The sequence below is a fragment of the Mesorhizobium sp. C395A genome (assembly GCF_030323205.1).
GTDB lineage: Bacteria > Pseudomonadota > Alphaproteobacteria > Rhizobiales > Rhizobiaceae > Mesorhizobium.
In genome coordinates, this window is record NZ_CP100473.1 from 2415580 (window position 1) to 2641877 (window position 226298).

Below are 226298 nucleotides of genomic sequence, written 5' to 3' on the forward strand. Positions count from 1 at the left end.
CCGGTTCAGGGGGCTGTCCGGCAGCCGGCGGTGCGCCAAGCTGCTCGAGCCTCGAATTGATCTCTCCCAGCCGCGAACGAAACGCCAGCGCGCTGTTCAGCGCAGCGCGCGACAGCTCTTCCAGCTGCAGGCGGATCTCGACGAGGGTGGTGTCGTCGACGCCGTCCTCCTGGACTTTCTTCTCCAGAGCGTCGGTTTTCGTCGTCAAACCCTGCAGGATTTTCTGCTGGTCGGCGACCAGCCCGGCAGGCGCCTGGCCCAGCCCCTGCGCCATCGCGCCGAACGAATGCGGCGCCAAGGCAACGAGCGCGAGGACCAGGATCAGGCGAAAGAAGCGAAAAAGCATAATGGTGGCGACTCAAAGGGCGGCAAGGCCGCTTCTAAAGCGGTCCTTGATAGAGACGCTCATCCCGTGGGGCAAGTCGTGGCGAAGTCATCGCAGTTGGGCGCCTTGCGGGAGTCGGCCAGTCGAAAAGCCATGGCGCAATCTTGGCTTTGCGCCCGCCGCCTGCTCTATAGTCTGCCGCATCGCACCCGAGCCGGATGGCTTCAGGTCTGTTGGACCTGAAATCATCCGGCTCTAGAAATTAAAGATATAGAGCATGATGTCGTCCGAAAACCGCTTCACACTTTTCGGCATCATGCTCTAGGGATGACATGAAGAATGGCGGAATATTCAGCCCTTTCGCTTCTCGCGAACGCGCTCAAGGGAAACAAGGACTGGAAGCCGGCTTGGCGCAAGCCCGAGCCCAAGGCCTCCTATGATGTCATCATCATCGGTGGCGGCGGTCATGGCCTGTCGACGGCCTATTATCTGGCCAAGGAGCACGGCATCAACAATGTCGCGGTGCTGGAAAAGGGCTGGCTGGGTTCCGGCAATGTCGGCCGCAACACCACGGCGGTGCGCTCCAACTACCTTTTGCCGTCCAACACCCGCTTCTACGAACATTCGATGAAGATGTGGGAGAACCTGTCGCACGACCTCAACTACAACGTCATGTTCTCGCAGCGCGGCTGCCTGAACCTGGCTCACACGCCGGCCCAGTTCGACGACTTGGCCAGGCGCGGCAACGCCATGCGCCATCTCGGCGTCGATGCCGAGCTGATGAGCACCGCCGAGATCGCGCGCCTGGTCCCGGCGCTGGACATGTCGGCCTCCGCGCGCTTTCCCATCGTCGGCGGCCTGATGCAGCCGCGCGCCGGCACCGCCCGTCACGATGCGGTTGCCTGGGGCTATGCCCGCGGCGCCGACCGACGCGGCGTCGACATCGTCGAGAATTGCGAGGTCACCGGCTTCCTGCGCGACGGCGACCGCATCACCGGCGTGCAGACGACGCGCGGAGAGATCCGCGGCAAGAAAGTTGCCGTGGCCGTTGCCGGCAGCACCGGACGGGTGATGCAGCTTGCCGGCATCGACAGGATGCCGATCGAGAGCCATGTGCTGCAGGCCTTCGTGACAGAGTCGCTGAAACCGTTCTGCAACACGGTCCTGACCTTCGGCATGGGCCATTTCTATATGTCGCAGTCCGACAAGGGCGGCCTTGTCTATGGCGGCGATATCGACGGCTACAACAGCTACGCCCAGCGCGGTAATCTGCCCATCGTCGACGAGGTGATGAGCGAGATGCTGGCGCTGTTTCCCAGCCTTGCGCGTGTACGCATGCTGCGCTCCTGGGGCGGCGTCTGCGACATGTCGATGGACGGTTCGCCGATCATCACCACCGGCCCGCTGCCGGGCATGTATCTCAATTGCGGCTGGTGCTATGGCGGCTTCAAGGCGACGCCGGCCTCGGGCTGGTGCTTCGCATACACCATCGCCAAGGACGAGCCGCACGCGCTCAACGCGCCGTTCACGCTCGACCGTTTTTATCGCGGCCTGGTGATCGACGACAAGGGCCAGGGCGCAACGCCCCGGCTGCATTAGGGTTCAAACAAATGCTTATCACTTGTCCCTATTGCGGCCCGCGCGACGTCATCGAGTTCACCTATCAGGGCGACGGCAACCGCGAGCGCCCGCAGCCCAACTCGCAGGACCTCGACGCCTGGAACGCCTATGTCTACGACCGCCTGAACCCGGCCGGCGACCACAATGAGATCTGGCAGCATTCCGGCGGTTGCCGCACCCATCTGAGGATGGTGCGCAACACGGTCACGCATGAGATTTCCAGCACCGGTTTCGCCCGCGTCGACCACAATGCCGGTGCCCGGCACAAAGCCGGAGGCAAGTCGTGAGCCCGCGCCGCACCGAGACCGGCGGCCGCATCGACCGCCTGCGCACCATCCGCTTCACCTTCGACGGCACGCCTTACACCGGCCATGGCGGCGACACGCTGGCCTCGGCGCTGCTTGCCAACGGCGTGACGCTGTTCGGCCGCTCGTTCAAATACCACCGCCCGCGCGGCCTGCTCTCGGCCGGCGTCGAGGAACCGAACGCGCTGGTGACGGTGCTGCGCGGCGAAGTGCGCGAGCCCAACATCGCCGCAACCATGGTCGAGATCTATGACGGGCTGGTGGCCGTCAGCCAGAACCGCTTTCCCTCGCTCGCCTGGGACATCAACGCCGTCAACCAGCTCGGCGGCAAGATCCTGGCCGCCGGCTTCTACTACAAGACCTTCATGGGTCCGGTCTTCGGCCCGCTGAAGGGCACCAGATTCTGGATGTTCTGCGAGCATTTCATCCGCCGCGCCGCCGGCCTGGGCCGCGCCGGTATTGCCGCCGACACCTCGCGCTACGAGCGCATGAACGCGTTTTGCGACGTGCTGGTGGTCGGCTCCGGCCCGGCCGGCCTGTCAGCCGCCAAGGCCGCTGCCGACCAGGGCGCGCGCGTCATCCTGGCCGAGCTCGAACCGCGTTTCGGCGGCTCGGCCAACTGGTCCGGCGAGGCCATCGACGGCGCGCCGGCCGCCGACTGGGCGGCGCGCGCCGTCAGCCAGCTCGAAGGCCATGACACGGTCCGCCTGCTGCCGCGCACCACGGTGTGGGGCTATTATGACGGCAACACGCTAGCCGCGCTCGAGCGCGTCACCGACCACAAGGAAACGCCCGGCAAGGGCGAGCCGCGCCATCGCTACTGGGCGATCCGCGCCAAGACGGTGGTGCTGGCCACCGGCTCTTTCGAGCGGCCGCTTGTGTTCCCCGGCAATGACCGGCCGGGCGTCATGCTGGCGCATGCCGCCGAGCGCTATGCTAACGATTATGGCGTGCTGCCCGGCGACAGGATCGCGCTGTTCACCAACAATGACAGCGCCTATCGCTCGGCTCTGGCGCTGAGGAAGGCCGGGGCAGCTATTGTCGCCATCGTCGATGTGCGCCCCGAGCTTTCGGCCGAAATGCGCAGCCTCGCCACCGAGGCCGAAGCCGAAATCCTCTCCGGCCATGCCGTGGTCGCCACCGAAGGCGGCAAGGCGCTCTCCGGCCTCAAGGTGCAGCGCTTCGACATGAACTCGGGCGCGCTCAGCGGTGACGCCCGCAGCATCCACGCCGATAGCCTGCTGATGTCGGGCGGCTGGTCGCCGACCATCCATCTCGCCAGCCAGGCTGGCGCGAGAGCCGAGTGGAACCCTGCCCGCCAAGCCTTCCTGCCGCCAAAGCAAACGCAACAGCGCTGGCCAAATCAGCAATGGATTGGTGCGGGTGCTTTCAACGGAATCTTCTCGACCATCGAAGCGATCACCGAGGGCCGCGCAGCCGGCCTTTCCGCAGCGGGCGGAGCGGCTGCGCCGGCAGCCTTGCCGGATGTCGAAGCAGCCCTGGGAAACCCCGATCCGGCGCCGGTGATCGAGATCAGGGCGAAAGGCAAAAGCTTCGTCGATTTCCAGCATGACGTGACTGCCGAAGACGTACGGCTGGCGCATCGCGAGGGTTTTGTCTCCGTCGAGCATCTGAAGCGCTACACCACGCTCGGCATGGCGACCGACCAGGGCAAGAACTCCAACGTCCCGGGCCTTGCCATCATGGCCGAGGCGGTGGGCAAACCGATCCCCGAAGTCGGCACGACGCGCTTCCGTCCGCCCTATTCCGCGGTGTCGATCGGCTCGCTGGCGGCCGAGCGCTTCGGCGATTTGAAGCCCGAGCGGCTGACGCCGATGCATGATTGGCACCTCGTCAATGGCGCGACGATGTATTCGGCCGGCCTTTGGTTCCGGCCGATGATCTACGGCCTTGCCGGCGAGACGGTCGAGCAGGCCTATGTCCGTGAAGCCAGGGCGACGCGCGAAAGCGCCGGCATCGTCGACGTCTCGACGCTGGGCAAGATCGCCGTTCAGGGACCGGATGCGGGCGAATTCCTCGACCGCGTCTACACCAACATGTTTTCTACCCTCCCCGTCGGCAAGGCCCGTTACGGGCTGATGCTGCGCGAGGATGGGCTGGCCTTCGACGACGGCACCACATGGCGGCTCGGCGAACAGGATTTCCTGATGACGACCACCACGGCCAACGCCGGCAAGGTGATGCAGCATCTGGAATATTTCCTCGACGTCATCTGGCCGGAGCTCAAAGTGCATGTCACGTCGGTAACCGACGAATGGGCGGGCGCGGCCATCGGCGGGCCGAAGGCGCGGGCCATCCTCGCCGCCTGTGTCACCGGCACCGCCGTCGACAACACTGCCCTGCCCTTCATGGGCATCGTGCGCGGCGAGATATCAGGCGTGCCGGTGATGATTTGCCGGCTGTCCTTCTCCGGCGAGATGGCCTTCGAGGTCTATTGCGGCGCCGGCTACGGCACCCATGTCTGGCAAGCCCTTGTCGAAGCCGGCAAGCCGTTCGGCCTGGTCACCTACGGGCTGGAGGCGTTGGGCACGATGCGCATCGAAAAGGGCCATGTCACCGGCGCGGAGATCGACGGGCGCACCACGGCGCGCGACCTGCATCTCGACTGGATGCTGTCGAAGAAGAAGCCGTTCATCGGCTCGGCGATGATGGACCGCGAAGGCCTGATCGCGCCCGAGCGGCTGCAGCTGGTCGGCCTAGTCTCGCTCGACAACCGGCCGTTCAATGGCGGCGCCCACCTCGTCGAGGAACTGGACGAAGCCAATCCGCACGATTCCATCGGCCACATCACCGCGTGCTGCTATTCGCCGGCGCTGGGCAAGCACATCGCGCTGGCCCTGGTCGAAGGCGGCAAGGCGCGCCATGGCACCCGGGCGTTTGTCTCCGATCCGCTGCGCAAGCGGTTCGGGCCCGTCGAGATCGTCTCCAACCATTTCTACGACCCGGACGGGAGCCGCATGCATGGCTGAGCGCCAATCACCCGAACGCCAATCACCCGAGCGCCTCTCGCCGCTCGAGCCGGTGTTCCATCCGGGTTCGCACGGCAATTTCGAGCATGGCGTCGATGTCATCCTGACCGAGACCAGGCCGGGCTCGATCCTGCAGCTGGCCGCATGGCCGGGCGCGGAAAAGCAGCTGATCGAAGCGATCCGCAAGGTCACCGGCCTCGATTTGCCCGATGGCGCGGGCGGCGGTCTCGCCAAGGACGGCAAGGCCGTGTTCGGTTTCGCGCCTGGAAAATTCACGGTCGTCGACGAGGCCGAGGGCCTGGCGGTGAGTTTTGCCGGGGACGTAACCCCGGCAATCGGCACGATCACCGACCTGTCGCATGGCCGCACCGCTATCCGCATCGCCGGCCCTAAGGCCGAATGGGTGCTGGCGAAATTCTTCGCCATCGACTTTGCGCTGCCCGCGTTCCCCATAGGCTCCGGCCGTTCGACCACCCATCACGACGTCTTTGCGCAGATCCAGCGCACCGGCGCCGACCAGTTCGACATCTATGTCTTCCGCTCCTTCGCCCGCTCGTTCTGGAAGGCGCTCTGCCATGCCAGCGAGGAGGTCGGCTACGAGGTTCAGTAGGGCCGACAGCCGTTCTGGCCTCAAGGCCAGCCGGTTCTGCCGCTAGAGAATGCTCCAATGGAAGCCCATGGTGGGGAACGTGGCCCAACCGGCCCAGGGGATCAAAAAGCTCCCGTCTCAGAGTCGGCATCGTCGTTTGGTTCGAACATCCCCATGACCGCAGAACTATCCGCCGGCGCCACGGATCGCGCCGATGTGTCGGCCAGAGCCTTGCTCCTGCTGCCGCTGACGGTCGCCTGCGGTGTGTTCATGACGAGCCTCGACCAGAATGTCGTGGTCACCGCCCTGCCCGGCATCAGCGACAGCCTCGGCCGGCCGCCGAGCCAGCTCGGCCTGTTGATCACCGTCTATGTCGCCAGCCTGATCATCTCGATGCCGCTCGGCGGCTGGGCCGCCGACCGCTTCGGCCTGCGCAATGTCTACTGCTTCGCCTTGCTGGTGTTCGCCGCGTCATCGGCGCTGTGCGGCCTGTCCAACGACATCTGGACGCTGGTCGGCGCCCGCGCGCTGCAAGGCTTCGGCGGCGCCTTGATGGGGACGCTCGGCCAGGTCGTCATCCTGTCGACCTTCCCGCGCAGCCGCACGCTGAAGATCAACATGTATATTTCGCTGGCCGGCCAGTCCGGACCGCTGGTCGGCCCGCTGGTCGGCGGCGCGCTGACGACCTACATTTCCTGGCGCTGGATCTTCTTCATCAACGTGCCGTTCGCGCTGGCCGCGGCCGTTCTTGCCGCGTCGCTGTTTCCGGCCGTTACCAAACCGGTGCGCACGCCGTTCGATTTCCCGGGCTTCCTGCTGGTCGGCAGCGGCATGGTCCTGCTGGTCTTCGGCATGGATTCGCTTGCGGCCAAAGACGCCGCCGGCAGCATGATCGCGGCCGAGCTGGCGCTGGCGATCGTCATCCTGACGCTTTCCTCCTTCTACTGCCTGCGCGCCCGCAACCCCTTGCTTGACCTGAAACTCCTGCGCATCCGCACCTTTCGCATCTCATTCCTCACCGGTGGTGGGCTGGACACGATCGGCCTGAGCTCGGTCGTTTTCCTTTTGCCGCTGATGTTCCAGCTCGGCTTCGGCATGAGCGCGGTGCAGGCGGGATCGCTGACTTTCGTCGCCGCAATCGGCTCGCTGATCATGCGTGTCTTCATGCCGCGCCTGCTCAACCGTTTCGGCTTTCGCCGCGTGCTGGTCGTCAACACGCCGATCGTTGCTGCCATGGTAGCGGGCTTCGCCTTGATTGAGGCGACAACGCCGGTCTGGATCGTGCTCGTCTATATCTTTGCCTTCGGCGTTCTGCGCTCGGCGCAGTGGGCTTCGACCGGCAATCTCGCCTATTCCGACATCGCGCCCGACCAGCTCGCCCGCTTCAGCGCACTCTACTACATACTGTGGCAGTTGGGGGTAGCGATCAGCGTCGGCCTGGCGGCGGCGCTGTTGTCGTTCCTGGCTGGCGGCGGGCCGGCGGTGACCAACGACTTCCGCATCCTGTTCGTGGTCGAGGGCGTCATCACTTTGTGTGCGCTGTTTGCCTATCTCAGACTGACACCTCAGGACGGCGCCCATATCAGCGGCCACGGCGCGCAGATGAACGTGGAATGAGGCCCCGGTAGCCGAGCCCTATTCGCTGAACGTCACCCACTCTTCCAGCGGCACGCGGTCGGTGCGGAAGTCGTTTTCGGGTTTCGACGTATCCTCGAGGCCGAGCGCCATGCCGCAGACGACGATCTCCTCGTCGGGGATGTTGAGCACCGGCCGGATCTGCCGGTGATAGGGCGCGAAGGCGGCCTGCGGGCAGGTGTGCAGGCCCCTGCCTCGCGCCGCCACCATGATGTTCTGCAGGAACATTCCGTAGTCGATCCACGAGCCTTGGTTCAGCCGCCGGTCTATGGTGAAGATCATGCCGACCGGCGCGTCGAAGAAGACGAAGTTGCGGTCGTGCTGGGCGCGCATCTTGTCGACCTCGCGGCGACCGATGCCGAGTGCCCCGTAGAGCCCGAAACCGTTGGCGCGGCGGCGGGTGAGATACGGCTCGAAGAACTGGGTGGGGTAATAGCGATACTCGTCCCAATCGGCCTTTTCGGCGCGGATACCGGAATTCAGGATGGCATCGGTGATCTGCTGCTTGACCTCGCCCTTGACGACATAGACCCGCCAGGGCTGCATATTGGTGCCCGAAGGTGCGCGCGCGGCGACGCCGAGAATGGCTCGGATCGTCTCGTCATCGACCATGTCGGGCAGGAAGGCGCGCACTGAACGGCGCGAGATGATCGCCTCGTCGACAACAGCCGCGTTATGCGCTGCCAGGCCATTTTTTTCCAGCATGGGCCGTCCCTTTGCGCACACTTCGAAAGCCGAACCGGCTATCGGAGAAGACCTTGCGCAGATTTCAATCCTTGGTCGCCGACCCGCATTCCCACACCCGCCGCTCGTGCCAGAGCCTTTGCATGAACCTCCAAAATCGCGCAAGCAAATCTTGTGTGCCCATGAAAATTCTCTTGATTTTTTCACGGACATGAGCTCTCATGAAATTCATTTCCAGTTTTTCATCAAGTGAGCGTTTTGCCCCCAGCTATCCCCAAAACATTGCAGGGACCTGACGAGCGCCTGTTGGCAAGCGACATCCGCGCGCTGCGCAAGGCGCGTGGGCTGACGCTAGCTGAGATCGCGCTGAAGCTTGGCCGCTCTGTCGGCTGGGTCAGCCAGGTCGAGCGCGGCCTGTCGATTCCTTCGCTCGGCGACCTCAGGGCCTTCGCCGATTTATTCGGCGTGCCGCTCAGCCTGTTCTTCAGCCACGACGTGCCGATCGAGAAGGAGCGCGGCGTCATCGTGCGCGCCGGCAGCCGGCGCACGCTTGGCACAAGCGAATCCGGCCTGGTGGAGGAGCTTCTGTCGCCCGATCTCGGCGGTAGTTTCGAGATGGTGCGTTCGATCTTCGCGCCGGGCGCCGAGATGAAGAGCGAGCAGCTGCGGCCAACCGAGGAAGCCGGCTACATCGCCTCTGGCATTTTCGAGATCGAGATAGCCGGCGTCTGGCACCGGCTCGGCGAAGGCGATTCCTTTCGCTTTGAGCGCAAGCCGTACCGCTGGCGCAATCCCGGCACCGAGCCGGCCGTGATCATCTGGGTGGTTTCGCCGCCTGTCTACTGAACGAGGGGTTTCTAATATGGCCGGTTTGCCGACCACGGCACGCGTGGTGATCATCGGAGGCGGTGTCGTCGGCACCTCCTCGCTCTACCACCTTTGCAAGGCCGGCTGGACCGACTGCGTGCTTTTGGAAAAGAACGAGCTGACCTCGGGCTCGACCTGGCATGCCGCCGGCAACGTGCCGACCTTCTCGTCGTCCTGGTCGCTGATGAACATGCAGCGCTATTCGACCGAGCTTTATCGCGGTCTCGCCGACGCGGTCGACTATCCCATGAACTACCACGTTACTGGCTCGCTCCGCCTCGCCCACACCAAGGAGCGCATGCAGGAGTTCCAGCGCGCCAAGGGCATGGGCCGCTACCAGGGCATGGACATCGCCATTGTCGGCCCTGATGAGGTCAAGCGCCGCTATCCCTTCATCGAGACGCATGACCTCAAAGGTGCGCTCTACGATCCAAACGACGGCGACATCGACCCCGCGCAGCTGACGCAGGCACTGGCCAAGGGTGCGCGCGACATGGGCGCCAGGGTCGTCCGCTTCTGTCCGGTGTCAGGTGTGCGCCGCGAGAACGACGAATGGGTTGTCGGGACGCCGCAAGGCGAGATCCGTTGCGAGATCGTCGTCAACGCCGCCGGCTACCGAGCCGCGGAAGTCGGCAAAATGTTCGGCCGCGACGTCCCGATGATGGTGATGAGCCATCAGTACATCTTGTTCGAGGAAATCCCCGAACTGGTGGCGTGGTCGAAGGAGCAGGGCAAGAAGCTGCCGCTGCTGCGCGACGTCGACACCTCCTACTATCTGCGCCAGGAAAAGAACGGCATGAATCTCGGTCCCTATGAGCGCAATTGCCGCGCGCATTGGGCAACCCACAACGACCCGATGCCGGAGGACTTTTCCTTCCAGCTCTTCCCCGACGATCTCGACCGTCTCGAGCACTACCTTGCCGATGCCGTAGCCCGCGTGCCGATCCTGGGCACTGCCGGCCTGTCCAAGGTGATCAACGGGCCGATCCCTTACGCGCCGGACGGCAATCCGCTGATCGGTCCGATGCCCGGCGTTCCCCACGCTTTCGAGGCCTGTGTCTTCACCTTCGGCATCGCCCAGGGCGGCGGCGCCGGCAAGGTGCTGGCCGAGTGGATCACCGAGGGCCAGACCGAATGGGACATGTGGTCCTGCGATCCGCGCCGCTTCACCAGCTTTGCGGCCGCCCCCGACTATAGCGTCGCCAAGGGCATGGAGATCTACGGCAACGAATACGCCATCCAGTTTCCGCGGCATGCCTGGCCGGCCGGGCGCGACCGTAAGCTGTCGCCGATCCACGATCGCATCAAGGCGCTCGGCGCCCAGTTCGACGCCTATAATGGCTGGGAGCGTGCCACCTGGTATGCGCAACCCGGTGACGACACGTCGGAAGAAGCAACACTCACCTTCCGCCGCGACGGGCCGTGGCAGCACCGCGTGCGCGAAGAATGCCTGGCGGTGCGCGACGCCGCCGGCATTCTGGACCTGCCCGGCTTCTCGCGCTTCAACCTCGAAGGTCCTGGCGCAGCCGAATGGCTGGCGCTGCAGGTCACCGGCCTGGTGCCCAAGCCCGGCCGAATCGGCCTCGCCTATTTCGCCGACGACAAGGGCCGCATCGTCACCGAGATGTCGGTGGTGCGCCATGGCGAAGAGCAGATGACTCTGATCACCGCGGCGGTAGCGCAGTGGCACGATTTCGAATGGCTGAAGTCGCGCCTGCCGAAGGACGCAGCTTTCACCCTCACCGACAGGACCGAAGACTATTCGACGCAAATCCTCGCCGGCCCCAGTTCGCGCAAGATCCTGGCCGAGGTCTGTGGCGCGGATCTCTCGCTGCCGTGGCTGACGCATCAGGAAACCACCATCGCCGGCCGCTGGGCGAAGCTGGTGCGGGTATCCTTCGCCGGCGAACTCGGCTGGGAAATCCACACCAAGGTGGGAGACACCGCCGCCATCTTCGACGCCGTCTGGACGGCGGGACAAAAACACGGTCTGAAACCGTTCGGCATGTACGCGCTGGATTCGCTGCGCCTCGAAAAGGGCTACCGGACCTGGAAGGGCGACCTGTCGACCGACTATACGGTCCTGCAGGGCGGGCTCGAGCGCTTCGTCAAATGGGACAAGCCCGACTTCCGCGGCAAGGCAGCCCTGCAGAACGAAAAGCAGCAAGGCGTGAAGAAGCGCTTCGTCACGCTGGTGGTCGAAAACCCAGGCGATTGCGACGCGCCGTCCGTGTCGACGCTCTGGCATGACGGCAAGATCGTCGGCGAGACGACGTCCGGCGGCTGGGGGCATCGCATCGACAAATCGATCGCGCTCGGCATGCTGCGCGCCGACCTGGCTGAACCCGATACCGCGATCGAGATTGAAATTTTTGGCGATCGTTTCAGGGCGGTCGTGCAGAAAGACGAGCCGCTGTGGGATCCGAAAAACGAAAGACTGAGAGCATGAAGAAAGTCATTCTCACCGATGGCGGCATGGGCCAGGAACTGGTCCGCCGCAGCCGCTCCGAGCCGACGCCGCTCTGGTCGGCCAGGGTGCTGATCGACGAGCCGGATCTGGTGCGTGACCTGCATGCCGAATTCATCCGGGCCGGCGCTCGCGTCATCACCATCAACACCTATTCGGCAACGCCGGAGCGGCTCGCGCGGGAAGGAGCAGAAGACCTCTTCAAGCCTTTGCAGAAGCGCGGCATCGAATTGGCAAGACAGGCACGCGACGAGGCAGGCGATGCAGCGATCGCCGGCTGCCTGTCACCGCTGTTCGGCAGCTATGCGCCGGCGCTGACCATATCGTTCCAGGAGACGCTGGACATCTATCGCCGCATCGTCGCAGAGCAGGCCGATGGCGTCGACCTGTTCCTGTGCGAGACCATGGCCTCGGCCGAGGAAGGCCGTGCGGCCGTTACCGCTGCGTCGGAAAGCGGCAAACCTGTCTGGGTGTCTTGGACGCTCGCCGATCACGGCGCGCCGCGGCTGCGCAGCGGCGAAACAATAGCGGCAGCGGCGGACGCCCTCGACGGCCTGACGGTTGCAGCGCGCCTGGTGAATTGCTGCCGGCCAGAAGCGATCGCCGCGGCACTGCCCGAATTGATTGCTCTCGGCGGCCCGGTCGGCGCCTATGCCAATGGCTTCACCTCTGTCGAAGCGCTCAAGCATGGCGGAACGGTCGAAGTGCTGCACGCACGCCACGACCTTGATCCGGATGCCTATGCCGACCAGGCGCTCGGCTGGGTCGCCGCTGGCGCCACCATCGTCGGCGGCTGCTGCGAAGTCGGCCCTGCCCACATCGCCGCCTTGCGCGACCGGCTCGAACAGGCCGGCCACGAAATCTCGGGAGTATCCTGATGCCCAGACCGTCATCGCGCATTTCCGGCATCGTGCCTTCGGGCAAGGATGGCTGGGAGGTCCACACCGAGGCATGGGCCCGCAAGGAGGCGGGCCAGGACATCATCATGCTGTCGGTCGGCGACCATGATTTCGATACGCCGAGCCAGACCATCGAAGCCTGCGTGACGGCGGTTCGCGGCAGCAACCACCACTACACCCCGCTTCCCGGCGTTCCGCGCCTGCGCAGGGCGATGGCGGCGGCCTCGACCGCCTGCACCGGGGTCGAGACGAGCCCCGACCAGGTGATCGCCACGCCGGGCGGTCAGGCCGCCCTTTACGCGGCGGTGCAGGCCGTTCTCGACCAGGGCGACCACGCTATCGTGGTGGCGCCCTACTACGCGACTTATCCCAACACCTTCAGCGCCGCCGGCGCCAGCTTCACCGTCGTCGAGACGCCGGCCGAAGACGGTTTCCAGCCGCACGCCGAGATGATCCGCGCGGCGCTCAAGCCCAACACGCGCGCCATTTTGATCAACACGCCGAACAACCCGACCGGCGCCGTCTATTCGCGTGAGCGTCTGGAAGAGCTGGCCGAGATCTGCCGCGAGCACGATCTCTGGCTGCTGTCGGACGAGGTCTACTGGACGCTCGGCGGCGGCGAGCACATCTCGCCGCGCGGCCTGCCCGGCATGGCGGAGCGCACGCTGGTCATCAATTCGATGTCCAAGAGCCATGGCATGACCGGCTGGCGCATGGGCTGGCTGACTGGCCCGGCGCAGATGATCACGCTGTTGACCAATCTCAATCTGGTGACGACCTACGGCCTGCCGGCCTTCATCTCGATCGCCTGCGCCGAGGCGCTGGAGAACCGCTTTGGCGTCAAGGAGATCGCCGAACGCTATGCGGCGCGCCGCACCGTCCTGCTCGACGCCGTGCGCGGCATGAACAATATCAGCGTGCACGGCTCGGAGGGCGGCATGTATGTCATGCTCGACATCTCCGCCGTCGAGCCCGACGACGAGAAATTCGCCTGGGCCTTTCTCGACCAGGAGAGTGTCGGCGTCATGCCGGGTTCCAGCTTCGGCAAGGCCGCTGCCGGCCACATCCGCATCAGCCTCTGCCAACCGGAACCGGTGCTTCAGGAAGCCGCAAAACGCCTGCGCCGCTTCGCATCCGGCTATCGCCGCGAGGCCGCATGACCAGAAGCATTCCCACCAAGGCCCGCGCGGTTATTATCGGCGGCGGTGTCTCCGGCTGTTCGGTCGCCTACCACCTGGCCAAGCTCGGCTGGACCGACATCGTGCTGCTGGAACGCAAGCAGCTGACCTCGGGCACGACCTGGCACGCCGCCGGCCTGATCGGCCAGCTGCGCGGCTCGCAGAACATGACGCGGCTGGCGAAATATTCGGCCGACCTCTACGTCAAGCTGGAGGCCGAAACCGAAGTCGGCACCGGCATGCGCCAGGTCGGCTCGATCACCGTGGCGCTGACTGAGGAGCGCAAGCACGAGATTTACCGGCAGGCCTCGCTCGCCCGCGCCTTCGATGTCGATGTGCGCGAGATTTCGCCTGGTGAAGTCAAGGAGATGTACCCGCATCTCAACGTGTCCGATGTGGTCGGCGCCGTGCATCTGCCGCTCGACGGCCAGTGCGATCCCGCCAACATCGCCATGGCGCTGGCCAAGGGCGCCCGCCAGCGTGGCGCCACAGTCGTCGAGAATGTGAAGGTCACCAAGGTCCACACCAAGGCCGGTCGCGTCACCGGCGTGTCGTGGGCGCAAGGCGACGACCAGGGCACGATCGAGGCCGACATCGTCGTCAACTGCGCCGGCATGTGGGCGCGCGAACTCGGCGCCCAGAACGGCGTCACCATCCCGCTGCATGGCTGCGAGCATTTTTATCTCGTCACCGAGCCGATCCCCGGCCTTGGCCGGCTGCCGGTGCTGCGCGTGCCGGATGAGTGCGCCTACTACAAGGAAGATGCCGGCAAGATGATGCTCGGCGCCTTCGAGCCGGTGGCCAAGCCCTGGGGCATGGACGGCATAAGCGAGGATTTCTGCTTCGACCAATTGCCGGAGGACATGGAGCATTTCGAGCCGATCCTCGAAATGGGCGTCAACCGCATGCCGATGCTGGCAACCGCCGGCATTCACACCTTCTTCAACGGCCCCGAAAGCTTTACCCCCGACGACCGCTACTATCTCGGGCAGGCCCCGGAGCTCCGTGGCTACTGGATGGCGACCGGCTACAATTCGATAGGCATCGTCTCGTCCGGCGGCGCCGGCATGGCGCTGGCGCAGTGGATCAATGACGGCGAAGCGCCCTTCGACCTCTGGGAAGTCGACATCCGCCGCGCCCAGCCATTCCAGAAGAACCGTAGGTATCTCAAGGAGCGTGTCTCCGAAACACTCGGCCTGCTCTATGCCGACCATTTCCCCTACCGGCAGATGGCAACGTCCAGGAATGTCAGGCGCTCGCCCCTGCACGAACAGCTGAAGGCGCGCGGCGCAGTGTTCGGCGAAGTCGCCGGCTGGGAGCGCGCCAACTGGTTCGCCCGCGAGGGACAGGAGCGCGAATATCGCTATTCCTGGAAGCGGCAGAACTGGTTCGACAACCAGCGCGAGGAACATCTGGCGGTCCGCAACAAGGTCGCCCTGTTCGACATGACCTCGTTCGGCAAGATCCGTGTCGAAGGCCGCGACGCCTGCGCCTTCCTGCAAAGGCTCTGCGCCAACGACATGGATGGGGCGCCCGGCAAGATCGTCTACACCCAGATGCTCAACCAGCGCGGCGGCATCGAGAGCGATCTGACGGTATCGCGGCTATCTGAGACAGCCTACTTCCTCGTCGTGCCGGGCGCGACGCTGCAACGCGACCTCGCCTGGCTGCGCCGGCATGTCGGCGATGAATTCGTAGTCATCACCGATGTCACGGCAGCTGAGGCCGTGCTCTGCCTGATGGGTCCAGATGCGCGAAAACTGATCCAGAAGGTCAGCCCCAACGATTTCTCCAACGACAACAATCCATTCGGCACCTTCCAGGAGATCGAGATCGGCATGGGCCTCGCCCGTGCCCACCGCGTCACCTATGTCGGCGAACTCGGCTGGGAACTTTATGTCTCGACCGACCAGGCGGCTCATGTCTTCGAGGCGATCGACGAGGCCGGCGGCGATGTCGGCCTGAAACTTTGCGGCCTGCATACGCTGGATTCCTGCCGCATCGAAAAGGCGTTTCGGCATTTCGGCCACGACATCACCGACGAGGACAATGTGCTGGAGGCCGGCCTCGGCTTTGCGGTCAAAACCGCCAAGGGCGAGTTCATCGGCCGCGATGCGGTGCTGAAGAAAAAAGAAGCCGGCCTGTCGCGCCGGCTGGTGCAGTTCCGTTTGAAAGACCCTGAACCCCTGCTCTTCCACAACGAGGCGATCCTGCGCGACGGCAAGATCGTCGGCCCGATCACATCGGGGAATTACGGCCACCATCTCGGCGGCGCGATCGGACTGGGCTATGTGCCCTGCCAGGGCGAGAGCGAGGCGGATGTGCTGGCCTCGTCCTACGAGATCGAGATCGCCGGCGAGCGTTTTGCGGCGGAAGCATCGCTGAAGCCGATGTACGATTCCAAGGCGGAACGGACGAGGATGTAGCACCTTTTTACCCTCCCCTTGTGGGGAAGGTCGGCTCGCAGTCGGAGCGAAGCGGCGATTGCGAGACGGGGTGGGGGGTGCGCCCTACGAGACCCCCCACCCCGCTTCGCAAAAGCCGCCTTGCGGCATTTGCTGCGCTACCCTCCCCACAAGGGGGAGGGTGAAGAAGCTCAAAACCGCTCCAGCTTCGCCCGCACCTTCACCAGAAACGCCGCCCTCGTCCTTGGCGTCGAGGCGTCCATCAGGTAGTGCGCCAGGAAAAACGTCCGGCAGCGGCGGGCGCACAGCGCGCGCATACCGCGCAGCAAGGTCTTGCGGCCAGGCTGGCCGACGACGACGCTCCACCAGGTCGGCGCGCCGCAGGTGGTGATGACGCCAACCTTGGTGACATGCGTCATCAGTGACGTGATACGCCCCTTGCCCAGCTTGAAGGCGACATCGGTCGCCCAGACCCGGTCGAGCCAGCCCTTCAGCATGGCCGGCAGCCCGTACCACCAGGTCGGATAGATGAACAGGATCGCCTCAGCCCAGGCGAGATGCTCGAAATGCGGTTTTAGGGCCGGATCCTCCGGCGCCCGCTCATTGTAGGCGCGCCGCTCCTCGCTACCCATCACCGGGTCGAATTTTTCGGCGTAGAGGTCGAGCAGTCGCACCGCCCAACCCCGCGCCTTCAGCACGTCGACGGCGGTATCTCTGATCGCGGCGCAAAAACTTTCGGGCACCGGATGGCAATAGACCACCAGCACGCGCATCAGAATTCATCCATCCCGGCCGCGACCTTGGCCATGAAGGCCGCGCGGGTCTTCTCGGTCGACAGGTTCATCGAATAATGCGCGAGGTAGGACACCGAGGCGCCGGGCCTGATCGTCGCGCGCAGCATCCGCTTGACCAATTTGCGCGGCGGATCGCCCATCAGCATGGCGCGGAACCGGCTGCCGCCATAGGTGGTGACGGCGGTCAGCTTGCGGATGTTGTGGAGCGAAGGCTGCGCCTTGCCGTCGACCAATTTGAACGACACGCCGGGCAGAAACACGCGGTCGAAAAAGCCTTTCAGGATGGCCGGGAAGCCGTAGTTCCAGACGGGATATGACAGCACCAGCGCCTCGGCCTTGAGCAGCCGCTCGACATAGGGCGCGGCCGGGTCCGCAGGGCTGCGTTGGTTATGATAATCCACCCTCTCCCCGCGCGTCAGCCTGGGGTCGAAATCCTCTGCATAGAGATCGCAATCGTCGACCTCATGGCCGGCGGCCGTCAGCCGCTCGACGATCGTGCGGTGCAGGCCTGCATTGAAGCTGGTCTCCACCGGGTGTGCGTAGAGGACGAGGACTTTCATGGGGAAATACTTGCGAGGTGGGCGCGAGGCACCCCCCTCTGCCCTGCCGGGCATCTCCCCCGCAAGGGGGGAGATTGGCAGCCTTTGTGTCGCACCTGTCCTTTCAACGTTGAAGATAGGCGAAGGCGGGGCGAATAATCTCCCCCCTTGAGGGGGGTGAGAAGTAGTCGGCGAAGCCGATGGAGAGCCAATTGCTTGGCTTTCCAAACGACGAACGCCCGAAGCGGCAGCGAAGGGCCGGTGCCGGCAGGCCAGAGGGGGGTGTTCAAGCGCAAACCTCTCACCCCGCCCTCTGCAAACCCTTGAACAAAAAAGTCCGGCCCGAGCGATAGTCGTAATCCGGATTTTCCCAGGCGATCATCTTGCCGGGATTGAGCAGGCCTTGCGGATCGGTCTCGCGCTTGAAGGCGAGCTGGATTTCATCCGTCTGCTTCATGCCGCCCTCTTCCAGCGTGTAGCGGTGCGGGTTGAAGATCGGGCAGCCGTTCTCCTCATGCAGCCGGATGATTTCGTTGAGCCGCGCCTCGGTGGTGAATTTCACCAGCGGCAGGCCGAAGCAGGTGATGTTGCCGTCGAGGCGCACGAATTCGAGATGCGAAAAGACTTCGCCCGGAAACATCGCGTCCATCTTCTCCACCAGCGCCAGCTGGTTGGGAAACGGATAGAGCGATTGCAGATAGGTGATCGCGGGATCGACCCGCAGTGCCCTGAGCGTGGTATGGTTCCACGCCAGTTCGAAGCCCGGCGGCAGGCCCTTTTTCTCTTCGTCCGTGGCCGTCGCAGCATTGAAGATGACCTCGCCGCCGGCGCGGCGGGTGAAGGCGAGGAACGCGTCTAGCCCATGCCGGGCAACCATGACGACGCAGATGCTTTGCCCGTCCCGGAAGAACTTCTGGTGGCGCTTGAAATAGAGTTGCGGCACGGGCGCGGCGATCGGCGTGATCAGCTTGGTCAGGATGCCGTCCTGGCGTGCCAGCGCGTTGCCGTAGCGGGCTGCCGGCATGAAAGCGTCGAAGCCGACGATCACGTCGATCCATTCATAGGCTGCAGTCAGCGGCATCTCGACCTCGGTGATGATGCCGTTGGTGCCATAGGCGTGCGTGACTTTGTGCAAATCCTCGCCGGTGAGTTCGAGCGCCTTCGGTTCGGTTTCCATGGTGACGACGCGCAGCCGCAGCACATTGCCGAAATCACGCAGACCGCCGAAATTGATCGAGCCAACGCCGCCCGAGCCGCCGGCGATGAAGCCGCCGATCGAGGCGGTGTTGTAGGTCGACGGCGACAGGCGCAGTTCCTGCCCGGAATGCGCGCGCGTCGCTCTGTCGATGTCGGCGAGGATCGCGCCCGGCCCGGTGACGACGCGGCCCGGCGCTATGGCCTTGATCTCGTTCATCTCGGCAAGGTTCAAAACCACGCCGCCCGACAGCGGCATCGCCTGGCCGTAATTGCCGGTGCCGCTGCCGCGCGGCGTCACCGGAACGCCATGACGGTGGCAAGCGGCAAGCACGCGGATCAGTTCGGCCTCGTTCCTGGGCGTCACGATCAGGTCGCCAGTGACGTGGTCGAGCTGCTGCTTCAGCACCGGGCTGTACCAGTAGAAGTCGCGGCTCTTCTGCTGGACGATGGCCGGATTGTCGTCGAGCTTTATCCCGTCGAGATCGCGTTTGAGCGCCGAAACATCCATCATTCCACCATCAGTTCGTCGAGCTCGGCATAGTCGGGCAATTGCCTGTCGATCGCTCGGCCGTTGCGCACGACGATGCGATCCGATTCGGGCCGCGACAGCAATTCCGTCCAGCTCCGCCCTTTGAAGACGATGAAATCGGCGCTGCCACCGGCTGCCAGTGTCCCGACACCGTCGAGCCGCATCACCTTGGCCGGCGTCGCCGCCACCGTCTGCGGCCAGTCGCCGACCGGATGGTCGAAATGCAGGATGCGCGTCGCCATGCGGTAGACCTCCAGCATGTCGAGATCGCCATAGGCATAGAACGGATCGCGGGTGTTGTCGGAGGCGACCGCGACCGCAATGCCCCTCGCCTTCATCTCGTGCAGCAGCGTCACGCCGCGCCAGCGAGGCGTGGTCTGGTCGGCGCGCCGGTCCTGCAGATAGAGATTGCACATCGGCAGCGACACCACGGCAAGCTTGGCCTTGGCGACCTTGTCCAGCGTGTCGAGCACGTCGAGGGCCGGCTGGCGCGCCAGAGAGCAGCAATGTCCCACCAGTATGTTGCCCTCAAAACCGTTCCAGAGTGCGGCCTCGGCAATCTTCTTCAGCGAGATCGCCGCGATATCGTCGGTCTCGTCGGCATGGAAATCGAGATCGAGCCCGTGCCTGTTCGCCTCGGCGAACACCTTGTCGAGAAGCTCTTCGAGATCCGGCACCATATAGGTGACGACGCCGAGCACGCCCTTGGCCGCAGCCACACGCTTGGCCAGCCTCTCGAACCACTTTCTGTCTCGCACGCCTTCGATGCCGAGCAGGCAGGCTGCCTGCAATTCGATGCGGCCGCGCCATTTGTCCCGCATCGCCTCGAACACCGGCCAGGAGGTCTCCTCCTGCGGCGGCACGCTGTCGAGATGCGTGCGCAGCGCCTTGGTGCCGTGCGCGTAGGCCGAGCGCAAAGAGAAATCCATGCGCCGCGCCACATCCTCGGCGCTCCAGCGCGCTGCACGGTCGGCGCCGGTGGCATTGAGCGCGCCCATGAAACTGCCGTCGGGATTGGGTTTGCGCGGCCAGATATGGCCCTTGTCGATGTGGGTGTGGCAATCGACGAAGCACGGCAGCATGATGCGGCCGGCAAGGTCGATGGCGGTGGCTGGCGCTTTTGATTTCTTGTGCGCGGCGATGGCTGAGATCTTGCCATCGGCGACCGTTATGTCGGCCAGGGCGAAGCCGTCGCTGTCGTAAGTGGCGGCAAGGCCTGATGTCAGCGACCGGTGAAGGCGGACGTTGGTGAGATGGTACGAGCCGGAGGTCGGTATCAAGGACCGCCCCCCTCTGCCCTGCCGGGCATCTCCCCCTCAAGGGGGGAGATTGGCAGCTTTTCCGACAGCACCCGTCTTCCAACGTCGATAATTGGCGAAATCCCGGATGACGTCCAATCTCCCCCCTTGAGGGGGAGATGGCCGGCAGGCCAGAGGGGGGTGTTTCGCGCCAGCATCTCAATCACGTCACCCAACCCCCTACCGCTCATGCTTCAGCGCGCTCTCGTGCCAGCGGCGCAGGATGAGATGCGACACGAGCGACAGCACCAGGAAGATCAATATGCCGGTGAGCGAGATCAGGATCAGCGCCGCGAAAAGCCTTGGCGCGTTGAGGCGGTAGCCGGCCTCGATGATGCGCGAGGCGAGCCCTGAGGATTGTCCCTGCGCGCCGGCGACGAACTCGGCCACCACGGCGCCGATCAGCGACAGACCGCCAGCGATCTTCAAGCCTCCTAGAAAATACGGCATGGCCGCCGGCAGTCTGAGATAGCGCAATTGCTGCCAGCGCGTCGCGCCGTTGAGCTTGAACATGTCGCGCAGATTGCGGTCGACCGAATTGAGGCCGAGCGTGGTGTTGGACAGGATCGGGAAGAACGCGACGATCCAGGCGCAAAGCAAAAGCTTCACCGTCTGGTTGTCCACATAGATGTTGATGAGCGGGAAGACCGCCACGATCGGCGTTACCTGCAGCACGATGGCGAAGGGAAAGAACGACATCTCCACCCATTTCGATTGCGCAAACAGCACCGCCAGTCCGACGCCGCCGACCACTGCAAGCAACAGACTGAGGAAGGTTATGCGCAACGTGACCAGCAGCGCGGAGAACAGGAGCCCGGCATCGCTATAGAGCGTCCACAGCACCACGCCGGGGCGCGGCAGAATATATTGCGGGATCTCGTTCCACACGCAGATGCGGTCCCACAGCCAGATCGCCAGGATCATAATCGCCAAAGGCAAGACCCACCGGCCGATCCGCTCCAGCCGCTCCTGACGTACGCGGCCGGCCTCTTCCGCGTCGAGCGTTGCGGCATTCTGGTCAATGGCCGTCATGGTGCGGTCCGGCTGATGTGTTGATGGCGTTGACCAGGATGTCCGAGGCCTGGCGGCAGAGCGCGGCATAGTCGGGCGAAGTGCGGAAAACCTCGTCTCGCGGATAGGAGGCGTGGATGGCAAGCTCGGCATGGACGCGGCCCGGCCGCGCCGCCATGACGACGATGCGTTTGGACAGGAACACGCTTTCGAAGACGCTGTGAGTGACGAAGATGACGGTGAAACGCTCGTCCTGCCACAGCTCCAGAAGGTCGTTGTTGAGCTTGAAGCGGGTGATCTCGTCGAGGGCGGCGAACGGCTCGTCCATCAACAGAATGCGCGGCTTCGTCACCATCGCGCGTGCGATCGAGACGCGCATCTTCATGCCGCCGGAAAGTTCGCGCGGCACGGCGTTTTCGAAACCGGTCAGGTGCACCCGCTCCAGCATCTCCATCACCGCCGGCGCCGCCTTGGCACGCGACACGCCTTTCAGCCTGAGCGGCAACCAGACATTGTCGAATACATTGGCCCAGGGCAGCAGCGTCGGTTCCTGGAAGACGAAGCCGATATTGGCGCGGTCGATCGAACCGCCCCAGTCGAGCTGACCGGATGTCGGCGTCGACAGGCCCGCGATCAGCCTCAACGCCGTCGACTTGCCGCAGCCGGACGGCCCGAGAAGGCTGACAAAATCGCCCTCGCGGATGGCGAGATCGACGTCGCTCAATGCAGTCACGCCATTGGAAAACACCTTGCCGACATGGCGCAACGTCAGCAGCATCGGGCCTTCACCCGATGCCGTCATGGGCGCCTGCGCCATCTTTTCCAGCTTCACGATTACTTCTTCAGCTCGATTCCGACACCTTTGTTGATGAAGGCCAGCGTGTAGGCCTTCTTGATATCGATGCCCTCGGGCGTGACCTTGGCCTTGACCATCTTGTCATAGAAGCTCTTGATCCGGTCTTCGTTCATGGCGCCGATGCCGAGCTTTTCGGTGTCGCCGGAATCGGCCAGGCCGAACTTCTTCATCTGCTCGATCGAGAAGGCAATCTGCTCGTCGCTCATGTCGGGATTGTCTTTCTTGATCATCTCGTTGGCGGCCTTGTTGTCGCCGTAGAGGTAGTTGTACCAGCCCTTGGCCGAGCCATCGACGAAGCACTGGACCACCTCCGGCCGCTTGTCGATCGTGTCCTGCATCACCTCGATCGTCGTCGAATAGGTGTCCCAGCCATAGTCGGCCAGCAGGAACTGGTTGGGCACGAAGCCGCCTTCCTTCTTGACCGCAAAAGGCTCCGAGGTGACGTAACCCTGCTGGATCGACTTCTTGTTGGCTAGGAATGGAGCGGTGTTGTAGGTGTAGGGCACGCGCTTGGCGGCATCGAAACCGAGTTCGATGACCATCCACTGGAAGAAGGTCTGGACGCCCTCGTCGCCGAGAATGTACTGGTCGGCGTTCTTCAAGTCCTCCCACTTGTCCAGCCCCTGCCCCGGGTGGGACATGATGACTTGAGGGTCCTTCTGGAAATCGGCGGCGACGACGCGCATCGGGATGCCCTGCTGGACGGCGTCGAAGGCCGACAGCAGATTGCCGCCCATGTAGAAATCGAGCTTGCCGGCCAGCAGCAGCGGCCGCCCGCTGACCTGCGGACCTCCCTGCGAAATCGTCACGTCGAGGCCACATGCAGCGTAGGTGCCGTCGGCGACGGCCTGGTAGTAGCCGCCATGCTCGGGCTCGGCCAGCCAGTTGGTGCCGAAGGTGACCTTCTCGTTTGCTGCCGCGCCGAACGTGCCGGCTCCAAGCAGCGCGACCGCAAGCGCTGAAATCTTCTGTTTTCCGTACATCGACACCACCCTTTGTTGGCTCCGGAGCGTCACGCGCCGGGCTCGACACCATTGATCCAAGAAGCAAGACACATGCCACCGCCCGGGCCGCCTGCTTGCGCGGCAGTCACTGCCAACACCGGACGGGTCATGCTGTGCGGGAGGCATCGTGCCTATTTTTTGGACGCCTGTCCACAATCGCCCTTGTGCCATGCACCACATCTTGAACGTACTATCGGTCACGTCTTAGGCTGGTCTCGCAGACAGGAGATTGCCATGTTCAGATACCTCGCGCCGAAGTCGATCAAGCCGCCTTTCGCCCGCTATAGCCACGGCGTCGAGGTGCCGCCAGGCAAGCGGCTGGTTCTGTGCTCCGGTCAGGTCGCCATCACGGCGGACGACCAGATCCCCGAGGATGCCGGCGCGCAGGCCGAGCTCTGCTTTCAAAACATAGCGGCGATTCTGGCTGAAGCCGGGCTGGGGCTAGGCGACATCGTGCGCATAAACGCCTACGTCACCGACCGCGCCTTTCTGCGGCCCTATATGGACGTCCGCGACCGCTTGTTTGCCAGCCCCGCGCCCGCCTCGACGCTGATGATCGTGTCAGGCTTTGCGCGGCCGGAGTTCAAGGTCGAGGTCGAGGCGATTGCGGCTGGGTGATCGACAGGCGACGTTTGGCGCGCTAGGTCTCCCTCACAGTCAAGAGGCATGACATGACCGTTGCAAACAGACGCGTTTGGTGGGGCGACTACCGGACCACCGAATACGCCGCGATCGATCCGGAGGCGACGATTGCCGTGCTGCCGGTGGCGGCGATCGAGCAGCACGGCCCGCATCTGCCTGTATCAACCGATACCTCGATCATGAACGGCATGCTGGAGACGGTCATCGCCCGCCTGCCCGGCGATCTCGACATCCGCATCCTGCCGGTCCAAACGGTCGGCAAGTCGAACGAGCATCTGCAGGCGCCGGGCACGCTCACCCTGCCGGCGGCCACCCTGGTCGATGCCTGGACCGAGCTTGGCCTGTCCGTTGCCCGCGCAGGCGTAAGGAAACTGATCGTCGTCAACTCGCATGGCGGCAATGAAGAGATCATGGGCATCGTCACGCGCGAGCTGCGCGTGCGTGAGAGGATGCTGGCGGTGAAGACCAGCTGGCAGCGCTTCGGCCGCCCCGCCGGCATGTACACCGAGCTGGAAGACCGCCATGGCATCCATGGCGGCGACGTCGAGACCTCGTTGATGCTGCATTTTCGCCCGGAGTTAGTCGACATGGCCAAGGCCGACAATTTCGCCTCCAAGGTCGCCCGCGCCGAAACCGAATTTGCGCTGCTGCGCCACACCGGAACGCACGCTTTCGCCTGGATCGCTGGGGATCTCAACCCCAACGGCGTGGTCGGCGATGCCAGCATTGCCACGGCCGAGAAAGGCCGACTGACGGCGGAGCATCAGGCCGACGGCTTCATCACCCTGTTGAAGGATGTGCGCAAGGCGAAGCTTGCCGACTGGCTGGCATAGCGGGCCGCCTTAGCCGTCGATCTTCAACACGAAAGGCGTACCCTCAAAAGCATCGGCGCCGCGTCCGATCGCCTCGATCGCTTCGATCATGCGGCCTTGTCGTGAGAGCAGAGCATCCGCGACGGCGATCAACCGTGGATTGGGTGTCGCCGAGGGCGAAAGCTTCCGCAATGTCTGCGCAAGTTCGACTTCGTCGCGCTTCGGGGCGAGCGCCGCCGCAATGATATAGGCCGAGGCGGTCGAGCGGCTGATGCCGGCATAGCAATGGACGACCATGGGTTTGGCGCGGTCCCATTTCCGGGCGAAATCGAGCAGATTGCGCACATGGTCTTCGCCGGGCATGGTCATGCCGTCCTGCGCCACCGCGATGTCGTGCATGACCAGATGCAGGTGGTTTTCCCTCGCGATTGAGGCCGGCCGCGTCACCTCGGTGCCGGCAGCGAGCAGTGACAGCACGCGCTCGGCGCCGCTTTTGGCCACCGTCTCCTCAAGCTTTGCCAGCGAACAGATATGGATCATGGCGCGATCTCCTTCGACCCATCGTCGCGCCGTGCGCCCCAGTCGGCAAGCGCCGATTCAAGCCGCTGCCATTCCTCCTGACTTCCAGGCAGCCCCGCGCGGAGCACCTGGGGACGCTCGGAAAAATGCCTGAGCAATATGCCGCGCTCGCCGAGCGTCGAAAACAGCCCCGGTGCATCGGCAAGCCGGAGATAGCGAAACAGCGTCGTGCCGCCGGCGACAGCAACGCCAAAGCGCGAAAGCAGCGCATCGAGCCGCGCCGCATCCTGCGCCAGCCGCCGCCGCATGTCGGCCTGCCAGCCGCTGTCGGCAAGCGCGCGGATGCCGTATTCGAGCGCTGGGCCGGCGACCGCCCAAGGGCCGAATTGCGTTTCAAGCCTTTCGACCGTCACCGCATCGGAAAGTGCGAAGCCGAGCCGCAGGCCGGCGAGACCGAAGAATTTGCCAAACGAGCGCAGCACGACGATGCCGCCCCGCCCGACATCGCCGGCCAGGCTTTCCGCGTGCGGGCCGACATCCATGAAGGCTTCGTCGACGACCAGCAGACCGCCTATGGCGCGCAATGTCTCGGCAAGCCGAAGCAGCCTTTCCCGCGACACGACTCGCCCGTCGGGATTGTTGGGATTGACGACGATGGCAATTTCGGCTCCGGCAAGCGCCTCGAAATCGTCGACCTCCGCCACCGCATGGCCGGCAATCGCGGCGGCCCTGGCATGCTCGGCATAGGTCGGCCCGAGCACCAGCGCCTTGCCGGGGCTGACCAGCGAGGCGACGCGCGGCAGCAGGATCTGCGTGCCCGGGGCGACCACCACATTCTCGGCCGAAGGCGCGCCATAGGCGCCGGCCGCGACCCTGGCCAGCTCACGCAGGCGCGCGGCCTCCGGCAATCGTGACAGGGCGGTGGCGGGCAGCTCGAAAAGCGGGTAGGAGTGCGGATTGATACCTGTCGAGAGATCGACGAAAGGTTGTGGCGCGTGAGGGAAGAGCGCCCTCGCCCGGCCAAGGGATCCACCGTGATCCACCACAGTAATCGCTCCATCAGAAAGCTTCATGTCGATCCTGATCGCTTTCCTGTCGCTGGCCATCGAACGCATCCTGGGTTACCCGGACTGGCTGTTCCGTGCCGTCGGCCATCCCGTCACCTGGTTCGGCAGGCTGATAGCCTTTCTCGACCTCAGGCTCAACCGCGACACTGATTCCGACGCGCTGCGTCGCCGCCGCGGCGCGCAGGCGCTGCTGGTGATCGTGCTGGTGCCGGCGGCAATCGCCTTCATCGTGCAAATCCTGCTCTGGCAGCTCTTTCCTGCCGGCATGATCATCACGGCAATCTTGGCCTCGTCGCTGCTGTCGCAAAAGAGCCTTACCGAACATGTCGAGGCGGTGGCCGATTCGCTGGATACCGGCGGGCTGGCGCTCGGCCGCATTGCGGTTGCGCGCATCGTCGGCCGCGATCCAGAGAAGCTCGACCATGCCGGCGTCAGCCGCGCCGCCATCGAAAGCCTGGCCGAGAATTTCTCCGACGGCATCGTTGCGCCCGCCTTCTGGACAGGTGTCTGCGGTCTGGCCGGCGGCGTCGCCTACAAGGCCGCCAACACCGCCGATTCGATGATCGGCCACCGCACCCCGCACCACGAGGCCTTCGGCCGCGCGGCGGCACTCTTCGACGACTGGATCAACCTGCCGGCGTCCCGGCTGACCGCGTTGCTGATCGTTGCCGCCGCCTTTCTCGTTGACGGCGCCGATCCCCGCAACGCTTGGCAAGCAATGCGGCGCGACGCCAAAAAGCACCGCTCACCCAATGCCGGTTGGCCGGAAGCAGCAATGGCCGGCGCACTCGGCCTGGCGCTCGCCGGCCCGCGCAGCTATGGCGGCGTCATCGTCGAGGACGCCTATATGGGCGAAGGCGGTAGGCGCGCGGCGGAAAGCCAGGACATCAGGCAGGCGCTGAAATTGTACCAGGTGGCGGACTATCTGCTGATTGGGCTGTTCGGGTTGCTGTCGGCGGTGCTTATCGCGGTGACGTTCTGAGAGCTTACCGTCGCCCTTCCCTTTACCCTCCCCCTTGTGGGGAGGGTCGGCGCGAAGCGCCGGGGTGGGGGACTGCGACCTACGAGGACCCCACCCCGATCCGCTTCGCGGATCGACCCTCCCACAAGGGGGAGGGTACGAAACCCCTCAAAACTCGATCCCCTGCTGCGCCTTCACGCCGGCCGAAAAATGATGCTTGGTCACGCCCATCTCCGTCACCAGATCCGCCGCCTCGACCAGCGCCGGCTTGGCGTTGCGGCCGGTGACGACGACATGCAGACCTTCGCGCCGCGCTTTCAGCGCCGCCACCACTCTGTCGAGATCGAGATAGTCGTAACGCAGCGCGATGTTCAGTTCGTCCAGCACGACGAGGCTGATCGAGGGATCGGCGATCAACTCCAGTGCCTTGGCCCAGGCGGCTTCAGCCGCCTTAATGTCGCGCTTCAGATCCTGCGTCTCCCAGGTGAAACCCTCGCCCATCGTGTGCCAGACGACGCGGCCGCCAAACGCCGCGAAGGCATCCTTTTCGCCGGTGTGCCATTTGCCCTTGATGAACTGGACGATTCCGACGCGCTTGCCATAGCCGAGCATGCGTAGCGCCAGCCCGAAGGCAGCCGTGGTCTTGCCCTTGCCGGGTCCGGTGTTGACGATCAGCAGCCCCTTCTCGACCGTCTTTTCCGCGACCTCGGCGTCCTGCACCGCCTTGCGCTTGGCCATCTTGGCGCGATGGCGCTCTTCATCTTTTGCGTCGATATCGGTCATCTCATTTCACCTTGAGCGGCAGCCCCGCCACCATCAGAAGCACCATATCAGCTACCACCGCGATCTGCTGGTTGAGCCTGCCGGCGGCATCGCGGAACCGGCGTGCCAGCGCATTGTCGGGCACAATGCCTTGTCCGACTTCGTTCGAGACCACGAACCACGGCCCGCGCGGCCGCGAAAGCACATCGGCCAGCCGCCGGCACTCCCGCTCTAGATCATGATCGGCCAGCATATGATTGGTCAGCCAAAGCGTCAGGCAGTCGACAAGCACCGGCTGGTTGTCCGGCAATGCCTCGAGCGCACCTGCAAGATCAAGCGGGGCATCGATGGTCGCCCATCCCTCGCCGCGGCGCGAGCGGTGTTGCGCGATGCGCTCGCGCATTTCGCCGTCATAGGCTTGCGCGGTGGCAATATAGGCCCTTGGCGGCGGCAACGCCGTCGCCAAAGTTTCGGCATGCGCGCTCTTGCCGGAGCGCGCACCGCCGATGATGAAGGTCAAACTGCGATCAGGCAAAGCTGTCGCGCAGGCTGGTCGCGGTGCCGGTGAAGCGCGAGTGCACTATGCCGACAACTGCGCCGAGCACCAGCCAGAACACCAGATTGGTCAGCGTCACCGCCACCACGAACTGATGATGCAGGCCCTCCGGGATCGGCGTTACGAAACTGTCAGGCTGCGGCGCGCCGACAATATGCGGGGCGACGATCAGGACGACGGCGAGCACGGTCAGGGGCGCCGACGTGCGGAAGGTGATAAGGGCAAGGCCGATCGCGGTTGCCATCACCGTTGCCCACCACCAGATCTGGCGCTGTATGAGATCGGCCGCCGGCATTGCCGGCAGTTCCGGCGGCAGGCCGAGTCCCGGCGCCAGCGTGAACACGGCAAAGCCCGCCAGGCCCCAGAACACGCCCTGGCGCCAGCTGCCGATGCCGCCGGCGAACTCGGAAACCGCCACCAGGACCAGCGCGAAGCCGATGCCGGTGACGATATTGGCGACGACACTGAAGGCGAAACGCTCGAAGCCGTCGGCCGGCGCCCAGCCTTCGTCCTCCGCCGGCGCGGCTGCTTCAGCCGTTGCGGGTGCTGCGCTGCTCACGGCATTTTCCGCCGGCGCGGCGGTGCTCATGGCATTGGTGTCCGTAGCGTTGGCGGCGGGCGCCGCGGCATGCTGATGCTCGTGGCCGCCACCAGCCTTTTCGTAGACCTCCGCCTTGAGGATCAGCGGCACGGTGGCGTAGGCCTGCATGCAGGCGAGAGCGACACCGGCCACGAGCCCTGCGATCGCCGCGATGAACACGACGTTGCGAAACAGGTTCATGATGTCAGATCCTCGTCAGTGGCAGGGAAACGCCATCGAATGGCGATAGTCATGCGCCGCATTGTGGACCGCATCGATATGCGAGAAACCGACAACGCCGACGACGAAAATGCCCAGAAACGCGCTAAGCACGAGCTGCATGAAGCGCGACTGCGAGGAGACGGAAGCGCCGAGGGAGACGGAAGCGGTATTCATATCTTGTCCTTTCGCCCTCCACCCGAGGGCATCGAAGTCAGTTCCCTGTCGCCGGCAGGTCTCCTGGCTCGCGGATCAGCGCCCTTCCCCACCTTCCCGAGGAAAAAATCCTCAGTGGCTTGGAGAGGACTACCGCACACAGTTGCGGGGGCAGCCACGGCATTGGGCAACAAGTCAGCCCTCACCGCATTCCCTCTTGGTCCCTAACGGAACCGACGACATGCATGACTATAGGCTGAAACGGCCGCATCCGGCAAACCAAATTCCGCCGGCCAACAGCGCGAATGCGCCATGCGGCGTTACGGGTTCAACGCGGTGATCCGCTCGGCAACCAGCCGCTGCAGCCGCCACAGATGGCGATCGTGAATGCCGCGCTCTTCAAGGTTTTTCACCGTGTTGTAGAGATAGTCGGCGCCCGACCCCCAGTGCCCGCAGGACGTTGCCAGCCTTTCGACGACCTTGCCCTCGTCGAGCGGTCCTGAATAGGTCAGGCCGTTGCGGTTGATGACGAAGGCCAATGCCCTGAGCGGTCCGGCCTCGCTTGCAAGCTTGAGCATGCGCGGCCGGTAGCTTGTCGGCTTCAGCGTGACTTCGCGCCGGAAAAGCCGGCCCAACTGCTCGCGCCGGTTATTGTCGGTCAGCCGAAAGGCGACGCCCTTGCATTGTCCGCCACGGTCCAGCGCCATCATCAGGCCGGGGCTGTCCTTGGTGCCGCGCCAGCGCGTCATGTTCATGCAAAAGGACCGATGCCAGCCGCGCGCCAGCGCAACGCGGTCCTCGACATAATCTATTTCCGGTTTCCAGATCAGCGATCCATAGCCGAACAGCCATAGCGGTTCGCTGTCCGGGAGTTCGACCTGCAATTCATCCAGCAGCGCGTCATAGTCGGCTTCATCGAGATGCATCGCGTCCGGATCCGGCCCGGGGTCCCTGATCTCGCGCCAGCAGCGCGCGACCAGCTCCGGCGTAAGCGACATCTGTCGTGCGGCCACTTCCGAATCCCCCCAATTTCCGAATGTCCCGTGTCCACGACATGATTATGCGCCGCGCCTGCAACCGGCAATGCGGCACTCTGATTGACAAACGATTTGCCGGGGTGTCGGCTGACGCTTCATAGGAAGCCAGCCATGCATCCCAGCCCGAGCGAGCGCGACCCCTATAACGGCCTGAGCCGGGCCGAACCGACGCTACCGTCGTCGGCCTATTGGGATAGCGAGGCTTACCAGCGCGATCTCGACGCCATCTGGCACAAAAGCTGGCTGCTCGTCTGCCGCGAGGCCGACCTCGCCCAGCCGCTGGCGTTCAGGACATTCCGCGTCGGCACGCAGGAAATCGTCATTCTGCGGGACGAGACCGGCGAACTGCGCGCCTTCCACAACACTTGCCGGCATCGCGGCTCGCAGCTTTGCCAGAAAAGCGAGGGCCGGCTGAAAGCGCGGCTCATCACGTGCCCCTACCACGCCTGGTCCTACTCGCTGCGCGGCGATCTCGTGCGCGTTCCCTCGAAATCGCTGCCAGATGGTTTCGACAAGGCAGATCATCCGCTCTACCGGGTGGCGCTGTCGGTGTGGCGCGGCTTTGTCTTTGTGAACCTTCAGCAGGCTGCGGCCGGCTCCGCCGGGACCTCCTTCGATCCCGCATCCGGCGACCTCGCCAACTGGCCGCTGGAAACGCTGGTATCAGGCCATGTCCTGCGCAAGGTGATGAACTGCAACTGGAAGATCTTCTGGGAAAACTTCAACGAGTGCCTGCATTGCCCGGGCGTCCACAAGGACCTGTCTCGGCTGGTGCCGATATACGGCCGCGGCCTGATGAGCCGGCACGACGACCCCGACTGGGTCCGCCATGCCGACAATGACGCGCCGGAGTTTTCGGGTGGCCTGCGCCCCGGCGCCGAGACCTGGTCGCGCGACGGACATGCCCATGGCCCGGTCTTACCGGGCCTGACGCCAGCCGAGCGTGCGGCCGGACAGACCTATGCCACCAGCCTGCCCTCGATGTTCATCGTCGGCCATGTCGATTATGTCAGAACGGTGCGACTGATGCCGCTCGGTCCCGAACAGACCGAACTCACCGCCGAATGGCTGTTCGCGCCCGAGGCGCTGGCTGAGACGGACATCGACAATGTCGTCGCCTTCGGCACCCAGGTGCTGGAGGAGGATGCCGCGATCTGCGAGATCAATCAGAAAGGCCTGCGCTCGATGCGCCACCAGGCCGGCGTGCTAATGCCGGAGGAGTACGATCTGCACCGCTTCCACAACTGGGTGCGCGAGCGGCATGCAGCGCTTGAGGCAACCGCCTGATCGGCGACTAAAGCGACTTCGGCAGATAGCGCCAGGAGATAAAGCCGCAAACCGCGGCCAGAATGCCCAGCGTCACGAACACCGAGCCGAGGCCGAAAAACGCCAGCACCACCGAATAGACCAGCGGCGGCGTCAGCTCGGAAAAGTCGAGATAGGTGCGGTAGACCGCGGCCATCTGCGCCCGCTCATAGGACCGCACCGAGCGCATGAAGGCGGTCGAGCCCAGTGCATCGAGCGCGATGGTGAAGAAGGCGCCGCAGAGCAGGAAAAAGCCCGTAAGCAGCGGCGCGGTAGTGCCGACCGCGCCCGCCGCAAGCAGCGTCGCCGACATCGCGAAATAGGCGAAGGTCATGGTGCGCCGGCCGCCGAAGCGTTTTCCCGCTTTGCCCCAGAAGATCGCCATGAACAACAGCGCATTGCCGGCCGAAACCAGCAGGCCGCCGGCAAGCTTGCCCTCGCCGGTAATCACCATGAACAGCGGCCCGTAGACGAAGAACGTCGTCCAGAAGCAGGAGCGGCCGAAGGCGATCAGCCAGGCCAGCCTGAGCCTGGGTTGTGCTACGAAGCGGCCGATATTGGCCAGCGGATTGGCCGGCCGTGTGTTGCCCGGCCGGATCGACCGGTTGTCGCCCAGCCTGTAGGTCCAGAACAGCGCCAGCAAGGCCAACGCAAACACCGCGACCGCGCCATGCGCGGCATAGATGCCGTAGCGTGTGTAGAGGAAGATGCCGAGTGTCGGCCCGCCGGTCCAGGCCAGCATCGACCACGCCATGCGCAGCGATTCGGCCTGCATGAAATCGGTCTTGCGGATGTGGTCCATGATGTAGAGGTTGAGCGTGATCGACAGGGCGCTCGCCCCCATGACGCGGCACAGCATGCCTGTCAGTTGCCCGGCAAGCGTGTGGGTGACGAAGAACAGCGAGCCTATCGCCAGCAGGCAGGCGCCGGCGGTATAGACCCAGCGCCGGGCAAACCTGCGGATCAACATCGGCATGAACAAGGTCACCGACAGGCCGAGCAGCGCCACGATGGTGTAGAGGATCGAGACGATCTGCTCGTTGTGCAGAATCTCATAAGCCTGGATCGGGATGACGCTCGATACCGTGGCGCGGGCGAAGGATTCGACCGCATAGAGCGAGGCAAAGGTGCGCGCATCCGCCGGACGCAGGGCTGGCAGCCAGATCGGATGGCGCACATGGGTGGACATTTGATCCCCAAATCAGACTCGCAGCCCAAATCTGCGCTGGCGCTTCCTCCGCCGGTAACAGGAAACCGACCCCTTCCCGGCAAAAAGCGAATTCGGCCAATGGCTTTCCGGCTCTGGCCTAAAGCGCCGTGCGATGCAGCCGCACGGCGCGACCCGGAGCGTAGAGGGCGGCCTTCTTTTGTCCGGTGCAACCGTGATAGTCGTCTTTGGGGCTGAATCAGATCGCGAGACCATGAGCATCCATACCGCACCCCCTGGAGATCAACTGAAGCGAGATCAACCGAAGCGCATCGTCGCCATCGATGTCGTACGCGGCATCGCGCTGATCGCCATGGCGAGCTACCACTTCACCTGGGATCTCGAAAATTTCCACTACACCGACCCCGGCCTCACCGCCGTCGGCTGGTGGAAGATCTATGCGCGCTGCATCGCCTCGACCTTCCTGTTCCTGGTCGGCGTCAGCCTGTTTCTCTCTCATGGCAGGCAGATCCGCTGGACCGGCTTCTGGAAACGTTTTGCCATGGTCGCCGTCGCGGCCGCCGCTATATCGGCGGTCACGTACTTCATCACGCCGGACAGCTTCATCTTCTTCGGCATCCTGCATCAGATCGCGCTGGCCAGCCTGCTCGGCCTTTTGTTCTTGCGGCTGCCGTCCTTGCTGACGCTTGTCGTGGCGGCGGTGGTGATCGCCGGGCCGATCTATTTCCGATCCGAAGCCTTCGATCATCCGGCGCTGTGGTGGGTCGGCCTGTCGGCGATCAACCCGCGCTCCAACGATTACGTGCCGCTGTTTCCCTGGTTCGGCGCCGTGCTTCTCGGCATCGCCGCGGCAAAGTTTGCGTCCACCACCGGCCTGCTGGCGCGGCTGGCCACGCTGGGATCGGGAAGCTGGACCAGGCCGCTCACCTTCATCGGCCGCCACAGCCTGGCTTTCTACCTGATTCACCAGCCGCTGCTGTTCGGCTGCGTCTGGCTGTTCTCGCAGATCGCGCCGGCGCCGGTCGAGACACGGGAAGTGGTCTTCCTCAAGGAATGCCAGGTATCCTGCGAACAGCAGCGCGACACGGAGTTCTGCACCAGCTATTGTGTGTGCATGCTGGACACGCTGCAAAGCGAAGCGGCATTCGACCGGCTCTACAATGGTGACCAGACCCCGGAGTTCAAAGCGCATCTCGGTGAACTCGCCGGCATCTGCACCGCAAGGACGGAGGAGAGTCCGATGACGCAGGGAGGGCAACAATGACCGACAAGCTAGCAAAACCCGGGCTGGCAAAACCCGATCTACCGAGACCACGGCTGATCCCGTGGCCGCCGCTGATCTACATCGCCGCCATCGCCATCAGCATCGTGCTCGGCCTGTTCTATCCCCTGCCCTGGATCGGCGACCTCTTGGGCGACCTTTTGTTTGCCGCCGGCTTTGTGGTGCTGTTTGCCGTCGCAGCCCTCTGGTTCACCGCTATCCGCACCATGATCCGGGCCAAAACGACGATGAACCCCAATGGCGTGCCGGAGCATCTGGTGACGTCTGGCCCGTTCGGCATCACGCGCAACCCGATGTATCTGGCCAACACGCTGCTTTTGATCGGCGTCGCCTTCGTCTCGGGGATCGTATGGTTCCTGCCGCTGGCCCTGATCGCGGCTTTTGCAACGCAGAAGGTCGCCATCGAGAGCGAGGAGAAGGTGCTGTTCGCCAAATTCGGCAAGAAGTACCGCGACTATGCGAAGCGGGTCAGGCGCTGGATCTGAGGCGGGTGTGATCGCTGGCAGGGTTCGCATGCCTTGGCGACTAGCCGAAACGCCCATCTCTTCGTCATCCACGGGCGAAGCAAGGAGCGTAGCGGCGCAGCGCAGACCCGAGGATCCATGCCGCGACGTACAGGCGTTGCCACGTCCAGAATTCTGCACCGCTGCACTCCACGGCCAATGTCACGGAATGGATTCTAGGGTCTCCGCGACGGAGCCTCGCTCCTGCTTCGCCCTAGAATGACGAAGTGTGGAAGGGCTCCGCTAATCGCGAACGTTTGCGACGGGCGCGCAAACGCTCGACGATCCGCTCAGGTATTTACCCCCAACTCCACCAGCCGCTCGACGCAAGACTCCTCCGCCTGGTCGAGCTCCGCCAGCGTCTCCTCGAGATCGCGGCGCTTCTGGCGCAAATCCTCGCGCTTTTCCTCGATGCGCTTGATCATCAGGTTGAGTTGACCGACCTCGCCGGGCGGTTCCTTGTACATCTGGATGATTTCGCGGATCTCGTTGATCGAGAAGCCGAGCCGTTTTCCGCGCATGATCTGACGGATCAGATGCCGGTCAGATGGGCGAAACAGCCTTGTGCGGCCCCGCCGGACCGGTTGCACCAGCCCCTCGTCCTCATAGAAGCGCAGCGTCCGCGTCGACACGTCGAATTCGCGGGTCAGTTCGGTGATCGAATAATATTCCCGCATCTTTGCTCCAAATGTCGGAACATCGGAAAACGCCCGGTCGCCCGGGATTTCCAACGCATTCCGATCAACCCCGTTCCAAGCCGGACTCGGCATGAAACCCCGCGCAAGCCTCGCACCACATTTACGTAAAAGTCAATTGAACCCGCAACGCCTCTTTCTCAAGGGATAGCGAACCACCAGGTGGCCAGCCCGAGGAAGGCAAAGAAGCCAACGACGTCGGTGACCGTAGTGACGAAAACCGCCGACGCCACCGCCGGGTCGATCTTGAACCGGTCGAGCAATAGCGGGATCAGGATACCGGCAAGGGCTGCCACGAACATATTGATGATCATCGCCGCCGCTATGATGCCGCCCAGATTGGGATCGCGGAACCAGACGGCCGCGACGATGCCGATCAGCACGGCGAAGATGATGCCGTTGATGGAACCCACGCCCATTTCGCGGCGGATGATGCGGCCGGCATTGTAGATGTCGAGATCCCTGGTCGCCAGCGCGCGTACCGTGACGGTCATGGTCTGCGAACCGGCATTGCCGCCCATGCCGGCCACGATCGGCATCAGCACGGCCAGTGCCACAATGTGCTCGATGGTGCGGTCGAACAGGCCGATCACCGATGCCGCCAGGAACGCCGTCAACAGGTTGACCAGCAGCCAGGGCACGCGCGAGCGCGAGGTCGAAAGAATGCTGTCGGACAACTCTTCGTCGCCGACGCCGCCCATGCGCAGCAGATCTTCCTCGGCCTCCTGCTGGATGACGTCGACGACGTCGTCGATGGTCAGCACGCCGACCAGCCGCTCGTTCTCGTCGACGACGGCGGCGGACAGAAGATCGTATTGCTCGAAGTCCCGCGCCGCCTCTTCCTGGTCCATGGTGGCCGGAATGGCGTGCCTCGTCTCGTGCATCACGTCTCCGACCTTGGTCGTGCGCTTGGTGCGCAGGATCTGGTCGAGGTCGATGGCGCCGAGCAACTTGAAGCTTGGATCGATGACGAAGATCTGGCTGAAGCGCTCGGGCAGGTTCTTGTCTTCGCGCATGTAGTCGATGGTCTGGCCTATGGTCCAGAACGGCGGCACGGCGACAAACTCGGTCTGCATGCGGCGACCGGCGGTCTCTTCCGGGTAGTCGAGCGAGCGGCGCAGCCTGATCCGCTCGGTGAACGGCAGCTGCGACAGGATCTCGTCCTGGTCTTCCTTTTCAAGGTCTTCGAGAATGTAGACCGCGTCGTCGGAATCGAGGTCCTGCATGCCCTGGGCAATTTGCTCATTGGGCATATTGTCGACGATATCGCGGCGGATCGCCTCGTCGACCTCGGTCAGCGACGAGAAGTCGAAGTCGGCGCCGAGCAGTTCGACTAGGGCGCGACGCTGTTCGGGGTGCAGGGCCTCGAGCAGATCGCCAAGTTCCGACTGGTGCAGGTCGTCGACTTCGCGCTTCAGCGTCAGCGTATCGCGATCGGCGATCGCCGCCCCGATCTGGGCCAGGAATGATGACAGGACGGCGCCGTCCTCGCCATAGATGTCGGCGTGGGCGTCGTCAGCGGCTTTGGCGCCGGTCGTCTGGTCGTCCTGGCGTTCCACCAGCGGCTCCCGCCATGGGAATTTCGGAAAAGGTGCCTGTCAGGTCCTAGCGCGCAACGCACGGGAATATCAAACGAAATGCGCCCCGCCCTGCATATGGGCCGGGAGCGATTTCATCAGGATACGACGCCGCCCAGGATTCAGGCGGCGCGACAGCGCATGTCGCTGGGGAAAGAGCACCCGAGCACGGTTGGGGCAGAATTGTCATGATGCAGGTCCTGCCATCTGCCGGACCCGCCCAGGCCAGGAACCAGAACAGCCGGAAGCCCTTGAAGATCAGGTCACAGACGCAGAAGGCAATCGAGGAACGGCGCGTGCGCGTGGTCGTCGCCGAACGCAATCCGCTCGTGATATCGGCGCTGCGCGACATGCTGGACTGCGACGGGCGCTTCGAGCTCCTGGCCTGCGTGCAAAGCGGCAGGCATTTTCTTGAGTTGGCAGCGGAAGGCGAATTCGACGTCGCAATCATCGGGTGGAAGCTTGCCGACATGGACGGCGCCGATGTGCTGGCCGAGGTTCACAGCCGCAAGCTCGGCGTGCGCATCGCGGTGTTTTCCAACGACCACGACATCGGCATCCTGAAGCAGTGCGTGCGGCTCGGCGCCCAGGGCTACTGCTTCCAGTTCGACGATCCGGCGATCATCTTCGAGACCATCCTGGCCGTCGCGCATGGCCGCATATGCATCCCCTACATCGACATCAACAAGGTCAACGACACACCCTTGTCGCTGCTCACGGTGCGCGAGCGCGAACTGCTGGCCGTGCTGTCCGACGGCTGGACCAATTTGCAGATCGCGACGCGCACCGGGATTTCGGAGAACACGGTGAAATACCACCTCAAGAATCTCTACGACAAGCTCGACGTCCGCAACCGGGCGATGGCCGTCGCGCTCTATGCGCGCGAGCGGCGTACCCAGAACCAGCCGTTCGGGTAGGAAAGCGATGAGCCGCGGGTAGGTCACCCGGGTGGGCAACCCCCACCCGCGCGCGGCAAGATGTTACCCCTTGAGGTGTTGTTGCCATTAGCCGTCGAGACGAAACTCCCCTCACCGCTTTGCTGGATCAGGAGGAGTTCGCGACATGGCCGGTTTCATCCATCTTTTCATTCCCGGACCGACCAACATCCCCGAACAGGTCCGGCAGGCGATGAACCTGCCGATGGAGGACATGCGTGCAGCATCCTTCCCCGATCTCACGCTGCCGCTGTTCGAAGACATCAAGACGGTGTTCAAGAACGAGACCGGCCGCGTCTTCATCTATCCCTCCTCCGGCACCGGCGCCTGGGAAGCGGCGATGACCAATGTGCTCAGCCCCGGCGACCGCGTGCTGATGTCGCGCTTTGGACAGTTCTCGCATCTGTGGGTCGACATGGCCGAACGGCTCGGCTTCGAGGTCGATGTCATCGACTGCGAATGGGGAACCGGCGTGCCGCTCGAGCTCTATGCCGAGCGGCTCAGGGCCGACAAGGCGCACCGCATCAAGGCAGTCTTCTGCACGCAGAACGAGACCGCGACCGGCGTGACCAGCGACGTCGCCGGCTGCCGCGCCGCGCTCGATGACGCCAACCACCCTGCTTTGCTCTTCGTCGACGGCGTCTCGTCGATCGGCTCGATCGACTTTCGCCAGAAGGAATGGGGCGTCGATTGCGCGGTCAGCGGCTCGCAGAAGGGTTTCATGCTGCCCGCCGGCCTCGGTTTCCTCTCCGTCAGCAAGAAGGCGCTGGTGGCCTCGCGGAGCGCCACCCACCGCCGCTGTTTCTTCTCCTTCGAAGATATGATCCGCGCCAACGACGCCGGCTATTTCCCTTATACGCCGGCTACTCAGCTGCTGCGCGGCCTGCGCGCCTCGCTCGACCTGATCGCCGAGGAAGGGCTGGAAAACATCTTCGCCCGTCACCATCGCCTCGCCGAAGGCGTGCGCAAGGCGGTCGACGCCTGGGGCCTGAAGCTCTGCGCCAAGGCGCCGAAATGGCACTCCGATACGGTCAGCGCCATCCTGGTGCCGGACGGCGTCGACAGCGGCGATGTGGTCAAGCGCGCCTACCAGAAATACCAGACCGCGCTCGGCGGCGGCCTCAACAAGGTGATCGGCAAGGTCTTCCGCGTCGGCCATCTCGGCTGGCTGAACGAGGTGATGGTGCTGGCCTCGCTCTCGGCCGCCGAAATGGCGCTGCTCGACTGCGGCGTACGGCTGGCGCCCGGCTCCGGCGTCGGCGCCGCCATCCAGCACTTCCGCGCCTCGGCCGCCGTGCCGGTCGCCGAAGCCGCTTGAGGGGAGCCGACGATGAGCCACACCATCAACCATCTGAAAAAACTGCGGCTGCAGCGCAGCGAGCTGGCCGTTCCGGGCTCCAGCCCGGAGATGATCGACAAGGCCGCCAACAGCGCCGCCGACTTCATCTTCCTCGACATCGAGGATGCGGTCGCCCCACCCGACAAGGAACGCGCCCGCAGGAACATCATCCAGGCGCTGAACGACATCGACTGGCGCGCCAAGGGCAAGACCGTCTCGGTGCGCATCAACGGCCTCGACACGCACTACATGTACCGCGACGTGGTTGACGTCATGGAGCAGGCCGGTGACCGGCTGGACACCATTTTGGTGCCGAAGGTCGGCGTGCCGGCCGACCTCTACATGGTCGAGGCCATGGTCAACCAGATCGAGATGGCAAAGGGTTTCAGGACCCGCGTCGGCCTCGAAGCGCTGATCGAGACCGCGCTCGGCATGGCCAATGTCGAGGCGATTGCCGCGACACCCGGCCGGCTGGAAGCAATGCATTTCGGCGTCGCCGACTATGCGGCAAGCTGCAAGGCGCGCACGGTCAACATTGGCGGCCTCAACCCCGACTATCCCGGCGATCAGTGGCATTTCGCTCTGTCGCGCATGACCGTCGCCTGCCGCGCCTATGGCTTGCGCGCCATTGACGGGCCGTTCGGCGACTTCTCCGATCCGGAGGGCTACATCGCTGGCGCCAGGCGCGCGGCGGCGCTGGGCATCGAAGGCAAGTGGGCGATCCACCCCTCGCAGATCGCGCTTGCCAACGACGTCTTCTCTCCACCGGAAAAAGAGGTCACCCGCGCCCGGCGCATCCTCGAAGTGCTGAAGGAGGCGGAGGCACAGGGCAAGGGCGCGGCCGCCCTCGACGGCAAGATGATCGACGCCGCGTCGGAACGCATGGCGCGCAATGTTCTGGTGGTCAACGAGGCAATCGAACGCGCCGGTCAATTCTCTAGTGAGCCGCGCGTCGCCACGCATTGACCGTTCAGGGAGGACAAAATGGACATCCACGAATATCAGGCCAAGGAACTGCTGGCACGCCACGGCGTGCATGTGCCGCGCGGCGGGCTGGCCTACAGCCCCGAGCAGGCAACCTACAGGGCGCGCGAGATCGGCGGCAGCAAATGGGTGCTGAAGGCGCAGGTGCATTCCGGCGCCCGCGGCAAGGCCGGCGGCATCAAGCTATGCGCCAATGACGAGGAAATCTCCGACGCCGCCGAAGCCATGCTCGGCCGCAAGCTGGTGACACAGCAGACCGGCCCGCGCGGCAAGCTGATTTCGCGCCTCTATCTCGAGGAAGCCGTCGACATAGCGCAGGAGCTCTATGTCGGCTTCGTCCTCGACCGCAAGGAAGAGCGCGTCATGATCGTGGCTTCGGCTGCCGGCGGCATGGAGATCGAGGACATCGTCGAAAAGGCGCCGAACTCCATCCTGCGCACATCGGTCGATCCCGGCGTCGGCATGCAGCGTTTCCAGGCGCGCGAAATCGCCTTCGGGCTCGGCCTCGACCACAATCTGATCGGCAAGGCGACCGAGACCATCTTCAGCTGCTACCGGGTGTTCCGCGACTACGACGCCTCGATGCTGGAGATCAATCCGCTGGTGGTGACCCGCGACGGCAATCTGATCGCGCTCGACGCCAAGATGTCGTTCGACGAGAACGCGCTGTTCCGACGGCCGGAAATCTCCGAGCTGCGCGACAAGAGCCAGGAAGATCCGCGCGAAACCTTCGCCAGCGACCGTGGCCTCTCGTATGTCGGCCTCGACGGCAATATCGGCTGCATCATCAATGGCGCCGGCCTCGCCATGGCGACCATGGACATGATCAAGATCGCCGGCGGCGAACCGGCCAACTTCCTCGATATCGGTGGCGGCGCCTCGCCCGAGCGGGTGGCGAAATCCTTCCGCGCCGTGCTCGGCGACAAGAATGTCGAGACCATCCTGGTCAACATCTTCGCCGGCATCAACCGCTGCGACTGGGTCGCCGAAGGCATCATCAAGGCAATACGCGAGGTCGGCGTCAACGTGCCGCTGGTGGTCCGTCTCTCCGGCACCAGGGCCGAGGAAGGCCGCCGCATCCTGGCTGATTCCGGCGAGGCGGTGATCGTCGCCGACACGTTGGCCGAAGCCGCCGAAAAGGCCGTCGCCGCATGGCGCGCGGCCATCAAGAAAAAAGCAGCCTAGAGCCGGATGATTTCAGGTCGAATCGACCTGAAATCTGAATCCGTCTCTAAAATCAAACAGATGGAGCATGATGTCGTCCGAAAACCGCTTCACACTTTTCGGCATCATGCTCTAGGGAGGTCGAGAAAATGGCAATCCTGCTCAACCGCAGCACCCGCGTCATCGTCCAGGGGTTCACCGGCAAGATCGGCAGCTTCCATGCCGAGGACATGAAGCGCTACGGCACCAAGCTGGTCGGCGGCGTCACCCCCGGCAAAGGCGGCCAGAAGCATCTCGGCCTGCCTGTCTTCAACACGGTCAAGGGCGCGGTGCGCGAGACCCGCGCGGAGGCCAGCATCGTCTTCGTGCCGCCGCCATTTGCCGCCGATTCCATCATGGAAGCGGCCGACGCCGGCATAAAACTCTGCGTCTGCATCACCGAAGGCATCCCGTCGCAGGACATGATGCAGGTCAAGCGCTACATGCTGCGCTACCGCTACGAGGACCGCATGCGGCTGATCGGCCCGAACTGCGCCGGCGTCATCACGCCCGGACAGGCGCTGATGGGCATCATGCCCGGCAGCATCTATCTGCCTGGCCGCGTCGGCATTGTCGGCCGCTCCGGAACGCTCGGCTACGAGGCGGCGTCGCAGATGAAGTCGCTCGGCATCGGCGTCTCGACCAGCGTCGGCATTGGCGGCGACCCGATCAACGGCTCGTCCTTCAAGGACATGCTGAAACTGTTCGAACAGGATGACGACACCGACGCGGTGGTGATGATCGGCGAGATCGGCGGACCGCAGGAAGCCGAAGCCGCGATCTGGGCGCGCGATAATATGCGCAAGCCCCTGATCGCCTACATCGCCGGCCTCTCCGCCCCCAAAGGCCGCCGCATGGGCCACGCCGGCGCCATCATCTCGGCCTTCGGCGAGTCGGCGCAGGAAAAGGTCGAAATCCTGAAGGAGGCCGGTGTGATCATCGTGCCGACGCCGTCCTCGTTTGGTGAGGTGGTCGCCGATACGCTGTCACGTATGAAGAAGGCCGCCTGAACAGCGGCCTTCGCGTTCGACCGCGCCTCATGCCGCCTTGTCGGCTGCCGGCTTCGCGACCTTGGTGCGGGTGGCGCTGCGGCGGCCGTCGACGCTGACCGGAATGTCGCCGTCGACCGTGGCGCGACGGACCACCCGGTGCTGGTCGCCGTAATCGTTGACGGCGTAGTGCTGCGTCGCGCGGTTATCCCAGATCGCCACATCGCCGGCCTTCCAGCGCCAGCGCACGGTGTTCTCCGGCGCCGTGACATAGGACTGGAACACCTCGTAGAGCTTCGCCGAATCGCTTTTGGAAAGACCGATCAGCCGTTGCACGAAATTGCCGAGCAGCAGCGAGCGCTCGCCTGTTTCGGGATGGACGCGGACAACGGGATGCTCGGTCTCGTAGATCGTCGAGGTGAAGATTTCCTCGAAGTGCTTCTTTTCCGCGGCGCTCGCACGCGGCCGCACCGCGGCGTAATCGTAGGCGTTGCTGTGCACCGCCCAGAGATTGTCGGCCAGCAGCTTCAACGGCTCGGGCAGGTCCTGATAGGCGGCCGCGGTGTTCGACCAGATGGTGTCGCCGCCGGCCGGCGGTATGACGACGCCGCGAAGAACGGAGAATTTCGGATAGGCGTCGACGAAGGTGACATCGGTATGCCATTGGTCGGCGCGACCGCCGCCACGGCTGGAATCGAGTTCGAGAATGGACGCCGTTCCCTTGACGGGACCTTGGGTCGGATGCGGGACGAGGTCGCCGAGACGCTGGGCAAAGCGCTCCTGCTCGGCATCGTCGAGATGCGCCTGGTCGCGGAAGAACACCACCTTGTGCCGCAACAGGATCTGGTTGATCGCCGCGACCGTCTGCTGCGGCAGGTCGCCGGAGAGCCGAATGTTCCTGATCTCTGCGCCGACGCGTCCGGTAAGCGGGACAATATCGGCATCCGGGATGATCTGCTCTACGGGGGTAAGTCTGGTCATGGGAACCTCTTCCTCTAAAGCCGCGGGCTGGTGGCAATGCTCCGCCGTCTGCCGGCCGCATAGCGATCGGCGGAGCAACTCCCTCATCGGGAGCCGACTTGCTTGGCAACGAGAGCACTGATCTCAACTCAGGAGGCGAAGGCCGCCAAGGCTTGCGAGCAGTACCGAGATCCCATTCAAAGCGTAATTCTACAAATTCCATAGACATTTCTTTTCAAAGTTCGGCGGCCCTGAGAAAAATGCCTTCTGTCCAATTCGTTCGTGAGCGGCAGGCGGTGGAGCGCTGCGCGACGCGGCCCGCACCAGTAGTGACGCTGTCGTATCCCCTTCGATATTGGAGATGGCGGGTGAATTGCATGCCTGATATTGATGGCTTCCACGCATCACGCAGGCGCCGAGATGACAGACTCCGATAAGGCTGACGCTGTCGAGCAATTGCTCGATACGCCTGACCTCGCCACCGCGCTGGAAAGCGACCAGTTCAAGAAATTTCTCGACCAGATGCCGATCGCGATCGCCGTCTCGGAATTGATCGCGAAGGAACGTGTCGTCTACGCCAATCCCGAATTCGAGAAGCTCTCGGACCTCAAGGCGCCGAAGCTTGCGCGGGAAAACTGGGCGGCCCTTTCCGGCAGGGGGCTTCATCGGCAGAAGGACAGGCCGCTCGCCGAGGCTGTCGTTGAAGACACCGATTTCGTCGGCACGTTTCGCCTCGAGCGCGGCGAGGACAAGCCGGCAATCGTCGACGTTTATTCCAACGTTATCGAGGACGACAACGGCAAGCTCTGCTTCCGGCTGGTGGCGCTTGTCGACGTCACGGCACACGGTGAGACCGAGGACGCGCGACCCGCGGAGGAGCTCATCCGGGAGAAGGACACCCTGTTGCGCGAACTGCAGCATCGGGTGAAAAACAATCTGCAGATGATCACCGCTTTGATCCGGATGGAAACCCGCAACGCCACCGAACCGGACCAGAAGCGTTTCGAAAGGCTTGCCGGCCGGGTAGACGCATTGGCAATCCTCTACCAGACATTGTCGGCTGACCAGCAGAAGGATGAGGTGGATCTTGGCGTGTACCTTAGCCAGATCGCGTCCGCCGTCATGGCGTCGCACGCAGTCGAAGGTATCCGCCTCGACCTTAAGGTGGATACCTATCCGGTATCCATCAACGTTGCCATGCCGACAGGCCTGGTCGTCAATGAGTTGCTGACCAACGCTCTCAAACATGCATTCGTCGGGCGCGATGGCGGCACGATCACGCTGCACAGCGTCGTCAGCGGCGATGGTTGCCGGGTGACTGTCGCCGATGATGGGATCGGTCTGCCGACGGGTGAGACCTGGCCCAGGCCCGGCAAGCTCGGCTCCTTGATCGCGCGGTCGCTGACCGAAAATGCCAAGGCGCAATTCGACGTCAAGTCGAGTGCCGGCGAGGGAACCAGGGTCACCATCGTCTTCAAGCGATCGGCGGCGACGGACTGAGGCTATGCAACGGCGCGCCGGCAAATCCCGGCCGGACAGGTGCTTCGGGCGCTCGCGGGTGTGGCCTTAAGTCGCAAACGATTTGGCTGCAGAAGCGGGGCGCCGGGCTTCTTTGACGGTGCTATCAGCACCATATGTGGTCCACAGCCCTCCAAAACGAGAGAAGCTCGCTCCGACCGGTCGCATCGCGGCCGTCAGCCGGCAATGGCTATGAACCAGGAAACTGAAAACCATCATGCGTGAAAATATCAGACCAGCGTCGAGAGACGTCCCCCTCATTCAGCTAGGCCTGCACCAGTGCCGCTTCCCGGTGAGCGAAGACCGGTCGGTACCCGGTGGTTACCGGTTTTGTGCCGGGCCGACGTCGCCGGATCGCGTCTACTGCGATCACCACCACACCGTCGTGACGGCCGTTGACCCTCGTCGAGCCCGTCCGGGTCTCCATTTCCCGCAACGACGCGCCGCTTAGGTCAATCACATCCCCTGCCCCGCCACCGGCAAAGCCGGGGACTCAGGTGCAGGAGGCTGGCCGGTGCGAGCCAAGCGGCGTTCGCGTGCGGCTCTGCGACCTCTTGTTGCAACTCTGCTGCGGCCGGTTCAAGCGCCAAAGGCGATGATTTGGCGTCGACGGCCTGAGAAGCCGCAATGATTTCAATGGCCGAAAAATTATGGTGCGGTCGAGAAGACTCGAACTTCCACGGGTTGCCCCACAGCGACCTCAACGCTGCGCGTCTACCAATTCCGCCACGACCGCCCGTGGTAGGAGCCGGAACGAACCGGCTCGCGGCGTGTAGCAAATCGTTTCCTGCGAAACAAGGGCGCGGCGCGCAATAATCGCCGCGAATTGGCATATCGGCCTCTACAGCGCCGCGCGTCCTGTGGGACGCGCAAAGGACGCTGCAGCACTTTGATTTGGCGCATGATCCTTTCCGAAGATCGTTCCTATCTTCGGGGTCGTGCGCGAAGGCCGAAATGCGTGGCGAACTGGACGTTTCAGCCGGATACCGCCATATGAAGGGCAAATGCATTTGGCCCCAGAGCGCAAGGCGGTTTCGCCAAGCCGGCGTGCATCACGCGAAAAACGAAAAAGCCATGACCGAACGCAGCCAGATCGCCACGTCGTTCCTGCCCTTGCCGGGTTCGGCGCCGGTCGAATGGCGCATCGAGCCCGGCCTGACCGGCTACACCGATGCGCTGGCCCTGATGGAAGCGCGCGCCGAGGCGATCCGCGCGGGTGCAGCCGCCGAGATGGTCTGGCTGGTCGAGCATCCGCCGCTTTACACCGCCGGGACCAGCGCCCGCATCGAGGACCTGATCGACCCCGACCGTTTCCCGGTCTTTGCCGCGGGGCGCGGCGGCGAATACACCTATCACGGGCCGGGGCAGCGGGTTGCCTATGTCATGCTTGACCTGAAGCGCCGGCGCGAGGATGTGCGCGCCTTCGTCGCCGCGCTCGAGCAGTGGATCATCGGCACGCTTGCCACCTTCAATGTGCGCGGCGAACGCCGCGAGGACCGCGTCGGAGTCTGGGTGGTGCGGCCCGAGCGCCCGTCCCTGCCCGACGGCTCGCCGGCTGAAGACAAGATCGCGGCCATCGGCATCCGGCTGCGGCGCTGGGTGAGCTTTCATGGCATTGCCGTCAATGTCGAGCCGGATCTCAGCCATTTCAGCGGCATCGTGCCATGCGGCGTGCCGGATCACGGCGTCACCAGCCTCGTCGACCTCGGCCTGCCCGTGACCATGGGCGATTTCGACCTGGCGCTGAAATCCGCCTTCGAGGATGTTTTCGGGGCAGCGAAGTCAACTTCTGCAGAACCGGCTCGCAAGGCCGGCTGAGTCTCGCCTCGACCAACGCTCAAAGCAACCGCGCCGAGGCCCACAACAGCCCGAAACCGTGAATGGCGAAGACGGCCAGCAGCGCGCCGGCCATGGCGAAACGATCGAAGATGCGGATCGGCTTCAATTCGTGGCGCGGTTTTACCCCGCTACCCACTGTCATCAGGCTGAGGATGGCAAAGACGGCGCCCGCCACCAGCAGAAAGCTTTGGGAAAAGCCGGCCAGCCAGCCAAGCCACAGCAAGGCCGAGAGCAGGGAAAACGAGGCGAGCGCCAGGGCGACCGGCCCCGGGCAGATCTGGCGCAGCACCTGGCCGCCGTCGAATTTCCACACCGGCACCAGATTGGCGATGTTGAACAGCGCGGCAAAGCCGGCAAGCGTCGCCAGAAGGGCCGCGGCGAGCCGATGTCCCTCGCCGGACGCGAGCCCGCTGGCGACGATCAGCAGCGGAACCAGGAACGCGGAAAAGCCGGCGCCCATCAGCGCCACGAAGGCGACCTCGAAGCGGCTGTCATAAGGCCGGCCACCAATGGCGATGCCGCCGAGCAGCGGGATAAAGATCATCCGCGCCTTGCGATGACCGGTCAGCCGGAAGGCCGCCATGTGGCCGAGCTCATGCAGGGCGACCACCGAGGTCAGGATCGCGGCCAGCGCCAGGCCGCCAAGATTGAGCCCGAAGAACGGCCAAAGGATGAAAGCCGACAGAACGGCGAAACCGACCTGGCTCAGCGGATGCTCGAACCAGCCGCCCTTGCGATACTGTCCGGTCCTCGCCCAGATCTCCAGCTTGCCGAGCTCGCGGCGCATGGCGAAGTAGCGGAACACCAGGAAGGCGACGCCGCGATAGCGATCGGTCTGACTGAGCGTCACCCGCGTGCCGGCACCTTCCGAGGTGAGTTCGGTGGTCTCATAAAAATCCTTCCAGAACGACGCGTCGAGCGCGGTATCCTCGATGACCCGCATCGAAAAACGACTGCCTTCGACGACGTCCTCGAAGCGCGACCTGCGCTCGATCGGCTGGCCGTCCCGGCCTTCCCACGACAGCAGGATGCGGGCCGTGCCCTGCCCGTCCAGCGGCTGGGCCGAGAGTATCTCGCCGGACCAGCCGGCATCGCTGCCGAGCGGCCACAGCGCCTGCCAGAGGCGCTGCCGGTCCATTGCGACCACGCGGCTGAGCCTCACCGTGCGCAAACCGAGCGGCGCGGTCATCAAAAGGAAAATCAATCCGAGATTACCGGCCACGAGAAGGGCCGTCACGATCGGCGACACCTGAGGTTTTGCTCCCTGTATTTGGCAGGGCACCCTAGCGGCACGGCGGCAAGAAAGGCTTAACGGCACAACGCCCCTCCTGCCCGCCTAAAACACTGCGGCGAACAGCAGTTGCATCACATGGCGCCGATCCAGACGGCCATGGAAACCAGAAACGCACTCATGCACACCAACGAAACGACGTCCTGAACAAGATCGCTCATAACTCTCTCCTGTTGTTGCTATGTTCGTATTTTGTTCTAACTTTGTTCGAAAGTCAATGAGCGGAAAGCGGCATGCCGACGAATCCTGACAGCCGGTTTGGGCAGGGTTAACGAAAGGTTGACGGGGTGACGGCAGTGCTGACGCAGGGCGCATCGCATGCCTTTGCGATCGGGACACGCACCAATCACTTCGTGATCCTAGGGCGGAGCAAGGAGCGCAGCGACGCGGCGCAGACCCTAGGATGAGGAAGTTGGGGCCTACAACGGAACGACCTTGCCATCCGCCAACGTCACCCGGCGGTCCATGCGCGAGGCGAGTTCGTGATTGTGGGTCGCGATCAGCGCGGCAAGGCCGGACTGCTTGACCAGCGCGCCAAGCGCCTCGAAGACATAGGACGCGGTGACCGGGTCGAGATTGCCGGTCGGCTCGTCGGCCAAAAGCAGCAAGGGCGCATTGGCGACGGCACGGGCGATGGCGACGCGCTGCTGTTCGCCGCCGGACAGCTCCGACGGACGGTGCGACGCGCGCTTGCCGATCTGCATATAGTCGAGCAGCTGTGCTGCGCGCTCCGACGACTCCTTGCGCGAAAGCCCTTTGATCAGCTGCGGCATCATGATGTTTTCGAGCGCCGAAAACTCCGGCAGCAGATGATGGAACTGATAGACGAAGCCGACATCGTTGCGGCGGATTGCCGTGCGTTCGTCGTCGGAGAGCCGTCCGCAGGCGCGGCCGGCCAGAATGACGTCGCCGGCGTCGGGGCGCTCGAGCAGGCCCGCCGTGTGCAGCAGCGTCGACTTGCCGGTGCCCGACGGCGCCACCAGCGCCACCATCTCGCCGCGCTTCAGCGAAAAGTCGGCGCCGTTCAAAATGGTGAGCTTGCGCGGCCCCTGGACATAGTGCCGCTCGACGCTCTTCAGCTCGATAATGATCTCGGACTTCATTCGTATCTCAAGGCCTCGACCGGATCGAGCCGTGCGGCGCGCCATGCCGGAAACACTGTTGCCAGGAAGGACAGGCCGAGCGCCATCAGGATGACATAGGTGGTCTCGCGTGGGTCCATCTTTGCCGGCAGTTGGCTGAGGAAATAGAGTTCCGGATTGAACAGCACCTTGCCGGTCATCCAGGAGAAGAACTGGCGGATCGATTCGATGTTGGTGCAGATGAGCACCCCGAGCAGCACGCCGGCGAGCGTGCCGGTTACGCCGATCGCAGCGCCCGTCATCAGGAAGATGCGCAGGATGGCGCCGCGCGAGGCGCCCATTGTGCGCAGGATGGCGATATCGTGGCCCTTGTCCTTCACCAGCATGATCAGGCCGGAGATGATGTTGAGCGCCGCCACCAGCACGATCAGCGTCAGGATCATGAACATGACGTTGCGCTCGACCTGCAGCGCCGAAAAGAAGGTCTCGTTGCGCTGGCGCCAGTCGACCATATCGATCGGCCGCTGCGCCGCCTCATCGACCAGCGGTTTCAGCGCATCGACATTATCGGGGTTGTCGACATAGATCTCGATCGTCTGCGCCCTGCCGTCCATGTTGAAATAGAGCTGCGCTTCGGAAAACGGCATGTAGACGATGGAGCTGTCATACTCCGACATGCCGACCTCGAAGATCGCCGCCACCTTGTAGCCCTTCAGTCGCGGCGTCGTGCCCATCGGCGTCACATCGCCGTCCGGCGAGATCAGCGTGATGGTGTCGCCGAGCACAAGGCCGAGATTCTCCGCCATGCGCTTGCCGATAGCGACGCCCTCGCCGGAGTCGAAGCCGTCAAGCGTGCCTTGCTTGACGTTTTGGGCGACGATGGCGATCTTGCCGAGGTCTTCGGCCCTGATACCGCGCACCAGCGCGCCCATGCCGCCGCCGACATTGCCCTGCGCCAGCACCTGGCCGTCGATCAGCGGGATCGCGTATTTGACGCCGGCCACGCCGTTGATGCGGGCTGCGACCTGCGCATAATCCTCAAGCGGCGAATCCAGCGGCTGCACGATCAGATGGCCGTTGACGCCGAGGATGCGGGTCAGAAGTTCGGCTCGAAACCCGTTCATGACAGCCATGACGACGATCAGCGTGGCGACGCCCAGCATTATGCCTAGGAAGGAGATCGAGGCGATGACCGAGATCACCGTCTCCTTGCGGCGCGACCGCAAATAACGCCAGGCGACCATGCGTTCGAACATGGAGAACGGGCCGGCGACCGGAGACTTGGTGACCGGAGACTTGGCGACCGGAGACTTGCCAACCGGAGACTGGGCTACCGAAGACTTCGCTGCCGCGGCTTCGCTCATGCGGTTGCACCGAAGCGTTTCCTGGCCTCCGCGACCGGCAGCGTCTCGCGCTCGCCGGTCCGGCGGTTCTTGATCTCGATCTCGCCGGCGGCCACGCCGCGCGGCCCGACGATCACCTGCCAGGGCAGGCCGATCAGGTCCGCGGTGGCGAACTTGCCGCCCGGCCGCTGGTCGGTGTCGTCGTAAAGCACATCCTTGCCGGCGCTGGTGAAGGCGGCGTAGAGCTCGCCGCAGACGCGGTCGCACTCGGCGTCGCCGGCCTTCATGTTGATCAGGCCGATGTCGAACGGCGTCACCGCTTCCGGCCAGATGATGCCGTTATCGTCATGGCTGGCCTCGATGATCGCCGCCACCAGCCGCGACGGACCGATACCGTAGGAGCCGCCGGAAACGAAATGATCCTTGCCGTCGGGCCCGGTCACCTTGGCGCCCATGGGCTTGGAATATTTGTCGCCGAAATGGAAGATGTGGCCGACCTCGATGCCGCGTGCCGAGACCCGGTCGGCTTCGCCAAGCTTGTCCCAGGCCGCCTCGTCATGCATCTCGTCGGTGGCGGCGTAAGGCGTCGTCCACGTCTTGACGATGTCGGCGATCTCGCCGTCATTGCCGAAGTCGGTTTTCTCGCCGGGCACCTGCAGCGACAGATATTCGCGGTCGCAATAGACCTGGCTCTCGCCGGTGTCGGCCAGGATGATGAATTCATGGCTGAGATCGCCGCCGATCGGCCCGGTGTCGGCCCGCATCGGAATGGCCTGCAGCCCCATGCGCGTGAACGTCCTGAGATAGGATACGAACATGCGGTTATAGGCGGCCTTCGCGCCCTCGAAATCGAGGTCGAAGGAATAGGCATCCTTCATCAGGAATTCGCGCGAGCGCATGACGCCGAAGCGCGGCCGCACCTCGTCGCGGAACTTCCACTGGATGTGGTAGAGGTTTAGCGGCAAGTCCTTGTAGGACTTGACGTAGGCGCGCACGATCTCGGTGACCACTTCCTCATTGGTCGGACCGTAAAGCATGTCGCGGTCCTGCCGGTCCTTGATGCGCAGCATCTCCTTGCCGTAATCGTCATAGCGGCCGCTTTCGCGCCACAGATCGGCCGACTGGATGGTCGGCATCAGGATTTCCAGAGCGCCGGCGCGGTTCTGCTCCTCGCGGATGATGCGGCAGACCTTGTCCAGCACCAGCTTGCCCAGCGGCAGCCAGGAAAAGCTGCCCTGCCCCTGCTGGCGGATCATGCCGGCACGCAGCATCAGCCGGTGCGAGACGATCTCGGCCTCGCGCGGATTTTCTTTCAGGATGGGCAGGAAAAACTGCGACAAACGCATGGACAGGTCCGTGAGAGAGGAGGCTGCGCCGGAATCGGCGCGGCTGGCTTGCTTGCCCCGGCTTCATAGCTATTTCGTGACGGAATGGAAACCCGACCGGCCGCATCGGCCGGAAATCGCAAAAATCGATTCTTCTTCCAAAGACCTTCGCACCGAAAACGATAATGCTTTTGATACAAAATGATGACCTAACTCCGAAGTGCTCACACACGCTTTGCGCGTCCGGGCGACGCGGCACACCTGACCAGATTAAGGCGGCAGCCCCGGTGTTGTTCGTTTCGCAAGCAAAGCCTGCCGCACTATTGTGCACTGCAGCACAGATTGCCCAATTGCGGGCAAAATTCTGCGTGACAATTTCATCAGGGTTAGGCTAGTGTGCCCCGATAACCGAGAGGGTGGAGAAAAATCTGCTCTCCTACGCGGTCAAAGTCTTGGGAGGATGCGATCTAGGCGCGGTTACCCGCTGCCGCCGGAAACCGGAAAACAGATCGGAACGCGTTTAAATTGCAAGGCCTTGTGCCTTGCATTTTTTTTGCCCGATCATCTGGTTAGATCAACCTGTTCCCAAATCACGTGAGCTTGCGTCAGCCTGATACCCAGCCGTGATTCTAATGCGGGTGGGCCATGTCTGGCCGCCTATTGCGCATCGCAGGCTGGCGAGACAAAACCTGAGTTTGGCGCTTCGAAAACAGGCACGAACACCCCACCCGATCTGTCGGCGGGAAAGTGTTAGTTATCCGGTGTCTGGCTGGCTTCGGGGATGATGTGGGGGACTTCGTCGAGGCTGTAACCCAGCCCGTGCGTCAGGCTGTAGAAAACCCCCATGACGACAGCCGTGACGATGGTGGTGCGGATCACGGCGCGCAGCATATGCGGTCCGCGCGGCGCGCTCGCAACCGTGCCCAGCGTCACGTCCTGGTCGTCATCCTGCGTCTTGACGCTGAACGGCAGCACGATGAACAGCATCAGCCACCATGTGATGAAGAACAGCGCGGCAAACGAAATCCAGCTCATGCCTGCTCCAGTTCGACCAGCGTGCCGAAGAAATCCTTGGGATGCAGGAACAGCACCGGCTTGCCGTGAGCGCCGGTTTTGGGATTGCCGTCGCCCAGCACGCGGGCGCCGCTTGCTTTGAGGTGATCGCGCGCGGCAAGGATGTCGTCGACTTCGTAGCAGACATGATGCATGCCACCCGAGGGGTTCTTCGCCAGAAAGGCCGCGATCGGCGACCGTTCGCCCAGCGGCTCCAGGAGTTCGATCTTGGTGTTGCCGACATCGACGAACACCACCGTCACGCCATGCTCGGGCAAAGCCTGCGGCGCAGTCACCCGCGCGCCAAGTGTGTCGCGATAGGCCGCAATCGCCGCGGCCAGGTCCGGTACGGCAAGTGCTACATGGTTCAGGCGTCCCAGCATGAAGTGCTCCACAAGTTAAGGGAGTAGGGAATGGGCAGTAGGCAGTAGTGATACATCTGCATTTTTCTCCACTGCCTACCGCCTATTCCCTCACCTCGTCACAAACACCGTCACCAGCGGCTTCTTGCCCCAGGCCTCGTTGGCGGCGCCGCGCACGGCGCGGCGCACCGCTTCCTGCACCAGATCGAGGTCCTTGCGGCGCTGGCGAGGGATCGAGTCGACCGCGCCGACGGCCGCGTCGAGCATCAGATCTTCCATGTTTTCGCCACGGGCATCGGCCTCGGCGACGCCGATGGCGACCAGATCGGGATCGCCGGCGAGCTCATATTTATCGTCGAGCACGACATTGACCGCGACATGGCCGGCGAAGGATAGCTTGCGCCGGTCGCGTATGCCCATCGCCTGGTCGGTGCCGATCAGCCTGCCGTCCTTGTAGATGCGGCCGAACGGCACCTGGTCGATGATCGTGGCCGGACCCGGCGCCAGCCGCAGCATGTCGCCGTCGCGCACCTGCGCCACCTGGCCGATGCCGGAGGTCGACATCAGCGACCCCTGCGCCACCAGATGCGCGGCTTCGCCATGCACGGGAACGCCGATCTGCGGCCGCACCCACTCATACATCCTGCGCAATTCGCTGCGGCGGGGATGGCCGGAGACATGCACAAGCGCGTCGCCATCCTCGATGATCTTGATGCCGAGGTCGATGAGGCGGTTCTTGATCTCGAGGATCGCCTTCTCGTTGCCGGGAATGGTGCGTGAGGAAAACACCACCGTGTCGCCGGCCGTCAGCGACACCGATTTCATCTCGTCGCGCGACAGTTTTGCCAGTGCCGCCAGCGCCTCGCCCTGGCTGCCGGTGCAGATGATGACCAGGTTCTCGCGCGGGATGAAGCCGAAATCCTCCTCGGCGATGAACTCCGGCAGCCCGTCCATGTAACCGAGTTCGCCGGCGACATCGATGACCCGCTTCAGCGAGCGGCCGAGCACCAGGCACTGGCGGCCGGCATCGCGCGCCGCCTTGGCGATGGAGACGATGCGTCCGACATTGGAGGAGAAGGTGGTGACGGCGACACGGCCGACAGCGCTCTGGATGACGCCCCTGAGGCCTTCGCCCACCGCCACTTCCGACGGCGATTCGCCTTCGCGCAGCGCATTGGTGGAATCGCAGACCAGCGCCAGCACGCCCTTGTCGCCATAGGCGCGAAACCGCGCCTCGTCGGTTTTCGGACCGATCGTCGGTTCCGGATCGATCTTCCAGTCGCCGGTATGGATGACGGTGCCGGCCGGCGAGGTGATCGCCAGCGACATCGGCTCGGGGATCGAGTGCGCAACCGGAATGGCCTCGATCGAGAACGGGCCGACGGTGAATGTCTCGCCTGCCCGGTAGATCGTCACCGGAATTTTCTTCGGCGCGCCCTGCTCGCCCTGGCGCTTGGCGTCCAGCAGGCCGGCGCTGAACGGCGTCATCCACACCGGCGCCTTCAGCTTAGGCCAGATGTCGAGCAGCGCCCCGTAATGGTCTTCATGCGCGTGGGTGATGATGATGCCGCGCAGGCCGGCGAGGTTCTCCTCGATGAAGCGCGTATCGGGCAGGATCAGGTCGACGCCCGGATGCGCCGCATCGGGAAAGGTCACGCCGACATCGACGACGATCCACTCGCGCGCGCTAGGCGGCCCATAGCCGTAAAGGGCGAAGTTCATGCCGATCTCGCCGACGCCGCCGAGCGGCACGAAGACGAGTTCGGCGTTTTGCGCTTTCGCCATCAAATTTCCCTTCCCGGCCCTTGCGACCAGCCCTAAATCTTTGCCGACGCGACGGCGCCGAAATGCACGTCGCCGGCGGCTACCGTCACGACCGACCCCTCATCATCGCGGATCACGAAACGGCAGTCCGCGTCAATGGTCTCGAAGGTACCGCGCACCACATTCCCGTCAATCCTGACAGCAACCTCGCCGCCAAGCCCCGCCGCGCGCGCCAGCCAGCGACGCCGGATGGCGTCGAGCCCGCGTCCGTCGTCCCACAGCCGGGCATTGTCGGTCCAGGCATCGGACAGCGCCAAGAACAGCGTTTCGGCGTCGCATGTCGCGCCCAGTGCCTGAAGCGATGTCGCCGGATACGGCAAATCCGGCGGATGCGCCACCACATTGACGCCGATGCCCACCGCCACCGCGAAACGGCCGCCATCGAGAATGGCCGATTCCAGCAGGATGCCGGCCAGCTTGGCGCCGGAGGCCAGCACATCGTTCGGCCATTTCAGCTCGAAGCGGTTCTGCCCCTGGCTGGCGCCGTCGAGGCCGATAGCGATCCTGCCCTTCGGCACCACGGCGTCGAGCGCATCGGCCAGCGACAGGCCGGCGACGAAGCCCAGCGTCGCCGCCAGACGCAACTCACCGCCGGTGATGACCAGCAATGTCGCCGCCAGATTGCCCTCGGGCGATACCCAGGCCCTGCCGCGGCGGCCACGACCGCTTTCCTGCTTCTTGGAAACGACCCACAATTTGCCGGGATCGCCTGCCCTTGCATGGTCCAGCGCCAGCGTGTTGGTGGAACCCACACTGTCATGCGCCTCGAGCCGGAACCCTTCCGTCTCAGAGGTCGGAGCCAGCCGAAATGCCATCCGGTCAGAAAAATGTCTTGGCGGCGGCTTCGGCGTAGGTCGCGATCGGACCGCCGATCAGCACATAGAACAGCACGAAAGCGCCGGAGACACCAAGCACGAGGCGCAGCTCAACCGCCATCGGCACGAAGCCACCGGCCGGTTCGTCGAACCACATGATCTTGATGATACGCAGATAGTAGAAAGCGCCCACGACGGAGGCCAGCACGCCGATGATCGCCAGCGCATAGAGGTTGGCGTTGATGGCGGCGAGGAACACGTACCATTTCCCCAGAAGCCGGCGAGCGGCGGGATGCCGGCCAGCGAGAACATCAGGATGGTCAGGATCGTCGCCATGATCGGATTGGTCGACGACAGACCGGCGAGATCGCTGATCTGCTCGACATTGCCTTCCTTGCGCCGCATGGCGAGGATGAAGGCGAAGGTGCCGAGCGTCATGACGAGATAGATCAGCATGTAGATGGCGACGCCGCGCACGCCGGCCTGGCTGTTGGCGGCAAGGCCGACCAGCGCATACCCCATATGGCCGATCGAGGAGTACGCCATCAGCCGCTTGATGTTGGTCTGGCCGATCGCGGCAAAGGAGCCGAGCGCCATCGAGGCGATCGAGATGAAGACGATGATCTGCTGCCAGTCGGAAGCGATCGGCTTGAAGGCGCCCATGGTGACGCGCACGATCAGCGCCATTGCCGCCATTTTGGGAGCGGCCGCCAGGAAGGCGGTGACCGGCGTCGGCGCGCCCTCGTAAACATCGGGCGTCCACATGTGGAACGGCACCGCCGAAATCTTGAAGGCAAGGCCGGCCAAAACGAAGACCAGGCCGACGACGAGACCCAACTGGCGCTCGCCGCTGCCAAGCGCGGAGGCAATTTCCTGGAAGCCTACATTGCCGGTGTAGCCGTAAATGAGGCTGATGCCGTAAAGCAGCATGCCCGACGACAGCGCGCCCAGCACGAAATACTTCAAACCGGCCTCGGTCGAACGCAGATTGTCGCGGTTGATCGCCGCCAGCACGTAAATCGCCAGCGACTGCAGTTCGAGGCCGAGATAGAGCCCGATCATGCCGTTGGCCGAGATCATCAGCATCATACCGAGCGTGCAGAGCAGGATCAGCACCGGGTATTCGAACTTGTCGAAATGCTCCTGCCTGGCGAAGCGCATCGACATCACCAGCGTCACCGCCGAACCGATCAGCGACAGCACCTTCATGAAGCGGGAGAACGGATCCTGGATGAAGGCGTTGCCGTAGGCTGCGCCCTGCCCTGTGGGAAAGATCAGCCATAGGCCTGCGATCACCAGCACGGCGACGGCAAGGCCAGTCACCAGAATGGCAGTGTTGGCGCGCGAATAGGCGCCCACCATCAACAGCGCCAGCGCGCCGATGGCGAGGATTAGCTCCGGCGTCGAGAGCGAAAGACTGGAGTAAAGGTCCGGCGTCATGGTTCGCAAAACCTCTGGTCAGTTGGCCGCCGCGGTCTGCGCGGCGCCGATGGATGCGGTGACATTGGTGACGAGCGCCTTGACCGACTGGGCCGTGGCATCGAAGACGGGAGCGGGATAGACGCCGAAGAAGATGACCAGCACGACCAACGGGTAGATGATCGCCTTCTCGCGCGTCGACAGATCGAGCAGGCCCTTCAGGCTTTCCTTGGTCAGCGCGCCGAAGATCACCCGGCGGTAGAGCCAGAGCGCGTAGGCCGCCGACAGGATGACGCCGGTGGCGGCGAAGAACGCCACCCAGGTGTTGACCCGGAACACGCCGAGCATGGTCAGGAACTCGCCGACGAAGCCTGATGTGCCCGGCAAGCCGACATTGGCCATGGTGAAGATCAGGAACACCGTGGCGTATTTCGGCATGTTGTTGACCAAGCCGCCATAGGCGTCGATCTCGCGTGTGTGCATGCGGTCGTAAATGACGCCGACGCACAGGAACAGCGCGCCCGAGACGAGGCCGTGGCTCAGCATCTGGAAGATCGCGCCCTGCACGCCTTCCTGGTTCATGGCGAAGATGCCCATGGTGACGAAGCCCATATGGGCGACGGAGGAATAGGCGATCAGCTTCTTCATGTCCTCCTGCATCAGCGCCACCAGCGAGGTGTAGATGATGGCGACGACCGACAGCGTAAACACCAGCGGCGCGAACATTTCCGACGCTAGCGGGAACATCGGCAGGGAGAACCGCAGGAAGCCGTACCCACCCATTTTCAACAGTATGCCGGCCAGGATCACCGAGCCCGCCGTCGGCGCTTCGACGTGCGCATCGGGCAGCCAGGTGTGCACCGGCCACATCGGCATCTTCACCGCGAAGGAGGCGAAGAAGGCCAGAAATAGCCATGTCTGCATGTGGGCCGGGAAGTTGTGCGTCAACAGCGTCGGGATGTCGGTGGTGCCCGCCTGGAAGAACATCGCCATGATGGCGAGCAGCATCAGCACCGAGCCGGCCAACGTGTAGAGGAAGAACTTGAACGAGGCATAGACGCGGCGCTTGCCGCCCCAGACGCCGATGATGATGAACATCGGGATCAGGCCGGCCTCGAAGAAGACGTAGAACAGCACGATGTCGAGCGCGCAGAACACGCCGATCATCAGCGTTTCCAAGAGCAGGAAGGCAATCATGTAGGCCTTGACCCGCTTGTCGATCGCTTCCCACGACGCCAGGATGCAGAGCGGCATCAGGAACGTCGTCAGGATGACGAACAGCATCGAAATGCCGTCGACGCCCATATGGTAGGAGATGCCGGAATCCAACCAGGCAAACTTCTCGACGAACTGGAAGCCGGCCTGCGAATTGTCGAAGCCGGTCCAGATGAACAGGGAGATGATGAAGGTGGCCGCTGTCGTCGTGAACGCGATGGCGCGGATGTTGCGACGCGCATTCGGGCTGTCATCCCTGATGAACAGGATCAGCAGCACACCTACGAGCGGCAGGAAAGTGACCAGCGAGAGGATTGGCCAGGCGGTCATCAGAGCATCATCCAGGTGACGAGTGCGGCCACGCCGATCAGCATGGCGAAGGCATAGTGATAGAGATAGCCGGTCTGCAGCTTGACGACGCGGTCGGTTACATCGACGACGCGCGCCGAAATGCCGTCAGGACCGAGCCCGTCAATGATGGTGCCGTCGCCCGTCTTCCACAGGAACCTGCCCAGCGCCTTTGCCGGCCGCACGAACAGGACGTCGTAGAGTTCGTCAAAGTACCATTTGTTGAGCAGGAAGGCATAGAGCAGCCGATGGTTGGCGGCGACACTGCGGGGCAGTTCCGGCGAGCGGATGTAGAACTTCCAGGCGACGGCAAAGCCGATGACCATGGCGACGAACGGTGCCAGCTCGACCCACAGCGGCAATTCGTGGATATCGTGCAGGATGTGGTTGTCCGGCAGCGTGAACAACGATGCGTTCCAGAACTCGGCATAGCCCTCGCCGATGAAGGCGCCATGGAAGATAACACCGGCAAACAGCGCGCCCGCGGCCAGGATGAACAACGGCACCAGCATCACCGGCGGCGATTCATGGACATGGTGCATGACGTCGTGGCTCGCCCGCGGCTCGCCGTGGAAGGTCATGAAGATCAGCCGCCAGGAGTAGAACGAGGTGAAGCAGGCGGCGATGACCAGCAGGACGAAAGCGAGGCCGGCGACCGAATTGTGGCCGGCAAAGGCAGCCTCGATGATGGCATCCTTGGAGAAGAAGCCGGCGGTGCCGATGACGGTCAGCGGAATGCCGACGCCGGTCAGCGCCAGCGTGCCGATCACCATCATCCAGTAGGTCTTCGGAATGAGCTTCCGCAGGCCGCCCATCTTGCGCATGTCCTGCTCGTCGGAGACGGCATGGATGACCGAGCCGGAGCCCAGGAACAGCAGCGCCTTGAAGAAGGCGTGTGTGAACAGATGGAAGATCGCCGCGCCATAGGCGCCGACGCCGAGCGCCACGAACATGTAGCCGAGCTGCGAACAGGTTGAATAGGCGATGACGCGCTTGATGTCGTTCTGGACCAGGCCGACGGTCGCCGCGAAGAAGGCGGTGAAGGCGCCGATGAAGGTCACCACGGTCAGCGCCGAATGCGACAGTTCGAACAGCGGCGACAGCCGCGCCAGCATGAACACGCCGGCCGTCACCATGGTGGCGGCATGGATCAGTGCCGAGACCGGGGTCGGGCCTTCCATCGCGTCCGGCAGCCAGGTGTGCAGCGGCACCTGCGCCGACTTGCCCATCGCGCCCATGAACAGCAGCAGGCAGACGATGGTCATGGCCGCCTGCTTGTCCAGCGCATAGCCGAGGAAGGTCAGCACGGCGGCGCCTTGTGGTGCGCCTTCAGCCGGAATGAACGTCGCGGCATTGGCGAAGATGGTGCCGAGATTGACCGAGCCGAACAAAACGAAGACGCCGAAAATGCCGAGCGCAAAGCCGAAATCGCCGACGCGGTTGACGACGAAGGCCTTGATCGCAGCGGCATTGGCCGACGGCTTCTTGTACCAGAAGCCGATCAGCAAATAGGAGGCGAGACCCACCCCTTCCCAGCCGAAGAACATCTGCACCAGATTGTCGGCCGTCACCAGCATCAGCATGGCGAAGGTGAACAGCGACAGATAGGCAAAGAAGCGGGGCCGGTTCGGATCGTGGTGCATGTAGCCGATCGAATAGATGTGGACCAGCGCCGACACCGTGTTGACCACCACCAGCATGACCACCGTCAGCGTATCGATCCTGAGCGCCCAGGACGCGTCGAGCCCGCCGGATTGGATCCAGCGCAGTACCGGCACGGTGAACACCTCGCCCTCGCCGAAGCCGACGGAGAAGAAGGCGACCCAGGACAGCACGGCCGAGATCACCAGGAAGCCCGAGGTGATGTATTCCGATGCCTTGGCGCCCAGCGAATTGCCGAACAGACCGACGATCAGGAAGCCGAGCAGCGGAAGGAAGACGATCGCTTGATACATGTTAGCCCCGTCAACCCTTCATCTGGTTCACGTCTTCGACCGCGATCGAGCCGCGGTTGCGGAAGAAGACGACGAGAATGGCAAGACCGATGGCCGCTTCGGCGGCGGCGACCGTCAGCACGAACAGGGCAAACACCTGGCCGACGAGATCGCCCAATGCCGCCGAGAAGGCAACGAAATTGATGTTGACCGCCAAAAGGATCAGCTCGATCGACATCAGGATGACGATGATGTTCCTGCGGTTCAGGAAGATGCCGAACACGCCCAGCGTGAACAGGATCGCCGATACGGTCAGGTAATGTGCGATGCCGACGACCATGGCCAGATCAAACCTTTCCCGGCATTTGTTGAATCATTGAACGCGCGGATACGATGGCGTCCAAAAGGCTGTCTATGGCAGAAGGCTCGAAGATAACTGTTGCATCATTCCGGCCTGCCCCCTGAACGTATGTGAAATCTTCGCTCTTGATGTTCAGCGTAAGATTCCCGTCGCGATTCCAGACGAATACCCAGGCCTTTTCAGTCGAATCAACCCGCCAAGAGGCAACCTGCTCTCCCCAGTATTTTTTCTTCAAACGACCGAACATCGTCAGAGCCCCTCGCCCGACTTGACCTTGCGGATTTCCATGCCTGTCGTCGGCGTGCGGCCGACCTGGGCTGCGATCGACTGCCGCTTGATCCCTTCCTTGTGGCGCAGCGTCAGCACGATGGCGCCGATCATGGCGACCAGCAGGATGAGGCCCGAAATCTGGAAGTAGTAGAGGTAGTCGGTATAGAGGATGTCGCCGAGTGCTGCGGTGTTTGTCCGCGCGGCAAGATCCGGGATGGGTTTGGAGACCGTCGAGGCCAGTTGCGGCGCGAAGGTGTAGCCGCCGAGCACCACGATCAGCTCGGCCGCCAGGATCAGCCCGACCAGCGCGCCGATCGGCGCATATTGCAGGGCGCCTTCCTTCATCTCGGCGAAGTCGACATCGAGCATCATGACGACGAACAGGAACAGCACCATGACCGCGCCGACATAGACGACAAGCAGGATCATCGCCAGGAACTCGGCGCCGGTCAGCATGAACAGGCCGGCGGCGTTGAAGAAGGTCAGGATCAGGAACAGCACGGAATGCACGGGGTTGCGCGACGAAATGACCATGAAGGCCGACGCCACCGCGACAAAGGCGAAGAGGTAGAAAAAGGCCGCCTCTAGTCCACTCAGCATTGGGGATCCCCCGGGTTCCTGTCCAAACAGGACATCCGTCCTGTTTGATTTCTGCGACCGCCTCCGGCCGGCAAGTTGCGTTGTCCTTAGACGAGGCCCCTCGCCCCGTCCATGCGTCAAATGTCAGCGGTAGGGCGAGTCCAGCGAGATGTTGCGCGCCAGTTCGCGCTCCCAGCGGTCGCCATTCGCCAGCAGCCTGTCCTTGTCGTAGTAAAGCTCTTCGCGCGTCTCCGTCGCGAACTCGAAATTTGGCCCCTCGACGATGGCGTCGACCGGGCAGGCTTCCTGGCAGAAGCCGCAATAGATGCACTTCACCATGTCGATGTCGTAGCGCACGGTGCGGCGCGTGCCGTCATTGCGGCGCGGGCCGGCCTCGATGGTGATCGCCTGCGCCGGACAGATCGCTTCGCACAATTTGCAGGCGATGCAGCGTTCCTCGCCATTGGGATAGCGGCGCAGCGCGTGCTCGCCACGGAAGCGCGGGCTGGTCGGCCCTTTCTCGTGCGGATAGTTGATCGTTTCCTTCGGCGCGAAGAACTGGCGCATCGACAGGAAGAAGGCGCTGACGAAATCCTGCAGCAGCAGCGATTTTGCGGCCTGGCCAAAAGCGGACATCACGCAAACCCCGTGATTTTGAGGAAGGCCGCGGTGGCAACGACCATGAACAGGGAGATCGGCAGGAACACTTTCCAGCCCAGCCGCATCAGCTGGTCGTAGCGGTAGCGCGGCACGAAGGCCTTCACCATCGAGAACATGAAGAACATCAGGCAGATCTTGAGCACGAACCAGATCACGCCGGGCACCCAGGTGAAGGGGGCGAAGTCGAAGGGCGGCAGCCAGCCGCCGAGGAACAGGATGGTGGCCAGCGCGCACATCATCACCACGGCGACGTATTCGCCGAGGAAGAACAACAGGAACGGCGTCGAGGAGTATTCGACCATATGGCCGGCGACGAGTTCCGACTCGGCTTCCACCAGGTCGAAGGGCGGGCGGTTGGTCTCGGCCAGCGCCGAGATGAAGAAAATGACGAACATCGGGAACAGCGCCAGCCAGTGCCAGTCGAGGAAGCTGTTGGGCAGGCCAAGCTTGGTGCCCAGCCCATCCTGCTGCGACAGCACGATGTCCGACAGGTTGAGCGAGCCGACGCAGAGCAGCACGGTGACGATGACGAAGCCGATCGAGACTTCGTAGGACACCATCTGCGCCGCCGAGCGCAGCGCGCCGAGGAACGGGTATTTCGAGTTGGACGCCCAGCCGCCCATGATCACGCCGTAGACCTCGAGCGAGGAGATGGCGAAGACGTAGAGGATGCCGACATTGACGTTGGCGATCCCCCAGCCGGCATTGACGGGAATGACCGCCCAGGCCGAGATGGCGAGCACCGCCGAGACCAGCGGCGCCAGCAGGAACACGCCCTTGTTGGCGCCGGACGGGATCACCGGTTCCTTGAAGACGAATTTCAGCAAATCGGCGAAGGCCTGGAGCGTGCCCCACGGGCCGACGACGTTCGGGCCGCGGCGCAATTGCACCGCCGCCCAGATCTTGCGGTCGGCGTAAAGCAGATAGGCGACCCCGATCAGCAAAACGACGATCAGCACGACCGACTTCAAAAGGATGATCAGCGTCGGTAGCACGTAGAAGGAGAAGAAGGTGTCCATGTCTACTCTGCCGCCTGCCTGAAGCCGTTTTTCGCCAGCGCCGAGCATTCCGCCATGACGGCGGAGGCCCGCGCGATCGGGTTCGTCAGATAGAAATCCGTGACCGGCGAGGTGAAAGTGCCCTTGTTCAGCCGCCCGCCGAGCTTCGCCACCCTGGCGATGTCGTCGGGGTTGCCTGAGACAACATGATCGATGCGGGCGAGATGCGGGTATTCGCCATAAAGTTTGGCGCGCAGCTGCTGCAGCGAATCGAATGGCAGTTTCTTGCCGAGCACATCCGACAGCGCCCTCAGGATCGCCCAGTCTTCGCGCGCATCGCCCGGCGCGAAGCCGGCGCGGTTGGTCTGCTGCACGCGTCCCTCGGTGTTGACATAGGTGCCGGACTTTTCGGTGTAGGCGGCTCCCGGCAGGATGACATTGGCGCGGTGCGCACCGGCGTCGCCATGCGTGCCGACATAGACGACGAAGGCGCCGCCGGTCTTGGACATGTCGACCTCGTCGGCGCCGAGCAGGAACAGAACCTCGCTCTCCCCCAGCATGCCGGCAACGTTCTTGCCGCCCTTGCCAGGCACGAAGCCGACATCGAGACCGCCGACGCGCGCGGCCGCAGTGTGCAGCACGGCAAAGCCGTTCCAGTCGGCGCGCGCAGCGTTGACGGCCGTGGCGAGTTTCGCCGCCTGGCCGAGCACCGCCGCGCCGTCGGCACGCGACAGCGCGCCCTGGCCGACGATGATCAGAGGATGCGTCGCCTTCTTCAGCACCTGGAAGAACTTGCCATTGCCGTCGGCCAGATCTTTCAAGGACTCCGGACCGGCGCCGAGCTGTTCGTAGTCGTAACGCGTGTCGCCGACCTCGCCGATGACGCCGACCGGCAGATTGCCGATCCGCCAGCGCTTGCGGATGCGGGCATTGAGCACCGAGGCCTCGAAGCGCGGATTGGCGCCGATGATCAGCACCGCGTCGGCCTGCTCGATGCCCTCGATGGTCGGGTTGAAGATGTAGCTGGCGCGGCCGAGCGCCGGATCGAGTGCGGCGCCGTCCTGGCGGCAATCGGTGTTCCTTGAGCCCAACGCAGCCATAAGCTGCTTCAGTGCGTAGATTTCCTCGACGGCGGCAAGATCGCCCGAAATCGCGCCGATTTTCTCGGGCGCAGCATTCGACACCGCATCCCTGATCGCAACGAACGCTTCGGCCCAGCTGGCCGGCGCCAGCTTTCCGTCCTTGCGGACATAGGGGCGGTCGAGGCGCTGCGTTCGCAATCCGTCCCAGATGAAGCGGGTCTTGTCGGAAATCCACTCCTCGTTCACCGCTTCATTGACGCGCGGCAGGATGCGCATCACCTCCCGGCCGCGGCTGTCGACGCGGATTGCCGAGCCGACGGCGTCCATGACGTCGATGGATTCGGTCTTGGTCAGCTCCCACGGCCGTGCCTGGAAGGCGAAAGGCTTCGACGTCAGCGCGCCGACCGGGCAAAGGTCGATGACATTGCCCTGCAGCTCCGAGGTCATGGCGCTTTCGAGATAGGTGGTAATCTCGGCATCCTCGCCGCGGCCGATCAGGCCAAGCTCGGAAATGCCTGCAACTTCCGTGGTGAAGCGGACGCAGCGCGTGCAGTGGATGCAGCGGTTCATAACCGTCTTGACCAATGGGCCGATATACTTGTCTTCGACCGCGCGCTTGTTCTCGTGATAGCGCGAGGAATCGACGCCGAAGGCCATCGCCTGGTCCTGCAGGTCGCATTCGCCGCCCTGGTCGCAGATCGGGCAATCCAGCGGATGGTTGATCAAGAGGAATTCCATCACCCCTTCGCGGGCCTTCTTGACCATCGGCGTGTTGGTGAAGATTTCAGGCGCCTCACCATTCGGACCCGGACGCAGGTCGCGCACATTCATGGCGCAGGAGGCCTGCGGCTTGGGCGGCCCGCCCTTCACCTCGATCAGGCACATGCGGCAATTGCCGGCGATCGACAGCCGCTCATGGAAGCAGAAGCGCGGCACTTCCGCGCCGGCGTCCTCGGCCGCCTGCAGCAGCGTGTAGTGGTCGGGTACAGTGATCTCTTTCCCGTCGACCTTGAGCTTTGCCATCAATTGCCCCCGGCGGTCTGCGCCGTCTCATATGCCTGAAACAGATCGCTCAGCCTGATGCCATTGATCATCATGCCGGCGACTTCAGCGTTTTCTATCTTCAAATTGCTCATATTCACATTGCTGAAAAACGCGTCCGCGAGGTTCGCGTCCTCCACAACGGCCGCCGACAGGTCGACGTTGTGAAACTGCGTGTTCGACAAGTTCACATCGTCAAATCTGGAGTTGCTGACCATGGCATTGCGCACATCGAGAACATCGCTCCTGTCGTGGATCTCCATGCCTGCCACCCCTACTTCTTCGCCTTGGCGGCCAGCGTCAGCGCCGCGGCCTGGCGGGTCCACTCGTCGCGGCCGATACGGCCGGTGAGCGACAGGTAGTCCTCGACCCAGGCGATCTCTTCTGGCGCCCAGGCGGCGATCTGGGCAAAGGTCCAGATGCCGAGGCCGTTCAGCACCTTTTCCAGCTTCGGCCCAACGCCGGTGATCGCCTTGAGATCCGACGGCTTGGCCGGACGAGCCACGGCCTTGGGCTGCCTGAAATCCTCCGGCATCAACCCGGTCTTAGCGTCTTCCGCGACGGCATCGGCCGGCTCGGCCTCGACGGTGCGGGCGGCAATGTCGGTCACATCCTGGGCAAAAGTCTGCGCCTCGGCGATCAGGGTTCTGGTCGCCGCGCGCGCCTTGGTGGCGGGGGCGGTCTCGGCGAACCCTTGGCTGCGCTGTTCGAAATCGTCGATGATCGGCTGGAAAATCCGCTGCGATGCCTCGGCAGCACCCGACAAGGCGCCTAGCCACACGCCAAAGGCATGGTTGGCGAGGCCGAAGCCCAGCGCCGACATCGCGGCGGCACCCGCGACAGGATGCGCGAGAAGGTTGACGGCGCTGGCCATCTCCTTCGGCATCATCCTTGTCAAATCCTGGTTCATCTTCTCAAGCTGGTCCAAATTGGGCATCAAAGGGTTCGAATACGGCGCCATAGACATCTCCTGGTCGTTTCTTCGTCTTCCCCGCCCCTATATTTCGGTCCCGGGCTTGCGCCCGTATTTTAAATCTACTCCGCCGCCACCATCACCGGTTCGGCCCGGTGCGCGTTGCGGGAAAACTCGTCGATGCGCCGCTCCACCTCGCCGCGGAAATGCCGCATCAGGCCCTGGATCGGCCATGCCGCGGCGTCGCCCAGCGCACAGATCGTATGGCCCTCCACCTGCTTGGTGACGTCGAGCAGCATGTCGATCTCGCGCTTCTGCGCCTCGCCGCGCACCAGCCGCTCCATCACCCGCCACATCCAGCCGGTGCCTTCGCGGCATGGCGTGCACTGGCCGCAGCTCTCATGCTTGTAAAAATAGGACAGCCTGGCGATCGCCTTCACGATATCGGTCGACTTGTCCATGACGATGACAGCCGCCGTGCCGAGGCCGGATTTCAGGTCGCGCAAAGCATCGAAATCCATGGGCGCATCGATGATCTGCTCGGCCGGCACCAGCGGCACCGAAGCGCCGCCCGGAATGACCGCCAGGAGATTGTCCCAGCCGCCGCGAATGCCGCCGCAATGCGTCTCGATCAGCTCGCGGAACGGGATCGACATCGCCTCTTCGACGGTGCACGGATTGTTGACGTGGCCCGAGATACAAAACAGCTTGGTGCCGACATTGTTGGGACGGCCGAAGGACGAGAACCAGGCGGCGCCACGGCGCAAAATGGTCGGCGCCACCGCGATTGACTCGACATTGTTCACGGTTGTCGGACAACCGTACAAGCCGACATTGGCCGGGAATGGCGGCTTCAGCCGGGGCTGGCCCTTCTTGCCTTCGAGGCTTTCGAGCAGCGCTGTTTCCTCGCCGCAGATGTAGGCGCCGGCGCCGTGGTGCATGTAGATGTCGAAATCGTATCCGGACGTGTTGTTCTTGCCGATCAGCCTGGCCTCATAGGCCTCGTCGATGGCGCGCTGCAGCGCTTCGCGCTCGCGGATGAACTCGCCGCGCACATAGATGTAGGCGGCGACCGCGCCCATGGCGAAGCCGGCGATGAACGAGCCCTCGACCAGCGTGTGCGGATCGTTGCGCAGGATATCGCGGTCCTTGCACGTGCCGGGCTCGGATTCGTCGGCGTTGACAACGAGATAGCTCGGCCTTCCGTCGCTCTGCTTGGGCATGAACGACCATTTCAGCCCGGTCGGGAAACCGGCGCCGCCACGGCCACGCAGGCCGGACGCCTTCATCTCGTTGACGATCCACTCGCGCCCCTTGGCGATGATGCCGGGCGTGTTGTCCCAGGCGCCGCGCGCCATGGCGCCGGCCAGCGACTTATCGAACAGGCCGTAGATGTTGTTGAAGATGCGGTCTTTGTCAGCCAGCATGACTTACCTCTTTCCCCGCAAGACGATCGAGAACCACACCAGCACGCCCATGCCGGTCGCGGCCATCGATTCCAGGGTATCCGAAAACGGCAATTCGACGAGGCGCCGGAGCCCCTCCAGAAGGATGTTGGCAGCAGCGATGCAGACAACGCCGATGACAATGCTGCGCAGCGTCAGCAAAGATCCGGTGCTTTGCGCTTCAGCCATCAATGTGGCTCCTTGCCGAAGACGCGGATGTATTCGGCGACGCCGCCCTTGGCGAGCGCCTTGGCCTGCTTGCCCCAGTCGTCGCGCTCGATGCGGCCCTGGAAAGCGAGATATCCATCCACCCAGTCGCGCTCGGCCTTATTCCAGGATGCGACCTGTGTGAAGGTGAAGATGCCAAGGGAATGAAGGATGCCCTCGATCTTCGGGCCAATGCCCGAGATCAGCTTGAGATCGTCGACCGCAGCCGGCCTGTCGATTCCGGCCGGGCGGTTCTTGTCCTCGAGCGACGGCTTTGCGGGCCTGGCTGCCGGCGCCTTGACGGCCGGGGCCACCGCGGCCTTGACCGCTGGCGCCTTGAATTCCGGCGCGGTGAAGGCAGTTGCCGGCGTGGCGGTGGTCTTCGGGCCATTACGCTGCTTGGCGACCTTCTCGACTTCAGGCGCCGCGGCGTTGGCGTTGGCGGCCGAATGCAGGGGCGCCGGGACGCTCGCCGCTTTTTCCGCCGCCGGTGCAATCTTGGCCCTGGAGGGCGACTTCAACGCCGAGCTGGTTTCCGGCGCATCGGTTTTCGGCTTGCCGGCGTTGGATGGCGCCACCGGGGCGGCCGCTGCAGGAGCGGCAGGCGCCGGAACAGGCGCTGCAATGATCGCGTCGGGCGCCGCGTGGGCAGCCTTGCTCGCCGCCCTGGCTTCCTTGTCGCGCGTCGCTTTGAGGATCGCCTTTTCGCTCTTCAGCGTCGTCAGGCCAGGCGCCGGCTCCGAGCCGGTTCTGCCGTTTTGCGGTCCCGTGGGAACCGAGGCGCCCTTGCCTGCATCGTAAAGATCGATGATTTCGGCCAGCCGCTCAGGCGTCAGATCCTCGAACGTGTCCTTGAAGACCATCACCATCGGCGCGTTGACGCAGGCGCCGAGGCATTCGACCTCCTCCCACGACAGCGTGCCCTTGTCGTTGGTGTGGAACTGGTCGTGATGGATTTTCGAGCGGCACACATCCATCAGCGCTTCCGAGCCGCGCAGCATGCAGGGCGTGGTGCCGCAGACCTGGATATGCGCGCGCGTGCCGACCGGATTGAGCTGGTACTGCGTGTAGAAGGTCGCGACTTCGAGCCCGCGAATGCGCGGCATGCCGAGCATGTCCGAAATCGTCTCGATCGCCGCCTTGGTGACCCAGCCTTCCTGCTCCTGCGCAATCATCAGCAAGGGAATGATCGCCGACTGCTCGCGGCCCTTCGGATATTTCTTGATCCATTGCTTCGCAACCGCCGCATTCGCCCGGTTGAAGGCGAAGGAGGCTGGCTGGACGCTTGCTTCTGCGAGACGGCGGACTGACATTTAGCGATCGGGCCCCTGCTCTGCTACGAGAGCTATTGCGGTTTCACATTCTTTCTGATGAGAAAACGGAATGCGTTCGGCAGATCGAGCAACACTCGCAAATCGCTCTGCGGGCAACATGTATTGCCACAGCCCCAGAACAGTTTGCCTTACTTGAGGCGAGATCCATGCCATGACCGCATCAGCGTCGATGTCATCGTCGAACAAGTGCTCGTAAAAAGCGACACCAGCCGCATTCCAAATCTGTTTGTTCGGGTGAACGGCAGCCCATTGGGCGAACCCGTGCATTCTACCCAGCTTGTCGACGTCATTGTCGCGGTGGGCAAGGCGCGTCTTGGGTAGCAGGGTAAAAAAGAAGTCATAGATCGAACAGTGCTGAGTCGAGTTGTAAGAAGCCTCTGCGAACTCGACCGGCAGCATGGCTTTTGCCAATTCGCGCCACCGCGGTAGGGCAGCGTCGGCATTCCCTCGAACACCGACCTGAGAGCGCACTGTAGGATTGGCTGCCGCCATCACCGATCAACCTCCCCGAAGACGATATCGAGGGAACCCAGGACGGCAGTGACGTCGGCCAGCATGTGGCCGCGGCAGAGGAAATCCATGGCTTGCAGATGCGCGAAGCCGGGCGCGCGCAGCTTGCAGCGATAGGGCTTGTTGGTGCCGTCGGAGACGAGATAGACACCGAACTCGCCCTTCGGCGCCTCGACGGCAGCATAGACCTCGCCGGCCGGCACGCGATAGCCCTCGGTGTAGAGCTTGAAATGATGGATCAGCGCTTCCATCGAGCGCTTCATCGCCTGGCGCTTCGGCGGCACCACCTTGCCGTCGAGGTTCGACACCGGCCCGGTGCTCTCCTTGCCGAGCAGAAGGTCGACGCACTGGCGCATGATTTTCGCCGACTGGCGCATCTCTTCCATGCGCACGAGATAACGGTCGTAGCAGTCGCCGTTCTTGCCGATCGGGATGTCGAAATCCATCTCGGAATAGCATTCATAAGGCTGCGACTTGCGCAAATCCCAGGCCGCACCCGAGCCGCGCACCATGACGCCGGAAAAGCCCCAGGCCCAGGCGTCGGCAAGCGACACGATACCGATATCGACATTGCGTTGCTTGAAGATGCGGTTGCCGGTAAGCAGCCTGTCGAGGTCGTCAAGCGACTTCAGGAACGGGTCGATCCACTTGCCGATGTCCTCGACCAGCTTCGCCGGCAGATCCTGGTGCACGCCGCCGGGACGGAAATAGGCCGCATGCATGCGCGAACCGGAAGCGCGCTCATAAAACACCATCAGCTTTTCGCGTTCGACGAAACCCCACAGCGGCGGCGTCAGCGCGCCGATATCCAGCGCCTGCGTCGTCACATTGAGGATGTGCGACATGATGCGGCTGAGCTCGGAATAGAGCACGCGGATCAACTGGCCGCGCTTCGGCACTTCGATGCCGAGCAACCGCTCGGTGGCGAGCGCGAAGGCATGCTCCTGGTTCATCGGTGCGCAATAGTCGAGCCGGTCGAGATAGGGCACTGCCTGCAGATAGGTTTTGTGCTCGATCAGCTTTTCGGTGCCGCGATGCAGCAAGCCGATATGCGGATCGACGCGGTCGACCACCTCGCCGTCAAGCTCCAGCACAAGACGCAAAACACCATGCGCCGCAGGGTGCTGCGGTCCGAAGTTGATGTTAAAGTTGCGGACGGAGGTTTCAGCCATTCTGGCGCCTCTGGCGAAGAGTCAGTAGTGAGTAGTGAGTAGTGATCATCAATCTCAATGCCTGCTTCATTCCGCCTGCTTGGCCTGCACCGTTCGGATAAGAGATCTCATCATTTTTCCAATCTCTTCGCATCGCAGCAGCAGCTCAATCTCATTGTCTTTTCGCAGCAGGCCAACCCGACATGCCAGCAGTATGTGTGTCTCCAGTTCCTTCAACGAGCCTTGCGCCATGCGCAAAAATTGAACGAACGACCCTCTGTTCTCCCGACCGTATCCCTCCGCGACGTTCGCTGCGACCGAAACCGCCGATCGGCGCATCTGAGAGGTCATGCCGTAAATCTCATCCCTCGGAAACTCTTTGGTGAAACGGTAGCAATCCTCAGCAAGCGTCATCGCCGATTGCCACACCTTCAAGTCGCGATAAGATTCGATCCGATGCTCCAAATCTTTTGCTACTGACTACTCACTACTTCCTACTCACTGTTTCGCCTTCTCATCGCCCGGCAGGACGTAGTCCGTCCCTTCCCATGGCGAGAGAAAATCGAAGTTCCTGAATTCCTGCTTCAATTCCACCGGCTCGTAGATCACGCGCTTGGCTTCGTCGTCGTAGCGCACCTCGACGAAACCGGTCAGCGGGAAGTCCTTGCGCAGGGGATGGCCCTCGAAACCGTAGTCCGTGAGGATGCGGCGCAGGTCCGGATGGCCGGAGAACAGCACGCCATAGAGATCGTAGGCCTCGCGCTCATACCAGTCGGCGCCGGGATAGACAGCGGTGAGCGACGGCACCAGCGTCTCTTCGTCGGCCTGCACCTTGATGCGGATGCGCAAATTCTGCTTCGGCGAAAGCAAATGATAGACGACATCGAAACGCTTGACGCGCGACGGGTAGTCGGCGCCGCAGATATCGATGATCGAAATGAACTGGCAGCCCGAATCGTCACGCAGGAAGCTTGTCACCTCGATCAGATTGTCTGTAGCAACCGAGATCGTCAGTTCGCCATAGGCAAGCACCGCATCGGTGACGCGGCCCGGCAGCTTTTCGCCAAGATAGGTCGACAGTTCGCTCAGGGATGCGGCCATGGGTCTACCGTTCGATCGTGCCGGTGCGGCGGATCTTCTTCTGCAGGAGAAGAATGCCGTAGAGCAGCGCTTCGGCGCTCGGCGGGCAGCCGGGCACATAGATGTCGACCGGCACGATGCGGTCGCAGCCGCGCACCACCGAATAGGAATAGTGATAATAGCCGCCGCCATTGGCGCAGGAGCCCATCGAGATGACGTAGCGCGGCTCCGGCATCTGGTCGTAGACCTTGCGCAAAGCGGGGGCCATCTTGTTGGTCAGCGTTCCCGCCACGATCATTATGTCCGACTGGCGCGGCGACGCGCGAGGAGCCACGCCAAACCGCTCCGAATCATAGCGCGGCATCGAGGTGTGGATCATCTCGACGGCACAGCAGGCGAGACCGAAGGTCATGAACATCAGCGAGCCGCTGCGTGCCCAGGTGATCAGCGCCTCGGTCGAGGTGACCAGAAAACCCTTGTCGGCCAGTTCATTGTTGATCTCGAGGAAGAACGGATCGTCGGAACCGACCGGACGTCCGGTATTGGGGTCGATCAGGCCTTTGGGCTTCGGCGCGACGAGCGTTCCGGAACTGTCGTTCAATCCCATTCCAGCGCTCCTTTTTTCCACTCATAGGCAAAGCCGATGGTCAGCACCGCCAAAAACACCATCATCGACCAGAAACCGAGCATGCCGATCTTCGAGAACGACACCGCCCACGGAAACAGGAAGGCCACTTCCAGATCGAAGATGATGAACAGGATCGACACCAGGTAGAAGCGGATGTCGAATTTCATCCGGGCATCGTCGAACGAGTTGAACCCGCACTCGTAGGCGGAAAGCTTCTCCGGATCGGGATTGCGATAAGCCACCAGGAACGGCGCGATGATAAGCGCCAGGCCTACAACCGCGGCCACGGCGATGAAGAGGACGATGGGCAGGTATGAACTGAGGAGTACGTTCATGCTCGGCTTTCCGTTGGCGGCCAATCCACTTTGATTACAGCAACCAACCCTAATGCGGAAGCGTGACAGTTTAACCGCTGAACCGTTTTAGGTGCCTTTGCTGCAACGCGGCGAGGGTTAGCGCACGGCTTTCAGCGAAGCAAGTCAAACCTTGTTCAAAAGACAGTGCTGGACGGCAGGCCGGGAAAAACTGGTCCGATCTCCTCCTGTTTGATTTCCTTCATCTTTCACTCCACTTTTGTCTCCTGACACATCTCCCGCCATTTGCCTGCTAGCATGACCGGAATCGCCGGCTAAAGTCGGGAAAATGGTTCGAGGCAAGACACTTTGACGAAGGACAAAATCTCACTCCCCGCGGCCAGGCGCATCGCGCTCGCCGCGCAAGGATTTCTCGATCCCCGCCCGGTCGGCACGCCCGATCGCCGCCACCTCGCCCGCGTGCTGTCGCGCACCGGCTTGCTGCAGATCGATTCCGTCAGCGCGGTGGTGCGCGCCCACTATATGCCGCTCTATTCGCGGCTTGGCCCCTACCCGCTGGCTTTGCTCGACAATGCGGCCATCACCCGCAAACGCACGGTGTTCGAATACTGGGCGCATGAGGCCTCGTTCCTGCCGGTCGAGACCTACCCGCTGATGCGCTGGCGCATGCAGCGGGCCGAGCAAGGCGACGAAATGTATCTCGGCCTCGCCAAATGGGGCCGCGAGCACGCCGCCTATATCGAAGAGATCTACCGCGCGGTCGCCGAGCGCGGCCCGATTGCCGCTTCGGCACTGGAAGGCCAGAAAGGTTCGGGCGGCTGGTGGGGCTGGAGCCACGCCAAGCACGCCTTCGAATGGCTGTTCTGGGCCGGACGCATCACCACGGCGCACCGCCGTGGCTTCGAGCGTTTCTACGACCTGCCCGAGCGCGTGCTGCCGCAGGCGATCCTCGATCTGCCGGTGCCGGCGGCCGAGGACGCGCACCGCGAATTGCTGCGCATTTCCGCCCGCGCCCACGGCATCGCGACGTCGGGTGACCTGCGCGATTATTTCCGCTTGTCGCCGGCCGACATGAAGGGCCGGTTGGAGGAACTGGTCGAGATGGGCGAGTTGCTGCCGGTAAACGTCGAAGGTTGGGACAAGCCGGCTTACCTCTATAGGGACGCCCGCCTGCCGCGAAAGATCGAGGCCCGCGCCTTGCTGGCCCCCTTCGATCCGGTGGTCTTCGAGCGCGCGCGCACCGAGCGTCTCTTCGATTTCCGCTACCGCATCGAGATCTACACCCCGGCCGACAAGCGGCAATATGGCTATTACGTGCTGCCTTTCTTGCTCGGCGACAAGATCGTCGCCCGCGTCGACCTCAAGGCCGACCGGCCTGCGAGTGTCTTACGCGTCCACGCCGCCTATGCCGAAGCAGGCGCACCGCCTGAGACCACCGCACAGCTTTTCGAGGAACTAAAGGAGATGCAGGGCTGGCTTGGCCTTGAGCGCATCGAAGTGACGCCGGCCGGCAATCTGGGGCCGGCATTGGCTAGCGAGAGAGATGGCCAACCCTTGCAGCGTCTGTCATAGAGGCCTCAATAAGCCTCGTAGGTTGTGCAATGGCATCGGACAAAGTGCTCGACATGATCCATGGCGCCCTCATTGCGCATGGAATAGATGCAGTCCGCAGAGATAGGGACGTCATGCTCCAATCGAAGCAGCTTCGGTTTGAGGCTGAGGTGTTCGAGACGAGTTCTGACCGGCTGGTCCTGGAAATCTACATTTTTTCTCCGCTGCTTGATGTTCAGCCGGTCATTGAATCCTTTGCTGGCTTCGGCGACACGCGCGAACAGGAACTGAACCAGGCGTTTGAAAAGTTTCTCCGTGGTGTTTTCCATGTGGCCATTGAGGGACTGGCCGATCACGTCTGCGAGACCATGCAGGCCGAAATAGAGCTTTGGCAGCGAAGCAGCGCCAGTTGGAAGATCTGGCGAAAAGATGCCCGCTGGAAAATCTATAGCGGCCCGGTCATTTCCCAGGCCACAACCGAGCTATGCTCGCTGACACCAGGCTATCCAGCATTCTATGCCAAGCTGGAAAAGCTATTCACAGCTTCGGTACCCCCCGGAAGCCATTTTGTCCGGACCTTTCTGGCAGGCTTGAAGGGCACGCTGATTAGTGCCGAAGTCCTTCTGGACAACGCGGTTTGGCATGAGGGACAGAATCTGGCTGTCGGCCATGACTGGGACTATAGCGATGGCTATCAAGCTATCCGACAGGTCATCCTGGCACTGCCGGAAGCCGGGACATGACAGCCCCTGCCGACATCGCCATGTCGTAGCCGTGCGTTGACACCGCCGCCCGCAAAAGCCTAAATCCGCTGCAGACGGTCCCCTGCCCGCAACGGCAAGGGCCAAGAGGGAATGCGGTGCGGGATTTCGGTCCCAAATCCGCGGCTGTCCCCGCAACTGTAAGCGACGAGCCAAGGCCGAAAGCCACTGGGTAACACCGGGAAGGCGGCTAACCAAGGCGACGACCCGCGAGCCAGGAGACCTGCCGTCTGAGACAAAGTATCCGATCGCCTGGCGGGTTTCCGGGCAAGGAGCACGGTTTTTGGACCAGAACAGCAGTTTTTCGGCTGGCACAGCGGACATTGCGTCCGGCGACAACGACGCCCTGACCGGCGTGACCGTCATCGTCTGCGCCTCCTGCCGCGATGAGACCGGTTCCGACGCCCATCCGCGCGCCGGCGAATTGCTGGCTGAGGACACACGCCGCGCCGCTGCCGGCGATATCCGGGTCCGCACCGCCGAATGTCTCGGCAATTGCAAGCGCCGCCTCAGCGCCGCGATCCTGCGCGATGGCTGCTGGAGCTATGTCTTCGGCGATCTGACCGCAACCAGCGGCGCCGACCTCGTTACCGGCGCAAAGCTCTTCGCGACTTCGGCCGACGGCCTCATCCCGTGGCGCGGCCGGCCCGATAGCCTCAAGCGCGGCCTCGTTGCCCGCATCCCACCCCTCGACATGCTGAAGGACTGACGATGAACGCTTCAAACCCGGCCGCCAACCTCTCCCGTGTTCCCTGCACTGTCGTTACAGGCTTCCTCGGCGCCGGCAAGACGACGCTGGTCCGCCATCTCCTGGAAAATGCCGGCGGCAAGCGCATCGCCATCATCGTCAACGAGTTCGGCGACATCGGCATCGACGGGGAAATCCTGAAAGGCTGCGGCATCGACACCTGCCCCGAGGAAAACATCCTCGAACTGGCCAATGGCTGCATCTGCTGCACGGTCGCCGACGATTTCGTGCCCGCCCTCGACAAGATCCTCGCGCTGACACCTAAGGTTGACCACATCCTGATCGAGACCTCGGGCCTGGCTCTGCCCAAGCCGCTGGTCCAGGCGTTCCAGTGGCCAAGCGTGAAGAGCCGGGTGACCGTCGATGGCGTCATTGCCGTGGTAGACGGCCCGGCGCTGGCCGAGGGCCGCGTTGCCAACGATATGGACGCCCTGCAGGCACAGCGCGCTCAGGACGAGACGCTCGACCACGACGATCCGGTCGAAGAAGTCTTCGAGGACCAGATCGCCTGCGCCGATTTGATCATCCTGTCGAAGAGCGATCTAATGGACGCCCCCGGTTCGGCCCGCGCCAACGCCATCATCAATGAACATTCCGCCCGCGCCGTGAAGATCGTGCCGACCGCACATGGCAAGGTCGATCCCTCGGTGCTGCTCGGCCTCGGCCTCGCCGTCGAGGACGACATCGAGAACCGCAAATCGCACCATGACGGCGCCTTCGACCACGAGCATGACGATTTCGACACCTTCATCGTCGACATCCCCTCCATCACCAATCCGGACGAACTGGCCAGGCGCGTCGCCACGGTTGCCGAGGAAGAGAATGTGCTGCGTGTGAAAGGCTTCGTCGATGTCGGCGGCAAGCCGATGCGGCTTTTGCTGCAGGCCGTCGGCCCGCGCGTCAACCATTATTATGACCGCGCCTGGACGGCCGAGGACGATCGCCGCTCGCGTCTCGTTGTCATCGGCCTGAAGGGGCTGAACCGCCCGGCGATCGAGCGTATACTCGCCGGCTGATCTCAGGAGCAATTCCAGGAAAAGTGTGAAACGGTTTTCCCACAGGAATTGCGTAAAAACAAGGAGATAGAGCGGTTCGCCGTTCCGTGAAACGGTGAAACGCACTAAGCCGCGATGCACATACTCGCCAGGACCTCCGCCTCGCTCGACGATCTCGCCGAGCCAGTTGATCTCCGGCAGACGCCGGCGGATATCGTGGCGCTGTCCTTCACCGACAGCGACCTCGCCGGCCTCGCGGCGGCCTGGACGGCCGATGCCGTCCGCCTGCCGTCGATGCGGCTGGCGGCGCTGCGCGACCTGCGCCATCCCATGTCCGTGGACCTCTGGATCGACAGCGTCGCCCGCCACGCCAAGGTGATTTTGGTGCGCATCCTCGGCGGCTACGACTGGTGGCGCTATGGCTGCGACCAGCTTGCCGCGACTGCCCGTGCGAACGGCATCAAGCTGGCGCTGCTGCCGGGCGAGAGCCACGACGAGGATCTCAGGCTGATCGAAGCCTCGACGCTGCCGCGCGAGGAGCTGGACGGCCTGCTGGGCTATTTCCGCGAGGGCGGGCCGGAGAATATGGCAGCGCTGATGCAGCGGCTGGCGGGGTTGGCTGGGTCGGATGCGGCGGTTGCAGAGCCGGTCAGCGTGCCGAAAGCTGGCTACTACGAGCCAGGCCGCGGCGTCGTAAGCAAGTTGGATTTGGCCGATGTCGGCGTTCCTTCACACCCCCCTCTGTCCTGCCGGACATCTCCCCCGCAAGGGGGGAGATCAGCCGGCGCGGACCTCGGCACTTTTTCTGCCCAGTCGATAATAGATTCCTCTGCAACATCCCCGATTGGCGAAAGCGTCGATGACAGCGCAATCTCCCCCCTTGCGGGGGAGATGTCCGGCAGGACAGAGGGGGGTGGGCGGGAACTCGGCGCAGACAACATCAACCTTCCCATCATCCCCATCCTATTCTACCGCTCGATGCTGCTGGCCGCCGATGTCGCGCCAATCGATGCCCTCTTTGATGCACTCCGCCAGCGCGGCATGAGACCGATCCCGATCTTCGTCTCCAGCCTCAAAGACCCGACCTCCCTGGCCTTCGTCGGAACCGCGCTGGCCACGCTCAAGCCCACCGCCATCATCACCGCAACGGCCTTCGCTTCCGGTGCCGAACCCGGCGTCGAAACGCTCTTCGACCGCGCCGGCGTGCCGGTCTTACAGGTCATCGTCGCCACCACCCGCCGCGACGTCTGGGACAACAACCAGCGCGGCCTGGCGCCCGCCGACCTCGCCATGCATGTCGTGCTGCCCGAACTCGACGGCCGCATCCTCGCCGGCGCGATTTCCTTCAAGGGCGAGAGCGAGACCGACCCGGCGCTCGGCCACCGCGCCTTCGCCAACCGGCCGGAACCGGATCGCGTGGCGCAAGTGGCGGACAGGCTAGCGGCGTTCACACGGTTGCAGCAGACGCCCCGCGCGACGCGTAAGTTGGCGATCCTCATTCCGGATTATCCGAGTGCGCCCGGCCGCACTGGCTATGCCGTGGGCCTGGATGTGCCGTCCAGCGTGCTGGCCATGCTGCATGACCTGAAGGAGCAGGGCTACGACGTTGAAGGGATTCCGCAAACGCCGCGTGCGCTGCTGGACGCGTTGGAGCGGAGCGATGGTGGGCTGGGGCTGGATGAGTATCTGGACTTCTCAAAGGATTTGCCGGCTGATGCACTGGCTGCAGTCGAGGCGGCATGGGGCGCTCCTTCACCCTCCCCCTTGTGGGGAGGGTCGGTTCGCGACATTCGCGAAGCGGATGGCGCGAAACGGGGTGGGGGTAGCGGTGCACCACCCCCACCCGGCCCTGCGGGCCACCCTCCCCACAAGGGGGAGGGTAAGAGCGGCTTCCCCTTCCGCGCCGCCACCTTCGGCAACATCACTGTCGCTCTCGCCCCCGACCGTGGCCGCTCGGCCGACCGGCGCGCCGATTACCACGACCCGACGCTGCCGCCGCGCCACGATCTGCTGGCCTTCGGCCTGTGGCTGCGCAAATCGCTCCGCATCCATGCTCTCATCCATGTCGGCGCCCATGGCACGCTGGAATGGCTGCCCGGCAAGACGGTTGCGCTCTCACAAAACTGCTTCCCCGAGATCGCCACCGGCTCGCTGCCCGTCATCTATCCCTTCATCGTCTCCAATCCCGGCGAGGCGGCGCAAGCCAAGCGGCGCATAGCAGCCGTCACGCTAGGCCATCTGCCGCCACCACTGGCAGCTGCTGGCCTTGATGAAGAGCAGCACAAGCTCGAGCGCCTCGTCGACGAATACGCCCAGGCCGACGGCCTCGACCGCCGCCGGCGCGATCGTCTGGCCAAGCTGATCGTCGACACCGCGCAAAAGACCGGCCTCGCCTCCGAAGCCGGCGTCGCCAAAACCGACGCGCCCGACGAGGCGCTGCGCCGCATCGACGCCTGGCTCTGCGACCTCAAGGATTTCGCCATCAAGGACGGCCTGCACATCTATGGCCGCGCTCCCGACGACGAGCCCGACGCCATGCGCGTGCAAAGCGCGGAGGCCGAGAAAGCAGCACTTCTTGCCGCGCTCGACGGCCGTCACATCAAGGCGGGTCCGGCGGGCGCACCGGCGCGTGGCCGCTCCGACGTGCTGCCCACCGGCCGCAACCTGTTCACCTCCGACCCGCGCACCATGCCGACGCCGACCGCCTACGATCTGGGAAAGGCGGCGGCAGAAGAAGTCGTGCGCGGCTATATGCAGTCGCATGGCGACTGGCCGCGCTCGCTGGTCATCGACCTCTGGGGCTCGGCCTCGCTGCGCACCGGCGGCGAGCAGATCGCGCAAGGCCTGGCGCTGATGGGCTGCCGGCCGCAATGGGATTCGGCCACCGGCCGCATCACCGGCATCGAAGTGCTGCCGCCGGCCACGCTCGGTCGCCCGCGCGTCGATGTCACCTGGCGGATTTCGGGTCTGTTCCGCGACATGTTCCCGACCCAGATCGCGCTGATCGACGCCGCCGCCAACGCCGTTGCCGCGCGCGACGAGGACGATTCGGAAAACCCGCTCGCCGCCAGAACCCGTGCCGATGGCAAGATCGGCCCGCGCATCTTCGGCACCTCGCCCGGCACCTACGGCGCCGGCGTCGAGGACCTGCTGTCCAGCGGCGACTGGGTCGGGCGCGAAGAAATCGGCCGCGCCTATCTCGATGCGACATCGCATGCCTATGGCGGCGCCGAGGGCGAAGGCATTGCCTCCCCCGGCGCTTTCGAGACCCGCATCGCCGAGGCCGATCTGCTCGTCCACACCGGTGACGACCCCGGCCGCGATATACTTGAAGGCTCCGCCGACGTCGCTTTCATCGGCGGTTTTTCGGCGGCGCTGGCGGCACTGGGCCGCAATGCCGACGTGATCGTGCTCGACACCACGGATCCGCAGAAGCCCAAGCCGCGCTCGGTCGGCGAGGCTGTGTCGCGCGTGGTGCGCGCCCGCGCCGTTAATGCGCGCTTTATAGCCGGCCAGATGCGGCATGGTCCGCGCGGCGCTTCCGAGTTTGCCGAAACCGTCGACCGCCTCATCGGCTTTGCCGAAACCACGCACGCCATTTCGGGCGCGTTGATCGAGGCTGTACATGACGCCTATGTCGGCGATCCCGATGTCCGCGCCTTCATCCTGCGTGAAAATCCGGCCGCTGCCAAAGTCATCGCCGAGCGCTTCCTGTCGGCGCGCCGGCGCGGTCTCTGGCATCCCTTGCGCAACGCGATCGACGACGATCTCGCGGCGTTGATCGCCGAGGCCGAGGCGCTCGGGGTCGCGGCATGAACGCCTTCTCGCGCCGCGGCGCCTGTCCGGCTCTCTCGGCGCCGATGCAGACCGGCGATGGCCTGCTGGTGCGGCTCAACCCGGTTGCTGGAGGGCTTTCCCCCAAGTCGCTGATCGGACTCTGCGAATCCGCCTTGAAGCGCGGCAACGGCATCATGGAAGTGACCGCACGAGGCAGCCTGCAGATACGCGGCCTGACGGCGGAAAGTGCCGTGCTGTTGGCGGCGGAGGTCGATGCACTGGGGATTGCAGTGCGTACCGGCGTGCCGGTCGAGACCGGGCCGCTGGCCGGCATCGATCCGCGGGAGATTGCCGATCCGCGAGCTTTGGCTGAGCGGATCAGGGCTGCGGTCGAGGAAGCTGGGCTGACGCCAAGGCTCGGACCGAAGGTGTCGGTGGTTGTCGATGGTGGCGGGCAGCTGACGATGGATGGGGTGACGGCCGATGTCAGGCTGAAGGCGGTGCTATTCAGCGCTAGCGTTCTGTGGACTGTATCTGTCGCTGTTGACGGCCAAAGCGCGAGACTGCTTGCGACGGTTGGGGACGATGCAGCGCGCGATATCACTGTCGCTGCTCTTCGAATGGTTGCAGAGAAGGGCCGCGACGCCCATGCAAAGGATTTGTCTGAGAGGCAATTGGCATCTCTTGCCGATTGGCTATGTTTGACAAGTTTGCGCGAGGCGCCCCCCTCTGTCCTGCCGGACATCTCCCCCTCAAGGGGGAGATTACGCTTTCACCGATGATTTCACTAATCTCCGGTGTTGTTAAGGAAAAGCCGGCGTCGAAGCTGCCGATCTCCCCCCTTGAGGGGGAGATGTCCGGCAGGACGGAGGGGGGTGTGCAGGATCGCCGGCCTATCGGTCTTTTCCCCTTATCCAACGACACCACCGCTCTCGGCATAGCCCTCCCCTATGGCAGCATGCCGGCCGAAAAACTCATCGCCCTCGCCCAAAGCGCCCTGTCCCTCGGCGTCGCCGAAATCCGCCTCGCCCCCGGCCGCGCCTTGCTGTTCCTCGGCCAACCGTCGTCCGCAAACCACCCCCTGCGAGCCACCGCCGCCGCGCTCGGCTTCGTCACCACCGCCGCCGACCCGCGCACCCGCATCGCCGCCTGCCCCGGCACTCCTGCCTGCGCATCCGGCCGCATCGCCACGCGCGATATTGCCGAGACAATCGCCGCCGAAAACGCTGATATCCTCGACTTCACACTGCACATTTCCGGCTGCGCCAAGGGCTGCGCTCACCCCGGCTCTGCCGCGCTAACAATCGTCGGCGGCGAAAACGGAGCCGGACTTGTCGTGAACGCGACGGCAAAGGGCCTTCCTGCGGGCTACAGGCCGGGCTATGACGCCGCGCGCGGCATCGGTCGCGTCGCAGCGATGGTCCGCAGCGCTCGATATCCAGGTGAAACCGCCGCCGCCTGCCTGACAAGGCTCGGACCGGCGGCAATCGCCAAGGCTTACCGACAAATTGAACAACGGAAATGAGCATGGCCGCCTACGACTACATCCATGACGGCAACGCGATCTATGAACGTTCCTTCGCCATCATCCGCGCCGAGGCCGACCTGTCCCGGTTCTCCGAGGCGGAAGCCGACGTCGCCATCCGCATGATCCATGCCTGCGGCCAGGTCGAAGCATCAAGTCATTTTGTCTTCTCCAGCGATTTCGTCGCCGCCGCCCGCAGCGCTTTGGCGGCCGGCGCACCGATCTTCTGCGATGCCGAAATGGTCTCGCATGGCGTCACCCGCGCCAGGCTGCCGGCCGGCAATGAGGTGATCTGCACCTTGCGCGACCCGCGCACGCACGACATCGCCAAGCAGATCGGCAACACCCGCTCGGCCGCCGCGATCGACCTCTGGGGCGAACGCATGGCCGGTTCGGTCGTGGCCATCGGCAATGCGCCGACAGCGCTCTTCTATCTCCTGGAAAAGCTGCGCGATGGCGCGCCGAAACCGGCCGCCATCATCGGCATGCCGGTCGGCTTCGTCGGTGCCGCCGAATCCAAGGATGCGCTGGCTGAAAACTCCTACGGCGTGCCCTACGCCATCGTGCGCGGCAGGCTTGGCGGCAGCGCCATGACTGCAGCCGCCCTCAATTCGCTGGCGAGGCCCGGCCTGTGAACGCAGCCGTCAAAGAAGATCTGGCAAAAGGCCGTCTTGTCGGCGTCGGCACGGGGCCTGGCGACCCCGAGCTGCTGACGCTGAAGGCCGCGCGCGTTCTGGCCGAGGCCGATGTCGTCGCCTACTTCGCCAAGCGCGGCAACAACAGCAATGCGCGCGCCATCGTCGAGGCGCGCTTCCGGCCCGATATGCTGGAACTGCCGCTGCTCTACCCCGTCACCACCGAGATCGACAAGGATCACGACGACTACCGTTCGCTGATCACCGATTTCTACGAGGAGTCGGCCGAGAAGGTCGCCGAACACCTCGAAGCCGGCCGCATGGTCGCCGTGCTCTCCGAAGGCGACCCGCTGTTCTACGGCTCCTACATGCACCTGCATGTCCGCCTCGCCCATCGCTTCCCGACCGAAGTCATCCCCGGCGTCACCGCCATGTCGGGCTGCTGGTCGCAGACCGGCGTGCCGATCGTCCAGGGCGACGATGTGCTGACGGTTTTGCCCGGCACGATGAGCGAATTCGAACTGACACGCCGTCTCGCCGACACCGATGCCGCCGTCATCATGAAGGTCGGCCGCAACCTGCCCAAGATCAGGCGGGCGCTGGAGGCCACCGGCAAGCTCGCCCGCGCCGTCTATGTCGAGCGCGGCACCATGGCCGGCAGCGTTTCGTTGAAGCTCGCCGACAAGCCGGACGACAAGGCCCCCTATTTCGCCATCGTGCTGGTCGCCGGCTGGTCCGGCCGGCCTGGCGTTATGGGAGGCACGCCGTGAGCGGCCGGCTCACCGTCATCGGCCTTGGGCCCGGCAATGCCGACCAGGTGACGCCGCAAGCCAGCCGCGCCGTCGCCGAGGCAAAGTTCTTCTATGGCTACAAGCCGTATCTCGACCGGCTTGATCTTCGCCCGGATCAAACCCGCGTCGCCTCGGATAATCGCGAGGAACTCGCCCGCTCCAAGGACGCGCTGGTAAAGGCGGCGGACGGCCATGACGTCGCCGTCGTCTCCGGCGGCGATCCCGGCGTGTTCGCCATGGCGGCCGCCGTCTGCGAGGCGATCGAGGCCGGTCCGGCCGAATGGCGCACCGTCGATGTCACTGTCGTGCCCGGCGTCACTGCCATGCTGGCGGTTGCCGCCCGCATCGGCGCGCCACTCGGCCATGATTTCTGCGCCATCTCGCTGTCCGACAATCTCAAACCGTGGGATCTGATCGAGCTGCGCCTTTTGGCGGCGGCCGGCGCCGGCTTCGTCATCGCGCTCTATAACCCGATCAGCAAGGCGCGCCCTTGGCAGCTCGGCCGCGCCTTCGAATGTCTGCGCGCCATCCTGCCCGGCACCACGCCGGTCATCTTCGGCCGCGCCGCCGGTCGCCCGGACGAGCGCATAGAGGTGTTCCTGCTGGCCGATGTCGAGGCGGAAAAGGCCGACATGGCGACCTGCATCATCATCGGTTCGCCGGAAACACGGATCATCAAGCGCGGCGACAAACCGGCGCTGGTCTACACGCCGCGCTCCGCGACGGGGTCGAGACCATGATCGATCATCGCGGCCAATGCTTCGACAGTTTCGGCCGACGGCACCTCCGGCAGGTTGGGCCTGCGCACCATCACCACCTCGATACCGAGCGCCCGCGCCGCGGCGATCTTGCCGTAGGTGGCCTCGCCGCCGCTGTTCTTGGATACGACGACATCGATGCGGTGCTCCTCGAGCAGTGCGTGTTCATCCGGCTCGCGGAACGGCCCGCGCGCCAGCAGGTAGGCCGCATCCGGCACCGCCAGTTTCGGCTCGACCGGATCGACGCTGCGAACAAGGTAATGATGCTGCGGCCCCGCCTCGAAAGCCGCAACCTCCTGCCGGCCGAGCGCCAGGAAGGCGCGGCGCGGCGTCGATCCAAGCGCGTGCACCGCATCGCCTGTCGTATCGACATGCGTCCAGCGGTCGCCATCGACAGGCTCCCAGCCGGGGCGGCGCAAAGCAAGGATCGGCACGCCGGTCAGGCGCGCGACTTGCGCCGCATTGGCGGAAATTCGCGCGGCATAGGGATGCGTCGCGTCGATCAGCAGATCGGTTCGCGTCTCCTTGAGATAGGCGGCCAACCCTTCACTGCCGCCAAATCCGCCGCTGCGCACCGGCACGCCTTGCGCGACCGGGCTTTCGGTGCGGCCGGCCAGCGACAGGGTGACACGGAAATCTTCCACCAGTTTTTCGGCCAATTGGCGCGCTTCTGTCGTGCCGCCAAGGATCAGAATCTTCTTCATGAGCACCATGTTGAACAGCGTCGGCGCTGCCCCTCACCCCTACCCTCTCCCCGTGAAGAACGGGGAGAGGGAGGCGTCAGCGCCGGAGCTTCTCCCTTCTCCCCGTCACTACACGGGGAGAAGGTGCCGGCAGGCGGATGAGGGGCGGCGCGACATGTCAAAAAAACAGCCCACGCCAAAATGGCTTACAATCGTCGGCATCGGCGAGGACGGTTTAGCGAGTCTCGGCGACGAGGCCAAGCGGCAGATCGCTGACGCCGAGACCGTCTTCGGCGGCAAGCGGCATCTGGCGCTGGTGGCTTCGCTCATCAAGGGTGAGCAGCGCCCATGGCCGGTGCCCTTCGATGCCGGCATGGCAGACGTGCTGGCGCTGGCCGGCCGGCGCGTCTGCGTGCTCGCCTCCGGTGATCCATTCTTCCACGGCGTCGGCGCCACCCTTGCCCGCAAGGTCAAGCCTGAAGAGATGCATGTCATCCCCGCGCCGTCAGCGACTTCGCTGGCCGCCGCACGGCTCGGCTGGGCGTTGCAGGACATCGAAGTGATCTCGCTGCATGGCCGCCCACTCGATCTGATCCGGCCGCTGCTGCATCCCAGGGCGCGCATCCTGGCGCTGACATCGGACGGCGACGCACCAGCGACAATAGCGCGCCTGCTCGTCGAACTCGACTTCGGCGGTTCGCGGCTGACCGTTCTGGAAGCGCTGGGCGGACCGAACGAGAAGCTTCGCTCGGCACGTGCCGACGCTTTCGATCTCAGAGACATCAATCCCCTCAACGTGCTGGCGCTTGAGCTTGAATCGACACAAGAGGCCCGCATCCTGCCACTGACCGTTGGCCGTGCCGACCATCTGTTCGAGCACGACGGCCAGATCACCAAGCACGACATCCGCGCCATGACGCTTGCGGCGCTGGCGCCGAGGCGTGGCGAATTGCTGTGGGACATCGGCGCCGGTTCCGGCTCCATCGGCATCGAATGGATGCTCGCTCACCCCTCGATGCGCGCCATCGCCATCGAGGCCAACAGCGACCGCGCCGCCTGCATCGTCCGCAACGCCGCGCATTGCGGTGTGCCCGGTCTTGTCGTTGTGGAAGGGTCGGCACCCAAGGCGCTTGCCGGGTTGGCCATACCGGACGCGATCTTCATTGGCGGTGGTGGTAGCGATACCGGCGTGCTGAACGCCGCCATCAAGGCGCTGCCATCCCGTGGCCGTCTCGTTGCCAATGCGGTGACGCTGGAGATGGAGGCGCTGCTTCTCGCGGAGCACATCAAGCGCGGCGGCGACCTTACCCGCATCACCATTTCCCGCGCTTCTCCTGTCGGTTCGATGCAGGCCTGGCGCCCGGCCATGCCGGTCACCCAGTGGAGCTGGGTGAAGCCATGATGGTGGCGGGCATCGGCAGCCGGAAGGGCGTGAGCATCGAAGACGTGCTCGCGGCGATCGAAACCGCCCTCGAAGCGCACGGGCTGGCGATAACGGCGCTGTCGGCCTTGGCGACCGCCGCGCTCAAGAAAGACGAAGAAGCGATCTCTGCCGCTGGCCGCCCGCTCAACCTTCCCGTCATCATCGTTGATGACGCAGCACTTCAGGCCGTCTCGTCGGAGGCACTCAGCAAATCCGATCTCTCGCAAGACCTCGCCGGCACACCCTCCGTCTCAGAAGCCTCCGCCCTTGCCGTTGCCGGCCCCGGTGCAAAGCTGCTTGGTCCACGCACCGTGCTCGGCCCGGTCACCTGCGCCATCGCCATCAGCGGAGACGCGCCATGACCGTGCATTTCATCGGCGCCGGTCCCGGTGCCGCCGACCTCATGACACTGCGCGGCGCCAAGCTGCTGGCAAGCTGCCCGGTCTGTCTGCATGCCGGCTCGATCGTCGCGCCGGAATTGCTGCAACACTGCGCACCGGGGACCAAACTGATCGATACGGCGCCGATGTCACTCGACGAAATCGAGGTCGAATATGTGACAGCCCACCAGGCCGGCCACGATGTCGCCCGCCTGCATTCCGGCGACCTCTCGGTGTGGAGCGCCGTGGCCGAGCAGATCCGCCGGCTGGAAAAGCATGGTATCCCCTATACGCTGACGCCGGGCGTTCCCTCCTTCGCCGCCGCTGCCGCCGCGCTTCGCCGCGAACTGACCATTCCCGAGGTGGCGCAAAGCCTGGTGCTGACCCGTGTCTCCGGCCGCGCGTCCAAAATGCCGCCCGGCGAAACGCTGGCCGGGTTCGGTCGCACCGGTGCGACGCTCGCCATTCATCTGGCCATCCACGCCATCGACCGCGTCGTTGCCGAATTGACGCCGCATTATGGCGGTGATTGCCCGGTGGCGATCGTCTTTCGCGCCTCGTGGCCGGACGAACGCGTGCTGACCGGCACGCTGGCGACCATCGAGGCGCTGCTCGCCGCCGATCCGATGGAGCGCACGGCGATCATCTTCGTCGGGCGCTCGCTGGCAGCGGAAGGGTTTGGCGAAAGTTCATTATACGACGCCCACTACCAGCGGCGTTTTCGCGGACGGGATGGATTGTGAGCGGCCACACCAGGAACAACGGCGAAAACGCCACGCTCGAACAGGCGCTTGCCCGGCTGAACTTCAAGCCGCGTGCGCTTGAGGCGGGCCATGTCTGGCTGGCCGGCGCCGGCCCCGGCGACCCCGGCTGCCTGACGCTGGAAGTGCTGGCGGCCTTGGCCGAGGCCGATGCTGTGGTCTACGACGCGCTGGTTTCGCCCGATGTCGTCGCCGTCGCAGACAAGGCCGAGCTGTTCTTTGCCGGAAAACGCGGCGGCAAGCCGTCGATGAAGCAGGACGACATCACCGCTCTGCTGGTGCGGCTGGCGCGCGAGGGCCGCCGCGTCGTCCGGCTGAAGGGCGGCGATCCCTATATTTTCGGCCGCGGCGGCGAAGAGGCGCTGGCGCTGGCGCGCGAAAAAATCCCTTTCCGCGTCATGCCCGGCCTGACATCGGGGCTGAGCGCGCTGGCCGCCACCGGCATTCCCGCAACCATGCGCGGCATCAACAAGGCGATCATCCTGGCGACAGGTCATGCCGCCGGCACAGATGACGATCTCGACTGGGGCGCGATCGCCCGCACCGGCCAGCCGGTGGTCATCTATATGGGCATGGCCAATCTGCCTGTTATCGCCGCGTCGCTGCTCGAAGGCGGGCTGGCGCCGTCGACGCCGGCGGCTGTCATCGTTTCGGCGACGACACCGCAGGAGCGGACCGTCGTCGCGACACTCGCCACCATTTCCGAAGCGGCCGCCGCGGCGGAATTGGCCTCGCCGGCCCTCATTGTCGTCGGCGGCATCGTCGCCATGCGCGCGGCACTGGCGGGTAACGCATGACCCGCGCCATCATCATCGGCGCGCCGCGTTCCGGCTCCGGCAAGACCAGCGTCACCATCGGCATTTTGCGCGCGCTCGCCCGGCGCGGCATCACGGTGCGCGGCGCCAAGTCCGGCCCCGACTATATCGATCCGGGTTTTCATACCGCCGCCACTGGCCTGTCCGGCGTCAACCTGGACAGCTGGGCGATGTCGCCTGACCTGCTCAACGCGTTGGCCGGCAATGCCACCGAGGACGCCGATTTTATCTTCCTCGAAAGCGCCATGGGCCTGTTCGACGGCATCCCGGCCGGACAAGGCCGCACCGGCTCGGCCGCCGATCTGGCGCGGCTCTACCACCTGCCGGTGCTTTTGGTGCTCGACGTCTCGGGACAGTCGACGACGGCGGCCGCCGTCGCGAAGGGTTTTGCCACCTACGACCCGGATGTGCGCATGGCCGGAATCGTGCTCAACCGTCTCGGCAGCGAGCGCCACCGCAAGCTGTGCAGCGAGGCGATCGAAACGCTCGGCCTGCCGGTCGTCGGCGCCATCCTGCGCGATCCCACGCTCAATTTGCCGGAGCGCCATCTCGGCCTCGTCCAGGCCGGCGAATATGCCGACCTGATGACGCATCTCGACCGCCTCGCCGACATGGTCGAGAAATCCCTCGACCTTGACGCCATCATGGCGCTGGCCGCGCCGTTTTCGCCGGCATCAGGCAGTTTCGAACATGCCTTGCAGCCGCCCGGCCAACGAATCGCGCTCGCCGAAGACGCCGCTTTCACCTTCCTCTATCCGCACGTCGCCGCCCACTGGCGTCAGGCCGGCGCCGAGATCGTGCCGTTCTCGCCGCTCGCCGACGAAGCACCGGCGCAGGATTGCGATGTCTGCTGGCTGCCCGGCGGCTATCCCGAGCTTCACGCCGGCAGCCTCGCGGCCGCAACCAATTTTCGAGCTGGCATGGCCAGGTTTGCCGAGACCAAGCCGATCCATGGTGAGTGCGGTGGCTTCATGGTGCTGGGCGAAGCGCTGGAGGACGCGGCCGGCGAGACGCACGCCATGCTTGGCCTGCTCGGCCATTCCACCAGCTTTGCCAAGCGCAAGATGAACCTCGGCTACCGCGAGGCACGCCTGCGCGCCGCCTGTCCGCTGGGGCCGCAAGGCGCGCTGATCCGCGGCCATGAATTCCACTATGCGCAGATGATCGCCACCGGCAATGACGAGCCGCTGGCCGACCTCGCCGACGGCCAGGGCAATCCGCTCGGCGCCTCTGGCTACCGGCGCGACCATGTCAGCGGCACCTTCTTCCACGCCATTGCGAGGAGTGCATGACCTCCGTGCCCTCGCCCCGGCAAGCGCTCGACGACATCGCGCTTTGCCTTGTCTTCTTCACCCGGCTGCCATTGCCTGTGTTCGACTTTCGCGGCCGCAGCCTGGCCGATGCGATCTGGGCCGCGCCTGTCGCCGGCCTCGCCGTCGCTTTGGTCGGCGCTGTCGTCTACGCTATCGGGATTAAGCTCGGCCTCGCCGCTGGGCCGGCGGCCGCCCTTGCGCTTGCAGCAACCCTGCTCGCCACCGGTTGCCTGCATGAGGACGGGCTGTCGGATGTCGCCGACGGTTTTGGCGGCGGCAAGACGCGCGATAAAAAACTGGAGATCATGCGCGACAGCCGCATCGGCACCTATGGCGCAGCAGCTCTTGGCCTGTCGATGCTCATCCGCTGGAGCGCGCTGTCGCAACTGGCGAATCCGACAAGCGTGCTCTTCGCGCTGATCGCCGCCCACGCAGCATCGCGCGGCCTGCTCGGCGCGTTCATGCATCTGGCGCCGGCGGCGCGCAGTGACGGCCTGTCTGCCGGCGCCGGGACCGTCTCGGCCCAGACAGCTGTTCTCGGCGCCGTGCTCGGGGCCATCCCGCTTCTGACCCTGGGGCTCGGCGGCGCCTTTGCCGCACTGACCCTGCTCGCTCTCGTGTTCAGCGCCTTGCGCGCGCTCTGCCTCAACCAGATCGGCGGCCACACCGGCGACACGATCGGCGCCCTGCAGCAGCTAGGCGAGATCACTGTCCTGCTCGTCGCTTCCGTTTCCCTGTCCTGATTCTTCCCCGGAGATTCCTTCCCCATGCCATTCAAATCATTCGACGAACTGCGCGCCGCCTGTCTCGATCTGCCTGCCGGCAGCGATACCGCCGCCAATGCCGTCGCCCGCCGCCAGGACACGCTGACGAAGCCGCAAGGCAGCCTGGGCCGGCTGGAAACCCTCGCCGCCTGGCTGGCGCGCTGGCAGGGCCGCGACATGCCGAAACTCGACCGCGTCAAAGTCTTCGTGTTCGCGGGCAACCACGGTGTGACAGCGCAAGGCGTTTCAGCCTTTCCCTCGGAAGTGACCGTGCAGATGGTGGCGAATTTTGCCGGCGGCGGCGCCGCCATCAACCAGCTTGCCCGCATCGCCGGCGCGGAACTCGACGTCATCCCGCTCGATCTCGATCAGCCGACCGGCGATTTCACCGACGTGCCGGCGATGGATGAAAAGACGTTCCTCGCCGCCGTCTCGGCTGGCTATGACGCGGTGACGAACGACCTCGACCTCGTCTGTTTCGGCGAGATGGGCATCGGCAACACCACGCCGGCGGCCGCCATTTCGACCGCCCTGTTCGGCGGTGGCGCTGAAAAATGGACCGGGCGCGGCACCGGCGTCGACGATGCCGGCCTGAAGCGCAAGGTCACCGCCATTGAATCCGGCCTCAAGCGCCATGCCGACGCGCTGTCCGACCCGCTGAAGATCGCCGCCGCCCTTGGCGGACGAGAACTCGCCGCCACCTTCGGCGCCACGCTCGCCGCCCGCCGCAACAATGTCCCGGTGCTGCTCGATGGCTTCGTCTGCACGGCCGCGGCAGCGCCCTTGGCGCGGCTGCACCCGTCTGGCCTCGCCCACACCATCGCCGCCCATGTCTCGGCCGAATCCGGCCACCGCCGCCTGCTCGAAGCGCTCGGCCTGCCGCCGCTGCTCGACCTCGGCATGCGGCTCGGCGAAGGCTCCGGCGCCTGCCTAGCCGTCAACATCGTCCGCTCGGCGCTGGAGTGCCACACGGGCATGGCGAGCTTTGCCGAGGCTGGTGTTTCGGAGAAGTAGCTAGAGCGATTTGACGGGAGGGCGCCGGCCCGAACCTTCACTGACCATCGTCGGGCCGATCACTGGCATTCCGGGCTGGTGGCTCGAACAGCACGGCCGCTGAAAGATTCCCCACCTGGGGGTTGGCCCGCTGCTTCTGTGGTGGGCTCTTTTTACTGGCACTATTCGCCGCCGTTGCCGACAAAATGTGATTGACGTAACGGTGACCAGGCGCAATCATTACGGATTGTGCAGGGTGAGGGCGTTTTCAATGAAACTCGTTGTCTTTGGCGTAGCAATAGTATTGGCCGCTACCGGAGCAGCTGTTGCGAAAGAGAAGAAAAAGGTGGCCACCGCTCAGGCTACAACCTCGTGTTCTACAGCTCATAAGAAGGCTGGCAGCAAGCCGACCGCGAAACCGGATTGCAAATCGACAGGCACCGTGTTTGCGCGACCGTCAAATAGGGCCGAAAACTTCCTGGATCATTATAATCCGCGCTTAGGGTATGACACCAGTCCGTGGTTTCAAACTGGCTTTAATTGATGGCGGCTTCGGCTTCCGGGCCTTTCTTAATCCAGCGCGGCCTTCCCTCCTTCGCCAAATAGCGCACCGGCTTACCGGCCGCCGAGTTTAAGGCAAACCTGCCCCATGATTGAGGCATGTCGAGGCGCGTCAACGCGTCCGGCATTCCAAGGTCTTCCACCAACTTTTCTAGAAATTTGGTGGGTGCGCACAGGATTGAACTGTGGACCCGCTGATTAAGAGTCAGCTGCTCTACCAACTGAGCTACGCACCCACTCGACCGGTAAAACCGGCGTTGGCGGGCATATAGCCGCCGATACCGGTCCTGTCCAGCCCTGCCGGAATCATTTCCCGACAAATCGCTGAACTGCCGCAGGTGGTCACACGAACAGCCTGCCTTCCGCCACCTTGATGGCATGGCCGCCGATGCGCGCGGAGGCCAGTTTTCCGCCTTCGACAGTGAGTTCCAAGCGGATACGTGACGGGCGGCCCATCTCCAGCCCCTGCTCGATCCACAGCTGCGAAATGCCGTCGGTGGGCGCATCGAAATGCATGATGGCGCCGGCAAAGGCCGCCGCCGCCGACCCGGTCGCCGGGTCTTCATAGGACGGCGTGCCCGGCACGATCATGCGGACATGGAAGGCGCTGTCATGGTTCACCGTCTGGCGGCAATAGACATACGGGCTGGCGAAGGCCCATTCGCTCTTGCGCGGCGCCAGTTCCGACCAGGCCTGGTTGTCGAGCTTGATCCGGCCGGCAGCCTCCAGATTGGCAACCGGAATGGTGACGTAAGGCACGCCTGCCGACCAGAACGACACCAGGTGATTCTCGAAGCCGATCTCGTGCGGCGCCAGCCCGAGGGCGGCGCCGATCGCCTCCGGGTCGGCATCGAGCTTCAGCGGCTCCGGCAGCTTCGCCATGTCGAACTCGGCAAAGGTGGCGCCATCGTGCCGGCTGACGGCGCAGCGCACCGGGCCGATATTCTCCTCCAGCACAAAGATGCCGGCTTCGCCCTCGCCTGTCAGTTCGGCCAGCGCGATCGCGGCGCCAACTGTCGGATGTCCGGCGAACGGCATCTCATAGTCGGGCGTGAAAATGCGGATGCGGTTGCGATGTTTTGGATTGTCCGGCGGCAGTACGAAGACCGATTCGGACAGGTTGAACTCGCGCGCAATGGCCTGCATGGCGGCTGTATCCAGCCCTTGGCTGTCGAGCACGACGGCCAGCGGATTGCCGGCCAGCCGTTCCGTCGTAAACACATCGTAAAGCAAGTAATTGCGCATCTGCATCTTGGAAACCTTCCGCCTCAATCCGAACATGGCCGAAATTTAATTTGATATTCGAACCACCAAGCCTGATCTGTCCACCTATAGGGACATTACGCTTTCATAGGGGTCCGGCGTGGACCAGCTTGTCAATCTGCCAAAGACGGAATCGGATTCCGCCATCGAGGCGGCGCTCGGGCTTGATCAGAGCGGCGTGCGCAAGACGCGCCGCCGGGGCTGGCTTTACGCGCTGCTGGCGCTGATCGCACTTGCCGCCGGGTTGGCTGGCTACCAATGGTTTGCCGGCTCCCCGGCCAAGATCGACTACACCACCACGCCGGCTACCATTGCCGACCTCACCGTCGCGGTTTCGGCGACCGGCACGCTGCAGCCCCTCACCCAGGTCGACATTTCAAGCGAGCTGTCCGGTATCATCCGCTCGGTCTCGGCCGAAGAGAACCAGCAGGTCAAGAAGGGCGACGTGCTGGCGACGCTCGACACGGTGAAACTCGAGGTCCAGATCGAACGCGCCGAAGCCTCGGCCAAGGCCGCTGCCGCCAATGTCGAGGACGCCACGGTAACCCTGAAGGAGAACGAAAGCGCCCTCACCCGCGCGGCCGAACTGACCAGGCGTGGCATGGCGACCGATCAGTCGCTCGAGGCGGCGACTGCCACGCGCGACCGCTCCAAGGCGGCGCTCGATAGTGCGCAGGCCAATCTCGCCATCGCCCAGGCCGATCTCAAGGCGCAGCAGACCGACCTTGCCAAGAGCACCATCTATGCGCCGATTGACGGCATCGTCTTGACGCGTTCCGTCGACCCCGGCCAGACGGTCGCCTCCTCGCTGCAGGCGCCGGTTCTGTTCATCATCGCCGCCGATTTGAGGAACATGGAATTGGTGGCGGCGGTCGACGAGGCCGATATCGGCGCGGTCAAACCAGGCCAGCATGCACGCTTCACCGTCGATGCCTTTCCGGAGCGGCCGTTCGACGCCGAGATCCGCGACATCTCCTACGCCTCGGTCACCACCGACGGCGTCGTCACCTACAATGCACGGTTGGAAGTCGACAATAACGAGCTTTTGCTGCGGCCCGGCATGACCGCCACGGTTTCGGTCGTCACCAGGCAGGCCAAGAGCGTGCTCACCGTGCCGTCCACCGCTTTCCGCTACCGCCCGGCGCAGCAGGCCGCGCGCGCGTGGAGCCTCAGCGATCTGTTCACCGGCCGCATGAGCCGTGGCGGCAACCGCCGCCAGCCGGTGAAGGCGCCCACCGACGGCTCACGCACGCTCTATGTGCTGGAGAACGGCCGGCCGCACCCGGTCAACGTCAAGATCGGCTCCACCGACGGCGAACTGACCGAGATCACCTCCGGGCTGGATGAAGGTGCAGAGGTTATCACGACCTCGCAGCTGCGGAGCTGACGCCATGGCCGCGGGCCTCATCGGTTTCGACACGGTCTGGAAGAGCTATGGCCAGGGCGAAGCCAAGGTCCATGCGCTGGCCGGCGTCGACCTCGCCATCCAGCGTGGCGAATTCGTCGCCATCATGGGCCCGTCCGGTTCGGGCAAATCGACCGCGATGAACATCATCGGTTGCCTCGACACGCCGACGGCCGGAACCTACTCCTTCATGGGCATCGACGCCGGGCGGCTCGACCGCAACCGCCGGGCGCTTCTGCGCAATCTCTATATCGGCTTCGTCTTCCAGGGTTACAATCTGTTGCCGCGCACCACGGCGGCGGAAAATGTCGAGCTGCCGCTGATCTATCGCGGCGCGCCGGCCCGCGAGCGCCGCGATCTTGCCATGCAGGCGCTGGCGGAGGTCGGCCTGGTCGGGCGCGAACATCACACGCCGGCCGAACTCTCCGGTGGTCAGCAACAGCGCGTGGCGATCGCGCGCGCCATCGTCACCAGGCCGACGCTGCTCGTCGCCGACGAGCCGACCGGCAATCTCGACACCGCCCGCACGCATGAGATCATGGAGTTGTTGACGCGGCTGAACCGGGAGCTCGGCTTGACCATCGCCATGGTCACCCACGAGGCCGATGTCGCCGATTATGCCGAGCGCACCATCCGCTTCCTCGACGGCCACGTCGCGTCCGACACGGCCAAGTCGGAGTTGGCGTCATGATCTGGGAAACCGTCCGCCTCTCTCTGCGCTCCATCCGCCGCAATGTGCTGCGCTCGTTCCTGACGCTGCTCGGCATCGTCATCGGTGTCGCCGCCGTCATCGCCATGCTGACCATCGGTTCGGGCACCACGGCCAAGGTCAAGTCGGACATCGCCAAGCTCGGCTCGAACCTGCTCGTCGTCCGTTCCGGCCGCCCGGCAGGCACCGGCGGACCAGGCGGGCTCGACCAGGCGGTACGGCCTCTGGCCGACAAGGATGTAGCCGCCCTCGTAGCCCACCTGACCGGAGCGCGCGCCATTGCGCCGGCGTCGCAGAAACAAGTCCGCGTCATTTTCGGCACCGAGAGCCTGACCTCGGGCGTCACCGGCACCGACAGCGCCTATCTCGACGCCCGCGACTGGAAGCTGGTGTCGGGCCGCCCATTCAGCGATTCGGAGACACGCTCGGGCACCGGCGTCTGCCTGATCGGCGAGACGGTGCGCCAGCAATTCTTCGGCGCCGGCGAACCCGAGGGCGAGATCATCCGCGTCAACCGCACCTCGTGCAAGATCATCGGCCTGCTCGAACCCAAGGGCTATACCGGCTTCGGCCAGGACCAGGACAATGTCGTCTTGATGCCGCTTGCCGCCTATCAGCGCCGCATCGCCGGCAACCGCGACATCGACAACATCTACGTCGCCGCCGACGACCGCACCCCGACCACCGAATTGCAGCCGCGAGTCGAGGACATTTTGCGCGACACCCGCCGCATCACGCCGGACCGCGAAGACGATTTCTCGATCCGCGACATGACCCAGATCGCCGACGCCATGGCCAGCGCCACCACCACCATGACCGGCATGCTGGGCGCCGTCGCGGGCGTCAGCCTGCTGGTCGGCGGCATCGGGATCATGAACATCATGCTGGTCTCGGTCACTGAGCGCACCCGCGAGATCGGCATCAGGCTCGCCATCGGCGCGCATGAAAAGCACATCCTCATCCAGTTCCTGGTCGAGGCGACGGTGCTGTCGCTGCTCGGCGGCATTATCGGCATCCTGATCGGCCTGGCGCTGGCCGGCCTCGCCTCGGCAACGCTGGCCATACCGTTTGCGCCGAGCCCGGCGGTCATCCTGCTCGCCGTCGGTTTTTCGGCGCTGATCGGCATGGTGTTCGGCTTCTTCCCGGCGCTGCGCGGCGCCAGGCTCGACCCGATCGACGCGCTGCGCCACGAATAAGCGCCAGATCAGCTCCACCGCAACCAACCGCTATCCACAAGGATGGGTGCTTGTCGACATCGGCAATACTTGTTGTCATCCGGTCTGCGATGCTAATTTAGAGCAAAGCATCTAGCCAAGGAGTTGCGATGAGCAAGAAGGCGCGGCTGATTCTGACGATGGTGATCATCGAAGGCGCCCTTGCGGGACTTTGGTGGTATCTCGCCCGCTACGGCATGGCCAATCCCGATCGTGTCACCGCCGATTTTCAGGCAGTCGTCGGCCAGACGACGGGCATGGTCATGGGTGGATTGCTGGGCATCGGCGTTATCCTGTTCCTCGTCGCCGCCCGCAACGACCGCAAGGCGGCGCAGAACAATCCGCGCCGTTAGCCCCCGCCACCGCCAAAATGCCACTCGACCAGCGGCTTCATATGCGGTGCCAGCCCTTCCGGCAGGTCGGCGGCGTGGCGGATGATCACCGGCCCCTCGATCTCCGGCTCGGTCTCGGTCGCGACGAAGGCCCCGATGCGCCGCGCAATCTCGTCGGCCGGCGCATCGACGTGGTAGCGGCGGAAGAGGACCGTGCCGGTCGAAGTCGACAGCGCATGGTAGCGCTTGCCGCGCGCAGCGCCTGTCAGGTCAAGCCCGGTCTCCTCGCGCACTTCACGGATCATGTTGAAATCGACATCGACGCGGCCATCGCGAAAATCGATCGGCTCGAACGAGCCGGCAGCGAAGTAGACACTGCCGGCCGCGACCGTGTGCGCGCCCATGCGGATCGCCACCAGGGCGTTGTCGCCGGCGACCAGCATGGCGTGACCATAGGCATGCTCGGCGCCCGTCCCCTGCCGGTTCTTTCGCCACAGCAGGAAGGTCGAGTACTTCACCGCGTGACAACGCCCGACGATCCGGTTGTCGCGCCAGGCGAGCGCCGAGAGCAGCACCACCGTGCCGTCGAACAGCGCCGGATTGGCCGTAACCTCACGCCGCCAGTTGTCAGTGATCGCCTGCGCGTTGTCGCGCTCGAACGGATGCGGGCCGGGGTCGAGCCGGACGTCGATTTCGTCGACGGGCAGGATGACGTTGCGCGGCAGGTCGAAGCTCACCGTGCTCAAGCCATGTCCAGGGTAATTGCGACGGGACAATGGTCCGACGCCTTCGGCCGGTCCCAGCCGGCGCGCGGAAAGCGCTCCACCGCCTGTCCCGCCGGAAAGATGGTGCGCCAGGGCTGGCCGTTGCGGATGATGTCGGGAACCGCCGTCGCATTCTTCGCCGCCAGCCCTTTCGACAGCAGGATGTAGTCGAGCTGGCACAGATGCCGCTCCTTCGGCCCGCGCGTGTGGTAGAAACTCCAGCGGTCCATCTCCGGCCGCCGCTCGACGACATTCTCGCAAAAGCCGTCGGCGGTGAGCACATCGATACAGGACTGGCTCTCGTCGATCACCTGGAAGCGGTAGCCGTCGACGGCGTCGCCCTCGATCTTCACCCGCTGGCGGTAGTCGTTCATGTCGCCGCAGATCGCCCAGTTTTTATCGGCTGCGTGCTCTTTGCCGAAGCGCTCCTCGATGATGCGGCGCACGGCTTGCGCCTCGGCGATGCGCACCGGCATCGTCGCCTCGCGGCCGTCGAGCCCATTGCGCGGCGAGCCCATCGATTTGAAATGGACGAGGTAAAGCGTCAGCGGCACGCCGCCGACCTTGATGTCGACCTCCAGGCAATCGCGCCGGAAGATGCGTTCATTGGCCAGGTTGCCGAGCGCCTCGAGTTCAGGCGTGTGCAATCCGAACTGCTCGAACGTGACATAGGCATGGCTGGTCATGCGCACGAATTCGATCGGCTGACCTTGCGCTGTCTCGTTGCGCATCATCACGGCAACGTCGATGCCGCGCGAATCATTGCCGGCGGTGGTGTATTTCTGCCGGTAACCCTCGCCCACCATCTTGAAGAGATAGCCATACTCGAACGCCTTCAGCGCCTCGATGTTGTCAACCTCCTGCATGCAGATGATGTCCGCGCGGGTGGCGGCGATGGCGAGCGCGGTCAACTGGCGCGTATCGTCGGACTGCGCGATGGCGCGCGCCTGCTCCAGCATCCGGTATTCGGCTTCGCTCTGGATGTCGAAAAGCGCCAGCGTGCGGTCTTCGTTGAGCTGGTTGCGGAAGCCCGAGAAATCGAACCTGTTCATCAGGTTTTCGACATTGAAAGTGGCGAGGCGCAGCGACATGGGCTGACCTTTGCCTGCAAGCGCCCATGAAAACAAGGGCTGCTCGTCATGGCGGATGGAACCTTTCCGTTCATCCTCCGTTCAGACGCAAAGGTCCATCAATAGGCCACTTCCCTGGGGTATCCGGGCGTGGGGCCTGTATCACTTGGAGAGTGCAATGAGCTCGCTCTTTTCGTCCACCGTCAAATCCGGGCTGTTAGCGCTCGGTCTTTTTTCAGGTCTCACGGCGCCATCCGCCGCGGGCCCGATCCTGCAGCCAAACCTGGCGGTGCCGACAAGCACCACATTGTCTGACATCACACCGGTTCGCGACAGCTGGGCGGGCGGCAATGACCGCCGCTCCTTCAACGATTGGCAGTGGCGCCGCCACGACGGCCGTCGCTTTGCCCGGTCAGGCAACTGGAACAACGGCAACTGGAATGGCGGCAACTGGAACGGCGGCGACAACTGGCGCTGGCGCCATCACCGCCACCATCGCGGCCGTGATTTTGACAGCGGCGCCGCAGCAGTTCTCGGCCTCGGCCTGGGTCTCGGCCTCGGCAGCATCTACAACAACGGCTACTACAATAACGGCTATTACAATGACGGCTACTACGTGCAGCCGGCGCCCCGGCGCTATTACCGCACGCAGCGTCTGTCCAGCGCCCATGTCCAGTGGTGCTACGACCGCTATCGGTCCTATCGGGCCTGGGACAACACGTTCCAGCCCTATGGTGGCCCGCGCCAGCAATGCTGGTCGCCCTACAGCTGAACTATAAACGACAATACACGACGGCGCCGCCCCATCGCGGCGCCGTTTCATTTGGGAAAGACGGCTGGTCTCGGTCACCGCTAACCATATGTTTATCGGCTCAGCCTATCCGTGATATCGTGCCCCATCTGACGATCGCGCCGATCCGGTCGCGAAGGACGTGCCGTCATGGCCGACAACGAATTGCGAAACAAACACCGGCAGCGCGTGCTGAAAGGCGCGACGATTCTGACCGGCCTCACCAATTCCGAGGTCAAGTGCACGGTGCGCAACATGCATGCCGGCGGCGCCGAGCTGAAAGTGTCTATAGACGCGCGCGTGCCGGACGAGTTCCTGCTCTATGTGCCGGTCGACGGCATCGGCTACAAGGCCATCGTGCGCTGGCGCCGCGACGACCGCATCGGCGTCGAGTTCACCGGCACCGAGCCGAAGCCGCATTGGCACTATGGCTGAGCGTCCTGATCGATAAACCGGCATGAAAGAGCCGGCGGATCGCTCCGCCGGCTCTTTGCTCCCAATCCCGACGACTGCGGGTTAGTTCTTGGCCTTGTCGACCAGCTTGTTCTTGGAAATCCAGGGCATCATGGCGCGCAGCTTGGCGCCGACTTCCTCGATCTGGTGGCTGTCATTGTTGCGGCGGATGCCCTTGAAGCGCGACATGCCGGCGCGGTATTCCTGCATCCACTCCGAGGTGAATTTTCCGGTCTGGATGTCCTTCAGCACGCGCTTCATCTCGGCCTTGGTCTCGGCGGTGATAATGCGCGGGCCAGAGACATATTCGCCCCATTCGGCCGTGTTCGAGATCGAGTAGTTCATGTTGGCGATGCCCCCTTCATAGATCAGGTCGACGATCAGCTTGACCTCGTGCAGGCACTCGAAATAGGCCATTTCGGGCGCATAGCCGGCTTCCACCAGCGTCTCAAAACCGGCGCGGATCAGTTCGACCAGGCCGCCGCAGAGCACGACCTGCTCGCCGAACAGATCGGTCTCGCATTCCTCGCGGAAATTGGTCTCGATGATGCCCGAACGGCCGCCGCCGACGCCGCAGGCGTAGGACAGAGCGAGATCGAGCGCGTTGCCGGAAGCATCCTGGTTGACGGCGACCAGGCACGGCACGCCGCCGCCCTTCTGGTATTCGCCGCGCACCGTGTGGCCGGGGCCTTTCGGCGCGATCATGACGACATCGACGGTCGACTTCGGCTCGATCAGGCCGAAATGCACATTGAGGCCGTGTGCGAAGGCGATCGCGGCGCCGTCACGAATGTTCGGCGCGATTTCGTTTTTGTAGATGTCGGCCTGCAGCTCGTCAGGCGTCGCCATCATCATCAAATCGGCCCATTTGGCAGCGTCCGCCACGCTCATCACCTTGAGCCCGTCGGCCTCGACCTTCTTGGCGGTCGCCGATCCAGCCTTGAGCCCGATGGCGATTTCCTTGGCGCCCGAATCCTTGAGGTTGAGCGCGTGCGCCCGGCCCTGGCTGCCATAGCCGATTATGGCGACCTTCTTGCCCTTGATCAGATTGAGATCGGCGTCGCGATCGTAATAGACACGCATCTTTTGCTTCCTTCCCGTAGAGATTAGAGGCCTTGCGGCCCGGTTTTTGCTCCATAAAGAGCGAGAAACTGCTGCGTTGCCCGGACGGCATCGCCGCCGATCGCCGCTTCAGTCAATTCCAGCCTGTCGCCGAGCAGGAGACGGATCTGCACGTCGCGGGCGACCAGCCCGAAAAAGGTCCGGAACGCCATTTCGGCATCCGTAAAGTCGAGCAGCCCGGCATGCTTGCCGGCAAGCAGCACCGGCTTCAGGCGTCTGGCCAGCGCGAAACGGCCATTCTCCAGCACGATGGCGCCGAGATCGTCCTTTCCGGATCCGGCATGGCCGACCGCGACGCGGTTCAGCGCGATCGAGGTATCGCTCGAAATCACCTTTAGCCAGTCCGAGGCGAAGCCTTCCAGGCTTGCCGTCAGCGAGGCAAGATCGAGCCGCTCACCGTCGACCGGCACCACGCGCACTTTCGATGCCTGCCACTGCACGGTCGCCGTCAGCAGTCCGTCGCGGTCGCCGAACCATTTGTAGAGCGTTTCCTTGGAGCAGCTGGCGCGGCGCGCCACCGCCGTCATGGTCAGATTGTCGCCCTCCTCGACCAGCAGCCGCAAAGCCGCGTCCAGGACGACCTTTTGCCGCTCTGTCAGCACTTCGCTGGTATCGATCTCGGCCCTTGCCTGCAACAATTTCCTGCCCATTCGATGAGGTCGCCGGGCCGCCTCAAACTGCGTACCGTACGTTACGGTTCGGCATATTGCGCAATCCTATGCTCGACGCAAGGGGTCAGGTAGAAAAATCGTCGACGTGAGAGCCGCCGAGCAACCACGAGATTCTGACGGATCAATCATCGGCGGGCGGATGGCGCAGCTCTCCAAGCAGGCTCGCCAGTATCTTCAGCTCCTCCGCGGAGAGTTTTGCGCCGACCAATTCCGCTATCGACCGTCCATAGACAGCCCACATCCGTCGCCGCGTCTGACGGCCCTTGGCCGAGATGCGGATGGTCTGGCCGCGGCCGTCATCGGCAGCCCTGAGCTTCTCGACCAGTCCGTCTGCCTCGAGGCGCGCCAGAAGCCGCGAGATGTTATACTGCGCAAACAGTGTGCGCTCGGTCAGCTGGAATGGCCGCAGCCCGCCCTCACCCGCCTCGGCGAGTTCATGCAGCACGTCATACCAGTCGAGCGGCGGCAAGCCGCTAGTCTTCAAAGCCTCTTCCGCCATTTCGATGAGCTGGCGCGAAACCCGCATTAGGCGGGCCCAGGCCTTGACGGCTTCCGGCGAAGGCGTGGTTGTTTTGGTCATGACCCATCCTAGGCGGTAGATGCAGTTGCATCAAGCTTGACGGTCAATGCACTTGCATCTATATGCATGCAACTGCATCGATCCGGGAAAGATCCATGAAACACGAAATTTGCAAAGTCGCCGACGTCCCACAGACGGGCAGCCTGATCGCACCGTTCTTCGGCCGCGAGGTCCATGTCTGGCGCAGCGGCGAGCGTGTCCGTGCCGCCGCCAATGTCTGCCTGCATTTCGGCGGGCCGCTCGACTGCAAGGACGGCAAGCTGGTCTGCCAATGGCACGGTGCCGCCTTCGATATGGAAAGCGGCGATCGGCTTGAAGGTCCGGCGCCAAAAGCGTCGCGACTGATGTTCCTGTCGACGCGCGTCGACGACGGCGCGTTGAACTATGTCTGGGGAGAGTGACATGCCTGAGAAGAATGAAATGCCTGGCAAGCTCATTCTCGTCAGCCATCATCTGTGCCCCTATGTGCAGCGCGCGGCTATCTCGCTGGCCGAGAAAGGCGTGCCGTTTGAGCGTGTCACCATCGACCTCGCCAACAAGCCGGACTGGTTCAAGGCGATTTCGCCGCTGGGCAAGGTGCCGCTGCTGATCCTCCAGGCAAATGGCGAGGAGACGGTGATCTTCGAATCCGCCGTCATTCTCGAATTCCTCGAGGAGACGCAAGCCAATCCTCTGCATCCGGCCGACGCCTACGCCCGTGCCCGGCATCGCGCCTGGATCGAGTTCGGCTCGGCGACATTGAACACCATCGGCCGGTTCTACTCGGCATCGACGGAGGCCGCCTTCCTGGCGGAATCCGCAGCGCTGTCAGCCATGTTCGATCGTGTCGAGAACGAATTGGCCGACCAGGCCGGACCGTGGTTCAGCGGCCAGCGCTTTTGCCTCGTCGACGCCGTCTACGGCCCGGTCTTCCGCTATCTCGACGCCTTCGACCGGATCGGCAATTTCGGCCTGCTGGACGGGAAGCTGCGGGTCCAGGCCTGGCGCAAGGCGTTGAGCGAACGCGCCTCGATCAAGGGTGCCGTGGCGCCGGACTATCCGCAGCGGCTGCGTCTATTCCTGCGTGCGAGAAATTCGTTTCTCTCGACCCTGATCCCGCCGGATGATCTGGCCAGTGCACCTCCTCTAGCCCGATCCGCCTGAACGGATCGATCAGCGTGCCGGCCACCATCGAGGCAAGCACGCTTGGCACTGGCGGGATTTTGGCGATGGTTGCCACCAGCCTGTCGCGGAAGAAGGGCAGCATCGTGCCGTCCGACTGGTAGAACGGCGTCAGCGCCAGCGACAGCAGCTGGAAGATTCGGACATGCCATCGCCGCGCCCGGGCGTAGCTTTCCAGCGCTGCCTCGACGTTGCCCGTTTGTGCCAAGGCATGGCTGAGTGCTGCCGCGTCGAGCAGCGCCATGTTGGCGCCTTGCCCGAGCTGCGGGCTGGTCGAATGCGCGGCATCGCCGATGACGGCCAGCCTGCGGCCGGCCGGCAGCTTCATCGTGTGGTGGCCGTAGCGCGCCAGCGACAGCTGGTCGAAGCTGTCGATCTGGCTGGTGAACGCCTCGCACTGTGGCCACAGCGAGACCAGTCTCGCCTTCCAGGCGTCGAGCCCTGCCGCGCGCACGTTTTCGGCATCCGCCGGCTTCAGGCTCCAGAAGAACGCCGCCATCTTTTCCGCGCCCGGTTCCGGTCGGCCGATCGGCAGGACGCCGATCATCACGCTGGCCTTGTCGTAGCGCTGCAGCAGCGCATTTTCGTCGAAGCCTTGGCGCCAGCCGAGCGAGGCCCAGAACGCGCCGTAAGTGAGCTGCCGCGGCTCGGCCGGATCGTTGAGGCACCGGCGCAGCTTCGAACGCGAGCCGCTGGCGTCGACGACGAGGTCGAACGGCCCTGCCCTGCGGCCCCCCACCGTTCGGCTCTTGTCGAAGATCAGGCTTGCCCGCTCACCGACGTCCAGCGCCTCGATCTCGACACCGGTTTCGATGGCGATGCCTTGGCACTGCGCGGCGCGGAACAACACGTTGAACAGCGCCGCCCGGTGCACCGCCAGCCCGAAGCGGCCGCCAGGCTGCGCGTCGTAGCGCACGGCGAGCACGGTGCGGCCGGTCGAGGCATCGGCGCCATGCAGACGCTCGATGCGGCTGCCGAGCGCCAGAATGTCGTCGAGCAGGCCGAGATCGGCAACCACGCTCAGCCCGGTCGGCTGCAGGATCAGTCCGGAGCCGACGGGCTTGGGCTCCTCGAAACGTTCGAAGATGGTGACGTTATGGCCCGCACGCTTGAGAAAGAGCGCGGTGGCGAGCCCCGCCGGGCCGGCGCCCGCAATCGCGATGTCTAGAGATTTTTCCATTGCGCCCAACCACTGGCGGGACAATCCTTCAGCGCCATTGTCAAATCAAGCCATTGCTGCATGGACCAAAATATCAGCCACCGGCGTCGAAGGCAGCGCGCGCCTTGCGCACCGCACCATGGTTGAGTTCGGCCCACAGGATCAGTTGATGCAAGGCGCCGAACATCGAACGGCCGAGATCGGTCAGGCTGTATTCGACGCTTGGCGGCTTGGTCGGGAACACTTCGCGATGAACAAAGCCGTCGCGCTGCAGATCGTGGAGCGTCTGGGTCAGCATGCGCTGCGAGATGTCGGGCACCAGGCGCCGCAACTCGCCGAAACGATAGGGCTGCTCGGCGAGCGCCGCCATCAGCAGCGAACTCCATTTGCCGTTCACACCCTGCATCACGTCGCGAACCGGGCAATCGGCAATGTTTGCGCCATCGCTGGTGGCTTTGAATATATTGAGCTTGGTTCTCAGATTGACGACCTTGCCGTCCATGGCTGCTGGTTCCCTGGCGGTGCCTACCTCCCTAAAAACTGCCTTCTTTACGGTGGCCGGTCAATTCTTATTTTAGTGCTGGTCTCTTTTTGAGACTGTCAGAAGCACCCGCCACCCGGCGCAATTTCAGGATCCCCCATGACCGCAACCCTTCTCGTCACCGGCGCTTCCGGCCAGCTTGGCCGCGGCGTCATCAACCACCTGCTGGACACATTAAAGGTCCCCGCAAACCGCATCATCGCCACCACCCGTACACCCGCCAACCTTGCCGATCTGGCGGCGCGCGGCGTCGTCGTCAGAGCCGCTGACTTCAACGACCCGCAATCGCTTGCCGAGGCCTTCGCGGGAGCCGACCGGGCACTCGTCATCTCGACCAACGAACTTGAGGTACAGGGGAAGCGGCGCGAGCAGCAGCTTGCGGCGGTGACCGCGGCCAAACAGGCTGGCGTCGGCCACCTGCTGTACACCTCGATGCCCAACCCCGAGCCTGGTTCGCCGGTTGTTTTCGCGCCCGACCACTACGACACCGAACAGGCGATCAAGGCGAGCGGCATCCCCTACACGATCTTCCGCAATGGCTGGTATAACGAGAACCTGTTCATGGCGTTGCCGCAGGTTCTGGCATCGGGTCAGTGGTACACCTCCGCCGGCGACGGCGCCATTTCCTACGGCACGCGCGACGATTTCGCGGCGGCGATCGCAGCGGGGCTCGCCTCGGACAGCAGCGAAAGCGCGACTTACACGCTGACCGGCCCCAGTGCGTATACGGCTGCCGAAGTGGCGGCGTTGGTCACCGAAGTCACCAGCAAGCCGATCCAGGTCATCCAGCTTTCCGACGAAGCCCTGACCGAGGGAATGAAGTCGGCCGGCCTGCCTGAACCCTTCGCAAAGGTGCTGGTGTCGTTCGACGCTGCCGCCCGCGCAGGTGACCTCGGCATGGTGACCGACGCGGTCGAAAAACTCTCCGGCCGAAAGTCGGTGCCGCTGAAGCAGTTTCTGGAGACGAACAAGGCTGCACTGGCCGGCTGAAAGCTGCCGTTGCGGGACGCCGAGCCCTTACGATTCGGCCTCCCGCACAATTACTTACGTCGCTTGACCAGTCCCAGCCGGATCAGGCTTTCGCCCGTGGCAATCAAAGCATCTTCGCGCGAGCGTGGCGCCCAGCCGAGCACGCGCACCGCCTTGGCGTTGGTGGCGTTCTTGATCTTGCCCAGTTCCGTTGCGAGCTGTGCCGCTTCCGGATTGAACAGCCCGATGATGCGCACCAGCCAATCGGGAAACTCCCGCGTCGAGACGCGCGACGCCGCCGGCCCGAGCCGCGTCTTCAGGGTCTGCGCGATCTCGCGCACCGTCATGAAATCGCCGGCGACAGCGAGGAACCGTTCGCCCTTGGCGGCGGGGTGGGTCATGGCGCGAACATGCAGATCCGCCACGTCGCGCGCGTCGACGACGCCGAAGGACAGGCGCGGCAGCCCAGGCACGGCGCAGTTCAGCATGCGCTGGACAAATTCGGTCGAGGTCGAATGGTCGGCGCCGAGCACCGGTCCAAAGATGCCAACGGGATTGACGACCGCAAGTTCCAGCGCGCCGCCCTGCTCGGCGATGAAATCCCAGGCCGCGCGCTCGGCGAGCGTCTTGGACTTCACATAGGCGCTGACCTTGCCTGCCGGATCGGTCCAGTTTTCCTCGTTGAAAGGCTGCCCATCCGCGCGCATCTTGCCATAGCCGACGGCCGCGAAGGATGAGGTGAGCACGACGCGCCTGACCCCGGTATCCCGCGCCGCCCGCAGCACGCGCAACGCGCCCTCGCGTGCCGGAAGGATCAGGTCATCCTCATGCGTGGGCACGCCGGGCGGAAAAGGTGATGCGACATGCAGCACGTAATCGCAGCCGGCCACCGCCGCCGGCCAGCCTGCGTCGGCCATCAGATCGGCATGGGCGAATGAAAGGGCGTCACCGGGCTCCGTGCCACCTGCCTTGAGCATGGCGAGCACATCGGCTTCGCGCCTGGCCGATCGCACGGAGGTGCGGACGCGGTAGCCGGCCTTCAACAGTTCGAGGATGCAGTGAGCGCCGAGGAAGCCGGACCCGCCGGTGACCAGCACCAATTCGCCGCTCATATTAGCCTCCTCGACGATTTATCCGTTCGAGACCCTCAGATCGCCACCTGCGTGCCGATCTCGACCACACGTCCGGTCGGGATCTGGAAATACTCCGTCGCATCGGCCGCCGAGCGGGCGAGCCCGATGAACAGCTTGTCCTGCCACACCGGCATGCCGGAATTGGGCGATGCCTTGAGCGAGCGCCGCGACAGGAAGAACGACGTCGTCATGATGTCGAACTTCCAGCCCTGCTTGCGGCAGATCGCCAGCGCGCGCGGAATGTTGGGCTGCTCCATATAGCCGAAGGTCAGCGTCACCCGCATGAACAACTCGTTGACTGTCTCCATCTTGACCCGCTCGCTGTCGGGCACCAGCGGCTGCGGTGCGGTGACCACCGACAGAATGACGTTCTGCTCGTGCAGCACCTTGTAGTGCTTCAGGCTGTGCATCAGCGCTGTCGGCGCGCTTTGCGGATCGCTGGTCAGGAACACGGCGGTGCCGGACACCAGCTGCGGCTTCTTCTTCAACAGATTGCCGGCGAGGAAATCGAGCGGGATTTCGTTGCGCCGGGTCTTGTCGAACAGATAGCGGCTGCCGCGCACCCAGGTCCACATCGCCAGAACGATGGTGAAGGCCACCGCAAGCGACGCCCAGCCGCCCTCGAACACCTTGACGATGTTGGAGGCAAAGAAGCCGATGTCGATGAACGCGAACACCGCCGTCATCGCCACCGCCACCCACAGCCGCCATTTCCAGATGCGTGTCATGACGACGAACAGCAGCACCGTCGTCACCAACATGTTGCCGGTCACCGAGATGCCATAGGCGGAGGCGAGCTTGCTCGATTCGCCGAAACCGACGACCAGCAACATCACCGCCAAAGCCAGCAAAACATTGACGCGCGGCATGTAGATCTGGCCCGACTGCCGTTCCGACGTGTGCAGGATTTCGAGGCGCGGCAGCATATTGAGCTGCACCGCCTGCCTGGTCAGCGAGAAGGCGCCCGATATGACCGCCTGGCTGGCGATGACCGTCGCCGCGGTTGCCAATACCACCATCGGGATCAGCGTCCAGCCTTCGTTCATCTCGAAGAATGGATGGCCGACGTGACCGTTCTTCGCCAGCACGAAAGCGCCCTGCCCGGCATAGTTGAGCAGCAGGCAGGGAAACACGATGGCCAGCCAGGCGAGCACGATGGGCTTGCGGCCGAAATGGCCGAGATCGGCATAAAGCGCTTCGGCGCCGGTGACGGCGAGGAAGATGGCGCCGATGGTGACGAAGGCGACATCGGGCGAATTGATCAGGAAGGCGACGATGTAGTGCGGGCTGACCGCCCACAGGATTTCGGGATCGGCGATGATGTGGTTCAAGCCCGAAAGACCGATAGCCAGGAACCAGACCGCCGTGATCGGGCCAAAGATCAGCGCCACACCGCCGGTCCCGAAGCGCTGCACCGAAAACAGGATCGCCAGGATGACCAGCGTCAGCGGCACGACGTAGGGCTGGAAGGTCGGGGTAACGACATTCATGCCTTCAACCGCCGAAAGCACCGAGATTGCCGGCGTGATGACGGCGTCACCGAAGAACAATGACGCGCCGACAATACCGATGGCCAGGATGATCGCCGAGCGGGTCGGGAAACTGCCGCGCGCCAGCGCCATCAGCGACAGCACGCCGCCCTCGCCTCGGTTGTCGGCTCTGAGCACGAACATGATGTATTTGATGGTGACGATAATCGTCAACGACCAGATGATCAGCGACAGCACGCCCAGAATATCGCCGCGCTCGGCGATTTCGCCGCCGGAGGACGCAACAAGCGCTTCCCGGAAGGCGTAGATCGGGCTGGTGCCGATGTCGCCATAGACCACACCGAGCGCGCCCAGCATCAGAACTTTGGTGCTGTGCTGTTCGATTTCGGGATGGCTCGATTGTTCGACGGGTTCTGCCTCAATACCAGCATTGGTAAGGGCCATGGACGACACTCCGATAAGCGCGCGGTGCTCTACGCTTGCTGCGATGCAATATCAAGTGCCGTGACGGTAGGGCTACCATGTTCCCAGCGCAGGGCTTGCCCCGCAATGACCGGTGCGTGGCGTCAAAGGCTGCCGGAAACCTCAGATCGCCACCTGCGTGCCGATCTCGACCACACGTCCGGTCGGGATCTGGAAATACTCCGTCGCATCGGCCGCCGAGCGGGCGAGCCCGATGAACAGCTTGTCCTGCCACACCGGCATGCCGGAATTGGGCGATGCCTTGAGCGAGCGCCGCGACAGGAAGAACGAAGTCGTCATGATGTCGAACTTCCAGCCCTGCTTGCGGCAGATCGCCAGCGCGCGCGGAATGTTGGGCTGCTCCATATAGCCGAAGGTCAGCGTCACCCGCATGAACAACTCGTTGACTGTCTCCATCTTGACCCGTTCGCTGTCGGGCACCAGCGGCTGCGGTGCGGTGACCACCGACAGAATGACGTTCTGCTCGTGCAGCACCTTGTAGTGCTTCAGGCTGTGCATCAGCGCTGTCGGCGCGCTTTGCGGATCGCTGGTCAGGAACACGGCGGTGCCGGACACCAGCTGCGGCTTCTTCTTCAACAGATTGCCGGCGAGGAAATCGAGCGGGATTTCGTTGCGCCGGGTCTTGTCGAACAGATAGCGGCTGCCGCGTATCCAGGTGGTCATGATCAGCCCCATGAGGCAGGCAACGGATATTGACACCCATCCGCCTTCCACGATCTTGACGACATTCGCGAGGAAGAAACCCATGTCGATGGTGCCGAACAGCAGCGCCAATGCCAGGGCGAGCCCAAGCTGCCATTTCCACAAATTGCGCATGACAACGAACAGCAGAATGGTTGTCATCAGCATCTCGCCGGTTACCGAAATTCCGTAAGCGGAAGCCAGCGAACTCGAGCTGCCGAAGCCGACAACCAGCAGCATCACTCCCAGGGCGATGAGCAGGTTGACGCGCGGCATATAAATCTGGCCGCTCTGCATTTCGGACGTGTGCTGCACCTCGATGCGGGGCAGCAGGTTGAGTTGCACTGCCTGACGTGCCAGCGAAAAAGCACCCGAGATCACCGCCTGACTGGCGATCACGGTGGCGGCCGTTGCCAAGCCGACCATTGGCATCAGCGCCCAATCCGGCAACATCTCGAAGAATGGATTGGTCGGCCTGCCGCCATTCGCCAATACAAAGGCGCCCTGGCCGAAGTAGTTGAGCAGCAGGCAAGGAAACACCACGGAAAACCACGCGAGCACGATCGGCTTGCGCCCGAAATGTCCAAGGTCGACATAAAGCGCCTCGGCCCCCGTTACCGCCAGGAACACTGCACCAACGGTCACGAAAGCGGCGGTCGGCGTGCCGGCTAAGTAGGCGATCGCATAATACGGGTTGATCGCCAACAGCACCGAAGGATCATCCATCAGGTGGTAGAGCCCGGAAACGCCGATGGCCAGGAACCATAGCGCCGTCACCGGCCCGAATACTGCCGCCACCTTCCCCGTGCCGAAGCGCTGCACGGAGAACAGAAATGCCAGGATGACCAAGGTGATCGGAACGACATAGGCCTCCAGCGTCGGTGTCACCACTTCCAGGCCCTCAACTGCCGACAGCACGGAAATGGCCGGAGTTATGATAGCGTCTCCGAAAAAAAGCGACGCCCCGCAAAGTCCGATGCCGAGGATAAGCTTGGCGCCTTTTGGATAGGCGCTGCGCGCCAGCGCCATCAGGGACAGCGTGCCGCCCTCGCCCTTGTTGTCGGCGCGAAGCACGAAAGCGACGTATTTTATGGTGACGATAATCGTCAGCGCCCAGACGATCAGCGACAGCACGCCCAGGACATCTATACGCGTGTCGGTACCAGGCGAAGCGTGAAGCGCCTCGCGGAAGGCATAGATCGGGCTGGTGCCGATATCGCCATAGACGACGCCAAGCGCGCCCAGCATCAGAACTTTGGTGCTGTGCTGTTCAGTGTGGGAGTGGTTCGGTTGTTCGACGGGTTCAGCCTCGCTACCGATGCTGGAAAGAGCCATCGACTACTCCCCGATCACCGCGCGGTGCGCCTTGCTTGCTGTCATGCGATATCACCTTCGACACGAGCCTTCCACCGCTACCAACCGCAAGCCTTCAGAAACCGCCCCACCGTGCCGGCCATGCCATACTCCAACGCATCGGCTGTCAACCCGTGTCCGATAGACACTTCGGCCAATGCCGGAATGCGCTTTGCCAATGCCGGAAGGTTGTTCACCACCAGATCGTGCCCGGCATTGACCTGGAGCCCGGCGGCGAGTGCGGCATCCGCGGTTTTTCCCAATCTTTCCAGCTCCTTCCGCGCCTTGGCGGAATCGGAATGGTAGCTGCCGTAGGGCCCGGTATAGAGCTCGATGCGGTCGGCGCCGGTGTCGCGCGCGGCATTGACGCCGGTGGGATCCGGATCGGAAAACAGCGACACGCGGAAGCCCCCTTTTTTCAGACGCTTGACGATCGGGATAAGGAACGCCGCCTCGGCGGCAAAGTTCCAGCCATGGTCCGATGTCGCCTGCGCCGGATCGTCGGGCACCAGCGTCACCTGCTCCGGCTGGTGCCTTTCCACAAGCGCCAGAAAATCCTCGGTCGGGTAGCCCTCGATGTTGAATTCCGCCTTGGGAAACTCGTCGTCGATCAGCGCCCGGATCTCCGGCAGGTCGGAATGCCTGGTGTGGCGCTCGTCGGGCCGCGGATGAACCGTCAGCCCGTGCGCGCCGGCCGCCAGCGCCAGGCGGCCGAGCCCGGTGACGCTCGGCCACGGCAGGTCGCGGCGGTTGCGCAGCATGGCGATGGCGTTGAGATTGACCGAGAGTTTCGCGGGCATGGCGTGAGGTCCGGCTGTTTGTGCAGCGCATCTATACTGCCTTTGATGGGAACAGACAGGGGCTTTCGGGTGTTCCAGTGATGACATCTGCTCGCAAGGGGGAACCCAGCCAATGAATTTTCTCCAATCCGTGCCCGCGATCCGCCGCCTCGAAACCAACCGTGAGGACCTTTTCGCCATCGACGTCGTCGGCCATGTATCGGCCGCCGACGGCGAAAATCTGTTCGGATTGCTGGAGGCTGCCTACGCGCTGCACCCGAGGATCGACGTCTTGGTGCGGCTGGTCGACCATGAGGGCGTCGACTGGATCGATATGGACGACGAGACGCTGAAACAAGGTACGGTTCATGCGCTAGAGCATATCGCCCGGTGCGCGACGATCGGTGAGCCGGACTGGATAGCGGATGCGCGGAACTTCCTTCCGGCTTCGCCACCCATCGAGTTCAGGCACTTCGCGGCCGAGGACGAAGCGGATGCCTGGCAATGGCTGGGTGCGACGCCACTCAGCCCTGCTGCGCCGGCTGCTACCTGACGCCGGCTATCTAACGCCAGCTATCCAACGCCAGTTATCTAACAATCGTCAGCCGCTCTGCCGCCCGCGTGATGGCGGTATAAAGCCAGCGCTGGCGGGTTTCCTTGAACGCCCAGCTCTCGTCGAACAGCACGACGTCGTTCCACTGCGAACCCTGCGCCTTGTGCACGGTCAGCGCGTAGCCATAGTCGAAATCGTCAAAGCGCTTCTTCTGCTGCCAGGGGATATCGGCGTCCGGATCCTCGAAAGCCGACTTGAGCAGCTTGATCTTGGCGACGCCGCGGTCGGGATCGTCCTCCTCGGGCGAGACCAGAAGGTTGATGCCCGGCTTCACCGTCTCGCGCGACGAGGTCATCACCTTCCACAGCGAACCGTTGAGCAGGCCCTTGGCGGGGTCGTTGCGCAGGCAGACCAGCTTGTCGCCGGCCTGCGGATAATCGGCATTGAAACCCTTCAGCTCGCGCAGGCGCTGATTGTAGCGGCGGCGTGTGCGGTTGGTGCCGACCAACACCTGGTCCGCCTTCAGCACCAGCTCCTGGGTGACGTCCTCCTTGCCGATGACCTGCGCGGTGCCGTAGTCGCCGCGCATGAACTCGCGGCCCTCGCGCACGTCGAGCGCCAGCTGGATAATCGGATTGTCGCGCGCCTGGCGGTGGATTTCGGTCAAGAGCACATCCGGCTCATGCTCGGTGAAAAAGCCGCCGCCCGAGATCGGCGGCAGCTGCGCCGGATCGCCAAGCACCAGGATCGGCGTGCCAAAACTCAGAAGGTCGCGGCCAAGCTGCTCGTCGACCATCGAGCATTCGTCGATGACCACCAGCTTCGCCCGTGAAATAGGGCTTTGCCGGTTGAGCGAGAAGGTCGGCGACATCGAGGTCTTGCCCGTCACCTCGTCCGACACCGATTCCTCGCCCTTCGGCCGGTAGATCAACGAATGGATGGTGCGAGCATTGACCGCGCCCTTGGAACGCAGCACCTGCGCCGCCTTGCCGGTGAAGGCGGCGAACTGCACCTGCCCGTCGACATGCTCGGCAAAATAGCGCGCCAGCGTGGTCTTGCCGGTGCCGGCATAGCCGAACAGCCGGAAGACCTGCGGCCGGCCCTCTTTCAGCCAGCGCGCCACCGCTTTCAGAGCCTCGTCCTGTTGGGGGGAGAATTCCATCGGTTCGACAGACCGGATTCGCGAGAGAAAGACAAGCTTGGTGCTAACACCGCTTAAAACGATGGGATTGCCTCACCTTCAACGGGACAAACTAGCAGGCGCAAATGCGAACGTAAAGTGAACATGCAAGCGGATAACGAACGATTTGAATTCAGGCATTTGAACCTAGATCGGGCAATGCCACTATCACGGACATGATCGAGATGCAGATCGGCGCAGACACCTATAAGCGAGGATATTGATGAGGTCGTTCGCAGACAGGCTGATCGGAAAGTCGATAAAGAAGATCGAAATCGGCGAACCTGGTTATGGCATCGTTGTCTCCTTGTCGGATGACGCAGGGTTCGCGATATATACCGAGGTCACGGCCTGTCTGAGTGACGAAAATGCCAGAACCATAGACGTGTTACCATCAGCGACGAGCAAGTGATCCTCCACTTGGGTGACAACGACTTCGTCGCCATTTCCAAAAACCGTGGCCGCTTCGCCGTCGTTGAGGCGTTTGTCTATGGGGACGACGAACGCATGGTCGTCGAAAATTAGTTGCATCGGCCGCCAGATTTCAAACACCAACCACAGGCGGACTATATGTTCGCGCCGCCGCCGCTACCTCTGGTCGGCCCGGGATCGTTCTCCAACAAAATCGGCTTGCCGTGCGGGGTTGCATGCGCGGCGCGTTCCCAGGCGGCGGCGAGCGTGTCGACGTCACTTTTTCCCGCGACGCCCTTGGCCGCCAGCAGCGTCTCCAGCGCAGCCAGCCAATGCTCGTAATAATCGTGGCCATCGCTTGCGGCGCCCGGCTTGTTCACTTGCGCCGACAGCGCATCGGCCCATTCGGCCCAGGAAAACAGGCCCTTGTCGTGCAGCGCCACCGTCATGGCGAAGGCTTCGGCCTGCCAGGGTTCGGCGAATACCGGTTCGTCCAGACCCGCCGGCAGTGCACCTTCAGGCCGGCTCAAGATAGCTCTCCCAGGCATCGATCGAGACGGTCAGCGTCGGGTCGGCGCCCTCGCCCCAGATTTCCGAGCCATCGAAGACCACGGTATAGACCCATTGCGGGTTTTCACCGTTGCCATGCGCGTTGCTGTCGGGGAACACAAAACCGTCACGCACGGCCTCGACAACTCCGTGCTTGCCGCGCGCATAACGCGGCAGCCTCGTGTGGGCGGTGGGATTGAAATTCCTTGTCCGCACCGGGTCGCCGGCCTTGAAGCGCGGCGCCGTCTCGACCGGCCGGTCGCAGGGACTGCCCTTGGCCAGCACCGCCGGAACGTTTTCGGCCTTCAACACCCTTTTGGGCGTCGCCGCCGGATCGACCGCCCGACCTTCCGTCAGATCGCGCTCGCTGACGAAGCCATGGCGCTTCAGCAGCACCTCGAGCGCTTTGATCCATATCTGGTAGTAGCTTGAGGAATAATAGACGGCCGGATGCAGCGATTCCCTGGCGTGCCGGCTCTCGTCGATGTTCCACGCGCCCATGGCGCCGGCAGTCAGCGTCACGCCGAGCGCCCGCCTCTCCCAATCCGCATGAAAATACGGTTCGTCCTTTTCGGGCGCGACCGGCCCGAAACCCATCTGCCCACCGAGATCCTGCGGCCCGTTCATGCCGGTACCTTCTTTGTCCCGGGTTCTTTGGCCACCGCCGTGCCGATCATCGCATCGCGGCTGACCAGTTCGGCGAGTTGGTCCTCACTCCAGCCTTCGGTACCGTCAGGCCGCATCGGCACCACGAGATAGCGCAGTTCGGCAGTCGAATCCCAGACGCGGATGTTTTTCTCCGCCGGCAAGGTCAGCCCGAACTCCTCCAGCACGCCGCGCGGATCGATCACGGCGCGCGAGCGATAGGGCGGCGCCTTGTACCAGACCGGCGGCAGGCCGAGCACCGACCACGGATAGCAGGAGCACAGCGTGCAGACGACGAGGTTGTGCGTCTCGTCCGTGTTGAACACCGCCTGCATGTGCTCGCCCTGGCGGCCGGTGTAGCCCAGCGAGGTGATCGCCGCAGTCGCGTCGCGCTTCAGCCACTCGGCAAAGGCCGGATCGCTCCAGGCTTTCGCCACCGCCCTGGCGCCGTTGCGCGGCCCGATCTTGGTCTCGTAGGTGTCGACGATGACGTCGATCGCCGCCGGATCGATCAGGCCTTTTTCGGTGAGGATGGTCTCCAGCGCGCGCACGCGCGCCGCAAATGGGTCGAGCTCATTGTCGTGGTCATGATCATGGGACATGACCCTCAGATTAGGATCGGCGGCACGCGGCCGCAAGCATGACAGCTTGGGCCACGGGCTATCGCCTATTCGGCGGCGGCCCTTTGCGGCTCGAGCCGATCCTCGGGAGCGAACAGCGAGGCCTGCTCGCCGCTCTCGACCGCATGCAGCTCCGGCCTGTTCTTTTTCCAAGAGAAGAAGCTCACCAGCCAGCCGGAGAAATTCTCGAAATAGACATAGATGACAGGGGTGACGAACAGCGTCAGCGCCTGCGACGCCAGGAGACCGCCAACCACCGCGACACCGAGCGGCTGGCGCAGCTCAGCACTGGCGCCGGTGCCGAGCGCGATCGGGAACGTGCCCATCAGCGCCGCCAACGTCGTCATCATGATCGGCCTGAAACGCATCAGGCACGCCTTGTGTATGGATTCCTTGGCCGACATGCCTTCTCGTCGCAGCTCCAGCGCGACGTCGACCATCATGATGCCGTTCTTCTTGACGATGCCGATCAGCATCAGGATGCCGATCACCGCGATCACCGACAGGTCCATGCCGGCAAAGCGCAGCGCGACCACCGCGCCCAGCACCGCCGAAGGCAGGCCGGTCAGAATGGTCAGCGGATGGATAAAGCTCTCATAGAGGATGCCGAGTACGATATAGATGGTCAGAACGGCGCCGCCGATCAGCAGGCCCTGATTGGCCAGCGAATCCTGGAAGGTCTTGGCGGTGCCGGCAAAGCTGGTCGAAATCGCCGGCGGCATGCCGATCTGCTCCTTCAGCGCGGCGATGCGGGCCGTGCTGTCGCCCAGCGCCACGCCTTGCGGCAGGTTGTAGGAGATGGTCACCGCGGGCAGCTGGCCGAGCTGGTTGACCGTCAGCGCGCCGGCGGTGCGGTCGACGCGGGCAAAGGCGCCGAGCGGCACCAGGCTGCCGCTTGCCGTCCTGACCTGGATGGCCAGCATGCGCTCGGGCGACCATTCGATGTTGGGATCGAGCTCCATGATGACTTCGTAGCTGTCGGCCGAGCCGAAGATCGTCGAGACCTGCTCCGTGCCGAAGCCGCCATAGAGACTGGAGCGCAGCGTGTCGGTGTCGATGCCGAGCGAGGCCGCCTTGTCGCGATCGACCACCAGCGTCGCCTGCAATGAATTGTTCTGCAAATCGCTGGTGACGTCGGTGAAATTCGCATGATCGGCCGCCATCGCATCGTCGAGCTTTTGCGCCCATGTGTCGGTCAGGCCGGTATCGAGGCCCTGAACGACGAGCTGGTAGGCGCTGGCGGAAGAACGCGCGCCAAGTCGCAGGTTCTGCACCGGCTGCATATAGGCATCGATCCCCGGCACGACGGCCAGCTGCCGCCGCAGATCCGACAGTACCTTATCGATGTCGGGGCGCTGGCTCTTGTCCTTCAGCTGCACATAGAGCTGGCCCTGGTTCAGCGCATTGTTGCCGCCGCCGGCTGACCAGGCCACATGCGAGACATAGGGCGAACGCGAGAAGACACTTGCCGCCTGGTTCTGCAGCTTGACCATGGCGTCGTAGGAGATGTCCTGCCTGGCGATCGTCGTCACCGAGATCTGGCCGATATCCTCTTGCGGGAAAAAGCCTTTCGGCGAGACTTCGATCAGCCACACCGACCCTGCCGCCGTGCCGACAAAAACGAGGAACACCAGGAAAGTGTGGCGCAGGCAGAATGTCAGAAGCCGATCATAGCCGCGGGTGACGAAGTCCTGCTTGTGGCCGGGGGCGTGCTTGTCGCGATCGGCCTTGGTCACCGACAGCAGCCTTGAGCACAGCATCGGCGTCAGCGTCAGCGAGACGAACATCGAGGCAAGGATCGCGACCGTCACCACGACGGCGAATTCGTTGAAGATGCGGCCGATGACGCCGCCCATTAGAAGCACGGGGATGAACACCGCCACCAGCGAGATCGAGATCGAGATGATGGTGAAGCCGATTTCGCGCGCGCCCTTCAGCGAGGCATCGAAGGCCGAGAGACCGTCCTCCTCCATGTGGCGAAAGATGTTTTCCAGCATGACGATGGCGTCGTCGACGACGAGGCCGACTGCGAGCGTCAGTCCCATCAGCGAGATGTTGTCGATGGAGAAGCCGAACAGGAACATGGCGCCGAGCGTCGCGATCAACGAGATCGGCACCGCCACGGCCGGAATGATGGTTGCAGTCACCCGGCGCAGGAAGACGAAGATCACCATCACCACCAAAGCGATGGTCAGAAGCAGCGTGAACTGGACGTCGTCGACGGCCTGGCGGATCGAGGTCGAACGGTCGTTGAGCAGCTTGATGTCGGCGGCGGCCGGCATTTGGTCCTTGAACGACGGCAGCATCGCCTTGACCTTGTCGACGACGTCGACCGTGTTGGCGTCGGGCTGGCGCTGCACCGCCAGGATGATGGCGCGCGTGCCGTCATACCAGCTTGCAGTCGTCGTGGTCTCGACCGAGTCGATGACGCGCGTCACCTCGCCCAGCCGCACCGGATGGCCGTTCTTGGTGGCGATGATGAGGTTGGAGAACCCGGCGGCATCGGTGAGCTGCGTATTGGCCGTGATGGTCAGCTGCTGCTTGTCGTTCTGCAAGACGCCGAGCGGCGTGTTGGAGTTGGCCGACGCGATTGCCGTCTGCAGCTGGTCGATCGAAATGCCGCGCGCCGCCAGCGCCGTCGGGTCGATCTGCACGCGCACCGCATATTTCTGCTGGCCGAAGATCGACACCTGCGCAACGCCGTCGATGGTCGACAGCGAGGGCGAGATGACGTTTTCGGCGAAGGCGTCGAGGTCGGTGAGCGGAACCGTGTCGCTGACCAGCGACATCAGAAGGATCGGCGCGTCGGCCGGATTGACCTTGCGATAGCTCGGCGGCGCTGTCATCTCGGGCGGCAGTTGCCGCTGCGTGCGTGCGATCGCCGCCTGCACGTCGGCGGCCGCCGCGTCGATATCCCGGTTGAGCACGAACTGGATGGCAATGGACGTGCGTCCCAGCGAATTGCTGGTCGAGATGGAATCGATGCCGGCAATGGTGGCGAACTGCTTGATCAGCGGCGTCGCCACCGAAGTGGCCATGGTTTCGGGTGACGCGCCGGCCAGGTTGGCCGAGACATTGACGACCGGGAATTCGGCGCTCGGCAGCGCCGCCACCGGCAGGAACTTGTAGGCAAACAGCCCGCCCAGCACGAGGGCGAACGACATCAGCAGCGTCGCGACAGGCCTTCTTATGCAGAATTCTGAGATCATTGGGCAGCTCCGCCGGCTTTGTCGGCTTCCGCCAACTTGGGCGCTGCCTGACCGCCGGCAGTTGCCTTGCCTTCATGCACGCTGGCGCCGTCCTTCAGCCTGGTTTGGCCCTCGACGACAACCTTCTCGCCTGACTTGACGCCCTCGCTGATGGCGCTGTTTTCGCCTTCGGTCAGCGCCACCTGCACAGGCCGCATCTCGACCGTGTTGTCCGGCTTGACGACATAGACGAACGGCCCCTTCTGGCTGGGCTGGATCGCGACCGTCGGGATGGATGGCATCTGCGGCATGATGCCGGCGTCGAGCACGACATTCACATATTGGCCGGGCCACAGTGAAAGATCGGCATTGGGAATGCTCGCCCGGGTCGCGATGGTGCCGGATGCGGTGTCGACGCTGGAATCGACGAAGTCGAGCGTGCCCTTGCCGATCGGCGTCGGATCGCCATCCTTGGTCAGCGTCACCGCGCCTTGCTGCGGGTTGGCCAGCGCCTTGTGCAGCAGCGCCAGGTTACTCTCCGGCAGGTTGAAGTTGACTTGCAGCGGATCCATCTCGGTGATCGTCACCAGCGGCGTGGCCGTGCTCGAGTTGCCGTTGCTCAAGGTGACCAGGTCACCGACCGAAACGTTGACGGCGCCCAGCCGGCCGGCAATCGGCGCCTTGATGCTGGCGAAGCCGAGCTGGACATTGTCGGCGTCGATCGTCGCCTTGTCGGCGTCCACGGTCGCCGCGGCAGCCTTTTGCGCCGCCACCGCCTGATCGTAGGTCTGCTGCGTGCCGGCCTGCTTGGCGACGAGATCCTTGGCGCGCTGGAGGTCGGAGCCCGAACTGGTCAGCAGGGCCTGGTCCTTGGCGAGCGTCGCCTGATCCTTGGCAAGCTGCGCCTTGAGCGCCCGGTCGTCGAGCGAGAACAGCAGGTCGCCGGCCTTCACCATCTGGCCGTCCCTGACGTCGATCGATACGATCTGGCTGGACACGCGGGCGTTGATGTTGACCACGGCCGGCGATGACACGAAGCCGATGGCGTAACGGCGGATCGGAAAATCGGCCGTTGTCGCGGTGGCCGAGACGATCGAGGCCGAACGGGCGGCATTGCCGCCGGCGCCGGATTTGCCCCCTGCCTTGTCGGCCGAAGCCTTGTCCGATCCAGCCGGCTTGTCCGCCGCTGCCGTCTGCCTGGCGCCCGGCAGCATCTGCTGCAGACTGCTCATCGCCGCCGGCGAAAAATAGACCCATGCCGCGGCGACACAGGCCGCTGCCACCACCACCGCCAGAACGACTTTACCGCGCATCGACTAAAAGCCCTATGATCCGACACGCCGAACCCGGTGGTCTCATTCTACGCAATCACGGCGCCTTGCCGCGATCTCGCCGAAGTAGATGATAGGACGCACATTTGTCGGAAAAGGGCCAAAACACGGCATTACGAAGATTTAATGTGCACTGCACAATGACTATGCAGCCGGCTCAGCAGTCGGAAAACCAGCCAGGATGCGGTTGAGATCTCAGGCGGGATGCGTCTATTTCAGCATCGGCCAGAGCGTCGCCGCCAAGAGCACGCCCATGGCGATGTTGAACCATTTCAGCCGCACCGGATCCGACAGGAACCCGCGCAGCGCTGTGCCGAAACCGGCCCACATCGAGACGCTCGGCAGGTTGACGACGGTGAAGGCGATCGCGATCAGCGCCACCGACAGGAACGGGTGGCCCGGATTGGAGTAGACGGCCATGGCGGTGATCGCCATCACCCAGGCTTTCGCATTGACCCACTGGAATGCGGCTGCCTCGATGAACCGCATCGGCCGTGCCTCCGTCTCACCCTTGCTGGACAGCGAGCGCGACATGGCGATCTTCCAGGCGAGATAGAGCAGATAGGCAGCGCCGGCGATCTTCAATCCGGTGTGCAAGGCCGGAAACGCCGTAAGCACCGCGCCCAGGCCAAAGCCGACAGCAAGCAACAGCACCAGGAAACCCATGCTGATGCCCAGCATATGCGGGATGGTTCTGACCAGGCCGAAATTCACGCCCGACGCCAAGAGCATGAGGTTGTTCGGCCCCGGCGTGATCGAGGTCACGAAGGCGTAGACCAAAAGGGCAAGGAAAGCGTCGAGGGTCATGACGGCTCACAAAGGTCAGCAATGCTGACTTAAATCGACAGAGCGCTGGACGCAACCTCATTCCATTGGTCCAAAGCGCTCCGCCGTGATCCGCCTATCCCGAGCCAGCCAGGCCGGCACAGTCTACCTGCCGTGGGCCCGCGCCGACAACAGGCTGGGAGCGGCGGCGGCCTCCTGACGGCCAGCCACACGCCGCAGGCCTTTGCGCCTCGGCGTGTTCCCGGGAAGCTTCACGCCATGCGCGAGGCCGAGGGCAGCCAGGATGCGGATGAAGAGCCAGCCGAGATCGATCTGCCCGCGTTCCAGGCCGAGCTTTGCGGATTCGGGAAACGCATGGTGATTGCCGTGGAAACTCTCGCCAAAGGTCACCAGGCCGAAACGCGGCAGGTTGTAGCCCTGCACGGCAACGCCATCGACGCGCCAGCCCTGCTGCCCGCTGCGATGTGCGAAATGCCCGACCAGCCAATGCCCGGTCAGCGACACGGAGATACGCACCGCAATGCCCCAGACCACCCAGCTCCACCCGCCGAGGAGCAAGAAAAGGATCGCCCACGGCAGTTGCTGCAGCATCCAGGTCCGCTCGACGAATTTGTAGAAGCGGTCGTTTCTGATCGACGGCTCGATGACGAAGTCAGGCGGATTGCGCAACGCTACGGCGCAATGCATTTGCCAGAAAGCGTCGGTGAAGAAAGGCCGGCGGTGGGCGTGCAGGTCGTGACAAGCCGTCTGGCGCTGCGCCCAGTCTCGTATGTCATGCGCATAGATCATGCCGAACGGACCGGCCATGCCGACGAGCGTGCCGAGATAGACCAGCGCGTGTTTGAGCCAGATGTGAACCTTGAACGAGCGATGGATGAGCAGGCGATGCATGCCGACCGAGTGTCCGGCGCAGATCGTCACCGCCGTCGTCGCTACGAACAGGGCGAAAGCGCTCCAGCTGAAGGTCAGCGGCCCGAACACCAACGCAATCAGCGTCATCGCACCGACCCAGATCGACTTGGCCGGCATCCAGACGACCTCGCCATCTTCGGCATCGCTCAAGGGCTGCGAGATCATTCTGCCTGTGGATATGGTCTTCATCGGTACCCCTCCTCTGCAGGAAACATTTCCGGACCAAAGAGCCTTGCCTTCCGGCGCGCCGGCGCTTATTTAGGCAATAAGCTAACTATCTACTATTCCGATTTAGGTATTTAGGCAATAGACTAAATACCGGAAGCGAAACGACAGAGGCAGGCGGTGATCGAAGACAATGCAGCGGATGGCGACACGGCTATCGGGGCAAGCAGCGCCATACAGCGCGTGTTCGAGGCGCTGTCATCGCAGCCGAGGCGCAAGATCCTCGCCTATCTCGCCCACTCCTCGCTGACCGCGGGCGAGATCGCGGCGCGCTTCGACATGTCGAAGCCGTCTATCTCGCAGCATCTGAGCATCCTGGAGACGGCCGGCCTCATCGCCAGGGAGCGGCAGGGACAATTCATCCGCTACTCGCTGGTCCAGAACAATCTGGTTAACACGCTGAACGGCTTCGTCCAGGACGTCTGTCCGGTATCGCGCCCGATCAAAAGGGAGAGTAAGAATCTGGCGAGCGGCAAGGTCGATCCCAAGCCGGTAAAATAGTTGGACTGAGACTACATCCCTTGCGGGCCGCGGTTCATCGCCGCCACGCCGGTGCGGCAGATCTCGACCAGGCCGAGCGGCTTCATGATGGCGATGAACTGGTCGAGCTTCGAACCCTTGCCGGTAATCTCGAAGATGAAGTGCTCGGTGTTGGCGTCGATGACCGAAGCGCGAAAAGCGTCCGCCAGACGCAGCGCCTCGACGCGGGCTTCGCCGGTGCCGGCGACCTTGACCAGCGCCAGCTCGCGTTCCAGCGGCCGCTCCTGGCCGAACTCGTGCGAGCGCACGGTGAGATCGACGACGCGGTGCACCGGTACGATGCGTTCGAGCTGGTGCTTGATCTGCTCCAGCACATGCGGCGTGCCGCGCGTCACGATGGTGATGCGCGACAGGTGCTTCTCGTGTTCGGTCTCGGAGACGGTGAGGCTCTCGATGTTATAACCGCGGCCGGAAAAGAGGCCGATGACCCGGGCAAGCACACCGGGCTCATTGTCGACCAGCACGGAGAGCGTGTGGTTCTCCGGCTTTTCCGTTTCCTTGGCGATGAAATAGGCGGAGCCGGTCGGTTGAAGCTGTGCGTTCATGACATGAATCTCGATTTCAGACTTTGAGCTAATTCTCTGTTTGCGCACGGCTTCTCGCGACAGCCCTGCCCCGGCTTGGACCTAGACCAGTTCCCTGCCCTTGGCGTCGATGGCGTTGGCCACGGCTTCGTCGGTCGCCTCGTCGGGCAGGAGCATTTCATTATGCGCCTTGCCCGACGGGATCATCGGGAAGCAGTTGGCGAGCGTCGCCACCCGGCAATCGAACAGCACCGGCTTCTTCACCGCGATCATCTCCTTGATCGCATCGTCCAGCTCGTCCGGCTTCTCGCAGCGAATGCCATGGCCGCCATATGCGTCGGCCAGCTTGACGAAGTCGGGCATCGCTTCGGTGTAGGAATGCGACAGACGGTTGCCGTGCAGCAGCTGCTGCCACTGGCGCACCATGCCCATATACTGGTTGTTGAGGATGAAGATCTTGATCGGCGCATTGTGCTGCACCGCCGCGCTCATCTCCTGCATCGTCATCTGCACCGAGGCATCGCCTGCGATGTCGATGACCAGCGCATCCGGGTGCGCGATCTGCACGCCGAGCGCAGCCGGCAGACCGTAGCCCATCGTGCCCAACCCGCCCGACGTCATCCAGCGGTTCGGCTTCTCGAAATGATAGTGCTGCGCCGCCCACATCTGGTGCTGGCCGACCTCGGTGGTGATGTAGGTGTCCATGTCCTTGGTCAGTTCGTAGAGCCGCTGGATGGCATATTGCGGCATGATCACATCGTGGTTCATCTTGAACGCGAGCGAGTCACGCGCGCGCCATTTGGCGATCTGCTCCCACCAGGGATGGAGCGCCTTCTTGTCGGCCTTGGCGCTCGCCCGCCACAGCCGCACCATGTCCTCCAGCACCCGGCCGACATCGCCGATGATGGGCACTTCCGTGTGCACGTTCTTGTTGATCGACGATGGATCGATGTCGATGTGGATCTTCTTCGAGTTGGGCGAGAAGGCGGTCAGCCGTCCGGTGATGCGGTCGTCGAAGCGCGCGCCGATGCAGATCATCACGTCGCAATCATGCATCGCCATATTGGCTTCATAAGTGCCGTGCATGCCCAGCATGCCCATCCAGTTCTTGCCCGATGCCGGATACGCGCCGAGGCCCATCAGCGTCGAGGTGATCGGGAAGCCGGTGAGGTCGACCAGTTCGCGCAGAAGATGGCTGGCCTCCGGACCGGAGTTGATGACGCCGCCGCCCGAATAGATGATCGGCTTCTTGGCGCTGGCCATCAGTTCGACGGCGGCCTTGATCTTTTCCAGGTCGCCCTGGACCTTCGGCTGGTAGCTGGTGCGCGGCGCCGCCTGCGGCGGCACATAGATGCCTTTGGCGAACTGCACATCCTTCGGAATGTCGACCACCACCGGGCCGGGGCGGCCGGTCGTCGCGACATGGAAGGCCTCATGGATGGTGGCGGCCAATTCGTTGACGTCCTTCACCAGCCAGTTGTGCTTGGTGCAGGGGCGCGTGATGCCGACCGTGTCGCACTCCTGGAACGCGTCGGAGCCGATCAGCGAAGTCGGCACCTGCCCGGTCAGGCAGACCAGCGGGATCGAATCCATCAGCGCATCCTGCAGCGGCGTCACCGCATTGGTGGCGCCCGGGCCGGAGGTCACCAGCATGACGCCGGCCTTGCCGGTCGAGCGGGCATAGCCTTCGGCCGCATGCCCTGCGCCTTGCTCGTGGCGGACGAGGATGTGCTCGACCTCGTCCTGCTGGAAGATTTCGTCATAGATCGGAAGCACCGCGCCGCCGGGATAGCCGAAGACATGCTTGACGCCATTGTCCTTCAGCGCCTGCACCACCATTTCGGCGCCAGTCATTTCCCTGTTTGGCATTTCGCGCCGTTCGTTCTGTCCGTTGCTCATCGGTCTGGTCCCGTACTTCTAGCCATGAGGCGATTGCTGGTCGTTTAGTCGTGTTTCGGGCAATAAAAAAGGCCCCCGATGGGAGCCTGTGTGTTGCGCATGGGAGGTTTTCGCCCGGCGGTTACACCGCCTTGCCCACGCGCTTTCCTACGAGAATGAGTGCCTTTTTCATCGTGGCGGACACTACGAGGGTGAAAGGCAAGGTGTCAACGGGAAAAACGCGCGATGCGAAAGACAAAGCAAGTGGCCCGCCGCCTCTGGTCGGCGGGCCACCGCGGCGCATACGATACCCCTCAATCGCACCGCGCCGGGAACAAGAGCCACTGCCGTGTCACGTCAGGATCAGCACGATCTTGTACGTATCCGGGTCGACGATGACGATGCGCCCGTCGGCCAGCACGAAGTACTCATAGGATTCGTAAGCCGGGACGATCTTGACAATGCGCGCCGGCAGACGGTGCAGGCGCACTTTGTGCCGCGGCACCTCGATGCCGACCGAAATGTCGAAGTCGACGTTCTTCACCGGCTCAACCCTGGTCTCGTGGATGATCTGCGTGACCTGCGTCTTCTGCTCGACTGTCACGTTGTTGATCGAGGCCGTATTGCCCTGGTCGGTCTGGACGTTTGTGTTGCCCTGAGCGTTCTGCTCGGTGGTGGTCCCGGCCTTGCCCTGGGCCTGCTGGTCCGTGCTGGTGCCGGTCTGGCCCTGAGCGTTCTGCTCGGTGCTGGTCCCGGCTTTGCCCTGAGCCTGCTTCTCGGTGCTGGTGCCGGTCTGGCCCTGAGCGTTCTGCTCGGTGCTGGTCCCGGCCTTGCCTTGGGCCTGTTCATCCGTCTTGAGCTTGGCCTTGCCCTGAGCCTGCTTCTCGGTGCTGGTGCCGGTCTGGCCCTGAGCATTCTGCTCGGTGCTGGTCCCGGCCTTGCCCTGGGCCTGTTCATCCGTCTTGAGCTTGGCCTTGCCCTGAGCCTGCTGATCGGTCGTGGCGCCGGCCTGACCCTGAGCATTCTGCTCGGTACTGGTCCCGGCCTTGCCCTGTGCCTGTTCATCCGTCTTGAGCTTGGCTTTGCCCTGAGCCTGCTGATCGGTCGTGGCGCCAGCCTGGCCCTGTGCATTCTGATCGGTCTGTGACTTCATCTTGCCTTGCGCCTGTTCGCCGGCCTTGCCGCCCTTCTGGCAATCGGCCGCGCCAGCGGCGCAGTTGTCGCCGCCGCTCGGCTGCACAGCCTGGGTCTGGGCGATCGCGGCGCCGCACCCGACGCCAAGCGCAATCATGCTCGTGATCAACACATGTTTCATCTGCTTTCTCCTTAAAGAGTCGGTCCCTCAGCCTAGCCAACTCTGTCAAAAATACTTTGTTCCGCATTTTGCGAATAAAATCGGGCTTCTAAGAAGACCAATAAATGTAGGCAGTAGTTTTGCCAACAATCAGCTACAAATTGCATCAAAAAATTAATGCAACGCAAGATTTTTGCTTTTTTCTGAGCTTGTGATCCCATAGCGATGACACCAGCCTCACAAGCTTAGAAGTACTCCCGTCGTCATGACCAGGATGGCTACCCCGAAAACAGGCAAGAGCAACCATCGTGCCTGATGGACGCTGTTGTCCATTAACGCCTCCCACAAGTGCTGATCTCAACGATGCCGAGAACCCTGTGTTCCGCCCTGAGGAGGCTCTAGGACCTCTACAGCCTGGCACCAGACTTTGGTCCCTCTCCCTATAGTCCATTGGCCCGATGAGGCCCGGACCGAAGCCCCACGCGGGAACGCAGCCGCGAAAAGCCCGTTCGGCTTGCGGTGTGCATCAACCTCACCAACAACCACCGTATCGGAATCGAGCTCGCGCAAGATGCATGAGCGTTGATGAAGGAGAGAATCATGACGACCATGTACCAGTCGACCGCAATTGCCGGATTCTTGCTGCTCGCGAGCGCGGGCGTAGTTGCCGCTCAAGACGTCATCATCGCGCCGGAGCAGGAAACGGTTGTGCGCGAATACGTGAAAAAGCAGCCCCTTGCGTCGGTGAAGATTCCAGGTGTCGAATTGAACGTGGGGACCGCCATTCCCGACACGGTGGAACTGCATGAAGTGCCGAGCGTCAAGTATCGCTACGTTGTGGTCGACGGGCGAACCGTGCTGGTCGACCCCGGCACGCGGAAGATCGTCAAGATCATACAGTAACGCTGATCCCACCGCCGTTCCCCGCGGGTGGCGGTGGGATCATGCCCTGAAATTGCGGTTTCCCCGGCAATTCAACCTAGCGCTTGCTCGCACCATCGACCGTTCTAGATGTAGGATGGCTTAGGCATTTTTGCGCGGCCAAAGTCGCGGGGTCGGTTGAGACGTGCGCTACATTGATAGTCTCTATCAAAACTGGAACAGGCTATCGTTGGCTTGGCAGTTCATCATAGTCGGAAGCATTGGGCTGCTGTCGCTGATGCTGGTCGTCGGCCTATGGGTCACCTCGCAAATACGAGATGGAGTGATCCGCAACTCTGCAAGCACGACCGCGCTTTACGTCGACAGTGTCATCGCGCCAATCCTGCCGGATATGCGCAAAAGCCAGCAGCTCAGCGACACCGTTAAACGGGCGCTCGATGAAACCCTGGACCAGGGTGCTCTCGGCAAAAAACTGGCGTCGTTCGTGCTTTGGCGGCGTGATGGCAAGGTGCTGTACGCCAAAGACGCGGCTCTTATCGGCCAGACCTTCGAGCCAAATGCGAACTTGCTGCATGCGTTCGGTGGAAACGTGGTGGCGCAATTCAATGATCTGGACGAAAATGAAAGGAAGGAACGGAAGAGCCCCACCGCCTCGCTGCTCGAGATCTACAATCCGGTTCGAGAGCCGTGGTCGGGCGATGTTGTGGCCGTTTCCGAGTTCTACGAGATAGCCGACGATCTTCAGGGCACTTTAAACTCGGCACTATGGTCGAGCTGGCTGCTCGTGGCTGGCGCGACCGCGGTCGCCTTGGCGATGCTCTCGGGAATCGTGCTTCGCGGCAGCAGCACTATCGAAACGCAGCGTTCAGCGCTTGAGACACAAGTGGCCGAACTTCAGTTGCTTTTGGAGCAGAATTCCGCTTTGCGGGAGCGCGTCCAGCAGGCGTCGCGCCGCGCAACGGCAATCAACGAGCGTTACTTGCGTCGCATCGGGTCTGATTTGCATGACGGTCCAGCTCAGCTGGTCGCACTGGCTGCGCTGCGCATGGACAGCCCTCTGCTGCTCGATCCCGCCGCATCCCCAAGCCACCGGAAGACCGAGATCGCCGATATCCATCATACGTTGGACGAGGCGATGCGGGAGATCCGCGCCATCTGCACCGGCCTCGTGCTGCCACAGATCGAAGCTTCGACAGTCGCGGAGATATTGCGGCTTGCGGTTGCCGAACATGAACGCCGGACGGCCTCCTCCGTATCGCTTTCACTGCCATCTCGCCTGCCCGACCTGGGGACGTCCGAGAAAATAAGCATCTTTCGCTTCGCGCAGGAGGGGCTGAACAATGCCTGGCGACACGGTCTGGGCAAGGGGCAGGCTGTCAAGGCGAGAGTGACGCAGGGCAAGCTCCTCATTCAAGTGCTTGATCACGGCCCTGGATTCCAGTCGGGATCGTGTGAAGGACTTGGACTCGCCGGTATGAGGGAACGTATCGAAAGTATCGGAGGTCACTTCGAGACCTTTTCGAGCCCCAGGGGGACCCGGCTGACCATAACGCTCAACATCGAGGACCAGAAATGACCGCTCCCATAAGGATTGCCATTGTTGATGATCATCCGCTGTTTCGCGAGGGTGTGGCTCGCAGCCTCGCCGAAATCGGCGGCTTCGAAGTCGTTGGTGCGGGCGAAACCGCGACGGATGCCGAACAGCTTGCGGCCTTGGCAAATCCCGACATATTGCTGCTAGACATCAGTTTGCCGGGAGGGGGTCTGGCGGCAGCGGAAAATATTCTTGCAACTCAGCCTGGCTGCAAGATCGTCATGCTCACCGTCTCGGAGGCGAACGCCGATTTGGCAACGGCGCTCAGGCTGGGCGTACGCGGATATGTGCTGAAAGGGATTGGGGCGGCATCGCTGGCCGAGGTGCTGACTTATATAGCCGCAGGAAAAAAATATGTTTCGCCGACCCTGTCAGCGCAGCTTTTGAATGAACTGATCCGGCCGGAAAAGCGCACAACCGATCTCGTTGCCAATCTCTCGGGACGCGAGCTTGGGATAATCTCCTTGGTAGGCGAAGGACTGAGCAATAAAGAAGTCGCCAAACGTCTCAACCTGCAGGAGAAAACGGTAAAACACCACATGACTCGGATATTTCAAAAGCTAAAGGTGCGAAACCGCACCGAAGCAGCCATTCTTATGCACGCGCCCAAAACGGGTCTTGTATAGGGAGATCGGGGCTTGTCTGAAGGTCGGATGCTGGTTGGCGAACCAACAGTTACAGCCCTTTCAGACGAGCAATGTCGGAGGCCCTTACGGCGCGTTCGACAATTGTCCTTCCAAGCGGATCCTTCATAGTGAAGCGGCCGGCCTCGATGCTTTCGCTGAATCCATCGCGATGCACGACCTGGATTTTGGCGCCCTGTACCGTCACCGTGTCGCCAGCGGCATTGACTTGGCTACTGGGAGCTTGGCTACCGGCGGCGTTGTCGCCGGCACCATTTTTTCCCTTTCCGTTGGCGTTGCCATTCCCGGCGTTGCCGCCTGAGCCATTACCGTTACCACTACCGTTGCCACCACCGTTACCATTGCCATTGTTTCCGCTCTTGGCGCTGGCAGCGGCGAATTCGATCTTGTAACCGTCGACATGGCTCAACCGCAGACCAAGCACCGGCATCGTCACCGCAACCGCCGCGAATACGCGCAAGCTAAAGTACGCCCGGCGACGCACGGATGAAAACAGGGGCTGCCTTTCTCCATTCATGCCACCATCACATCATGATGTGTCACGGTATTCAAGAATGAACAGCCCAAAATTGCGGCTCACAAACGCTGAGGAAACTCTCCTTTCGTGCTTGCAGCTCGATTCTCAGACCTTCGTCTGAGTCAAATATACACCGAAGTCTGACCTACTGATCTTGGGCCGCGCCGACGGATGTCGCAATAAAATCCGCGGTGACAAGGCTCGTCACCGGTAGGGATCGGCAGCGAGGCGCGAGCGCCTGCGCACGCAGACGCTCGCGGCAAGTCTGCGGCGGCATACGGTTAGCGCATGTTTGCCGTCGAAACGGTGCATATGCCGTTCCTTCCCCGGATTGCGATCAGGCGCGATTGGCGAAGTCGCGGACAACCCGCTGCAGCAGCGGCATGTAGTCGCGAAATGCCCGGGTCTTCATGTTGGCGATCTTGCCGGCCTCGTCCCAGATGCGAACCCGCACCGCTTCCTCGTGGAACGGGTTCTTGCGGAACTCGGCCACCTCTTCGGCATTCATCGGCCCGCCTTGCAGCGACAGCGTGTGGACCGAGGCCTGCGACAGCCTGCCGAAATAGGTGGGGTCGGTAGCGCAGAGGTAGCGCTTGGCCGCGACATGCAGCCTGACGCATTCGACGATCACCGGTGGAAAGAACGGCGCCAGCACCTCGCCGCCGGCTTCGTCATGATGCTTGTCCTCGACATCGTCGGGCGAATAGGTGCCGAACTCGCTGGTGTAGTGGCCGATATCGTGCAGCAGTGCTGCCGCCACCAGCACATCGGGCGCGCCGTCCTTTTCGGCGAACCAGGCGCCCTGCAACATGTGCTCCGACATGGTGACGGGTTCGCCGAGATAGGATTCAGCCCCTCGGCGTTCGAAAATATCGGCGATGAATTCGACGATGTTGCTCGCGTTCAAATCCTGGCTGCTCATTCCGCTGCTTCCTTGAATTCGTGTTCGATCGCCGACAGCGTCGACAAAAGGCCATCCTTGTCGGCGTAGCAGCCCTGCAGCCAGCGCTTGCCGGCGCCGGAGAACTGCTTGCGGGCATGCATGACGCGGGTGTTGTCGACGATGAAGGCCTGGCCCGCCTCGAGCTTGAAGGTCACTTCGAAGGACGGATCCTCGATCAGTTCGGCAAACAGGCGATAGGCGGCGTAGTAGGCCTCCATCTCCGCGAACGGCACATCGACGGTCGGCGCCAGCGAGCGGTTGTTGAAGCGGATGGCGATGAGTTCGCCATCCGGCCCGAGCTCGATCATCGGCCGCTTGGCCTGCAATCGCACGCCCGACGAGCCGGCATATTCGAAGCGCGCCGGGTATGAACTCAACAGCCGGAAGCCTTCGGGGTTTTCGGCCTGCAGCGCGGCCGCCACGGCAAAACCATCGACGACGCTGGATTCGCCGCCCTCGACCGTGTTTTCGATACACGACAGGATCTGCAAGGTCGGCACCGGATCACGATAGGGGTTGTCGGTATGCGCCTGCAGGCCAAGATTGGTGTAGGCCAGATTGGTTGGATTGACCTCGGCGCGCACCTCGAACCAGCGGCCGTAATTGGTCTCCCTGATATAGCCGAACAGATCGGACACTTTGCACAGCGCCCCGGATTCGGCCGGCAGATCGTCCATCACCGCGAAGCCGTAGGTCTTCACCGCCGACAGCCATTGCCGCAAGACGGCGCGGTCGCGGCTGGCCGCGACATAGCCGGCGCGCGGCACCGAATTCTGCATAGAGGCCCTGGTCCATCGCACGGTGCCCTCGCCTGTCCAGCCGGGCTGTCGGGCGGCATCGCGGTCATAGGCATTGGCGCTCAGCCATGCCGCAGGAAAGCGCACCGTCTTTCCCTCCGGTTCGAAACTGACTTCAAGCGCATCGCCCTTGATCGCGGCTGCGCCGATCCGCGTTTGCGCCGGAATGTCGAGAATGGTGATCAGCCGCTGGCCGTTGCCGGCGCTGCGCGTCTTGTCGTCGAGCGCATTGTCGCGCAACCACATGGCGTGAAAGCGAGTGCGCGCGCCGTCCTTCCAACCGAGGTCGATCGTTCTTCCTTCGTCGCCGATCAGCGCCTGGGTAAGCATGGAGATCCGTTCCTGTCCGCTGCGCCCCGCAGCCAACTCCGCAGGGTTTCCGGTTGCATCGTGATGATGTCGAAGGCATAACTCAAATTATCATTTTGCGGCCAAAGGCCGTAAACGGTTTATGCCTCAAACAACCCTGCCCTTGCCGCCGCTCGACTGGCTGCGGAGTTTCGAGGCCGCCGCGCGGCTGTCGAATTTCACCGCCGCCGCGGCCGAGCTTGGCCTGACCCAGGCTGCGGTCAGCCAGCACATCCGTTCTCTCGAAGAGCGGTTGAAGCAGCCGCTGTTCATCCGCCTGGCGCGCGGCGTCGAATTGACGCCGGAGGGTGCCGCCTACCTGCCGCATCTGCAATCGGCCTTTGCCGTGATCGCCAACAGCACGCGCGAGTTGTTCGAACCCAAGACCGTCCAGAGCGTGACGATACGCTCGCCGATCTCGTTTGCCGTGCTGATGATCGCGCCGAAGCTGCCGCAAATGGCCAAGGACCTGCCCTTCGTCCAGCTGCAGATCGAGACCATCCACACACCGGCCGATTACGGCGAGCGCTTTGTGGGTCTCGACATCCGATTCGGCATTGGCTCCGGCTCCTTTGCCGGACGGCAGGCCGACCGCCTCACCCGCGAAACCTTAACGCCGATGGCGTCGCCAAATGTCGCCAAGGCCAAGGATTGGACAGGATTGCCGAGACTTACAGTGGTCGGCGCGCGGGAAATGTGGGGCGAGTGGTTCGCCGTCGCCCGGATGAAGCCGGCGCTCGGGCCCACGCACAAATTCGACAGTTTCGTTACCGCGTTGGAGGCGGCGAAGCACGGCGCCGGCATGGTGCTGGGATCGCGACCGTTGGCCGACGCGGCACTGCGCGAAGGATCTCTCGTTACCCTGTCCGGCTTTACGCTGTCGAGCGGTGCCGGCCACTATCTGACCGCACCTTCGGGCGCGCATCTGAGCCCGGCCGAAGAAGCGGTCCGCCGCTGGTTCGCAACGGTCTTCGGCGTCCCGATTTCCCGATAAGCCCCTGAATACGCGGCAAACTATTGGACGACGTGACGCGGCGCATAATTTGTCGCGATACTGCGCCAGGCCGGACGTCAAGCTTCGGCAGGGTTCCGCTCGCTACAGGCGGCCAAGAAAAATCGCGGAGGAAATTCAATGCTCGACAAGGCCCCCAACAAGAAGCTTTCCGACCTGCTCGATCGCTTCGGCGCGGCACTCGCCGCCGGTGACATCGACAAGGCGGTCGCCTGCTTTCAGGAGGATTGTTTTTGGCGCGATCTCGTCAGCTTCACCTGGAACATCAAGACCATGGAAGGCCGTGACCAGGTGCGCGACATGCTGGTGAGCCAGCTGGCCAAAACCAACCCATCGAACTGGGCGATCGCCAGGGGCGAGGACGCCACGGAAAACGATGGCCTGCTCGACGGCTGGATCAGTTTCGAAACGTCTGTGGCGCGCGGCTTCGGCCACATCCGGCTGAAGGACGGCAAGATCTGGACGTTGCTCACCACCATGGTCGAGCTGAAGGGCCATGAGGAGCCGGCCGGTTTCGACCGCCCGCTCGGCGCCAAGCACGGCCATGGCAAGAACCGCCCGACCTGGAAGGAGGAGCGCGAGAAGGAGGCCGCCGAGCTCGGCTTCAAGACGCAGCCCTATACGCTCATCATTGGCGGCGGCCAGGGCGGCATCGCGCTCGGCGCGCGGCTGCGGCAGCTCGGCGTGCCGACCATCATCGTCGAGAAGAACGAACGGGCCGGCGACAGCTGGCGCAAGCGCTACAAATCGCTCTGCCTGCACGATCCGGTCTGGTACGACCATCTGCCCTATATCGACTTTCCCAGGAACTGGCCGGTCTTCGCGCCCAAGGACAAGATCGGCGACTGGCTGGAAATGTACGCCAAGGTAATGGAGCTGAACTACTGGTCGTCGACCGAGGCCATGAGCGCTGTCTATGACGACAGCAAGAAGGAATGGACGGTGGTGGTGCGCCGCGACGGCAAGGACATCACGCTGAAGCCGAAACAATTGGTGCTGGCCACGGGGCAATCCGGCAAGGCCAACATGCCGAACTTCAAGGGCATGGACACATTCAAGGGCGACCAGCATCACTCCTCGAAGCATCCGGGACCCGATGCCTATGTCGGCAGACAAGCTGTCGTCATCGGCTCGAACAACTCCGCCCACGACATTGCAGCAGCCCTTTGGGAGGCCGGCGCCGACGTCACCATGGTGCAGCGCTCGACCACGCACATCGTCAAGTCGGACACGCTGATGGAGATCGGCCTGGGCTCGCTCTATTCGGAAAAGGCGGTTGCGAGCGGCATGACCACAGCCAAGGCCGACCTCGTCTTTGCCTCCCTGCCCTACAGGATCCTGCACGAATTCCAGATCCCGGCCTATGCCGAGATGAAGAAGCGCGACGACAAATTCTACAAGGGCCTGGAGAAGGCCGGCTTCATGCTTGACTGGGGCGATGACGGCTCCGGCCTGTTCATGAAATATCTGCGGCGCGGCTCGGGCTATTACATCGATGTCGGCGCATCCGACCTGATCATCGACGGGTCGATCAAGCTGAAAAGCGGTGTCGACGTGAAGGAGATCAAGGAGCATTCGGTCCTGCTCAGCGATGGATCGGAACTGCCGGCCGATCTCATCGTCTACGCCACCGGCTATGGTTCGATGAACGGCTGGGCGGCCGATTTGATCTCACCAGAGGTCGCAGACAAGGTCGGCAAATGCTGGGGCCTCGGCTCCAACACCACCAAGGACCCAGGCCCCTGGGAAGGCGAGCTCCGCAACATGTGGAAGCCGACGCAACAGGAGGCGCTGTGGTTCCATGGCGGCAATCTGCATCAGTCGCGCCACTATTCGCAGTTCCTGGCGTTGCAGTTGAAGGCCCGCATGGAAGGCATCGCAACGCCGGTCTACGCGCTGCAAGAGGTTCATCACAAGGCTTAGGCAGCGCCGCCGATGCGCTTCCAGTAGATGAGCGTGCCGGTCAGCCCGCCATGGGGCTTCAAGGCAAAGTCCGGTATTTCGCCAGTGAGCGTGAAGCCGAGTTTTTCGTAAAGGCCGGAAGCGCCCTCCTCGGTTGCGGTGTCCAGCACCAGAAGCGTGCGGCCTTTCTCGACGGCGAGCGTTTCTGCCGCCCGCATCAGCCGGCTCGCTATGCCTTTGCCGCGGTGTTCGACGCGGGTCATCAGCTTGGCGATCTCGGCCCGGTGCGGCTGATTATCAGGAAAGTCGAGCAGCACGGTCACGGTGCCGACCAGAACCTCGCCCTTCCATGCACCCAGCACCGCTCTTTCACCTCTCTCTGCTGCCACCAACGAGTTGCCCCAGAAGGCCTCCGCCAATTGCCTTGATAAGGGATGCATGAAGCTGACGGAGCCGCCGGCCGCGACCGTCTCGATCAGGAGGTCGGCCAGCATGTCGCGTGTTTCCGCAGTCAGCGACCTGATTTCGATGGGACTCACCTGCACTTTCCCTTGCTAATCCAGACGCGGGACGCGGCGCCGCTTTCGTCTCGCCTTGATCGCGGCGATGCGATCTGTGTCTTTCGGCTGCAGATGCAGCCCGCGTTCGAGGATTTCGAGCGTGTATTCCTCATAGGTCAGGCCAAGCCGCTCGGCCTTTTCCATGCGCATCAGCATCACGTCACGGCTTGGCGCCTTCCACGCCTTGGCATGCGCTGCCTGCCAGGCCAGGAAGATGTAGGGATCGCCCTTGCCCCATGGTGGGCCCTTGTAATCATCGAGCGGCGGTCCGCCATTGTCGGAGCGCTTGGGACGTCTTGCCACGATTTCAGCCCCTGACCAGCGCGACCAGATAGTCGGCGGGCAGCTGCCCGACGGCATGGAACGTGCAGTCCGACGGCGCGCCGAGCGCCAGGCAGTCGCCGGGCTCGAGCCTGTGCACGACATCGCCCTCGGTGAACTCAAGTCGCCCGGAGATCAGCCACATCTGCTGCTTGATGAAGGCATAGGACGCCGCCGGGAAACTCACACTGGCGCCCGCCGGCAACTGCACCCGGATCAATTCGAGCGGCATGTCGGAGACCGGCGACAGATGCCGCCGGACATAGCCCGTACCGGGGTCGCTCCAGACCGGTTGCTCACTCTCGCGCAGCAGGCCGCCACCTTTCTGCTCGGCGCGTGCAATCAGCGTCGACAGCGTCATGCCGAAAGCAGCGGCGATGCGCACCAGCAGCGCGGCCGTCGGGCTGGTCATGCCGCGCTCGATAGTGCTGAGCATGGCTTTGGAGACGCCGGAGCGGTTCGCCAGGTCGGCCAACGACCAGTCCCGCAAGGCTCTTTCGGCGTGGATTCGTCTGCCTATCGTGGCCGACATGTCATTCGCTATATCAGTCATTCGTCCAATATATAGAATCTTCGGATTGGGGGAAGAGGACGGCCGGTTGAATTTTTGCTGACGTGTTAACCCCTGCTACACCATCCCGCATCACGCCACCTTAACCCCGTCTGTGTAGGATCGAGGCTCCACGGGAATGGGGATCGGATCGTATGTTTGTCGAGCGCGAAGCCTCCGTCGGCGAACCGACCTCGCAGGAGCGCCGCCGCGCAGAGCAGAGCGACAAGCGCATTCTCGGCAACGTCGTGCAGTGCGACGGTGCGCGCGCCACCATCAGCGCCTATGCCGACGACATCGAAGGCGCGGTCACCGGCCTGTGGACCGTCGGCAAGATGATCTCCATCAATCTCGGGACATCGCGCACCGTTGGTCTGGTCTACGAAATCGGCAAGTCGGATCGCGCCTGGAGCAATGAGGGACAAAACCCCATCGAGGTCAGCGTCGAGCTGATCGGCGAAGTGCGCGACGGCGCCGAACCGGGGGCCAAACCGGTGTTCGACCGCGGCATCACCACCTATCCTCATATCGGCGCCATAGCGCACCGCATCCGTACCCGTGATCTGCAGGCGGTCTACGATCTCGCCGGGCGTCATTCGATCACCATCGGTACGCTGTCGCAGGATGAGTCGATCGACGCCAACATCGCTATCGACGACACGCTGGCGCGCCATTTTGCCGTTGTCGGCACAACCGGCGTCGGCAAATCCACCGCCATCTCGCTGCTGCTGCGCAAATCGATCGCCGCCCGGCCCGATCTGCGAATCCTCATTCTCGATCCGCACAATGAATTCGCGGCGTCCCTGCCTGAGTTCTGCGTCCGGGTCGATTCCAAGACGCTTGACCTGCCGTTCTGGATGTTCAGGCTTGAAGAATTCGCCGAAGTGCTGTTTCGCGGCCGAGAGGTCGTGCCGGAAGAAGTCGATGTCCTGCGCGACCTGATCCCCGCCGCCAAGAACCTCTATCGCAATCCGAGTTCAGGCTCTTACGTGCGCCGCGGCAGCGATGCGCTGACCGCCGACACGCCGGTGCCCTACCGCATGGTCGATCTCATCAAGCAGATCGACGAGCGCATGGGCCTCTTGGAAAGCAAGAACGACCGCCCGACGCTGAAATCGCTGAAGACGCGCATCGAGTCCGCCGCGTCCGACCCGCGCTATCGCTTCATGTTCAATTCGCGGCTGATCGAGGACACGATCCACGAGACGATCGGCAATATTTTCCGTGTGCCGCATCATGGCCGCCCGGTGACCTGCTTCGAGATGGCCGGCATGCCGTCCGAAGTGGTCAATTCCGTCTGTTCGGTGCTGGCGCGCCTGGCGTTCGACCTTGCGCTGTGGAGCGAGGGCCGGCTGAAGCTCTTGCTGCTGTGCGAGGAAGCACACCGCTATATGCCGGCCGATCCACGCCTTGGCTTCGCCCCGACAAGGCATGCACTGTCGCGCATCGCCAAGGAAGGCCGCAAATATGGCTGCTATCTCGGCGTCGTCACCCAGCGCCCGGGTGAACTCGATCCGACCATCCTGTCGCAATGCTCGACCTTCTTCGCAATGCGGCTGGCCAACGAGCAGGACCAGGCAATCATCCGCTCGGCGATCGCCGATTCCTCCGCCTCGACGCTGGCCTTCCTGTCCTCCATGGGCCAGCGCGAAGCCATCGCCTTCGGTGAAGGCGTGGCGACGACCATGCGGCTGAAGTTCGAGAAACTGGCGGAGAACCTGATCCCCGGCACCGCCAAGCGAGAGCAGGACGAGTTCTCGCAGGACGGCAACGACGTCGATCTCGCCGCCATCGTCGAGCGGCTGCGCAACGTCCCGAAACCGCAGCAGCAGATGGCCTTCGCCGAAGCAGTGGATTCCGGCCGCCAGGCCGGCGATCCCGATTACCGCAAGCCGGCCACCGCCCAGCGCATCCAGCCCGACGACGATTTCGACCTGCGCTACGGCCTCAAGCCCACAACCTTCGGCATGCGCCCGCAGAACGATTGACCTTCAGCGTAGCGACTTTTTTGCCGGCCAATTGAGAAGCCGCCGGAGCGCCAGGGCTCGGCTTCGTTGGCCCGCTTGGGCAAATCCCGCAAGGGAATTCATCAGGCCGGATTGAATGGCGTGGCTTTCGAGAAGCCGGACCGGAGCGGACATTTAGTCCGTGAGCACCGGAAGTCGAGAAAGCCACGTCAGGCAACCGGCCTCATGAATTCTTCTTCGGGATTTTAGGCGCAGACGCGGTTGCGGCCTTGCCTCTTCGCCTCGTAGAGCTGGCGGTCAGCGCGGCGGTAGAATTCCTCGGCGGTTTCCTTCCGATCCCAGACGGCTAGTCCGACGCTGGTGGTGATCTTGAGGCGGACATTGCCCGACAGCACCGACATGTTGGCAATCGCCTTGCGGATGCGTTCCGCGAACTTGCCCAACAACTCCGCATCCATGTTGGGGGTGACAACGGCGAACTCCTCGCCCCCAAGCCGCGCCACCACATCGTGGTAGCGCGTCATGCCTTTGAGGCAATTGGCGACGGCCCTCAGCACCTCGTCGCCGACATCGTGGCCATGCGTGTCGTTGACCTGCTTGAAGTGGTCGAGGTCGAGGATCATCAGCCCGACGGGCTTTTCGATGCGACGGAATTCCTCGAGATATTCCTTCAGCGCATCGTCGAAGTAGCGCCGGTTCTGCATGCCGGTAAGGCCGTCGGTCAATGCCGCATGCTGCAGCGTTTCCGAGCGGGCGCTGAGCGAAACCGTCATGGCGCGCAGCTTGCCCTCTTCCGTCGCCTGCCTACGGATCAACGGGTAGATGAAGAACACGCCGAAGAACAGCGCTGTCGCCAGCAGCACCCCGGTGACAAACAGCAGCGTGTTGAGATAGGCGATCCTCTCGACCCGGGAAGTCGTATCGTGACCGACCGCGATGAACTGCAATTGACCATAGGCATAAAGCGTCACCAGGCCTGCGGCCAGGATCACGAAAATAAAGACGAAAAATGCGGATTCCGCCTTGTGGAAACGCATCTGCTCCCCGTTGGAAAAGTATCCGCCGGATCTGTGGCATGCCGGCGCCTTACGGACGGTTAATCCAGACAACCGGAGCGGGAATATTCATTCCTACTTCTGTTTCTTTAATTGTATTGGCAGCACGAAAATCAAATCACGGTTTGCAGGCGGTCGCCGGGCTGCAATCTCAGCCATTCCGGTCCCAGCTGATGGCGAAACCACGTCGTTTGCCGTTTGGCATATTGCCGCGTCGCTGCCTTGCAGCGCTCGATGGCCTGGGGAAAGCTGATGTCGCCGGCCATGGCGGCCGAAAGTTCGCGTACGCCGATCGCCTTCATCGCCGGCAGGTCGGGATCGAGGCCAAGCGCCGCAAGCCGTTTGACCTCATCGAGCGCGCCGAGATCGAGCATGCGGTCGAACCTTGTTTCGATCCGCTCGACAAGGGCGGCGCGGTCCGGCTCGATAACGAAGAACCGAGCGCTGTCGCGGTCGATCAGCGGCCGGCCGCGCGCTGCCTGCCATTCTAGGATGGAGCGGCCGGATGCGTCGAGCACCTCCAGCGCCCGCACGATGCGCTGGCCGTCGGTCGGCTTCAGCTGCATGGCGACCGCCGAATCCTCATGCATCAGAATGCGGTGCAGCTTGGCTGCGCCTTGCTCCTTTAACTCGTAGCGCCAGCGGTCGCGTACCTGCTGCGGAATGTCGGGCATTTCCGAAATGCCCTCGGCAAGTGCGCGAAAATAGAGCCCGGTGCCGCCGACGAAAATCACCGGACGTTCAAAGCCGGCGTCATCGGGCTGTCGGGCGAGCGTGCCGTCATCGATCAGCTTCATCACGTCGCGCAGCCAGGCGCCGGTGGAATAGGCGGTGGAGGGATGCACGTGGCCATAGAGATAGTGCGGCGCGCGGGCGAGGTCGGCGGCATTCGGCCGCGCCGTCAGCACATCGAGCACCGAATAGCCCTGCATGGAATCGGTGTTGACGATGACACCGCCCTTGCGCTCGGCGAGATCGAGCGCCAGCGCCGACTTGCCGCTGGCGGTCGGCCCGGCTATCAGGATCGCGTTCTTCACGCGGCCCTCGCCCGCCTGCCCGCCCTCGCCTAGCTGCTTGGAAGTCTCGATGCCGCTCATTGCCACGCTTGTGTCTCACCCCGTCCGCCGCGCGATGTCGGCCTCGCTTGCGAATATGGCCTCACGGTCGGTCGGCGCAAGCGCCGTCCTCTGGCTGGGCGATGGCGTCGCCTGCGATCTGGTGTTGCCCGAGGGGGCAGAAGCCGCTGAGGCAAGTGCGGCCTTGCGCACAGCACTTGGCTCCGAGCCGGTCGACGTGATCGTTCAGCAGGCCGAAAGCCGCCGCAAGACAATCCTGCTTGCCGATATGGATTCAACCATGATCGACCAGGAATGCATCGACGAACTCGCCGACGAGATCGGCGTCAAGGACCGCGTCGCCGCCATCACCGCACGCTCGATGAACGGCGAGATCGCCTTCGAGCCCGCCTTACGGGAACGCGTAGCGTTGCTGAAAGGCCTCGATACGGCCGTCGTCGGCCGCATCATCGCGAGCCGCCTGACGCTGGCGTCGGGCGGCCGCGCCCTGGTGCGGACGATGCGCGCCAATGGCGCCTGGACGGCGCTTGTCTCCGGCGGCTTCGACGTCTTCACCAGCCGTGTCGCCGCCATGCTCGGCTTCCAGGAAAACCGTGCCAACCGCCTGATCGAGGAGAACGGGCGCTTTGCCGGCCTCGTCGCCGAGCCGATCCTCGGCCGCGCCGCCAAGGCCGATGCGATGAACGATATCTCGGCCCGCCTCGGCCTGACGCCATTCGATGCGATTGCGGTCGGCGACGGCGCCAACGACCTCGACATGATCCGCCTGGCCGGCACCGGTGTCGCGCTCCACGCCAAGCCGGCCGTTGCTGCCGAAGCCAAGGTCCGCATCGACCATGGCGATCTCACCGCGCTGCTTTATCTCCAGGGCTACCGCCAGGAAGAGTTCGCCCAATGAAACCGATTCGCACCGAGCGCCTCATCCTGCGCAACTGGGAAGACCGCGATCGCGAACTCTTCCACCGCATCAATTCGGACGAGCGGGTGATGGAATTCTTTCCGTTCCGCCGCGACCGCGCCGAGACGGATGCCAAGATGGACGAGTTTCGGGGCTGGATCGCAGAGGACGGCTTTGGTTTTGCCGCCGCCGAGATCGCCGCGACTGGGGAATGCATCGGCTTCGTCGGTCTCTTAAAGACCGATCACGTGCCGTCCCTGCCTTCCGATACGATCGAGATCGGCTGGCGGTTGGCGCCGGAATTCTGGCGCAAGGGCTATGTCACGGAGGCCTCCGAAGCCTGGCTCGCCTTTGGCTTCGAAACGCTTGACCGCGACGAGATCGTCTCCTTCGCCGTCGCGGCCAACCGCCGCTCGACGGCCGTCATGGAGCGTCTTGGCATGAGCCCTGACCCGGCTCGCGATTTCGACCACCCCTCCATCCCTGACAGCCACCCGCACCTCAAGCGGCATGTCCTCTACAAACTGTCGCGCACGGACTGGCAGGCACGAAAAAGGGCGGCTCGCTAGCCGCCCTTTCCCTGAAGACAATCGGTTATGGGGCTTTCCGGACTCAATCCATCCGGATCGTCACGAAGCGCAACTCGCCTGTCTTGGACGCCAGCATCAAGAGCGCATTCTTGCGGCCCTGCTCCTTCAGCGCGCCGATCCGGTCCATCACGTCCTTCGGGGTCGCGACCGATTCCTGGGCGATTTCGGTGATCACCTCGCCGGCCTGGATGCCGCGCTCGGCGGCGGCCGAATCCTTGGTGACGTCGGTGATGACGACGCCGGAGACGTCGGCCGCGATGCCGAATTTTTTCCGTGTGTCGTCATTGAGCTCGCCGACGGTCATGCCGAGCACCGAGGCCGTGGAGACCGCGGGCGCCTTGTCGCCGCCCTTGTCCTCATCGGTAGTGCCGTCCTCACCGGCAGCGACCTTCTCGCCGTCCTCAAGCCGGCCGAGCGTCACCTTCACCGTCTGCTCGACGCCCTTGCGCACGATGATCACGTCGACCGCCTTGCCGACCGGGCTTTCCGCCACGACGCGCGGCAGGTCGCGCATTTCATGGATGTCCTTGCCATCGAACTTGATGATGACGTCGCCGGCGAGAATTGTGCCGTTGTCGACCGGTCCGCCCTTGATGACGCCGGCCACCAGCGCGCCCTTGGCGGTCGCCATGCCGAGGCTCTCGGCGATGTCGTCGGTCACCGGCTGGATGCGCACGCCGAGCCAGCCGCGACGGGTCTCGCCGAACTGGCGCAGCTGGTCGACGACGCCCGAGGCAAGCTGCGAGGGGATGGAGAAGCCGATGCCGATCGAGCCGCCCGACGGCGAGATTATCGCCGTGTTGATACCGATGACCTCGCCCAGGCTGTTGAACAGCGGCCCGCCGGAATTGCCGCGGTTGATGGCGGCGTCGGTCTGGATGAAGTCGTCATAGGGGCCGGAATTGATGTCGCGGTTGCGGGCCGAGACGATGCCGACCGTCACCGTGCCGCCAAGGCCGAACGGATTGCCGATCGCCATCACCCAGTCGCCGACGCGCATCTTGTTGGAATCGCCGAATTTCACCGCCGTCAGCTTGTGGCCCTTCGGGTCGACCTTGAGCACCGCCACGTCGGTCTTGGTGTCGGTGCCGACCAGCGTCGCCTTCAGCGTCACGCCGTCGGAGAAATTCACCTCGATGTCGTCTGCATCGGCGATGACGTGGTTGTTGGTGACGACAATGCCTTGCTCGGCGTCGACCACGAAGCCGGAGCCCAGCGACTGTACCTTTTGCGCGCCGCCATCCTTGTCGCCGCCACGGTTCTTGAAGAAGTCGTCGAAGAAATCCTGGAACGGCGAACCCTCGGGCAGCTGCGGCATCGGCACCGCGCCCGGACCTTCCGTGCCCTTCACGGTCTGCGAGGTCGAGATGTTGACCACCGCACCGAGCAGGCCTTCGGCGAGGTCGGCAACCGAAGCCGGTCCGTCCGCGGCCATCGTCGGCGTCACGAAAGCTGGAACGGCAAGCGCGCCGACCAGAAGTGCCGCAGCACCTGCGATGAACGTCCGCCGCGCCGCGCGCAGAAGGGTGTTGGATGTCATCGAAAGCCTCCCGGATTGCTGAAAAGAAAAGCGCTTCGGCAAAACGCCGCGTCGCGTCATGTTGGCAAGAAATACGGCACGTTTGCGGCTATGGCCACATCAGGAGGATAAATCCTCCGTTACACCTTAGAACGGTTCGCCGTTTCGCGGAAACGGCGAACCGTTCGATCCCTTTGCTTTTACGCAATTCCGGACGGAAAACCGCTCACACTTTCCTGGAATTGCAGATCAGCGGTCCTCAGCCACGCACCAACCAGACGATGCCGACGCCGATGGCGATCGCCACTAGCCCGACGATGCGCAGCGCAATTTCCGGCGTCGACAGCACTTCGCCGGCAAGACGTTTGGCAAGGCCGGGAAAGCCGCCATAGACCAGACCCTCGACGACGAGGACCAGGCCTATGGCCGCAAGGAAATCCTGCACCGCCCTACTGGGCGGGTGCAGGTTGTGCAGCCGGCGCGGCAGGTGCCGTCGCCGGCGCGGCAGGTGCCGTCGCCGGAGCCGCAGGTGTCGCCGGCTTCGCGTCCGTACCGTCCGGATTGCGGAAGAAGCGGAAGAACTCCGAGTTCGGCGAAAGCACCATCGTCGTCCCGGAGTTGTCCAGCGCCGTGCCATAGGCATTCATCGACCGGTAGAAGTCGAAGAACGCCGGATCGCGTTTGTAGGCGTCGGCAAAGGTCGCACTGCGCTGGGCTTCACCTTCACCACGCAGGATTTCCGATTCCTTGCGCGCCTCGGCGACGATTTCCACCACTTCGCGGTCGGCGCGGGCGGTGATGCGCTGCGCGGCCTCCTTGCCGCGCGCTCTCAGCCGTTCGGCCTCGGCCAAACGTTCGGCCTTCATGCGGTCGAAGGTCTGCTGCGAAACCTCAGCCGTCAGATCGGTTCGGCGGATGCGCACATCCTCGATCTGCAGGCCGAGCGAGGTGGCGTCGGGCCGCAGCTGATCGCGCACTTCGCGCATCATCACGGCCCGCTCTTCCGAGAGCGCCGCCTCGAAGTCGCGCAGACCGTAGACACGGCGCAGCGCCGCATCGAGACGCGTCCTCAGTCGTGCTTCGGCCAGTGTGATCTGACCGGACACCGCGGAGCGGAACACCCGCGGATCCGAGATGCGGTACGCGATGAAAGCGTCGACCTCATAGAACTTGCCGCCCGAAACCTGGACGCGGATGTTATCGAGATCGAAGCGCAGCACCCTGTTTTCGATCAATTGCACGCTGTCGGCGTCGAAGAAGGCGAAAGGCGCCTTGAAATAGATGCCGGGTTCATTCTTCACGTCGACGATCTCGCCGAACCGCAGCACGAGCGCCTGCTGGCGCGCGTTGACCACGAAGACCGAGGAGTAGAGCAGGAACAGAAGCACGGCCGCGATGACCGCGATGATGGGAAGACGATTGGCCATCACTGGGCTCCTCCCGTGGTCGCAGGCGGCGGCGCCTTCGGCTGCAGTGCCGGCAGCGGCAGATAGGGAACGACCCCTTGCCCATTGCCCTGTTCGACGATGACCTTGTTGGAATCCTTCAGCACCTTCTCCATCGTTTCCAGATAAAGCCGCCGGCGCGTCACGTCGGGCGCCTTGGCGTATTCGTCATAGACCGAGATGAAGCGCTGCGCCTCACCTTCGGCTTCCTGGACGACACGGTTCTTGTAGGCTGCCGCGTCCTCGCGGATCTGCGCCGCGGCGCCACGCGCCTGGCCAAGCTTCTGGTTGGAATACTGGTTGGCCTGCTCGACGAACTTGTCTTCGTCCTGCTCGGCGCGCTGCACTTCGTCGAACGCGTCGGCCACTTCACGCGGCGGCGCCGCGTCCTCGATCGAAACCGCGTTGACATTCAGGCCGGCCTTGTAGCCGTCCAGCGTCGTCTGGATGATTTCACGCACCGACGCGGCGATGCCCTGACGGTCGTCGCGGAAGATGTCCTGGGCCGGTCGCCGGCCGACCGCTTCGCGCATGGCGCTCTCTGCGACCTGCTGCAGCATGCCTTCGGGATCGGAGACGTCGAACAGATAGGCCCGGGGATCGGAGACCTGATAGGCCACCGAAAACTGCACGTTGACGATGTTCTGGTCGCCGGTAAGCATCAGCCCCGACGAGTTGCCGCTCGTCGCGCCGCCACCACCGATATCGACGAGTTGTTCGGCGATGTTGGCCGTCTCGACGGTTTCGACCGGCCACCAATGGAAATGCAGACCCGGCTGCGACAGCTCCGCCTTCGGCTTGCCGAAGCGCAGCTCGACCGCAACCTCGTCCGGCTGCACGGTGTAGACCGCCTTGAACGCCCACAGCACGATCAGAGCCGCTGCGATCAGCGCAAAGACGGCCGGGCTGGCGCCGCCGCCACCGGGCAGCGCGCGCCGCAGCCGGTCCTGGCCGCGGCGGATGATGTCTTCGAGATCGGGAGGTGACCCCGGCGGGCCGCTAGGCCCCTTCGGTCCCTGCCCCCAGGGTCCCTGATTGTTGCCGCCGCCGCCCCATGGGCCGCCGCCGCCGCTCTTGTCGTTCCAGGGCATGAATGTCCTTTCGCTTGGGATTCCCTCAGCGCCGACGTTGCGGCGCAAAATCCAGTTGTTCTTCTATAGGGACGCAGCGATGCGCTTTCAACGCGATCCGCTGCCGAGCATGTCCGTTTTGGACGTTCGCGACCCTTTTATCGTCTCAATGCACGCCGCGGCGTCGCTCGTAAACCGAATAGCGCGTCGCATGGCTGTCCTTTTCACCGGCCGGAACGTCCTGAGCGCTGACAAGGCGCCACAAATCCGGATCGATGTCGGGAAAATGCGCGTCGCCATCGACCGCCGCCAGCACATGGGTGACGTGCAGCCGGTCTGCCAGCGGCAGCGCCTGCGCATAGATCTCGCCGCCGCCGATGATGCAGATTTCGTCGACGCCGGCCATGCAACGCCCGCGCACCGTGGCCAGCTGGATCGCTGCCTCCAGCGAGTGCGCCACCTCTATGCCCTCGGCGCGCCAGGCCTTGTCGCGGGTCACCACGATGTTTAATCGGCCCGGCAGCGGCCGGCCGATGCCTTCATAAGTCTTGCGGCCCATGATGACGGGCTTGCCCATCGTATCGGCCTTGAAGCGCTTGAGATCGGTGGACAGCCGCCACGGTAAGCCGCCGTCGCGCCCGATGACGCCGTTCTGCGCAATGGCGACATAGATCGCGACGTCCATCAGTTGGCTCCCCCGGCGCCGTCATCCGACGGCTCCAAAAGCAATATGTCGATGTTGTGCTCGGGATAGAGATCCTGCGCCGCCGTCTCGAAGGTCGTCGGCCCGACCTTCTTGACATTGTCGCCGCAAAACGAGATCAGCGCTTTCGGATTTCCCTTGTCGACGGTTAGCTTGAACTTGCCGATGCTGCCATTGGCCCAGTTGCCGCCGGTGGTCAGGATATAAGCGATACGGTTCTCGTAAAACTTGGGATAACCGTCCGGATCGTCCTTGGCCGCCTTGCGCACCGCATCCTCGAACGCGTCGTCCATGCAGAACCGGGTCTTGTAGCTTGTATATTGGCTGCCCTCGGAGAACTTGCCGTCATAGAAGAAACTGACCGATGACGTGCCGCCGACGCTCGGTTTGTAGCGGTGCGAGACATGGACATCCTTGTTGGCCGGAAATGTCGAGCGCCACCAATAGGTCGAGCGCAACTGCCACCACGGCGTATAGACCTTGTTCGCCTCGGTACCGTCGCCGCCCGTATCGTCGATGATGATGCCGCGGTTTTCCCAATCCTCGGCAACCGTTTTCGGCAGCTTCGCCAGGGCCGCCTTGGCCGCATCGCCGAACGGATTGAACGGCACGTTCTGCGCCTTCAGATCGGCGCCGATATCGATGCCGACAGCGAACACTTTCTGCTCGAGCTGCGGCTTTGCCGGCGCTCCGTCGATCGTCACCTCGAAGCCAAGGAAATTGTCGCTCTGGTTTTCCGGGATGGCCGGCATTTCCTCCGGATTGCCTTCGATGTCCGGCAGCGGAAAAGCGACGATGGCATTTACATCCTTGTCGGTGTTGTTGTGGAAGACGTAGTCGACCGTGATCTTTTCCGGCGAGATATAGAGATCCTCGCTTTGCATCGACACCGCGTCGCTACGCGACAGGATCAGGCCACCTGTGCCGAGTTCGGCGGTCGTATCATTGGCCAGCGCGGGCACGGCAAAAAGCGCCAGCGCTACGGACAGAACATATTGCAACATCGAAGCCCCTCGCCAAGAATGCCGCGACCCTAGCCGTTTCAATGTGGCGTTTCAAAGCCTTCCGTCTCCCAGCAGGACGCCACAGTGTCTGGACACGCCAATCGGCGGTCTGGACTAACAGGTTTCGATCGGGCAGGAGTTCGCGTCATGCGCAAGCTTCTCGTCATCGGCATCGGCGCCGGCAATCCCGACCATATGACCGTGCAGGCCATATCAGGCCTAAACCGGGCGGACGTCCTGTTTATCCCCGACAAGGGGGCGAAGAAGAACGACCTTGCCGAATTGCGCCGCCATATCTGCGACCGTTTCGTCAGCAATCCGAAATCGCGCCGCGTCGAGTTCGACGTGCCGGTGCGCGCCGAGCCGGCGCCTTCCTATCGCTCGACCGTCGATGACTGGCACGAGGCCATCGCCCAGATCTATGAGAGCCTAGTCCGCGACGAACTTGCCGAGGACGGCTGCGGCGCCTTCCTGATCTGGGGCGACCCCTCGCTCTATGACGGCGCGCTGCGCATCCTCGCGCGCGTACGACTGAGGGGCAATGTCGCATTCGAACTGGAGGTCATTCCCGGCATCACCGCCGTCCAGGCGCTAGCCGCCGGCCACAAGATGGCGCTGAACCGCATCGGCGACCCCGTGCTGATCACCACCGGCCGCCGCCTCGCCGAACAAGGCATGCCGCACAATGCCGGCAGCGCCGTGGTCATGCTCGACGGCAAATGCGCCTTCAACACGCTGGCAGACAAGGATCTGATCATCCATTGGGGCGCCTATCTCGGCACACCGGACGAGATCATCGTTTCCGGTCGCCTGGGTGATGTCGGCGAGGAGATTGAGAGGACGAGAGAAGAAGCCCGGAAAAGAAAGGGCTGGATCATGGACACCTATCTGCTGCGTAAAGCAGGAGAGCCCGAGGAATAGCGCGCTCAAAGGTCGAGTTCCTTCGCGCCCCCCTCTGTCCTGCCGGACATCTCCCCCTCTAGTGGGGAGATTGGCCGTCACGGAGGATTTCGCCAATCGCCTAACAGATTAGCGCCCGTCTACGGGCTAGCTGATCTCCCCCCTTGCGGGGGAGATATCCGGCAGGACAGAGGGGGGTGTGACGGATCGCAAGCTTCAACCCTCACCCAGCATCGATCTCCGCCTGCAAGGCGTCCATATGCGTGGCCGCCGCTGCCGCCGCAGCGCGCTCGATAGCGCGAAAACGGCTGACAACTGCAAGGCCAACTGAGGTCAGCTGTGCGCCGCCGCCCTTTTTGCCGCCGGTCTGCGCCGCGACCAGTGGCTTGCCGAACACACGGTTCATATCTTCCACCAGATCCCAGGCGTGCTTGTAGGACATCTCCATGCCGCGTGCCGCAGCCGAGATCGAGCCGAAAGTGGCGATCTGCTCCAGCAATTCGATCTTGCCCGGACCTATGCGCCCGTCCGGATCGAGATTTATCCGCAGGCTCAGCGACGGCATCTCTTGTCCTCCACAGTCACACTAGCCCCTCTCGACCCATAGCGCTATTCCAAAACGATATAGCGGCTATCAGCCATCCGCTTCGGCCGGCAGCCCGGCGCCGGTGTTGGCACGGTCGAAACTGACCGTCTTGATCACCGCGAACACCTTGCCGCCGAGTTGAAGGTTCAGTACCTGCCTGGATTGTTCGGTGATGCGCGCAAGCACGGTTGCGCCATTGCAGTCGATGCCGATTTCGACCGTCGGCCCCTCGCCCGAGCCGATTGCGACGATGGCGCCCGGCAGGATGTTGAGCGCACTGAGACCTTTCGGCTGTTCGGTGGCGATCATCACGTCGCGGGCGCGGATTCGGATGCGCACAGGCGCGCCGACCGAGACCGCCAATTGCGGCACCCGGATTTCCCCCGCCGCCGAGCCGAGCACGGTCATCCCGAAGATCTCGTCATGGCGCAGCACCTTGGTGTCGAGAACCGCGCCGCCCTCGCCGCGTTCCTCCGCCGGCAGCAATTCGAGCCGTTGCATGATCGCGCCGGTCGGGCCTGAGGCAGCGACCTTGCCTTGCGCCATCACCACCACGTCGCTGGCCAGCCGCGCCACCTCGGCGACGGAGTGGCTGACATATACGATGGGCAGCTTGGTCTCGTCGCGCAGCCGCTCGATATAGGGCAGGATCTCGGCTTTGCGCGCATCGTCGAGCGAGGCCAGCGGCTCGTCCATCAACAGCAGTTTCGGGCTGGCAAGCAGCGCCCGGCCGATCGCCACGCGCTGCTTCTCGCCGCCCGAGAGCTTTGCCGGTCGCCGGTCGAGCAGAGGACCGATGCCGAGCAGTTCGACGACCGCGTCGACATCCGCATAGCGCTCCGCCGGTGGCGTGAACCAGCGGCCATAGCGCAGATTGCCGGCCACGCTCATATGCGGAAACAGCCGCGCGTCCTGGAACACCATGCCGATCCGGCGCTTGTGCTTCGGCACGAAAATGCCGGCATCGGTGTCGACCAGCACACAGCCGTCGACCGCGATACGGCCCTTGGTCGGCCGGATCAGGCCGGCGATCACGTTGATCAGCGTCGTCTTGCCGGAGCCCGATGGCCCGAACAGCGCCGTCAGCCGCCCGGCGCTTTCGAAACGCGCGTCGACGGCGAAACCGCCGAGCCGATGGCTGATGTCCACCAGCACGCTCATTCGATGTCCATCCGCCGGCCGACGCGCCGCGCCAGCACTTCCGAGGCGACCAATGCGGCCATCGAGATGACGATGGAGATCAGCGTCAGCCTGAGCGCCCCGTCATCGCCGCCAGGCACCTGCGTGAAGGTGTAGATCGCCGAAGGCAGCGTCTGCGTCTCGTTGGGAATGTTGGAGACGAAGGTGATGGTGGCGCCGAACTCGCCCATCGCCTTGGCGAAGGACAGGATCGAGCCGGCGATCAGCCCGGGCAGGATCAGCGGCAGCGTGATGGTGGCGAAGACCCAAATCGGGTTGGCGCCGAGCGTTCCCGCCGCTGCCTCCATTTTGCGGTCGACCGCCTCGATCGACAGCCGGATCGCCCGCACCATCAGGGGAAAGCCCATGATACCGCAGGCCAGTGCGGCGCCGGTCCAGCGAAACGAGAAGACGATGCCGAAATGCTCGGCCAGGAACGCTCCCGCCGGCCCGCGCCGGCCGAAGGTAAGCAGCAAGAGATAACCTGTCACCACCGGCGGCAGGATCAACGGCAGGTGAACCACACCGTTGAGCAGCGTCTTGCCCCAGAATTTTCCGCGGGCCAGCAAAAGCGCCATCAAGATGCCCGGCGGCAGGCTGAACAGCATCGCCACCGTCGCCACCTTGATCGACAGCCGGACCGCATTCCATTCGTCGGGAGTGAGGTCCAGCAGCCAGTTCATGCGTCAGCCGCTACCTTAATTGCTCGGCGTGAGCACGGTGAAACCCTGATCCCTAAACAGCTCCACCGCCTTGGCGGACTGCAGGCACTTCAGGAAAGCCGGGGTATCCTTGTCCTTCGAATCGGTGGTCTGGGCAACCGGATAGATGATCGGCGGGTGCGAATCCTCCGGGAAGGTGCCGACCACCTTGACTCCCTTGTCGGCATGCGCGTCGGTGGCATAGACGATGCCGAGCGCGGCCTCGCCCGTTGAAACCAGCTTCAGCGCGGCGCGCACATTCTCGGCCTGCGCCACCTTGCCTTCGACCGACGACCAGACGCCGAGCGATTCAAGTGCCGCCTTGCCATACTTGCCGGCCGGCACCGCCTTGACGTCGCCCATGGCGAGCTTGCCGTCGCCGATCAGCTTGGCGAGGTCGAAGCCTTTCTCGATCCTGGTTTCGACCTTGGAATCCTTCGGCGCCACCAGCACGATGTGGTTGCCGAGCAGTTTCACCTCGGTGTCCGGCTTGGTCAGTTTCTTGTCGGAGAGATATTTCATCCAGTCGAGGTCGGCCGAGATGAACACATCGGCGGGCGCCCCGCTTTCGATCTGCTTGGCCAGCGCCGAGCTCGCGGCGTAGGAGACGGTCGCCGCTTCACCGACATCGGCTTCGCAGGCCTTGGTGACGGCGTCGAGCCCGTCCTTGAGGCTGGCTGCGGCAAACACGATCACCTTGTCTCCCGCGTGAGCCGCCGGCATCACGGCCATCAGAGCTACGGCAAAGCCGCCAATCGCGATCGCCCTCAAACCAAAACCTTTGTGCCCCAACATGAAAACTCTCCCTGGGCTTGAAATCTGCTGGCTCGACTCCTGCCGACCGATATATCTGGATGAATATAACAAGGGAAGGCCGCCTCCTGCGAAAGCGTATGTTCGGCATGATTGTTGTGGTTTGGACGTGCACCGAAATCCCGGAAAGGAACTCCGATGAAGATCAGCGCCCGCAACATCCTCAAGGGAACGATCGTCGAGATCGCCAAAGCACCTCGCCTGTCCGCGGTGATGTCGGCGGCTCAGTCGTCACCGCTTCGATCACCAACGAGGCCGTTGCCGATCTCGAGCTCGAAAAAGGCAAGCAGGCCTATGCCGTGATCAAGGCATCGGGCGTCATGGTCGGCATTGATTGAAGGTGGGCGGATCAGACCGCGATCGGCGCCTTGATCGACGCGTCGGCAAAATAGTTTTCCAGCCGGAAATCCTCGAAGCGGAAGGCGAACAGGTCCTTCACTTCCGGATTGATCCACAGCGTCGGCAGCGCCTTGGGCGTGCGACGCAATTGCTCGCGCGCCTGCTCGAAATGGTTGGAATAGAGATGCGCATCGCCCAGCGTATGGACGAACTCGCCGGGCTTCAGCCCGGTCACCTGCGCCACCATCAAGGTCAGCAGCGCGTAGGAAGCGATGTTGAAGGGTACGCCGAGAAAAATGTCGGCCGAGCGCTGGTAGAGCTGGCAGGACAGCTTGCCCTCCGAGACGTAGAACTGGAACAGGCAGTGGCACGGTGGCAGCGCCATCGCCTCCACTTCGGCCGGGTTCCACGCCGAAACGATCAGCCGGCGTGAATTCGGATTTCTGCGTATCTCCTTCAGAACATTGGCAATCTGGTCGATCGACCCGCCATGGCCATCCGGCCAGGAGCGCCACTGCTTGCCATAGACCGGGCCGAGATCGCCATTCTCGTCGGCCCATTCGTCCCAGATCGAAACGCCATGATCTCTAAGGTATTTGATGTTGGTGTCGCCGGCCAGGAACCACAGGAGTTCATGGATGATCGACTTCAGATGCAGCTTCTTGGTGGTGGTGACGGGAAAGCCGCGCGACAGGTCGAAGCGCATCTGGTACCCGAACACCCCACGCGTGCCGGTGCCCGTGCGGTCGCCACGATCGGCGCCATTGTCCAGCACATGCTGCAAAAGGTCGAGATACTGGCGCATCGGCTTCGCCTCGATTCGGGGTTACCGCCATCATAACCGACTGGCCGCCGGCCGAACACAGCAAAAGGGACCAGAACGCGGCTTGCCCCATCTCTCAAGAGGTGGCGCTGCCCCTCACCTGCCTGCCGGCATCCTCTCCTCGTATAGGGACGGGGAGAGGGGCGCTGTCATCAGCGGTTTCGCCAATCACAAGCTTGTTCGAGAGAGAGAGCCAAGGCTGCGGTCAGCCATTTCTCCCCGTCACTATACGGGGAGAAATGCCCGGCAGGGCAATGAGGGGCGGTGCTGACCTCCGGTGAGGAGCAAAATCAAACGCGCGCTCTGCCTATCGGCAATAATCTCTACAAAGAGCCGAGCTTGCCCAGATCCTTGGCGACCAGATAGTAGAAAGTCACGCGGCTCTTGGAGCTGTCGGCGGCCAACGCCTTGCAGGTCTTCTCGATCGCTGAGTCGGCTTTCGCCCCGTCGGTCACGCCGAGTTTCTTGGCAACCCAGTTGGTCTTGACGCGCTCCAATTCCTTGGGGTCGGTGCAGGATACCAGCGAGGAATCGCGGTTGCGCAGCGCGATGCCCAGATGTTTCACAATCTTGGCAACCACATCGGCATTTGCGGCGGCGTCGTATTTCTTCACGTCTGCGAGATAATCGGCCATCAAATTTCCCCATGTCGGCGCCACGGGATCCGATCGATGAGGGCTGTGGCGCGCTGCCGCAACTTGTGCGCTCGGTCGATACTCCTCACCATCGCAAAGCTTCGGTTGAGACCGCGCGCGAGTCAACCCTCGGCGCCGCAGTTTGGTGCGGCCAAGAAGTGTCATTGCGGCCTTTCATTTTGTGCGCCCGCCCCCTATATTCGTTTTGTCGGCTTGACCGACTATGGCGATAAATGGGCGATGTAATAAGCCGTTCGGACCCGGGGGCGGTACCCGGCGCCTCCACCAAGAACCGCTCTGTGATCAGAGCGGCTGTTGCTGGGGGCGAAATAGGATCGACGAAGGTGTAAAGATCGTACTTTTGCCCGGCATGGTACCACCGTCATCGGGCTAAACCTGTAGTTGCAAATGACAACTATGCGGAAGCACGTCTCGCCGCGTAAGCGGTGCGATAGCTTCAAATCAAGCCCTAGAGGTTCGCACTTCTAGGCGGGGTTCGGAGGTACCTGGCAACAGAAACCTCCACTTCTCCCCTCCTCGATATCGTACGCTCAATGCCGGCTGCCGCTGGCCGGATTTCGCATGACGATGGGCCGCGAAGCCTACACCAAATTGAGCCATGAGCTGGTGCAATTTGCCGCTGGCGTCGGTCGAAGGCCGTGGTTCTGGCCGGGGCCGGATTACCCCAGACGTGAAAAAGGCCGGGATGACCCGGCCTTTCCGGTCGATTGCGGTCAGCTTACTCGGCCGGCGCTTCAACGGCTTCGCGCGAGCGGCCGAGCGTCAGTTTGGCCAGCGTGAACGAGATTACGGCGCAGAGCGTGATGCCGGCCACCATGGGCAGCGGCGTGCCGTCGAAGAAGATGCCGGCGACGCCCATCGCCAGCGCACCGATGGCGAAGTGCAGCGTGCCCATCAGCGCCGAGGCCGTGCCGGCGATCTCGCCATGCTCTTCCATGGCCAGCACCGACGTCGTCGGGATGACCAGGCCGAGGAAGCCGTAGCCGACGAACAGCAGTGCCGCCATCACATCGAGCCGGTCGACGCCGGTCGCCATGACTGCGAACAGCACCACCATCGTCGTGGCATAGCCGGTCACCGCCACCCAGACGACGCGCTTCAGCCCGAAGCGCTCCGACAGCAGTCCCGTCAGCTGCGACATGCCGATGAAGGCGACCGCATTGATCGAGAAGAACACGCTGTAGACGGAAGGCGACAGCCCGTAATGGTCGATCAGGATGAAGGACGAACTCGAGAGGTAGACGAAGAAGCTGGCGATGCCGAAGCCGGCGATCGCCACCAGGCCGAGGAAATTGCGATCACCCATGAGGAAGCGATAGCCGGCGAGTGCGGTTCCGAAGGAGGAACCGACGCGTTCTTCCGCCGGCCGCGTCTCCTTCAGCGAGGTCGCCAGCAGAATGGTGGCCAGCAGGGCCGCGCCCGTCACCGTCCAGAACACGGCGCGCCAGCCAAAATTCTCGATGATCTGGCTGCCGGTCAGCGGCGCCAGGATCGGCGACACCGAAAACACCAGCATCAGCAGCGACATCAGCTTGGCGGCTTCGGTGCCGGTGTGCAGGTCGCGCACGATGGCGCGCGGCACCGCCATGCCGGCGCTGGCGCCCAGTCCCTGCAGGAAGCGGAAGGCGATCAGCCATTCGATGGTCGGGCTCATGGCCGAACCGATACCGCCGACCATGAACAGCGCAAGGCCGCCGTAAAGCGGCAGCTTGCGGCCGACCATGTCGGAGATCGGTCCGACGACGATCTGGCCGAAGCCCATCGACAGGAAGAAGATCAAAAGGCTCATCTGAACGGCGGCGGTGCCGGCATGCAGATCCTCGCCGATCGAAGGCAACGCCGGCAGATACATGTCGATAGCGAAGGGGCCGATAGCGGACAACAGGCCGAGCACGACCGCGATGCGGAGGAATTTGGGACTCATGATAAAGGCTTCTTTCAAGTCTGGTTGGCGCCGCCAACGCGACGACTAACCCTAGGACGTTCCATCCCGTTGAAATCCGACGGCTCAGAGAGAGATTATTCGTCTCTACGGAGCGAATTCATTCCCATTTATTGTGTCCACAAATTTAGACAGCCTTGTCTAATTCGTCAATCACCTCTATATAGATTTCCATGAAGCTTGCCGTTTCTCCTGACATTTTCCCGCCACGCGGCCACGAGGCCAAGCGTATGTCGATTATCGATGCGGCGGCTTCGGTCTTTTGCCGGGAAGGCTTTGCCGGCGCCAATATCGACCTGATCGCGGTGGAGGCGGGCGTTTCGCGCCAGACCATCTACAATCACCACCGCGACAAGGAAAGGCTCTTCATGGCTGTGGTGCGGGATCTGACGGAGCGCTGCAACGCCGGCATCTTCGCCACCTTCGCCTCTTTCCCAGACCAGCCGAAGGATCTGGAAGCCGACCTGATCGGCTTTGCCGTGCGCCTGAATCATAACTGCATCTGCAACCGCGACGGACGCTTCCTGCGCAAGCTGATCCAGACCGAAGGCGAGCGCTATCCCGAGCTCTTCGCAGAATGGCGCGACCAGGGGCCGGGCCGGACCTGGCCCGCACTTGCCGCCCGTTTTGCCCGCCTCGCCCATGCCGGCCATCTCGCGGTCGACGATCCCGATGTCGCCGCGCGCCAGTTCCTGGCCTTGGCAAATGCCGAACTGCAGACCACCTTCATGCTCGGCGGCATGCCGTCGGAAGATGAAGTGCTGCAATCCGCGACCCACGGCGTGCGCACATTCCTGCGCGCCTTCGGCAAGCGCAGATCAGCGGCAGCGGTGGAAAAACAGCTGGCCAGCGCCTGAACGTCAAAGCCGGCGATCAAATCGTCCGTTACGGGCTTCGCTTCGGCGCATCAGCGATCTATATCCGGTTTACGCCGCGCTCAAGCTTGATTACAGCTATGCGGACGATTCAACGGAACCCGACCAGCACATGGCCGACGACCACATCCGCTACGACATTCTGGCCCAGGAGGCGTTGCGCGGCGTCATGCGCAAGGTCCTGGCCGAAGTCGCGCGCACCGGCCTTCCCGGCAATCATCATTTCTTCATCACATTCCTGACCGGCGCGCCGGGCGTGCGGGTGTCCTCCAGGCTGCGCGAGCGCTATCCCGAACAGATGACCATCGTCATCCAGTTCCAGTATTGGGACCTCAAGGTGACCGATACCGGCTTCGAGGTCGGGCTGTCCTTCTCCGACGTGCCGGAGAAGCTGGAAATCCCGTTCTCGGCCGTACGCGGCTTCTACGACCCATCGGTCAATTTCGAACTCGAATTCGACGTCAAGACCGACGTCCCGGCGGAAGACGATGCAGCCGCCCAGCCGGCTGCCGAGCCCTTGGCTATCGTCTCCGAGAAAAAGCCGAAGGCCGAGAAGAAGGCAGCTACCACTGAGGCGGAGAAAAAGCCCGCCGTGGCCGATGCCGGCAAGGGCGCCGACGTCGTGTCGCTCGACGCCTTCCGCAAGAAGTAGCGGGACGGACGGCGCGACATGGGCGAGATCGTCAACCTTCGCCAGGTCCGCAAGCAGAAGGCGCGCACCGAAAAGGAAAAGCTCGCCGGCGAGAACCGCGCTCTGCACGGCCGTTCCAAAGCCGAAAGAACTCGTGACCGTCTGACATCGGACAAGGCCGAAAAATTCGTCGCCGGCCACCGCCGCGAACGCCCGGAAGACCAGGGCGATTGATGGACCGCCTGCGGTGAGCCCGGTCGAAAAACGCTCCGTGACCATCCGCGGCCATCGCACCAGCTATTCCCTCGAAAAACCCTTTTATGACGATCTCGTCGCCATCGCCGCCGCGCGCAAGCTGACCCTTGCTGCCCTGGTCGCGGAGATCGACGAGACAAGACCGCGCGATGCCAATCTGTCCTCGGCGCTCAGGCTCCACGTGCTGGACTGGGCCAAGCGCGACGCCGTCTGAATGGTTCTTAATTGCCCAGCGACTTCAGCAAATTGTCGACCGAGAACGGATTTGTCCTGGGCTTCGGCGGCGCCGGGGCCGAACCGTCACTGACGCCGGGAAGTGAGCGGTCGACCTTCGGCGCCTGCTCCTGAGCCTTGCGCTCGGCCTCCAGCCTGGCTTTTTCCTGCGAAGCGATCCGAGCCTGTTCGGCCTTCTTCCGTTCGTCCTCGGCCTTGGCGGCGTCTTCGGCAGCCTGCTCTTCGGCCTGCGCTTTCGCGTCCGCATCCGCCTTGGCCTTGGCGTCAGCCTCTGCCTGCGCTTTCGCATCGGCATCGGCCTTTGCTTTGGCATCCGCCTTGGCCTTGGCATCCGCTTCGGCCTGTGCCTTCGCATCTGCCTGCACTTTCGCCTTGGCGTAGGCCTCGGCTTTGAGCCGTGCCGCTTCCTCCTGCTTGCGCAATTCCTCGGCGGCGTTGTCGCGCTCGGTCTGCAGGGCGGCGTAATAGCGCACCTCGCGCCGCAGCCGCTGCTTCTCGAGCAGTGCGGCCTGCATCGCCTCGACCCGCTGCTGCTCCTTTTCCAGCGCGCGCTGGGTCAAAAATTGCGCCAGCGGCTCGCTGTCGAACTGCTTTTTCAGCGCCCCGAACGGCCCATCGACGCTGAAATTGACCGTCGGATCGGAGCCGACCAGCGCCTCGTCGCCAGGCTTGTAGGTGACCGCGCCCTTGGTGGCGACGGTGCCGGTGTTGAGGTCGGCCGTGATGTCGGCAGACAGCGTCGCCGCCTGGTTTTCGAATTTGATCGGTGGTGCCCGCAACGTGCCGCCGGCGACCGTGAAGGCGATGTCGGCATCGCCGGCAGCAAAGCTGCCGTCGCCAGCGATCTCAGGTGCAAAGCCCGCGGTCTTTGCTGTGTCGATGTCGCGCCCGATCGCATCGGCCTTGGCAATCAACGCGCCGAAGGCATCGGGATTGACGCCGGCAATGGTGAGGCCTTTCAGCGCCGCCGTGCCCGAGCCGGAGAGTGCGGCAATCATCGCGTCGACCGATTTGCCGCTGGTCGACAGCCCTGTCGAGAAATCGCCGTTGCCACTCAATCCGGCAGCCGGCAGCACAGTCGCCAGGTCGGCGCCGGCAAGCCTCATCTGGCCGGAGAACAGCCCCGTGCCGTCTGTGTTCTTCAACTCGAACAATCCGGTGAGCGCGCCGCCGAGCAGTTTTGCCTTCAGGTCCGAAACGCGGATGCCTTCCTGGTCCAGTTTCAATGACAGCGACGCATCATAGGCTGTCGCCAGCGGTCCGGCGGCAAGCGTCGCCGTCGTCAGATCGAGATCGGCGCTGAACGGCAGGCTGGATTTCTGGCTGAATGGCGCCGTCGGCCAGTTCGCGTTGCTGCTGAGGAACGACTGGTCACCGAACAGCGCAACCGCAATCGGGTCGAGGTCCAGTTCGTCGAGCGCCAGCGCACCGGCAAAATGCGGCAGCCCCTGCTTCGCATCGATGTTGACGTCGCCCGAAATCTCCGACTCGTTGATGGATCCGCTGAGACCGCTCAACACCAGCAGGCCACTGCCGAAATCGGCATCCGCGCTGAGCGAGGTCGAGGTGCCCGTTCCCATGCCCGGCAGGCCGGCGCCGGTCGTCATCAGCCAAGGCTCGATGTCGGAGGCGTCGAGGCCGATCTTGCCCTTGGCGGTGGTGCCTTGCGGTGTCTGAGCAACGGTGCCGTCGAACGTTGCCTTGAAGTCGTCGGCGGCGAAATTGAAGCTCGTCGCCAGGCCGCCGCCGAGCGTGCCTTTCGCCGAAATATCGGTGCTTGCCTGGCCGAGCATGCCGAGCGGCAGCGCCGGCAGGCCGTAGAGCGCCAGCAGCGCCGTGGCGTCGGGATTTTTGGCGTTGAAGGTCAGCGTCACCGGCGCGTCAAGCAACTGGCCTACGGCCCCCTTGCCCGACAGCGACGCCGAAAAGGCCGAACCGCCGGCCTTGCCTTGTCCGCTCACCGCCAGCCCGGTGGTGCCGTCGCCATTGTCGGCGGCGCTCGCCACCAGATCGACGCGCGCGTCCTGGAACAGTTCAGGATAGGCGGCCGTGCGGCCAGCCAGTCCCTTCAGCATCAGATTGTCGGGATAGTGTTGCGCGGCAATGTCGATCAGCGGCTTCAGATCGACGGCGACCACCGAGGCATCGAGCTTGCCGGTCGGGCTTGCGGGAAAATCCTTGATCCGGCCGGTGGCGCTGATCGAGGCGCCGGCAAGGCCGCCAATCGACAGCCGGTCGATTTCGAGCAGCCCGTCGCGGAGCCGGAGCGCGGTATCGACCGTGTCGGCGGTGAGCCCGCCAGCATTGACCGGCCCTGCCTTGATCTGAAAATCGAGGTCACGGTCGGAAAAGCGGTTGGCGCCCTTGTCGCTGACGAAGATCGAGGCGAAGGCCGTCAGCCCGTCGACATCGAGTTCGCCGCCCTCGAGCCGCATCAGCACCGAGGACTTGGCGTCGTCGGGCTGGCTGGAATCGATGCGGCCGGTGAACTTCGACTTGCCGAGGATCAGTTCGAGGTCGCTGAACGCCTGCCGCTTCTCCGACAGGTCCACCTTGGCCTTGAAGCCGGCGGCCGGCAGCCGGCGGATCGCCTCGTCGACATCTTTGGACAACCAGGCAGCAAAGCCGGAAGGCTGCGCCACCGCCAGCAGCATGGAGCCGCTGAAACCGAAATGATCCGTTACGCTGAGCATGCCGCTGGCTTCCAGCGTCGTGCGCCCGGGCAAGGTCGCGGCCAGCGATTTCACCGACCAGCCGCCCTCGACCGGCTCGGCCGAGAGATGCACGTCGCGCACCGTGGTGTCGCCAGCCACCACCGCCGGCAGCTTGACCTCGACAGTGCCGGGGATGCTCGGCTTCGGCAGTTCGAGCAGCGCCTGCTCGATCCCGGCAATGCGCTGGTCCAGCGTCAGGCCGGCGCCCTTTTCAGCACCCACCGCCTCGTCCAGTTGCACCTGCGCGCCATTGGCCTCGATTGCGAAGTTCGGCTTCAGGCCGAGATCGACCGAAGCCTTGCCGTCGGCTGTGTAGGGATTGTCGAGCGGCCCGGTCTCGAAGCGGAATTCGTCGACGCCGAGCTTCTGGTGATCAAGCGAGAACTTGCCGTTCAGCCGGAAGCCCGGATCGGGCTTGCCGGCGCTGACCTTGCCCGTATTGATCTCGACAACCTCACCATCGCTGCCGCGCAGCGTAGCCGAATTCTTGTCGTTGCCGGAAATCTTGAACTGGCCGGAATAGACGGCAGCCCCATTGACGATGCCGGCATTGCCGTCGGTTTCGATGACCAGTGGATAGGCATCGGGATCGACCTTGAGCCTCAGCCGCATCTGGCCGCTGCCTTCGGCCTTGCCGGTCGAAGCCGCAACAGTCGAACGCAGTCCGTCGAGCAGCAACGTTCCGTCCATGCGCCACGGCCCGGCCAGCGACTTGGCAGAGATGGTCGAATTGATATCGGAAATCAGATGGCTGCGCCCGCCTGCGGCATGGCGGAGCGCAATTTCTCCCTCCGTCACCGTCAGCTTCTCGATCGAGATCTGGTTGAGATCGAAGGGCGAGGACGGCCGTATCGCCCAGTCGACCGTGCCGTTATCGGCGATGTCGATCGTCGCCTTCGGATGCACCAGCCGCATGTCGAAAATCAGCACTTCGCCGCGCAGGAACGGCGCCAGTTCCGCGTCCATCGAAAAGGTCTCGACGGTCATTGCCGGCTGGCCGCCGGGGCCGCCGGCGACCGTGACGTTTGAGAAGGTCACCGAGGGGAACGGCAACAGCCGCGCCGTGGCGTCGCCTTGCACCGTCACCTTGCGGCCGAGAATGGCGCTCGCCTCGCGCTCGAATTGGGCGCGGTACCCGGTCCAGTCGACAAAATACGGCACCACCAGCGCCGCAACCAGCACCAGCACAAACAAGCCACCGAAGATCACGAACAGGCGTGCGAGCATCAGCTCCGAACGGGTTGATTGAAAGTCAGCCGCACTCTACCCGCATCAGCGTGTCGATAAAGAGGCAATTCATCCAGAGTTGCTTGATCTCTGTATCTGGACGAGCAGAGATTTCGGACGCCTGTGACTGCGTGCCGGCCGACATGCAACAGACTAATCCGCCACCGCCCGTCGGCGATATTCGTTCAGCAGCACCACCATCTCCTCGGGCGACAATGTCCAGCCCTGCGGTAATGCGGCTTCGGCGCCGAGGCTTTTGGTCACGCTGCCCATGACGGAGCTTTTCTTGACCCCCGGTGCGAAATTGTACCCGATCATATTGCCGATTCTGCGCCGGCGATGGACGACGAAGAAGCTTTCGATATCCTTCCAGGGGACCAGCTTGGGCGATCGAACAAGGCCTCCGCCGAGACTGAAACCTTGTCCGTTCAGCACCAGAATCTGCGGCCGCACAAGCTGCCAGGCAAACACCAACGCGACCAGCCCGAAAAAGGCCACGCACCACCAAAGGCCGGCGGTGTCGCCGTCCTCGGAGACATAAATCAGGAAAGCGCAGGCCAGGACAAAGAAGAGGCTGGCCGACAGCAATAACAGTGTCTTGCCAAGCGATGCCCTTATAATCAGGGTATCCATTGCCGCTCCTCACATTTCGGCTATGCAGGTAATATCTTGCCTGGGTTCATGATGTCTTGCGGGTCGAGCGCTTTTTTTATGGAGCGCATGATGTCGACACCATGGCCGAGCTCATGGCGCAGGAAGCCGATCTTGCCCTGGCCGATGCCGTGTTCGCCGGTGCAGGTGCCGTCCATGGCGATCGCCCGCATGTTCAGCCGCGAGACGAATTTCTCCGCCAGCGCGATCTCTTTGGGGTCGTTGACATCCATCAGCACCAGCACATGGAAATTGCCGTCGCCGGCATGGCCGACGATCGGCGCAACCAGGCCCATCTCGGCAATGTCGGCCTCGGTTTCGGCAACGCATTCGGCCAGCCGCGAGATCGGCACGCAGACATCGGTCGACAGGCCCTTGGTGCCCGGCCGCAGCGTCAGCGACGCCCAATAAGCATCGTGCCTGGCCTTCCAGAGTTTCGTGCGCTCCTCGGCGACGCTCGTCCACAGGAATGGCCCGCCGCCATTGTCTTCAGCAATGGCACCGAAGGTTTCGGCCTGTTCGGCGACACCGGCATCGCTGCCGTGGAACTCGACGAACAGGCACGGGCTCTCGGGGTAATCGAGCTTCGAGTAATTCTTCATCGCCCGCATCTGCAGTCCATTCACCAGTTCGATGCGCGCCACCGGAATGCCCATCTGGATGGTCGCGATGACCGCGTTGCAGGCCGCCTCGAGGTTTGGAAACGGGCAGACGCCGCCGGAGATCGCCTGCGGAATGCCTTGCAGCTTCAAGGTCAGCGAGGTGATGATGCCGAGCGTGCCTTCCGAGCCGACCAGAAGCCGCGTCAGATCGTAGCCGGCCGAACTCTTTTTCGCCCGCTTGCCGGTCGTCACCGTCTCGCCATCAGCCATGACGGCCGTCAGCGACAGCACGTTCTCGCGCATCGTGCCGTAGCGCACCGCATTGGTGCCGGATGCCCGCGTCGCCGCCATGCCGCCGAGCGAAGCATTGGCGCCGGGATCGATGGGGAAGAACAGGCCGGTATCGCGCAGGTGCCGATTCAAATCCTCGCGCGTTACGCCAGGCTCGACCGTGCAGTCGAGATCCTCGGGGTTGACCGACAGGATGCGGTTCATGCGCGAGGTGTCGACCGAGATGCCGCCACCCGGCGCATTGGTATGGCCTTCGAGCGACGAGCCGACGCCGAAGGCGATGACCGGCACGCGGTGCGCGGCGCAGGCACGTACGATCTCCTGCACCTCTTCTGTCGTCTCCGGGAACGCGACACCGTCAGGCGCCTGCGCCGGAATATAGGTGGTGGTATGCGCATGCTGCGAGCGGATCGCCGCGCCTGTCTGGAAGCGTTCGCCGAGCTGCTGTTTGAGGATGCCGAGCACCGCCGCAATGCCTTCCTCGTTGCGTTCGACCGGATTGAGGTCGCTCAGAGCCATGAATTCCTCCGCGAATGGACCAGCGTCCATGCTTGTTATGCGATTATGGATGCACATGACGCAATTCCAGGGAAAGTGTGAAGCGGTTTTCCGTCCGGGATTGCGTCAACAAAAAACTAGAGCGGTTCGCCGTTTCCGCGAGACGGTGAACCGCTCTAGTCTCACGGGCCGCAGCCTGTCCAGCACTGAACTCGGTCCAGCACCAGAACAAGGAAGTTTCCATGCCCATCCCTGCCCCCTTCGTTTCCAAACCGATGGACATCGAGAAGGATTGGATCGACTACAACGGCCATCTCAACATGGCCTATTACAACGTGTTGTTCGACCGCTGCTCGGATGAGGCGTTCGAGGCGATGGGCATGGGGCTGGACTATGTCAAAGAGCGGCGCCTGACCATCTACACGGCCGAAGTCCATGTTTGCTATGTCCAGGAACTGCACCTCGAACACAAGGTCGTCGTATCCTTCCAGCTGATCGATCACGACGACAAGCGGCTGCGGGCCTACCAGGAAATCCGCCATGTCGATGGCTGGCTCGCCGCCACTTCCGAAACCCTGTCGCTGCATGTCGACATGTCCGGGCCGAAAGTCGCGCCCTTCCCCGCCGACGTGCAGGCCAAGGTGGAAGCGATGCGCGCCGCCCACTCTGCACTGCCGATGCCCGAACGCGCCGGCCGTTCGATCGGTATTCGCCGCAGGACCGCTTGAAGCGCTGCTGCGCCCGCGTTAACCTTACCAAGGTTTTAACGTGAACAAGCCATTTGAGCCATTGAACGACTCAGCGGACCGTTTGAGAACGGTGCCATGCGAGTTGCGATGCGGGCGGCGGGCAACAGGCGGTTCGAGGAACGTGGATGAAAACCGACATCAAGGTCGAGGTGGACAGGCTGGCTGCCGATCCGCGCATCACCGACTATGATTTCTGGCGCTCGTTGAAGAACGTCAACAACGAGATCTTCCATATCGCCAACAACAACGAGCCTATCCCCTTCGACATGATCCGCTGGCGCGCCATCCTGAAGCAGGCGCGCATGAAGCGTGGCCACGCCTGATGTTTCCGCTGTTCTGAGAAAGCCGCCACCGGCGAGCGCCGCCACGGACCATTGCGACCTGATCATTTCCAAAGGTCGGCGCCAGCCCTGCTTTCAGCGAATCGGCTACATCCGACAACCTTCAAAAACCGTTCATTTCGACAGTTTGCGCAACCGGCGATTCGGTTTCGCAAACGGCTGCCTGCGACAAGAAGATCAAGATTGAACCAATTCCACGTCTAAGCCGTTGTGACCCCTGAAAAACGGCTTGGAGTGAAAGCATGGACTGGAAAAGGACCAGGGAACCGGCCGACGCATGGCACATGACGGACAATCTGCATGCCGAGCACGGCAAGGGCGATCCGTTCGCGGCTGCCATCCGCGCCACCCGCATGTCGATGGTCATCACCGATCCCCGTCAGGCGGACAATCCAATCGTCTTTGCCAATGACGCGTTCCTGCGCCTGACCGGCTACGAGCGCGACGAGGTCATGGGCAAGAACTGCCGCTTCCTGCAGGGGCCAGAGACAGACAAGGCAGCTGTGTCTAGCGTGCGCGACGCGATAGCAGCGGGAACCGATATCGCCATCGATCTGTTGAACTACCGCAAGGACGGCTCGACATTCTGGAATGCGCTCTACATCAGCCCGGTTTCCAACGACAAAGGCGAACTCCTGTTCTTCTTTGCCTCACAGCTCGATGTCTCCGATCGCAAGCGCTCCGAGGATCGCATCACCGCAGACAAGAACCGCTTTGAAAAGGCTGTCAAGGAACGCACGCGCGAGCTTGAGGCCGCCCTTGAGGCGCAGACCACGCTGCTGCACGAGGTCGACCATCGGGTGAAAAACAACCTGCAGATGATCTCCTCGCTGATCATCATGCAAAGCCGGGCAATCAAGGATGAAGCGACAAAGCGATCGCTCACCACCATGCTGGAGCGCATCGAGGCGCTGAGCACGGTGCATCGCCGTCTCTACCAGTCAAAGGATGTCAGCCGCTTCGATGTCTCGGATTTCGCCAGGGATCTGGTCACCGACCTGCTGACCGCATCGGGGCGCGCCGAGATCAAGCCGACGCTGGACCTCGAACCCATCGTCATTCCGGCCGAAAAAGCCACGCCTGTTGCCTTGATGGTCAATGAGCTTGTCACCAACGCGCTGAAGCACGCCTTCAAGGCAAAGCCGGACGGCACCACCGCGGGGCGCATCGGCATCAAGATGAGCCAGCCCGACGGCCACTTCAACATCGAGGTTTCCGATGACGGCGTCGGCATGGCCGAGGCCAGCGGCGATGCTTCCTTCGGCATGCGGTTGATCAAGTCGCTTGCCCGTCAGTTGCATGCCGACATCGAATGGCGCGACGCCGGCCCGGGCACAAAGGTCGTCATCTCGATGCCGAACGAACCGCAGCAGAAAGGGAAGCTGTCATGAACGAACCGCTCAAGGTCCTGATCGTCGAGGACGAGGCGTTGCTGGCGATGGAACTGGAAAGCCTCGTCGAGGAAGCCGGCCACAGCGTTGTGGGTTGGGCGACATCCTTGGCCGAAGCAAGAGGTATGATTGATACCGCCGACGCCGATATTGCCTTTGTCGATATCCACCTCGCCGACGGACCAACCGGGGTCGAGGTTGCCGAGCATATCCGCGAGGGTAACCGTTCCATGGTGGTGTTCATGACCGCCAATCCAAAACGCATCCCCGACCATTTCGCCGGCGCGATCGGCGTCATCGCCAAGCCCTACACGATGAACGGACTGGTTTCGGCGTTGCGCTATCTGCAGGAAGGCGTGCGGCGCCCGCCCCCGGTCTCGGTGCTGCCGGCCGGCTTTACGCTGTCGCCGGCCTATGAGAGCGTATGGGCGTCGTCGGCGGCCTGAAGCCTACGCCAGCTTCTCCTTAAGGAAAGCGATCGTCCTGCCCCAGGCGAGATCGGCTGCCTTCTTGTCGTAGCGCGCGGCCGAGGTGTCGTTGTTGAAGGCATGGTTGACGCCGTCATAGACATAGAGCGTGTATTCGACATGGGCGGCGTCGAGCGCTTTCTTGTAGGCATCGATGCCGGCGTCGATGCGCTCGTCGAGCCCGGCATAGTGCAGCAACAGCGCCGCCTTGATCTTCGCCACATTCTCGGCCTTCGGCTGCATGCCGTAATAGGCGACGCCGGCGGCGAGATCGGGCGCGTTGACCGCCAGATTGTTGACCGTGCCGCCGCCCCAGCAGAAGCCGACAGCACCGACCTTGCCGTTGCCGTCCTTCTCGCCCTTGAGATAGGCGATGGTCGCCACACCATCGGCGGTGACCTGGCTGGCGTCGAGCTTGGTGAACATGTCGCGCGCCTTGTCTTCGTCAGCGGGCGTGCCGCCGAGCGGCGACAGGAAATCCGGCGCCAGCGCCACGAACCCTTCCAGCGCAACGCGCCGCGCCACATCCTTGATATGCGGGTTGAGCCCCCTGTTCTCATGCACCACGATGACGGTGCCGAGCTTGCCGGACTGGTCCGCCGGCCTGACCAGATAGCCCTTCATCTCACCGCTGCTGCCGGAATAGGTGATATCTTCAGCCTTCACGCGCGGATCGTTGTCGGCGACGATTGCCGCCTGCGCCGTATTCGCCGCAAGCAGCGGCGCGATCGCGGCCGCCGCCGCGCCCGATCCGGCAAGCCTGGTCAGCTGTTCCATGAAGCGGCGGCGGTCGAGCGTCAGATGCGTGTATTCGTCATAGGCATCGATCATCGCCTGGGTGATGGCAGGTTTGGCAGGTTTGACGGCTTCGGCGGTGGGTTTCGTCATGGCGTGCTCCTCGTTAGGAGATGATCTCACGGTCACTCCGGGATGACCTCATGGTCACTCCGGGATGACCTCGCGGTCACTCCGGGATGACTCGCGGATCAAGATAGGGTGCAAGCTCGCACGGTCCAGTCTCGGATGGGTGACGCTTGCGCCATCGAACGATGCGGCGGCCCCGCGGAACGCGCCCATCACATTTTGGTCATTTCAGAGAATGTCGATGGTGCCGCCACAATATGGAAGGAAGCTGATGATGGTCTCGCTTGTAGCGGCGAGCCCGACGAGAAGGAACAACGCCATGACCTTGTCTACTCCGATCCTTGCAAGCGCGCTCGTGCTTGCTGTTGCTGCCTTGCTGGCAATGCGCTCCGCTGCTGCCGCAGCCGCCGCTCGGATGGTGAAGGTCCGCGTCGACCGGCGTCGGCCGGCACCACGCTGATCCAGCAGGCCGAAACAGGGCCGCAGCTAACCAATGAAGTACTGGGCTCCGTGCCCAGCCTCAAAGGCCATCTCTTACGCAAGCTGACCAAGGCTGCTGCTGCCCCTCATCGCCCTGCCGGGCACTTCTCCCCGTATAGATGCCGGCAGGCAGATGAGGGGCGGCGCCAACATTGCCAGAATTGCGTATCTGCCGGGCCGACCACCCAGCTAAGTCACATCGTCCTACTTTGGCAGCGTATAGGCCATCACATAGTCGCCCGGCTTGGTGCCGACCGAGCCGTGGCCGCCGGCGACGATGACCACGAACTGGCGGCCGTCGGCGACGGTGTAGGTCATCGGCGTCGACTGCCCACCGGCCGGCAGCCTGGCCTGCCAGAGCTGCTTGCCCGATGTCAGGTCATAGGCGCGCAGATAGTCGTCGACCGCCGCGCCCAGGAAGACGACGCCGCCGGCGGTGATCATCGGCCCGCCAATGCCGGGAACACCGACCTTCAGCGGCAAGGGCAACGGCGTCATGTCATAGACGGTGCCGTTGCGGTGCTTGTAGGCGATCTTGCCGGTTCTGAGGTCCGCTCCCGCCACATAGCCCCATGGCGGCGCCTGGCAGGGCACGCCGAGCGGCGACAGGAACGGCCCCATCACCACCGCATAGGGTGCGCCCTCATTGCGGTTCAGCCCCTGCTCGCTGCCGCGCCCCTCATCCGGGGGCGGCACCTGGTCGCGCGGAATGAGCTGCGATTTGAACGCCAGATAGGTCGGCATGCCGAACATCACCTGCCGCACCGGATCGACGGCGACGCCGCCCCAGTTGAAGGTGCCGAAATTACCGGGATAGACCAGCGAGCCCTGCACCGATGGCGGGGTATAGCGGCCCTCGTAGCGCAGACCCTGGAATTCGATCCGGCAGGCCAGCTGGTCGAACATGGTGATGCCCCACATGTCGGCGCCGGTCAGCGGCCTCGGATTGAAGGAGAGATCCGAGACCGGCTGCGTCGGCGACGTGTGATCGCCCTCGACAGCGCCGCCCGGCGCCGGCACTTCCTTGATCGGGATGATCGGCTCGCCGCTGCGCCGGTCGAGCACGTAGAGGTCGCCCTGCTTGGTCGGCCCGACCAGACCCGGAACGACGCCGGCAGCGGTGGTGATGTCGACCAGCGTCGGCTGAGCCGGCACATCCATGTCCCAGAGGTCGTGATGCACGGTCTGCCGCACCCAGCGCACTTGTCCGGTGGCCAGATCGAGCGCGGTGATCGAGGAGGAAAACTTCTCGACATTGGCGCTGCGGCCCATCCCGAGCTGGTCCGGCGTCTGGTTGCCGAGCGGCACATAGAGCAGGCCGAGCTTCTCGTCGGCGCTCGCCGTCGACCACATGTTGGGCGAGTTGTGGGTGTAGGTCTGGCCTGCAGCCAGCGGCGTTGTCTGGTCCGGATTGCCGGAATCCCAGTTCCACACCAGGGCGCCGGTGTCGACGTCGAAGGCCCGGATGACGCCGGACGGCTCTTGCGTCGAATAATTGTCGTTGACCGCGCCGCCGATGATGATCTTGCCGCCGGCAATCAGCGGCGCCGAGGTCGAGTAATAATAGCCCGACTTCGGATAAGGCATGTTGGTCAACAGATTGAGCGTGCCGGCCTCTGCGAAGGACGCGCAGACCTGGCCGTTGGCGGCGTCGAGCGCGATCAGCCGCGCATCCGAGGTCGGCAGATAGACGCGTGTCGCGCAAGGCTGGCCGGCGGCGATCTTGGCATCGGCATAGTAGGACACGCCGCGGCAGGTCTGGTGCTGGCGGTCCTTGTCGAGCTTGATCTTGGGATCGAAACGCCATTTCTCCTTGCCGGTGGCGGCATCGATGGCGATGGCGAAATTGTGCGGCGTGCAGATATAGAGCGCATCGCCCACCTTCAGCGGCGTCACCTGGTAGGTGGTTTCGCCGACATCGTCCGGCCCTTTCACGTCGCCGGTCTGGTAGGTCCAGGCCGGCTGCAATTTGGCGACATTGTCGGGCGTGATCTGGTCGAGCGGCGAATAGCGCTGGCCAAATTGCGTGCGGCCGTAGAAGTGCCATTCACCGGGAGGCACATTGCCGCCGAGATCGGCAGTCGGCGTCACCTTGTCGGCGCTGAGGTCGCCGGCGATGTCCTTGGGATCGGCCGTCATCGAATAACCGGCGACGGCGAGCGATGCGAGCACGGCCAGAATGAGCGGCGCGCGCGCGTCGGGGCCGGTCAGGCCCCGCCTTGCCCAAGGCGTCAGCAGCCACAGCGCCAGAAGCACGATGATGCCGCCGCGCGGTCCGAGTTCCCACCAGTCGAAGCCGATTTCCCACACCGCCCAGGCCAGCGTGCCGAGCACGATCGCCGCGTAGAGCCAGAGCGCCGTCGATTTGCGCCGGAAGAGCAGCCATGCGGCGATCAGGAAGGCGAGACCGGTGATGACATAGTACCAGCTGCCGCCGAGCATCGAGAGCCAGACGCCGCCGCCGCCAAGTGCCAGGCCGATGAGGAACAGGATGAGGGAGGTGATGACGACAGCCAAGACGATACTCCTTCGACTGATGCGCATTCCGCGACGCGGCCATGGGCAAAGGTATGCCAATCCTGCCCCCGGCGGTACAACCTTCTCCCGGCCGCCGTGCCTGTCAAGCCGCCGGGGAGCGATCCATGGCGAAACCAAAAGGCCATGCCGCAGGCTCTCTTGCGTAACAGGGCGTTTTTCGAGGCCACACGCCAAGGTGGCAATCCCGCCTTGCCGGCATCCGGGTTTTCCAGCAGTCTGCTTTGGACCAACCATCAGGAGCAACCAGAGTGACGTCATTCGCCTCGCCTCTGACGCGCGTAGTCCTTGTCCTCTGTAGCTTCGTCGCGCTCACGGCCGGCACTGTGGCCGCGCCGGCACAGACGCTGAGCGAAATCAACAAGGCAAACGGCTTTCACGAGATGCTGATGGGCATTGGTCCCGGCATCGCCGCAGCCACGAAATCCATACCCGAACCGTTACCGGCAAATTTCCAGGACGCCTTGTCGGTCGCGCTGGAAGGCGCCTTCGACGCAGTCAAAATGGAGACTGCCATCGAATCGCGGATGGCCGACAGGCTGTCGGCCACCGATCTGTCCGACCTCGCAGCGTTTTACGCTTCCCCGTTGGGCAAGCACGTCACCGCTTTGGAAATTCGGTCGTCTGGCCCGGAAGGCAGGCAAGGCAAGAAGACAGAGGGCAAGCAAATCCTCGCCGAGCTTCCGACCAAGGATCCAGCCCGGCTCGAATTGTACCGCAAGATCATCGACGATATCAGCGCTGTCGACACCGGCGAGGCGATAGCGCTGAACATGAGCTACGCGATGGTCACGGGGATGCTGGGCGCAGCCGGAAAGCCTCTGTCGGACGAACAGATCATGGCGCTGGTGCGTCAGCAATCCGTGAAAATTCGCCAGAACATCGAACAGAATGCCATGCAGGGTAGCGCTTATACGTACCGGGATATCTCGCTCGGCGATCTCAGACTGTACTCGACATTCCTGGCGTCACCCGCGGGCAGCCGCTATTACGACCAGATGCTGACGGCCTTTGGCATGGTGATGACAGAGGAAGCGCGCTCGTTCGGACATCGATTGTTCGTCGCGCTCGGTTACCGAAAGGCCTGAGCCGCGGTATCGGGGACTTTAGCAGAACAAAACGTAGACACTTCTGGTCTTTCGCTCCCGAATCACTACATTCGGGGGAGATGTCCGGCTTTGCGGAAGACATGCCCTTTTTCGACGAACCCAATGCGCGGCCCGCGGGCCCGTCGGGCATAGCCGCGCGCGCCATGGCGGCCCGCAGCGGCCCCAACAGCGCGCCCGATTATCTCAACGGCCTCAACCCCGAGCAGCGGCTGGCGGTGGAAACCACCGAAGGCCCGGTCCTGGTGCTGGCCGGCGCCGGCACCGGCAAGACCCGCGTGCTGACCACCCGCATCGCCCATATCCTGGCCACCGGCAGGGCTTTCCCCTCGCAGATCCTGGCGGTGACCTTCACCAACAAGGCCGCGCGCGAGATGAAGCAGCGCATCGGCCATCTCGTCGGCGAAGCCGTCGAGGGCATGCCGTGGCTCGGCACCTTCCACTCCATCGGCGTCAAGCTCTTGCGCCGCCACGCTGAGCTGGCCGGGCTCAAATCCGATTTCACCATCCTCGACACCGACGATGTCGTACGGCTGATCAAGCAGCTGATCCAGGCCGAAGGCCTCGACGACAAGCGCTGGCCGGCCAAGCAGTTCGCGCAGATGGTCGACGGCTGGAAGAACAAGGGCCAAGGCCCCGCCGACATTGCCGAGGGCGATGCCCGCAGCTTCGCCAACGGCAAGGGCCGGGAACTCTACAAGGCCTATCAGGAGCGGCTGAAGACCCTGAACGCCTGCGACTTCGGCGATCTGCTCTGCCACCCTATCCGCATCTTCCGCGCCAATCCGGACGTGCTGAAGGACTACCACAAGCGCTTCAAATACATCCTCGTCGACGAGTACCAGGACACCAACACCGCGCAATACATGTGGCTGCGGCTCCTGGCGCAAAGACCTACCTCCCCCTCGATGGGGGAGGTCGCGCCGCGTAGCGGCGCGGGTGGGGGTGGCAGCGCCGGCGCCAGTCACCCCTCCCCGCCGCTTCGCGGCGACCCTCCCCATCCAGGCGAGGGTAAAGCGCGCTCGGCCAAAGGCCGCATGCCCGACCGGGCGTCCGAGCCGTTGCGAGGGCCCGCGCCGGCAGGCGCGGAACGGCCCGTGAGCGAAAACAAAGTCAACATCTGCTGCGTCGGCGACGACGACCAATCGATCTATGGCTGGCGTGGCGCCGAGGTCGACAACATCCTGCGCTTCGACAAGGATTTTCCCGGCGCCACCATCATCCGGCTGGAGCGCAACTATCGCTCGACCGCGCACATCCTCGGCACCGCCTCGCACCTCATCGCCCACAATGAGGGTCGCTTCGGCAAGACGCTGTTCACCGAGAAGGTCGCCGAGGACGACGAGAAGGTGCATGTCCACGCCGCGTGGGATTCCGAAGAGGAAGCGCGCGCCGTCGGCGAAACCATCGAGACCTACCAGCGTGCCAAGCACAAGCTGAACGACATGGCCATCCTGGTCCGCGCGTCCTTCCAGATGCGCGAATTCGAAGATCGCTTCGTCACGCTCGGCCTCAACTACCGCGTCATCGGCGGTCCGCGCTTCTATGAGCGCATGGAAATCCGCGATGCGCTGGCCTTCTTCCGCGTCGTCGCCCAAGGCGCCGACGACCTCGCCTTCGAACGCATCGTCAATGTGCCCAAGCGCGGCCTCGGCGAAGCCACCATCCGGCAGATCCACGACACGTCGCGTGCGCTGCGCATCCCGATGCTGGAGGCCGCCGCCAAGCTGGCCGAAAGCGACGAATTGAAGCCCAAGCCCCGCGCGGCCTTGCGCGAAGTGGCGGCCAATTTCGAACGCTGGCAGAAAGCGCTGGAAACCACGCCGCACACCGAACTCGCCGAGACCATTCTGGAGGAGAGCGGCTACACCGACATGTGGAAGAACGACCGTTCGGTCGAGGCGCCGGGCCGGCTGGAAAACCTGAAAGAGCTGATCCGCTCCATGGAGGAGTACGAATCGCTGCGCTCCTTCCTCGAACATGTCGCGCTGGTCATGGACGCCGAGCAGAACGCCGAGCTTGACGCCGTCAACATCATGACGCTGCATTCGGCCAAGGGCCTCGAATTCGAGACCGTGTTCCTCCCCGGCTGGGAGGAAGGCCTGTTCCCGCACCAACGCGCGCTGGACGAAGGCGGCCGCTCCGGCCTGGAGGAAGAGCGCCGTCTCGCCTATGTCGGCCTGACCCGGGCCAAGAAGAACCTGCATCTGTGGTTCGTCTCCAACCGCCGCATCCACGGCCTGTGGCAGTCGACCATCCCGTCGCGCTTTCTGGACGAACTGCCGGAAGCCCATGTCGAGGTCGCCGAAAGCGGCAACTCCTATGGCGGCTACGGCAATTCCTATGGCGGCGGTTCGTTCGCGTCGGGCCGTGGCGGCCAGGGCGCAGGGCGGCAGAACCCCTACGGCGCCTCGCGCTTCGACAATGTCGGCGCGGAAAAATCCGGCGCCTTCTCCAACACCTATGCGACGCCCGGCTGGCAGCGCGCGCAGGCCAACCGCACCGAGGCGACCGACCGCAACTGGGGCTCGCGCTCCGGCCACCAGGTCGAGCGCATCGGCTATGGCGAGACCGACTCCGGCTACGGCGCCGGCCGAACCAGCGTCAAAGGCCGCACCATTGACGGCGAACTGGTCGCCAAATCCGTCGCCGACACGCCGTCGCCCTTCAGCGTCGGCGACCGCGTCTTCCACCAGAAATTCGGCAACGGCAACATCTCCAACATCGAAGGCAACAAGCTGACCATCGACTTCGACAAGGCCGGCCAGAAACGCGTGCTGGACGGGTTTGTGGCGGCGGTGTGAGCGCCCGCTTGTCCTGTTGTCCTACAAGCGACCACATTGTTGTAGTCTGGCGGAGCCCTCCCCGCCTCGTCATCCACGGGCGGAGCAAGGAGCGTAGCGACGCAGCGTAGACCCGAGGATCCATCCCGCGTCTTCAACGCGTTGCCACGGTGCGGAATCCTGCGCAGCTGCACGCCAAGGTCGCGGAATGGATTCCAGGGTCTACGCGACGGAGCTTCGCTCCTGCTCCGCCTTAGAATGACGAAGCGACGGGCGTCTGCCCAGTCGTCGGGGCATGCGGTCCGCAACATGAGCGTCCCCGTCAATTTAGCCCGCCCCTCACCTGTACCGCGCCTGGTTCCACTTGTGCCCCAGCAGCGACAGGATGATGATCAGCCCGTTGAAGAACTGGACGTAGAAGCCGCTCAGGCCCGCCGCCACGACGCCGGTCTGGATGAACGACACGGTGACCGCGCCGATCGCTCCACCGGCAACCGTACCAATGCCGCCCCAGGTCGGCGTGCCGCCGACGAACACCGAAGCCAGCACCGGCAAGAGATAGCCGTCGCCCGCGGTCGGCCACCAGGTGAAGTTGATCATCACCGAAAACGTGCCGGCGATCGCGGCCCCGATGCCGGTGAAGATGAACACTTTCACCCGCACACGCTTGACGTCGATGCCCATTTGCTGGGCGCTGTCGGGGTTGTCGCCGACGACCCTCACCTGCGCGCCGAAGCGGTGCCGGTTGTAGAGCATTGCCGAAAAAATGACGAAGGCGAGTGCCCATAAGACCTGTACCGGAAAACCCCACACCTGACCGGAGAAGATGGTGTACGCCCAGCTGTCGCTGAGACCGGTCAATGCGGTCGATCTGCCCTCGTTGATGATCTGGATCAGTCCCCGCAGCAGGAAATTCATGCCGAGCGTGGCGATCAGCGACGACAGCCCGCCATAAACGACCAGGGATCCGACGAGAAAGCCGAGCAGCGTGCCGGTGAGAATCGCCGCTGCGATGCCGAGAAACGGATCGTAGCCGGCCTGCACCACCAGCGCGAACACCCAGGAGGCAAAGCCCATGGTTGCGGGAAACGACAGGTCGATCTCGCCGCAGGTGACGACGAAGACCAGCGGCACCACCACGAACAGGGCAACCGGCAGCGTGGTCAGCACGGATCTGTAGAGATACCAGGTGGTGAACACGGTCGGGTTGGCGATCAGGAACGCCGCCATCATGATGATGAACACGGCGAGCGTGCCGAGCGCTGCGCGGTTGTCGATGACGAAACCGCGCAGCCAATGGTCGGACGGGTGCTTCCACTCAGGCCGGGCTGCCTTGCCGCCGAGCGGGCTCTGCAGATCGGGTTCCATGGTCTTGCTCATCGTGCTGCCCTCTCCGCGTCGCCGGCCTCGTGCAGCCCCGGCAATCCGCCGGGATGCGCAACGTCTTCCATGAAGTTGATCAGCTCTTCGGCCGACTTGACCTCGGTGCGATCGGCGGTCAGCGCCACCTTGCCGCGGTCAATCACAACGAAGCGGTCGGCGATGTCGAAGACGTGATGGATGTTGTGGCCGATGAACAGGATCGAGCGCCCGCTCGCCCGCACCTGGCGCACGAAATGGAAGACCTTGGCGGTCTCGGTCAGCGACAGCGCCGTCGTCGGCTCGTCGAGGATGATCAGCTCCGCCTGCTTGTAGATGGCCCGCGCGATCGCCACGCCCTGGCGTTCGCCGCCGGAGAGCTGGCCGACGATCGAATGCGGCGTGAACACCTTCGAGGTAAAGCCGATCTCGCGCATCAGCCGGCTCGCCTCCTCTATCTCTTTATTGACCTTCAGAAAGCCCATGAAGCCGGTGAGTTCGCGGCCCATGAAGATGTTGCGCACGATGGTCTGCTGCACGGCCAGCGCCCGGTCCTGGAAAACCGTCTCGATGCCGGCGTCGCGCGAGCGTGCCGCACTCCAGCCGGTCACCGGCTTGCCGCGCACCAGGATCTCGCCGCTGGTCGGCTTGACGACGCCGGACAGGATCTTGATCAGCGTCGATTTGCCGGCGCCATTGTCGCCGATCAGGCCAACCACCTCGCCGCGGTCGACCGAGAGATTGACCCCGCCCAGCGCATAGACCTGGCCATAGGATTTGCTGATGTCGCGCAGTTCGATGATGCGTTCGGCCATGGTGATCCTCGCTCCTGTGGTATCATCCGGCCTGGTGCCGGCGGTCCTGCCGGCCGGGCTTGCGCCCAGCCGGCAGTTTGGGAGGTCAGCGCAGCGCCTGCTTGGCGAGCTCGGCGACGATCTCGTAATTCTGCGGCGTGACGAAGCCCGCCCCGGTGTCGACATTCATCGGCGCCAGGCCCAGCACCACCTGCTGGCAAAGGCTGAGGATCGGCAGATAGCCTTGCAGAAACGGCTGCTGATCAGCCGTCAGCTGCACCCAGCCGCCCTTGAACGCCTCGACGATCTGCGGGCTGGTATCGAAGCCGAAGTTGAAGATGTCGCCGGGCTTGCGTCCTGCCGCCTGCATGTAGGTGGCGACGTTGCCCAGCATCTGGCCGCCGGGATAGCCGACCGCCTTGACGTCGGGATTGTTGAGCAGGGCCGCGGTGATCACCGGTATCGCCAGATTGGGGTCGGACGCCCATTCGCCGCTCGGCGGCGACGACAGCTGGATGACCTCGACGCCGGCTTCCTTGAGTGCTGCCACCGTGCCGCGCTCGCGCGCGCCGCGGGCCTCGTTCTCGAACGGACCGATCATGATTGCCTTGTCGCCGGACTTGAGCTTCCCGAGCTTGAACGCCTCAGTGCCGAGCGCGCGGCCCTGCTGCTCCTGCTGGGCGCCGACATAGCCGCCGCCGAACGCGTCCACCACCTTCGGCACCGGCACGTTCTGGTACATCATCTTGATGCCGTCCTTGTGCGCCTGTTCGGCCAGCGGCATGATCGCGGCGTCGCCCGGATGGCCCATCATGGCAATGCCGTTTGGCTTCACGGCGACGGCCTCGCGCAATTGCTGCACCATCTTCTCGACGTCCCACTGCGAGAAGATGTAGTCGACCTTCGGCCCGAGATCGGACGCCGCCTGCTTGGCGCCATTGTAGACGATGGTGCCGAAAGCGTCGCCCTCGGCGCCGCCGACGAAAAAGCGGATGTGGACATCCTTGCACCACTGGGCGTCGAGCGCCTGCGCCGGCAGAGTGGAGATGGCAGCGCACAGCGCCGTGGCGGCGGCCACGACGGTCGAGCGCAGAAGTGTCGTTCTCATTGCGATGCTCATGCACGTTCCTCCCTTTTGTCCTCGGTGAGCCGAGGGGTTCGTCGTTCGCTTTTCGGCAGTGCTTGTCGGCAGTGCTTGGCAATCTGTCAGGCCGGCTCCTCCCACCGGCCCTCGGTCACGCCGGGTTCGGCAGGTAGGTCGCTCCTCCCCGGCATTGCTTGAGGTATTCCAGCCCGCGCACCTGGCCTGTGATTTCGAGGTCGCCGCGATAGACCGGGTCGTGCCAGCCCTCGATGTCGATGGCGCCCTTGTAACCGGCCAGCCGCAATTCGCTGATCACCCGCGTCCAGTCGCTGTCGCCAAACCCGGGCGTGCGCATCTGCACGAAGGGCAGCTTGCCGAACACGCCGTGCTCGCGGATCACATCCCAGCGCACCGTCGCGTCCTTGCCGTGGACATGGAAAATGCGCGGCGCCCATTTGCGGATCTGCGGCATCGGGTCGATGAGGTAGACAAGCTGGTGGCAGGGCTCCCATTCGAGGCCGAGATTGTCGTCGGGCAATTCGTTGAACATCAACTCCCAGGCATCGGGATTGTGGGCGATGTTCCAGTCGCCGGCCGCCCAGTTGCCATCCATGGCGCAATTTTCGAAGGCAATGCGCACGCCCTTGTCGGCGGCGCGCTTGGCCAGTGGTCCCCAGACCTCACGGAAGCGCGGCAGGCTGTCGGTCAGCTTCTTGCCGCGAAGGCGGCCGGTGAAGCCGCTGACCGTCGAGGCGCCGAACAGATGCGCGTTGTCGATGACGGTTTCCCAGGCCGCGAGCACGCCGCGATCGACCTCGCCATCCTCCAGCGGATTGCCGAACACGCCGATCGACGACACGGCGACATCGGCATCGCCGATCGCCTCGCCAATCTCACCGGCGAGCCGCGCCAAATCCTTGCCGCCCAGCGTCTGCCAGAAGAAGGGCTGGATGCTCTCGAAGCCGAGCGGCAGAATCTCTTTGATGTAGGCGGCCGGGTCTTCGAGATTGGCCCGCACCATGGTGCCGATGCGGATGTCGAGAAGCGGGTTTGGCATCATGATGCTTCCTGTGTGATTGCGACGCGCCGTCCGGTCTCGGCGCTTTCGATGGCGCCGAAAACCATGGCCAGGCTTTTGATGTTGTCGCTGCCACGGGTTTCCGGCTCGCTACCGGTCTCGATGGCGTGGATGAAATCCTTGATGACGCCGAGATGACCGCCGATGCGGTCGGCGGGATCGAGCGGCGGTACTGTGATGGGCTGGGTCAGGTCGAACAGGCCGTCGCGGACCGACAACACAACCTCGGCCTTCAGTCCGTCCTCGCCGTCCCAGACCAGGCTGCCGTGCTCGGCGACGATGCGCCACGTGCTCTCCCAGCTAGTGCGGAAGCCCGCCGCGCACCAGGAGCCTGCATAGGTGAACCGCTTGCCGCCGCCGAGATCGAAGATAGCGCTGGCCGAGGAACCCTGCCGGTACCAGGAATTGGCCGGCTCCCATTCCTGGCAAAAAACACCGGCGGGATCGCCTGCGACCATGTAGCGGGCGGCGTCGAATGTGTGGATCGCCATGTCGAGCAAGAGCACATGGGCCATCTCCTCGCGAAAGCCGCCGAAATGCGGCGCGACGAAGAAGTCGGCATGGATGCTGGTTGGCTTGCCGATGGCGCCGGAGTCGAGAAAGCGCCTGATGCGCCGGACGTTGGCGACGTAGCGGCGGTTCTGCACGACCGCATGGACGCGCCCCGCGTTACGCGCCGCATCGACGATGGCGCGCGCATTTTCCGGAGTATCGGCCAGCGGCTTTTCCGTCAGCAGATGGCAATTATGGGCAAAGGCGGAAAAGGCGACGTCGCGGCGGGCGGCGGGAACCACGACATCGAACACCGCTTGCGGTTTGGTCTGGTCGAGAACCTGATCGAGGCTGGTGCCGATGACGACGCTATCGAGCCCGTATTCGCGTGCCCTCGCCCGCGCCCGTTCGGCGTCGAGATCGACAAGGCCGACAATGGCGAGCCCGTCGATCTGCCTCGCGGCATCGAGCCAGGCCTTGCTCATCGCACCACAGCCGACGAGGACGGCATTCATCATCCGGCATTCCTCCCGTCCGGTCCCTCCAGACCGAATGTCACGGCATTCCGGCATCACCGTAAACGTTTCTCCGTAAACGTTTACGAGAACACACCCGATGGCGTAGAATGTCAATCGGCTGCCAGCGAAAATCATCCCGAAGCCTTGGCCTGGGCGGCAGCCGGTGCTAGCCAAGACAGGGGGAGAACTGTCCTTGGCGTCCAGCATCCATGACCTTGCGCGTCACCTGAACATTTCGATCGGCACCGTGTCGCGGGCGCTGAACGGCCGCGCCGACGTCAATGCCGACACCCGCCAGCGCGTGCTCGCCGCCGCCAAGCAATTGAACTATTCGCCCAACCAGTCCGGCCGCAGTCTGCGGCAAGGCACCACCCATTCGATCGCCTTCATGCTGCAGCCGCATCCGGGGGACCAGCAATATGGCGAACCGTTCTTCATCCCGTTCCTGATCGGTCTGCAGGGCCGACTGGCCGAGGATGACCTGGATCTGATGGTCGTCATGGGCGAGCCCGGCCAATATCAGCAGGAGAGGCTGCGCCGCGTGGTTGAGACGCGCCGGGCCGACGCGGTCGTGTTGGCCAATACACGGCGGGAAGACGATCGGATCGACTATCTCAGCAAGGCCGGCTTTCCCTTCGCCACGCTTGGCCGAAGTCAATCCGGCGACGACACCTATCCTTCGCTCGATATAGATTTCGAGAGGGCGGGTGATGAAGCCGTCGACCGGCTGGTCGCGCGCGGCCACCACCGCATTGCCGCCATCCGCCCTTCGCTTGATCTCAACTTCGGCTACCTGTTCCTCGACGGCTACCGCAAGGCGCTGGAGCGGCATGGCATCGAAGTCGACCCCGGCCTGATCGCCGACGGGTTCATCAACGAGGCAGGCGGCTACCAGGTGACGCCGCGCGTGATGCTGTCCAAGGACCGGCCCACAGCCATCATCTTCAACAATGACGCAATGGCGCTCGGCGGCTGCAAGGCACTGGCCGAGATGGGCATCAGGCCCGGCCACGACATCGCGGTGATCGTCATCGTCGACACGCCGCTCTGCCGTTATTTCTCGCCGGCGCTGACCGCCTTCCGTCCGTCGCTGGAGCCGATGGGCCGGCGGCTGGCCGAAATGCTGCTGGCCTCGCTTCCCGCCTTTGCCGGCCCGGAAGGTCCGCGCATCATCCGCGAAGTCTGGCCGCTGGAGCTGATCGCGCGCGACAGCGATTGATAGTGCGTCTCTCCCTTCTCCCACAAGGGAGAAGGAAGAGGCCCGCTCTGTCACGCAAGTATCATGTTCGCGTCCTAGACCGCTTTGCGAGAGGGCGACATCGTCGATGCGATGCGGTGGCCCCTTTGCGCCGCTCAAGGCTTGTCACAAAGAGGATCTCCATGAAAATCTCGCACCGAACCGTGTCGCTCGGCGCCGCGCTGGCGCTGTTTACCGCCCTGACCCCTGCCCTTGCCGACAGCACAGCCACCGTTGGTGGCTTCGTCAACAAGGGCCTGGTCGGCGTCGGCCGCATCCCGGCCGATCAGAAGGACAAGTTCGGCGAGACCTTCGGCTCCGGCTCCGGCATGTCGATCGACGCCGCAAGCTGGACCCGTGGCGCGGACGGCTACAAGGGCTCGCTCTGGTTGCTGCCCGACCGCGGCTACAATGTCGTCGGCACCACCGACTACCGGCCGCGCCTCAACACTATTCGCATCGAGTTCACGCCGGCCGCACTAGGCGCCACGCCCACCTCCGGCCAGGAACAGACAGGCGTCAAGGCGACGCTTGCCGATTCCCTGCTCCTCACCGACGACAAGGGCGCTGACGCCACCGGCCTCGATCCGCTCAACGGCGTGCGCGCGGCCAATGGCGACCTGCCGATCCTGCCCGAGGCCAATGGCAAGCTGGCGCTCGACAATGAGGCGATCGCGCGGCTGCCCGACGGCACCATGTTCATCTCTGACGAATACGGCCCCAACATCTACCGCTTCTCGGCCGACGGCCATCTGTTGTCGGCAACGCAGCCGCCCGCCGCTTTGGTGCCGATGCGCAAGGGCGCGCCGAACTTCGCCTCCGACAATCCGGGCCCCGGTGCAGCCGAACCCGATCCGAAGGATCCCGAAACCGGCCGCCAGAACAATCAAGGCCTCGAAGGCATGGCGCTGACGCCGGACGGCAAGTCGCTGATCACTGTGCTGCAGTCGGCGCCCCGCCAGGATGGCGGCGATTCGCCCGCGACGCGCCAGAACACCCGCGCCCTGGTCTACGACGCCTCCGACCCGGCCCATCTCAAGCTGGTGCATGAATATGCCGTGCCGCTGCCGGTGTTCAAGGACGCCAAGGACAAGACCAAGGTCGCCGCGCAGAGCGAAATCGTGGCGCTGTCCGACAAGACCTTCCTGATGCTGGCGCGCGACAGCGGAAACGGCCAGGGGGTGAAGGGCGATACTTCGCTGCTGCGCCAGATTTTCGTCGTCGACGTCTCTGGCGCCACCGACATCGCCGGCGGCGCCTTCGATGCCGCCGACAAGCCGCTGGCGCCCAAGGGCGTGCTCGACCCCTCGGTGACCCCGGCCAAGCTGACGCCGTTCATTGACATCAACGACAACAAGGAACTCGGCCGTTTCGGCCTGCATGACGGCAAGCCGAACGACAAGAACAATCTCTCGGAGAAGTGGGAAGCAATGTCTGTGGTCAGCCTGCTCGATCCGGCGGTGCCCGACGACTATTTCCTGTTCGTCGGCAACGATAACGACTTTCTCACCCAAGACGGTTTTCAGGTCGGCGCGCCCTACAAGGCCGACGACGGCGCCGATGTCGACACCATGTTCCTGGTCTATCAGGTCACGCTTCCGGGCCTCGCCAACAAGTAGCCGTATACGGAAAGGCGGACGCGCCCGGCGCGTCCGCCTCTAACCGTTTGTCGGCGATCAGCGATGCCGTGAAGGCACCTATTTCAAGATCTCCGCATCCCTTGGCACGCCGGCATCGATCGGCTCGGCGGTCCGGCTCGACACAGCCATGATCTTGCCCGCGGCCGACAGGTTCGGGCGCACATAGACCTGGGCTACGCCGTTGACCCGGCTGTAGAGGTCGATGATGTCCTGGTTCATGAAGCGCACGCAGCCCGACGACGCGTTCTTGCCGATGGAATCCCATTCCGGCGTGCCGTGCAGCCGGTACATCGTGTCCTTGCCGTCGCGGAACAGATAGAGCGCCCGCGCGCCGAGCGGGCTCTGCGGTCCCGGCGGCATGCCGTCCTTATATTTCGCCAGTTCCGGCCGGCGCTGGATCATTTCGGGCGGCGGCGTCCACACCGGCCATTTCTTGCGCGCCTGGATCACGGCGCTGCCGGTCCAGCCAAACCCGGCCTTGCCGAGGCTGACGCCATAGCGCATTGCCTTGCCGCCGTCGCGCACCAGATAGAGAAAATGCTCGGATGTATCGACAACGATCGTGCCGGGTTTTTCGCCGGTCGGATCGTCCACGATCTGGCGCACGAACTTCGGATCGAGCTTGGCCACGGGGATTGCCGGCAATGAAAAGCCCTCATCGACGCGCGCCGAATACATGGTGGCGGCATCGCCCAGAGCCGGTTCAGGCGCCGGGGCGGGCGTTGGCGGCACCACGACATCGGTCGTGGTGCAGGCTGAAAGCGCCATGGAAGCGGCACCCAAAGCGGATATTCCAAGAAACGCGCGCCGGTTCAGGCGCTCGGAAAAAAGCGGATTGTCGGACATGATCCCCCCAGCCTATTCATCATATCCAACAGGATATGCGACCCCACGCGGCGACGACCCATATCCCATTCCGGATGTTTTGAGAACTGATTAGCGTGAAGCCGCCAGGTGGCATGTTCCAATGCCGCATCGACCTTGTCCGTCAAATCGGCGATCATTGCCGGGCGGACTTTGAGATGAACCTTCGCCGAACAGCCCATGGACGAAAAAATACCACCGCGCCGGCGCACCGGCGATCTCACCAGCGGCCCGATTCCGCGCACGCTGCTTTTGTTCGCTCTGCCGGTGCTCGGCTCCAACGTGCTGCAATCGCTCAACGGTTCGATCAACGCCGTCTGGGTCGGCCGCTTCCTCGGTGAATCGGCGCTGACGGCGACCTCAAACGCCAATCTGGTGCTGTTCCTGATTCTCGGCACCGTGTTCGGGATCGGCATGGCCGCGACCATCCTGGTGGCGCAATCGGTCGGCGCCCGCGACCTGCCCGAGGCGCGGCGCATCGTCGGCACCAGCGCCAGCTTCTTCTTCCTCGTCTCGGCTATCTTCGCCGTCTGCGGCTGGATCTGGGTCGACGCCATCCTCAACACACTGGGCACCCCGCCCGATGCGCTGCCGCTGGCGCGCTCCTATCTGCGTATCATCTTCGTCGCCGTGCCGATGATGAATCTTCTGTCCTTCGTGATGACGGTGCTGCGCGGTGCGGGTGATTCGCGCACGCCATTCTTCTTCATGGCGCTCGCCGTCGTGCTCGACATCATCCTCAATCCGCTGCTCATTCGCGGCATCGGCCCCTTCCCCGAGCTCGGCATCGCCGGCTCCGCCACCTCGACGCTGATCGGCCAGACAGTGAGCGTGATCGCCATCCTCGTCGTGCTTTATGCCAGAAAGCATCCGCTGCGGCTCGCCGGCGCCAACCTCGCTCTGCTGCGGCCGGATCCGGCGCTGCTCAGGATCGTCGTCTTCAAGGGCGTGCCGATGGGCCTGCAGATGATCGTCATTTCGGCGGCGGCGCTGACCGTCATGGGCATCGTCAACGCCTACGGCTCGCAGGTCGCCGCCGCCTACGGCATCGCGGCGCAGCTGTGGACCTATATCCAGATGCCTGCGCTGGCGATCGGCGCCGCAGTCTCGTCGATGGCGGCCCAGAATGTCGGCGCAGGGCGGTGGGACCGCATCGGTCGCATCGCGGCCTCCGGCGTCGGCTTCAACCTGGTGCTCACCGGCGCCCTGGTGGCGCTGCTGTTCTTCTTCGACAGGCCGGTGCTCGGCCTGTTCCTTAGCGGCGACAGCACCGCAATCGACATTGCAGCCCACATCAACAAGGTGGCGTCCTGGTCGTTCATCCTGTTCGGCGTCACCATCGTGCTGTTCGCCACCGTGCGCGCCACCGGTGCCGTGATGCCGCCGCTGATCATTCTGGTGATTTCCGTGCTGGTCGTGCGTACCGGCTTTGCCTACTTCTTCAGGAGCTACATCGGCGAGGAAGCGCTGTGGTGGAGTTTTCCGGCGGGATCGATCACCTCGCTGGTGCTGGCCGCCGCCTATTATCGCTTCGGCCGCTGGCGCACCATGCACATGATCGAGGACCGGCCGGCCGCCGGCGAGCCGCCCGACACCGGCCTCGGCATCCCGCGCGGACGGGCAAACATGGCGCCCGAGACGCCAAACGGGTGAGGCTCAGCGCGCGTATTTGACGCCGAACCCCAGCGCTACGACAGAGAACAGCGTGATCATGCCGGCGAAGGCCAGGCTTGCCGTCGTCGGAGTGGCCCAACTCGACAGCAGCCCAATGCCGATCACCGGCAGCGCATTGCCGCAGAAGCAGCAGATGAAGAACGCCGACACCAATTCGGCGCGACGCTCGGCAGGTGCGATCTGGTTCACCACCTGCAGGCCGCCGCGATAGCCGAGCGCCGCCGCCACGCCGCACACAGCGGTGGCGGCAACCATCAGGGACATCGACGCGAAAAACTGAGCAGCAACCATCAGCCCTACGGCCGGGATCATCAGCGCCAGCGCGGCCAGCATGCCGGCGCGGCTGGACAGTCGGGTCGTGGCCAGAATGGTCGCGGCCGCAACGATCGACAGTTCAAAGAACAGCGCGCCGGCCTCGGCATGGTTGGCCACATGCAGTTGCTGCGCCAGGATGCTCGGCGCCAGGGCTGCATAGAAGCCGACCAGCGCCATGGCGCCGAAACCGGTGACCGCCGGCGCCACGAAGGCAGCGCGGATATCGCTCGGCACCGATAGCCGTGGCCGCAACGAAACGTCGGTCAGCCTGCCCGGCCGGGACACGGTTTCGCGGGTACGCCAGATCAGCAGCGTCACCACCACCAGCAAGGCAAGATAGACCGCAAACGTTAGTCTCAACGGCCAGGGCGCATATTCGGCGAGCAGGCCCGATGCCAGCGCGCCGAGGCCAAGGCCAACGAAGTTGGTGCTGGTGGCGATGATTGCCGCGCGCGATTTGTCCTTACCTTCGATCAATTCGGCAAGCCAGGCCGTGCCGGTTCCAGCGCCGACGCCGATGCCAAGGCCGCTCAATATGCGGGCGACATCGAGCCATGCGACATTCTCGGCCAGCAGGAACACCACCGCGCTGACCACCGCTATGGCCATCGACGCCAGCGCCGCAGGACGGCGGCCAATGCCGTCGGACAAGCGCCCGAACATCAGCAATGCGCCGAGATTGCCGACGACATAGACGGCGTAGACCAGCGTCAGCGTGATCTGCGAGAAACCGAAGGCCTGCTTGTAGATGACGTAAAGCGGCGTCAGCACCGTGCTGCCGGCGAACAGCGCGGCGATCATGGCGGCAACCGCGGCCATCGCGGGCCGGCCATCGAGTCCGTTGTCGCGCGTCGTGGTCTCGGCATAGCTGGTCATGGCAACCTCCGGCCAATCGCCCAACGCCCAATTGCGCCCCAACGTCCATGTAAGGATGGCCGTTCCACGCGCCGAACTTCATCCTGACAACCTTGTCAGGATGGTCTTGCCCGAAGTCCTCGCTTAACGTCTTTCCATCGAGAGGGAGAAACCATGGGAAAAGGTAGAGTCGAGGCATTCACCGATGGGGTGGTCGCCATCATCATCACCATCATGGTGCTGGAGCTGAAAGTGCCGCATGGCGAGGATTTTTCAGCGCTTCTGCCGCTGTGGCCGATCTTTTTCAGCTATGTCTTGTCGTTCATCAATGTCGGCATCTACTGGAACAATCTGCACAACATGTTCCACACCGTCCAAAGGGTCGACGGCCGCGTGCTGTGGGCCAACCTCAACCTTCTGTTCTGGTTGTCGCTGATGCCGGCAACGACGGCCTTCATGGGCGAGAACCATTTCGCGCCGGTCCCCGTCGCCGTCTATGGCATCGACCTGGTGCTGTGCGCGGTCGCCTACACCTTTCTCGCCACCAAGCTGCACCATTTGCACGGCAACGACACCGCCTTCGCCAAGGCGCTGGGCAATGACCGCAAGGGCAAGATCTCGGTGGCCCTCTACGCCGCCGCCGTCCCGCTTGCCTTCGTCAACCAATGGATCGGCGTTGCGATCTTCGTGCTGGTGGCCGCGGTCTGGTTCGTGCCGGACACGCGTTTTTCGCGGGTGCTGGAAAAGTAGCGTAGGAGGCCTCTACTTGCGCATCGCCTTCAGCTTTTCGGCAACCGACGCGGCTAGGTCGGCATAGCGCTCCTCCAGCCGCTCGGCCGCCTTGATGATCGAAAAATCATGGCCGAATTTTTCCAGCGCCATGCGCAATTTCTCGACGAACTCGGCCTGTTTTTCGAGTGCCGAAAACAAGGTCTTCACCTGCGCTTCGCTTATGTCCGGATTGGCAAGCATCTGTGGCACCTCGCGGCCCATCTGGTCGCCGGTGGCGGTCTGCTCCTTCAGGATCGCAACCCAGTCGGTCAATCGGCAGTCTCCTGTTCAGCCGCAGCATGCACAGCCGCCGTTGATGCGGTCAACCCGAACACGCGGGACGGCCTTGCACGATGCGCGTCCCGCGCTAAGTTCGGCGCCACCCGAACCCTAGGAAAAGATCATTGAACTCCGACGCAGAAATCCAATCCGCTTTGCCCGCCCTCAGCCGAGGCAACGTCGCCGTCATCACCGGGGGCGCCAGCGGCATCGGGCTTGCCGCCGCCAAAAGGCTGGCGGCTATGGGCATGAGACTGGTGCTGGCCGACATTGGCGGCGCGCGCCTCGATGCGGCCCGCCAGGCAGTCGCCGCGATCACCGGCGAGAATGCCGTGCTTGCCGTCGCCACAGACGTCTCGAAGGCCGACGAACTCGGCCGGCTGGCAGAAAAGACGCATGCCGCTTTCGGCGCCGTATCGCTGCTCATGAACAATGCCGGCGTCGGCAACAATCCGGGAAAACCGTGGGAGAACGGCGACGCCTGGAAGCGGCTGATCGACATCAATTTCTGGGGCGTCGTACATGGCGTCGAGGCCTTTGCGCCGGCCATGCTGGCCTCCGGAGAGCCGGGCCTGATCATCAACACCGGCTCCAAGCAAGGCATCACCACGCCACCCGGCAATCTCGCCTACAACGTCTCCAAATCGGCATTGAAGACGTTCACCGAAGGCCTGGCGCACGCATTGCGCAACGAGCCGGGCGCGAAGGTCGCGGCGCATCTTCTCATTCCCGGCTTCACCTTCACTGGCCTCACCGAAGGAGCAGTCGAAAAACCGGCTGGCGCCTGGACCGGCGAGCAGGTGGTCGACTTCATGCTGGCTTCGCTGGCGCGCGGGGACTTCTACATCCTGTGCCCCGACAATGAGGTGATGCGGCCAACCGATGAAAAGCGCATGGCCTGGGCGATCGGCGACATCATCGAGAACCGGCCTGCTCTCTCGCGCTGGCACCCCGACCATAAGGACGCTTTCGCGGCCTTTATGGGAAACTGATCGTCGAACTCAGCCAAAGCCGAGACTCAGGCGGGCGCGCGTTTTTTCGCGGTGCGCTTTTGCGCGACGGCCTTCTTGCCCGCCAGTTCGGCGAGCTCGTGGTCATGGCGTTTTGCCGCCTGCTCGCATTTGTCTCTGATCTCCTCGACCTCGGATTCGGTCAGGTGCTCGATGCCGATGAAATGATTGTGGCCCTCGCTGACGCGGATCAGTTCGTCGAGCTTGGCCTGAACCGCGGCGCCGTCGCGGTTCTGGGTGTTCTGAATCAGGAACACCATCAAAAAGGTGATGATCGTCGTTCCCGTGTTGATGACGAGCTGCCACGTATCGGAGAAGCCGAAGAATGGCCCGCTTACCGCCCAGACGATAACGATGGCGCAACAGGCGATGAAAGTCGGCGGCAGGCCCGCCAAGTGCGAAACGGTGTTGGCGATTCTGGTAAACAGCTTTTCGATCATTCACATCCTCGACGGCTCAAGCGCGATAAACTGACCGAGGCCCATTCATCGCTCCAACAATAAACAACCGGCAGCCGCTTCCGGTTCCCAGTCGCAAATGGCATCGCTGATGCAATTGTATGCACGCCAAAGGCGCAGCGCCGTGAAAAGCCGCCTTATCGGTTTGTTGCCAAAGTCGCCATGCAGGCCAAAACCTGTTCGTTCCGCTTCACGGCGGATTTGTCTCCAAGCCCCTTCCGCTGCGCCACCCCCGCATGGCGGAAGGGGTTCGTTGCGTTGCCGCAGACCGGCGGAACTCTTCCCGACACGTGCCGTTCAGAATTTTGGCGCCAGGATTTCGGCCAGCCAGTCGATGAAACCGCGCACGCGCGGCGAGCTCTCAGGAATGCTCTTGCTCCCAGCGATCGAGGAAATCCTCAATCGGCAAAGCCTGCATGTCGGGAACCGCTTTGGCGAGTTTCTCCGGCGGCCAGTCCCACCAGGCGAGGCTTTCGATCCGCGCCGCGATCTCGGAGGGAAAGCGCATGCGCAACGGCTTCGCCGGTACGCCGGCGACGATTGTGTAGGCCGGCACATCCCGCGTTACCACCGAATTGGCGCCGATGATGGCGCCATTGCCGATGCTGATCTCGGGCATGATGACGGCGCCATGGCCGATCCAGACATCGTTGCCGATGCCGACCGCCTTGGCCTGCCGCCGCGCGCGGAACGCCGCGTCGACGCCCAGCCAGCGGAAATACTCGTTCGGCCGGTAGCTGAGCTTGTGCTGCGTGATCCGCTCGATCGGATGCTCCAACGCGTTGATGCGGCTGTTGGCGGCGATCGAGCAGAATTTTCCGATCGTCGTGTAGATCGCCTCGGCGTGGCGCTCGAAATAGGAGAAATCACCGACATTGACCTCGCGCAGCACCACCCGTTCGCCGATCGAGGCATAGCGGCCAAGCTTGCACGCTTTCAGCTCCGCGGTCGGATGAATGCGCGGCTCGGGATCTTTCAGGACGAGGTTTTCGGTACGGTCCATGCGGCGGATTTACCCCCGCTCAATTGCGGAAGCAATTGTCGCGTCGCGATTGGTCCCGCAAACGGGCCAATCGTCCGTCAGAGCAATTGCGCTGACACAGGATCCGCTATTTCGGCTTGCCGCCGGTCCACACCACGTTCTGGCCGAACAGCGGCACGGTCGTCACCGACATTTTCGCCGAGCCGTCCTGCACCTGGCGCGAATGCGAGAGATAGATCAGCGTCTCGTTCTTCTTGTCGTAGATGCGGTTCACCACCTGCTTCTTCCAGATCAGGCTGATGCCTTGCTTGAACACCTCTTCGCCGCCTTCGCTCATGTCGATGTCGCCGATGGTGATCGGCCCGGTCTGGCGGCAGGAGATCGAGGAATCAGACGGATCCTCGAACCAGTTGCCCTTGTGCAGCCGGTCGATGACGCTGCGGTCGAAATAGGAGACATGGCAGGTCACGCCGTCGATCTTGGGATCCTTGATCGCCTCGACGATGATGTCGTTGCCGACCCAATCGACGCCGACCTTGCCGACCTCCTCTGCCGCGGCGGCACCGGCGCCAAGGGCAATGCATGCGGCCAGCGCGCCGCCGATCAGTTTCTGCCCAATCCGTCTCTGCCCGGTCCGTCTTTGCAAGGGAGCCTCCTCAGGTTCAGTTTGCCGGTCTCAGGTGGGATAAGGGCCAGCTGTTTGCAAGGTAGCGTCCAGCCCGGTTGCGGCAACGCGGCATCTTTGCCTTGCTCCCTGCGACCGGCTAAGACTGCTCGCCAACAGGAGCGCCGATCCGGCGCTCGATTTCTGCGACGGACACTTCCTGATGATGCGTTCAATTCTGCTCGGCATTCTGGTTCTGATGGCGGCGGGCATCGGCTGGCTCACCTTTGACTTCTATCGCGGCCATTATGGTGGCGAGCCGTATGGTGCGCCATTCACGCTGGTCGACCAGAAAGGCGCGCCAATCACCGAAGCCGCCTTCAGGGGAAAACCCAGCATCGTCTTCTTCGGCTTCACCCATTGCCCGGAAGTCTGCCCGACCACTTTGTTCGAAATGGCCGGCTGGCTGAAGACGCTGGGCGACGACGGCAAGAACCTCAACGCCTACTTCGTTACCGTCGATCCAGAGCGCGACACGCCGCCGGTGATGAACACTTACGTCAGCAATTTCTCCGACCGCATCGTCGGCATATCGGGCGATCCCGACAAGGTGCACGCCATGGCGAAGTCCTTCAACATCTACTGGAAGAAGGTCGACACCGGCGACGGCGATTACACGATGGACCACACCGCCTCCGCGCTGCTGCTCAACGCCAAGGGCGAGTTTTCGGGCACCATAGCCTATGGCGAAAGCGCCGATACCGCGATCGCCAAGCTGAAGCGGCTGGCGGCAGGCTAGGCATGATCCCGAAACGTGGATTCCGGTTTTCTCGGACAGAAAAGTGTTGTCCAGAGATCATGCTCAAACAAGAGACCAGCTGATGGGTCAGACCAGGCTCCACTTCATCGCTGGGAAGATCGAGGCCGACCGCATCTTTGCCGCGCTCGAACCGGCTTTCGAGGATGAAGGCCTGCCGATCGCCGTGCTCGAAGTCGATGAAGACCGCGACATCTACGAGGTTTCGCTCTACACCGACGGCAATGTCGACGCGGTTGAGGCGCGGCTAAGGGACAGCCTTGCCGGACTGTCCCTGTCGAAGCCGATCGAGCGCGAGGTTCTGCCCGACATCGACTGGGTGGCGCGCTCGCTGGAGGGACTGAAACCGGTGCGCGCCGGACGTTTCTTCGTCCATGGCGCGCATGACCGCCGGAAGCGCCACAGCGGCGAACTCGCCATCGAGATCGAGGCCGGCCTTGCCTTCGGCACCGGCCATCACGGCACCACTGCCGGCTGCCTCGAAATGCTGGAACGGGTCGTGCGCCGCGAACGTCCCAGGAATGCCCTCGACCTCGGCACCGGCAGCGCGGTGCTCGCGATTGCGGTCGCCAAGCTGGCGCATATTCCGGTGCTGGCGACCGACATCGATCCGATCGCCGTCAGGGTCGCCGCCGCCAACGCCCGCCTCAACCACGTCAAGGCGTTGGTCGAAACGGTGACGGCGCCCGGCTTTCACCACCCGATCTTCGGCAAGTGCGCGCCTTTCGACCTCATCGTCGCCAACATATTGGCGCGGCCGCTGATGCGGCTGGCGCCTGAGATGGCCAGGCACATCAGCCTCGGCGGCTCGATCGTGCTGTCCGGCATCCTCGAGCGCCAGTGCAATGCGGTGATCTCGGCCTATGTCGGCCAGAATTTCCGCCATGTCAGGACCTTGCATCGCGAAGGCTGGGTAACGATCCACCTGAAGCACTGAGACGCAACGCGCTTTGGACCAATCCGAGCCTGTTGCGCTTGGCGAAAATCGATTCCGGTTTTCCGGGTCATGCGCTACGGTCGCGCCCGATACAGGAGGCATACCATGTTCCAGACCTTCGATTCCGCAGGCGACCCGAGCGTCGGCAAGCCGCGCGTGACGTTGCTGCGGCGATGGCTGGCGGATAATGGCCTCGACGGTTTCCTGGTGCCGCGCGCCGACGAGCACCAGGGCGAGTATGTCGCCGATCGCTCGGCGCGGCTGAAATGGTTGACCGGCTTCAGCGGCTCGGCCGGCGTAGCACTTGTGCAGCGTGACCGCGCCTTCATGTTCGTCGATGGCCGCTATACCTTGCAAGTGCGCCACGAAGTCGATCTCGACATTTTTGCAAACGAGAGCCTGGTCGACAACCCGCCGGCCTCCTGGATCAAGGACAATCTCGGCAAGGGCGCCAGGCTTGGCTTCGACCCCTGGCTGCACACGATCGCTGAGGTCAAGGCGCTGAAAACCTCGGCCGAGCAATCCGGCGCGACGCTGGTGCCGCTCGACAGGAACCCGATCGACATCATCTGGAAGGATCAGCCGGCGCCGCCCGTGGCGCCAGTCGAAATCCACCCGATCGGCTTTGCCGGGGAACTCGCCAAGGACAAGCTGGCGCGGCTGGCGGCGGTAATCGGCAAGGAGGGCGCGTCACACGCCGTGCTCACCGACCCCTCCTCGATCGCCTGGGCCTTCAACATCCGTGGCGGCGACGTGCCGCACACGCCGCTGGCGCTCGGCTTTGCGATCCTTGCAGCAGATGGCAAGCACCAGCTGTTCATGGACCAGCGCAAGTTTTCGCGCACGGTTGCCGCCTATCTCACCCAACTCGCCGATCTGTACGAGCCCGGCGAATTCGAGGCGGCGGTCGCAGCCCTTGCCAAGGGCGGCGCCAAGATCGCGCTCGATCCGGTACTGGCGGCGGAAAAGCTGAGAATGCTGGTCGAGGACAATGGCGGCACATTTGTTTCAGCAGCCGATCCCGCCCGCATTCCGCGCGCCACCAAGAACCAGGCGGAAATCGCCGGCAGCCGCGCCGCGCACCGCCGAGACGGGGCGGCGGTGGCGAAACTGCTGTGCTGGCTGGAACGGCAGAAGCCGGGCACGCTCGACGAAATAACCGTTGTCACCAAGCTGGAGGAGGAGCGCCGGCAGACCGGCGAGGAAACGCAGATGCCGCTGCGCGACGTCTCCTTCGACACCATTTCCGGCAGCGGCCCGAACGGCGCCATCATGCACTACCGCGTGTCGCGCGCCACCAACCGCGAGCTGGCAAAGGGCGAGCTGTTCCTGCTCGATTCCGGCGCCCAGTATCAGGACGGCACCACCGATATCACCCGCACGGTGCCGATCGGCCAGCCGACCGAGGAGATGCGCGAGCGCTTTACGCTGGTGCTGAAGGGCATGATCGGCATTTCCACGCTGCGCTTTCCCGCCGGCACGCGCGGCTCGGAAATCGACGCAGTGGCGCGCATGGCGCTGTGGAAGCATGGCTGCGACTTTGCCCACGGCACCGGCCACGGCGTCGGCTCGTATCTGGCCGTGCATGAAGGGCCGCAGCGCATCGCCCGCACCGGCACCGAAAAGCTGCTGGCCGGCATGATGCTGTCCAACGAGCCCGGCTATTACAAGGAAGGCTCCTACGGCATCCGCATCGAGAACCTGATCCTGGTGACACCGGCTGAACAGGTGGAGGGCGGCGACATCGCCATGCACGGTTTCGAGACGCTGACGCTGGCGCCGATCGATATCAGGCTGATCCGCACCGACCTGTTGACGCGCGAGGAGTTGCACTGGCTGGATACTTACCATGCCTGGGTGCTGGCCGAGATCGGCCCGATGCTCGACGGCGAGACGCTGGCTTGGCTGGAGAAAGCGACAGCGCCGCTGCCGCACGACGCCAAGATCTGAAATGAGCTTCTTTCTCCCCGTCACTATACGGGGAGGTGAGGAGCGGTCCGCGAAGCGGACGAAAAGCCAATTGCTTGGCTTTTCGAGTGACGAACGCCCGCCAGGGCAATGAGCGGCGGCGCCGACAGTTCGAAACTGTTCCGCGCGCAGGCGCCCTATGCCACAAACTGCCGCGCGAGGACCAGCACCACCGCCCCGGCCAGAAACATCGCCATCAGGCCGCCGCGCAGCGAGACCACAGCGGCGACGACCAGCGCCGCCCATTCCGCCGGTCCGGCGCTAAGTGCGGCGGGCGCCACCAGCGTCGTCAACACTGCGGCCGGCACGGCATTCAAACCCGCCTCGACGCGTGGATGGATGTGGTCGAAGCGCGAGATCACCAGATGGCCGCCGACGCGGGTGAGATAGGTGGCGATCGCGCCGGCAATGATGATCCACAAGGTCGCGCTCATCGTTTTGCCTCCACACCGCTATGGTGCGGCGGCAGGATGACGGCCAGAAGCACGCCGGCAACGGCGCCGATGGAGACGTGCCAGGGCGAGCCCACAGTTTTGTAGGCAATGATCGATGCGGCGGCGCTGGCGATCACCACCGGCAGCCACAGCGGCCGGTTGCGAAAGCCCATGACCAGCCCGAGGAAATAGATCGGCAGCAGGAAATCGATGCCCAGCGCATGCGTGTCGGGGATCAGCTTGCCGAACACCGCGCCCAACGCGCTTTCAATCCCCCAGAACACATAGACCGGCAGGCCAAGGCCCATGTACCAGGCAAAACCGACGGTCTCGCCGGCTTCGGCCCTGCGCTCGGCCACCGCGAACTGCGGATCGGTGAGCACGAAATAGCCCAGCGCTTGGCTGATAACCGGCCAGTGCGCGATTCGCCGGCCGATGCTGGCGGAGTAAAGCACGTGGCGGAAGTTTACCGCGAAGATCGACAGCACGACCAGCCATGGCGCGACATGCTGGCCGAACAATTCGATGCCTACCATCTGGCTGGCGCCGCCGAAGATCAGCGCGCTCATTAAAAAAGCTTCGAGAACGGAAAAGCCGTTGTCGACGGCGATGGCGCCGAACAGCAGCCCAAATGGCGCCGCGGCGACAACCACCGGCATCGACAGCCGCACGCCGTCCCAGAAGTCGCTGGCCACAGAATTTTCGCTTAAGGTCTCTGCCGACATGTCACATTCCCATCTCGCGCTGCTATGTAGGAGCCGGCGTTTGAAAAGTCAGACGAATTCGCTTGAGCCAACAAATCAGCGAAACTGATGTTGTAAAAAATGAGGGGTTCGGATGATCGCTTATGATTTCACCGGCAGGCACGCGGTCGTCACCGGCGCCGGTGGCGGTATGGGCGAGGCGATCTCGCTGGCGCTGCTCGAGGCCGGCGCCTCGGTCACCGCCATCGACGTCAAGCCGCGTCCGGCGTCGCTTGCCGCCTATGACGACCGGCTCACCTTTGCCCAGGGCGACCTCACCGACGCCGCCTTTGTCGAGCAGACCATCAACGCCGCGGGCCGCAAGTGCGGCGGCATCGATTATCTCGCCAATGTCGCAGGCGTGCTCTGGTTCGGCCGCGACAAGTCGGCCCTCGAGATGGACCTTGATGTCTGGGACCAGGTCTTCAACATCAATCTGAAATCCTTCGTCCACACCGCGCGGGCGGTGGTTCCGCATATGCGGGCCGGCGGACGCGGCGGCGCCATGGTGCACTTCTCCACCATCCAGTGGTATCGCGGCGATCCGACCCCGCAGGATGCCTACCAGGCATCGAAGGCCGGCGTCTGTGCGCTGTCGAAGTCGCTCGCCATGCAGTTGGCGGGCGATGGCATCCGCTCCAATTCGATCTGCCCGGGCATGGCGTTGACGCCGCTGCAGGCGCGCTGGGACACCGAGGAGAAACGCGCGGCCGTTGCCAATTATGCGCCGCTCGGCCGCATCGGCACGCCGCAGGACATGGCCAATGCCACGCTCTTCCTGCTTTCCGATGCGGCAAGCTACATCACCGGCATCGAATTGGCAGTCGACGGTGGGCTTTTGATGCGGATGTAGCCGTGCAGCGCGGGGCTGATTTAGCTCCGCGGTGCCGTGCCCTGGATCGCCCTGCCCCAGTCGAGCAGCGGCTTGGCGCGCAAGGCGAAATCGACAAGCTCGTCGACCAGCGTCGGCGCGTGAATTCCAGCCGGATCGATCATGTGCTGGACATAGAAGTGCCGGTTGCGGATGGCGTCGACAAGATCGGGTTCGTTGACCTGCTCGAAGCCGCGCGGCGTGCGCTTCATGCGGCCCTCGGTTTCGAGTTCGAAGCCGTTTTTCCTAAGGGTTGAAAGCAGTTTTCGGAACTCGGCCGGCCGGGCGACGATCGCCTTGCGCATCGCCAGCAGCAGGGACGGCTCCGGATTCCACCAGGCGACATCGGCAAAGCAGCGGTCGATCCCGACATAGACGAAGAACACGCCCTGCTCCATCTTGGTGCCATCCGGCGACAGCATGGCCGACAAATGCTGGTTGTAGGGCCGCTTGTCCTTGGCGAAGCGCACGTCGCGGTTGATGCGAAACAGTGACTTCTTGCGGTCACCGCGCAAGCCCAGACCCGCCGCCGCGAAGCGCTCGGTCAGCGTCTCGACCAGATCGCAGAACGGCTCATGCAACTCGCTGTCGTAAAGCGCGCGGTTTTCCTGGAACCATTCGCGGCTCTGGTGGAAGTCGAGCGCCTTCAGGAACGGTATGGCCTTTTGCCCGAACCCTTTGAACGAACCGGCGGTCATGCCTTGCCGACCCGTTGCAGCCAGGTGTCCTCGTCGATGACTTCGACGCCGAGTTCGCTGGCCTGCTTCAGTTTGGAGCCGGCGCCCGGCCCGGCCACCAGCAGATCGGTCTTCGCCGACACCGAACCCGCCACCTTGGCGCCGAGCCGTTCGGCCATCGCCTTGGCTTCGGAGCGTGTCATCTTTTCCAGCGTGCCGGTGAAGACGATGGTCTTGCCGGCAACCTCGCTGTCGGCCGACACGGTGACGACATACGGCTTCGGCTTGACCTGTTCGAGCAGTCTGTCGAGCACGTCGTCATTGCGTTCATTGCCGAAGAAATCGCGCAACGCATCGATCACCGTGTCGCCAATGCCGTTGATGGAGGGGAAGACGCTGTGCGGATCCTCAGCCGCCGCCGTTTCCTTGCCCACGCGGATCAGCTCCTCGATGGTCGAAAACGTCCGCGCAAGCACGGCCGCCGTCGTTTCGCCGATATGGCGGATGCCGAGTGCGAAGATGAAGCGGTCGAGCTCCGGCTCGCGGCGCGAATCGATGGCCGCGAACAGCTTGTCGAGGCCTCCATAATTGCGGTCCTCGACACCGCGCACATTCTTGCGCGCCTTGCCCGATGCCGCCTCGCGCTGCCTGGCCTGCTCCTCGCGCCGCTCGGCCAGCGCCCTGGTGACGCCCGGGCGGCGATCCCTGAGGGTGAAGATATCGGCGGCGGTCTTGACCAGTCCCGAATTGAAGAACAGGTCGATATTCTCGGCGCCCAGACCCTCGATGTCGAGCGCGCCGCGCGACACGAAATGACGCAGCCGCTCCACAGCCTGGGCAGCGCAAATCAGCTCGCCGGTGCAGCGCCGGCGCGAATCCTCCTTGCCGGTCTTTTCGTTGATTTCGCGCGTCGCCGACGAGCCGCAGACCGGACAAATGTGCGGGAATTCGTAAGGCACCGCATCAGCCGGCCGCTTGTCGACGACCACGCTGACGATCTGCGGAATGACATCGCCCGCCCGTTGTATGACAACCGTGTCACCGATGCGGACATCGATGCCGTCGCGAATCGGCAGGCCGTTGCTGTCGAAGCCTTTGATGTAGTCCTCATTGTGCAGCGTGACGTTTTCGACCACCACGCCGCCGACCGTGACGGGCGCCAGCCGCGCCACCGGCGCCAGCGTGCCGGTACGACCGACCTGGATATCGATCTTCTGCACCGTCGTCATCGCCTGTTCGGCCGGGAATTTGTGCGCAACGGCCCAGCGCGGCTCGCCGGTGACAAAGCCCCAGCGACGCTGCAATTCCAGCTGGTCGACCTTGTAGACGACACCGTCGATGTCGTAGCCGAGCGACGAACGCAGCTCCTCGATCTTGTGGTAGTGCGCGATCAGCTCCTCGACCGACTTCGCCCGCACCATCAGCGGGCTGACCTTGAACCCCCATTCGGCGAATTTCTGCACCGAATCATATTGGGTCGGCGCCGGATCCGCTGTCGTGTAGCCCCAGGCATAGGCAAAAAACTTAAGATTGCGGCTGGCGGTGACGGACGCATCCTTCTGTCGCAGTGAGCCGGCCGCGGTATTGCGCGGATTGACATAGTCCTGGCCGCCCACCGCCGCCGAGCGGGCCTTCAGTGCCTCGAATTCCGCATAGGTCATGTAGACTTCGCCGCGGATCTCGATGGTCTCGGGCCAGCCCGATCCTTTGAGCTTGGCGGGGATGTCGGCGATGGTCCTGAGATTGGCGGTGATGTCTTCGCCGACAGCGCCGTCGCCGCGCGTAGCACCCTGCACGAACACGCCGCGTTCATAGCGCAGCGACGCCGACAGGCCGTCGATCTTCGGCTCGGCCGTAAACGCAATGTCGAGATCCTTGTCGCGGTCGAAGAAGCGCCGGCCACGCTCGATGAAATCGGTGACGTCCTCGTCTGTATAGGCCTTGGCGAGGCTGAGCATCGGCACCGCATGGCGCACCTTGGCAAAGCCCTCCGCCGGCGCGGCGCCGACCCGCAGCGAGGGCGAATCCTCGCGCACCAGACCGGGAAAGCGCTCCTCGATGGCAAGATTGCGCCGCCGCAGCGCGTCATATTCCGCGTCCGTAATCGTCGGCGCGTCCTCGGCATGATAGCGCCTGTCATGACCGGCGATCTCCTCGGCCAGCCGCTGGAGCTCATCCGCGGCTTCGCTTTCGCTCAACGATTCGACTGGTTTTTCAGACATGCAGCGGTCCCTGGACAGTGGCGCGACACCATAAATCAGGATTTCGGAAAAAGCATTCCTGAACAGCGGGATGGAGCCATATCCTGACTCAGTCCGAAAGCCTTGCGACGACTACGCTGCAGCAATATTCTCGCGCAGCAGCCGTTCCGCGGCTGCGCGCGCCTCGTCGGTGATGGTAGCGCCGGCCAACATGCGCGCGATCTCTTCCTGGCGCGCCGCCCGGTCCATTTCCGCGATGCCGGTGGCGACCTTGTCCGAGCCGCCGGATTTGGAGATCAGGAAATGCGTCGCAGCACGTGCCGCCACTTGCGGAGCATGCGTGACCGACAGCACCTGCACGCGCTTCGACAGCCTGGCCAGCCTTTGGCCGATCGCATCGGCCACGGCGCCGCCGACGCCGGTGTCGATCTCGTCGAAGACCAATGTCGGCGCCGAGCCACGGTCGGCCAGCGCCACCTTGAGCGCCAGCAGGAAGCGCGACAGCTCGCCGCCGGAGGCGACCTTCATCATCGGCCCAGGCCTGGTGCCGGGATTGGTGCGCACCCAGAACTCGACCTGGTCGATGCCTTCTTCCATGCGGTTCTCGCCATCGCTGGCCAGTTCGACGATGAACTCAGCCCGTTCCAGCTTCAGCGCCGGCAATTCGGCCATCACAGCCTTGGTCAGGCCGACCGCGGCCGCATGGCGAAGGGCGGAGAGCTGGGCTGCGGAAATATCGTAGGCTTCGCGCGCCGCTGAGGCCTGCTTTTCCAGGACATGCAGGCGCCCCTCGCCGGCATCAAGATCGGCGAGATCGGCGGACATGGTGTCGCGCAGTTGCGCCAAATCGTCAACGGCCACACTGTGCTTACGTGAGGCCGCACGCAGCGAAAACAGCCGCTCCTCCGCCTTCTCCAGCCTCTGCGGGTCGTATTCGGTGGCGCGCAGTGCCGCCTCGACGCCCGATTGCGCTGCATCCAGCGACAGCATCGCCTCGTCCAGCGACTTCACCACATCCTCGAGCAGTCCCGGCGCTTCGCTGGCCTTGCGCTGCAGGCGCCTCAGCAGGCTGGCCAGTTGCGGCAGCGGCGAGGACGGGCCTGACAGCACATCCTGTGCATCGTGTATTTCCGAGGCGATCTTTTCCGCCCGCATCATCGTTGCACGCAATTCCGCCAGCTGTGTCTCTTCGCCGGGCTGCGGATCGAGCTTTGCCAGTTCCGCCACCGAGGCCCTGAGATAATCGGCCTCGCGCGCCGCTGCCTCGACCTTGGCGCGGTGCCTGGCAAACTCCTGCTCGGCGCCGCGCCAGTAGCGCCACGCCTCGCCGGTCGCGCGGGCGGCGCCGAGATGGCCGCCAAAACTGTCCAGCAATTCGCGATGCGCGCCTGGATCGACCAGGGCGCGCTCGTCATGCTGGCCGTGGATCTCGACCAGCGCGTGGCCTATGTCGCGCATCAGCGTGACGCTGGACGGCTGGTCGTTGACGAAGACACGGGTACGGCCATCCGCCGTCTGCAGCCGGCGCAGGATGATGTCGCCGTCATCCTCGATGGCGTTTTCGGCCAGCAGCGCGCGCACCGGGTGGTTGCGCGGCACATCGAAGACGGCAATGACCTGGCCCTGGGCAGCACCGTGCCGCACCAGCGAGGCGTCGCCGCGGGCGCCAAGCGCCAGCGACAGCGCGTCGAGAAGGATGGATTTGCCGGCGCCGGTTTCACCGGTCAGCACGGAAAGGCCGGGCTGGAAGTCGATATCCAGCTTCTCGATCAGGACGATATCGCGGATCGACAGTCTGGAAAGCATCAGAACCCGGACCTCAAGCAATTCCAGGAAAAGTGCGTAGCGGTTTTCCGTCCGGAATTGCGTACAACAAAAAGTTAGGACGGTTCAGAGCCTCAATCAAACCACTGAACCGCTGTGTGAAGCGGCATGCGACCGATGGAGTCGCAGCGCCGCACTATCTTTTTGTTTGAGCGTCGGATCAATCCGAAAAGCGCGTTCCGCCTCAGTCGATGCTCGGGCGTCAGGCGCCGGTGATCAGCTTGCCGGCCTTGGATATCCACGATCCGGCATTCTCGCGCGGCTCAAGCCCGTTGCTCTGCAACAGCTTGTAGGTATCCTTGTACCATTGGCTGTCGGGATAATTGGTGCCGAGCACCGCAGCGGCGGTTTGCGCTTCCGAGGTCAAGCCCATCGCGTAGTAGCTTTCGGCCAGACGCGCCAGCGCCTCTTCGACATGGCGGGTGTTGGAATAGTTCTCGACCACGTTGCGGAAGCGCTTGACGGCAGCAATGTATTCGCGCCGCTCGAGATAATAGCGGCCGATCTGCATCTCTTTGCCGGCCAGCTGGTCGTTGGCGAAACGGATCTTTTCCTTGGCGTCGTCGACATATTCCGACGTCGGCCAGCGCGTCACCAGATCCTGCATCGTCTGCACGGTCTGGCGTGCTTCCTTCTGATCCTGGGTGACGTCCTTGATCTGCTTGTAGTAGCTCAGCCCGATAATATACTGGGCGTAAGCCGCGTCGTCGGTCGACGGATAAAGCGTCAGATAGCGCTTTGCCGAGCCGATCGCTTCGTCATAACGGCCGGCGCGGTAGTCGGCGAAGGCGCCCATCACCATCGACTTGCGGGCGAATTCCGAATAGGGGTGCTGGCGGTCGACGGCGTCGAACTTCTTGCTCGCCTCATCCAGGCGGCCGGCATTGAGATTGGCAAGGCCTTGATTGTAAAGGACGTCGGCCGGTTCGGTCTGGTCGACATAGGTCGACAGGTCGACGTCTTTCTCGGACGACATGCAGGCCGAGAGGAACAGCGATGGCACAACCACCGAAAGCGCCAGGAAAACAGCCCGATACGGCGCTTTCGATTGACCAACTCGCTTGAAGAACATGATTGGATTGCGCCCTTTCGGCGTTAGTTCAATGCCTTTCGCATGGCGTTCCCTCAAAACTGATCCCCACTTTTGAGCGACATGCGCCTAACACACGGCAGCAGCCATAAACCATAACTGCCTTGCCCAGCAACGCTATGTCTAGCCAATCGCACATTTTTGTGGCGACTTGGTGTTGGCTCGAACGCTATGCGCTTTCACCCGCCGGTGATGCATTCATGCAACACCAGCCCGCGCTCAGAAAGCCAGAAAATCGTTAAGAATCAGATCACCCAAGGTGCAAAGACAGGGCCGGTGACGGCGCTCATCTCGGCGGTGCGGCCGCGCTCGCGGCGCGTGGTCTCGACGACCTCAAAGGCCGAACGGTCGGACAGAAGCCGCCGCAAAGCGGCCGCATTCATCCGGTGACCACCGCGATAGGAGCGGAAACAACCAATGAAACGGGCGCCGGCCAGCGCCAGATCGCCCATCGCGTCCATCGTCTTGTGGCGAGCGAACTCATTGGGGTAGCGCAGGCCGCCCATGTTGATCACCCGGTTGTCGTCGCCGATCACCAGCGAGTTCTCCAGCGAGGAGCCCAGCGCATAGCCGGCCGCCCACAGCCGCTCGACATCCTTCATGAAGCCGAAGGTGCGGGCGCGCGCGATATCCTGGCGAAAGATGTCGGGGTTGATGTCGGAGGCGAATAGCTGGCGGCCGATCGCCGGGCTTTCGAAATCGATCTCGACCTCGAAGCGCGTGCCGCTATAGGGCCTGAACTCGGCCCAGGACGCGCCATTCTCGATGCGGACGGGCTTGACCACCCTGATGTAGCGGCGCTTGACCGCCAGCGTCTCGATGCCGGCTTGGTCGATGGCTTCCACGAACGCCACCGCACTGCCATCGAGGATCGGAACCTCATGACCGTCGATCTCGATGACGATGTTGTCGATGCCGAGCCCGAAAAGCGTCGCCATCAGATGTTCGACGGTGGCGATATGCTCGCCTGCCGGATCGCCGAGCATGGTGCAGAGATCGGTCGCGCCGACTTCAGCAACCAGCGCGCGGAACTCGCGGCTCTCGCTTCCGTTCGAAAGGTGGAAGAGCACGCCGGTGTCGGCGTCCGCAGGGAGGAAATTGACGGTGACCGGTTTGCCGCTGTGAACGCCGGTACCGGTCAGCGTTGCACGCGATTTCAGTGTCGTCTGATAGTCTTGCAAGACAAACCCCATAGCCCAAACGCCTAAGTCCGCTTTAACCCAAAAGGCGCGGCTCTTTTTTATCGGCAGGCAGGGCCACTTCCCCGAATCCCAGCACACCGAAAGTGCTGCGGCAAAGATAATGGTCTGTCAGGGAGACTCCAAATCACGGTTTCTTACTCTGTGTAACCGCGACAGACCTTGAGCGTCACATCGTAACGCCTTGTTATTAAACCACTTTAAACGTTAACAGGCAGACAATCTCTCGTCTGCCTGTTAACAAGTGTTACATACCGTTAACGGCTCAGTTGGCCTGGCGGCGCAGGAAAGCCGGTATCTCCAGCTGGTCGTCTTCCTGGGTCGACCTGGTCTGCGGCGTCAACCGGCCCTGATCGTCGAGCTGACCGCGGCGCGGCGCGTAAAGCTGCGGATCCTGGCTGGCAAGGCGGCGCATTTCCGGCGCCGCCTGGCGCAGTTTCGGTTCGCGCGGCTGTGCCGGCTGCAACCGGGCCGGCTCTTCTTCGCGGCGGGTCAGCCCGTTGGTCAGCCGCTTGAGCAGCCCCATCGGCCCGCTGTTTTCATGGTCGGCCGGACGGCCCTTGGCTTCCACCTCGGCCCGCACCACAGGCGGAAAATCCTCCACCCGCGGCATGCGCTGCGGTGCGGCAGCCACCGGCTGCGGCATTTCCCGCATCGGCGCCGGTTGCATCACCTGCTGCACGACAGGCTGCGGCTGGGCAGGCGGGGCCTGGAAGATCTTGCTCTGCGGGCGGAAATCTTCCGCCTGGGCCATCGGCGTCGGACGAGCCATTGCCGCCGCATTGGCCTCGGCAAGTTGGATCGCCTCGGCCACCGGATCGGCCGCGCGCTGCTCATAGGTCTGCTGCTGGACCGGTGCCGGACGGCCTTCCGCCCCCGGAGCCGCTGGGCGGCTGACCGGCTTCTGCTGCGGCGGCACGGCCCGGATCGAGATCGGCGCCGCGGCAATTTCAGCTGCCGATTTGTCGATGCCGGTGGCGACCACCGAGACGCGGATGACGCCTTCGAGTTCCTCGTCGAAGGTGGCGCCGAGGATGATGTTGGCGTCCTGATCGACTTCCTCGCGGATGCGGGTCGCGGCCTCGTCGACTTCGAACAGGGTTAGGTCGCGGCCGCCGGTGATCGAGATCAGCAGGCCCTTGGCGCCCCTCATCGAGGTCTCGTCGAGCAACGGATTGGCGATCGCCGCCTCGGCGGCGGCCATCGCGCGGCCCTCGCCCGAAGCTTCGCCGGTGCCCATCATCGCCTTGCCCATTTCGCGCATCACCGAACGCACGTCGGCGAAGTCGAGATTGATCAGACCTTCCTTGACCATCAGGTCGGTGATGCAGGCAACACCGGAGTAGAGCACCTGGTCGGCCATGGCGAAGGCGTCGGCAAAGGTGGTCTTGTCATTGGCCAGCCGGAACAGGTTCTGGTTGGGGATGACGATCAGGGTATCGACACATTTCTGCAGCTCCTCGATGCCGAGATCCGCCGTCTTCATGCGGCGCTGGCCTTCGAAATGGAACGGCTTGGTGACGACGCCGACGGTGAGGATACCCCGTTCGCGCGCCGCGCGGGCAACCACGGGAGCCGCACCGGTTCCGGTGCCGCCACCCATACCGGCGGTGACGAAGCACATATGGGTGTTGGAGAGATGATCGATGATCTCATCGATGCACTCTTCCGCCGCCGCACGGCCCACTTCAGGCTGCGAGCCGGCGCCGAGCCCCTCGGTGACATGCGCGCCGAGCTGGATCAGCCGCTCGGCCTTCGACATGGTCAGCGCCTGTGCATCGGTGTTGGCCACGACGAACTCGACACCGCGCAAGCCCGCGGTGATCATGTTGTTGACGGCATTGCCGCCGCCGCCGCCGACACCGAATACGGTGATCCGCGGCTTGAGCTCGGTGATGTCCGGCTTTTGCAGATTGATCGTCATTGTCTCCGTCCTTTGCCTTTCCCGCCGCTTCGCCGCCGCGGCCGCCTATGGGGCTGTCCCCGTCAATTAGAAACTGTCTCTCAACCACTGACTCATGCGATGCAGTTTTCCGCCCGTCCCGGTCATCCTGAGACCGGAAATTCCTTTCGCCGGATGGCTCTCGAAGCTCGCCATCTGCGGATAGATCAGCAGCCCGACCGCCGTCGAGAAAGCCGGCCCCTTGGCAGCTTCCGGCAGGCCCGCCACGCCGAGCGGGCGTCCGATGCGCACATTGCGTCCCAGAATGCGGCGCGCCGCCTCGGGGAGACCCGCAAGCTGGCTGGCGCCGCCGGTCAGCACGACGCGTTTTCCCACGGCATTGCCGTAGCCCGACTTGTTCAGCCGGTCGCGCAACAGTTCCAGCGTCTCGTCGATGCGGGCGCGGATGACGCGCGTCATCACCGAGCGCGGGATCTGCAGCGGCATCTCGCCGTCTTCGCCGATCGGCTGGATCGAGACCAGGTCGCGATCGTCGGCACTGCCAGGCAGCGCCGAACCATGCATCACCTTCAGCCGCTCCGCGGCGTCGAGCGAGGTCGACAGGCCCTTGGCCATATCGAGCGTCACATGATTGCCGCCGATGGCAATGGCATCGGCGTGGACGAATTTGCCTTCCGAAAACACCGAGATGGTCGTCGTGCCGCCGCCCATGTCGATGCAGGCCGCACCCATTTCCAGTTCGTCGTCGACCAGGGCCGCAAGCCCGCTGGCATAGGGCGTCGCCACCATGCGCTCGACCGAAAGATGCGAGCGGTTGATACAGAGCTCCAGATTGCGCAGCGGCGCGGCATCGCCCGTCAGCACATGCATATCGACGCCGAGCTGGTCGCCGACCATGCCGCGCGGATCGCGCACGCCGCGCTCGGCGTCCAGCGAAAAGCCGACGGGCAGCGAATGGATCACGTCGCGTTCGGCCTTGAGCGCCTGCTTGGCGCCGGCGGCAAGCACGCGCTTGATGTCGGCTTCGTCGGCCTGATGGCCACCGAGATTGATGGTGGCCGAATAGGTTTCGCTCTTCAGCCGGCCGGCCGTCATGTTGACGATCAGCGAATCCACGGTCAGTCCCGCCATGCGTTCGGCTGCGTCGACGGACAGGCGAATGGCGTGCTCCGCGCGGTCGAGATCGACGACCACGCCCGACTTCACGCCGTGCGATTTCTGGTGGCCGATGCCAATCACCTGGATGCGGTGCGAGCGGCCGCGCAACAGCTTGCCGTCCTCGCGCGGCTTCAGTTTCGCCACCACGCAGCAAACCTTGCTTGAGCCGACATCCAGCACGGTGAGCGTGCCGGAACGCCGCGAAGAGGCATCGCTGTTGCCGCCAAGCCAGCTCATATCTTCGTCCCCGACTTGCGCTTCAGATTTTGCGGCTTTTCATTGAGCGCGGCCTGGCGCTGCGTCGCCGCTTCCGGCGTCAGCTGCACCACCAGGCGATCGGAGATGCGCATGTCGACGGCGGCGATGTCCCGCGTCAGAAGCCCGTTGTCGTGGTCCATCCGAACCAGATCGGCGATCGCCTGATCCTCGCCATCCTCGGGCAGCTTGATCGTGATGCCGTTTTCCAGCTTAAGGTCCCAGCGCCGTTCGCCGATGCGGATATAGCCTTTGACCCGAGCCGCGAGCTCGGGAAATTTGTTGATCTTGGCCACGAAGTCGGGGGCCTTGGCCGGCGCGCCGGTGCCGATGATCAGCGGCAGCAGCGCCTGCTTGCCGCCGGAGAACGGCGCGATCACCGCGCCGGAGCGTTCGATGACCGAAAGCTCCGCGCCCTGCTGCCAGAGCGCGAAGGGCTCGCGCTCCTCGACACGCACTTCCAGCGTATGTGGATAGACCTTGCGCACCGCCGCCACTTCGACCCAGGGCAAGGTATCAATACGTTCACGCGCGGCCTCGGCATCGAAGCCGATCAGTGACGTCCAGCCGTCGAGCTCGAGCCGGTCCAGTATGTCGATCTCCGAAGTCTGGCGGTTGCCGACCACCTTGATCTGGTCGACGGCAAAGCCGGTCCGGGCGGTGATGCTCTGGACGATGTCGTCGGCATGACCGCCGAGAATGGCGCCATAGAGGCTGCTTGATGCAATGAGCGAAGCCGACAGGATGGCCGCGGAAAAGCGCGGCGCGACGAAGTCGCCGCCGCCCAGGCGCGCCAGCACGCGCACCGGCCGGCGCAGCACGCGCGGCAGCACGAAATGGTCGAACGACAACGGCATGCCGAACAGCGCCGGCCCGGCGCCGCCCCTGCCCTTGTCCTGCCCCCATTTCAACGCAGACACGAAGCGTCCTCCACCATCCAACTCAACAATTCGCCAAACGAGTGCCCGGCCTGGGCGGCGATTTCAGGCACCAAAGACGTCGGCGTCATGCCCGGCTGAGTGTTGATCTCGAGCCAGACAATCTCGCCGTTTTCGGAGTGACGGTCGTCATAGCGGAAGTCCGATCGGGAAACGCCCCGGCAGCCGATAGCCAGATGTGCCTTGAGCGCCAGTGTCTGTATTTTTTGGTAAATATTTGATGAAATTTTAGCAGGGATTTCGTGTTTTGATCCGCCGGCGACGTATTTTGAATCATAGTCGTAGAAGGAATGGCCGGTCGGAATGATCTCGCAGACGCCGAGCGCCACGTCGCCCATGACGGCGCAGGTCAGCTCGCGCCCATGGATGTAGCGCTCGACCATGACGGTCTCGCCATATTTCCATTCGGACGAGCCGATGACCTGCGGCGGATGCGACTGCCCTTCATGCACGATGACGACGCCGAAGCTTGAGCCTTCATTGACCGGCTTGACCACGTAGGGCGGCTTCATCGGATGCTTGTTCTGGATGGCAAAGCGGCTGGCAACCTTCGATTCCGCCACCGCGATGCCGGCAGCCTTGGCGACCTTCTTGGCTTGCTCCTTGTTCATGGCGAGCGCCGAGGCGAGCACGCCCGAATGGGTGTAGGGAATGGCCAGATATTCGAGGATGCCCTGGATGGTGCCGTCTTCACCGAACGGGCCGTGCAGTGCGTTGAAGACGACATCGGGCTTGAGTTCGGTGAGCACGGCGCCGACATCGCGCGCAACATCGACGCGGGTAACCTGGTAGCCTTCATTCTCAAGCGCATCCGCACACGCCTTTCCCGAAGACAGAGACACGGGCCGCTCGGACGAGAATCCGCCCAGGAGGACAGCCACATGCTTGTTCTTCATATCCCATCATCCCTCTCACGGCGGGCCCGCAACCACGCATTCAGCGACCAGATTGAGTCCGAGTCTCCCGGCAGGTTGCCCCCCCAGACGGAAAACGCGGTCGACGCGTCGAACGACTCAAATCAGGAAACGCTTTAAGGCAGAGAATCAGAGAGTTGATTCGCTGGCAAGTGCTTATGATTCCGACAGATTCACTTTCCGCGAAAACGGCCGGAAAAAGCGTGTTGTGAGTCTTTGGAGCAACGGTGGCGCTGTTGTTTCAGACCTTTGAAGTTCAAGCATCACATGAACTTCAGCTTGCGCTAAAGAAGCTGTCCGAGGAATTCCTGCACGGCATGGCCGGGGCGGAAATTGCCGAGGCGCTTGATTTCCCACTGCAGGCGGATGCCCGATTTTTCAAGCACGCGAGCGCGCACCGTCTCGCCGAGATATTCGAGATCGTAACCGGTCGCTGTTCCGGTGTTGATCATGAAGTTGCAGTGCATCGGCGACATCTGCGCGCCGCCGATCATCAAACCGCGGCAGCCCGCCTTGTCGATTTCCTTCCAGGCCGAGGTGCCTTCCGGATTCTTGAAGGTTGAGCCGCCGGTCTTCTCGCGGATCGGCTGCACCGTCTCGCGATGCGTCTGGACGGCGTCCATGGCCGCCTTGATCGCCTCTGGGTCTTCCAGAACACCTTCGAAAACGGCGGAGATGAAGATCAGCCCGGCAGGTGCGGCCGAGTGACGATAGGCATAGCCCATGTCTTCATTGCTGAGTGTGTGGAGATTGCCCTTGCGGTCGAGCGCCCGCACCTCGACGACACGTTCCCGCGTCTCGACGCCATTGGCGCCGGCATTCATCCTCAGCGCCCCGCCGATGGCGCCGGGAATGCCGTGATAGAAATGAAAGCCGCCAATGCCGGCCTCATAAGCGACGGCCGCGACGCGCTTGTCGGGCGTCGCAGCACCGGCCTTGATGACGGTCGGCGAAACCACCTCGGCCTCGCCAAAGCCCTTTGCCGAAAGCCGGATGACGAAACCCGGAATGCCGCCGTCGCGCACCAGGAGGTTGGAGCCGATACCGACGATGGTGAGCGGGATGTCCTCCGGCACGGCGCGCAGGAAGGCAGCCAGATCCTCCTCGTCGGCCGGCTGGAACAGGGCGTCCGCCAGACCGCCGGCGCGGAACCAGGTGATCTTGTCCATCTCGGCATTGGGCGTGATGCGGCCGCGCAGGCCGGCAAGCCGGTCGCCAAGTTTGTCGAGCAGGTCCTGGCCGCGCATCATGAGACGGTACCGCCGAGTTCCCCAGGCAGCGCATAGGCCCATTGGGTGATGTTGCCGGCGCCCAGGAAGATGACGAAGTCGCCCGGTTTCGCCAACGCGCGAATGACGGGCGAAATCGCGGCAGGGGTTTCGACGTAGCGCGCATCGCGATGGCCGCCGGAGCGGATGCGCGACACCAGCGCCTCCGAGGTCACGCCGTCGATCGGCTCCTCGCCCGCCGCATAGACCGGCGCCACCATCACCGTGTCGGCATCGTTGAAACAGACCGAAAACTCGTCGAACAGATCGTGCAGCCGGGTGAAGCGGTGCGGCTGCGCAATGGCGATGACGCGGCCCTTGGTGGCGCTGCGCGCCGCTTTCAACACCGCCGTGATCTCGACCGGGTGGTGGCCGTAATCGTCGAAGATGTCGACGCCGTTCCACGAGCCGGTGTGGGTGAAGCGCCGCTTGACGCCGGCAAAGGACGACAGCCCCTTCTTGATCGCTTCGGCCGACAGGCCGAGTTCATGCGCGACCGCAATTGCGGCGGTGGCGTTGGAGACGTTGTGGCGGCCGGGCATCGGCAGCCGCAGATCCGATATCGTCGTCTGGCCGCCGGTCTTGCGGTCGCGGATCACCACGTCGAATGCCGAGACGGCACCGGCCATGCGGTGGTTGGTGAAACGCACATCGGCCTGCGCGTTCTCGCCATAGGTGATGACGCGGCGGTCCTCGATGCGGCTGACCAGCGCCTGTACTTCCGGATGGTCGGTGCACATCACGCCAAAACCGTAGAACGGCACGTTCTCGACGAATTGCCGGAAGGCCTCGCGCACCTTGTCGAAACTGCCATAATGGTCCAGATGCTCGGGATCGATGTTGGTGACGACGGCGATCTCGGCCGGCAGCTTGAGGAAGGTGCCGTCGCTTTCGTCGGCTTCGACCACCATCCACTCGCCATCGCCCATACGGGCATTGGTGCCATAGGCATTGATGATGCCGCCATTGATCACCGTCGGGTCGAGCCCGCCGGCATCGAGCAGCGTCGCCACCATCGACGTGGTTGTGGTCTTGCCATGCGTGCCACCGATCGCGACCGCCTGGCGGAAGCGCATCAGTTCGGCCAGCATCTCGGCCCGGCGGACAATTGGGAGCAACTTCTCCCGCGCGGCCTTCAGCTCGGGATTGGATTTCTTGATCGCGGTGGAGACGACCACCACTTCGGCCGCGCCGATATTCTCGGCCTTGTGGCCGACAAAGCATTCGATGCCCTTGTCGCGCAGCCGCTGGACATTGGCGCTGTCGGCCTGGTCCGAACCCTGCACCTTGTAGCCGAGATTGTGCAGAACCTCGGCGATGCCGCTCATGCCGATCCCGCCAATGCCGATGAAATGCACAAGGCCGATGGTCTGCGGCATCTTCATCAATGCGTCCCTTTCCTGAAATCCGAAACGGTTTTTCTGGACGCAATAGCCTCTGTGAGATCAGCGAGCAACCGTGCCGCGTTCGGCCGGCCAGCCGACTTCGCTCCGGCAGCCATGGCCGTCAGCCGCTCGGGAGTGTCCATCAGCCCGCCAATGAGAGCCGCGATGCGCTCCGGCGACAGTGACGATTGCGGATGCACCTCGCCGCCGCCCGCCGCGGCAAGGGCGGCTGCGTTCGCCGCCTGATCGTGATCCAGCGCATAGGGATAAGGCACCAGCAGCGCCGGCCGGCCGATGACGGCGATCTCCGAAACCGTCGAGGCGCCGGAGCGCGAGATCACCAGATGCGCCGCGCCCATGCGCTGTGCCATATCGGTGAAGAAGGGCGAGACCTCGACATGGACGCCGAGTGCCGCATAGCCAGCCTTCACCCGCGCCACGTCGTCGGCGCGGGCCTGCTGGGTGATCACCAGCCGCTTGCGCTGCGCCTCCGGCAGAAGTGCGATCGCCGCCGGCATGGCATCGGAAAAGAACTGCGCGCCCTGGCTGCCGCCGAACACCAGGAGCCTGAACGGATCCGCCCCTTGGGATGCCTTATAGGGCGTCTTTGCCGCCTCCAGGATTGGCGGCCTGACCGGATTGCCGGTCGTCACCGTCTTGGCGCCTGTGGCGCTTTCATCTTGCGGCAGGAAGCCGCCGGCAATGGCATCGACGCGCCCGGACAGCGCCCGGTTGGCGCGGCCCATCACCGCGTTCTGCTCATGGATCAGCGTCGGCAGCTTGCGCCGCGTCGCGGCATAGAGCGGTGGCAAGGTCGGATAACCGCCAAAGCCGACGACCGCATCAGGCTTGATCCTGGCGATGACGGCGGAGGCCTGGCGCACGCCGCGCCAGATCTTCCAGAACGCGCCAAGCAGCGCGACAGGGTTTTTCGAGCCCATCGTCGCCGACTGGATCGGATGGATGGCGGCGGCCGGGAAATGGCCGGCAAAGCGCTCGGCGCGGTCGTCCGTCGCCAGATGCACGCTCCAGCCGCGCTCGATCAGCTCATGCGCCAGCGCCTCGGCCGGAAACAAATGTCCGCCTGTTCCGCCCGCCGCGAGAAGGATGACACCCCGCGCCATATCACTCCGCCGGCAGGGCGCGCTGCGACAGGGCAAAGCCCATCTGCTTGCGCTTTTCCGGTCGCTTGCGGGTCAGCGCCAGCACCATGCCCATCGAGATGGCAATGGCGATCTGCGAGGAGCCGCCATAGGAGATGAAAGGCAGCGTCATGCCCTTGGCCGGCATCAGTTGCAGGTTGACGCACATGTTGATGACCGACTGCAGGCCGAACACGGTGACGAGACCGCCGACGGCGTAGCGGGTGAAATCATCATGTTCCTTCAGCGCCGTGCTGAGGCCGCGCAGCACGATGAAGGCGAAGATCGACATGATGAAGAAGCACATGATCAGCCCGAACTCTTCGCCGGCGACCGAAAAGACGAAGTCGGCATGCGCGTCGGGAATGACCCGCTTGACCGTGCCCTCGCCCGGCCCGACGCCGAACCAGTGGCCGTTGATCAGCGCCTCGCGGCCCATGTCGACCTGGAACGTGTCGCCTTCGCCGGTCAGGAATTTGTCGATGCGGGCGGCGACGTGCGGGAACACCGTATAAGCGGCAAACAGGCCGCCGGCGCCGGTGGCGCCAAGCGCGATGATCCATAGCCAGGGCAGGCCGGCCATGAAGAACATGACGCCCCAGGTGCCGGTCACCAGCATGGTCTGGCCGAGATCGGGCTGCGCCACCAGAAGCGAGATGACCAGGATCAGCAGCAGCATGGCAAACAAATTGCCCGGAATGTCGGGCTGGCGCTTGTGTTCGGCGAACAGCCAGGCGCAGACGATGACGAAGGCGGGTTTCAGAAATTCCGACGGCTGGATCGACATGCCGACAAACGACACCCAGCGCCGCGCGCCTTTCACCTCGACGCCGATATAGAGCACGGCGACCATCAGCACCAGCATGATCCCCAGGATGATCAGCGCCATGCGCCGGATCTGCCGCGATTCCAGGAAGGACACTGCCAGCATCACGCCGAGCGCCGGCACGGTGAAGATGATCTGCCTGGTGGCAAAGTGGAAACTGTCGAGGCCGATGCGTTCGGCCACCGCCGGGCTTGCCGCAAAGGACAAGACGATGCCAAGCCCCATCAGCGACAGGAACGCCGCCAGGAACCAGCGATCGATCGTCCACCACCAGGTTGCAACCGGGCTTTTGTCGAGACGGCTTTGCATTATCGTGCCCCTCCGATGGGTTTCACGCCCTCGATAGCATTCGCAGCTTGCCTGAAGGCTTCGCCGCGAACTTCGAAATTCTTGAACTGGTCGAAACTGGCGCAGGCCGGCGACAGCAGTACCACCACCTCGCCGTTGTCATCCTTGGCCGAGTCTTTCGCGGCATGGTCGACCGCGGCGGCCAGGGTGCCCGAGATTTCATAGGGCACGGCTTCGCCGAGCGTCGCCGAGAATGCGGGCGCCGCCTCGCCGATCAGATAGGCCTTGGCGACGCGCGGGAAGAAACCGCGCAGCGGCTCGATGCCGCCTTCCTTGGGCAGTCCGCCGGCGATCCAGTAAATGCGCGAAAAACTCGACAGCGCCGGTGCCGCCGCATCGGCATTGGTCGCCTTGGAATCGTTGACGAACAGCACATGATCCTTGCGGCCGACCTGCTCCATGCGATGCGCGAGGCCGGGGAAGCTTTCCAGTCCCGCCTGGATTTCGCCCAGGCTCAAGCCGACCTTGAGGCAAGCTGCGACGGCGGCAAGCGCGTTCTGCGCATTGTGCTGGCCGCGCAACGAACCGATGCCTTCGAGGAAGGCGACGCGGCTGTAGCGGCCATGCACGGCTTCCATCAGATCAGAGCCGTCGGCGAAATAGCCGTCGGTCAGCGGCAGCCGCTTGGAGATGCGGATCACCTCCCGGCCCGCCCTCTCCAGCCGGTCAGCGATCTGCGCGCACCAGGAATCGTCAACGCCGACGATCGCCGTCTCGCTGCCGGCAACCAGCCGCTCCTTGATCGAAGCGTAATGCTGCATGGTGCCGTGGCGGTCGAGATGGTCGGGCGTCAGGTTGAGCAGGATGCCGGCCGTCGGGTTGATCGAGGGCGCGAGATCGATCTGGTAGGACGAACACTCGACGACATAGTCCCGGTCAGCCTGCGGTGGATCGAGCGTCATGATGGCCCGGCCGATATTGCCGCCCATCTGCGTGTCGCGCCCTGCCGATTTGAGGATATGCGCGGTCAGCGCCGTGGTCGTCGACTTGCCGTTGGTGCCGGTGATAGCGATGAACGGCGCATCAGGCGCGCGCGCAATCCGCTCGCGGCAGAACAATTCGATATCGCCGATCACCTCGACGCCGGAGCCACGCGCCAACTCCACCGTCCAGTGCGGCTTGGGATGCGTCAGCGGCACGCCGGGTGAGAGCACGAAGGCCGAGAATTTCGACCAGTCGGCGCCGCGCAGATCGGCGGTCGCAATGCCTTGGTCAGCAGCCTTGGCGACGCTATCGGGATTGTCGTCCCAGGCGAGCACGTCGGCGCCGCCCTCGATCAGCGCGCGCGCCGTGGCGGTCCCCGAGCCACCGAGCCCGAAGAGCGAAACGCGTTTGCCCGAAAAGGATGCGGCGGGGATCAAGCGGGTTCCTATCTCAGCTTGAGGGTCGACAGGCCGACCAGCGCCAGGATGACGGCGATGATCCAGAAGCGGATCACCACCTGGCTTTCGGTCCAGCCGAGCTTTTCGAAATGATGATGGATCGGCGCCATCAGGAACACGCGCTTGCCGGTCATCTTGAAGTAGCCGACCTGAATGATGACCGACAGGATTTCCACGACAAACAATCCGCCGACAATGACCAGCACGATCTCGTGCTTGGTGGCGACCGCGACCGTACCGATCAGGCCACCCATGGCCAGCGAACCGGTGTCGCCCATGAAGATCGCCGCCGGTGGCGCGTTGAACCAGAGGAAGCCGAGGCCGGCGCCGATGACGGCGCCAAGCACGACAGCCAGCTCGCCGGTGCCGGGCACGAAATGGATCTGCAGATATTCGGCGAACACCGCATTGCCGGAGAGGTAGGCGATGACGCCAAAGGATGCCGCCGCAATCATGATCGGCACGATCGCCAGCCCGTCGAGGCCATCGGTCAAATTCACCGCATTGCCGGCGCCGACAATGACGAAGCAGGAGAACGGCACGAAGAACCAGCCCAGATTGATGATGAATTCCTTGGCGAAGGGGAAGGTCAGCGACGACGAGAACGGCGCCTGGCCATTATGCATGATCGCCCAGGCGGCGATGCCGGCGATGACGAATTCTAACGCCAGCCGCGCCTTGCCGGAAAAGCCGAGATGCGACTGCTTGGTTACCTTGAGATAGTCGTCGTAAAAGCCGATCGAACCGAAGCCCAGCGTCACCAAGAGCACCACCCAGACATAGATCGAGGAGAGGTTCGCCCATAGAAGCGACGAGCCGACGATGCCGCACAGGATCATCAGCCCGCCCATCGTCGGCGTGCCGGCCTTCTTGAAATGCGTCTGCGGGCCATCGGCGCGGATCGGCTGGCCCTTGCCTTGCCGCAGCCTAAGCGAATTGATGATGGTCGGCCCGAAGATGAAGACGATCAGCGCCGAGGTGATCAGCGCACCGCCGGTGCGGAAAGTTATGTAGCGGAAGACATTGAAGACCGAGACCTTGTCCGCAAAATCGACGAGCAATGTAAACATACGATTCCGTTCCCCGGACTAGTTCTGTTTCGTGCCTGCGGCTTCCGCCGGATATTTGCCGAGCAAGGCCTCGACCAGCTTTGAAAAGCCGATGCCTTTCGACGATTTGATCATCACCACGTCGCCGGCCTTCAGCGTCGACAACAGCAGCGGCTTCAATTCCTCGGCGCCGGCGCGGTATTCCGTTTTGATCTCGTCGGGCAGGATGTCTGCCAGCGCCCGCATTTCCGGACCGCCGAGAAAGACCGTGTTTGTGCCGGTGCCGACGATCAACTCGGCAAGGGCTGCATGGAGCTTGGCCGAATGGTCGCCGAGCTCGAGCATGTCGCCGAGCACGGCGATGCGCCGGCCCTCGCCCGTGACAGGCGTCGCGTTGAGCAGCGCCATGGCAGCAGCCATCGAGGCCGGATTGGCGTTGTAGCTCTCATCGATCAGTGTGATCGGTCCCTTGGGGTGGCGAAGCATATGGCGCTTCCCACGGCCACGCTCGGCCGACAGATCGGCCAGTGCCAAGGCCACCTTGCCGATGTCGGCTTCAACCAAATGCGCGGCGCCGAGCACCGCCAGGACGTTCTGTACCATGTGGCGGCCGGGCGCGCCGATGCGCGCCGTCACATCCTGCCCGCCGATCCTGGCGGTGATGTCGGAATGATCGGCATGCAGCTCGCATTTGGTCAGCTTGTAGGTCGACCGTGCATTCTCGCCGAAGCCAAAGACATGTTCGACGCCGGCGGCTCGCGCCATCTTGTCGAGCAGCTTCCATCGCGCATCGTCGCGGTTGAGCAAGGCCGCACCGCCGGGCTCGATGCCTTCAAAAATCTCGGCCTTGGCCTTGGCGATCTCGTCGAGATTTCTAAAGAAGCCGAGATGCGCCGCGGCGATCATCGTGACGATGGCCACATGTGGCCGGACCATCTTGACCAGCGGCCGGATCTCGCCCGGATGGTTCATGCCGATCTCGAACACCGCATAGTCGCAATCGCCGGGCATGCGCGCCAGCGTCAGCGGCACGCCCCAATGATTGTTGAAGGACTGCGCCGAAGCATGCACCGTGCCGACGGCCGACAGCACATGACGCAGCGCCTCCTTGGTGGTGGTCTTGCCGGCCGATCCGGTCACCGCGATGATTTTTGCGCTGGAACGGGCGCGGGCGGCAACACCGAGTTTCTCCAGTGCTGCCAGCACATCCTGCACGACGATCATCGGCGCCGTCAGCCGCCCAAGCGACGGCAATTTGCCCTCGGCGACGACCAGAACGCCGGCGCCGGCCTTGATCGCCGCGGTCGCGAAGTCATGGCCGTCCATCGCCTCGCCCTTGATGGCGAAGAAGGCGTCGCCCGGCTGCAGGCTGCGGCTGTCGATCGAGATCCCCGAAATTCCCTCCGGCATCGGCCCGAGCGGCCGACCGCCCATGGCGTCGACCAGCGCCTCGGAAGTCCAGAGCACGCTCATGCGGCCCGCTCCCGCAGCGCCGAGCGGACTTCTTCGTGGTCGGAGAACGGAAAAGTCTCGGCGCCGATGGTCTGGCCCTCTTCATGGCCCTTGCCGGCAACGATCAGCGTATCGCCCGCTTTGAGCATGGCGACCGCTTCGTGGATCGCCTTGCGGCGGTCGCCGATTTCGATGGCGCCGGGTGCGGCTGCCAGGATCGCGGCACGAATCGTTTCCGGCACTTCCGAGCGCGGATTGTCGTCGGTGACGATGACGACATCGGCCAGCCGCGTGGCGATTCCGCCCATGATCGGCCGCTTGCCCCGGTCGCGGTCGCCGCCGCAGCCGAACACGACGATGACGCGGCCGGTGGTGAACGGGCGCACGGCGGCCAGTACATTTTCCAGCGCATCCGGCTTGTGGGCATAGTCGACATAGACGGGCGCGCCATTGGCGGTGGCGCCGACCAGGTCGAGCCGTCCCGGCGCACCCTGGAGTTTCTCCAATGCCATCAAAGCTTTGGCGACCGGCGTTCCGGTGGAAATGGCCAGCCCTGCCGAAACCAGGGCATTGGCGATCTGGAAGTCGCCGGCGAGCGGCAGGTCGATCTCGTAGAGCACGCCGTCGGCTTCGACCTCGGCGCGCTGGCGGTGGCGCTCGTGCTCGACCCGCTTCAGGCGCAGGAAATCGCCATGGCGGCCGACAGTCAGCACATTGAGCCCCGCGGCCTGCGCAGCCTGGATGGTCGGCGCCGACCACGGATCGTCGGCAAAGATGACCGCCGGCGCGCCTTTCGGCAGCAGCGTGTCGAACAGGCGCAATTTGGCGCGATGATAGTCCTCGACCGTCGGATGATAGTCCATATGGTCGCGGCCGAGATTGGTGAAACCGCCCGCGGCGAGCTTGACGCCATCGAGGCGGCGCTGGTCGAGACCATGGCTGGAAGCCTCCATCGAGGCATGGGTGACGCCGGCCTCCGCCAATTCCTTGAGCAACTGGTGCAAAGCCACCGGATCGGGCGTGGTCAGCGAACCGTAGTCGTTGCGGCCCGGCGCCACCACGCCGGTGGTGCCAATGGACGCGGCGCCAAAGCCGGCCTGCTCCCAGATCTGCCTGGTGAAGGCGGCGACCGAGGTCTTGCCTGCGGTGCCGGTAACCGCGACCATGGTCTCCGGCTGGCTGCCGAAGAAACGTGCCGCGCTCAGCGCCAGCGCCAGGCGTGCGTCGTCGACACTGAGCACCGGGACGGACTGACCGGAAACGGCGCTGGCCTTGCCCACGACAACCGCCGCTGCGCCGCGCTTTGCCGCATCGGCGGCATAGGCCGAACCATCCGCCTTGCTGCCGGCGAGCGCGAAAAAGACCACGCCGGTCTTGACCGTGCGGGAATCCGACGAAATCCCGGTTACCTCCACATCGCGGGAAGATGTTCCCTCGACAGGCAGGATACCGGCTAAATCTCTCAGGTGCATCGAACCCCGTTTATCTCAACAAAATGGCGCGCAGTTGCCGGCGCGCCCTAAGAATCACTGATAGGAAACCAGCGTTGCGCCATTTTCATGGCTGAAATCTGGCTTCACGCCAAGCATGGCGGCTGCCCGCCTGATGATGTTTCCGGCCATGACACCCGCATTGTTGGCGGCGACGTCGGTCATCCCGGGCTTTTCCGGGTGCGGAGCGTCAGCGATCGTAAACACCAGATATTGCGGATCGTCCATCGGGAAGGCAGCGACGAAGGTGTTGAAATTCAGTTCCTTCGAGTAGCGGCCATTGATGACCTTCTCGGCGGTTCCGGTCTTGCCGCCAACGCGGTAGCCGGGGGCCCTGGCGTTTCTGGCCGAGCCTTTCTCAGCATTGAGCGTGTAGAGGTAGCGCATGCCCTCCACAGTCTTTTCGCTGACCACTCTCTTGGCCACCGACATGGCATCCTGCTCGCTGCGGACCAGGAAAGTCGGCGGGATCAAATAGCCCTGCATCAGCGCCGCGCAGCCGACGGCGGCCTGCAGCGGCGTCGTCGACACGCCATGGCCGAAGGCGATGGTGAAGGAGTTGACCTGTTTCCAGACCTTCGGTTCGGTCGGGCGCGCGACCTCAGGCAGTTCGGTCTGCATCCTGTCCAGAAGGCCAAGGCGATGCAGGAATTCGCGGTGCCCCTCGATGCCGACCATTTCGGCCTCACGCGCCGATCCGATGTTGGAGGAGTAAAGGAACACCTCCGGCAATGACAGCACGCGGTTCTTGCCGTGGAAATCGTGAATGGCCTGATGGCCGACCCGGATCGGATGCGAGGCGTCGAAACGGCTGTTCATGTTCGCCTTGCCGGAATCGAGCGCCATGGCCGAGGTAAAGCTCTTGAAGGTCGAGCCCATCTCGTAGAGGCCGGCCGACATGCGGTTCAGGCGGTCCTTGTCCTGCGCATTGAAGGGATTGTTCGGATCGAAATCCGGCACCGAGGCCATCGCCACCACTTCGCCGGTCTTGATGTTGAGCACGACGGCGCCGGCGCCCATGGCGCGATAGCGCTCGAGGCCGGCGGCAATCTCGTCGCGCACCACATGCTGGACGCGCAGGTCGATCGACAGCTGAACCGGCTTCAGATCCTTGGCGATCGCCAAGCCTGAGGCCTGCAGGTCGCTCAGGCCCTGCTCGTCAATGTACTTCTCCATGCCGGAGATGCCCTGATTGTCGATGTTGGTGAGGCCGACAATGTAGGACGAGGTCACGCCGGCAGGATAGAAGCGGCGCTTTTCGGTGCGAAAGCCGATTCCGGGAATGCCGAGCTGCATGATGTCGGCCTGCTGCTTGGGCGTCAGCTGCCGCTGCAGCCAGACGAAGCCGGCGCCGCTTTTCAGCTTGTGATAGGTCTGCTCGGGGTCGATATCTGGCAGAATGGTCGACAGCTTTTCGATCGCCTCGTCGGCATCGACGATGCGGCGCGGCTCGGCAAACAGCGATGCCGTCTTGATGTCGGTCGCCAGCACCTCGCCGTTGCGGTCGACGATGTCGGGACGCGACGCCGTCACCCGGCTTTGCGGCCCATTCGACATGTCGGGGGACTGGAAACCGAGATAGACCAGCCGCCCGGCGATGGTCGAATAAATGCCGAAGAACACCGCCATCGTCATCACGATGCGGGTCTTGGCCTTGCCGCCGGTCGCCTTGCGCGCGCCTTCGACCACGATGGAGCCGTCCTCGCCGGTCCGTGCGCGGCGCTTCAGCAATTTGCCGACCGACGGAAGTTTGGCGCGCATTGGAAATCCAGCGATCATTGGACGATGGCTCCGGTGACCACGGGATCCTTGTCGGCTGGTCCTTTGCCGGAATTGTCGGCCATGCCGCCAAGCCGTTGCGACGACAGGTCCTCGATGTTGAGCGGTTTTGCCGGCAGGTCGTCGAGCCCGACGATCTGCCGCGCATTGACCGGCTCGAGTGCGAGCTGCGATTTGTAGATTTCAGCCAGCTTCTGCAGGCGCGACGGCTGGGTCAGCAGGCTCCAGTCGGCCTTGAGCAGGTCGATCGTGTCCTCCTCATAGCGGATCTGCGCCTCGATCTTCTGCACCGAAGCCAGCTGTTCCTCGGCCTCGCGCTTGGCCTTGTAGGTCAGGGCCGCGGCCGAGACCATGACGGCGATCAGGACTATGTCGCTGGTTCGAAACACGTATTCACCTCTCTCGCGGCGCCTGGATGCCGGGAAGCTTTGGAAGGCCGAAAATGGTGAGATCACCGGCGCGCGCCGGCGCCTCGGTGCGGATAGCGGTACGCAGCCTGGCCGAGCGCGCCCGCGGATTGGCAGCGACCTCGGCATCGCCTGCCGTCACGCCGCCACCAGCCTTGCGGAAGGTCGCAGTGCGTGCGTGAGCCTCGGGCAAATGACGTGAGCCGGTGGCGACGTCGGCGCTGTCGGCGATGAAGCGCTTGACGATGCGGTCTTCCAGCGAATGGAACGTCACCACCGCAAGCCGCCCGCCGGGCTTCAATACCCGCTCGGATGCCATTAGGGCTTTGGCCAATTCGCCCAGCTCGTCATTGACGAAAATGCGCAGCGCCTGGAAGACGCGGGTGGCCGGATGAATCTTGTCCTTCGGCGCGCGGCCGATATGCGTTTCGATGGCGTCGGCGAGATCGAGCGTGCGCTCGAACGGACGTTTTTCGCGGCGTGACTCGATCATGCGGGCAATGCGGCCGGCATTCCGCTCTTCGCCGAGGAAGCCGAAGATGCGGGCAAGGTCGCCTATCTTGAACGAATTGACGACGTCGGCAGCACTCAAGCCCGCCTGCGCCATGCGCATGTCGAGCGGCCCGTCGGTGCGGAACGAAAAGCCGCGCTCGGGCTGGTCGACCTGCATGGAGGAAATGCCGATGTCGAGGACAACGCCGTCGGCGCTCTCGACCTGCTCGTCCAGCGTCGAAAATGGCGCCTGCACCAGCCTTAGCCTGCCGCCGGATTGCTGTTCCAGGCCGCGCCCGGCGGCAATCGCATCGGGATCGCGATCGATCGCCACCACCGAGGCGCCGCTCGCCAGGATCGCCTTGGTGTAGCCGCCGGCGCCAAACGTGCCGTCGACGATCACATCGCCGGCTTTGGGTGAGAGCGCCTCCAGCACTTCGGCGAGGAGGACCGGAATGTGGCGGACCGGTCCGCCAACGGCGCTGAGATCATCGCCGTGATCCGCCATCATTCCGGCCGCTCCCCAGCCTTGGCCTCGTGAGCCTTCGTCCCCTGCCGAAGCTGCAAAAGCCGAGCGCGCGCCTGCGCCCCATAGGCGGCCAGCCGTCCAGGCTCCCAAACTTGAAAGAAATTGCCACGGCCGACAAAGGCCACTTCGCTCGTGATGCCCGTATGCTCGCGGATGAAATCGCTCATCGTGATGCGGCCATCCTGATCGAGCTTCAGGAACGTCCCGTCGCCATGGCAGAAGAACGACATATCGTCCGCCGTCTGCAAAAAAGGGTCTTCCAGCGCGATGCGCTGCTCGTAGCGGTCGAGCAGATCGAGCCCGCCGACATCCATCGCAGGCACGTCCAGGCCGCGCAGCGCATAGAGTTCGGAATAGCCGCGCTTCTGCACGACCGCGCGGAAATGCGCCGGAACGGAGACCCGCCCCTTCGCATCGATCCTGTTCACCGCGCTTGACAGAAACCGGTCCATGACACGCTGCAGCCGCTTCCGCCGCCGCACCCCTCTCCATGTTTTCGTCCGCGCCGAAGCGCATCCCCTGCCGAAAATCCGCTTCGATCCCAGCGGCAAAACCCCGCAAACGCACAGCCGCCGCGGCTGCCCGATTGGCGTACGCTTTACCCTGACGCGGAACGAAGGCTTTGGTATCGAAATGGGATATCATGGGGCACTATGGGCGTCAACGGGAACAGGCTTCACAAACGCGCGCGCCACAACCGGTGAGAGCAGCTCTGACAACACTCCCGTCTTTATCTCCCATTAAGCCTAACGAACCGTTTAGAGCGGGCTGGCCCAAGCGGAAGCGGCTTGCCGCGCATCACTGCCGCGAATAGCGTCGTCAGTCTTTTCGCTGAGCAACAAGGTCAGAAATCCATGTCCGAAACAGCCAGGTCCCGCGCGGCCTCCCTTGCCCATCTGCGTCGCGACGGACTTGTCAAAGGCGACCCCATCCCATTGCCGCTGACCATGGCCGCTATTTTCCACAACCCGGGCGACGGCGCCGGCTACAGTCAGTACGGCCGTTACAGCAACGCCACCTGGGATGCGGTCGAGCACATGCTGGCGCATCTGGAAGACGCGCCATGCGTCGGCTTCCCATCCGGAATGGCGGCAATCTCGGCGGTGTTTTTCGGCCTGTTGAAATCCGGCGATCGCGTGCTTTTGCCTTCGGACGGCTACCATGCCACACGCGCGCTGGCCGAACGTTTCCTTAAGCCCTTTGGCGTCGCCTATGATCTGCGGCCGACATCGACCTTTCTCGATGGCGACTTCGACGGCTACCGCCTTGTCTACGTTGAAACCCCGTCAAATCCGCGCTTGGACATTTGCGACATCACAGCGGTCGCCGAGGCCGCGCACCAAGCGGGCGCGATCGTCGTCGTCGACAACACCACGATGACGCCGTTCGGCCAGCGTCCGCTCGATCTCGGCGCCGACATCGTCGTTGCTGCCGACACCAAGGCGGCCAACGGGCATTCCGACGTGCTGTTCGGCCATGTCGCCAGCCGCAATCCAGATATCATCGCGGCCGTCACCGGCTGGCGCGAGACCGCGGGCGGCATTCCCGGCCCGTTCGAGGCTTGGCTGGTGCATCGCGGCCTGGAGACGCTGGACGTACGCTTCGACCGCATGTGTTCTTCTGCAGAGGTGATCGTGAAGCGCCTGAAAGACCATCGCGCCGTTAGCGGCTTGCGCTACCCCGGGCTGGAGGGCGACCCGTCGCACAACCTCGCCCGGGCGCAGATGGAGCGCTTCGGCTTCCTCATGTCCTTCGAACTCCTCTCCCAGGAAAAGGCCGAGGATTTCATCAACAACTGCACGCTGATGCAGGCGGCAACGTCGTTCGGGGGTGTCCACACCTCCGCCGAGCGGCGGGCCAAGCGAGGAGATTCGGTTCCGCCCGGCTTCGTGCGCCTGTCGGTGGGCTGCGAGCCGGTGGAAGAACTCTGGCAGGCGATCGAGGCATCGCTGGACAACATCGGCATCTGAGCTGGCGGTTAGGTCACCAAGTCGTCGGCGCCAATATCGCGCCTGCCGTGCAAAACGCGGACGATCTCGATCGCGTCTTCGCCCATGCGATACAGAGTGACATATTCGCCGACGATCAGATGACGAATGCCGGGCGCGATATCATCGCGCGGCGCACCTGAGAACGGGTGCAAGGTGAGCAGTGTCCAGCGCCTCTCCAAGCCGTCCACAAGGCGCATGGCCCCCTTTGGGCTATGTTCCGCAATGTAGTCACCGATGCCTTCGACATCTGATATCGCCTGAGGAAGCAGCCGATATTTCACTCTTCCGAGCCTGCAGCTTCCGACATCCTCTGATATTTGGCTCGCAGCCGGTCCATGAAGGGCTGGCCGTCCACCGCCGGTCCGCTGTCGATCCCCTCCTGAACCAGCCTGCGCAATTCCTCGACCGTGTAGCCGAGAAGATCGCGGCGGTCTTTCCATTGCCGCAGCGCATCACGGATGACTTCGCTGGCCGAGGCATATTCGCCGGCGGCCACGACATCGTCGACCGCCGCCGCCAGTTCCGGCGAAAGCGTGATGCTGCGTTTGTCGACGTGACCCATGATGCGCTCCTGATCAAACCATGACAATCATGGTACGATTAAATCGTACCAGCTTCAAGGATGCGTTTGTCTCGACCCCAGCATGCGTACTTGATTCAATCGCTCAAGCACCTGAATCGCCAGCTGCGCCCGAAGGCGCAGACTGCTGATCCAAAGGATTAATCGCGATATGGGGGAGAAATTGCCAGCTGGCCTGTAAGCCGGGTTTTGTATGGCCCTCGCCCCTTTCGGGGCGAGAACGTGGCGGCCATTCATCTTGGGCGCATGTTGCCATGCGCCTCACGCAACCTACCCGGACGGTGAGCCGGAAACAGCCCTCGAAGGTTTCCCCTCGCACCGTCCCTATTCGGTCTTGCTCCCGGTGGGGTTTACCGTGCCGCTCCTGTTGCCAGTCGCGCGGTGGGCTCTTACCCCACCCTTTCACCCTTGCCCCGATAAATCGTGGCGGTTTGCTTTCTGTGGCACTTTCCCTGGGGTCGCCCCCGCCGGCCATTAACCGGCACCGTGTCTCCATGGAGCCCGGACTTTCCTCACCCGCAGCCTTTCGGCTTTGCGGGTGCGGCCGCCCGGCCAGCTGGCAGAGCGTATAAAGGGGTTCACGTTCCAAAACGCAAATGAAAAAGCAGACTTATGCCGGCGATCCCAATGCCGCCAACTGCACCTTGACCTTGCCGCAATAGGCCGCCGACACCGGGTTCATCCGCGTCGCGGCATGGCCGGCATTGTATTTCAGGATCGTGCCGCAGGTGGTGCCGCCGCCGAGATTGCGCGCCATGGCAAGGTACTTCATGCCGTATTTGATGTTGGTGTCGGGATCGAACAGACCCTTGGCCGAGCCGCTATACCC

At 63.6% G+C, this 226298-nt stretch carries 215 protein-coding genes, 2 tRNA genes, 2 other RNA genes, 4 pseudogenes and 2 riboswitches (2 of these 225 only partly in view); of the genes and pseudogenes, 83 read left to right on the forward strand and 140 right to left on the reverse strand.

The window, feature by feature from the left end; translation table 11 throughout:
* On the reverse strand, positions 1 to 346 hold the start of the coding sequence (locus NLY37_RS11975; RefSeq protein WP_023741598.1) for a mechanosensitive ion channel family protein. The gene continues 2144 nt to the left of window position 1, outside the view; 346 of the gene's 2490 nt are visible here — the first part of the coding sequence; it begins with the start codon at positions 344 to 346; the stop codon falls past the left edge of the window.
* A 318-nt stretch (positions 347 to 664) separates the two neighbouring features.
* On the opposite strand from NLY37_RS11975, the gene NLY37_RS11980 reads away from it, so the two are divergent.
* The 5 genes from NLY37_RS11980 to NLY37_RS12000 all read left to right on the forward strand — a co-directional run bounded on the left by NLY37_RS11980 (position 665) and on the right by NLY37_RS12000 (position 7446).
* Positions 665 to 1924 (forward strand): sarcosine oxidase subunit beta family protein, encoded by a 1260-nt coding sequence (locus tag NLY37_RS11980; RefSeq protein WP_023741599.1) that lies wholly within the window; start codon positions 665 to 667, stop codon positions 1922 to 1924.
* An 11-nt stretch (positions 1925 to 1935) separates the two neighbouring features.
* Positions 1936 to 2232 carry a sarcosine oxidase subunit delta gene (locus tag NLY37_RS11985; RefSeq protein ID WP_023741600.1) on the forward strand — a complete coding sequence of 99 codons (297 nt, stop codon included), beginning with the start codon at positions 1936 to 1938 and terminating at the stop codon, positions 2230 to 2232.
* Entirely contained in the window at positions 2229 to 5240 is a 3012-nt protein-coding gene (locus NLY37_RS11990; protein ID WP_023741601.1) for a sarcosine oxidase subunit alpha, read from the forward strand. The genes NLY37_RS11985 and NLY37_RS11990 overlap by 4 nt, the downstream gene beginning before the upstream one ends.
* Positions 5233 to 5850 (forward strand): sarcosine oxidase subunit gamma, encoded by a 618-nt coding sequence (locus NLY37_RS11995; protein ID WP_023741602.1) that lies wholly within the window; start codon positions 5233 to 5235, stop codon positions 5848 to 5850. Before NLY37_RS11990 ends, NLY37_RS11995 begins: the two co-directional genes overlap by 8 nt.
* Positions 5851 to 6003: 153 nt before the next feature.
* Positions 6004 to 7446, forward strand: coding sequence for an MFS transporter (locus NLY37_RS12000; protein WP_023741603.1), 1443 nt, complete (start codon positions 6004 to 6006; stop codon positions 7444 to 7446).
* A gap of 18 nt (positions 7447 to 7464) precedes the next feature.
* On the opposite strand, the gene NLY37_RS12005 is transcribed toward NLY37_RS12000, so the two are convergent.
* Positions 7465 to 8169 carry a nitroreductase gene (locus NLY37_RS12005; protein WP_023700347.1) on the reverse strand — a complete coding sequence of 235 codons (705 nt, stop codon included), beginning with the start codon at positions 8167 to 8169 and terminating at the stop codon, positions 7465 to 7467.
* A gap of 282 nt (positions 8170 to 8451) precedes the next feature.
* Here NLY37_RS12005 and NLY37_RS12010 point away from each other — a divergent pair, with 282 nt between their 5' ends.
* From NLY37_RS12010 to NLY37_RS12030, 5 genes are read left to right on the forward strand one after another with little or no spacing between them, the layout of a single operon-like run.
* On the forward strand, positions 8452 to 8994 hold the full coding sequence (locus tag NLY37_RS12010) for a helix-turn-helix domain-containing protein (RefSeq protein ID WP_023690995.1): 543 nt from the start codon (positions 8452 to 8454) through the stop codon (positions 8992 to 8994).
* A 16-nt stretch (positions 8995 to 9010) separates the two neighbouring features.
* Complete coding sequence (locus NLY37_RS12015; RefSeq protein WP_023741604.1) at positions 9011 to 11464, forward strand: GcvT family protein; 2454 nt, start codon at positions 9011 to 9013, stop codon at positions 11462 to 11464.
* Positions 11461 to 12360, forward strand: a complete 900-nt coding sequence (locus NLY37_RS12020; protein ID WP_023741605.1) for a homocysteine S-methyltransferase family protein — start codon at positions 11461 to 11463, stop codon at positions 12358 to 12360. Before NLY37_RS12015 ends, NLY37_RS12020 begins: the two co-directional genes overlap by 4 nt.
* Positions 12360 to 13541, forward strand: coding sequence for a pyridoxal phosphate-dependent aminotransferase (locus tag NLY37_RS12025; RefSeq protein WP_023741606.1), 1182 nt, complete (start codon positions 12360 to 12362; stop codon positions 13539 to 13541). The genes NLY37_RS12020 and NLY37_RS12025 overlap by 1 nt, the downstream gene beginning before the upstream one ends.
* Positions 13538 to 15985, forward strand: coding sequence for a GcvT family protein (locus NLY37_RS12030; protein WP_023741607.1), 2448 nt, complete (start codon positions 13538 to 13540; stop codon positions 15983 to 15985). The genes NLY37_RS12025 and NLY37_RS12030 overlap by 4 nt, the downstream gene beginning before the upstream one ends.
* Before the next feature lie 170 nt (positions 15986 to 16155).
* On the opposite strand, the gene NLY37_RS12035 is transcribed toward NLY37_RS12030, so the two are convergent.
* The 7 genes from NLY37_RS12035 to NLY37_RS12065 form a co-directional block, all read right to left on the reverse strand.
* Positions 16156 to 16737, reverse strand: coding sequence for an NAD(P)H-dependent oxidoreductase (locus NLY37_RS12035; RefSeq protein ID WP_023741608.1), 582 nt, complete (start codon positions 16735 to 16737; stop codon positions 16156 to 16158).
* Complete coding sequence (locus NLY37_RS12040; protein WP_023741609.1) at positions 16737 to 17318, reverse strand: NAD(P)H-dependent oxidoreductase; 582 nt, start codon at positions 17316 to 17318, stop codon at positions 16737 to 16739. Before NLY37_RS12040 ends, NLY37_RS12035 begins: the two co-directional genes overlap by 1 nt.
* A gap of 280 nt (positions 17319 to 17598) precedes the next feature.
* The gene (locus NLY37_RS12045; protein WP_031246110.1) at positions 17599 to 19002 is read right to left on the reverse strand and encodes an FAD-binding oxidoreductase; all 1404 of its coding nucleotides are present in this window, start codon (positions 19000 to 19002) and stop codon (positions 17599 to 17601) included.
* Positions 19002 to 20303, reverse strand: a complete 1302-nt coding sequence (locus NLY37_RS12050) for a cytosine deaminase (protein WP_023741611.1) — start codon at positions 20301 to 20303, stop codon at positions 19002 to 19004. The genes NLY37_RS12045 and NLY37_RS12050 overlap by 1 nt, the downstream gene beginning before the upstream one ends.
* A 198-nt stretch (positions 20304 to 20501) precedes the next feature.
* The gene (locus tag NLY37_RS12055) at positions 20502 to 21353 is read right to left on the reverse strand and encodes an ABC transporter permease (protein ID WP_023741612.1); all 852 of its coding nucleotides are present in this window, start codon (positions 21351 to 21353) and stop codon (positions 20502 to 20504) included.
* Positions 21340 to 22164 (reverse strand): ABC transporter ATP-binding protein, encoded by an 825-nt coding sequence (locus tag NLY37_RS12060; RefSeq protein ID WP_023741613.1) that lies wholly within the window; start codon positions 22162 to 22164, stop codon positions 21340 to 21342. Before NLY37_RS12060 ends, NLY37_RS12055 begins: the two co-directional genes overlap by 14 nt.
* Before the next feature lie 2 nt (positions 22165 to 22166).
* Positions 22167 to 23171, reverse strand: coding sequence for an ABC transporter substrate-binding protein (locus NLY37_RS12065; RefSeq protein ID WP_023670774.1), 1005 nt, complete (start codon positions 23169 to 23171; stop codon positions 22167 to 22169).
* 255 nt (positions 23172 to 23426) lie between these two features.
* Between NLY37_RS12065 and NLY37_RS12070 the strand changes: the two genes are divergently transcribed.
* Positions 23427 to 23810: a RidA family protein gene (locus NLY37_RS12070; RefSeq protein ID WP_023670775.1), complete on the forward strand. Its 384-nt coding sequence runs from the start codon at positions 23427 to 23429 to the stop codon at positions 23808 to 23810.
* Positions 23811 to 23863: 53 nt separating this feature from the next.
* Positions 23864 to 24667, forward strand: a complete 804-nt coding sequence (locus NLY37_RS12075) for a creatininase family protein (RefSeq protein ID WP_023670776.1) — start codon at positions 23864 to 23866, stop codon at positions 24665 to 24667.
* A 9-nt stretch (positions 24668 to 24676) separates the two neighbouring features.
* Here NLY37_RS12075 and NLY37_RS12080 read toward each other — a convergent pair whose 3' ends face one another.
* Both NLY37_RS12080 and cobD read right to left on the reverse strand, forming a co-directional pair.
* Positions 24677 to 25186 carry a tyrosine phosphatase family protein gene (locus NLY37_RS12080; RefSeq protein WP_023706115.1) on the reverse strand — a complete coding sequence of 170 codons (510 nt, stop codon included), beginning with the start codon at positions 25184 to 25186 and terminating at the stop codon, positions 24677 to 24679.
* Positions 25183 to 26238, reverse strand: coding sequence for a threonine-phosphate decarboxylase CobD (gene cobD, locus NLY37_RS12085; RefSeq protein WP_023741614.1), 1056 nt, complete (start codon positions 26236 to 26238; stop codon positions 25183 to 25185). The genes NLY37_RS12080 and cobD overlap by 4 nt, the downstream gene beginning before the upstream one ends.
* Between cobD and cbiB the strand changes: the two genes are divergently transcribed.
* A complete protein-coding gene (cbiB, locus tag NLY37_RS12090) occupies positions 26237 to 27214 on the forward strand; it encodes an adenosylcobinamide-phosphate synthase CbiB (RefSeq protein ID WP_023741615.1) in 978 nt (325 codons plus the stop codon). The two genes, cobD and cbiB, sit on opposite strands and share 2 nt — an antisense overlap.
* 147 nt (positions 27215 to 27361) lie before the next feature.
* Here the strand turns inward: cbiB and cobO are convergent, their stop codons facing one another.
* The 5 genes from cobO to NLY37_RS12115 form a co-directional block, all read right to left on the reverse strand.
* Positions 27362 to 27976 (reverse strand): cob(I)yrinic acid a,c-diamide adenosyltransferase, encoded by a 615-nt coding sequence (gene cobO / locus NLY37_RS12095; protein WP_023741616.1) that lies wholly within the window; start codon positions 27974 to 27976, stop codon positions 27362 to 27364.
* Between the two features lies 1 nt (position 27977).
* A complete protein-coding gene (gene cobU, locus NLY37_RS12100) occupies positions 27978 to 28490 on the reverse strand; it encodes a bifunctional adenosylcobinamide kinase/adenosylcobinamide-phosphate guanylyltransferase (protein ID WP_023741617.1) in 513 nt (170 codons plus the stop codon).
* On the reverse strand, positions 28483 to 29292 hold the full coding sequence (locus tag NLY37_RS12105; RefSeq protein WP_023741618.1) for a CbtA family protein: 810 nt from the start codon (positions 29290 to 29292) through the stop codon (positions 28483 to 28485). The genes cobU and NLY37_RS12105 overlap by 8 nt, the downstream gene beginning before the upstream one ends.
* 15 nt (positions 29293 to 29307) lie before the next feature.
* On the reverse strand, positions 29308 to 29487 hold the full coding sequence (locus tag NLY37_RS12110; protein ID WP_023670784.1) for a CbtB domain-containing protein: 180 nt from the start codon (positions 29485 to 29487) through the stop codon (positions 29308 to 29310).
* Positions 29488 to 29523: 36 nt separating this feature from the next.
* A riboswitch (cobalamin riboswitch) is annotated at positions 29524 to 29719 on the reverse strand.
* A 67-nt stretch (positions 29720 to 29786) separates the two neighbouring features.
* Entirely contained in the window at positions 29787 to 30479 is a 693-nt protein-coding gene (locus NLY37_RS12115) for a gamma-glutamylcyclotransferase (RefSeq protein WP_031196360.1), read from the reverse strand.
* Between the two features lie 135 nt (positions 30480 to 30614).
* Here NLY37_RS12115 and NLY37_RS12120 point away from each other — a divergent pair, with 135 nt between their 5' ends.
* Positions 30615 to 31790 carry an aromatic ring-hydroxylating oxygenase subunit alpha gene (locus NLY37_RS12120; RefSeq protein ID WP_023741619.1) on the forward strand — a complete coding sequence of 392 codons (1176 nt, stop codon included), beginning with the start codon at positions 30615 to 30617 and terminating at the stop codon, positions 31788 to 31790.
* Between the two features lie 7 nt (positions 31791 to 31797).
* Here the strand turns inward: NLY37_RS12120 and NLY37_RS12125 are convergent, their stop codons facing one another.
* Positions 31798 to 32997, reverse strand: a complete 1200-nt coding sequence (locus NLY37_RS12125) for an MFS transporter (protein WP_023741620.1) — start codon at positions 32995 to 32997, stop codon at positions 31798 to 31800.
* 232 nt (positions 32998 to 33229) lie between these two features.
* Here NLY37_RS12125 and NLY37_RS12130 point away from each other — a divergent pair, with 232 nt between their 5' ends.
* Both NLY37_RS12130 and NLY37_RS12135 read left to right on the forward strand, forming a co-directional pair.
* Entirely contained in the window at positions 33230 to 34240 is a 1011-nt protein-coding gene (locus NLY37_RS12130) for an acetyltransferase domain-containing protein (RefSeq protein ID WP_023741621.1), read from the forward strand.
* Entirely contained in the window at positions 34237 to 34743 is a 507-nt protein-coding gene (locus NLY37_RS12135; protein WP_031246111.1) for a methyltransferase family protein, read from the forward strand. Before NLY37_RS12130 ends, NLY37_RS12135 begins: the two co-directional genes overlap by 4 nt.
* 308 nt (positions 34744 to 35051) lie before the next feature.
* On the opposite strand, the gene NLY37_RS12140 is transcribed toward NLY37_RS12135, so the two are convergent.
* Both NLY37_RS12140 and mgtE read right to left on the reverse strand, forming a co-directional pair.
* Complete coding sequence (locus NLY37_RS12140) at positions 35052 to 35438, reverse strand: MerR family transcriptional regulator (RefSeq protein ID WP_023685221.1); 387 nt, start codon at positions 35436 to 35438, stop codon at positions 35052 to 35054.
* A gap of 158 nt (positions 35439 to 35596) precedes the next feature.
* Positions 35597 to 37015, reverse strand: a complete 1419-nt coding sequence (mgtE, locus tag NLY37_RS12145) for a magnesium transporter (protein ID WP_023741622.1) — start codon at positions 37013 to 37015, stop codon at positions 35597 to 35599.
* A gap of 314 nt (positions 37016 to 37329) precedes the next feature.
* On the opposite strand from mgtE, the gene NLY37_RS12150 reads away from it, so the two are divergent.
* From NLY37_RS12150 to sucD, 5 genes are all read left to right on the forward strand, one after another.
* Complete coding sequence (locus tag NLY37_RS12150) at positions 37330 to 37950, forward strand: response regulator transcription factor (protein ID WP_032888681.1); 621 nt, start codon at positions 37330 to 37332, stop codon at positions 37948 to 37950.
* A 145-nt stretch (positions 37951 to 38095) separates the two neighbouring features.
* Complete coding sequence (locus tag NLY37_RS12155; protein ID WP_023741624.1) at positions 38096 to 39286, forward strand: aminotransferase class V-fold PLP-dependent enzyme; 1191 nt, start codon at positions 38096 to 38098, stop codon at positions 39284 to 39286.
* A gap of 12 nt (positions 39287 to 39298) precedes the next feature.
* The gene (locus NLY37_RS12160) at positions 39299 to 40273 is read left to right on the forward strand and encodes an HpcH/HpaI aldolase/citrate lyase family protein (RefSeq protein WP_023741625.1); all 975 of its coding nucleotides are present in this window, start codon (positions 39299 to 39301) and stop codon (positions 40271 to 40273) included.
* Between the two features lie 18 nt (positions 40274 to 40291).
* On the forward strand, positions 40292 to 41476 hold the full coding sequence (locus NLY37_RS12165) for a malate--CoA ligase subunit beta (RefSeq protein WP_023741626.1): 1185 nt from the start codon (positions 40292 to 40294) through the stop codon (positions 41474 to 41476).
* Between the two features lie 128 nt (positions 41477 to 41604).
* The gene (gene sucD, locus NLY37_RS12170) at positions 41605 to 42504 is read left to right on the forward strand and encodes a succinate--CoA ligase subunit alpha (RefSeq protein ID WP_023741627.1); all 900 of its coding nucleotides are present in this window, start codon (positions 41605 to 41607) and stop codon (positions 42502 to 42504) included.
* A 27-nt stretch (positions 42505 to 42531) separates the two neighbouring features.
* On the opposite strand, the gene NLY37_RS12175 is transcribed toward sucD, so the two are convergent.
* Entirely contained in the window at positions 42532 to 43464 is a 933-nt protein-coding gene (locus NLY37_RS12175) for a TauD/TfdA dioxygenase family protein (protein WP_023685215.1), read from the reverse strand.
* 399 nt (positions 43465 to 43863) lie between these two features.
* On the opposite strand from NLY37_RS12175, the gene NLY37_RS12180 reads away from it, so the two are divergent.
* The gene (locus NLY37_RS12180; protein WP_023685214.1) at positions 43864 to 44943 is read left to right on the forward strand and encodes a sensor histidine kinase; all 1080 of its coding nucleotides are present in this window, start codon (positions 43864 to 43866) and stop codon (positions 44941 to 44943) included.
* 235 nt (positions 44944 to 45178) lie between these two features.
* Positions 45179 to 45412, forward strand: coding sequence for a GcrA family cell cycle regulator (locus NLY37_RS30780; RefSeq protein ID WP_081726058.1), 234 nt, complete (start codon positions 45179 to 45181; stop codon positions 45410 to 45412).
* A gap of 200 nt (positions 45413 to 45612) precedes the next feature.
* Here the strand turns inward: NLY37_RS30780 and NLY37_RS12185 are convergent.
* Positions 45613 to 45697, reverse strand: a tRNA-Leu gene (locus NLY37_RS12185).
* 338 nt (positions 45698 to 46035) lie between these two features.
* Here NLY37_RS12185 and lipB point away from each other — a divergent pair.
* Positions 46036 to 46779 carry a lipoyl(octanoyl) transferase LipB gene (gene lipB / locus NLY37_RS12190; RefSeq protein ID WP_023741628.1) on the forward strand — a complete coding sequence of 248 codons (744 nt, stop codon included), beginning with the start codon at positions 46036 to 46038 and terminating at the stop codon, positions 46777 to 46779.
* A 19-nt stretch (positions 46780 to 46798) separates the two neighbouring features.
* Here lipB and NLY37_RS12195 read toward each other — a convergent pair whose 3' ends face one another.
* The 28 genes and pseudogenes from NLY37_RS12195 to NLY37_RS12330 all read right to left on the reverse strand — a co-directional run bounded on the left by NLY37_RS12195 (position 46799) and on the right by NLY37_RS12330 (position 73405).
* Complete coding sequence (locus tag NLY37_RS12195; protein WP_023741629.1) at positions 46799 to 48049, reverse strand: peptidase M50; 1251 nt, start codon at positions 48047 to 48049, stop codon at positions 46799 to 46801.
* 461 nt (positions 48050 to 48510) lie between these two features.
* A complete protein-coding gene (locus NLY37_RS12200; RefSeq protein WP_023690966.1) occupies positions 48511 to 49194 on the reverse strand; it encodes an ABC transporter ATP-binding protein in 684 nt (227 codons plus the stop codon).
* Positions 49191 to 50429, reverse strand: a complete 1239-nt coding sequence (locus NLY37_RS12205; protein ID WP_031246113.1) for a lipoprotein-releasing ABC transporter permease subunit — start codon at positions 50427 to 50429, stop codon at positions 49191 to 49193. Before NLY37_RS12205 ends, NLY37_RS12200 begins: the two co-directional genes overlap by 4 nt.
* Positions 50430 to 50533: 104 nt before the next feature.
* Positions 50534 to 51862 carry a proline--tRNA ligase gene (gene proS, locus NLY37_RS12210; protein ID WP_023670802.1) on the reverse strand — a complete coding sequence of 443 codons (1329 nt, stop codon included), beginning with the start codon at positions 51860 to 51862 and terminating at the stop codon, positions 50534 to 50536.
* Between the two features lie 729 nt (positions 51863 to 52591).
* On the reverse strand, positions 52592 to 52876 hold the full coding sequence (locus tag NLY37_RS12215; protein WP_023741631.1) for a DUF1467 family protein: 285 nt from the start codon (positions 52874 to 52876) through the stop codon (positions 52592 to 52594).
* Complete coding sequence (gene mce / locus NLY37_RS12220; protein WP_023690961.1) at positions 52873 to 53277, reverse strand: methylmalonyl-CoA epimerase; 405 nt, start codon at positions 53275 to 53277, stop codon at positions 52873 to 52875. The genes NLY37_RS12215 and mce overlap by 4 nt, the downstream gene beginning before the upstream one ends.
* A 90-nt stretch (positions 53278 to 53367) precedes the next feature.
* Positions 53368 to 55041 (reverse strand): ribonuclease J, encoded by a 1674-nt coding sequence (locus NLY37_RS12225; protein ID WP_023690300.1) that lies wholly within the window; start codon positions 55039 to 55041, stop codon positions 53368 to 53370.
* A 32-nt stretch (positions 55042 to 55073) separates the two neighbouring features.
* On the reverse strand, positions 55074 to 55895 hold the full coding sequence (locus NLY37_RS12230) for a biotin--[acetyl-CoA-carboxylase] ligase (protein WP_023670806.1): 822 nt from the start codon (positions 55893 to 55895) through the stop codon (positions 55074 to 55076).
* 4 nt (positions 55896 to 55899) lie between these two features.
* Positions 55900 to 57335: pseudogene (nuoN, locus tag NLY37_RS12235) on the reverse strand (NADH-quinone oxidoreductase subunit NuoN).
* Between the two features lie 18 nt (positions 57336 to 57353).
* On the reverse strand, positions 57354 to 58859 hold the full coding sequence (locus NLY37_RS12240; protein ID WP_023670808.1) for an NADH-quinone oxidoreductase subunit M: 1506 nt from the start codon (positions 58857 to 58859) through the stop codon (positions 57354 to 57356).
* Complete coding sequence (nuoL, locus tag NLY37_RS12245; protein WP_023741633.1) at positions 58859 to 60832, reverse strand: NADH-quinone oxidoreductase subunit L; 1974 nt, start codon at positions 60830 to 60832, stop codon at positions 58859 to 58861. Before nuoL ends, NLY37_RS12240 begins: the two co-directional genes overlap by 1 nt.
* Positions 60833 to 60842: 10 nt before the next feature.
* A complete protein-coding gene (nuoK, locus tag NLY37_RS12250) occupies positions 60843 to 61151 on the reverse strand; it encodes an NADH-quinone oxidoreductase subunit NuoK (RefSeq protein WP_023670810.1) in 309 nt (102 codons plus the stop codon).
* A gap of 7 nt (positions 61152 to 61158) precedes the next feature.
* Positions 61159 to 61419 (reverse strand): hypothetical protein, encoded by a 261-nt coding sequence (locus tag NLY37_RS12255; protein ID WP_023670811.1) that lies wholly within the window; start codon positions 61417 to 61419, stop codon positions 61159 to 61161.
* A 2-nt stretch (positions 61420 to 61421) separates the two neighbouring features.
* Positions 61422 to 62042, reverse strand: a complete 621-nt coding sequence (locus NLY37_RS12260; protein ID WP_023706138.1) for an NADH-quinone oxidoreductase subunit J — start codon at positions 62040 to 62042, stop codon at positions 61422 to 61424.
* A gap of 123 nt (positions 62043 to 62165) precedes the next feature.
* Entirely contained in the window at positions 62166 to 62657 is a 492-nt protein-coding gene (gene nuoI / locus NLY37_RS12265) for an NADH-quinone oxidoreductase subunit NuoI (protein WP_023685203.1), read from the reverse strand.
* Positions 62657 to 63700, reverse strand: coding sequence for an NADH-quinone oxidoreductase subunit NuoH (gene nuoH, locus NLY37_RS12270; protein WP_023685202.1), 1044 nt, complete (start codon positions 63698 to 63700; stop codon positions 62657 to 62659). The genes nuoI and nuoH overlap by 1 nt, the downstream gene beginning before the upstream one ends.
* A gap of 2 nt (positions 63701 to 63702) precedes the next feature.
* Positions 63703 to 65784, reverse strand: a complete 2082-nt coding sequence (gene nuoG / locus NLY37_RS12275) for an NADH-quinone oxidoreductase subunit NuoG (RefSeq protein WP_023741634.1) — start codon at positions 65782 to 65784, stop codon at positions 63703 to 63705.
* Positions 65784 to 66065 (reverse strand): pentapeptide repeat-containing protein, encoded by a 282-nt coding sequence (locus NLY37_RS12280; protein ID WP_023741635.1) that lies wholly within the window; start codon positions 66063 to 66065, stop codon positions 65784 to 65786. The genes nuoG and NLY37_RS12280 overlap by 1 nt, the downstream gene beginning before the upstream one ends.
* Before the next feature lie 11 nt (positions 66066 to 66076).
* A complete protein-coding gene (locus NLY37_RS12285) occupies positions 66077 to 66763 on the reverse strand; it encodes a helix-hairpin-helix domain-containing protein (RefSeq protein ID WP_023741636.1) in 687 nt (228 codons plus the stop codon).
* Between the two features lie 74 nt (positions 66764 to 66837).
* The gene (nuoF, locus tag NLY37_RS12290) at positions 66838 to 68142 is read right to left on the reverse strand and encodes an NADH-quinone oxidoreductase subunit NuoF (RefSeq protein WP_023670819.1); all 1305 of its coding nucleotides are present in this window, start codon (positions 68140 to 68142) and stop codon (positions 66838 to 66840) included.
* Positions 68143 to 68145: 3 nt separating this feature from the next.
* Entirely contained in the window at positions 68146 to 68349 is a 204-nt protein-coding gene (locus NLY37_RS12295; protein WP_023690953.1) for a hypothetical protein, read from the reverse strand.
* Positions 68349 to 69680 (reverse strand): NADH-quinone oxidoreductase subunit E, encoded by a 1332-nt coding sequence (locus tag NLY37_RS12300; protein WP_023714307.1) that lies wholly within the window; start codon positions 69678 to 69680, stop codon positions 68349 to 68351. The genes NLY37_RS12295 and NLY37_RS12300 overlap by 1 nt, the downstream gene beginning before the upstream one ends.
* A complete protein-coding gene (locus NLY37_RS12305) occupies positions 69681 to 70193 on the reverse strand; it encodes a DUF7674 family protein (RefSeq protein ID WP_023700376.1) in 513 nt (170 codons plus the stop codon).
* A complete protein-coding gene (locus NLY37_RS12310; protein ID WP_023685196.1) occupies positions 70193 to 71383 on the reverse strand; it encodes an NADH-quinone oxidoreductase subunit D in 1191 nt (396 codons plus the stop codon). The genes NLY37_RS12305 and NLY37_RS12310 overlap by 1 nt, the downstream gene beginning before the upstream one ends.
* Before the next feature lie 66 nt (positions 71384 to 71449).
* Complete coding sequence (locus tag NLY37_RS12315) at positions 71450 to 71827, reverse strand: four helix bundle protein (protein WP_031197675.1); 378 nt, start codon at positions 71825 to 71827, stop codon at positions 71450 to 71452.
* Between the two features lie 33 nt (positions 71828 to 71860).
* Positions 71861 to 72463: an NADH-quinone oxidoreductase subunit C gene (locus tag NLY37_RS12320; RefSeq protein ID WP_023670823.1), complete on the reverse strand. Its 603-nt coding sequence runs from the start codon at positions 72461 to 72463 to the stop codon at positions 71861 to 71863.
* Between the two features lie 4 nt (positions 72464 to 72467).
* A complete protein-coding gene (locus NLY37_RS12325) occupies positions 72468 to 73049 on the reverse strand; it encodes a NuoB/complex I 20 kDa subunit family protein (RefSeq protein WP_023670824.1) in 582 nt (193 codons plus the stop codon).
* The gene (locus NLY37_RS12330) at positions 73040 to 73405 is read right to left on the reverse strand and encodes an NADH-quinone oxidoreductase subunit A (protein WP_023670825.1); all 366 of its coding nucleotides are present in this window, start codon (positions 73403 to 73405) and stop codon (positions 73040 to 73042) included. Before NLY37_RS12330 ends, NLY37_RS12325 begins: the two co-directional genes overlap by 10 nt.
* Positions 73406 to 73732: 327 nt before the next feature.
* Between NLY37_RS12330 and NLY37_RS12335 the strand changes: the two genes are divergently transcribed.
* The 9 genes and pseudogenes from NLY37_RS12335 (at position 73733) to NLY37_RS12375 (ending at position 84907) form a co-directional block, all read left to right on the forward strand.
* Entirely contained in the window at positions 73733 to 74956 is a 1224-nt protein-coding gene (locus NLY37_RS12335) for a winged helix-turn-helix domain-containing protein (RefSeq protein WP_286438805.1), read from the forward strand.
* A 29-nt stretch (positions 74957 to 74985) separates the two neighbouring features.
* Positions 74986 to 75678: a DUF6348 family protein gene (locus NLY37_RS12340; protein WP_023739145.1), complete on the forward strand. Its 693-nt coding sequence runs from the start codon at positions 74986 to 74988 to the stop codon at positions 75676 to 75678.
* 58 nt (positions 75679 to 75736) lie between these two features.
* Positions 75737 to 75941: riboswitch (cobalamin riboswitch) on the forward strand.
* 38 nt (positions 75942 to 75979) lie between these two features.
* Positions 75980 to 76405, forward strand: coding sequence for a DUF1636 family protein (locus tag NLY37_RS12345; RefSeq protein WP_023700378.1), 426 nt, complete (start codon positions 75980 to 75982; stop codon positions 76403 to 76405).
* A gap of 2 nt (positions 76406 to 76407) precedes the next feature.
* A complete protein-coding gene (gene cobW, locus NLY37_RS12350) occupies positions 76408 to 77460 on the forward strand; it encodes a cobalamin biosynthesis protein CobW (protein ID WP_023714305.1) in 1053 nt (350 codons plus the stop codon).
* A 114-nt stretch (positions 77461 to 77574) separates the two neighbouring features.
* On the forward strand, positions 77575 to 81255 hold the full coding sequence (cobN, locus tag NLY37_RS12355) for a cobaltochelatase subunit CobN (RefSeq protein ID WP_286442468.1): 3681 nt from the start codon (positions 77575 to 77577) through the stop codon (positions 81253 to 81255).
* A pseudogene (gene cobG / locus NLY37_RS12360) lies at positions 81252 to 82741 on the forward strand (precorrin-3B synthase). The gene cobN and the pseudogene cobG overlap by 4 nt, the downstream one beginning before the upstream one ends.
* 2 nt (positions 82742 to 82743) lie before the next feature.
* Positions 82744 to 83376, forward strand: a complete 633-nt coding sequence (locus tag NLY37_RS12365) for a precorrin-8X methylmutase (protein ID WP_023746866.1) — start codon at positions 82744 to 82746, stop codon at positions 83374 to 83376.
* A complete protein-coding gene (locus NLY37_RS12370) occupies positions 83373 to 84146 on the forward strand; it encodes a precorrin-2 C(20)-methyltransferase (protein WP_031246117.1) in 774 nt (257 codons plus the stop codon). The genes NLY37_RS12365 and NLY37_RS12370 overlap by 4 nt, the downstream gene beginning before the upstream one ends.
* Positions 84143 to 84907: a precorrin-3B C(17)-methyltransferase gene (locus tag NLY37_RS12375; RefSeq protein WP_023741640.1), complete on the forward strand. Its 765-nt coding sequence runs from the start codon at positions 84143 to 84145 to the stop codon at positions 84905 to 84907. Before NLY37_RS12370 ends, NLY37_RS12375 begins: the two co-directional genes overlap by 4 nt.
* Here the strand turns inward: NLY37_RS12375 and NLY37_RS12380 are convergent.
* Entirely contained in the window at positions 84871 to 85629 is a 759-nt protein-coding gene (locus NLY37_RS12380; RefSeq protein ID WP_033003035.1) for a cobalt-precorrin-6A reductase, read from the reverse strand. The two genes, NLY37_RS12375 and NLY37_RS12380, sit on opposite strands and share 37 nt — an antisense overlap.
* Before the next feature lie 154 nt (positions 85630 to 85783).
* Here NLY37_RS12380 and NLY37_RS12385 point away from each other — a divergent pair, with 154 nt between their 5' ends.
* The 8 genes from NLY37_RS12385 (at position 85784) to NLY37_RS12420 (ending at position 92601) form a co-directional block, all read left to right on the forward strand.
* Complete coding sequence (locus tag NLY37_RS12385; RefSeq protein WP_023741642.1) at positions 85784 to 87010, forward strand: bifunctional cobalt-precorrin-7 (C(5))-methyltransferase/cobalt-precorrin-6B (C(15))-methyltransferase; 1227 nt, start codon at positions 85784 to 85786, stop codon at positions 87008 to 87010.
* Positions 87007 to 87393, forward strand: coding sequence for a cobalamin biosynthesis protein (locus tag NLY37_RS12390; protein WP_023741643.1), 387 nt, complete (start codon positions 87007 to 87009; stop codon positions 87391 to 87393). Before NLY37_RS12385 ends, NLY37_RS12390 begins: the two co-directional genes overlap by 4 nt.
* Positions 87390 to 88154: a precorrin-4 C(11)-methyltransferase gene (cobM, locus tag NLY37_RS12395; protein ID WP_023741644.1), complete on the forward strand. Its 765-nt coding sequence runs from the start codon at positions 87390 to 87392 to the stop codon at positions 88152 to 88154. The genes NLY37_RS12390 and cobM overlap by 4 nt, the downstream gene beginning before the upstream one ends.
* Entirely contained in the window at positions 88151 to 88969 is an 819-nt protein-coding gene (gene cobA, locus NLY37_RS12400; protein ID WP_023741645.1) for a uroporphyrinogen-III C-methyltransferase, read from the forward strand. The genes cobM and cobA overlap by 4 nt, the downstream gene beginning before the upstream one ends.
* Positions 88966 to 90279 (forward strand): cobyrinic acid a,c-diamide synthase CobB, encoded by a 1314-nt coding sequence (locus tag NLY37_RS12405; RefSeq protein ID WP_023741646.1) that lies wholly within the window; start codon positions 88966 to 88968, stop codon positions 90277 to 90279. The genes cobA and NLY37_RS12405 overlap by 4 nt, the downstream gene beginning before the upstream one ends.
* Positions 90276 to 91043, forward strand: coding sequence for an adenosylcobinamide-GDP ribazoletransferase (gene cobS / locus NLY37_RS12410; protein WP_031246120.1), 768 nt, complete (start codon positions 90276 to 90278; stop codon positions 91041 to 91043). The genes NLY37_RS12405 and cobS overlap by 4 nt, the downstream gene beginning before the upstream one ends.
* Before the next feature lie 24 nt (positions 91044 to 91067).
* Positions 91068 to 92078 (forward strand): nicotinate-nucleotide--dimethylbenzimidazole phosphoribosyltransferase, encoded by a 1011-nt coding sequence (cobT, locus tag NLY37_RS12415; RefSeq protein WP_286442479.1) that lies wholly within the window; start codon positions 91068 to 91070, stop codon positions 92076 to 92078.
* 250 nt (positions 92079 to 92328) lie between these two features.
* Positions 92329 to 92601, forward strand: a complete 273-nt coding sequence (locus NLY37_RS12420; protein WP_155924157.1) for a hypothetical protein — start codon at positions 92329 to 92331, stop codon at positions 92599 to 92601.
* Here NLY37_RS12420 and NLY37_RS12425 read toward each other — a convergent pair.
* The 3 genes from NLY37_RS12425 to NLY37_RS12435 form a co-directional block, all read right to left on the reverse strand.
* Positions 92594 to 92746, reverse strand: coding sequence for a hypothetical protein (locus tag NLY37_RS12425; protein ID WP_023731248.1), 153 nt, complete (start codon positions 92744 to 92746; stop codon positions 92594 to 92596). The genes NLY37_RS12420 and NLY37_RS12425 overlap by 8 nt on opposite strands.
* A 32-nt stretch (positions 92747 to 92778) precedes the next feature.
* Positions 92779 to 92854: transfer RNA gene (locus NLY37_RS12430), tRNA-Lys, on the reverse strand.
* A 106-nt stretch (positions 92855 to 92960) separates the two neighbouring features.
* A complete protein-coding gene (locus tag NLY37_RS12435) occupies positions 92961 to 93869 on the reverse strand; it encodes a PhzF family phenazine biosynthesis protein (protein WP_023741649.1) in 909 nt (302 codons plus the stop codon).
* A 112-nt stretch (positions 93870 to 93981) separates the two neighbouring features.
* Here NLY37_RS12435 and NLY37_RS12440 point away from each other — a divergent pair, with 112 nt between their 5' ends.
* The 4 genes from NLY37_RS12440 (at position 93982) to NLY37_RS12455 (ending at position 97562) form a co-directional block, all read left to right on the forward strand.
* Positions 93982 to 95268, forward strand: coding sequence for an efflux RND transporter periplasmic adaptor subunit (locus NLY37_RS12440; protein ID WP_023741650.1), 1287 nt, complete (start codon positions 93982 to 93984; stop codon positions 95266 to 95268).
* Positions 95269 to 95272: 4 nt separating this feature from the next.
* Positions 95273 to 95977: an ABC transporter ATP-binding protein gene (locus tag NLY37_RS12445; RefSeq protein WP_023685174.1), complete on the forward strand. Its 705-nt coding sequence runs from the start codon at positions 95273 to 95275 to the stop codon at positions 95975 to 95977.
* On the forward strand, positions 95974 to 97191 hold the full coding sequence (locus NLY37_RS12450; RefSeq protein ID WP_023685173.1) for an ABC transporter permease: 1218 nt from the start codon (positions 95974 to 95976) through the stop codon (positions 97189 to 97191). The genes NLY37_RS12445 and NLY37_RS12450 overlap by 4 nt, the downstream gene beginning before the upstream one ends.
* A 128-nt stretch (positions 97192 to 97319) precedes the next feature.
* The gene (locus NLY37_RS12455; RefSeq protein ID WP_023741651.1) at positions 97320 to 97562 is read left to right on the forward strand and encodes a hypothetical protein; all 243 of its coding nucleotides are present in this window, start codon (positions 97320 to 97322) and stop codon (positions 97560 to 97562) included.
* Here the strand turns inward: NLY37_RS12455 and NLY37_RS12460 are convergent.
* The gene (locus NLY37_RS12460; RefSeq protein WP_023741652.1) at positions 97559 to 98278 is read right to left on the reverse strand and encodes an NUDIX hydrolase; all 720 of its coding nucleotides are present in this window, start codon (positions 98276 to 98278) and stop codon (positions 97559 to 97561) included. The two genes, NLY37_RS12455 and NLY37_RS12460, sit on opposite strands and share 4 nt — an antisense overlap.
* A gap of 5 nt (positions 98279 to 98283) precedes the next feature.
* Positions 98284 to 99396: an endonuclease/exonuclease/phosphatase family protein gene (locus tag NLY37_RS12465; protein ID WP_023741653.1), complete on the reverse strand. Its 1113-nt coding sequence runs from the start codon at positions 99394 to 99396 to the stop codon at positions 98284 to 98286.
* A 157-nt stretch (positions 99397 to 99553) separates the two neighbouring features.
* Between NLY37_RS12465 and NLY37_RS12470 the strand changes: the two genes are divergently transcribed.
* A complete protein-coding gene (locus NLY37_RS12470; RefSeq protein WP_023741654.1) occupies positions 99554 to 100147 on the forward strand; it encodes a BA14K family protein in 594 nt (197 codons plus the stop codon).
* A 168-nt stretch (positions 100148 to 100315) separates the two neighbouring features.
* Positions 100316 to 100600 carry a PilZ domain-containing protein gene (locus NLY37_RS12475; RefSeq protein WP_023685169.1) on the forward strand — a complete coding sequence of 95 codons (285 nt, stop codon included), beginning with the start codon at positions 100316 to 100318 and terminating at the stop codon, positions 100598 to 100600.
* Between the two features lie 81 nt (positions 100601 to 100681).
* Here NLY37_RS12475 and ilvC read toward each other — a convergent pair whose 3' ends face one another.
* From ilvC to NLY37_RS12490, 3 genes are all read right to left on the reverse strand, one after another.
* The gene (gene ilvC, locus NLY37_RS12480) at positions 100682 to 101701 is read right to left on the reverse strand and encodes a ketol-acid reductoisomerase (RefSeq protein ID WP_013531065.1); all 1020 of its coding nucleotides are present in this window, start codon (positions 101699 to 101701) and stop codon (positions 100682 to 100684) included.
* A 23-nt stretch (positions 101702 to 101724) separates the two neighbouring features.
* Entirely contained in the window at positions 101725 to 102390 is a 666-nt protein-coding gene (locus tag NLY37_RS12485) for a TetR/AcrR family transcriptional regulator (RefSeq protein WP_245260243.1), read from the reverse strand.
* Between the two features lie 142 nt (positions 102391 to 102532).
* Positions 102533 to 102991 carry a MarR family winged helix-turn-helix transcriptional regulator gene (locus NLY37_RS12490; protein WP_023741655.1) on the reverse strand — a complete coding sequence of 153 codons (459 nt, stop codon included), beginning with the start codon at positions 102989 to 102991 and terminating at the stop codon, positions 102533 to 102535.
* A gap of 95 nt (positions 102992 to 103086) precedes the next feature.
* Between NLY37_RS12490 and NLY37_RS12495 the strand changes: the two genes are divergently transcribed.
* Together NLY37_RS12495 and NLY37_RS12500 are read left to right on the forward strand one after the other, a co-directional pair.
* The gene (locus tag NLY37_RS12495; RefSeq protein WP_023731256.1) at positions 103087 to 103392 is read left to right on the forward strand and encodes a Rieske (2Fe-2S) protein; all 306 of its coding nucleotides are present in this window, start codon (positions 103087 to 103089) and stop codon (positions 103390 to 103392) included.
* A gap of 1 nt (position 103393) precedes the next feature.
* A pseudogene (locus NLY37_RS12500) lies at positions 103394 to 104110 on the forward strand (glutathione S-transferase family protein); the annotation flags it as partial.
* On the opposite strand, the gene NLY37_RS12505 reads toward NLY37_RS12500, so the two are convergent.
* Positions 104004 to 105332 (reverse strand): FAD-dependent oxidoreductase, encoded by a 1329-nt coding sequence (locus NLY37_RS12505; RefSeq protein WP_245270887.1) that lies wholly within the window; start codon positions 105330 to 105332, stop codon positions 104004 to 104006. The pseudogene NLY37_RS12500 and the gene NLY37_RS12505 overlap by 107 nt on opposite strands.
* Before the next feature lie 73 nt (positions 105333 to 105405).
* A complete protein-coding gene (locus NLY37_RS12510) occupies positions 105406 to 105813 on the reverse strand; it encodes a winged helix-turn-helix transcriptional regulator (RefSeq protein WP_023690335.1) in 408 nt (135 codons plus the stop codon).
* Positions 105814 to 105951: 138 nt separating this feature from the next.
* Between NLY37_RS12510 and NLY37_RS12515 the strand changes: the two genes are divergently transcribed.
* Entirely contained in the window at positions 105952 to 106842 is an 891-nt protein-coding gene (locus NLY37_RS12515; protein ID WP_023741658.1) for an SDR family oxidoreductase, read from the forward strand.
* Positions 106843 to 106892: 50 nt separating this feature from the next.
* Here the strand turns inward: NLY37_RS12515 and NLY37_RS12520 are convergent, their stop codons facing one another.
* From NLY37_RS12520 to NLY37_RS12535, 4 genes are all read right to left on the reverse strand, one after another.
* A complete protein-coding gene (locus NLY37_RS12520) occupies positions 106893 to 107933 on the reverse strand; it encodes an SDR family oxidoreductase (protein WP_023741659.1) in 1041 nt (346 codons plus the stop codon).
* Between the two features lie 35 nt (positions 107934 to 107968).
* Positions 107969 to 109888: a potassium transporter Kup gene (locus NLY37_RS12525; RefSeq protein ID WP_286442487.1), complete on the reverse strand. Its 1920-nt coding sequence runs from the start codon at positions 109886 to 109888 to the stop codon at positions 107969 to 107971.
* 141 nt (positions 109889 to 110029) lie between these two features.
* Positions 110030 to 111943: a potassium transporter Kup gene (locus NLY37_RS12530; protein WP_023823130.1), complete on the reverse strand. Its 1914-nt coding sequence runs from the start codon at positions 111941 to 111943 to the stop codon at positions 110030 to 110032.
* A gap of 77 nt (positions 111944 to 112020) precedes the next feature.
* A complete protein-coding gene (locus tag NLY37_RS12535; RefSeq protein ID WP_023690926.1) occupies positions 112021 to 112761 on the reverse strand; it encodes a pyridoxine 5'-phosphate synthase in 741 nt (246 codons plus the stop codon).
* 112 nt (positions 112762 to 112873) lie between these two features.
* Here NLY37_RS12535 and NLY37_RS12540 point away from each other — a divergent pair, with 112 nt between their 5' ends.
* Complete coding sequence (locus tag NLY37_RS12540; RefSeq protein ID WP_023690925.1) at positions 112874 to 113293, forward strand: SpoIIAA family protein; 420 nt, start codon at positions 112874 to 112876, stop codon at positions 113291 to 113293.
* A gap of 34 nt (positions 113294 to 113327) precedes the next feature.
* Here NLY37_RS12540 and NLY37_RS12545 read toward each other — a convergent pair whose 3' ends face one another.
* The 9 genes from NLY37_RS12545 to NLY37_RS12585 all read right to left on the reverse strand — a co-directional run bounded on the left by NLY37_RS12545 (position 113328) and on the right by NLY37_RS12585 (position 123104).
* Positions 113328 to 114455: an ATP-dependent DNA helicase gene (locus NLY37_RS12545; protein ID WP_023668361.1), complete on the reverse strand. Its 1128-nt coding sequence runs from the start codon at positions 114453 to 114455 to the stop codon at positions 113328 to 113330.
* A gap of 306 nt (positions 114456 to 114761) precedes the next feature.
* A complete protein-coding gene (locus NLY37_RS12550; RefSeq protein WP_155921648.1) occupies positions 114762 to 115004 on the reverse strand; it encodes a hypothetical protein in 243 nt (80 codons plus the stop codon).
* A gap of 35 nt (positions 115005 to 115039) precedes the next feature.
* The gene (locus tag NLY37_RS12555) at positions 115040 to 115414 is read right to left on the reverse strand and encodes a nitrile hydratase accessory protein (protein WP_023690922.1); all 375 of its coding nucleotides are present in this window, start codon (positions 115412 to 115414) and stop codon (positions 115040 to 115042) included.
* A complete protein-coding gene (gene nthB / locus NLY37_RS12560) occupies positions 115401 to 116060 on the reverse strand; it encodes a nitrile hydratase subunit beta (RefSeq protein ID WP_023690921.1) in 660 nt (219 codons plus the stop codon). The genes NLY37_RS12555 and nthB overlap by 14 nt, the downstream gene beginning before the upstream one ends.
* Positions 116057 to 116680 carry a nitrile hydratase subunit alpha gene (nthA, locus tag NLY37_RS12565; protein ID WP_023690920.1) on the reverse strand — a complete coding sequence of 208 codons (624 nt, stop codon included), beginning with the start codon at positions 116678 to 116680 and terminating at the stop codon, positions 116057 to 116059. The genes nthB and nthA overlap by 4 nt, the downstream gene beginning before the upstream one ends.
* Positions 116681 to 116745: 65 nt before the next feature.
* Complete coding sequence (locus tag NLY37_RS12570; RefSeq protein ID WP_023690919.1) at positions 116746 to 119907, reverse strand: efflux RND transporter permease subunit; 3162 nt, start codon at positions 119905 to 119907, stop codon at positions 116746 to 116748.
* Positions 119904 to 121199 carry an efflux RND transporter periplasmic adaptor subunit gene (locus NLY37_RS12575; protein ID WP_023741660.1) on the reverse strand — a complete coding sequence of 432 codons (1296 nt, stop codon included), beginning with the start codon at positions 121197 to 121199 and terminating at the stop codon, positions 119904 to 119906. The genes NLY37_RS12570 and NLY37_RS12575 overlap by 4 nt, the downstream gene beginning before the upstream one ends.
* A gap of 228 nt (positions 121200 to 121427) precedes the next feature.
* A complete protein-coding gene (locus NLY37_RS12580) occupies positions 121428 to 122024 on the reverse strand; it encodes a LysE family translocator (protein ID WP_023741661.1) in 597 nt (198 codons plus the stop codon).
* A 123-nt stretch (positions 122025 to 122147) separates the two neighbouring features.
* Entirely contained in the window at positions 122148 to 123104 is a 957-nt protein-coding gene (locus tag NLY37_RS12585) for an acyl-CoA desaturase (protein WP_023714739.1), read from the reverse strand.
* 156 nt (positions 123105 to 123260) lie between these two features.
* On the opposite strand from NLY37_RS12585, the gene NLY37_RS12590 reads away from it, so the two are divergent.
* Positions 123261 to 123641, forward strand: coding sequence for a metalloregulator ArsR/SmtB family transcription factor (locus tag NLY37_RS12590; protein ID WP_023702997.1), 381 nt, complete (start codon positions 123261 to 123263; stop codon positions 123639 to 123641).
* A gap of 11 nt (positions 123642 to 123652) precedes the next feature.
* On the opposite strand, the gene ilvN is transcribed toward NLY37_RS12590, so the two are convergent.
* The 3 genes from ilvN to NLY37_RS12605 all read right to left on the reverse strand — a co-directional run bounded on the left by ilvN (position 123653) and on the right by NLY37_RS12605 (position 127397).
* Positions 123653 to 124225, reverse strand: coding sequence for an acetolactate synthase small subunit (gene ilvN, locus NLY37_RS12595; RefSeq protein WP_023668352.1), 573 nt, complete (start codon positions 124223 to 124225; stop codon positions 123653 to 123655).
* Between the two features lie 81 nt (positions 124226 to 124306).
* Complete coding sequence (locus NLY37_RS12600) at positions 124307 to 126103, reverse strand: acetolactate synthase 3 large subunit (RefSeq protein WP_023668351.1); 1797 nt, start codon at positions 126101 to 126103, stop codon at positions 124307 to 124309.
* Between the two features lie 331 nt (positions 126104 to 126434).
* A complete protein-coding gene (locus tag NLY37_RS12605; RefSeq protein WP_023668350.1) occupies positions 126435 to 127397 on the reverse strand; it encodes a DUF1236 domain-containing protein in 963 nt (320 codons plus the stop codon).
* Between the two features lie 579 nt (positions 127398 to 127976).
* Between NLY37_RS12605 and NLY37_RS12610 the strand changes: the two genes are divergently transcribed.
* From NLY37_RS12610 to NLY37_RS12620, 3 genes are all read left to right on the forward strand, one after another.
* A complete protein-coding gene (locus tag NLY37_RS12610) occupies positions 127977 to 128279 on the forward strand; it encodes a DUF1236 domain-containing protein (protein WP_023731684.1) in 303 nt (100 codons plus the stop codon).
* Between the two features lie 163 nt (positions 128280 to 128442).
* Positions 128443 to 129834 carry a sensor histidine kinase gene (locus NLY37_RS12615; protein WP_023690914.1) on the forward strand — a complete coding sequence of 464 codons (1392 nt, stop codon included), beginning with the start codon at positions 128443 to 128445 and terminating at the stop codon, positions 129832 to 129834.
* Positions 129831 to 130478 (forward strand): LuxR C-terminal-related transcriptional regulator, encoded by a 648-nt coding sequence (locus tag NLY37_RS12620; protein WP_023741662.1) that lies wholly within the window; start codon positions 129831 to 129833, stop codon positions 130476 to 130478. The genes NLY37_RS12615 and NLY37_RS12620 overlap by 4 nt, the downstream gene beginning before the upstream one ends.
* 49 nt (positions 130479 to 130527) lie before the next feature.
* Here the strand turns inward: NLY37_RS12620 and NLY37_RS12625 are convergent, their stop codons facing one another.
* From NLY37_RS12625 to tmpA, 3 genes are all read right to left on the reverse strand, one after another.
* A complete protein-coding gene (locus tag NLY37_RS12625; protein WP_023731683.1) occupies positions 130528 to 130956 on the reverse strand; it encodes a hypothetical protein in 429 nt (142 codons plus the stop codon).
* Between the two features lie 394 nt (positions 130957 to 131350).
* A complete protein-coding gene (tmpB, locus tag NLY37_RS12630; RefSeq protein WP_023707734.1) occupies positions 131351 to 131935 on the reverse strand; it encodes a (R)-1-hydroxy-2-trimethylaminoethylphosphonate oxygenase in 585 nt (194 codons plus the stop codon).
* Positions 131932 to 133083: a 2-trimethylaminoethylphosphonate dioxygenase gene (gene tmpA, locus NLY37_RS12635; protein ID WP_023741663.1), complete on the reverse strand. Its 1152-nt coding sequence runs from the start codon at positions 133081 to 133083 to the stop codon at positions 131932 to 131934. Before tmpA ends, tmpB begins: the two co-directional genes overlap by 4 nt.
* Positions 133084 to 133204: 121 nt before the next feature.
* Here tmpA and NLY37_RS12640 point away from each other — a divergent pair, with 121 nt between their 5' ends.
* A complete protein-coding gene (locus tag NLY37_RS12640) occupies positions 133205 to 134095 on the forward strand; it encodes a LysR family transcriptional regulator (RefSeq protein ID WP_023682083.1) in 891 nt (296 codons plus the stop codon).
* A gap of 138 nt (positions 134096 to 134233) precedes the next feature.
* On the forward strand, positions 134234 to 136036 hold the full coding sequence (locus tag NLY37_RS12645) for an NAD(P)/FAD-dependent oxidoreductase (protein WP_023741664.1): 1803 nt from the start codon (positions 134234 to 134236) through the stop codon (positions 136034 to 136036).
* On the opposite strand, the gene NLY37_RS12650 is transcribed toward NLY37_RS12645, so the two are convergent.
* Genes NLY37_RS12650 through NLY37_RS12660 form a run of 3 tightly spaced genes read right to left on the reverse strand, consistent with a single transcriptional unit; the run spans position 136033 to position 137449 of the window.
* A complete protein-coding gene (locus NLY37_RS12650; RefSeq protein ID WP_023741665.1) occupies positions 136033 to 136554 on the reverse strand; it encodes a GNAT family N-acetyltransferase in 522 nt (173 codons plus the stop codon). The genes NLY37_RS12645 and NLY37_RS12650 overlap by 4 nt on opposite strands.
* A gap of 15 nt (positions 136555 to 136569) precedes the next feature.
* A complete protein-coding gene (locus NLY37_RS12655; RefSeq protein WP_023741666.1) occupies positions 136570 to 136878 on the reverse strand; it encodes a hypothetical protein in 309 nt (102 codons plus the stop codon).
* Positions 136879 to 136882: 4 nt separating this feature from the next.
* Positions 136883 to 137449, reverse strand: a complete 567-nt coding sequence (locus NLY37_RS12660) for a helix-turn-helix domain-containing protein (protein WP_023741667.1) — start codon at positions 137447 to 137449, stop codon at positions 136883 to 136885.
* Positions 137450 to 137601: 152 nt separating this feature from the next.
* Here NLY37_RS12660 and NLY37_RS12665 point away from each other — a divergent pair, with 152 nt between their 5' ends.
* Positions 137602 to 139434, forward strand: a complete 1833-nt coding sequence (locus NLY37_RS12665) for an ATP-binding protein (protein ID WP_023741668.1) — start codon at positions 137602 to 137604, stop codon at positions 139432 to 139434.
* A gap of 224 nt (positions 139435 to 139658) precedes the next feature.
* On the opposite strand, the gene NLY37_RS12670 is transcribed toward NLY37_RS12665, so the two are convergent.
* A complete protein-coding gene (locus NLY37_RS12670; RefSeq protein ID WP_023668337.1) occupies positions 139659 to 140450 on the reverse strand; it encodes a GGDEF domain-containing protein in 792 nt (263 codons plus the stop codon).
* A gap of 131 nt (positions 140451 to 140581) precedes the next feature.
* Entirely contained in the window at positions 140582 to 141565 is a 984-nt protein-coding gene (miaA, locus tag NLY37_RS12675; protein ID WP_023741669.1) for a tRNA (adenosine(37)-N6)-dimethylallyltransferase MiaA, read from the reverse strand.
* Between miaA and serB the strand changes: the two genes are divergently transcribed.
* Together serB and NLY37_RS12685 are read left to right on the forward strand one after the other, a co-directional pair.
* A complete protein-coding gene (gene serB / locus NLY37_RS12680) occupies positions 141555 to 142442 on the forward strand; it encodes a phosphoserine phosphatase SerB (protein WP_023741670.1) in 888 nt (295 codons plus the stop codon). The genes miaA and serB overlap by 11 nt on opposite strands.
* Positions 142439 to 143011, forward strand: coding sequence for a GNAT family N-acetyltransferase (locus tag NLY37_RS12685; protein ID WP_023741671.1), 573 nt, complete (start codon positions 142439 to 142441; stop codon positions 143009 to 143011). The genes serB and NLY37_RS12685 overlap by 4 nt, the downstream gene beginning before the upstream one ends.
* Positions 143012 to 143054: 43 nt before the next feature.
* Here NLY37_RS12685 and NLY37_RS12690 read toward each other — a convergent pair whose 3' ends face one another.
* The 6 genes from NLY37_RS12690 to NLY37_RS12715 all read right to left on the reverse strand — a co-directional run bounded on the left by NLY37_RS12690 (position 143055) and on the right by NLY37_RS12715 (position 148773).
* Entirely contained in the window at positions 143055 to 144572 is a 1518-nt protein-coding gene (locus NLY37_RS12690; RefSeq protein ID WP_023668334.1) for a DegQ family serine endoprotease, read from the reverse strand.
* 238 nt (positions 144573 to 144810) lie between these two features.
* Complete coding sequence (locus NLY37_RS12695) at positions 144811 to 144996, reverse strand: DUF2065 domain-containing protein (protein ID WP_023668333.1); 186 nt, start codon at positions 144994 to 144996, stop codon at positions 144811 to 144813.
* 4 nt (positions 144997 to 145000) lie between these two features.
* Positions 145001 to 145978 (reverse strand): protease modulator HflC, encoded by a 978-nt coding sequence (gene hflC / locus NLY37_RS12700; RefSeq protein ID WP_023668332.1) that lies wholly within the window; start codon positions 145976 to 145978, stop codon positions 145001 to 145003.
* Positions 145978 to 147087 (reverse strand): FtsH protease activity modulator HflK, encoded by a 1110-nt coding sequence (hflK, locus tag NLY37_RS12705; RefSeq protein WP_023682090.1) that lies wholly within the window; start codon positions 147085 to 147087, stop codon positions 145978 to 145980. Before hflK ends, hflC begins: the two co-directional genes overlap by 1 nt.
* A 145-nt stretch (positions 147088 to 147232) precedes the next feature.
* Positions 147233 to 147751: a dihydrofolate reductase gene (locus NLY37_RS12710; RefSeq protein WP_023667408.1), complete on the reverse strand. Its 519-nt coding sequence runs from the start codon at positions 147749 to 147751 to the stop codon at positions 147233 to 147235.
* Positions 147751 to 148773, reverse strand: coding sequence for a DUF4424 domain-containing protein (locus NLY37_RS12715; protein ID WP_023741672.1), 1023 nt, complete (start codon positions 148771 to 148773; stop codon positions 147751 to 147753). Before NLY37_RS12715 ends, NLY37_RS12710 begins: the two co-directional genes overlap by 1 nt.
* A gap of 147 nt (positions 148774 to 148920) precedes the next feature.
* On the opposite strand from NLY37_RS12715, the gene cobF reads away from it, so the two are divergent.
* Positions 148921 to 149694 carry a precorrin-6A synthase (deacetylating) gene (gene cobF / locus NLY37_RS12720; RefSeq protein ID WP_023741673.1) on the forward strand — a complete coding sequence of 258 codons (774 nt, stop codon included), beginning with the start codon at positions 148921 to 148923 and terminating at the stop codon, positions 149692 to 149694.
* Between the two features lie 202 nt (positions 149695 to 149896).
* Here cobF and NLY37_RS12725 read toward each other — a convergent pair whose 3' ends face one another.
* The 4 genes from NLY37_RS12725 to modA form a co-directional block, all read right to left on the reverse strand.
* Positions 149897 to 150238: a winged helix-turn-helix domain-containing protein gene (locus NLY37_RS12725; RefSeq protein ID WP_023667411.1), complete on the reverse strand. Its 342-nt coding sequence runs from the start codon at positions 150236 to 150238 to the stop codon at positions 149897 to 149899.
* 69 nt (positions 150239 to 150307) lie between these two features.
* On the reverse strand, positions 150308 to 151420 hold the full coding sequence (gene modC / locus NLY37_RS12730) for a molybdenum ABC transporter ATP-binding protein (protein WP_023741674.1): 1113 nt from the start codon (positions 151418 to 151420) through the stop codon (positions 150308 to 150310).
* Complete coding sequence (gene modB, locus NLY37_RS12735; RefSeq protein WP_023667413.1) at positions 151417 to 152121, reverse strand: molybdate ABC transporter permease subunit; 705 nt, start codon at positions 152119 to 152121, stop codon at positions 151417 to 151419. Before modB ends, modC begins: the two co-directional genes overlap by 4 nt.
* 15 nt (positions 152122 to 152136) lie before the next feature.
* A complete protein-coding gene (modA, locus tag NLY37_RS12740; RefSeq protein ID WP_023735950.1) occupies positions 152137 to 152934 on the reverse strand; it encodes a molybdate ABC transporter substrate-binding protein in 798 nt (265 codons plus the stop codon).
* A 156-nt stretch (positions 152935 to 153090) separates the two neighbouring features.
* Between modA and NLY37_RS12745 the strand changes: the two are divergent.
* Positions 153091 to 153290 (forward strand): annotated as a pseudogene (locus tag NLY37_RS12745) (TOBE domain-containing protein).
* An 11-nt stretch (positions 153291 to 153301) separates the two neighbouring features.
* On the opposite strand, the gene NLY37_RS12750 reads toward NLY37_RS12745, so the two are convergent.
* Positions 153302 to 154096, reverse strand: a complete 795-nt coding sequence (locus NLY37_RS12750) for a thymidylate synthase (RefSeq protein ID WP_023682098.1) — start codon at positions 154094 to 154096, stop codon at positions 153302 to 153304.
* A 341-nt stretch (positions 154097 to 154437) separates the two neighbouring features.
* Positions 154438 to 154749, reverse strand: coding sequence for a DUF2853 family protein (locus NLY37_RS12755; RefSeq protein ID WP_023668323.1), 312 nt, complete (start codon positions 154747 to 154749; stop codon positions 154438 to 154440).
* Between the two features lie 168 nt (positions 154750 to 154917).
* On the opposite strand from NLY37_RS12755, the gene ssrA reads away from it, so the two are divergent.
* Positions 154918 to 155276, forward strand: a transfer-messenger RNA (tmRNA) gene (ssrA, locus tag NLY37_RS12760).
* A gap of 212 nt (positions 155277 to 155488) precedes the next feature.
* Here ssrA and NLY37_RS12765 read toward each other — a convergent pair.
* Complete coding sequence (locus NLY37_RS12765; protein WP_023667417.1) at positions 155489 to 156694, reverse strand: multidrug effflux MFS transporter; 1206 nt, start codon at positions 156692 to 156694, stop codon at positions 155489 to 155491.
* A 191-nt stretch (positions 156695 to 156885) separates the two neighbouring features.
* Here NLY37_RS12765 and NLY37_RS12770 point away from each other — a divergent pair, with 191 nt between their 5' ends.
* The 4 genes from NLY37_RS12770 (at position 156886) to NLY37_RS12785 (ending at position 158687) form a co-directional block, all read left to right on the forward strand.
* The gene (locus NLY37_RS12770) at positions 156886 to 157569 is read left to right on the forward strand and encodes a TetR/AcrR family transcriptional regulator (protein WP_023690901.1); all 684 of its coding nucleotides are present in this window, start codon (positions 156886 to 156888) and stop codon (positions 157567 to 157569) included.
* Between the two features lie 130 nt (positions 157570 to 157699).
* Complete coding sequence (locus NLY37_RS12775; protein ID WP_023741675.1) at positions 157700 to 158239, forward strand: SspB family protein; 540 nt, start codon at positions 157700 to 157702, stop codon at positions 158237 to 158239.
* Between the two features lie 18 nt (positions 158240 to 158257).
* Positions 158258 to 158452 carry a DUF4169 family protein gene (locus tag NLY37_RS12780; RefSeq protein WP_023667420.1) on the forward strand — a complete coding sequence of 65 codons (195 nt, stop codon included), beginning with the start codon at positions 158258 to 158260 and terminating at the stop codon, positions 158450 to 158452.
* Positions 158453 to 158465: 13 nt separating this feature from the next.
* Positions 158466 to 158687, forward strand: coding sequence for a ribbon-helix-helix domain-containing protein (locus NLY37_RS12785; RefSeq protein ID WP_023712463.1), 222 nt, complete (start codon positions 158466 to 158468; stop codon positions 158685 to 158687).
* Positions 158688 to 158694: 7 nt separating this feature from the next.
* Here the strand turns inward: NLY37_RS12785 and NLY37_RS12790 are convergent, their stop codons facing one another.
* From NLY37_RS12790 to NLY37_RS12800, 3 genes are all read right to left on the reverse strand, one after another.
* The gene (locus NLY37_RS12790) at positions 158695 to 162648 is read right to left on the reverse strand and encodes an AsmA family protein (RefSeq protein WP_023741676.1); all 3954 of its coding nucleotides are present in this window, start codon (positions 162646 to 162648) and stop codon (positions 158695 to 158697) included.
* Between the two features lie 153 nt (positions 162649 to 162801).
* Positions 162802 to 163281 (reverse strand): hypothetical protein, encoded by a 480-nt coding sequence (locus NLY37_RS12795; RefSeq protein WP_023741677.1) that lies wholly within the window; start codon positions 163279 to 163281, stop codon positions 162802 to 162804.
* A 20-nt stretch (positions 163282 to 163301) separates the two neighbouring features.
* A complete protein-coding gene (locus NLY37_RS12800) occupies positions 163302 to 164711 on the reverse strand; it encodes an FAD-binding oxidoreductase (protein ID WP_023741678.1) in 1410 nt (469 codons plus the stop codon).
* A gap of 221 nt (positions 164712 to 164932) precedes the next feature.
* Here NLY37_RS12800 and NLY37_RS12805 point away from each other — a divergent pair, with 221 nt between their 5' ends.
* The 4 genes from NLY37_RS12805 to NLY37_RS12820 all read left to right on the forward strand — a co-directional run bounded on the left by NLY37_RS12805 (position 164933) and on the right by NLY37_RS12820 (position 167617).
* Positions 164933 to 165418, forward strand: coding sequence for a thioesterase family protein (locus tag NLY37_RS12805; RefSeq protein ID WP_023712460.1), 486 nt, complete (start codon positions 164933 to 164935; stop codon positions 165416 to 165418).
* Positions 165419 to 165564: 146 nt separating this feature from the next.
* The gene (locus NLY37_RS12810) at positions 165565 to 165762 is read left to right on the forward strand and encodes a hypothetical protein (RefSeq protein WP_013531006.1); all 198 of its coding nucleotides are present in this window, start codon (positions 165565 to 165567) and stop codon (positions 165760 to 165762) included.
* Between the two features lie 260 nt (positions 165763 to 166022).
* Positions 166023 to 167171 (forward strand): histidine kinase dimerization/phosphoacceptor domain -containing protein, encoded by a 1149-nt coding sequence (locus NLY37_RS12815; RefSeq protein ID WP_023741679.1) that lies wholly within the window; start codon positions 166023 to 166025, stop codon positions 167169 to 167171.
* A complete protein-coding gene (locus tag NLY37_RS12820; RefSeq protein WP_023668313.1) occupies positions 167168 to 167617 on the forward strand; it encodes a response regulator in 450 nt (149 codons plus the stop codon). Before NLY37_RS12815 ends, NLY37_RS12820 begins: the two co-directional genes overlap by 4 nt.
* Before the next feature lie 3 nt (positions 167618 to 167620).
* On the opposite strand, the gene NLY37_RS12825 is transcribed toward NLY37_RS12820, so the two are convergent.
* Both NLY37_RS12825 and NLY37_RS12830 read right to left on the reverse strand, forming a co-directional pair.
* Positions 167621 to 168526 (reverse strand): dienelactone hydrolase family protein, encoded by a 906-nt coding sequence (locus NLY37_RS12825; protein WP_023741680.1) that lies wholly within the window; start codon positions 168524 to 168526, stop codon positions 167621 to 167623.
* A 660-nt stretch (positions 168527 to 169186) separates the two neighbouring features.
* Positions 169187 to 171526, reverse strand: coding sequence for a glucose/quinate/shikimate family membrane-bound PQQ-dependent dehydrogenase (locus tag NLY37_RS12830; protein WP_198024939.1), 2340 nt, complete (start codon positions 171524 to 171526; stop codon positions 169187 to 169189).
* Between the two features lie 242 nt (positions 171527 to 171768).
* Here NLY37_RS12830 and NLY37_RS12835 point away from each other — a divergent pair, with 242 nt between their 5' ends.
* Positions 171769 to 172605, forward strand: coding sequence for a DUF2059 domain-containing protein (locus tag NLY37_RS12835; RefSeq protein WP_023741682.1), 837 nt, complete (start codon positions 171769 to 171771; stop codon positions 172603 to 172605).
* An 80-nt stretch (positions 172606 to 172685) separates the two neighbouring features.
* Entirely contained in the window at positions 172686 to 175427 is a 2742-nt protein-coding gene (locus tag NLY37_RS12840) for an ATP-dependent helicase (protein ID WP_286442508.1), read from the forward strand.
* Positions 175428 to 175745: 318 nt separating this feature from the next.
* On the opposite strand, the gene NLY37_RS12845 is transcribed toward NLY37_RS12840, so the two are convergent.
* From NLY37_RS12845 to NLY37_RS12865, 5 genes are all read right to left on the reverse strand, one after another.
* Positions 175746 to 176786: an ABC transporter permease gene (locus NLY37_RS12845; RefSeq protein ID WP_023682111.1), complete on the reverse strand. Its 1041-nt coding sequence runs from the start codon at positions 176784 to 176786 to the stop codon at positions 175746 to 175748.
* Positions 176783 to 177580: an ATP-binding cassette domain-containing protein gene (locus NLY37_RS12850; protein ID WP_023668308.1), complete on the reverse strand. Its 798-nt coding sequence runs from the start codon at positions 177578 to 177580 to the stop codon at positions 176783 to 176785. The genes NLY37_RS12845 and NLY37_RS12850 overlap by 4 nt, the downstream gene beginning before the upstream one ends.
* Positions 177581 to 177665: 85 nt before the next feature.
* Positions 177666 to 178679 (reverse strand): substrate-binding domain-containing protein, encoded by a 1014-nt coding sequence (locus NLY37_RS12855; RefSeq protein ID WP_023699592.1) that lies wholly within the window; start codon positions 178677 to 178679, stop codon positions 177666 to 177668.
* 115 nt (positions 178680 to 178794) lie between these two features.
* Positions 178795 to 179703, reverse strand: a complete 909-nt coding sequence (locus NLY37_RS12860) for a sugar phosphate isomerase/epimerase family protein (RefSeq protein WP_023750934.1) — start codon at positions 179701 to 179703, stop codon at positions 178795 to 178797.
* Complete coding sequence (locus NLY37_RS12865; protein WP_023741683.1) at positions 179700 to 180731, reverse strand: Gfo/Idh/MocA family protein; 1032 nt, start codon at positions 180729 to 180731, stop codon at positions 179700 to 179702. The genes NLY37_RS12860 and NLY37_RS12865 overlap by 4 nt, the downstream gene beginning before the upstream one ends.
* Before the next feature lie 193 nt (positions 180732 to 180924).
* Between NLY37_RS12865 and NLY37_RS12870 the strand changes: the two genes are divergently transcribed.
* Together NLY37_RS12870 and NLY37_RS12875 are read left to right on the forward strand one after the other, a co-directional pair.
* The gene (locus tag NLY37_RS12870) at positions 180925 to 181950 is read left to right on the forward strand and encodes a LacI family DNA-binding transcriptional regulator (protein ID WP_023725345.1); all 1026 of its coding nucleotides are present in this window, start codon (positions 180925 to 180927) and stop codon (positions 181948 to 181950) included.
* Positions 181951 to 182111: 161 nt separating this feature from the next.
* Positions 182112 to 183587 (forward strand): esterase-like activity of phytase family protein, encoded by a 1476-nt coding sequence (locus tag NLY37_RS12875; protein WP_023741684.1) that lies wholly within the window; start codon positions 182112 to 182114, stop codon positions 183585 to 183587.
* A gap of 78 nt (positions 183588 to 183665) precedes the next feature.
* On the opposite strand, the gene NLY37_RS12880 is transcribed toward NLY37_RS12875, so the two are convergent.
* Positions 183666 to 184454 (reverse strand): L,D-transpeptidase, encoded by a 789-nt coding sequence (locus NLY37_RS12880; protein ID WP_023668302.1) that lies wholly within the window; start codon positions 184452 to 184454, stop codon positions 183666 to 183668.
* A 198-nt stretch (positions 184455 to 184652) separates the two neighbouring features.
* Between NLY37_RS12880 and NLY37_RS12885 the strand changes: the two genes are divergently transcribed.
* Positions 184653 to 186125 carry an MATE family efflux transporter gene (locus NLY37_RS12885; RefSeq protein ID WP_023741685.1) on the forward strand — a complete coding sequence of 491 codons (1473 nt, stop codon included), beginning with the start codon at positions 184653 to 184655 and terminating at the stop codon, positions 186123 to 186125.
* A gap of 3 nt (positions 186126 to 186128) precedes the next feature.
* Here NLY37_RS12885 and NLY37_RS12890 read toward each other — a convergent pair whose 3' ends face one another.
* On the reverse strand, positions 186129 to 187337 hold the full coding sequence (locus NLY37_RS12890) for an MFS transporter (RefSeq protein WP_023690889.1): 1209 nt from the start codon (positions 187335 to 187337) through the stop codon (positions 186129 to 186131).
* A gap of 153 nt (positions 187338 to 187490) precedes the next feature.
* Here NLY37_RS12890 and NLY37_RS12895 point away from each other — a divergent pair, with 153 nt between their 5' ends.
* Positions 187491 to 188066 carry a TMEM175 family protein gene (locus NLY37_RS12895; protein WP_023682120.1) on the forward strand — a complete coding sequence of 192 codons (576 nt, stop codon included), beginning with the start codon at positions 187491 to 187493 and terminating at the stop codon, positions 188064 to 188066.
* Positions 188067 to 188078: 12 nt separating this feature from the next.
* Here the strand turns inward: NLY37_RS12895 and NLY37_RS12900 are convergent, their stop codons facing one another.
* On the reverse strand, positions 188079 to 188360 hold the full coding sequence (locus tag NLY37_RS12900) for a hypothetical protein (protein WP_023668298.1): 282 nt from the start codon (positions 188358 to 188360) through the stop codon (positions 188079 to 188081).
* 131 nt (positions 188361 to 188491) lie between these two features.
* On the opposite strand from NLY37_RS12900, the gene NLY37_RS12905 reads away from it, so the two are divergent.
* Positions 188492 to 189358 (forward strand): SDR family NAD(P)-dependent oxidoreductase, encoded by an 867-nt coding sequence (locus tag NLY37_RS12905; protein ID WP_023741686.1) that lies wholly within the window; start codon positions 188492 to 188494, stop codon positions 189356 to 189358.
* Between the two features lie 26 nt (positions 189359 to 189384).
* Here NLY37_RS12905 and NLY37_RS12910 read toward each other — a convergent pair whose 3' ends face one another.
* The 3 genes from NLY37_RS12910 to NLY37_RS12920 form a co-directional block, all read right to left on the reverse strand.
* The gene (locus NLY37_RS12910; RefSeq protein ID WP_031246127.1) at positions 189385 to 189816 is read right to left on the reverse strand and encodes a low affinity iron permease family protein; all 432 of its coding nucleotides are present in this window, start codon (positions 189814 to 189816) and stop codon (positions 189385 to 189387) included.
* 379 nt (positions 189817 to 190195) lie between these two features.
* A complete protein-coding gene (locus tag NLY37_RS12915) occupies positions 190196 to 190837 on the reverse strand; it encodes an LbetaH domain-containing protein (RefSeq protein ID WP_023699599.1) in 642 nt (213 codons plus the stop codon).
* Positions 190838 to 190943: 106 nt separating this feature from the next.
* Positions 190944 to 191462 (reverse strand): CreA family protein, encoded by a 519-nt coding sequence (locus tag NLY37_RS12920; RefSeq protein ID WP_023753104.1) that lies wholly within the window; start codon positions 191460 to 191462, stop codon positions 190944 to 190946.
* Positions 191463 to 191643: 181 nt separating this feature from the next.
* Here NLY37_RS12920 and NLY37_RS12925 point away from each other — a divergent pair, with 181 nt between their 5' ends.
* The 3 genes from NLY37_RS12925 (at position 191644) to NLY37_RS12935 (ending at position 195124) form a co-directional block, all read left to right on the forward strand.
* Complete coding sequence (locus NLY37_RS12925) at positions 191644 to 192219, forward strand: SCO family protein (protein WP_023741688.1); 576 nt, start codon at positions 191644 to 191646, stop codon at positions 192217 to 192219.
* An 82-nt stretch (positions 192220 to 192301) separates the two neighbouring features.
* The gene (locus tag NLY37_RS12930; RefSeq protein WP_023741689.1) at positions 192302 to 193174 is read left to right on the forward strand and encodes a 50S ribosomal protein L11 methyltransferase; all 873 of its coding nucleotides are present in this window, start codon (positions 192302 to 192304) and stop codon (positions 193172 to 193174) included.
* Between the two features lie 105 nt (positions 193175 to 193279).
* The gene (locus tag NLY37_RS12935) at positions 193280 to 195124 is read left to right on the forward strand and encodes an aminopeptidase P family protein (RefSeq protein ID WP_023741690.1); all 1845 of its coding nucleotides are present in this window, start codon (positions 193280 to 193282) and stop codon (positions 195122 to 195124) included.
* A gap of 155 nt (positions 195125 to 195279) precedes the next feature.
* Here the strand turns inward: NLY37_RS12935 and NLY37_RS12940 are convergent, their stop codons facing one another.
* Positions 195280 to 195576 (reverse strand): AzlD family protein, encoded by a 297-nt coding sequence (locus tag NLY37_RS12940; RefSeq protein WP_023741691.1) that lies wholly within the window; start codon positions 195574 to 195576, stop codon positions 195280 to 195282.
* Positions 195573 to 196301 carry an AzlC family ABC transporter permease gene (locus NLY37_RS12945; protein ID WP_023741692.1) on the reverse strand — a complete coding sequence of 243 codons (729 nt, stop codon included), beginning with the start codon at positions 196299 to 196301 and terminating at the stop codon, positions 195573 to 195575. Before NLY37_RS12945 ends, NLY37_RS12940 begins: the two co-directional genes overlap by 4 nt.
* Before the next feature lie 112 nt (positions 196302 to 196413).
* On the opposite strand from NLY37_RS12945, the gene NLY37_RS12950 reads away from it, so the two are divergent.
* Complete coding sequence (locus NLY37_RS12950; RefSeq protein ID WP_023741693.1) at positions 196414 to 197172, forward strand: SDR family NAD(P)-dependent oxidoreductase; 759 nt, start codon at positions 196414 to 196416, stop codon at positions 197170 to 197172.
* A 20-nt stretch (positions 197173 to 197192) separates the two neighbouring features.
* Here NLY37_RS12950 and NLY37_RS12955 read toward each other — a convergent pair whose 3' ends face one another.
* The 21 genes from NLY37_RS12955 to mraZ form a co-directional block, all read right to left on the reverse strand.
* Entirely contained in the window at positions 197193 to 197888 is a 696-nt protein-coding gene (locus NLY37_RS12955; protein ID WP_023741694.1) for a DUF2461 domain-containing protein, read from the reverse strand.
* A complete protein-coding gene (gene ligA / locus NLY37_RS12960) occupies positions 197885 to 200089 on the reverse strand; it encodes an NAD-dependent DNA ligase LigA (RefSeq protein WP_023741695.1) in 2205 nt (734 codons plus the stop codon). The genes NLY37_RS12955 and ligA overlap by 4 nt, the downstream gene beginning before the upstream one ends.
* Before the next feature lie 111 nt (positions 200090 to 200200).
* Positions 200201 to 201874, reverse strand: coding sequence for a DNA repair protein RecN (gene recN / locus NLY37_RS12965; RefSeq protein ID WP_023668285.1), 1674 nt, complete (start codon positions 201872 to 201874; stop codon positions 200201 to 200203).
* Between the two features lie 220 nt (positions 201875 to 202094).
* Complete coding sequence (locus NLY37_RS12970; RefSeq protein WP_023668284.1) at positions 202095 to 202964, reverse strand: outer membrane protein assembly factor BamD; 870 nt, start codon at positions 202962 to 202964, stop codon at positions 202095 to 202097.
* Between the two features lie 263 nt (positions 202965 to 203227).
* A complete protein-coding gene (gene lpxC / locus NLY37_RS12975) occupies positions 203228 to 204175 on the reverse strand; it encodes a UDP-3-O-acyl-N-acetylglucosamine deacetylase (RefSeq protein ID WP_023668283.1) in 948 nt (315 codons plus the stop codon).
* Positions 204176 to 204446: 271 nt separating this feature from the next.
* Positions 204447 to 206105, reverse strand: a complete 1659-nt coding sequence (gene ftsZ / locus NLY37_RS12980; RefSeq protein WP_023712437.1) for a cell division protein FtsZ — start codon at positions 206103 to 206105, stop codon at positions 204447 to 204449.
* A gap of 66 nt (positions 206106 to 206171) precedes the next feature.
* Positions 206172 to 207479, reverse strand: a complete 1308-nt coding sequence (gene ftsA / locus NLY37_RS12985; protein ID WP_023697016.1) for a cell division protein FtsA — start codon at positions 207477 to 207479, stop codon at positions 206172 to 206174.
* Entirely contained in the window at positions 207476 to 208417 is a 942-nt protein-coding gene (locus NLY37_RS12990; RefSeq protein WP_023688033.1) for a cell division protein FtsQ/DivIB, read from the reverse strand. Before NLY37_RS12990 ends, ftsA begins: the two co-directional genes overlap by 4 nt.
* Positions 208405 to 209331 (reverse strand): D-alanine--D-alanine ligase, encoded by a 927-nt coding sequence (locus NLY37_RS12995; RefSeq protein WP_023668279.1) that lies wholly within the window; start codon positions 209329 to 209331, stop codon positions 208405 to 208407. The genes NLY37_RS12990 and NLY37_RS12995 overlap by 13 nt, the downstream gene beginning before the upstream one ends.
* Positions 209332 to 209633: 302 nt before the next feature.
* Positions 209634 to 210599 carry a UDP-N-acetylmuramate dehydrogenase gene (gene murB / locus NLY37_RS13000; RefSeq protein WP_031246129.1) on the reverse strand — a complete coding sequence of 322 codons (966 nt, stop codon included), beginning with the start codon at positions 210597 to 210599 and terminating at the stop codon, positions 209634 to 209636.
* Positions 210596 to 212002, reverse strand: coding sequence for a UDP-N-acetylmuramate--L-alanine ligase (gene murC, locus NLY37_RS13005; protein WP_023668277.1), 1407 nt, complete (start codon positions 212000 to 212002; stop codon positions 210596 to 210598). Before murC ends, murB begins: the two co-directional genes overlap by 4 nt.
* Positions 212002 to 213126 carry an undecaprenyldiphospho-muramoylpentapeptide beta-N-acetylglucosaminyltransferase gene (gene murG / locus NLY37_RS13010; protein ID WP_023688031.1) on the reverse strand — a complete coding sequence of 375 codons (1125 nt, stop codon included), beginning with the start codon at positions 213124 to 213126 and terminating at the stop codon, positions 212002 to 212004. The genes murC and murG overlap by 1 nt, the downstream gene beginning before the upstream one ends.
* Position 213127: 1 nt before the next feature.
* On the reverse strand, positions 213128 to 214279 hold the full coding sequence (gene ftsW, locus NLY37_RS13015) for a putative lipid II flippase FtsW (RefSeq protein WP_023668275.1): 1152 nt from the start codon (positions 214277 to 214279) through the stop codon (positions 213128 to 213130).
* Positions 214279 to 215679 (reverse strand): UDP-N-acetylmuramoyl-L-alanine--D-glutamate ligase, encoded by a 1401-nt coding sequence (gene murD / locus NLY37_RS13020; protein ID WP_023688030.1) that lies wholly within the window; start codon positions 215677 to 215679, stop codon positions 214279 to 214281. Before murD ends, ftsW begins: the two co-directional genes overlap by 1 nt.
* An 8-nt stretch (positions 215680 to 215687) precedes the next feature.
* Positions 215688 to 216770 carry a phospho-N-acetylmuramoyl-pentapeptide-transferase gene (mraY, locus tag NLY37_RS13025; RefSeq protein WP_023668273.1) on the reverse strand — a complete coding sequence of 361 codons (1083 nt, stop codon included), beginning with the start codon at positions 216768 to 216770 and terminating at the stop codon, positions 215688 to 215690.
* An 18-nt stretch (positions 216771 to 216788) separates the two neighbouring features.
* A complete protein-coding gene (locus NLY37_RS13030) occupies positions 216789 to 218222 on the reverse strand; it encodes a UDP-N-acetylmuramoylalanyl-D-glutamyl-2,6-diaminopimelate--D-alanyl-D-alanine ligase (RefSeq protein WP_023741697.1) in 1434 nt (477 codons plus the stop codon).
* The gene (locus NLY37_RS13035; protein WP_286442531.1) at positions 218219 to 219673 is read right to left on the reverse strand and encodes a UDP-N-acetylmuramoyl-L-alanyl-D-glutamate--2,6-diaminopimelate ligase; all 1455 of its coding nucleotides are present in this window, start codon (positions 219671 to 219673) and stop codon (positions 218219 to 218221) included. The genes NLY37_RS13030 and NLY37_RS13035 overlap by 4 nt, the downstream gene beginning before the upstream one ends.
* Positions 219674 to 219727: 54 nt before the next feature.
* The gene (locus NLY37_RS13040) at positions 219728 to 221452 is read right to left on the reverse strand and encodes a peptidoglycan D,D-transpeptidase FtsI family protein (protein ID WP_023741698.1); all 1725 of its coding nucleotides are present in this window, start codon (positions 221450 to 221452) and stop codon (positions 219728 to 219730) included.
* Between the two features lie 14 nt (positions 221453 to 221466).
* Positions 221467 to 221859: a cell division protein FtsL gene (gene ftsL / locus NLY37_RS13045; protein WP_023682142.1), complete on the reverse strand. Its 393-nt coding sequence runs from the start codon at positions 221857 to 221859 to the stop codon at positions 221467 to 221469.
* Between the two features lie 4 nt (positions 221860 to 221863).
* Complete coding sequence (rsmH, locus tag NLY37_RS13050) at positions 221864 to 222880, reverse strand: 16S rRNA (cytosine(1402)-N(4))-methyltransferase RsmH (protein WP_023741699.1); 1017 nt, start codon at positions 222878 to 222880, stop codon at positions 221864 to 221866.
* Positions 222877 to 223350 (reverse strand): division/cell wall cluster transcriptional repressor MraZ, encoded by a 474-nt coding sequence (gene mraZ / locus NLY37_RS13055; protein WP_023682144.1) that lies wholly within the window; start codon positions 223348 to 223350, stop codon positions 222877 to 222879. The genes rsmH and mraZ overlap by 4 nt, the downstream gene beginning before the upstream one ends.
* A 402-nt stretch (positions 223351 to 223752) precedes the next feature.
* Here mraZ and NLY37_RS13060 point away from each other — a divergent pair, with 402 nt between their 5' ends.
* The gene (locus tag NLY37_RS13060; protein WP_023741700.1) at positions 223753 to 224868 is read left to right on the forward strand and encodes a cystathionine gamma-lyase; all 1116 of its coding nucleotides are present in this window, start codon (positions 223753 to 223755) and stop codon (positions 224866 to 224868) included.
* Between the two features lie 8 nt (positions 224869 to 224876).
* Here NLY37_RS13060 and NLY37_RS13065 read toward each other — a convergent pair whose 3' ends face one another.
* The 4 genes from NLY37_RS13065 to NLY37_RS13080 all read right to left on the reverse strand — a co-directional run.
* Positions 224877 to 225170: a type II toxin-antitoxin system RelE/ParE family toxin gene (locus tag NLY37_RS13065; RefSeq protein ID WP_023741701.1), complete on the reverse strand. Its 294-nt coding sequence runs from the start codon at positions 225168 to 225170 to the stop codon at positions 224877 to 224879.
* Entirely contained in the window at positions 225167 to 225451 is a 285-nt protein-coding gene (locus NLY37_RS13070; protein WP_023688026.1) for a type II toxin-antitoxin system ParD family antitoxin, read from the reverse strand. The genes NLY37_RS13065 and NLY37_RS13070 overlap by 4 nt, the downstream gene beginning before the upstream one ends.
* 180 nt (positions 225452 to 225631) lie before the next feature.
* An RNA gene (gene rnpB, locus NLY37_RS13075) (RNase P RNA component class A) lies at positions 225632 to 226029 on the reverse strand.
* Positions 226030 to 226079: 50 nt separating this feature from the next.
* On the reverse strand, positions 226080 to 226298 hold the end of the coding sequence (locus tag NLY37_RS13080) for a lytic transglycosylase domain-containing protein (RefSeq protein ID WP_023705555.1). It continues 486 nt past the right edge of the window; only the last 219 of its 705 coding nucleotides appear in the window; the start codon falls outside the window, past its right edge — the gene reads right to left on this strand; its stop codon occupies positions 226080 to 226082.

Bases quoted from the DNA above. Each gene is read 5' to 3' on its own strand.
- NLY37_RS11980 (WP_023741599.1), top strand. From the start codon at position 665: ATGGCGGAATATTCAGCCCTTTCGCTTCTCGCGAACGCGCTCAAGGGA.
- NLY37_RS11985 (WP_023741600.1), top strand. From the start codon at position 1,936: ATGCTTATCACTTGTCCCTATTGCGGCCCGCGCGACGTCATCGAGTTC.
- NLY37_RS11995 (WP_023741602.1), top strand. From the start codon at position 5,233: ATGGCTGAGCGCCAATCACCCGAACGCCAATCACCCGAGCGCCTCTCG.
- NLY37_RS12000 (WP_023741603.1), top strand. From the start codon at position 6,004: ATGACCGCAGAACTATCCGCCGGCGCCACGGATCGCGCCGATGTGTCG.
- NLY37_RS12005 (WP_023700347.1), bottom strand. From the start codon at position 8,169: ATGCTGGAAAAAAATGGCCTGGCAGCGCATAACGCGGCTGTTGTCGAC.
- NLY37_RS12015 (WP_023741604.1), top strand. From the start codon at position 9,011: ATGGCCGGTTTGCCGACCACGGCACGCGTGGTGATCATCGGAGGCGGT.
- NLY37_RS12020 (WP_023741605.1), top strand. From the start codon at position 11,461: ATGAAGAAAGTCATTCTCACCGATGGCGGCATGGGCCAGGAACTGGTC.
- NLY37_RS12025 (WP_023741606.1), top strand. From the start codon at position 12,360: ATGCCCAGACCGTCATCGCGCATTTCCGGCATCGTGCCTTCGGGCAAG.
- NLY37_RS12030 (WP_023741607.1), top strand. From the start codon at position 13,538: ATGACCAGAAGCATTCCCACCAAGGCCCGCGCGGTTATTATCGGCGGC.
- NLY37_RS12035 (WP_023741608.1), bottom strand. From the start codon at position 16,737: ATGCGCGTGCTGGTGGTCTATTGCCATCCGGTGCCCGAAAGTTTTTGC.
- NLY37_RS12040 (WP_023741609.1), bottom strand. From the start codon at position 17,318: ATGAAAGTCCTCGTCCTCTACGCACACCCGGTGGAGACCAGCTTCAAT.
- NLY37_RS12045 (WP_031246110.1), bottom strand. From the start codon at position 19,002: ATGGATGTTTCGGCGCTCAAACGCGATCTCGACGGGATAAAGCTCGAC.
- NLY37_RS12055 (WP_023741612.1), bottom strand. From the start codon at position 21,353: ATGACGGCCATTGACCAGAATGCCGCAACGCTCGACGCGGAAGAGGCC.
- NLY37_RS12065 (WP_023670774.1), bottom strand. From the start codon at position 23,171: ATGTACGGAAAACAGAAGATTTCAGCGCTTGCGGTCGCGCTGCTTGGA.
- NLY37_RS12070 (WP_023670775.1), top strand. From the start codon at position 23,427: ATGTTCAGATACCTCGCGCCGAAGTCGATCAAGCCGCCTTTCGCCCGC.
- NLY37_RS12075 (WP_023670776.1), top strand. From the start codon at position 23,864: ATGACCGTTGCAAACAGACGCGTTTGGTGGGGCGACTACCGGACCACC.
- NLY37_RS12080 (WP_023706115.1), bottom strand. From the start codon at position 25,186: ATGATCCATATCTGTTCGCTGGCAAAGCTTGAGGAGACGGTGGCCAAA.
- cbiB (WP_023741615.1), top strand. From the start codon at position 26,237: ATGTCGATCCTGATCGCTTTCCTGTCGCTGGCCATCGAACGCATCCTG.
- cobD (WP_023741614.1), bottom strand. From the start codon at position 26,238: ATGAAGCTTTCTGATGGAGCGATTACTGTGGTGGATCACGGTGGATCC.
- cobO (WP_023741616.1), bottom strand. From the start codon at position 27,976: ATGACCGATATCGACGCAAAAGATGAAGAGCGCCATCGCGCCAAGATG.
- NLY37_RS12105 (WP_023741618.1), bottom strand. From the start codon at position 29,292: ATGAACCTGTTTCGCAACGTCGTGTTCATCGCGGCGATCGCAGGGCTC.
- NLY37_RS12110 (WP_023670784.1), bottom strand. From the start codon at position 29,487: ATGAATACCGCTTCCGTCTCCCTCGGCGCTTCCGTCTCCTCGCAGTCG.
- NLY37_RS12120 (WP_023741619.1), top strand. From the start codon at position 30,615: ATGCATCCCAGCCCGAGCGAGCGCGACCCCTATAACGGCCTGAGCCGG.
- NLY37_RS12125 (WP_023741620.1), bottom strand. From the start codon at position 32,997: ATGTCCACCCATGTGCGCCATCCGATCTGGCTGCCAGCCCTGCGTCCG.
- NLY37_RS12130 (WP_023741621.1), top strand. From the start codon at position 33,230: ATGAGCATCCATACCGCACCCCCTGGAGATCAACTGAAGCGAGATCAA.
- NLY37_RS12135 (WP_031246111.1), top strand. From the start codon at position 34,237: ATGACCGACAAGCTAGCAAAACCCGGGCTGGCAAAACCCGATCTACCG.
- NLY37_RS12140 (WP_023685221.1), bottom strand. From the start codon at position 35,438: ATGCGGGAATATTATTCGATCACCGAACTGACCCGCGAATTCGACGTG.
- NLY37_RS12155 (WP_023741624.1), top strand. From the start codon at position 38,096: ATGGCCGGTTTCATCCATCTTTTCATTCCCGGACCGACCAACATCCCC.
- NLY37_RS12160 (WP_023741625.1), top strand. From the start codon at position 39,299: ATGAGCCACACCATCAACCATCTGAAAAAACTGCGGCTGCAGCGCAGC.
- NLY37_RS12165 (WP_023741626.1), top strand. From the start codon at position 40,292: ATGGACATCCACGAATATCAGGCCAAGGAACTGCTGGCACGCCACGGC.
- sucD (WP_023741627.1), top strand. From the start codon at position 41,605: ATGGCAATCCTGCTCAACCGCAGCACCCGCGTCATCGTCCAGGGGTTC.
- NLY37_RS12175 (WP_023685215.1), bottom strand. From the start codon at position 43,464: ATGACCAGACTTACCCCCGTAGAGCAGATCATCCCGGATGCCGATATT.
- NLY37_RS12180 (WP_023685214.1), top strand. From the start codon at position 43,864: ATGACAGACTCCGATAAGGCTGACGCTGTCGAGCAATTGCTCGATACG.
- NLY37_RS30780 (WP_081726058.1), top strand. From the start codon at position 45,179: ATGCGTGAAAATATCAGACCAGCGTCGAGAGACGTCCCCCTCATTCAG.
- lipB (WP_023741628.1), top strand. From the start codon at position 46,036: ATGACCGAACGCAGCCAGATCGCCACGTCGTTCCTGCCCTTGCCGGGT.
- NLY37_RS12200 (WP_023690966.1), bottom strand. From the start codon at position 49,194: ATGAAGTCCGAGATCATTATCGAGCTGAAGAGCGTCGAGCGGCACTAT.
- NLY37_RS12205 (WP_031246113.1), bottom strand. From the start codon at position 50,429: ATGTTCGAACGCATGGTCGCCTGGCGTTATTTGCGGTCGCGCCGCAAG.
- proS (WP_023670802.1), bottom strand. From the start codon at position 51,862: ATGCGTTTGTCGCAGTTTTTCCTGCCCATCCTGAAAGAAAATCCGCGC.
- NLY37_RS12215 (WP_023741631.1), bottom strand. From the start codon at position 52,876: ATGAGCTGGATTTCGTTTGCCGCGCTGTTCTTCATCACATGGTGGCTG.
- mce (WP_023690961.1), bottom strand. From the start codon at position 53,277: ATGCTGGGACGCCTGAACCATGTAGCACTTGCCGTACCGGACCTGGCC.
- NLY37_RS12225 (WP_023690300.1), bottom strand. From the start codon at position 55,041: ATGGCGAAAGCGCAAAACGCCGAACTCGTCTTCGTGCCGCTCGGCGGC.
- NLY37_RS12230 (WP_023670806.1), bottom strand. From the start codon at position 55,895: ATGGCATTTCGGCTGGCTCCGACCTCTGAGACGGAAGGGTTCCGGCTC.
- NLY37_RS12240 (WP_023670808.1), bottom strand. From the start codon at position 58,859: ATGACCGCCTGGCCAATCCTCTCGCTGGTCACTTTCCTGCCGCTCGTA.
- nuoL (WP_023741633.1), bottom strand. From the start codon at position 60,832: ATGTATCAAGCGATCGTCTTCCTTCCGCTGCTCGGCTTCCTGATCGTC.
- nuoK (WP_023670810.1), bottom strand. From the start codon at position 61,151: ATGGTCGTCGGCATCGCACATTACCTGACCGTATCGGCGATCCTGTTC.
- NLY37_RS12255 (WP_023670811.1), bottom strand. From the start codon at position 61,419: ATGTTCGGTCGTTTGAAGAAAAAATACTGGGGAGAGCAGGTTGCCTCT.
- NLY37_RS12260 (WP_023706138.1), bottom strand. From the start codon at position 62,042: ATGCTGAGTGGACTAGAGGCGGCCTTTTTCTACCTCTTCGCCTTTGTC.
- nuoI (WP_023685203.1), bottom strand. From the start codon at position 62,657: ATGTCCGCTTTTGGCCAGGCCGCAAAATCGCTGCTGCTGCAGGATTTC.
- nuoH (WP_023685202.1), bottom strand. From the start codon at position 63,700: ATGGACACCTTCTTCTCCTTCTACGTGCTACCGACGCTGATCATCCTT.
- nuoG (WP_023741634.1), bottom strand. From the start codon at position 65,784: ATGGCAAAGCTCAAGGTCGACGGGAAAGAGATCACTGTACCCGACCAC.
- NLY37_RS12280 (WP_023741635.1), bottom strand. From the start codon at position 66,065: ATGGAGATCCACGACAGGAGCGATGTTCTCGATGTGCGCAATGCCATG.
- NLY37_RS12285 (WP_023741636.1), bottom strand. From the start codon at position 66,763: ATGGCGCCGTATTCGAACCCTTTGATGCCCAATTTGGACCAGCTTGAG.
- nuoF (WP_023670819.1), bottom strand. From the start codon at position 68,142: ATGCTGGCTGACAAAGACCGCATCTTCAACAACATCTACGGCCTGTTC.
- NLY37_RS12295 (WP_023690953.1), bottom strand. From the start codon at position 68,349: ATGGCTGAAGCGCAAAGCACCGGATCTTTGCTGACGCTGCGCAGCATT.
- NLY37_RS12300 (WP_023714307.1), bottom strand. From the start codon at position 69,680: ATGTCAGTCCGCCGTCTCGCAGAAGCAAGCGTCCAGCCAGCCTCCTTC.
- NLY37_RS12305 (WP_023700376.1), bottom strand. From the start codon at position 70,193: ATGGCGGCAGCCAATCCTACAGTGCGCTCTCAGGTCGGTGTTCGAGGG.
- NLY37_RS12310 (WP_023685196.1), bottom strand. From the start codon at position 71,383: ATGGCTGAAACCTCCGTCCGCAACTTTAACATCAACTTCGGACCGCAG.
- NLY37_RS12320 (WP_023670823.1), bottom strand. From the start codon at position 72,463: ATGGCCGCATCCCTGAGCGAACTGTCGACCTATCTTGGCGAAAAGCTG.
- NLY37_RS12325 (WP_023670824.1), bottom strand. From the start codon at position 73,049: ATGGGATTGAACGACAGTTCCGGAACGCTCGTCGCGCCGAAGCCCAAA.
- NLY37_RS12330 (WP_023670825.1), bottom strand. From the start codon at position 73,405: ATGAACGTACTCCTCAGTTCATACCTGCCCATCGTCCTCTTCATCGCC.
- NLY37_RS12340 (WP_023739145.1), top strand. From the start codon at position 74,986: ATGGCATCGGACAAAGTGCTCGACATGATCCATGGCGCCCTCATTGCG.
- cobW (WP_023714305.1), top strand. From the start codon at position 76,408: ATGAACGCTTCAAACCCGGCCGCCAACCTCTCCCGTGTTCCCTGCACT.
- cobN (WP_286442468.1), top strand. From the start codon at position 77,575: ATGCACATACTCGCCAGGACCTCCGCCTCGCTCGACGATCTCGCCGAG.
- NLY37_RS12365 (WP_023746866.1), top strand. From the start codon at position 82,744: ATGGCCGCCTACGACTACATCCATGACGGCAACGCGATCTATGAACGT.
- NLY37_RS12380 (WP_033003035.1), bottom strand. From the start codon at position 85,629: ATGAAGAAGATTCTGATCCTTGGCGGCACGACAGAAGCGCGCCAATTG.
- NLY37_RS12385 (WP_023741642.1), top strand. From the start codon at position 85,784: ATGTCAAAAAAACAGCCCACGCCAAAATGGCTTACAATCGTCGGCATC.
- NLY37_RS12390 (WP_023741643.1), top strand. From the start codon at position 87,007: ATGATGGTGGCGGGCATCGGCAGCCGGAAGGGCGTGAGCATCGAAGAC.
- cobM (WP_023741644.1), top strand. From the start codon at position 87,390: ATGACCGTGCATTTCATCGGCGCCGGTCCCGGTGCCGCCGACCTCATG.
- NLY37_RS12405 (WP_023741646.1), top strand. From the start codon at position 88,966: ATGACCCGCGCCATCATCATCGGCGCGCCGCGTTCCGGCTCCGGCAAG.
- cobS (WP_031246120.1), top strand. From the start codon at position 90,276: ATGACCTCCGTGCCCTCGCCCCGGCAAGCGCTCGACGACATCGCGCTT.
- cobT (WP_286442479.1), top strand. From the start codon at position 91,068: ATGCCATTCAAATCATTCGACGAACTGCGCGCCGCCTGTCTCGATCTG.
- NLY37_RS12420 (WP_155924157.1), top strand. From the start codon at position 92,329: ATGAAACTCGTTGTCTTTGGCGTAGCAATAGTATTGGCCGCTACCGGA.
- NLY37_RS12425 (WP_023731248.1), bottom strand. From the start codon at position 92,746: ATGCCGGACGCGTTGACGCGCCTCGACATGCCTCAATCATGGGGCAGG.
- NLY37_RS12435 (WP_023741649.1), bottom strand. From the start codon at position 93,869: ATGCAGATGCGCAATTACTTGCTTTACGATGTGTTTACGACGGAACGG.
- NLY37_RS12445 (WP_023685174.1), top strand. From the start codon at position 95,273: ATGGCCGCGGGCCTCATCGGTTTCGACACGGTCTGGAAGAGCTATGGC.
- NLY37_RS12450 (WP_023685173.1), top strand. From the start codon at position 95,974: ATGATCTGGGAAACCGTCCGCCTCTCTCTGCGCTCCATCCGCCGCAAT.
- NLY37_RS12455 (WP_023741651.1), top strand. From the start codon at position 97,320: ATGAGCAAGAAGGCGCGGCTGATTCTGACGATGGTGATCATCGAAGGC.
- NLY37_RS12465 (WP_023741653.1), bottom strand. From the start codon at position 99,396: ATGTCGCTGCGCCTCGCCACTTTCAATGTCGAAAACCTGATGAACAGG.
- NLY37_RS12470 (WP_023741654.1), top strand. From the start codon at position 99,554: ATGAGCTCGCTCTTTTCGTCCACCGTCAAATCCGGGCTGTTAGCGCTC.
- NLY37_RS12475 (WP_023685169.1), top strand. From the start codon at position 100,316: ATGGCCGACAACGAATTGCGAAACAAACACCGGCAGCGCGTGCTGAAA.
- ilvC (WP_013531065.1), bottom strand. From the start codon at position 101,701: ATGCGTGTCTATTACGATCGCGACGCCGATCTCAATCTGATCAAGGGC.
- NLY37_RS12485 (WP_245260243.1), bottom strand. From the start codon at position 102,390: ATGGGCAGGAAATTGTTGCAGGCAAGGGCCGAGATCGATACCAGCGAA.
- NLY37_RS12490 (WP_023741655.1), bottom strand. From the start codon at position 102,991: ATGACCAAAACAACCACGCCTTCGCCGGAAGCCGTCAAGGCCTGGGCC.
- NLY37_RS12495 (WP_023731256.1), top strand. From the start codon at position 103,087: ATGAAACACGAAATTTGCAAAGTCGCCGACGTCCCACAGACGGGCAGC.
- NLY37_RS12505 (WP_245270887.1), bottom strand. From the start codon at position 105,332: ATGGAAAAATCTCTAGACATCGCGATTGCGGGCGCCGGCCCGGCGGGG.
- NLY37_RS12510 (WP_023690335.1), bottom strand. From the start codon at position 105,813: ATGGACGGCAAGGTCGTCAATCTGAGAACCAAGCTCAATATATTCAAA.
- NLY37_RS12515 (WP_023741658.1), top strand. From the start codon at position 105,952: ATGACCGCAACCCTTCTCGTCACCGGCGCTTCCGGCCAGCTTGGCCGC.
- NLY37_RS12520 (WP_023741659.1), bottom strand. From the start codon at position 107,933: ATGAGCGGCGAATTGGTGCTGGTCACCGGCGGGTCCGGCTTCCTCGGC.
- NLY37_RS12525 (WP_286442487.1), bottom strand. From the start codon at position 109,888: ATGGCCCTTACCAATGCTGGTATTGAGGCAGAACCCGTCGAACAATCG.
- NLY37_RS12530 (WP_023823130.1), bottom strand. From the start codon at position 111,943: ATGGCTCTTTCCAGCATCGGTAGCGAGGCTGAACCCGTCGAACAACCG.
- NLY37_RS12535 (WP_023690926.1), bottom strand. From the start codon at position 112,761: ATGCCCGCGAAACTCTCGGTCAATCTCAACGCCATCGCCATGCTGCGC.
- NLY37_RS12540 (WP_023690925.1), top strand. From the start codon at position 112,874: ATGAATTTTCTCCAATCCGTGCCCGCGATCCGCCGCCTCGAAACCAAC.
- NLY37_RS12545 (WP_023668361.1), bottom strand. From the start codon at position 114,455: ATGGAATTCTCCCCCCAACAGGACGAGGCTCTGAAAGCGGTGGCGCGC.
- NLY37_RS12550 (WP_155921648.1), bottom strand. From the start codon at position 115,004: ATGCAACTAATTTTCGACGACCATGCGTTCGTCGTCCCCATAGACAAA.
- nthB (WP_023690921.1), bottom strand. From the start codon at position 116,060: ATGAACGGGCCGCAGGATCTCGGTGGGCAGATGGGTTTCGGGCCGGTC.
- nthA (WP_023690920.1), bottom strand. From the start codon at position 116,680: ATGTCCCATGATCATGACCACGACAATGAGCTCGACCCATTTGCGGCG.
- NLY37_RS12570 (WP_023690919.1), bottom strand. From the start codon at position 119,907: ATGATCTCAGAATTCTGCATAAGAAGGCCTGTCGCGACGCTGCTGATG.
- NLY37_RS12575 (WP_023741660.1), bottom strand. From the start codon at position 121,199: ATGCGCGGTAAAGTCGTTCTGGCGGTGGTGGTGGCAGCGGCCTGTGTC.
- NLY37_RS12580 (WP_023741661.1), bottom strand. From the start codon at position 122,024: ATGACCCTCGACGCTTTCCTTGCCCTTTTGGTCTACGCCTTCGTGACC.
- NLY37_RS12585 (WP_023714739.1), bottom strand. From the start codon at position 123,104: ATGAAGACCATATCCACAGGCAGAATGATCTCGCAGCCCTTGAGCGAT.
- ilvN (WP_023668352.1), bottom strand. From the start codon at position 124,225: ATGAACGCACAGCTTCAACCGACCGGCTCCGCCTATTTCATCGCCAAG.
- NLY37_RS12600 (WP_023668351.1), bottom strand. From the start codon at position 126,103: ATGAGCAACGGACAGAACGAACGGCGCGAAATGCCAAACAGGGAAATG.
- NLY37_RS12605 (WP_023668350.1), bottom strand. From the start codon at position 127,397: ATGAAACATGTGTTGATCACGAGCATGATTGCGCTTGGCGTCGGGTGC.
- NLY37_RS12610 (WP_023731684.1), top strand. From the start codon at position 127,977: ATGACGACCATGTACCAGTCGACCGCAATTGCCGGATTCTTGCTGCTC.
- NLY37_RS12620 (WP_023741662.1), top strand. From the start codon at position 129,831: ATGACCGCTCCCATAAGGATTGCCATTGTTGATGATCATCCGCTGTTT.
- tmpB (WP_023707734.1), bottom strand. From the start codon at position 131,935: ATGAGCAGCCAGGATTTGAACGCGAGCAACATCGTCGAATTCATCGCC.
- tmpA (WP_023741663.1), bottom strand. From the start codon at position 133,083: ATGCTTACCCAGGCGCTGATCGGCGACGAAGGAAGAACGATCGACCTC.
- NLY37_RS12640 (WP_023682083.1), top strand. From the start codon at position 133,205: ATGCCTCAAACAACCCTGCCCTTGCCGCCGCTCGACTGGCTGCGGAGT.
- NLY37_RS12645 (WP_023741664.1), top strand. From the start codon at position 134,234: ATGCTCGACAAGGCCCCCAACAAGAAGCTTTCCGACCTGCTCGATCGC.
- NLY37_RS12660 (WP_023741667.1), bottom strand. From the start codon at position 137,449: ATGACTGATATAGCGAATGACATGTCGGCCACGATAGGCAGACGAATC.
- NLY37_RS12665 (WP_023741668.1), top strand. From the start codon at position 137,602: ATGTTTGTCGAGCGCGAAGCCTCCGTCGGCGAACCGACCTCGCAGGAG.
- NLY37_RS12670 (WP_023668337.1), bottom strand. From the start codon at position 140,450: ATGCGTTTCCACAAGGCGGAATCCGCATTTTTCGTCTTTATTTTCGTG.
- serB (WP_023741670.1), top strand. From the start codon at position 141,555: ATGCCGCTCATTGCCACGCTTGTGTCTCACCCCGTCCGCCGCGCGATG.
- miaA (WP_023741669.1), bottom strand. From the start codon at position 141,565: ATGAGCGGCATCGAGACTTCCAAGCAGCTAGGCGAGGGCGGGCAGGCG.
- NLY37_RS12685 (WP_023741671.1), top strand. From the start codon at position 142,439: ATGAAACCGATTCGCACCGAGCGCCTCATCCTGCGCAACTGGGAAGAC.
- NLY37_RS12690 (WP_023668334.1), bottom strand. From the start codon at position 144,572: ATGACATCCAACACCCTTCTGCGCGCGGCGCGGCGGACGTTCATCGCA.
- hflC (WP_023668332.1), bottom strand. From the start codon at position 145,978: ATGGCCAATCGTCTTCCCATCATCGCGGTCATCGCGGCCGTGCTTCTG.
- hflK (WP_023682090.1), bottom strand. From the start codon at position 147,087: ATGCCCTGGAACGACAAGAGCGGCGGCGGCGGCCCATGGGGCGGCGGC.
- NLY37_RS12710 (WP_023667408.1), bottom strand. From the start codon at position 147,751: ATGGACGTCGCGATCTATGTCGCCATTGCGCAGAACGGCGTCATCGGG.
- NLY37_RS12715 (WP_023741672.1), bottom strand. From the start codon at position 148,773: ATGTTGCAATATGTTCTGTCCGTAGCGCTGGCGCTTTTTGCCGTGCCC.
- cobF (WP_023741673.1), top strand. From the start codon at position 148,921: ATGCGCAAGCTTCTCGTCATCGGCATCGGCGCCGGCAATCCCGACCAT.
- NLY37_RS12725 (WP_023667411.1), bottom strand. From the start codon at position 150,238: ATGCCGTCGCTGAGCCTGCGGATAAATCTCGATCCGGACGGGCGCATA.
- modC (WP_023741674.1), bottom strand. From the start codon at position 151,420: ATGAGCGTGCTGGTGGACATCAGCCATCGGCTCGGCGGTTTCGCCGTC.
- modB (WP_023667413.1), bottom strand. From the start codon at position 152,121: ATGAACTGGCTGCTGGACCTCACTCCCGACGAATGGAATGCGGTCCGG.
- modA (WP_023735950.1), bottom strand. From the start codon at position 152,934: ATGTTGGGGCACAAAGGTTTTGGTTTGAGGGCGATCGCGATTGGCGGC.
- NLY37_RS12750 (WP_023682098.1), bottom strand. From the start codon at position 154,096: ATGCGCCAGTATCTCGACCTTTTGCAGCATGTGCTGGACAATGGCGCC.
- NLY37_RS12755 (WP_023668323.1), bottom strand. From the start codon at position 154,749: ATGGCCGATTATCTCGCAGACGTGAAGAAATACGACGCCGCCGCAAAT.
- NLY37_RS12765 (WP_023667417.1), bottom strand. From the start codon at position 156,694: ATGAGTCCCAAATTCCTCCGCATCGCGGTCGTGCTCGGCCTGTTGTCC.
- NLY37_RS12770 (WP_023690901.1), top strand. From the start codon at position 156,886: ATGAAGCTTGCCGTTTCTCCTGACATTTTCCCGCCACGCGGCCACGAG.
- NLY37_RS12775 (WP_023741675.1), top strand. From the start codon at position 157,700: ATGGCCGACGACCACATCCGCTACGACATTCTGGCCCAGGAGGCGTTG.
- NLY37_RS12780 (WP_023667420.1), top strand. From the start codon at position 158,258: ATGGGCGAGATCGTCAACCTTCGCCAGGTCCGCAAGCAGAAGGCGCGC.
- NLY37_RS12790 (WP_023741676.1), bottom strand. From the start codon at position 162,648: ATGCTCGCACGCCTGTTCGTGATCTTCGGTGGCTTGTTTGTGCTGGTG.
- NLY37_RS12795 (WP_023741677.1), bottom strand. From the start codon at position 163,281: ATGGATACCCTGATTATAAGGGCATCGCTTGGCAAGACACTGTTATTG.
- NLY37_RS12800 (WP_023741678.1), bottom strand. From the start codon at position 164,711: ATGGCTCTGAGCGACCTCAATCCGGTCGAACGCAACGAGGAAGGCATT.
- NLY37_RS12805 (WP_023712460.1), top strand. From the start codon at position 164,933: ATGCCCATCCCTGCCCCCTTCGTTTCCAAACCGATGGACATCGAGAAG.
- NLY37_RS12810 (WP_013531006.1), top strand. From the start codon at position 165,565: ATGAAAACCGACATCAAGGTCGAGGTGGACAGGCTGGCTGCCGATCCG.
- NLY37_RS12815 (WP_023741679.1), top strand. From the start codon at position 166,023: ATGGACTGGAAAAGGACCAGGGAACCGGCCGACGCATGGCACATGACG.
- NLY37_RS12820 (WP_023668313.1), top strand. From the start codon at position 167,168: ATGAACGAACCGCTCAAGGTCCTGATCGTCGAGGACGAGGCGTTGCTG.
- NLY37_RS12825 (WP_023741680.1), bottom strand. From the start codon at position 168,526: ATGACGAAACCCACCGCCGAAGCCGTCAAACCTGCCAAACCTGCCATC.
- NLY37_RS12830 (WP_198024939.1), bottom strand. From the start codon at position 171,526: ATGCGCATCAGTCGAAGGAGTATCGTCTTGGCTGTCGTCATCACCTCC.
- NLY37_RS12840 (WP_286442508.1), top strand. From the start codon at position 172,686: ATGTCCGGCTTTGCGGAAGACATGCCCTTTTTCGACGAACCCAATGCG.
- NLY37_RS12845 (WP_023682111.1), bottom strand. From the start codon at position 176,786: ATGAGCAAGACCATGGAACCCGATCTGCAGAGCCCGCTCGGCGGCAAG.
- NLY37_RS12850 (WP_023668308.1), bottom strand. From the start codon at position 177,580: ATGGCCGAACGCATCATCGAACTGCGCGACATCAGCAAATCCTATGGC.
- NLY37_RS12855 (WP_023699592.1), bottom strand. From the start codon at position 178,679: ATGAGCATCGCAATGAGAACGACACTTCTGCGCTCGACCGTCGTGGCC.
- NLY37_RS12860 (WP_023750934.1), bottom strand. From the start codon at position 179,703: ATGATGCCAAACCCGCTTCTCGACATCCGCATCGGCACCATGGTGCGG.
- NLY37_RS12865 (WP_023741683.1), bottom strand. From the start codon at position 180,731: ATGATGAATGCCGTCCTCGTCGGCTGTGGTGCGATGAGCAAGGCCTGG.
- NLY37_RS12875 (WP_023741684.1), top strand. From the start codon at position 182,112: ATGAAAATCTCGCACCGAACCGTGTCGCTCGGCGCCGCGCTGGCGCTG.
- NLY37_RS12880 (WP_023668302.1), bottom strand. From the start codon at position 184,454: ATGTCCGACAATCCGCTTTTTTCCGAGCGCCTGAACCGGCGCGCGTTT.
- NLY37_RS12885 (WP_023741685.1), top strand. From the start codon at position 184,653: ATGGACGAAAAAATACCACCGCGCCGGCGCACCGGCGATCTCACCAGC.
- NLY37_RS12890 (WP_023690889.1), bottom strand. From the start codon at position 187,337: ATGACCAGCTATGCCGAGACCACGACGCGCGACAACGGACTCGATGGC.
- NLY37_RS12895 (WP_023682120.1), top strand. From the start codon at position 187,491: ATGGGAAAAGGTAGAGTCGAGGCATTCACCGATGGGGTGGTCGCCATC.
- NLY37_RS12910 (WP_031246127.1), bottom strand. From the start codon at position 189,816: ATGATCGAAAAGCTGTTTACCAGAATCGCCAACACCGTTTCGCACTTG.
- NLY37_RS12915 (WP_023699599.1), bottom strand. From the start codon at position 190,837: ATGGACCGTACCGAAAACCTCGTCCTGAAAGATCCCGAGCCGCGCATT.
- NLY37_RS12925 (WP_023741688.1), top strand. From the start codon at position 191,644: ATGATGCGTTCAATTCTGCTCGGCATTCTGGTTCTGATGGCGGCGGGC.
- NLY37_RS12930 (WP_023741689.1), top strand. From the start codon at position 192,302: ATGGGTCAGACCAGGCTCCACTTCATCGCTGGGAAGATCGAGGCCGAC.
- NLY37_RS12935 (WP_023741690.1), top strand. From the start codon at position 193,280: ATGTTCCAGACCTTCGATTCCGCAGGCGACCCGAGCGTCGGCAAGCCG.
- NLY37_RS12940 (WP_023741691.1), bottom strand. From the start codon at position 195,576: ATGAGCGCGACCTTGTGGATCATCATTGCCGGCGCGATCGCCACCTAT.
- NLY37_RS12945 (WP_023741692.1), bottom strand. From the start codon at position 196,301: ATGTCGGCAGAGACCTTAAGCGAAAATTCTGTGGCCAGCGACTTCTGG.
- NLY37_RS12950 (WP_023741693.1), top strand. From the start codon at position 196,414: ATGATCGCTTATGATTTCACCGGCAGGCACGCGGTCGTCACCGGCGCC.
- NLY37_RS12955 (WP_023741694.1), bottom strand. From the start codon at position 197,888: ATGACCGCCGGTTCGTTCAAAGGGTTCGGGCAAAAGGCCATACCGTTC.
- ligA (WP_023741695.1), bottom strand. From the start codon at position 200,089: ATGTCTGAAAAACCAGTCGAATCGTTGAGCGAAAGCGAAGCCGCGGAT.
- recN (WP_023668285.1), bottom strand. From the start codon at position 201,874: ATGCTTTCCAGACTGTCGATCCGCGATATCGTCCTGATCGAGAAGCTG.
- NLY37_RS12970 (WP_023668284.1), bottom strand. From the start codon at position 202,964: ATGTTCTTCAAGCGAGTTGGTCAATCGAAAGCGCCGTATCGGGCTGTT.
- lpxC (WP_023668283.1), bottom strand. From the start codon at position 204,175: ATGGGGTTTGTCTTGCAAGACTATCAGACGACACTGAAATCGCGTGCA.
- ftsZ (WP_023712437.1), bottom strand. From the start codon at position 206,105: ATGACGATCAATCTGCAAAAGCCGGACATCACCGAGCTCAAGCCGCGG.
- ftsA (WP_023697016.1), bottom strand. From the start codon at position 207,479: ATGAGCTGGCTTGGCGGCAACAGCGATGCCTCTTCGCGGCGTTCCGGC.
- NLY37_RS12995 (WP_023668279.1), bottom strand. From the start codon at position 209,331: ATGAAGAACAAGCATGTGGCTGTCCTCCTGGGCGGATTCTCGTCCGAG.
- murB (WP_031246129.1), bottom strand. From the start codon at position 210,599: ATGATGCGCGGCCAGGACCTGCTCGACAAACTTGGCGACCGGCTTGCC.
- murC (WP_023668277.1), bottom strand. From the start codon at position 212,002: ATGAAGATGCCGCAGACCATCGGCCTTGTGCATTTCATCGGCATTGGC.
- murG (WP_023688031.1), bottom strand. From the start codon at position 213,126: ATGGCGCGGGGTGTCATCCTTCTCGCGGCGGGCGGAACAGGCGGACAT.
- ftsW (WP_023668275.1), bottom strand. From the start codon at position 214,279: ATGCAAAGCCGTCTCGACAAAAGCCCGGTTGCAACCTGGTGGTGGACG.
- mraY (WP_023668273.1), bottom strand. From the start codon at position 216,770: ATGTTTACATTGCTCGTCGATTTTGCGGACAAGGTCTCGGTCTTCAAT.
- NLY37_RS13030 (WP_023741697.1), bottom strand. From the start codon at position 218,222: ATGAGCGTGCTCTGGACTTCCGAGGCGCTGGTCGACGCCATGGGCGGT.
- NLY37_RS13035 (WP_286442531.1), bottom strand. From the start codon at position 219,673: ATGCACCTGAGAGATTTAGCCGGTATCCTGCCTGTCGAGGGAACATCT.
- NLY37_RS13040 (WP_023741698.1), bottom strand. From the start codon at position 221,452: ATGCGCGCCAAACTTCCGTCGGTCGGCAAATTGCTGAAGCGCCGCGCA.
- rsmH (WP_023741699.1), bottom strand. From the start codon at position 222,880: ATGATGGCGGATCACGGCGATGATCTCAGCGCCGTTGGCGGACCGGTC.
- mraZ (WP_023682144.1), bottom strand. From the start codon at position 223,350: ATGGACCGGTTTCTGTCAAGCGCGGTGAACAGGATCGATGCGAAGGGG.
- NLY37_RS13060 (WP_023741700.1), top strand. From the start codon at position 223,753: ATGTCCGAAACAGCCAGGTCCCGCGCGGCCTCCCTTGCCCATCTGCGT.
- NLY37_RS13070 (WP_023688026.1), bottom strand. From the start codon at position 225,451: ATGGGTCACGTCGACAAACGCAGCATCACGCTTTCGCCGGAACTGGCG.